At 63.0% G+C, this 225,404-nt stretch carries 203 protein-coding genes, 2 tRNA genes and 1 riboswitch (2 of these 206 only partly in view); of the genes, 120 read left to right on the forward strand and 85 right to left on the reverse strand.

Annotation, left to right across the window (positions count from 1 at the left end; translation table 11 throughout):
• The 6 genes in view from ppk2 to EGJ09_RS05090 are tightly spaced (at most 40 nt apart) and all read left to right on the forward strand, a layout consistent with a single transcriptional unit that may run on beyond the window.
• Positions 1-364, forward strand: partial view of a polyphosphate kinase 2 gene (gene ppk2 / locus EGJ09_RS05065; RefSeq protein ID WP_125923387.1) — the 3' end only. The gene continues 455 nt to the left of window position 1, outside the view; only the last 364 of its 819 coding nucleotides appear in the window; its start codon lies beyond the left edge, outside the window; its stop codon occupies positions 362-364.
• A gap of 36 nt (positions 365-400) precedes the next feature.
• The gene (locus EGJ09_RS05070; protein ID WP_046784573.1) at positions 401-1,597 is read left to right on the forward strand and encodes a monovalent cation:proton antiporter-2 (CPA2) family protein; all 1,197 of its coding nucleotides are present in this window, start codon (positions 401-403) and stop codon (positions 1,595-1,597) included.
• Positions 1,598-1,637: 40 nt separating this feature from the next.
• The gene (locus EGJ09_RS05075) at positions 1,638-2,735 is read left to right on the forward strand and encodes an AI-2E family transporter (RefSeq protein WP_115273855.1); all 1,098 of its coding nucleotides are present in this window, start codon (positions 1,638-1,640) and stop codon (positions 2,733-2,735) included.
• Between the two features lie 13 nt (positions 2,736-2,748).
• Positions 2,749-4,260, forward strand: coding sequence for an efflux transporter outer membrane subunit (locus EGJ09_RS05080; protein ID WP_125923388.1), 1,512 nt, complete (start codon positions 2,749-2,751; stop codon positions 4,258-4,260).
• Complete coding sequence (locus EGJ09_RS05085) at positions 4,260-5,345, forward strand: HlyD family secretion protein (RefSeq protein WP_119687777.1); 1,086 nt, start codon at positions 4,260-4,262, stop codon at positions 5,343-5,345. Before EGJ09_RS05080 ends, EGJ09_RS05085 begins: the two co-directional genes overlap by 1 nt.
• Entirely contained in the window at positions 5,335-6,345 is a 1,011-nt protein-coding gene (locus EGJ09_RS05090; RefSeq protein WP_125923389.1) for a DUF2955 domain-containing protein, read from the forward strand. The genes EGJ09_RS05085 and EGJ09_RS05090 overlap by 11 nt, the downstream gene beginning before the upstream one ends.
• Before the next feature lie 4 nt (positions 6,346-6,349).
• On the opposite strand, the gene EGJ09_RS05095 is transcribed toward EGJ09_RS05090, so the two are convergent.
• The 9 genes from EGJ09_RS05095 to EGJ09_RS05135 form a co-directional block, all read right to left on the reverse strand.
• Positions 6,350-8,071 (reverse strand): SulP family inorganic anion transporter, encoded by a 1,722-nt coding sequence (locus EGJ09_RS05095; protein ID WP_125923390.1) that lies wholly within the window; start codon positions 8,069-8,071, stop codon positions 6,350-6,352.
• Between the two features lie 275 nt (positions 8,072-8,346).
• Positions 8,347-9,447: a redox-regulated ATPase YchF gene (gene ychF / locus EGJ09_RS05100; RefSeq protein WP_046784567.1), complete on the reverse strand. Its 1,101-nt coding sequence runs from the start codon at positions 9,445-9,447 to the stop codon at positions 8,347-8,349.
• 22 nt (positions 9,448-9,469) lie between these two features.
• Complete coding sequence (gene pth / locus EGJ09_RS05105; RefSeq protein WP_008099045.1) at positions 9,470-10,054, reverse strand: aminoacyl-tRNA hydrolase; 585 nt, start codon at positions 10,052-10,054, stop codon at positions 9,470-9,472.
• A 76-nt stretch (positions 10,055-10,130) separates the two neighbouring features.
• On the reverse strand, positions 10,131-10,727 hold the full coding sequence (locus EGJ09_RS05110; RefSeq protein WP_012316267.1) for a 50S ribosomal protein L25/general stress protein Ctc: 597 nt from the start codon (positions 10,725-10,727) through the stop codon (positions 10,131-10,133).
• 118 nt (positions 10,728-10,845) lie between these two features.
• On the reverse strand, positions 10,846-11,787 hold the full coding sequence (locus EGJ09_RS05115; RefSeq protein ID WP_003247410.1) for a ribose-phosphate pyrophosphokinase: 942 nt from the start codon (positions 11,785-11,787) through the stop codon (positions 10,846-10,848).
• 48 nt (positions 11,788-11,835) lie between these two features.
• Positions 11,836-11,910, reverse strand: a tRNA-Gln gene (locus EGJ09_RS05120).
• A gap of 19 nt (positions 11,911-11,929) precedes the next feature.
• The gene (gene ispE, locus EGJ09_RS05125; RefSeq protein ID WP_125923391.1) at positions 11,930-12,790 is read right to left on the reverse strand and encodes a 4-(cytidine 5'-diphospho)-2-C-methyl-D-erythritol kinase; all 861 of its coding nucleotides are present in this window, start codon (positions 12,788-12,790) and stop codon (positions 11,930-11,932) included.
• Between the two features lie 3 nt (positions 12,791-12,793).
• On the reverse strand, positions 12,794-13,411 hold the full coding sequence (lolB, locus tag EGJ09_RS05130; protein WP_046784565.1) for a lipoprotein insertase outer membrane protein LolB: 618 nt from the start codon (positions 13,409-13,411) through the stop codon (positions 12,794-12,796).
• Positions 13,412-13,415: 4 nt separating this feature from the next.
• Positions 13,416-15,137 (reverse strand): tetratricopeptide repeat protein, encoded by a 1,722-nt coding sequence (locus EGJ09_RS05135; RefSeq protein WP_125923392.1) that lies wholly within the window; start codon positions 15,135-15,137, stop codon positions 13,416-13,418.
• 188 nt (positions 15,138-15,325) lie between these two features.
• On the opposite strand from EGJ09_RS05135, the gene hemA reads away from it, so the two are divergent.
• The 6 genes from hemA to EGJ09_RS05165 all read left to right on the forward strand — a co-directional run bounded on the left by hemA (position 15,326) and on the right by EGJ09_RS05165 (position 20,675).
• A complete protein-coding gene (gene hemA, locus EGJ09_RS05140) occupies positions 15,326-16,603 on the forward strand; it encodes a glutamyl-tRNA reductase (RefSeq protein WP_012316263.1) in 1,278 nt (425 codons plus the stop codon).
• Positions 16,600-17,682: a peptide chain release factor 1 gene (gene prfA, locus EGJ09_RS05145; RefSeq protein WP_115273862.1), complete on the forward strand. Its 1,083-nt coding sequence runs from the start codon at positions 16,600-16,602 to the stop codon at positions 17,680-17,682. The genes hemA and prfA overlap by 4 nt, the downstream gene beginning before the upstream one ends.
• Positions 17,682-18,512: a peptide chain release factor N(5)-glutamine methyltransferase gene (prmC, locus tag EGJ09_RS05150; RefSeq protein ID WP_125923393.1), complete on the forward strand. Its 831-nt coding sequence runs from the start codon at positions 17,682-17,684 to the stop codon at positions 18,510-18,512. The genes prfA and prmC overlap by 1 nt, the downstream gene beginning before the upstream one ends.
• Positions 18,506-19,261 carry a molybdopterin-synthase adenylyltransferase MoeB gene (locus tag EGJ09_RS05155; protein ID WP_012316260.1) on the forward strand — a complete coding sequence of 252 codons (756 nt, stop codon included), beginning with the start codon at positions 18,506-18,508 and terminating at the stop codon, positions 19,259-19,261. Before prmC ends, EGJ09_RS05155 begins: the two co-directional genes overlap by 7 nt.
• On the forward strand, positions 19,254-20,051 hold the full coding sequence (gene murI, locus EGJ09_RS05160; RefSeq protein WP_125923394.1) for a glutamate racemase: 798 nt from the start codon (positions 19,254-19,256) through the stop codon (positions 20,049-20,051). The genes EGJ09_RS05155 and murI overlap by 8 nt, the downstream gene beginning before the upstream one ends.
• Before the next feature lie 105 nt (positions 20,052-20,156).
• Positions 20,157-20,675 carry an acyloxyacyl hydrolase gene (locus EGJ09_RS05165; RefSeq protein ID WP_012316258.1) on the forward strand — a complete coding sequence of 173 codons (519 nt, stop codon included), beginning with the start codon at positions 20,157-20,159 and terminating at the stop codon, positions 20,673-20,675.
• 60 nt (positions 20,676-20,735) lie between these two features.
• Here EGJ09_RS05165 and EGJ09_RS05170 read toward each other — a convergent pair whose 3' ends face one another.
• The 5 genes from EGJ09_RS05170 to EGJ09_RS05190 form a co-directional block, all read right to left on the reverse strand.
• Positions 20,736-21,434, reverse strand: a complete 699-nt coding sequence (locus tag EGJ09_RS05170) for an SDR family oxidoreductase (protein WP_125923395.1) — start codon at positions 21,432-21,434, stop codon at positions 20,736-20,738.
• A 17-nt stretch (positions 21,435-21,451) separates the two neighbouring features.
• Complete coding sequence (gene phrB, locus EGJ09_RS05175) at positions 21,452-22,873, reverse strand: deoxyribodipyrimidine photo-lyase (protein ID WP_125923396.1); 1,422 nt, start codon at positions 22,871-22,873, stop codon at positions 21,452-21,454.
• 6 nt (positions 22,874-22,879) lie between these two features.
• Positions 22,880-23,761 (reverse strand): MerR family transcriptional regulator, encoded by an 882-nt coding sequence (locus EGJ09_RS05180; RefSeq protein ID WP_125923397.1) that lies wholly within the window; start codon positions 23,759-23,761, stop codon positions 22,880-22,882.
• Positions 23,751-24,719 (reverse strand): DUF523 and DUF1722 domain-containing protein, encoded by a 969-nt coding sequence (locus EGJ09_RS05185; protein ID WP_046784677.1) that lies wholly within the window; start codon positions 24,717-24,719, stop codon positions 23,751-23,753. Before EGJ09_RS05185 ends, EGJ09_RS05180 begins: the two co-directional genes overlap by 11 nt.
• 106 nt (positions 24,720-24,825) lie before the next feature.
• Positions 24,826-25,812: an NAD(P)/FAD-dependent oxidoreductase gene (locus EGJ09_RS05190; protein WP_115273868.1), complete on the reverse strand. Its 987-nt coding sequence runs from the start codon at positions 25,810-25,812 to the stop codon at positions 24,826-24,828.
• A 186-nt stretch (positions 25,813-25,998) separates the two neighbouring features.
• Here EGJ09_RS05190 and EGJ09_RS05195 point away from each other — a divergent pair, with 186 nt between their 5' ends.
• Positions 25,999-26,904: a TIGR01777 family oxidoreductase gene (locus tag EGJ09_RS05195; RefSeq protein ID WP_046784554.1), complete on the forward strand. Its 906-nt coding sequence runs from the start codon at positions 25,999-26,001 to the stop codon at positions 26,902-26,904.
• Between the two features lie 13 nt (positions 26,905-26,917).
• Positions 26,918-27,931 (forward strand): ferrochelatase, encoded by a 1,014-nt coding sequence (hemH, locus tag EGJ09_RS05200; protein ID WP_046784553.1) that lies wholly within the window; start codon positions 26,918-26,920, stop codon positions 27,929-27,931.
• 45 nt (positions 27,932-27,976) lie between these two features.
• Here hemH and EGJ09_RS05205 read toward each other — a convergent pair whose 3' ends face one another.
• Entirely contained in the window at positions 27,977-29,242 is a 1,266-nt protein-coding gene (locus tag EGJ09_RS05205; RefSeq protein ID WP_046784552.1) for a uracil-xanthine permease family protein, read from the reverse strand.
• A gap of 2 nt (positions 29,243-29,244) precedes the next feature.
• Positions 29,245-29,883 (reverse strand): uracil phosphoribosyltransferase, encoded by a 639-nt coding sequence (upp, locus tag EGJ09_RS05210; protein ID WP_011532223.1) that lies wholly within the window; start codon positions 29,881-29,883, stop codon positions 29,245-29,247.
• A gap of 160 nt (positions 29,884-30,043) precedes the next feature.
• Between upp and EGJ09_RS05215 the strand changes: the two genes are divergently transcribed.
• The 4 genes from EGJ09_RS05215 to EGJ09_RS05230 all read left to right on the forward strand — a co-directional run bounded on the left by EGJ09_RS05215 (position 30,044) and on the right by EGJ09_RS05230 (position 31,960).
• The gene (locus EGJ09_RS05215) at positions 30,044-30,601 is read left to right on the forward strand and encodes a hypoxanthine-guanine phosphoribosyltransferase (RefSeq protein ID WP_012316248.1); all 558 of its coding nucleotides are present in this window, start codon (positions 30,044-30,046) and stop codon (positions 30,599-30,601) included.
• 2 nt (positions 30,602-30,603) lie between these two features.
• Positions 30,604-31,077, forward strand: a complete 474-nt coding sequence (locus EGJ09_RS05220; protein WP_046784551.1) for a WbuC family cupin fold metalloprotein — start codon at positions 30,604-30,606, stop codon at positions 31,075-31,077.
• A 54-nt stretch (positions 31,078-31,131) separates the two neighbouring features.
• A complete protein-coding gene (locus EGJ09_RS05225; protein WP_125923398.1) occupies positions 31,132-31,602 on the forward strand; it encodes a hypothetical protein in 471 nt (156 codons plus the stop codon).
• A gap of 67 nt (positions 31,603-31,669) precedes the next feature.
• Positions 31,670-31,960, forward strand: coding sequence for a PA4642 family protein (locus tag EGJ09_RS05230; RefSeq protein ID WP_119687769.1), 291 nt, complete (start codon positions 31,670-31,672; stop codon positions 31,958-31,960).
• Between the two features lie 110 nt (positions 31,961-32,070).
• On the opposite strand, the gene mqo is transcribed toward EGJ09_RS05230, so the two are convergent.
• Together mqo and EGJ09_RS05240 are read right to left on the reverse strand one after the other, a co-directional pair.
• Positions 32,071-33,576, reverse strand: coding sequence for a malate dehydrogenase (quinone) (gene mqo / locus EGJ09_RS05235; RefSeq protein ID WP_119687768.1), 1,506 nt, complete (start codon positions 33,574-33,576; stop codon positions 32,071-32,073).
• A gap of 604 nt (positions 33,577-34,180) precedes the next feature.
• Positions 34,181-34,414, reverse strand: a complete 234-nt coding sequence (locus tag EGJ09_RS05240; RefSeq protein WP_046784547.1) for a hypothetical protein — start codon at positions 34,412-34,414, stop codon at positions 34,181-34,183.
• Positions 34,415-34,618: 204 nt separating this feature from the next.
• Between EGJ09_RS05240 and EGJ09_RS05245 the strand changes: the two genes are divergently transcribed.
• Positions 34,619-35,203: a YajG family lipoprotein gene (locus tag EGJ09_RS05245; protein ID WP_039603065.1), complete on the forward strand. Its 585-nt coding sequence runs from the start codon at positions 34,619-34,621 to the stop codon at positions 35,201-35,203.
• A gap of 74 nt (positions 35,204-35,277) precedes the next feature.
• Here EGJ09_RS05245 and EGJ09_RS05250 read toward each other — a convergent pair whose 3' ends face one another.
• Positions 35,278-35,484, reverse strand: coding sequence for a hypothetical protein (locus EGJ09_RS05250; RefSeq protein ID WP_046784546.1), 207 nt, complete (start codon positions 35,482-35,484; stop codon positions 35,278-35,280).
• A 160-nt stretch (positions 35,485-35,644) separates the two neighbouring features.
• On the opposite strand from EGJ09_RS05250, the gene EGJ09_RS05255 reads away from it, so the two are divergent.
• Positions 35,645-35,905, forward strand: coding sequence for a hypothetical protein (locus EGJ09_RS05255; protein WP_012316240.1), 261 nt, complete (start codon positions 35,645-35,647; stop codon positions 35,903-35,905).
• A gap of 31 nt (positions 35,906-35,936) precedes the next feature.
• Here the strand turns inward: EGJ09_RS05255 and EGJ09_RS05260 are convergent, their stop codons facing one another.
• Complete coding sequence (locus tag EGJ09_RS05260) at positions 35,937-37,106, reverse strand: 1-acyl-sn-glycerol-3-phosphate acyltransferase (protein ID WP_161871248.1); 1,170 nt, start codon at positions 37,104-37,106, stop codon at positions 35,937-35,939.
• Between the two features lie 122 nt (positions 37,107-37,228).
• On the opposite strand from EGJ09_RS05260, the gene EGJ09_RS05265 reads away from it, so the two are divergent.
• From EGJ09_RS05265 to EGJ09_RS05280, 4 genes are all read left to right on the forward strand, one after another.
• Positions 37,229-37,414 (forward strand): CPXCG motif-containing cysteine-rich protein, encoded by a 186-nt coding sequence (locus tag EGJ09_RS05265; RefSeq protein ID WP_012316238.1) that lies wholly within the window; start codon positions 37,229-37,231, stop codon positions 37,412-37,414.
• Entirely contained in the window at positions 37,414-37,674 is a 261-nt protein-coding gene (locus tag EGJ09_RS05270; RefSeq protein WP_115273872.1) for a putative signal transducing protein, read from the forward strand. The genes EGJ09_RS05265 and EGJ09_RS05270 overlap by 1 nt, the downstream gene beginning before the upstream one ends.
• 15 nt (positions 37,675-37,689) lie before the next feature.
• Positions 37,690-38,310, forward strand: a complete 621-nt coding sequence (locus EGJ09_RS05275) for an SOS response-associated peptidase (RefSeq protein WP_125923399.1) — start codon at positions 37,690-37,692, stop codon at positions 38,308-38,310.
• A gap of 97 nt (positions 38,311-38,407) precedes the next feature.
• Positions 38,408-39,223, forward strand: a complete 816-nt coding sequence (locus tag EGJ09_RS05280) for a M48 family metallopeptidase (protein WP_012316235.1) — start codon at positions 38,408-38,410, stop codon at positions 39,221-39,223.
• 78 nt (positions 39,224-39,301) lie between these two features.
• On the opposite strand, the gene EGJ09_RS05285 is transcribed toward EGJ09_RS05280, so the two are convergent.
• The 3 genes from EGJ09_RS05285 to EGJ09_RS05295 all read right to left on the reverse strand — a co-directional run bounded on the left by EGJ09_RS05285 (position 39,302) and on the right by EGJ09_RS05295 (position 42,151).
• On the reverse strand, positions 39,302-39,883 hold the full coding sequence (locus tag EGJ09_RS05285) for a TMEM165/GDT1 family protein (RefSeq protein WP_174141606.1): 582 nt from the start codon (positions 39,881-39,883) through the stop codon (positions 39,302-39,304).
• Between the two features lie 91 nt (positions 39,884-39,974).
• Positions 39,975-40,094: riboswitch (yybP-ykoY riboswitch) on the reverse strand.
• 42 nt (positions 40,095-40,136) lie between these two features.
• Positions 40,137-41,132 (reverse strand): class I SAM-dependent methyltransferase, encoded by a 996-nt coding sequence (locus EGJ09_RS05290; RefSeq protein WP_125923400.1) that lies wholly within the window; start codon positions 41,130-41,132, stop codon positions 40,137-40,139.
• Between the two features lie 53 nt (positions 41,133-41,185).
• Positions 41,186-42,151: a 2-hydroxyacid dehydrogenase gene (locus EGJ09_RS05295; protein ID WP_046784541.1), complete on the reverse strand. Its 966-nt coding sequence runs from the start codon at positions 42,149-42,151 to the stop codon at positions 41,186-41,188.
• A gap of 160 nt (positions 42,152-42,311) precedes the next feature.
• On the opposite strand from EGJ09_RS05295, the gene EGJ09_RS05300 reads away from it, so the two are divergent.
• The 8 genes from EGJ09_RS05300 (at position 42,312) to EGJ09_RS05345 (ending at position 54,675) form a co-directional block, all read left to right on the forward strand.
• A complete protein-coding gene (locus EGJ09_RS05300) occupies positions 42,312-43,994 on the forward strand; it encodes a fatty acid--CoA ligase (RefSeq protein ID WP_046784540.1) in 1,683 nt (560 codons plus the stop codon).
• Between the two features lie 331 nt (positions 43,995-44,325).
• Entirely contained in the window at positions 44,326-46,245 is a 1,920-nt protein-coding gene (locus tag EGJ09_RS05310; RefSeq protein ID WP_046784539.1) for a DUF1302 domain-containing protein, read from the forward strand.
• Between the two features lie 25 nt (positions 46,246-46,270).
• Positions 46,271-47,635 (forward strand): DUF1329 domain-containing protein, encoded by a 1,365-nt coding sequence (locus EGJ09_RS05315; RefSeq protein ID WP_046784538.1) that lies wholly within the window; start codon positions 46,271-46,273, stop codon positions 47,633-47,635.
• A 273-nt stretch (positions 47,636-47,908) separates the two neighbouring features.
• The gene (locus EGJ09_RS05325; protein WP_046784537.1) at positions 47,909-50,626 is read left to right on the forward strand and encodes a LuxR C-terminal-related transcriptional regulator; all 2,718 of its coding nucleotides are present in this window, start codon (positions 47,909-47,911) and stop codon (positions 50,624-50,626) included.
• 159 nt (positions 50,627-50,785) lie between these two features.
• Positions 50,786-52,393 (forward strand): tetratricopeptide repeat-containing response regulator, encoded by a 1,608-nt coding sequence (locus tag EGJ09_RS05330; protein ID WP_046784536.1) that lies wholly within the window; start codon positions 50,786-50,788, stop codon positions 52,391-52,393.
• Positions 52,390-53,082 carry a sensor histidine kinase KdpD gene (locus EGJ09_RS05335; protein ID WP_046784535.1) on the forward strand — a complete coding sequence of 231 codons (693 nt, stop codon included), beginning with the start codon at positions 52,390-52,392 and terminating at the stop codon, positions 53,080-53,082. Before EGJ09_RS05330 ends, EGJ09_RS05335 begins: the two co-directional genes overlap by 4 nt.
• Positions 53,083-53,198: 116 nt before the next feature.
• A complete protein-coding gene (locus EGJ09_RS05340; protein WP_046784534.1) occupies positions 53,199-53,843 on the forward strand; it encodes an MBL fold metallo-hydrolase in 645 nt (214 codons plus the stop codon).
• Positions 53,844-53,952: 109 nt separating this feature from the next.
• Positions 53,953-54,675 (forward strand): OmpA family protein, encoded by a 723-nt coding sequence (locus EGJ09_RS05345; protein WP_012316222.1) that lies wholly within the window; start codon positions 53,953-53,955, stop codon positions 54,673-54,675.
• Positions 54,676-54,796: 121 nt separating this feature from the next.
• Here the strand turns inward: EGJ09_RS05345 and pta are convergent, their stop codons facing one another.
• A complete protein-coding gene (gene pta, locus EGJ09_RS05350) occupies positions 54,797-56,884 on the reverse strand; it encodes a phosphate acetyltransferase (protein WP_119687765.1) in 2,088 nt (695 codons plus the stop codon).
• A gap of 31 nt (positions 56,885-56,915) precedes the next feature.
• The gene (locus EGJ09_RS05355; RefSeq protein WP_125923401.1) at positions 56,916-57,218 is read right to left on the reverse strand and encodes a DUF3565 domain-containing protein; all 303 of its coding nucleotides are present in this window, start codon (positions 57,216-57,218) and stop codon (positions 56,916-56,918) included.
• Here EGJ09_RS05355 and EGJ09_RS05360 point away from each other — a divergent pair.
• From EGJ09_RS05360 to EGJ09_RS05370, 3 genes are all read left to right on the forward strand, one after another.
• The gene (locus tag EGJ09_RS05360) at positions 57,217-57,702 is read left to right on the forward strand and encodes a peptidylprolyl isomerase (protein ID WP_012316220.1); all 486 of its coding nucleotides are present in this window, start codon (positions 57,217-57,219) and stop codon (positions 57,700-57,702) included. The two genes, EGJ09_RS05355 and EGJ09_RS05360, sit on opposite strands and share 2 nt — an antisense overlap.
• Before the next feature lie 141 nt (positions 57,703-57,843).
• Positions 57,844-58,326 (forward strand): glutathione peroxidase, encoded by a 483-nt coding sequence (locus EGJ09_RS05365; RefSeq protein ID WP_046784531.1) that lies wholly within the window; start codon positions 57,844-57,846, stop codon positions 58,324-58,326.
• A gap of 124 nt (positions 58,327-58,450) precedes the next feature.
• A complete protein-coding gene (locus EGJ09_RS05370; protein WP_119687764.1) occupies positions 58,451-59,554 on the forward strand; it encodes an NADH:flavin oxidoreductase in 1,104 nt (367 codons plus the stop codon).
• Here EGJ09_RS05370 and EGJ09_RS05375 read toward each other — a convergent pair.
• Positions 59,523-60,737, reverse strand: coding sequence for a glycosyltransferase family 1 protein (locus tag EGJ09_RS05375; RefSeq protein ID WP_125923402.1), 1,215 nt, complete (start codon positions 60,735-60,737; stop codon positions 59,523-59,525). The two genes, EGJ09_RS05370 and EGJ09_RS05375, sit on opposite strands and share 32 nt — an antisense overlap.
• A 174-nt stretch (positions 60,738-60,911) precedes the next feature.
• Here EGJ09_RS05375 and EGJ09_RS05380 point away from each other — a divergent pair, with 174 nt between their 5' ends.
• The gene (locus tag EGJ09_RS05380; RefSeq protein ID WP_125923403.1) at positions 60,912-62,228 is read left to right on the forward strand and encodes a PAS domain-containing methyl-accepting chemotaxis protein; all 1,317 of its coding nucleotides are present in this window, start codon (positions 60,912-60,914) and stop codon (positions 62,226-62,228) included.
• A gap of 102 nt (positions 62,229-62,330) precedes the next feature.
• On the opposite strand, the gene cysZ is transcribed toward EGJ09_RS05380, so the two are convergent.
• Positions 62,331-63,059, reverse strand: coding sequence for a sulfate transporter CysZ (cysZ, locus tag EGJ09_RS05385; protein WP_012316215.1), 729 nt, complete (start codon positions 63,057-63,059; stop codon positions 62,331-62,333).
• Positions 63,060-63,388: 329 nt separating this feature from the next.
• Between cysZ and trxB the strand changes: the two genes are divergently transcribed.
• A complete protein-coding gene (trxB, locus tag EGJ09_RS05390) occupies positions 63,389-64,351 on the forward strand; it encodes a thioredoxin-disulfide reductase (RefSeq protein WP_003247318.1) in 963 nt (320 codons plus the stop codon).
• A gap of 74 nt (positions 64,352-64,425) precedes the next feature.
• Here trxB and nadC read toward each other — a convergent pair whose 3' ends face one another.
• On the reverse strand, positions 64,426-65,274 hold the full coding sequence (gene nadC / locus EGJ09_RS05395) for a carboxylating nicotinate-nucleotide diphosphorylase (RefSeq protein ID WP_125923404.1): 849 nt from the start codon (positions 65,272-65,274) through the stop codon (positions 64,426-64,428).
• Positions 65,275-65,517: 243 nt separating this feature from the next.
• Between nadC and EGJ09_RS05400 the strand changes: the two genes are divergently transcribed.
• The 4 genes from EGJ09_RS05400 to EGJ09_RS05415 all read left to right on the forward strand — a co-directional run bounded on the left by EGJ09_RS05400 (position 65,518) and on the right by EGJ09_RS05415 (position 71,283).
• Positions 65,518-67,683: a DUF1631 domain-containing protein gene (locus tag EGJ09_RS05400; RefSeq protein ID WP_125923405.1), complete on the forward strand. Its 2,166-nt coding sequence runs from the start codon at positions 65,518-65,520 to the stop codon at positions 67,681-67,683.
• Positions 67,684-67,768: 85 nt separating this feature from the next.
• Positions 67,769-68,341 carry a 1,6-anhydro-N-acetylmuramyl-L-alanine amidase AmpD gene (gene ampD / locus EGJ09_RS05405; RefSeq protein ID WP_046784524.1) on the forward strand — a complete coding sequence of 191 codons (573 nt, stop codon included), beginning with the start codon at positions 67,769-67,771 and terminating at the stop codon, positions 68,339-68,341.
• Entirely contained in the window at positions 68,338-69,168 is an 831-nt protein-coding gene (gene ampE, locus EGJ09_RS05410) for a regulatory signaling modulator protein AmpE (protein ID WP_046784523.1), read from the forward strand. The genes ampD and ampE overlap by 4 nt, the downstream gene beginning before the upstream one ends.
• A 102-nt stretch (positions 69,169-69,270) precedes the next feature.
• Positions 69,271-71,283, forward strand: a complete 2,013-nt coding sequence (locus EGJ09_RS05415; RefSeq protein WP_125923406.1) for a methyl-accepting chemotaxis protein — start codon at positions 69,271-69,273, stop codon at positions 71,281-71,283.
• 6 nt (positions 71,284-71,289) lie between these two features.
• On the opposite strand, the gene EGJ09_RS05420 is transcribed toward EGJ09_RS05415, so the two are convergent.
• Positions 71,290-72,066, reverse strand: a complete 777-nt coding sequence (locus EGJ09_RS05420; protein WP_125923407.1) for a TatD family hydrolase — start codon at positions 72,064-72,066, stop codon at positions 71,290-71,292.
• A gap of 2 nt (positions 72,067-72,068) precedes the next feature.
• Entirely contained in the window at positions 72,069-73,064 is a 996-nt protein-coding gene (gene cra, locus EGJ09_RS05425) for a catabolite repressor/activator (protein ID WP_012316208.1), read from the reverse strand.
• A 296-nt stretch (positions 73,065-73,360) separates the two neighbouring features.
• Here cra and ptsP point away from each other — a divergent pair, with 296 nt between their 5' ends.
• The 3 genes from ptsP to EGJ09_RS05440 are packed head-to-tail and all read left to right on the forward strand — an operon-like array spanning position 73,361 to position 78,897.
• Positions 73,361-76,213 carry a phosphoenolpyruvate--protein phosphotransferase gene (gene ptsP / locus EGJ09_RS05430; RefSeq protein WP_125923408.1) on the forward strand — a complete coding sequence of 951 codons (2,853 nt, stop codon included), beginning with the start codon at positions 73,361-73,363 and terminating at the stop codon, positions 76,211-76,213.
• A complete protein-coding gene (pfkB, locus tag EGJ09_RS05435; RefSeq protein WP_125923409.1) occupies positions 76,214-77,161 on the forward strand; it encodes a 1-phosphofructokinase in 948 nt (315 codons plus the stop codon).
• Positions 77,158-78,897: a PTS fructose-like transporter subunit IIB gene (locus EGJ09_RS05440; RefSeq protein ID WP_125923410.1), complete on the forward strand. Its 1,740-nt coding sequence runs from the start codon at positions 77,158-77,160 to the stop codon at positions 78,895-78,897. Before pfkB ends, EGJ09_RS05440 begins: the two co-directional genes overlap by 4 nt.
• Positions 78,898-79,015: 118 nt before the next feature.
• Here the strand turns inward: EGJ09_RS05440 and EGJ09_RS05445 are convergent, their stop codons facing one another.
• Complete coding sequence (locus tag EGJ09_RS05445; protein ID WP_125923462.1) at positions 79,016-79,237, reverse strand: DUF3820 family protein; 222 nt, start codon at positions 79,235-79,237, stop codon at positions 79,016-79,018.
• Positions 79,238-79,437: 200 nt separating this feature from the next.
• Here EGJ09_RS05445 and EGJ09_RS05450 point away from each other — a divergent pair, with 200 nt between their 5' ends.
• Positions 79,438-79,914 (forward strand): PA2169 family four-helix-bundle protein, encoded by a 477-nt coding sequence (locus EGJ09_RS05450; protein ID WP_125923411.1) that lies wholly within the window; start codon positions 79,438-79,440, stop codon positions 79,912-79,914.
• Here EGJ09_RS05450 and EGJ09_RS05455 read toward each other — a convergent pair.
• The 7 genes from EGJ09_RS05455 to EGJ09_RS05485 all read right to left on the reverse strand — a co-directional run bounded on the left by EGJ09_RS05455 (position 79,911) and on the right by EGJ09_RS05485 (position 89,798).
• Positions 79,911-81,407, reverse strand: coding sequence for a diguanylate cyclase (locus EGJ09_RS05455; protein WP_125923412.1), 1,497 nt, complete (start codon positions 81,405-81,407; stop codon positions 79,911-79,913). The genes EGJ09_RS05450 and EGJ09_RS05455 overlap by 4 nt on opposite strands.
• A 175-nt stretch (positions 81,408-81,582) precedes the next feature.
• Complete coding sequence (locus EGJ09_RS05460) at positions 81,583-82,917, reverse strand: OprD family porin (RefSeq protein ID WP_125923413.1); 1,335 nt, start codon at positions 82,915-82,917, stop codon at positions 81,583-81,585.
• Between the two features lie 204 nt (positions 82,918-83,121).
• Positions 83,122-83,343 (reverse strand): hypothetical protein, encoded by a 222-nt coding sequence (locus EGJ09_RS05465; RefSeq protein WP_046784514.1) that lies wholly within the window; start codon positions 83,341-83,343, stop codon positions 83,122-83,124.
• A gap of 131 nt (positions 83,344-83,474) precedes the next feature.
• The gene (locus EGJ09_RS05470) at positions 83,475-84,887 is read right to left on the reverse strand and encodes a heavy metal sensor histidine kinase (RefSeq protein WP_046784513.1); all 1,413 of its coding nucleotides are present in this window, start codon (positions 84,885-84,887) and stop codon (positions 83,475-83,477) included.
• On the reverse strand, positions 84,862-85,536 hold the full coding sequence (locus EGJ09_RS05475) for a heavy metal response regulator transcription factor (RefSeq protein WP_012316198.1): 675 nt from the start codon (positions 85,534-85,536) through the stop codon (positions 84,862-84,864). Before EGJ09_RS05475 ends, EGJ09_RS05470 begins: the two co-directional genes overlap by 26 nt.
• 9 nt (positions 85,537-85,545) lie before the next feature.
• Positions 85,546-88,638 carry a multidrug efflux RND transporter permease subunit gene (locus EGJ09_RS05480; RefSeq protein WP_125923414.1) on the reverse strand — a complete coding sequence of 1,031 codons (3,093 nt, stop codon included), beginning with the start codon at positions 88,636-88,638 and terminating at the stop codon, positions 85,546-85,548.
• Positions 88,635-89,798: an efflux RND transporter periplasmic adaptor subunit gene (locus EGJ09_RS05485; protein ID WP_125923415.1), complete on the reverse strand. Its 1,164-nt coding sequence runs from the start codon at positions 89,796-89,798 to the stop codon at positions 88,635-88,637. Before EGJ09_RS05485 ends, EGJ09_RS05480 begins: the two co-directional genes overlap by 4 nt.
• 480 nt (positions 89,799-90,278) lie before the next feature.
• Between EGJ09_RS05485 and EGJ09_RS05490 the strand changes: the two genes are divergently transcribed.
• Together EGJ09_RS05490 and EGJ09_RS05495 are read left to right on the forward strand one after the other, a co-directional pair.
• A complete protein-coding gene (locus tag EGJ09_RS05490; protein WP_042111742.1) occupies positions 90,279-90,530 on the forward strand; it encodes a hypothetical protein in 252 nt (83 codons plus the stop codon).
• Positions 90,527-90,778: a DUF3077 domain-containing protein gene (locus EGJ09_RS05495; protein ID WP_012316194.1), complete on the forward strand. Its 252-nt coding sequence runs from the start codon at positions 90,527-90,529 to the stop codon at positions 90,776-90,778. The genes EGJ09_RS05490 and EGJ09_RS05495 overlap by 4 nt, the downstream gene beginning before the upstream one ends.
• A 112-nt stretch (positions 90,779-90,890) precedes the next feature.
• On the opposite strand, the gene EGJ09_RS05500 is transcribed toward EGJ09_RS05495, so the two are convergent.
• From EGJ09_RS05500 to norR, 8 genes are all read right to left on the reverse strand, one after another.
• On the reverse strand, positions 90,891-91,625 hold the full coding sequence (locus tag EGJ09_RS05500) for a YkgJ family cysteine cluster protein (RefSeq protein WP_125923416.1): 735 nt from the start codon (positions 91,623-91,625) through the stop codon (positions 90,891-90,893).
• Positions 91,622-91,933, reverse strand: coding sequence for a hypothetical protein (locus EGJ09_RS05505; RefSeq protein ID WP_046784509.1), 312 nt, complete (start codon positions 91,931-91,933; stop codon positions 91,622-91,624). The genes EGJ09_RS05500 and EGJ09_RS05505 overlap by 4 nt, the downstream gene beginning before the upstream one ends.
• A 97-nt stretch (positions 91,934-92,030) precedes the next feature.
• On the reverse strand, positions 92,031-92,930 hold the full coding sequence (locus EGJ09_RS05510; protein WP_046784508.1) for a chemotaxis protein: 900 nt from the start codon (positions 92,928-92,930) through the stop codon (positions 92,031-92,033).
• A gap of 183 nt (positions 92,931-93,113) precedes the next feature.
• Complete coding sequence (locus EGJ09_RS05515; protein WP_046784507.1) at positions 93,114-94,298, reverse strand: HlyD family type I secretion periplasmic adaptor subunit; 1,185 nt, start codon at positions 94,296-94,298, stop codon at positions 93,114-93,116.
• On the reverse strand, positions 94,295-96,463 hold the full coding sequence (locus EGJ09_RS05520) for a type I secretion system permease/ATPase (protein ID WP_115273900.1): 2,169 nt from the start codon (positions 96,461-96,463) through the stop codon (positions 94,295-94,297). The genes EGJ09_RS05515 and EGJ09_RS05520 overlap by 4 nt, the downstream gene beginning before the upstream one ends.
• Positions 96,460-97,893 (reverse strand): TolC family outer membrane protein, encoded by a 1,434-nt coding sequence (locus EGJ09_RS05525; protein WP_125923417.1) that lies wholly within the window; start codon positions 97,891-97,893, stop codon positions 96,460-96,462. The genes EGJ09_RS05520 and EGJ09_RS05525 overlap by 4 nt, the downstream gene beginning before the upstream one ends.
• A gap of 63 nt (positions 97,894-97,956) precedes the next feature.
• Positions 97,957-109,470 (reverse strand): BapA/Bap/LapF family large adhesin, encoded by an 11,514-nt coding sequence (locus EGJ09_RS05530; RefSeq protein ID WP_125923418.1) that lies wholly within the window; start codon positions 109,468-109,470, stop codon positions 97,957-97,959.
• Positions 109,471-109,655: 185 nt separating this feature from the next.
• Entirely contained in the window at positions 109,656-111,206 is a 1,551-nt protein-coding gene (gene norR / locus EGJ09_RS05535; RefSeq protein WP_125923419.1) for a nitric oxide reductase transcriptional regulator NorR, read from the reverse strand.
• 154 nt (positions 111,207-111,360) lie between these two features.
• Between norR and hmpA the strand changes: the two genes are divergently transcribed.
• From hmpA to EGJ09_RS05610, 14 genes are all read left to right on the forward strand, one after another.
• A complete protein-coding gene (gene hmpA / locus EGJ09_RS05540) occupies positions 111,361-112,539 on the forward strand; it encodes an NO-inducible flavohemoprotein (RefSeq protein WP_125923420.1) in 1,179 nt (392 codons plus the stop codon).
• 374 nt (positions 112,540-112,913) lie between these two features.
• Positions 112,914-113,420, forward strand: coding sequence for a disulfide bond formation protein B (locus EGJ09_RS05545; protein WP_039601973.1), 507 nt, complete (start codon positions 112,914-112,916; stop codon positions 113,418-113,420).
• 558 nt (positions 113,421-113,978) lie between these two features.
• On the forward strand, positions 113,979-114,923 hold the full coding sequence (gene cyoA / locus EGJ09_RS05555) for a ubiquinol oxidase subunit II (protein ID WP_012316183.1): 945 nt from the start codon (positions 113,979-113,981) through the stop codon (positions 114,921-114,923).
• A gap of 3 nt (positions 114,924-114,926) precedes the next feature.
• Positions 114,927-116,945 (forward strand): cytochrome o ubiquinol oxidase subunit I, encoded by a 2,019-nt coding sequence (cyoB, locus tag EGJ09_RS05560; protein WP_125923421.1) that lies wholly within the window; start codon positions 114,927-114,929, stop codon positions 116,943-116,945.
• A 3-nt stretch (positions 116,946-116,948) separates the two neighbouring features.
• Positions 116,949-117,572, forward strand: a complete 624-nt coding sequence (gene cyoC, locus EGJ09_RS05565) for a cytochrome o ubiquinol oxidase subunit III (RefSeq protein WP_012316181.1) — start codon at positions 116,949-116,951, stop codon at positions 117,570-117,572.
• Positions 117,572-117,904 (forward strand): cytochrome o ubiquinol oxidase subunit IV, encoded by a 333-nt coding sequence (gene cyoD / locus EGJ09_RS05570; RefSeq protein ID WP_012316180.1) that lies wholly within the window; start codon positions 117,572-117,574, stop codon positions 117,902-117,904. Before cyoC ends, cyoD begins: the two co-directional genes overlap by 1 nt.
• An 11-nt stretch (positions 117,905-117,915) precedes the next feature.
• Positions 117,916-118,803, forward strand: coding sequence for a heme o synthase (gene cyoE, locus EGJ09_RS05575; protein ID WP_046784501.1), 888 nt, complete (start codon positions 117,916-117,918; stop codon positions 118,801-118,803).
• Between the two features lie 240 nt (positions 118,804-119,043).
• On the forward strand, positions 119,044-120,252 hold the full coding sequence (alaC, locus tag EGJ09_RS05580) for an alanine transaminase (RefSeq protein WP_125923422.1): 1,209 nt from the start codon (positions 119,044-119,046) through the stop codon (positions 120,250-120,252).
• Positions 120,253-120,405: 153 nt separating this feature from the next.
• Positions 120,406-120,789: a YkgJ family cysteine cluster protein gene (locus tag EGJ09_RS05585; protein ID WP_012316177.1), complete on the forward strand. Its 384-nt coding sequence runs from the start codon at positions 120,406-120,408 to the stop codon at positions 120,787-120,789.
• A gap of 469 nt (positions 120,790-121,258) precedes the next feature.
• On the forward strand, positions 121,259-121,513 hold the full coding sequence (locus tag EGJ09_RS05590; protein WP_125923423.1) for a hypothetical protein: 255 nt from the start codon (positions 121,259-121,261) through the stop codon (positions 121,511-121,513).
• Positions 121,506-121,757: a DUF3077 domain-containing protein gene (locus EGJ09_RS05595; protein ID WP_012316175.1), complete on the forward strand. Its 252-nt coding sequence runs from the start codon at positions 121,506-121,508 to the stop codon at positions 121,755-121,757. The genes EGJ09_RS05590 and EGJ09_RS05595 overlap by 8 nt, the downstream gene beginning before the upstream one ends.
• Before the next feature lie 143 nt (positions 121,758-121,900).
• Positions 121,901-122,464, forward strand: a complete 564-nt coding sequence (locus tag EGJ09_RS05600; protein ID WP_012316174.1) for a GNAT family N-acetyltransferase — start codon at positions 121,901-121,903, stop codon at positions 122,462-122,464.
• Positions 122,461-123,000, forward strand: a complete 540-nt coding sequence (locus EGJ09_RS05605; protein ID WP_115273908.1) for a hypothetical protein — start codon at positions 122,461-122,463, stop codon at positions 122,998-123,000. Before EGJ09_RS05600 ends, EGJ09_RS05605 begins: the two co-directional genes overlap by 4 nt.
• Positions 123,001-123,019: 19 nt before the next feature.
• Complete coding sequence (locus EGJ09_RS05610) at positions 123,020-123,406, forward strand: lysozyme inhibitor LprI family protein (protein WP_125923424.1); 387 nt, start codon at positions 123,020-123,022, stop codon at positions 123,404-123,406.
• A 117-nt stretch (positions 123,407-123,523) separates the two neighbouring features.
• Here EGJ09_RS05610 and mnmH read toward each other — a convergent pair whose 3' ends face one another.
• Entirely contained in the window at positions 123,524-124,621 is a 1,098-nt protein-coding gene (mnmH, locus tag EGJ09_RS05615) for a tRNA 2-selenouridine(34) synthase MnmH (RefSeq protein ID WP_125923425.1), read from the reverse strand.
• Complete coding sequence (gene selD, locus EGJ09_RS05620) at positions 124,621-125,655, reverse strand: selenide, water dikinase SelD (RefSeq protein WP_115273910.1); 1,035 nt, start codon at positions 125,653-125,655, stop codon at positions 124,621-124,623. Before selD ends, mnmH begins: the two co-directional genes overlap by 1 nt.
• Positions 125,656-125,778: 123 nt before the next feature.
• Here selD and EGJ09_RS05625 point away from each other — a divergent pair, with 123 nt between their 5' ends.
• From EGJ09_RS05625 to phnE, 4 genes are read left to right on the forward strand one after another with little or no spacing between them, the layout of a single operon-like run.
• On the forward strand, positions 125,779-126,633 hold the full coding sequence (locus EGJ09_RS05625) for a putative selenate ABC transporter substrate-binding protein (protein WP_012316169.1): 855 nt from the start codon (positions 125,779-125,781) through the stop codon (positions 126,631-126,633).
• Positions 126,630-127,424, forward strand: a complete 795-nt coding sequence (locus tag EGJ09_RS05630) for a phosphonate ABC transporter ATP-binding protein (RefSeq protein ID WP_115273912.1) — start codon at positions 126,630-126,632, stop codon at positions 127,422-127,424. The genes EGJ09_RS05625 and EGJ09_RS05630 overlap by 4 nt, the downstream gene beginning before the upstream one ends.
• Complete coding sequence (locus EGJ09_RS05635; protein WP_012316167.1) at positions 127,418-128,245, forward strand: ABC transporter permease; 828 nt, start codon at positions 127,418-127,420, stop codon at positions 128,243-128,245. The genes EGJ09_RS05630 and EGJ09_RS05635 overlap by 7 nt, the downstream gene beginning before the upstream one ends.
• Complete coding sequence (phnE, locus tag EGJ09_RS05640; RefSeq protein WP_125923426.1) at positions 128,242-129,009, forward strand: phosphonate ABC transporter, permease protein PhnE; 768 nt, start codon at positions 128,242-128,244, stop codon at positions 129,007-129,009. The genes EGJ09_RS05635 and phnE overlap by 4 nt, the downstream gene beginning before the upstream one ends.
• Here phnE and EGJ09_RS05645 read toward each other — a convergent pair.
• Both EGJ09_RS05645 and EGJ09_RS05650 read right to left on the reverse strand, forming a co-directional pair.
• Positions 128,981-129,904 (reverse strand): bestrophin family protein, encoded by a 924-nt coding sequence (locus tag EGJ09_RS05645; protein ID WP_125923427.1) that lies wholly within the window; start codon positions 129,902-129,904, stop codon positions 128,981-128,983. The two genes, phnE and EGJ09_RS05645, sit on opposite strands and share 29 nt — an antisense overlap.
• 199 nt (positions 129,905-130,103) lie before the next feature.
• Complete coding sequence (locus EGJ09_RS05650; RefSeq protein WP_125923463.1) at positions 130,104-130,751, reverse strand: trypsin-like peptidase domain-containing protein; 648 nt, start codon at positions 130,749-130,751, stop codon at positions 130,104-130,106.
• 374 nt (positions 130,752-131,125) lie between these two features.
• Between EGJ09_RS05650 and EGJ09_RS05655 the strand changes: the two genes are divergently transcribed.
• Positions 131,126-132,457, forward strand: a complete 1,332-nt coding sequence (locus EGJ09_RS05655; protein WP_125923428.1) for a Fic family protein — start codon at positions 131,126-131,128, stop codon at positions 132,455-132,457.
• 116 nt (positions 132,458-132,573) lie between these two features.
• Here the strand turns inward: EGJ09_RS05655 and EGJ09_RS05660 are convergent.
• Positions 132,574-132,658: transfer RNA gene (locus EGJ09_RS05660), tRNA-Leu, on the reverse strand.
• Positions 132,659-132,766: 108 nt separating this feature from the next.
• Between EGJ09_RS05660 and queA the strand changes: the two genes are divergently transcribed.
• The 6 genes from queA (at position 132,767) to EGJ09_RS05690 (ending at position 138,836) form a co-directional block, all read left to right on the forward strand.
• Complete coding sequence (queA, locus tag EGJ09_RS05665) at positions 132,767-133,816, forward strand: tRNA preQ1(34) S-adenosylmethionine ribosyltransferase-isomerase QueA (protein WP_125923429.1); 1,050 nt, start codon at positions 132,767-132,769, stop codon at positions 133,814-133,816.
• 14 nt (positions 133,817-133,830) lie between these two features.
• Positions 133,831-134,946: a tRNA guanosine(34) transglycosylase Tgt gene (gene tgt / locus EGJ09_RS05670; protein WP_162144435.1), complete on the forward strand. Its 1,116-nt coding sequence runs from the start codon at positions 133,831-133,833 to the stop codon at positions 134,944-134,946.
• 45 nt (positions 134,947-134,991) lie between these two features.
• Positions 134,992-135,327: a preprotein translocase subunit YajC gene (gene yajC / locus EGJ09_RS05675; RefSeq protein ID WP_008092587.1), complete on the forward strand. Its 336-nt coding sequence runs from the start codon at positions 134,992-134,994 to the stop codon at positions 135,325-135,327.
• Between the two features lie 62 nt (positions 135,328-135,389).
• Positions 135,390-137,252 (forward strand): protein translocase subunit SecD, encoded by a 1,863-nt coding sequence (secD, locus tag EGJ09_RS05680; RefSeq protein ID WP_046784489.1) that lies wholly within the window; start codon positions 135,390-135,392, stop codon positions 137,250-137,252.
• A 10-nt stretch (positions 137,253-137,262) separates the two neighbouring features.
• Positions 137,263-138,171 (forward strand): protein translocase subunit SecF, encoded by a 909-nt coding sequence (gene secF, locus EGJ09_RS05685; protein ID WP_125923430.1) that lies wholly within the window; start codon positions 137,263-137,265, stop codon positions 138,169-138,171.
• A 119-nt stretch (positions 138,172-138,290) separates the two neighbouring features.
• A complete protein-coding gene (locus EGJ09_RS05690; RefSeq protein WP_046784487.1) occupies positions 138,291-138,836 on the forward strand; it encodes a glycine zipper 2TM domain-containing protein in 546 nt (181 codons plus the stop codon).
• 58 nt (positions 138,837-138,894) lie between these two features.
• Here the strand turns inward: EGJ09_RS05690 and suhB are convergent, their stop codons facing one another.
• Positions 138,895-139,713: an inositol-phosphate phosphatase gene (suhB, locus tag EGJ09_RS05695; RefSeq protein ID WP_012316148.1), complete on the reverse strand. Its 819-nt coding sequence runs from the start codon at positions 139,711-139,713 to the stop codon at positions 138,895-138,897.
• A 150-nt stretch (positions 139,714-139,863) separates the two neighbouring features.
• Here suhB and trmJ point away from each other — a divergent pair, with 150 nt between their 5' ends.
• From trmJ to EGJ09_RS05800, 21 genes are all read left to right on the forward strand, one after another.
• Positions 139,864-140,619 (forward strand): tRNA (cytosine(32)/uridine(32)-2'-O)-methyltransferase TrmJ, encoded by a 756-nt coding sequence (gene trmJ, locus EGJ09_RS05700; RefSeq protein WP_125923431.1) that lies wholly within the window; start codon positions 139,864-139,866, stop codon positions 140,617-140,619.
• Positions 140,620-140,622: 3 nt separating this feature from the next.
• On the forward strand, positions 140,623-141,408 hold the full coding sequence (cysE, locus tag EGJ09_RS05705) for a serine O-acetyltransferase (RefSeq protein WP_046784485.1): 786 nt from the start codon (positions 140,623-140,625) through the stop codon (positions 141,406-141,408).
• Positions 141,409-141,587: 179 nt separating this feature from the next.
• The gene (iscR, locus tag EGJ09_RS05710) at positions 141,588-142,079 is read left to right on the forward strand and encodes a Fe-S cluster assembly transcriptional regulator IscR (protein ID WP_046784484.1); all 492 of its coding nucleotides are present in this window, start codon (positions 141,588-141,590) and stop codon (positions 142,077-142,079) included.
• A gap of 51 nt (positions 142,080-142,130) precedes the next feature.
• Positions 142,131-143,345 carry an IscS subfamily cysteine desulfurase gene (locus tag EGJ09_RS05715; protein ID WP_012316144.1) on the forward strand — a complete coding sequence of 405 codons (1,215 nt, stop codon included), beginning with the start codon at positions 142,131-142,133 and terminating at the stop codon, positions 143,343-143,345.
• Positions 143,346-143,391: 46 nt separating this feature from the next.
• Positions 143,392-143,778: a Fe-S cluster assembly scaffold IscU gene (iscU, locus tag EGJ09_RS05720; RefSeq protein WP_007929523.1), complete on the forward strand. Its 387-nt coding sequence runs from the start codon at positions 143,392-143,394 to the stop codon at positions 143,776-143,778.
• Between the two features lie 42 nt (positions 143,779-143,820).
• Complete coding sequence (gene iscA, locus EGJ09_RS05725) at positions 143,821-144,144, forward strand: iron-sulfur cluster assembly protein IscA (RefSeq protein WP_008092567.1); 324 nt, start codon at positions 143,821-143,823, stop codon at positions 144,142-144,144.
• Positions 144,145-144,152: 8 nt separating this feature from the next.
• Entirely contained in the window at positions 144,153-144,674 is a 522-nt protein-coding gene (gene hscB, locus EGJ09_RS05730; RefSeq protein ID WP_046784483.1) for a co-chaperone HscB, read from the forward strand.
• A 42-nt stretch (positions 144,675-144,716) separates the two neighbouring features.
• Positions 144,717-146,579, forward strand: a complete 1,863-nt coding sequence (gene hscA, locus EGJ09_RS05735) for a Fe-S protein assembly chaperone HscA (protein ID WP_046784482.1) — start codon at positions 144,717-144,719, stop codon at positions 146,577-146,579.
• A 3-nt stretch (positions 146,580-146,582) separates the two neighbouring features.
• A complete protein-coding gene (gene fdx, locus EGJ09_RS05740; protein ID WP_039604293.1) occupies positions 146,583-146,924 on the forward strand; it encodes an ISC system 2Fe-2S type ferredoxin in 342 nt (113 codons plus the stop codon).
• A gap of 10 nt (positions 146,925-146,934) precedes the next feature.
• A complete protein-coding gene (gene iscX / locus EGJ09_RS05745; protein WP_003248529.1) occupies positions 146,935-147,135 on the forward strand; it encodes a Fe-S cluster assembly protein IscX in 201 nt (66 codons plus the stop codon).
• Positions 147,136-147,224: 89 nt separating this feature from the next.
• Positions 147,225-147,650, forward strand: a complete 426-nt coding sequence (gene ndk, locus EGJ09_RS05750; protein WP_033701183.1) for a nucleoside-diphosphate kinase — start codon at positions 147,225-147,227, stop codon at positions 147,648-147,650.
• A 28-nt stretch (positions 147,651-147,678) separates the two neighbouring features.
• Positions 147,679-148,824, forward strand: a complete 1,146-nt coding sequence (gene rlmN, locus EGJ09_RS05755; RefSeq protein WP_012316139.1) for a 23S rRNA (adenine(2503)-C(2))-methyltransferase RlmN — start codon at positions 147,679-147,681, stop codon at positions 148,822-148,824.
• 13 nt (positions 148,825-148,837) lie between these two features.
• Positions 148,838-149,599, forward strand: coding sequence for a type IV pilus biogenesis/stability protein PilW (gene pilW / locus EGJ09_RS05760; RefSeq protein ID WP_046784481.1), 762 nt, complete (start codon positions 148,838-148,840; stop codon positions 149,597-149,599).
• Positions 149,596-150,627: a RodZ domain-containing protein gene (locus tag EGJ09_RS05765; RefSeq protein WP_125923432.1), complete on the forward strand. Its 1,032-nt coding sequence runs from the start codon at positions 149,596-149,598 to the stop codon at positions 150,625-150,627. The genes pilW and EGJ09_RS05765 overlap by 4 nt, the downstream gene beginning before the upstream one ends.
• A 3-nt stretch (positions 150,628-150,630) precedes the next feature.
• Entirely contained in the window at positions 150,631-151,740 is a 1,110-nt protein-coding gene (gene ispG / locus EGJ09_RS05770) for a flavodoxin-dependent (E)-4-hydroxy-3-methylbut-2-enyl-diphosphate synthase (RefSeq protein ID WP_012316136.1), read from the forward strand.
• Between the two features lie 24 nt (positions 151,741-151,764).
• Positions 151,765-153,054, forward strand: coding sequence for a histidine--tRNA ligase (gene hisS, locus EGJ09_RS05775; protein WP_012316135.1), 1,290 nt, complete (start codon positions 151,765-151,767; stop codon positions 153,052-153,054).
• A gap of 39 nt (positions 153,055-153,093) precedes the next feature.
• Entirely contained in the window at positions 153,094-153,735 is a 642-nt protein-coding gene (locus EGJ09_RS05780; protein WP_039602044.1) for a tetratricopeptide repeat protein, read from the forward strand.
• A gap of 1 nt (position 153,736) precedes the next feature.
• Positions 153,737-154,879, forward strand: a complete 1,143-nt coding sequence (gene bamB, locus EGJ09_RS05785) for an outer membrane protein assembly factor BamB (protein WP_046784478.1) — start codon at positions 153,737-153,739, stop codon at positions 154,877-154,879.
• A 117-nt stretch (positions 154,880-154,996) separates the two neighbouring features.
• Entirely contained in the window at positions 154,997-156,460 is a 1,464-nt protein-coding gene (gene der, locus EGJ09_RS05790; RefSeq protein WP_012316132.1) for a ribosome biogenesis GTPase Der, read from the forward strand.
• Positions 156,461-156,579: 119 nt separating this feature from the next.
• On the forward strand, positions 156,580-157,728 hold the full coding sequence (locus EGJ09_RS05795; protein ID WP_046784477.1) for a pyridoxal phosphate-dependent aminotransferase: 1,149 nt from the start codon (positions 156,580-156,582) through the stop codon (positions 157,726-157,728).
• The gene (locus tag EGJ09_RS05800) at positions 157,716-158,507 is read left to right on the forward strand and encodes an amidohydrolase (RefSeq protein WP_046784476.1); all 792 of its coding nucleotides are present in this window, start codon (positions 157,716-157,718) and stop codon (positions 158,505-158,507) included. The genes EGJ09_RS05795 and EGJ09_RS05800 overlap by 13 nt, the downstream gene beginning before the upstream one ends.
• Before the next feature lie 163 nt (positions 158,508-158,670).
• On the opposite strand, the gene EGJ09_RS05805 is transcribed toward EGJ09_RS05800, so the two are convergent.
• Together EGJ09_RS05805 and EGJ09_RS05810 are read right to left on the reverse strand one after the other, a co-directional pair.
• On the reverse strand, positions 158,671-161,232 hold the full coding sequence (locus EGJ09_RS05805) for a sulfite reductase flavoprotein subunit alpha (protein WP_125923433.1): 2,562 nt from the start codon (positions 161,230-161,232) through the stop codon (positions 158,671-158,673).
• A 102-nt stretch (positions 161,233-161,334) separates the two neighbouring features.
• Positions 161,335-163,617: a TonB-dependent siderophore receptor gene (locus EGJ09_RS05810; protein WP_125923434.1), complete on the reverse strand. Its 2,283-nt coding sequence runs from the start codon at positions 163,615-163,617 to the stop codon at positions 161,335-161,337.
• Positions 163,618-163,838: 221 nt separating this feature from the next.
• Between EGJ09_RS05810 and EGJ09_RS05815 the strand changes: the two genes are divergently transcribed.
• Together EGJ09_RS05815 and EGJ09_RS05820 are read left to right on the forward strand one after the other, a co-directional pair.
• A complete protein-coding gene (locus EGJ09_RS05815) occupies positions 163,839-164,519 on the forward strand; it encodes a Fe2+-dependent dioxygenase (protein ID WP_125923435.1) in 681 nt (226 codons plus the stop codon).
• 3 nt (positions 164,520-164,522) lie between these two features.
• Complete coding sequence (locus tag EGJ09_RS05820; RefSeq protein WP_125923436.1) at positions 164,523-165,272, forward strand: tetratricopeptide repeat protein; 750 nt, start codon at positions 164,523-164,525, stop codon at positions 165,270-165,272.
• Between the two features lie 46 nt (positions 165,273-165,318).
• On the opposite strand, the gene EGJ09_RS05825 is transcribed toward EGJ09_RS05820, so the two are convergent.
• Positions 165,319-166,482: a type III PLP-dependent enzyme gene (locus EGJ09_RS05825; RefSeq protein WP_046784472.1), complete on the reverse strand. Its 1,164-nt coding sequence runs from the start codon at positions 166,480-166,482 to the stop codon at positions 165,319-165,321.
• A 508-nt stretch (positions 166,483-166,990) separates the two neighbouring features.
• Here EGJ09_RS05825 and EGJ09_RS05830 point away from each other — a divergent pair.
• The 3 genes from EGJ09_RS05830 to EGJ09_RS05840 all read left to right on the forward strand — a co-directional run bounded on the left by EGJ09_RS05830 (position 166,991) and on the right by EGJ09_RS05840 (position 170,997).
• A complete protein-coding gene (locus EGJ09_RS05830) occupies positions 166,991-167,479 on the forward strand; it encodes an RNA polymerase sigma factor (RefSeq protein WP_119689084.1) in 489 nt (162 codons plus the stop codon).
• 17 nt (positions 167,480-167,496) lie between these two features.
• On the forward strand, positions 167,497-168,459 hold the full coding sequence (locus EGJ09_RS05835) for a FecR family protein (protein ID WP_125923437.1): 963 nt from the start codon (positions 167,497-167,499) through the stop codon (positions 168,457-168,459).
• Positions 168,460-168,567: 108 nt separating this feature from the next.
• Positions 168,568-170,997, forward strand: a complete 2,430-nt coding sequence (locus EGJ09_RS05840) for a TonB-dependent receptor (protein WP_125923438.1) — start codon at positions 168,568-168,570, stop codon at positions 170,995-170,997.
• A gap of 60 nt (positions 170,998-171,057) precedes the next feature.
• Here the strand turns inward: EGJ09_RS05840 and EGJ09_RS05845 are convergent, their stop codons facing one another.
• The 4 genes from EGJ09_RS05845 to EGJ09_RS05860 are packed head-to-tail and all read right to left on the reverse strand — an operon-like array spanning position 171,058 to position 174,501.
• Positions 171,058-172,215 carry a betaine/proline/choline family ABC transporter ATP-binding protein gene (locus EGJ09_RS05845; protein WP_012316121.1) on the reverse strand — a complete coding sequence of 386 codons (1,158 nt, stop codon included), beginning with the start codon at positions 172,213-172,215 and terminating at the stop codon, positions 171,058-171,060.
• Positions 172,212-172,865 carry an ABC transporter permease gene (locus EGJ09_RS05850; RefSeq protein ID WP_125923439.1) on the reverse strand — a complete coding sequence of 218 codons (654 nt, stop codon included), beginning with the start codon at positions 172,863-172,865 and terminating at the stop codon, positions 172,212-172,214. Before EGJ09_RS05850 ends, EGJ09_RS05845 begins: the two co-directional genes overlap by 4 nt.
• On the reverse strand, positions 172,862-173,773 hold the full coding sequence (locus EGJ09_RS05855) for a glycine betaine ABC transporter substrate-binding protein (RefSeq protein ID WP_046784469.1): 912 nt from the start codon (positions 173,771-173,773) through the stop codon (positions 172,862-172,864). The genes EGJ09_RS05850 and EGJ09_RS05855 overlap by 4 nt, the downstream gene beginning before the upstream one ends.
• A 14-nt stretch (positions 173,774-173,787) precedes the next feature.
• The gene (locus EGJ09_RS05860; RefSeq protein ID WP_012316118.1) at positions 173,788-174,501 is read right to left on the reverse strand and encodes an ABC transporter permease; all 714 of its coding nucleotides are present in this window, start codon (positions 174,499-174,501) and stop codon (positions 173,788-173,790) included.
• Between the two features lie 399 nt (positions 174,502-174,900).
• Between EGJ09_RS05860 and EGJ09_RS05865 the strand changes: the two genes are divergently transcribed.
• The 3 genes from EGJ09_RS05865 to EGJ09_RS05875 all read left to right on the forward strand — a co-directional run bounded on the left by EGJ09_RS05865 (position 174,901) and on the right by EGJ09_RS05875 (position 177,266).
• Positions 174,901-175,269, forward strand: a complete 369-nt coding sequence (locus tag EGJ09_RS05865; RefSeq protein WP_125923440.1) for a type II toxin-antitoxin system RelE/ParE family toxin — start codon at positions 174,901-174,903, stop codon at positions 175,267-175,269.
• Positions 175,253-175,582: an XRE family transcriptional regulator gene (locus EGJ09_RS05870; protein WP_046784468.1), complete on the forward strand. Its 330-nt coding sequence runs from the start codon at positions 175,253-175,255 to the stop codon at positions 175,580-175,582. Before EGJ09_RS05865 ends, EGJ09_RS05870 begins: the two co-directional genes overlap by 17 nt.
• Before the next feature lie 100 nt (positions 175,583-175,682).
• A complete protein-coding gene (locus EGJ09_RS05875) occupies positions 175,683-177,266 on the forward strand; it encodes a peptide chain release factor 3 (protein WP_046784467.1) in 1,584 nt (527 codons plus the stop codon).
• 98 nt (positions 177,267-177,364) lie between these two features.
• Here EGJ09_RS05875 and EGJ09_RS05880 read toward each other — a convergent pair whose 3' ends face one another.
• From EGJ09_RS05880 to EGJ09_RS05895, 4 genes are all read right to left on the reverse strand, one after another.
• The gene (locus EGJ09_RS05880) at positions 177,365-178,444 is read right to left on the reverse strand and encodes a polyamine ABC transporter substrate-binding protein (protein WP_046784466.1); all 1,080 of its coding nucleotides are present in this window, start codon (positions 178,442-178,444) and stop codon (positions 177,365-177,367) included.
• Between the two features lie 52 nt (positions 178,445-178,496).
• Positions 178,497-178,838 (reverse strand): cupin domain-containing protein, encoded by a 342-nt coding sequence (locus EGJ09_RS05885; RefSeq protein WP_039604408.1) that lies wholly within the window; start codon positions 178,836-178,838, stop codon positions 178,497-178,499.
• Between the two features lie 32 nt (positions 178,839-178,870).
• Complete coding sequence (locus tag EGJ09_RS05890) at positions 178,871-180,277, reverse strand: FAD-binding oxidoreductase (protein WP_039604407.1); 1,407 nt, start codon at positions 180,275-180,277, stop codon at positions 178,871-178,873.
• Positions 180,278-180,341: 64 nt separating this feature from the next.
• The gene (locus EGJ09_RS05895) at positions 180,342-181,151 is read right to left on the reverse strand and encodes a nuclear transport factor 2 family protein (protein ID WP_125923441.1); all 810 of its coding nucleotides are present in this window, start codon (positions 181,149-181,151) and stop codon (positions 180,342-180,344) included.
• Between the two features lie 250 nt (positions 181,152-181,401).
• On the opposite strand from EGJ09_RS05895, the gene EGJ09_RS05900 reads away from it, so the two are divergent.
• Complete coding sequence (locus tag EGJ09_RS05900) at positions 181,402-182,289, forward strand: hypothetical protein (RefSeq protein ID WP_125923442.1); 888 nt, start codon at positions 181,402-181,404, stop codon at positions 182,287-182,289.
• Positions 182,290-182,500: 211 nt separating this feature from the next.
• On the opposite strand, the gene EGJ09_RS05905 is transcribed toward EGJ09_RS05900, so the two are convergent.
• The 9 genes from EGJ09_RS05905 to EGJ09_RS05945 all read right to left on the reverse strand — a co-directional run bounded on the left by EGJ09_RS05905 (position 182,501) and on the right by EGJ09_RS05945 (position 194,133).
• The gene (locus EGJ09_RS05905) at positions 182,501-183,469 is read right to left on the reverse strand and encodes a peptide ABC transporter ATP-binding protein (RefSeq protein ID WP_046784464.1); all 969 of its coding nucleotides are present in this window, start codon (positions 183,467-183,469) and stop codon (positions 182,501-182,503) included.
• Positions 183,469-184,437: an ABC transporter ATP-binding protein gene (locus tag EGJ09_RS05910; RefSeq protein ID WP_046784463.1), complete on the reverse strand. Its 969-nt coding sequence runs from the start codon at positions 184,435-184,437 to the stop codon at positions 183,469-183,471. The genes EGJ09_RS05905 and EGJ09_RS05910 overlap by 1 nt, the downstream gene beginning before the upstream one ends.
• Before the next feature lie 10 nt (positions 184,438-184,447).
• Positions 184,448-185,374 (reverse strand): ABC transporter permease subunit, encoded by a 927-nt coding sequence (locus EGJ09_RS05915; protein ID WP_115273935.1) that lies wholly within the window; start codon positions 185,372-185,374, stop codon positions 184,448-184,450.
• 10 nt (positions 185,375-185,384) lie between these two features.
• Positions 185,385-186,395: an ABC transporter permease subunit gene (locus EGJ09_RS05920; RefSeq protein WP_012316108.1), complete on the reverse strand. Its 1,011-nt coding sequence runs from the start codon at positions 186,393-186,395 to the stop codon at positions 185,385-185,387.
• 76 nt (positions 186,396-186,471) lie between these two features.
• Positions 186,472-188,067 carry an ABC transporter substrate-binding protein gene (locus EGJ09_RS05925; RefSeq protein WP_125923443.1) on the reverse strand — a complete coding sequence of 532 codons (1,596 nt, stop codon included), beginning with the start codon at positions 188,065-188,067 and terminating at the stop codon, positions 186,472-186,474.
• A 73-nt stretch (positions 188,068-188,140) separates the two neighbouring features.
• On the reverse strand, positions 188,141-189,520 hold the full coding sequence (locus EGJ09_RS05930) for an OprD family porin (RefSeq protein ID WP_125923444.1): 1,380 nt from the start codon (positions 189,518-189,520) through the stop codon (positions 188,141-188,143).
• 231 nt (positions 189,521-189,751) lie between these two features.
• On the reverse strand, positions 189,752-191,344 hold the full coding sequence (locus EGJ09_RS05935) for an ABC transporter substrate-binding protein (protein WP_125923445.1): 1,593 nt from the start codon (positions 191,342-191,344) through the stop codon (positions 189,752-189,754).
• Between the two features lie 137 nt (positions 191,345-191,481).
• The gene (locus EGJ09_RS05940) at positions 191,482-193,107 is read right to left on the reverse strand and encodes an ABC transporter substrate-binding protein (RefSeq protein WP_046784459.1); all 1,626 of its coding nucleotides are present in this window, start codon (positions 193,105-193,107) and stop codon (positions 191,482-191,484) included.
• Positions 193,108-193,416: 309 nt separating this feature from the next.
• The gene (locus tag EGJ09_RS05945; protein WP_046784458.1) at positions 193,417-194,133 is read right to left on the reverse strand and encodes an SIMPL domain-containing protein; all 717 of its coding nucleotides are present in this window, start codon (positions 194,131-194,133) and stop codon (positions 193,417-193,419) included.
• A 202-nt stretch (positions 194,134-194,335) separates the two neighbouring features.
• On the opposite strand from EGJ09_RS05945, the gene EGJ09_RS05950 reads away from it, so the two are divergent.
• From EGJ09_RS05950 to EGJ09_RS05965, 4 genes are all read left to right on the forward strand, one after another.
• Positions 194,336-195,592, forward strand: a complete 1,257-nt coding sequence (locus tag EGJ09_RS05950) for an ATP-binding protein (protein ID WP_046784457.1) — start codon at positions 194,336-194,338, stop codon at positions 195,590-195,592.
• Complete coding sequence (locus tag EGJ09_RS05955) at positions 195,592-196,152, forward strand: response regulator transcription factor (RefSeq protein ID WP_039604181.1); 561 nt, start codon at positions 195,592-195,594, stop codon at positions 196,150-196,152. Before EGJ09_RS05950 ends, EGJ09_RS05955 begins: the two co-directional genes overlap by 1 nt.
• 207 nt (positions 196,153-196,359) lie before the next feature.
• Positions 196,360-197,301: an AEC family transporter gene (locus EGJ09_RS05960; protein ID WP_046784456.1), complete on the forward strand. Its 942-nt coding sequence runs from the start codon at positions 196,360-196,362 to the stop codon at positions 197,299-197,301.
• 54 nt (positions 197,302-197,355) lie between these two features.
• On the forward strand, positions 197,356-198,711 hold the full coding sequence (locus EGJ09_RS05965; protein WP_046784455.1) for an amino acid permease: 1,356 nt from the start codon (positions 197,356-197,358) through the stop codon (positions 198,709-198,711).
• 75 nt (positions 198,712-198,786) lie between these two features.
• Here the strand turns inward: EGJ09_RS05965 and EGJ09_RS05970 are convergent, their stop codons facing one another.
• The 5 genes from EGJ09_RS05970 to gatC form a co-directional block, all read right to left on the reverse strand.
• Entirely contained in the window at positions 198,787-199,830 is a 1,044-nt protein-coding gene (locus EGJ09_RS05970) for a calcium/sodium antiporter (RefSeq protein WP_046784454.1), read from the reverse strand.
• A 60-nt stretch (positions 199,831-199,890) separates the two neighbouring features.
• Entirely contained in the window at positions 199,891-200,265 is a 375-nt protein-coding gene (locus EGJ09_RS05975; protein WP_115275495.1) for a septal ring lytic transglycosylase RlpA family protein, read from the reverse strand.
• A gap of 165 nt (positions 200,266-200,430) precedes the next feature.
• Positions 200,431-201,876: an Asp-tRNA(Asn)/Glu-tRNA(Gln) amidotransferase subunit GatB gene (gene gatB, locus EGJ09_RS05980; RefSeq protein WP_039603446.1), complete on the reverse strand. Its 1,446-nt coding sequence runs from the start codon at positions 201,874-201,876 to the stop codon at positions 200,431-200,433.
• Between the two features lie 11 nt (positions 201,877-201,887).
• Positions 201,888-203,339, reverse strand: coding sequence for an Asp-tRNA(Asn)/Glu-tRNA(Gln) amidotransferase subunit GatA (gene gatA, locus EGJ09_RS05985; protein ID WP_115273939.1), 1,452 nt, complete (start codon positions 203,337-203,339; stop codon positions 201,888-201,890).
• Positions 203,340-203,354: 15 nt separating this feature from the next.
• Complete coding sequence (gatC, locus tag EGJ09_RS05990) at positions 203,355-203,642, reverse strand: Asp-tRNA(Asn)/Glu-tRNA(Gln) amidotransferase subunit GatC (RefSeq protein ID WP_012316094.1); 288 nt, start codon at positions 203,640-203,642, stop codon at positions 203,355-203,357.
• A 204-nt stretch (positions 203,643-203,846) separates the two neighbouring features.
• Between gatC and mreB the strand changes: the two genes are divergently transcribed.
• The 8 genes from mreB to tldD all read left to right on the forward strand — a co-directional run bounded on the left by mreB (position 203,847) and on the right by tldD (position 214,968).
• Positions 203,847-204,884 (forward strand): rod shape-determining protein MreB, encoded by a 1,038-nt coding sequence (gene mreB / locus EGJ09_RS05995; RefSeq protein ID WP_003255163.1) that lies wholly within the window; start codon positions 203,847-203,849, stop codon positions 204,882-204,884.
• Between the two features lie 150 nt (positions 204,885-205,034).
• On the forward strand, positions 205,035-206,117 hold the full coding sequence (gene mreC / locus EGJ09_RS06000; protein WP_125923446.1) for a rod shape-determining protein MreC: 1,083 nt from the start codon (positions 205,035-205,037) through the stop codon (positions 206,115-206,117).
• Entirely contained in the window at positions 206,117-206,605 is a 489-nt protein-coding gene (gene mreD / locus EGJ09_RS06005) for a rod shape-determining protein MreD (protein WP_012316092.1), read from the forward strand. The genes mreC and mreD overlap by 1 nt, the downstream gene beginning before the upstream one ends.
• Before the next feature lie 33 nt (positions 206,606-206,638).
• Positions 206,639-207,250, forward strand: a complete 612-nt coding sequence (locus EGJ09_RS06010) for a nucleoside triphosphate pyrophosphatase (protein ID WP_125923447.1) — start codon at positions 206,639-206,641, stop codon at positions 207,248-207,250.
• Positions 207,251-207,304: 54 nt separating this feature from the next.
• Complete coding sequence (gene rng, locus EGJ09_RS06015; RefSeq protein WP_012316090.1) at positions 207,305-208,762, forward strand: ribonuclease G; 1,458 nt, start codon at positions 207,305-207,307, stop codon at positions 208,760-208,762.
• Between the two features lie 88 nt (positions 208,763-208,850).
• Positions 208,851-212,660: a YhdP family protein gene (locus tag EGJ09_RS06020; RefSeq protein WP_125923448.1), complete on the forward strand. Its 3,810-nt coding sequence runs from the start codon at positions 208,851-208,853 to the stop codon at positions 212,658-212,660.
• A 14-nt stretch (positions 212,661-212,674) separates the two neighbouring features.
• A complete protein-coding gene (locus tag EGJ09_RS06025) occupies positions 212,675-213,526 on the forward strand; it encodes a carbon-nitrogen hydrolase family protein (RefSeq protein ID WP_125923449.1) in 852 nt (283 codons plus the stop codon).
• Between the two features lie 2 nt (positions 213,527-213,528).
• Entirely contained in the window at positions 213,529-214,968 is a 1,440-nt protein-coding gene (gene tldD / locus EGJ09_RS06030; RefSeq protein WP_012316087.1) for a metalloprotease TldD, read from the forward strand.
• A gap of 41 nt (positions 214,969-215,009) precedes the next feature.
• On the opposite strand, the gene yjgA is transcribed toward tldD, so the two are convergent.
• Positions 215,010-215,531, reverse strand: coding sequence for a ribosome biogenesis factor YjgA (gene yjgA / locus EGJ09_RS06035; RefSeq protein WP_012316086.1), 522 nt, complete (start codon positions 215,529-215,531; stop codon positions 215,010-215,012).
• Positions 215,532-215,686: 155 nt separating this feature from the next.
• On the opposite strand from yjgA, the gene pmbA reads away from it, so the two are divergent.
• The 6 genes from pmbA to EGJ09_RS06065 all read left to right on the forward strand — a co-directional run bounded on the left by pmbA (position 215,687) and on the right by EGJ09_RS06065 (position 220,937).
• Positions 215,687-217,033 (forward strand): metalloprotease PmbA, encoded by a 1,347-nt coding sequence (pmbA, locus tag EGJ09_RS06040; RefSeq protein WP_046784450.1) that lies wholly within the window; start codon positions 215,687-215,689, stop codon positions 217,031-217,033.
• A 126-nt stretch (positions 217,034-217,159) separates the two neighbouring features.
• Complete coding sequence (locus EGJ09_RS06045; protein ID WP_080952054.1) at positions 217,160-217,561, forward strand: FagA protein; 402 nt, start codon at positions 217,160-217,162, stop codon at positions 217,559-217,561.
• Positions 217,554-218,930, forward strand: coding sequence for a lyase family protein (locus EGJ09_RS06050; protein WP_115273944.1), 1,377 nt, complete (start codon positions 217,554-217,556; stop codon positions 218,928-218,930). Before EGJ09_RS06045 ends, EGJ09_RS06050 begins: the two co-directional genes overlap by 8 nt.
• Positions 218,931-218,957: 27 nt before the next feature.
• Positions 218,958-219,419, forward strand: a complete 462-nt coding sequence (locus tag EGJ09_RS06055) for a hypothetical protein (RefSeq protein WP_046784448.1) — start codon at positions 218,958-218,960, stop codon at positions 219,417-219,419.
• A gap of 1 nt (position 219,420) precedes the next feature.
• On the forward strand, positions 219,421-220,032 hold the full coding sequence (locus EGJ09_RS06060; RefSeq protein WP_046784447.1) for a superoxide dismutase: 612 nt from the start codon (positions 219,421-219,423) through the stop codon (positions 220,030-220,032).
• Between the two features lie 11 nt (positions 220,033-220,043).
• Positions 220,044-220,937, forward strand: a complete 894-nt coding sequence (locus EGJ09_RS06065; RefSeq protein ID WP_039602462.1) for a ZIP family metal transporter — start codon at positions 220,044-220,046, stop codon at positions 220,935-220,937.
• Positions 220,938-220,980: 43 nt separating this feature from the next.
• On the opposite strand, the gene EGJ09_RS06070 is transcribed toward EGJ09_RS06065, so the two are convergent.
• The 7 genes from EGJ09_RS06070 to lptA all read right to left on the reverse strand — a co-directional run.
• Positions 220,981-221,253, reverse strand: a complete 273-nt coding sequence (locus EGJ09_RS06070) for an HPr family phosphocarrier protein (protein ID WP_046784446.1) — start codon at positions 221,251-221,253, stop codon at positions 220,981-220,983.
• Positions 221,254-221,273: 20 nt separating this feature from the next.
• On the reverse strand, positions 221,274-222,128 hold the full coding sequence (rapZ, locus tag EGJ09_RS06075; protein WP_125923450.1) for an RNase adapter RapZ: 855 nt from the start codon (positions 222,126-222,128) through the stop codon (positions 221,274-221,276).
• A 2-nt stretch (positions 222,129-222,130) separates the two neighbouring features.
• Positions 222,131-222,595, reverse strand: a complete 465-nt coding sequence (ptsN, locus tag EGJ09_RS06080; RefSeq protein WP_039602459.1) for a PTS IIA-like nitrogen regulatory protein PtsN — start codon at positions 222,593-222,595, stop codon at positions 222,131-222,133.
• 11 nt (positions 222,596-222,606) lie between these two features.
• Positions 222,607-222,915, reverse strand: coding sequence for a ribosome hibernation-promoting factor, HPF/YfiA family (gene hpf / locus EGJ09_RS06085; protein ID WP_012316076.1), 309 nt, complete (start codon positions 222,913-222,915; stop codon positions 222,607-222,609).
• A 79-nt stretch (positions 222,916-222,994) separates the two neighbouring features.
• The gene (locus tag EGJ09_RS06090) at positions 222,995-224,488 is read right to left on the reverse strand and encodes an RNA polymerase factor sigma-54 (RefSeq protein WP_039602457.1); all 1,494 of its coding nucleotides are present in this window, start codon (positions 224,486-224,488) and stop codon (positions 222,995-222,997) included.
• Positions 224,489-224,662: 174 nt separating this feature from the next.
• Positions 224,663-225,388 (reverse strand): LPS export ABC transporter ATP-binding protein, encoded by a 726-nt coding sequence (gene lptB / locus EGJ09_RS06095; protein WP_046784445.1) that lies wholly within the window; start codon positions 225,386-225,388, stop codon positions 224,663-224,665.
• Positions 225,389-225,404, reverse strand: partial view of a lipopolysaccharide transport periplasmic protein LptA gene (gene lptA / locus EGJ09_RS06100; RefSeq protein WP_012316073.1) — the 3' portion only. The gene runs 509 nt beyond the window's last position; the window shows 16 of its 525 coding nt (coding positions 510-525); its start codon lies beyond the right edge, outside the window; the stop codon is at positions 225,389-225,391.

The following is a 225,404-nucleotide window of genomic DNA, read 5'->3' on the forward strand; positions in this document are numbered from 1 at the left end:
CATCAAGTACTGGCTCGAAGTCAGCGCCCAGGAGCAGACCCGCCGCCTGCAGGACCGCATCAATGACGGCCGCAAGGTGTGGAAACTTTCTCCCATGGACCTCAAGTCCTACACCCGCTGGGATGAATACACCCTCGCCCGCGATGAGATGTTCGCTGCTTCCGATTCATCGTGGGCGCCGTGGTTCCTGGCCCATTCCGACGACAAACGCCGTGCTCGCCTGAACATCATCAGCCATCTGCTTTCGCGCATTCCCTACAAGGACGTCACTGGCGACAAGGTGGTGAAGCTGCCCAAACGCGGCAAGATCGGCAAGTACAAAGCGGTAGCCTATCCCTTCAAAGTGGTCGAAGAGCGTTTCTGATTCCCTCACTGCGCATGGTCGCAAGGGTACGAACCTATGCCACATGACGGCAGCCTGCTGCAGGCTACAGTGGTCTTCCTGCTGGCCGTGGTGCTTCTGGTGCCACTGGCGCAGCGTCTGAAGATGGGGGCGGTGCCTGGCTATCTTCTGGCCGGCATCCTGATCGGCCCTTCGGTATTGGGGCTGCTTGATAACCCAGGCAACGTGGCACGGATTTCAGAGATCGGTGTGGTCATGTTGCTGTTCGTGATTGGCCTGGAGCTATCACCACAGCGCTTGTGGACCATGCGCCGGGCGCTGTTCGGTGTCGGGGCGCTGCAGGTCGGGCTGACTGCCCTGGTGCTTGGCTTGCTGGCGTATGCAGTGTTCGGCCAATCGAAACCGGCGTCGATCGTTCTGGGGCTGGGCCTTGCCCTGTCGTCCACCGCGTTCGGCCTGCAGGTCCTGGCCGAACGCAAGGACCTGGGCAAACCGCACGGCCGCCTGGCCGTGGCCATCCTGCTGTTTCAGGACATCGCCGCCATACCGCTGATTGCCGTGGTGCCGTTGCTTGGCGGTGATGTCAGCACTGCCGATGAGCGCGCCTGGCCGCTACTGGCGGTGTCACTTGGCATTGGCCTGGTGATCGTCAGCGGCCGTTACCTGATGACGCCGGTGTTCAAATGGACAGTCGGGTCGGGCCTGCCGGAGCTGTCGACCGCCACCGCCTTGCTGGTGGTGCTGGGCACGGCCTGGGTGATGGAGCACGTGGGCATATCCATGGCCCTGGGCGCCTTTCTTGCTGGTGTGCTGATGGCCGAGTCACCGTTTCGCCACGAACTGGAAGCCCAGATCGAGCCGCTCAAGGGCCTGTTGCTGGGGTTGTTTTTCGTCGGGGTGGGAATGAGCGCCGATTTGCGTCTGCTGATCGGCATGCCCCTGGCCGTGCTGGGGCTCACGCTGTTGTTGGTGGGCATCAAATTGCCGCTTCTCTGGGGGTTGGGCCGGCTGGCGGGTGGGCTCACTCACCCGCAGGCGTTGTGCCTGGGGGTGGTGCTGGCATCGGGCGGCGAGTTTGCGTTCGTCGTATTCAAAATGGCGCTCGAACATCACGTTCTGACTCGACAGGTGCACGACCTGCTGGTGCTCGCGATCACCCTCTCGATGGCGGTGGTGCCGCTGGTGATGATGGCCCTGGCGCGACAGCTGCCTGAGCGCGATACCTCGCACCCTGCACCCAGAACGGACCACTGAATCGCGCCCGCCTGGCGCACTGAGCACGAGGAGATGAGTCATGCAGCCGAGTATCAAACTGGACAGCGCCCGGTCACGGGGCCTGCTCGATGTGCTCATCAAGGCAGGCCTGGTGGCTGCCCTGGTGCTTTTTGCCTTTCAGGTTTTCCAGCCATTTCTGGAGCTGATGCTGTGGTCGGTAATCCTGGCGGTGACGTTGTATCCGCTGTACCAACGCATCAAGCGTGGTTCAGGTTTCAAGGACGGCTATGCGGCGACACTGGTGGTGCTGCTGGTGCTGGTGGTGTTGCTGGTACCGATCTACCTGGTGGTGATGTCCATCGGTGAATCGGTGGACCACCTGGTGTCGCTGATCAGAAGCGACAGCTGGAGCGTGCCGGTGCCGCCCGACTCTGTGGCCAACTGGCCACTGATCGGGCCAAAAGTCCATGCGCTGTGGCTGTCAGCCTCCGAGAACCTGGCCGATGTGATTGCGCAATGGATGCCCCAGCTCAAGAGCGCCGGGCGTACGGCATTGGGTGCGGCGGCCAGTGCCGGCGGGGCCTTCCTGCTGTTCGTCGGCGCGATCATCATTTCCGGCGTGATCATGGCTTTTGGTGATCGTGGCGAAATCGCAGCACAGCGCATCGCCATGCGGATTTCTGGCCAAGAGCGGGGCAAGCCGCTTGCCACGTTGTGCACCGCGACCATTCGTGCAGTGGCGCAAGGGGTGATCGGCATCGCCTTCATCCAGATGCTGTTGATCGGTGTGGGCTTCGTGATCAAAGGCGTCCCAGGTGCCGGCATGCTGGCCATTCTCATCCTCATGCTGGGCATCGCCCAGGCCCCGGCGACGTTGATCACGTTGCCGGTGATCATCTACGTACTCAACGTCGAGGGCTTCACCGTGGTCACTATCGTGTTCGCTGTCTACACCTTCGTCGCCGGGCTTGCCGACAACGTGCTCAAACCTTTGTTGCTGGGCCGCGGGGTGGATGTGCCGATGCCGGTGGTGTTGATCGGTGCGCTGGGCGGCATGGTGGTCAAGGGCATCATCGGGCTGTTCCTCGGCCCGGTGATCCTCGCTGTGACCTACGTGCTGTTCTGGCAATGGGTGGCCTTGCAGGTGCCGGAGCAACCCGCGCCGCCGGCAGCCTGAGCCAAGGCCTGCCATGCCCAGGCGCTGCTGTGGGTTGAGCCTGCTGATGGTGCTGGCCGGTTGCACCCAGGTCGGCCCGGACTATGAGTCGCCCCGGCACCCGTGGTTGGACAGCTGGAGCACGCCCTTGCTCGAGCAGGCCCAGCGCAGGGCTGAGCAGCCGGAGCTGCGCCAGTGGTGGGCAGTGTTTGCCGACCCGGCCTTGGACGCACTGATCGCCGAGGCCGACGCCAATAACACCAGCCTGCGCCTGGCCGGCCTGCGCGTCGCCGAGGCCAGGGCGCAGTTGGCCATCGTCCAGACCGGGCGTTATCCACAGTTGCAGCAACTGCGTGGGCAGAGCCTGTACCTCAAACAGGACCAGTCCGGCACCGACAGCGCCCGCGATTCGGTGTTCTGGCAGTCCAGCGTGGGTTTCGATATCGGGTGGGAGATCGATTTCTGGGGGCGTTTCAGCCGCGCCATCGAAAGCGCCGATGCCGCTTATTTCGCGTCCCAGGCCAATTACGCCGACGCCATGCTGCTGATGCGTGCGCAGGTGGCCGACACCTACTTTGCCCTGCGCACCGCCGAGGCGCGGCTGCAGATCGCAACGGAGAACGCCAGGCGCCAGGCGCGTAGCCTGGAAATTACCGAGCGGCTGTTCCGCCACGGCGAGAACGACGAGCTCGACTGGCAGCAGGCGCGTACCCAGTATCTGGCAACTCAGGCCACGATTCCCGAGTTCGAAAACCAGCTCAATGCCTTGCGCAATGTGCTCTGCGCATTGCTCGGCAGGCCGCCCGGGCCGTTGCCGCAGCTGGCTGCGCGGTACGGCCAGTTACCACTGCCGGACCGGGCTGTGTTGCAGGACGTGCCCGCCAGCCTGCTGCAGCGGCGCCCCGACATTCGTGCCGCCGAGCAAGCCGTGGCGGCGCAGTCGGCACTCGTCGGGGTGGCCACCGCGGATCTTTATCCACAGCTGAGCCTGCTGGGCAGCATCGGCTGGACTTTCGTATCGGCCAATCAACTGCCCAACACCTTCGACCTGGCTGCCGGGCCAAGCCTGCTATGGAGCCCCTTCGACTACGGCCGCCGCAAGAATGCCGTGCGTGTCGAGGATGCGCGCCTGCAGCAGTTGATCGAGCTGTACCAGCAAGGGGTGCGTGAAGCTGCGCGTGAGGCCGATGACGCCGCCAGTGGCCTGGTGCGTTCGCTGCAGAGCGCCAGCATTCGCCAGGAGGCCTCGCAGGCCGCCCAGCGCTCGCTGAGCCTGGCCAGCGCCCAGTACCAGGAAGGCTTTGCCGATTTCCAGCGCGTGCTCGATGCCCAGCAACTGCTGTTGCAGCAGCAGGACGGCTACCTGGTCAGCCGGGGCAACGCAGTGAGCAGCCTGGTGACGCTGTACAAAGCGCTGGGCGGTGGTTGGGACAACCAGCGCAAGCCCGTTGACCCGGCCACCCGCCAGCAGATGGAAAACCGTACCGATTGGGGTGACCTGCTGGACGAGCCGGCCCCCGCCGACCCTGAACAAGGTGAGCCCTGATGAGTGACGCCGTGGACACGCCCCCTGACCGCGCCATGCACTGGGTGTTGGTGCTGATCATCGTGAGCCTGGTGTGGTACCTGCTTGCCGACCGGTTCACGCCTTATACCCAGCAGGCTCGTCTGCAAGCCTATGTGGTGCCCGTGGCCGCTGAAGTTGCCGGGCAGGTCAAGCGCGTGGCGGTGGGCAACAACCAGCAAGTGCGCCAGGGTGATGTGCTGTTCGAGCTGGATCAGGAGCAGTACCGCATTGCCTTGACTCGCGCCCAGGCAGATCTGGATACGGTACGCCGGCAGATCGGCGCCAATACCGCCGGCATTGACTCGGCCAAGGCCGCCTTGGTGGCGGCCCAGGCCAACGAGCGCAAGGCCCGCCAGGATGCCGAGCGGCTCAAACGGCTGATCGAAGAAGACCCAGGTACAGTGTCTGTCCGTCGCCTTGAAGGGGCGCAGGCGACCCGCGACCAGGCCATCAGCCAGGTGGCGGCAGCCCGTGCGGAAGTCGAACGGGCGCGGGAGCAGCAAGGCGGGGTGGAGGCGGACAACGCGCAACTGCGCAGTGCGGCGGCCAATGTCGAAAAAGCCCGCCTGGACCTGGCCCGCACCGTGGTGCGCGCCGATGCCAATGGGCTGATCACTGACCTGCGCACTGACGTGGGCCACTATGTTCCCGCCGGCAGTGCGATGATGACCCTGATCGCCATCCACGACGTGTGGATAAGCGCCGACATGACCGAGAACAACCTCGGTCGTCTGCGCCCTGGTACACCGGTGCTGGTGGTGCTGGACGCCATGCCCGGTAAGGTATTGCAAGGGCATATCCGCAGCATCGGCTATGGCGTGAGTGTGGGGCAGGGTACGCCGCCGGGTTCCTTGCCGACCGTACAGAACAGCCGCGAATGGCTACGCTCGGCGCAGCGCTTCCCGGTGATCGTCGAGCTCGACCGAGACCAACTTGCAGACAGGTCCGGGCTGCGTGTGGGCGGTCAGGCCGAAGTCATGGCCTTGCCCGGCGAAGGTAACCCTTTGAACCTTCTGGGGCGTGTGTTCATGTGGCTGATGAGCTGGCTGTCCTATGCCTATTGAGCTGCGACGCCTGCGCGCGCTGCGCCTGGCCTTGGGCGTGGCGCTATGCCTGGTGGCGAGTTTTGGCCTGGGCCTGCCGGTGCCCATACTTGCGCCGGTGTTCGCAGTGCTGTTGTTGGCCATGCGCAGCGAGCCGTTGCCGATCAAGGCCGCACCGATGTTGGCGATACTGGTGTTGCTCAGCTGTGGCAGCGGCCTCTTGCTGATACCCCTGTTGCGCCATGCGCCGGTGAGTGGCGTGTTGCTGGTCGGTGTGGGGGTATTTCTGGTGTTGCGCTATGCGCTCAAGGGTGGCAACGGCCTGCTGGCCAACCTGTTGGTGGTTGGCCTGACCATGATCGCCGCTGCCGGTACCAGCGATTTCACCCTGGCGCTCATGGTGGTCGAGGCGATGGCCAAGGGCATGCTGCTGGCGGTGCTGGGGACGGCGTTGGCCCATGTGCTGGTTCCAGAACCTGCGCACGCGCCTGCGCAACCTGCGCCGCCATTGCCCGATCGCGCCGATGTCGGCTGGATAGCCTTGCGTGCCACGCTGATCGTCATGCCGGCGTTCCTGCTGGCGCTGATCGCGCCCGACGCGTTCATGCCGCTTATCATGAAGGCGGTGAGCCTTGGGCAGCAGGCTGGCGAGACCCGGGCCCGGCATGCCAGCCGTGAGCTGATAGGCTCGACGGTGCTGGCGGGGGTGTTGGCGATGCTCATGTGGGCGGCATTGAGTGTGTTCGTGCACGTGTGGATGTTTTTCCTGTGGGTGCTGCTGTTCACGCTGTGGCAGGGGCGCAGGCTCTACCGCGTGGTAAGCACGCGGCACAGCCCGGCGTACTGGGTGAGTTGCCTGACCACGCTGCTTATCCTGCTGGGGCAGTCAGTGCAGGACAGTGCAGCCGGCCAGGACGTCTACCGGGCGTTTGCGGTGCGCATGGCGTTGTTTCTGGCCGTGTCGCTGTATGCCAGTGCTCTGCTGATATGGCTCGACCGGCGTCGGCTCAGCGCCGTTTAGCGGCTCATGGCTTCCAGTCCACCCCGGTGTCCTGCAGATAAGCATCCACCGCAGCACCGACAGTGGGGTGAAACGCCGTCTCGCCCATGTGCTGGAACAATTCGAACCGTTTCATCTTGTCTTTCACCGGGTCCTTCATCTCGGCGAACTGCAGCTCGACTCCCCGGGCCTCCAGCGCCCGGTCGAGTTCGGCCAGCATGTCCGCCGAAGTGATATCGATGCTGGTCACCGGTTCCGCTGCGATCACCAACCGCTGCACGGGGGTGGGCGACTCATCCACCGCCGCCAGCACCGTGGCCTGAAACTGCTCGGCATTGGCGAAGAACAGCGGCGCATCCCAGCGCAGCAGTACCAGCCCCGGTACTCTGCGAGCCTGTGGATAACGCTGCACGTCATGGTAGCCGCGGGTGCCGTCCACCCGCCCGAGCACCGCATGATGCGGCCGCCAGCCATCCCACAGGAACTCGATCACCGAAATCGCCACGGCAATGCAGATGCCGGGGATGGCGCCGAACACCGCAACCCCCACGAAGCAGGTGAACGACAGCCAGAACTCCCATTGCTGCATGCGAAAGATGCGCTTGAGGTCGGCAAACTCGAACAGCCCCAGTGCCGCCGCGATCACCACTGCGGCCAGTGCGCTGTTGGGCAGGTGTTGCAGGAGGTTGGGCGCGACCAACAACAGGATTGTCACAGCCACCGCACCGATGATGCCGGTAAGCTGGGTCTTTGAGCCGGCCGCCTCGGCCACCGGAGTACGCGACGAGCTGCTGCTGATCGGGATGCCCTGGAACAGCCCGGAGGCCAGGTTGGCCACGCCCAGGCCGAACATTTCCTGGTTCGGGTTGACCGGTGTTTTCAGGCGCGCCGCGTAGGTGCGTGACAGCACGCTGGTATCGGCGAACGACACCAGCGCCACGGCGATACCACCCAGCAGTACCTCGACCAGGTCGATGTCGGTCACCCAGGGAAAGACGAAGCTGGGCAAGCCCTGGGGTAGTTCACCGAGTACTTTCACACCCATCTGGTCGAGGTCTAACAGGCTTACCGCCAGGGTGGCGAGCACCACGGCGATGAGGATGCCCGGTAGGCGCTTGTAGGGCTTGAGCAGCAGGATCAACGCCAGGCTGGCGCCGCCGACTGCAAAGCTGGGCCAGTGCCCCTGGCCGGCGATCAAGGTCTTCGCCAAGTACCACAGGTCGCGCAGGGGCCCCTGGCTGTCGATCGATAGGCCGAACAGCTTGGGCAACTGGCTGATCAGCACGGTGAGCGCGATGCCGTTCATGTAGCCATAGCGGATAGGCTTGGACAACAACTCGGTGATGAAGCCCAGGCGCAGCAGGCCGGCGATCACGCAGAAGGTGCCAGCCACCAGGGCCATCAGGCTGGCGACGGCAATGGCTCGCTGTGGGTCGCTGGCGGCGTACTGCACCACCACGGCGAGGATCGGCGCGGCCAGCGCCGAGTCCGGGCCGAGTACCAGGATTCGGCTGGGGCCGAACAAGGCGTAGGCCAGTAAGGGAATGATGGTCGCATACAAGCCGTAGATGCCGGGCACACCGGAGGCTTCGGCATAGGCGATGCCCACGGGCACCAGCATGGTGGTGAGCACCAGCCCGGCAGCGATGTCCTTGGGCAGCCAGGCGAGCTGGTAGTGCATCAGGGTGGCCAGCCCAGGAAGCCAGCGTTGCCAGTCGAAGCCGGGGCGGGGCGGTGTTTCATGCATGGTGGTGGCTCCTGGGCGGAGGTCGCATGAAAGTGCTTTTAGTGGGCTGGCCCGAATGGGCGCCGCTGCGCAGCCCCCAGATGTAAGCCAATTACCAACTTGAAACCGAATGCTTCAATTCAAGATAGCTTGGGAATTGTCCTGCGCAGGCCCCATCAATGCAGACATCCGCCCAGGCGTATCAGCAAAGCCCTGTGAACATCCCAAAAAAAACCCTTGAGCCGCGAGGCTTCAAGGGTTTTTTACTCGGCTTGTATCAAGCCCGTGCTTACAACTCAGACGTTGAAGCGGAAGTGCATGACATCGCCGTCTTTGACAATGTAGTCCTTGCCTTCCAGGCGCCACTTACCGGCTTCCTTGGCACCGCCTTCACCCTTGAACTGGATGAAGTCGTCATAGGCCACCACTTCAGCGCGGATGAAGCCTTTTTCGAAGTCGGTGTGGATCACACCGGCCGCCTGAGGCGCGGTGGCGCCGATGCGGACGGTCCAGGCACGCACTTCCTGCACGCCGGCAGTGAAGTAGGTCTGCAGGTTGAGCAGCTCGTAACCGGCGCGGATCACGCGATTCAGGCCAGGCTCTTCCAGGCCCAGGGCCTCGAGGAACATGTCCTTCTCTTCACCGTCGTCCAGTTCGGCGATCTCGGCTTCGATCTTGTTGCACACCGGCACCACGACAGCGCCTTCTTCTTCGGCGATGGCCTTGACCACGTCCAGGTGCGGGTTGTTGTCGAAGCCGTCTTCAGCCACGTTAGCGATGTACATCACCGGCTTGCTGGTCAGCAGGTGGAAGCCACGGATGACGGCTTTCTCGTCGTCGGCCATGTTCTTCATCAGGCTGCGTGCCGGCTTGCCTTCGGTGAAGTGCGGGATCAGCTTTTCCAGGATTGCCTTTTGCGCCAGGGCTTCCTTGTCGCCGCCCTTGGCGTTGCGGGTGACCTTCTGCAGTTGCTTCTCGCAGCTGTCCAGGTCAGCGAAGATCAGCTCCAGGTCGATGATCTCGATGTCGCGCTTGGGATCGACGCTGTTGGAAACGTGGATCACGTTTTCGTCTTCGAAGCAGCGCACCACGTGGGCGATGGCGTCGGTCTCGCGGATGTTGGCGAGGAACTTGTTGCCCAGGCCTTCACCTTTGGAGGCACCGGCCACCAGGCCGGCGATGTCGACGAACTCCATGGTGGTCGGCAAGATGCGATTAGGCTTGACGATTTCCGCCAGCGCAGCCAGGCGCGCGTCGGGCATCGGCACGATGCCGCTGTTCGGCTCGATGGTGCAGAAAGGGAAGTTCTCCGCCGCGATGCCAGACTTGGTCAGGGCGTTGAACAGGGTGGACTTGCCGACGTTGGGCAGGCCGACGATGCCGCAATTGAAACCCATGGGTATTCCCCTCTCTAGGAAATCAGGCCTTCTGGCTGTGCAGCTCGCGCATTGCCTTGGCGAAATCGCCGGCAAGCACGTCCGGCAGCACGCCGAGGGCAAAATCGATGCTGGCGTCGAGCTTCTCCTGCTCGGCGCGCGGCGCGCGGCCCAGGACGAAGTTGGAGACCAGTTTGGCGTCACCCGGGTGGCCGATGCCAAGCCGCAGGCGGTGGAAGTCGTTCTGGTTGCCGAGCTGCGCGATGATGTCGCGCAGGCCGTTGTGCCCACCATGGCCACCGCCGCGCTTGAGCTTGGCGACGCCTGGAGGCAGGTCGAGTTCGTCATGCGCCACCAGTATCGCTTCCGGCTTGATGCGGAAGAAATTGGCCAAAGCCGCCACGGACTGGCCGCTACGGTTCATGTAGGTGGTGGGGATGAGCAGACGAACGTCGTTGCCCTGATGGCTGAATTTAGCCGTCAGGCCGAAATACTTGCGGTCAGCGGTCAAGGAGACGCGCTGGGCGCTGGCAATGCGTTCAACGAAAAGAGCCCCTGCGTTATGCCGGGTCTGTTCGTATTCGGGGCCGGGGTTACCCAGGCCGACGATCAACTGGATGGCGGTCACGTAGGGGCTCTTCCTTGGAGTTGGTGGGTTACGGTGCGCGGCACTGTAACCCGATCAACACCGGCGCGCGAGTGGATTACTCAGCGGCGCCTTCTTCAGCTTCTGGAGCAACGCGTGGCGCGTGAACGTTGGCAACAGCTTTGTCATCACCGTGGGCCAGAGCGACGAACTCTACGCCTTTCGGAGCTTTCAGGTCCGACAGGTGGATGATGGTGCCGATTTCAGCGTTGCCCAGGTCGACTTCGATGAACTCAGGCAGGTCTTTGGCTTCGCAGGAAACTTCGATCTGCGATTCAACGTGCGAGATCTCGCCGCCTTTCTTGACCGGGGCTTCTTCGTTGATGAAGTGCACTGGAACAACAGCGGTCAGCTTCTGGCCAGCAACGACGCGAACGAAGTCGGCGTGCATGATGAAGCCTTTGGCCGGGTGGCGCTGCATGGCCTTGACTACGACGTTCTGCTTGGCGCCGTCGACGTTCAGCTCGATAACGTGGCTGAAGGCAGCTTCGTTTTCGAACAGCTTGGCAATTTCCTTGGCCACGATGGTCAGGGATTGAGCTTCTTTATCGCCACCGTATACAACGGCCGGGATGTTCAGCGAGTGACGCAGGCGGCGGCTCGCACCTTTCCCCAGGTCACTACGCACTTGGGCGTTCAGAGTGAAATCAGTCATTTTGTTTCTCCAAAATAGCCCCCCGAGGGCGTTTGCGACCAGCGCCAACGGGGATGGCAAAAAAGCCCCGCCCCAACACATGCTGGGGCGGGGCGCTTCATATCAACACGTATTCCGCTTAGCGGAACATCGCACTGATCGATTCTTCATTGCTGATGCGGCGCACCGCTTCAGCGACTACCGGTGCGATATCCAGCTGGCGGATACGGTCACAGGCTTGAGCAGCGGCGGACAGCGGAACGGTGTTGGTCACCACCAGCTCGTCCAGTACCGACTTCTCGATGTTCTCGATCGCACGGCCCGAGAGGACAGGGTGCGTGCAGTAGGCATAAACCTTGGCCGCGCCGTGTTCTTTCAGTGCCTTGGCCGCATGGCACAGGGTGCCGGCGGTATCGACCATGTCGTCTACCAGGATGCAAGTGCGCCCTTCGACGTCGCCGATGATGTGCATCACTTCGGAGTGGTTGGCCTTTTCACGGCGTTTGTCGATGATACCCAGGTCGACACCCAGGGACTTGGCGACGGCACGTGCGCGCACGACACCACCGATGTCCGGGGAGACGATCATCAGGTTCTCGAAACGCTGGTCTTCGATATCGTCGACCAGTACGGGCGAACCGTAGATGTTGTCGACCGGGATATCGAAGAAACCCTGGATCTGGTCAGCGTGCAGGTCGACGGTGAGAACACGGTCGATACCCACGACAGTGAGCATGTCAGCGACGACTTTGGCGCTGATGGCTACACGTGCCGAACGCGGACGGCGGTCCTGGCGGGCGTATCCGAAGTAAGGAATCACGGCGGTGATTCGGGATGCTGAGGAGCGGCGGAAGGCGTCGGCCATCACTACCAGTTCCATCAGGTTATCGTTGGTCGGGGCACAGGTCGGCTGAATAATGAAGACGTCTTTACCGCGGACATTTTCATTTATCTCAGTGCTGATCTCACCGTCGGAGAATTTACCGACAGAGACGTCACCGAGAGGGATATGCAGCTGACGTACGACACGCCGAGCCAGATCGGGGTTAGCGTTCCCCGTAAAGACCATCATCTTGGACACGCGCAGTACCTGGAGGCTGAGGGTATACCTGGATGAGTATAAGGAAAATGGCAGGGGCGGCTGGATTCGAACCAACGCATGGCAGGATCAAAACCTGCTGCCTTACCGCTTGGCGACGCCCCTGTATCTGTTGCTGCGAGCGCTAGGCACTCGACTTCTTGACCAGACTTTGCAGCTTGCGATGCAACATCGAAACATTGCTTCCTTTCGCCACAAACCCTGTTTGGGTCGCTGAAAGAAGGGCCAGAACTTTATCAGCTTCGGCTTTGCTTGGGAAGGCCCCAAACACACAACTTCCAGTGCCGGTTAATCGAGCTTCAGTGAATTTACCCAGTGAATTCAACGCGTTGCGAACTTCTGGGTAACTCTGCTCTACCACCGGTTGGCAGTCATTTCGACTGTTTCCCTCGGGAACGGGGCGCATCTTAAGGGGGAGGGAATCACGTGTCAACTGTGGATGTGAAAAAATTTCTACTGTGCTGACAGACACTTGCGGCACCAGCACGACGTACCAGGGTTCGGCCGGGTCGACCGGGGTCAATTGCTCACCCACTCCTTGGGCGAATGCTGCATGGCCACGCACGAACACCGGCACGTCGGCACCCAGTGTCAGGCCCAGGGCAGCCAGGCGATCCTCGTCCCAATCCAGTTGCCACAAGTGCGCCAGCGCCAGCAGTGTGGTCGCTGCATCCGAACTGCCGCCGCCGATGCCGCCGCCCATGGGCAGCACCTTGGTCAGCCATATATCGGCGCCAAGGCCGGTGCCGGACTGTTCCTGCAGCTTGCGCGCGGCGCGCACGATCAGGTTGCTGTCGTGGGGCACCGCTTCGATCTCGGTGTGCAGGCGGATCGCGCCGTCTTCACGCAGGGCGAAAGTCAGCTCGTCGCAGTGATCGAGGAACTGGAAGACGGTTTCCAGTTCGTGGTAACCGTCCGGGCGGCGGCCGATGATGTGCAGCCACAGGTTGAGCTTGGCCGGGGCGGGCAGGGTGAGCCTGTGCATCGGTCAGCGCCCCAGCTGGCGTGGCTGCCAGTCCTTGACCACCAGGGTCACGTCGAGGTCCTTGCCGTGCAGCTTCAGGCGCTCGGGCAGCCAGTAACCGTTCTGTTCGGTGTAGCTCAGGTACTGCACCTGCCAGCCGTCCTGGTCCAGGCTGGCCAAGCGGCTGTCGCCATCGAGGGTCAGCTTGCTCTTGCTGTCGGGGGCGGGCAGGCCGCGCACCCACCAGACCAGGTGCGACACCGGCAATTGCCAGCCCAGCTGTTCTTCTAGCAACGCTTCGGGGCTGGCGGCTTCGTAGCGGCCCTGATTGGCCACTTCCAGTACCACGCCGCCGGGGCGGCCGGTCAGGCGTGCTGCGCCTCGGCCCAGCGGGCCGGCCAGACGGATGTCGTAATAGTCCTGGCGCTGCAACCAGAACAGCGTGCCACTGCCGGAGTCGCGCGGGGCGCGGATGCCGACCTTGCCGTTGATCTGCCAGCCGTCAAGGCTGCTCAGTTGCTCTTTATGGGCGCGCCACTGTTGTGGGTCGCCGTGGCCCTGCAGGGCCTCCCGGCTACCGAAGCCGGCACAGCCGGCCAGCAGGGCGATCAGGGTAAAGGTGATGCAATGGCGCAAAAACATGGCGTTAAAGGGTCTCGGATCCGGTCAGGCGCAAGACGGTCTTGCGCAGGATAGGGCTGTCGGGCTGGGCCTCGAAGGCCTTGGCCCAGACTTGGCGAGCTTCACGGCGCTTGCCGTTGGCCCACAGAACCTCGCCCAGGTGAGCAGCCACTTCATGGTCGGGGAAGCGCTCCAGGGCCTGGCGCAGGTAACGCTCGGCCTCTTCGAGGTTGCCCAGGCGATAGGCGACCCAGCCCATGCTGTCGAGGATTGCCGGGTCGTCCGGGGTCAGCTGATAGGCCTTTTCGATCAGGGCCTTGGCTTCAGCGTAACGGGTCGTGCGGTCAGCCAAGGTATAGCCCAGGGCGTTCAGCGCCATGGCGTTTTCCGGTTCGCGGGCGATGATGGCGCGCAGGTCTTTTTCCATCTGCGGCAGGTCGTCACGCTTTTCGGCCAGCATGGCGCGGGTGTAAAGCAGGTTGAGGTCGTCCGGGTAGCGCTGAATGGCCTGCTGCAGCACTTGGTTGGCCTGGGCGTCCTTGTTGTTGTTGCTGTAGCTTTCCGACTCGATCAGGTACAGCTGGATGGCGAGTTCCGGCTGCGCCTCGCGCGCCTCGGCGAGCTGGCGTGACGCTTCGGTGCCGCGACCATTGGCGATGAGGATGTCGGACTGACGCAATTGTGCAGGCAGGTAGTCGGGGCCCGGGCCAACCAGTGCGTATTCGCGCAGGGCGCCGGCCGGGTCGTGGCGTTCTTCGGCGATGCGGCCCAGGTTCAGGTGGGCGGCGTCGACGTTGCTGTCGCGCTCGATCAGCTCACGCAGGTAGCTCTCGGCTTCGTCCCAGTCCTTGTTCTCCAGGCACACCAGCGCCAGCGAGTAACGTAGCTCGTCGTCGTCGGGGTATTGCTGGACCAGGCTGATGAACTCGGCCTTGGCATCGGCGATGCGGTCCTGTTCGACCAGGGTGCGCGCATAGGTCAGGCGCAGGCGCTTGTCTTCCGGGTTGTCGCGGATCGCCCCGCGCAGCAGCGGCAGGGCTTCCGGGCCGCGGTCCAGGGCCTGGAGCAGGCGGGCACGAAGCAGGGTCGGGGCTATCTCGCCATTTTGTGCCGGGTGTGATTCAAGCAGTTCGAGGGCTTCTTCGGCCTTGTCGTCCTGGTTCAGCAGCAGGGCCTTGCCGAACACGAGCTGGCTGTTGTCGGGGTACTTGACCAGCAGGCGGTCGAAACTCTGCATCAGACCGTCGCGGGTGCTCTGGTCGGTCTCTGCGGCCGACAGGGCGAGGAAGTCGAAGTGCGTGTCGCCCTGGCCCTGCAGCACCTTCTCCATATAGGTCATGGAGTCGTCATAGCGGCCTGCGCGGGCCAGCTGGATGGCCGCGGCGCGCTGGGCGTCGAGGTTCTGCGGGTCGTTGCGGGCCCAGATCAAAGCGCTATCCAGGGCCGGCTCGTCGGCGCCGAGGTACTCGGCGATGCGGTAGGCACGCTCGGACACGCCCGGGTCCTGGGTTTTCTCGGCCTGGTCGGTGTAGTTGGCCAGGGCGATATCAAACCGGTTGCGCTGGCCGGCCAGCTCGGCCACCAGCAGGCTGTAGAGCGTGTCCTGCTTGAACGACCCATACACCACGGGCTTCTCGGCCTCGGCCTTGCCGGCTTCGGCAACGGGAGGCTCGGCCTTTTGCGGGGCCAGGCTCTGGCAGCCCTGGAGCAGGGCGAAGGCAAGCAGCAGTGCGTAGGGTCTGTTCATATAAAGAGGCTTAGAAGGACTTACCGGCGGTCGGAGCATGATGACACAAGCGCGGGGGCAAACCCACACGCGAAGGTCGCGGTTTACAGTGATGCTCTTGGTATATAGGGACAATAGCGAACGGTGGTTGTTCTAAAACCTGCGAAAGAGGACAATTATCGGCTTCTCGTCACAACCAGCGACCTTGCATGGCCTTTCTTGCACTTGGTATCAACCATAAGACTGCCTCGGTAGACGTACGCGAGCGCGTGGCGTTTACCCCAGAGCAGCTGGTCGACGCCCTGCAGCAGCTCTGCCGACTGACCGCCAGCCGTGAAGCGGCGATCCTGTCGACCTGCAACCGCAGCGAGCTCTATATAGAGCAGGATCAGCTGTCCGCCGAGGCGGTCCTGCAGTGGCTGGCCGATTATCACCGCCTGAGCCTAGATGAACTGCGGGCCAGCGCCTATATCCATGAAGAGCATGATGCCGTCAGGCACATGATGCGCGTGGCCTCGGGCCTCGACTCGCTGGTGCTTGGCGAACCGCAGATCCTCGGCCAGATGAAGTCGGCCTATGCCGTGGCGCGCGAGGCTGGCACCGTCGGCCCGCTGCTTGGGCGCCTGTTCCAGGCCACCTTCAGCGCCGCCAAGCAGGTGCGTACCGACACCGCGATCGGCGAGAACCCGGTGTCGGTGGCGTTTGCTGCGGTCAGCCTGGCGCGGCAGATCTTCAGCGACCTGGGCCGCAGCCAGGCGCTGCTGATCGGCGCCGGTGAAACCATCACTCTGGTTGCCCGCCACCTGCATGAGCAGGGCGTGCGCCGTATCGTCGTGGCCAACCGTACACTGGAGCGGGCCAGCCTGCTGGCCGAGCAGTTCGGTGCTCACGCCGTGCTGCTGGCCGATATCCCACAAGAGCTGGCGCACAGCGACATCGTCATCAGCTCCACCGCCAGCCAGTTGCCCATCCTGGGCAAGGGCGCGGTGGAAAGCGCGCTGAAGCAGCGCCGGCACAAGCCGATCTTCATGGTCGACATCGCCGTGCCGCGCGACATCGAGCCGGAGGTGGGTGAGCTCGACGACGTGTACCTGTATACCGTCGATGACCTGCACGAAGTGGTCGCGGAAAACCTCAAGAGCCGCCAGGGCGCAGCCCAGGCGGCCGAAGAGCTGGTCTCGGTGGGCGCCGAAGACTTCATGGTGCGCCTGCGCGAACTGGCCGCGGTCGACGTGTTGCGCGCCTATCGCCAGCAAAGCGAGCGCCTGCGCGACGAAGAACTGCAAAAGGCCCAGCGTCTGCTGGCCAACGGTGGCAACCCCGAGGACGTACTGGCGCAACTGGCCCGGGGGCTGACCAACAAACTCCTGCATGCGCCCAGCGTGCAGCTGAAAAAGCTCTCGGCCGAGGGCCGCCTCGATGCGCTGGCCATGGCCCAGGAACTCTTTGCCCTCAACGAGGGCTCGACGGACAAATCCTTGCAATGAAAGCGTCGCTGCTGAACAAACTGGACACGCTCCAGGACCGCTTCGAGGAACTCACCGCCTTGCTCGGTGATGCCGAAGTCATTTCCGACCAGGCGCGCTTTCGCGCCTATTCTCGCGAATACGCTGAAGTGGAGCCGGTGATCGGCGCCTATAAAGAGTGGCGCAAGGTGCAGGACGACCTCGAAGGCGCCCAGGCGCTGCTCAAGGACGCCGACCCCGATATGCGCGAAATGGCCGTGGAGGAAGTGCGCGAAGCCAAGGAGCAGCTGGTGGTGCTGGAGTCGCAGCTGCAACGCATGCTGTTGCCCAAAGACCCCAATGACGGGCGCAACGTGTTCCTCGAAATTCGCGCCGGCACCGGTGGCGACGAGGCGGCCATCTTCTCGGGCGATCTGTTCCGCATGTATTCGCGCTATGCCGAACGGCGTGGCTGGCGCCTCGAGATTCTTTCCGAGAACGAGGGCGAGCACGGCGGCTATAAAGAGATCATCGCCCGCGTCGAAGGCGACAGCGTTTACGGCAAGCTCAAGTTCGAGTCTGGCGCGCACCGTGTGCAGCGGGTGCCTGAAACCGAATCGCAGGGCCGAATCCACACCTCGGCGTGCACCGTCGCGGTACTGCCCGAGCCGGACGAACAGGTGGCAATCGAGATCAACCCGGCTGATTTGCGCGTGGACACCTACCGCGCATCCGGCGCCGGTGGCCAGCACGTCAACAAGACCGACTCGGCCATCCGCATCACGCACTTGCCTACCGGCATCGTGGTGGAGTGCCAGGAGGAGCGCTCGCAGCACAAGAACCGGGCCCGAGCCATGTCCTGGCTGTCGGCCAAGCTCAATGACATGCAGACCAGCGCCGCGCAGAATGCCATCGCCAGCGAGCGTAAACTGCTGGTAGGTTCGGGCGACCGCTCAGAGCGCATCCGTACCTACAATTATCCACAGGGGCGGGTGACCGATCACCGTATCAACCTGACCCTGTATTCCCTCGACGATATCCTTGCCGGGGGCGTTGACGCGGTGATCGAACCGTTGCTGGCCGAATACCAGGCTGATCAGCTGGCGGCTCTGGGGGACTGATGACCATCATTGCCAGCCTGCTGCGCAACGCGCAACTGCCGGATTCGCCCACCGCACGCCTGGACGCCGAACTGCTGCTGGCGGCGGCCATCGGCAAGTCGCGCAGCTACCTGCACACATGGCCTGAACGCATCGTCAGCAGCGAGGATGCGCAGACCTACGCAGGCTACCTGCATCGGCGCCGCGGCGGTGAGCCGGTTGCCTACATTCTGGGCCAGCAGGGCTTCTGGAAACTCGACCTGGAAGTGGCACCCCACACGTTGATCCCACGCCCTGATACCGAGCTTCTGGTCGAGACGGCGCTTGAGTTGCAGCCTGCAACGCCCGCCAAGGTGCTCGACCTGGGCACCGGAACCGGCGCGATAGCGCTGGCCTTGGCCAGCGAATGCCCGGCCTGGCAGGTCACGGCGCTGGACCGGGTCGAGGAAGCGGTAGCGCTGGCTGAGCGTAATCGTCAGCGCTTGGGCCTGGGCAACGTCAAGGTGCTCGCCAGCCACTGGTTCAGCGCCTTGGACGGGGAGCGTTTCGACCTGATCCTCAGCAACCCGCCGTACATCGCTGCCGAAGACCCGCACCTGGCTGCCGGTGATGTGCGCTTCGAACCCAGCAGTGCACTGGTGGCCGGGGCCGATGGCCTGGACGACCTGCGGCTGATCGTTGGCCAGGCGCCGGCGCATCTGCTGCCCGGTGGCTGGCTGCTGCTCGAACACGGCTACGACCAGGCACCTGCCGTGCGCGCGCTGCTGAGCGGGCAAGGCTTCATCGAGGTGGCCAGCCGCAAGGACCTGGGCGGTCATGAACGTATTTCCCTGGGGCGCTTGCCATGCTGACCGATCAGGAATTGTTGCGTTACAGCCGGCAGATTTTGTTGGCACAGGTGGACATCGAAGGCCAGTTGCGCCTCAAGCAGAGCAAGGCGCTGATCATCGGGCTGGGTGGTCTGGGCTCACCGGTGGCGCTCTACCTGGCAGCAGCCGGTGTAGGTGAGCTGCACCTGGCTGATTTCGATACCGTCGACCTGACCAACCTGCAGCGCCAGGTTATCCATGACAGTGGCAGTGTTGGCATGAGCAAGGTGGACTCGGCGCTTCAGCGGCTTGAGGCCATCAATCCTGAAATCACCTTGGTCGCCCATCGTCAGGCGCTGGATGAAGACTCCCTGGCCGCTGCAGTGGCGGCCGTCGACCTGGTGCTGGACTGTTCCGACAACTTTGGTACCCGGGAGGCGGTCAACGCAGCTTGCTTCGCCCATGGCAAGCCGCTGGTCAGTGGTGCAGCCATCCGCCTCGAAGGGCAGCTGTCGGTGTTCGACCCTCGGCGCGATTACAGCCCTTGCTACCATTGCCTGTACGGCCATGGCAGCGAAGACGAGCTGACCTGCAGCGAAGCCGGAGTGATTGGCCCGCTGGTTGGGTTGGTCGGCAGCCTGCAAGCGCTGGAAGCCATGAAACTGCTGGCTTGTTTTGGCGAGCCGCTGGTGGGCCGCTTGCTGCTGATCGACGCACTGGGCACGCGCCTGCGGGAACTGCGGGTCAAGCGTGACCCGGCTTGTGCGGTATGTGGCAAACGCGATGGCTGAGCGCTCGGCACCGGTCGGCGTGATGGACTCCGGGGTCGGCGGTTTGTCGGTCCTGGCCGAGATCCAGCGCTTGCTGCCCAGCGAGTCGCTGCTCTATGTGGCCGATTGCGGGCATGTGCCGTATGGCGAGAAAACCCCCGACTACATCCGCCAGCGTTGCCGGCGCATTGCCGAGTTTTTCCAGGCGCAGGGCGCCAAGGCGATGGTGCTGGCCTGTAACACCGCTACCGTGGCAGCGGTTGCCGACCTGCGTGAGCTTTATCCGGACTGGCCGCTGGTAGGCATGGAGCCGGCGGTGAAGCCTGCTGCTGCTGCCACCCGTTCCGGCGTGGTCGGTGTGCTGGCCACTACCGGCACCTTGCAGAGCGCCAAGTTCGCCGCCTTGCTCGACCGCTTCGCCAACGATGTGCGCGTGGTCACCCAGCCTTGCCCTGGGCTGGTCGAGCTGATCGAGACGGGTGACCTTGGCAGCCTGCAATTGCGCCAGCTTTTGCTTGGCTATGTGCAGCCCTTGCTTGCGGCAGGTTGCGATACGCTGATTCTCGGGTGTACCCATTACCCGTTCCTGCGCCCGTTGCTGGCCGGGATGGTGCCCGCCGACGTCGCTATCATCGATACCGGTGCGGCGGTGGCGCGCCAACTGCAACGGTTACTGGCCGCGCGCGAACTACTGGCCGAGGGGCCGGCACGCGAAGCTGCATTCTGGACCAGTGCCGATCCGCGATCTTTGGAAAACATCCTCCCTGTGCTGTGGAACAAGTCGGGCAGTGTGCAAAGTTTTCAGTTGTAAAAAAAACGTGAAAAACAGCTGAACTATCGTCCCACTCCTGATTTCTATTTTTTGCCTGCCATGAGGCGAACACTTACAACAGCATTGGAAAGAAGGATGTTTCTCATGAGGAAACTGCTCGGCTTGGCGGCGGCTGCCGCCGTCACTTTGGGACAGATCGCGGTAGTGCAAGCTGCCGATGTTTCGTTATCGGTAGGGCAGACGGGTGACTCCACCCAGGTTTACCGCCTGGGCCTTCAGTCCAACTGGGATGCCAGCTGGTGGCAGACGAGCGTCGGTCGGCTGACCGGTTATTGGGATGGGGCTTACACCTATTGGGACGGCGACGAGACGGCGAGCAACCACAGCCTGTCTTTCGCACCGGTATTCGTCTATGAGTTCGCTGGTGAGTCAGTGAAGCCCTACATCGAGGCGGGCATCGGCGTGGCTGCATTTGCCAGCACTGAGCTTGAAAGCAACGAATTGGGTTCGTCGTTCCAGTTCGAAGACCGAATCGGTTTCGGGCTGCGCTTTGCAGGTGGCCATGAGATTGGCGTGCGGGCAATCCACTACTCCAACGCCGGCATCAAGCAGCCCAACGATGGGGTCGAGAGCTACAGCCTGCATTACCGCATGGCACTCTGAGTTTGCCATTGCCACCCACTTCGCGGGGCCGCGAAGCGGGTGGCAATGCCTCCTCATCACTTAGCGTGACAATGGCCACAAGCTACTCAGGTTCGTGACCTCCAGCACAAGCTCCGGCTCGCGCAGTGGCAAGCGTTGCAGCAGCTCCTGTGCGGCGCTCTGCGGTGTCCAGTCTTCAGGAAAGGCCATAGCTGAGGTGACCGGTGTCTTCAACGAATGTGGCGCCACCACCGTCAGGTCAATGCCCTGATTTTTCAGCGACTGACGCGCCTCGCGAAACCACTGCGGTGTGTTGTTCCAGCCTGCTGTGACGCGCGTGGGCGCATACAACTGCAAGGCCGAATAACGGTTGAATATTGCCATTACCTGCGGCTTGTCGCCTTTCAACAGCAACGGTACAGCCTGGCCCAGGCAGTGTTCGGCCGCCAGCTGGTTACTGCTTACGATCGTCTCGAACACGTCTGTGGCCGATACCGCATTCGGCAGATAATCGGTGGCCCCTGCATTGATGATCAGGCTGTCCAGCGCGCCCCAGGCATGACAAAGCTCAAGGCAGGCGCTGGCCGCCTGGTCTTCGTCATGCAACTGCCATGGCAGGCGCAACAGGCGGCTACCGTGGTGCGCTGCCAAGGTATCGAGCGCCTGGCAATCCTTCCCGCTTGTCGCTACCCGGTGCCCTAGCCCGAGCAATTGCTCCACCAAGGCCAAACCCAGACCACTACCTGCTCCCGTAACCCAGAAAATTCGCGGATGATTCAATACGCGGACCCCTCACCCTACCTGCGCGATAACCCCTTGAAGGCCTCCAGTGCACGCTGGCGGCTACTACTGAGGTCAACTATAGGACGATGGTACGAATTTTCGGCGAAAAGATCCTTGTTTTGCGTAGGCAGATGGACACTTTTTTCATCCAGCCCGCGTAACTCGGGTACCCAGTGGCGAATGAAGTGCCCCTGTGGGTCGAAGCGTTGCGACTGCGAAACGGGGTTGAAAATACGGAAGTAGGGCACCGCGTCTGTGCCTGTGGAGGCGCTCCACTGCCAGCCGCCATTGTTAGCGGCCAGATCACCGTCGATCAGGTGGCGCATGAAGTGCCGTTCGCCCAGGCGCCAGTCGATCAGCAGGTTCTTGCTGAGGAACATGGCGACGATCATGCGCAGGCGATTGTGCATCCATCCGGTGTGCAGCAACTGGTGCATGGCCGCGTCAATGATCGGGAACCCGGTGCGTCCCTGTTCCCAGGCCTCAAGGTCGGCAGGGGCGTCGCGCCAAGGCAGCGATTCGGTGTGTGTGCGGAATGCTCGGTGGCGTGACACCTGTGGATAACCGGTCAGGATATGCTTGTAGAACTCGCGCCAGAGCAATTCGTTGATCCAGGTCTGGGTGCCGGTACTACCGCTGTCGAACTCGCCGCGGTTGCTCGCCAGTGCGGCGTGCAGGCACTGGCGGGGCGAGACCACCCCGGCCGCCAGGTAGGCCGATAGTTGGCTGGTGCCAGGTTTTGCCGGCAGGTCGCGCAGGTGATGGTAGTCCTCGATGGTTTCGTCCACGAAGCGTGCCAGTCGGGCTTGCGCCTCGTCCTCGCCCGCAGGCCAGTATTCGCTCAGGGTGCGCGATGGTTTGTCGAAGCCATCGATGTGCTGGGGAATGGGGTCGCTGGCGATACCCACGGGGGCCTGGCGCTTTACCCGAGGTGCTTGTGACGGCAGGCTTCGGTGCAGGTGCTCCAGGCAGACTTTCTTGAACTGACTGAAGACCTGGAAGTAATCACCACTGCGGGTCAGCACGGTGCCGGGGCGGAACAACAGCTGATCGAGGTAGCTGTGAGCCTGAACGCCGGAGGCTTCCAGTAACGCGCGGGTCGCCTGGTCGCGGCTGTTTTCGTTGATGCCGTACTCATCGTTCCAGTGCACCGCTTCGATGTTGTGCTGGCGGCACACGTCGAGCAGCGTTTGGGCCGCCTGCTCCCAGGTGTCGATCCTGCGGACCAGCAACGGAATATTGAGGCCCTCCAGTGACTGGCGCAGGTCGCGCAGGTTACGCAGCCAGAAGTCGACCTTGCAGGCAGCGTCGTCATGCGCCTGCCACTGGCCTGGGCTGGCAAGCCACAAGGCCACGGTAGGGCCACGTTCACAGGCGGCGCTCAGGGCGGTGTTGTCGTTGACGCGCAGGTCGCTGCGCAGCCAGATCAGTTGCATGGGCATCTACTCTACAGGCGGGCGGTCATTGCCTTGCAGCGTGCGCAATGCCGCCTGCGGGGTATCGAACAGGAAAAGCTCGGGCAGACCGAAGCCGTGCAGTTGAGCTTGGTGGAGGGAAATCGTGGCGCCGCCCAGCAGCTTGGTGCCTGCTATCCCCTGCAGGGTACGCAGCAGGGCCCGGCCATCGATGCGCGGGCCCAGGTGCAGCAGCAGGGCGCGAGGTTGCAGGGCGGTGACGGCACGTTGCAACTCCACTCCGCTCACGGGGTTTTCAAGCACTTCGACAGGGATGCCGCTGCTGCTCAGCAGCCAGGCATACAGCCAAAGGCTGGGGTCGAAGGCGTGCTCACTGTCTTCGGCCAGCAACACGGCCGGGCCGTGCAGTGATTGATTGTCGTGATAGACCCGTGCGCCCAGCTTGCTGCGTAGCCAAGTGTGGAAGAACACCTGTTCGAGCCTGGCATTGAAGTAATTGCACCAACGTTGCCCCAGGCTATCGAGCAATGGCAGCAGCAATTTCTCGCACAGGGTGATGGCCGGATACAGCGCCATGGCTTGATTGAGTTGCTGGTCGAGGCTGCGCTGGGACAGGTTGGCGATGGCCTCTATCAACTGTTGCTGGCGGGTTTGCCAGTCGCCTTGCGGGGCAACGCCGGGTGGCTTGTCGAGCAGCTCGCGCACCTGGCCGACCGATGCGCCGCGTTCCAGCCAGGCCAGGATCGCTTCGACACGTTCGACTTGGTCGCGGCCATACAAGCGGTGGCCTTTGGCGGTACGTTGCGGCTTCAGCAGCCCGTAGCGCCGCTCCCAGGCGCGCAGGGTCACCGGATTCACACCGGTGCGGCGTGCCAGTTCACCGATGGGCATGGGCGCTTCAGACTGCATTGCGTAGCCCCAGGCTATCGGGGTGCGGCTGTAAGTAGGTCTGTTGCTGCAGGTAGGGGTCAGGGTGCTTGCGCAAATGGTGTTTGAGCAAGGTCAGCGGAACTACCAGCGGTACGACCCCTTGCTGGTACTGGTCGATGATGTGTTGCAGCTCGGCCTTGTCCTGCTGCGTCAGCGCGTCCTTGAAGTAGCCACTGAGGTGCTGCAGTACGTTGCCATGGGTGCCGCGGCTGGCGCAGCGACGCAGCGCCTGCATCAACTGGCTGAAATAGCGGGGCCCGATCACCTGAGGGTCATCGTCCCGGCTCATGCTGCCAAGCAGGCGCCCAAGCTGTCGGTAAGCCTGCGGGTTGTTGGCCATGAGCAGGTACTTGTAGCGTGAATGGAAGCGCACCAGTGCGCCACGGCTCAAACCCTTGGCCAGCAGGCGCTGCCAGTCCGCATAGGCGTAGACGCGGCTGATGAAGTTCTCGCGCAATACCGGGTCGTGCAGGCGCCCCTCTTCCTCGACCGGCAGGTCCGGGCGACGGGCACAGAAAGCCGCTGCGTAGGCACCTCTGCCACCCTGTACTGCCGGGTGACCGTTATCCTGGTAGACCTTGACCCGCTCCAGCCCGCAGGACGGCGACTTCTGCATGAAAATGTAGCCACAGATATCGTCAAGCTCGGCGGCCATCTGTTCGCCGTAACTGGCGAGCGGGCCGGTGACGTCCATGCCAGGGTTGCGTGTCCCGACCACGGCCGGGTGTTCGGGGTCACCGACCAGCCGGATCGGGTCGCGGGGCACCCCAAGGCCGATGGCGACTTCGGGGCAGACCGGTAGCCAATCGAAGTGTTCTTCCAGCTGGGTGCGGCACAGATCGGACGACTTGTGCCCGCCGTTGTAGCGCACACTGTGGCCTGTCAGGCATGAGCTGATGGCAATGCGGGGCTTACTGTGGGCGGATGGATCGTGCATGGCTGTCTCCGAAAACTTGTACATTGATTCGCGCGTGTACAAGGTTATTCCAGCACAGCCACAAACTTATGCAAACTAGTATTTTTGTATAGTTTTGCAGTTTTGTTTAGTCGAGATGCTCCAGCAGGCGTCGTGCCGCCTCCTGACCGCTGAGCCAGGCGCCTTCCACGCGGCCCGACAGGCACCAGTCGCCACAGGCATAGAGCCCTTGGTCGGCATCGGCCAGCGCGCCCCATTCGTGACTGCCGGCCGGCCGTGCATACAACCAGCGATGTGCCACGGAGAAGGACGCTGCAGGCACCACGCAGCCGACCAATTCGGCGAACTCTCCCCACAGTTGCTCGATCACTTCTTCCTTGGCCAGGTCGATATGCTGCTTGCTCCACGTGGAAGTGGCATGCAGCACCCAGGTATCGAGCTGCTCATCGCGGCCTGGCTTGCTGCGGTTGCGTGCCAGCCAGTCGAGCGGGTTGTCCTGCACGAAGCAGCCCTGCATCGGTGTGTCCAGCGGTGTCTGAAAGGCCAGGGCAACGGCCCATGTAGGCTCCATCACCACGCCCGCTGCCACGGCGGCAAGTTTTGGGGTGGCTGCCAGTAGCGGCGTGGCCTGGGGCGCGGGGACGGCGATCACAACGCGGCTGAATGGGCCATGGCTGCAGCCTTCGGTATCCTGAAGGTGCCAGTACTGCTTGCCGCGAAACACTTCGGCAATGCGACAGCCGAAGTTCACCGTGACGTCCTTGAGCATGCCGCGGGTGATCGCGCTCATGCGCGGCACGCCGACCCAGCGCGTCTGCTCGTCGGGCGAGGGCGTCAGTTCGCCGTCACGGTAGTTGTACAGCTGCGGCTTCCACTGTTCGGCCCAGCCGGCGGCTACCCATTGCTGCACCTGCTCGACGAAGCGACGGTCGCGCGCAGTGAAGTATTGGGCACCCAGATCGAGCGCACCGGCCTCGCTGCGTTTGCTGGCCATGCGCCCGCCACTGCCGTGGCCTTTGTCGAACAGGTGAACGGACTGCCCGGCCTTTTGCAGGGCCTGGGCAGCGGAAAGGCCGGCGATACCGGCACCGATGATGGCAATAGGTACTGTCATGATGGCCTCTTCGAACCGTGCTGTAAGCAGACTACGCTGTCAGGCAAACCTGTACAATACTTAAAATTTGTATAAGGTTATTCCGCTTCATAGGGCAGGTTGGCCTATGTTTATCTGAGAGCGTTGGGTTAAAAAAGTGCCTTGTTGTAAAAATAGACCATCGCCGCACTCTGTGAGGACACAGCCATGCATATATTGCTGACAGGCGGCACTGGCTTGATCGGCCAGCATCTTTGCCCGTTCTGGCTCGCCCAGGGTCATCGCCTGACCGTGTGGAGCCGGCGCCCTGATCAGGTTGCGCGCCTCTGTGGCAGCGGGGTGCGCGGGATTGCCCAACTGGAGGAACTGGCCGCTGACGAGCAGGTGGACGCCGTGATCAACCTGGCTGGCGCGCCGATTGCCGACCGGCCCTGGACCGCCGCCCGGCGCAATGTGCTTTGGGCCAGCCGTATCAGCCTTACCGAGCAATTGCTGGGCTGGCTCGGTACCCGTGAGCAACGTCCCGAAGTGCTGATTTCGGGTTCAGCGGTGGGCTGGTATGGCGATGGCGGTGAGCGTGAATTGACCGAGGCATCGCCGCCGGTGCGCGAGGATTTCGCCAGCCAGCTGTGCATTGCCTGGGAGGAAACAGCGCAACGTGCGCAGGCCCTTGGGCTGCGCGTGGTGTTGGTGCGCACGGGGCTGGTGCTGGCCAGCGATGGCGGTTTCCTGTCGCGCCTGCGCCTGCCGTTCAAGCTGGGGCTGGGCGGCCCGCTGGGCAATGGGCGGCAATGGATGCCTTGGGTGCATATAGACGACCAGGTCGCCCTGATAGATTTTCTCTTGCGGCACAAGGACGCCAGCGGTCCTTATAATGCCTGCGCGCCAGAGCCTGTGCGTAACCGCGAATTCGCCCGGCGCCTGGGCCGGGCGCTGCACCGGCCGGCGCTGCTGCCGGTGCCTGGCCTGCTGCTGAAGGCGGGCCTCGGAGAGCTGTCGACGTTGTTGCTTGGTGGCCAGCGGGCACGCCCTGTGCGTTTGCTGGCCGCGGGCTTCACGTTCCGTTACAACGATCTGCAATCGGCCCTGGACAACCTGTCCAGGCGCCTCTGACATAGGACGCTGCATGACCGATCACGCTCTGTTGCTGGTCAACCTGGGTTCTCCGGCTTCCACCTCGGTAGCCGATGTACGCCGCTACCTCAACCAGTTCCTGATGGACCCTTACGTGGTCGACCTGCCATGGCCGGTGCGGCGCTTGCTGGTGTCGCTGATCCTGATCAAGCGCCCAGAGCAGTCTGCCCATGCCTATGCCTCGATCTGGTGGGACGAAGGCTCACCCTTGGTGGTGTTGACGCGTCGCCTGCAGGCCGCGATGGTCGAGCACTGGCCCCATGGTCCGGTGGAAATCGCCATGCGCTATGGCGAGCCAGCACTGGCGCAGGTGCTTGAGCGCCTCGCCGCTCAAGGTGTGCGCAAGGTGACACTGGCGCCGCTTTATCCACAATTCGCTGACAGCACGGTGACTACGGTAGTGGCACTGGCCAACCAGACTGTCGCCGAACGCGCCTTGCCGTTGCAGTTGCGTGTGCTGCAACCGTTCTACGACCACCCTGAATACATCGATGCCCTGGTGGCCAGTGCACGGCCCTATCTTGAGCAGGACTACGACCACCTGTTGTTGAGCTTCCATGGCTTGCCGGAGCGGCACCTGAAGAAGCTCATGCCTGGTAGCAAGCATGATTTGCGGGCAGCGGACTGCTGCAAGGACGCCAGTGCCGAAGTGCGGGCGGTGTGCTACCGGGGGCAGTGCCTGGCGTCGGCCAAGGCGTTCGCCACCAGGATGGGCATCCCGGACGGCAAGTGGTCTGTCTCGTTCCAGTCGCGGTTAGGCCGAGACAAGTGGATCGAGCCCTATACCGAGACGCGTCTGGATGAACTGGCCAAGGCCGGGGCGAAGAAGCTGCTGGTGATGTGCCCGGCATTCGTGGCCGATTGCATCGAGACGCTGGAGGAAATTGGCGATCGCGGCAAGGAGCAGTTCATCGAGGCAGGGGGCGAAGAGTTGGTGCTGGTGCCGTGCCTGAATGATCACCCGGAGTGGGTGAGGGTGCTGGCGCGGATGTGTGAAAAGGCTTGAATTGAAGGGGCCGCTTTGCGGCCCCTTAGCGACGCAAGGCCGCTCTTAGACATCCAGCTTCTCTTTTTTCCAGCCATCGTTGCCCGGCAGGATCAGGTTCAGGGCAATGGCCACGATAGCGCACAGGGCGATGCCCTTCAGGCCCCAATCATCAGGGCCGTCGCCGCTGCCGATCAGCACGCCGCCGATACCGAACACCAGGGTCACCGACACGATCACCAGGTTGCGAGCTTCGCCCAGGTCGATCTTGTGGCGGATCATGGTGTTCATGCCCACCGCCGCGATCGAACCGAACAGCAGGCAGAGGATGCCGCCCATCACCGGCACCGGGATGCTCTGCAACAACGCACCGAACTTGCCGATGAAGGCCAGGGTGATGGCAAAGACCGCCGCCCAGGTCATGATCTTCGGGTTGTAGTTCTTGGTCAGCATCACGGCGCCGGTCACTTCGGCATACGTGGTATTGGGCGGGCCGCCGAACAGGCCGGCTGCCGTGGTGGCCAGGCCATCACCCAGCAGGGTGCGGTGCAGGCCAGGCTTCTTTAGGTAGTCGCGACCGGTCACGCTGCCGACTGCGATCACCCCGCCGATATGTTCGATCGCCGGGGCCAGGGCGACCGGTACGATGAACAGGATGGCCTGCCAGTTGAACGCTGGTGCGGTGAAATTAGGGATCTCAAGCCAAGGCGCGGCGGCAATCTTGGCGGTATCGACCACGCCAAAGGCGAACGCCAGGGCAAACCCTACCAGCACCCCGGAAATGATCGGCACCAGGCGGAAGATGCCTTTGCCAAATACCGCGACGATCAGGGTGGTGAGCAACGCCGGCATGGAAATCAGCATGGCGGTCTTGTACGGCATCAGTACCGCGCCGTCACCGCCCTTGCCCATGGCCATGTTGGCCGCGATCGGTGCCATGGCCAGGCCGATGGAGATGATCACCGGGCCGATCACCACGGGTGGCAGCATGCGGTCGATGAAGCCGGTGCCTTTGATCTTCACCATCAGGCCCATGAAGGTGTACACGAAGCCTGCGGCCATCACGCCGCCCATGGTCTCGGCCAGGCCGAACTGGCCTTTGGCGAGGATGATCGGAGTAATGAAGGCAAAGCTCGAGGCCAGGAATACCGGGACCTGACGGCCGGTGACCAGCTGGAACAGCAGGGTGCCGATACCCGCGGTGAACAGCGCGACGTTAGGGTCCAGGCCGGTGATCAGCGGCATCAGCACCAGCGCGCCAAATGCCACGAAGAGCATCTGCGCGCCCGAAACGACCTGGCGCCATAGCGGGTCGTTGAAGCCGTCCTGCATGGTCAGGCGTCCTTCTGCTTGGTGCCGAAGATCTTGTCACCGGCGTCGCCCAGGCCCGGAACGATATAGCCGTGTTCGTTGAGGCGCTGGTCGATCGAGGCGGTGTAGATCTGGACGTCCGGGTGGGCTTTCTCCACCACTTCGATGCCTTCAGGCGCTGCTACCAGCACCATGGCGCGGATTTCCTTGCAGCCTGCCTTCTTCAGCAGGTCGATGGTGGCGACCATCGAGCCGCCGGTGGCAAGCATCGGGTCGATGATCAGCGCCAGGCGCTGGTTGATGTCCGGGGCGAGCTTTTCCAGGTAGGTGTGTGCTTCGAGGGTCTCCTCGTTGCGTGCGACACCCACGGCACTGACCTTCGCGCCCGGGATCAGGCTGAGCACGCCGTCAAGCATGCCGATGCCGGCGCGCAGGATCGGTACCACGGTGATCTTCTTGCCAGCGATTTTTTCAACTTGCACCTTGCCACACCAGCCATCGATCTCGTAGGTTTCCAGTGGCAGGTCCTGGGTGGCTTCGTAGGTCAGTAGCGCGCCGACTTCCTGGGCGAGTTCGCGAAAGTTCTTGGTGCTGATGTCGGCACGGCGCATCAGGCCGAGCTTGTGGCGGATCAGCGGGTGGCGGATCTCACGAGTGGGCATAGGGGGGCTCCGAAAGGCGGGCAAAAAAACCGCGCTAGATTAATCTATTCAGCCTTTGCTGTCGTGCAGTCCTTTTGCACGTTAGTCCATAAATGCTTGATCTGTGACGAGCGGATGCGTACCTTTGCCCGCTTTTCCAAAATCCCCCCTGGAGAGCGCAATGTCCGCTGATCTCGAGCACATCCGTCAAGTCATGCGCGAGGCAGACTGCCTTTACAACGAAGCCGAAGTCGAAGCGGCCATTGCCAAGGTTGGCGAGCAGATCTGCAAGGACCTGCACGACAAGAACCCGGTGGTGTTCTGTGTGATGAACGGCGGCCTGATCTTCGCTGGCAAGCTGCTGACCCACCTGCAGTTCCCGCTGGAGGCCTCGTACCTGCATGCCACGCGCTACCGCAACCAGACCAGTGGCGGTGAACTGTTCTGGAAGGCCAAGCCTGAAGTGTCGTTCATCGACCGTGACGTGCTGATCGTCGACGATATCCTCGACGAGGGTCACACCCTCAGCGCCATCATCGAGTTCTGTAAACATGCCGGCGCCCGTTCGGTGCACACTGCGGTGCTGATCGACAAAGACCATGACCGCAAGGCCAGCCCGGACCTCAAGGCCAGCTACGTCGGCCTGCCTTGCATCGATCGCTATATCTTTGGTTACGGCATGGACTATAAGGGTTACTGGCGTAACGCGAACGGCATCTTCGCCGTCAAGGGACTTTGATCATGAGCCAGCCTGCTTTCATCGACCAAGCGTTGTTTGCCGGGCTGGCGCAGAAAGCCGCCGACGCACCGCGTGGTCGCTACCATCACAATTTCCATGAGATGCAAGACCCCTGTCACCGCTTGGCAGTGGGCTTGCAGCCGTCCACCTATATTGCGCCTCACCGGCACCTGAGCGAGGACAAGGCCGAGACTTTGTTGGCGCTCAAGGGCCGCTTGGGGCTGCTTATGTTCGATGAGCAGGGCGCAGTGATCGACAAGCGCGTCCTTGAAGCCGGTGGCGAGTGCCTTGGCGTGGACCTGCGCCCGGGCCTCTTCCATTCCCTGGTGGTGCTCGAGGCAGACAGCATTCTGTTCGAATGCAAGGCCGGCCCTTACCGGCAGTTGGCCGACGGCGAGCATGCCCCTTGGGCGCCGCGTGAAGGCGAAGAGGGTGTTGCCCGGTATCATGCCTGGATGCTCGCGCAGTTCGATTGACAGCCCACCGTTGTGCAGCATGCTAGAGTGCTCCTTCATGCCAAGGAGCCTTACATGCGAGCGATCGTTCCCCTGTTGCTGGCAGTCAGCCTGCCTCTTGCCGCCGCACCGCTGCACAGCCAGTTTCTCCCGCCCGATGACCAGGCCCTGCGCCAGGAAGCGCCGACAGGCCAGCAACTGTTGCAGGTAACCGACTACTCGGTAGTGGTTGGGGCGCAGCGCCAATCTGATCAACAGCCAATTCCGATCACCGCCTCCTTGCAGATGCGCCTCAAAGGCAAGCCGTTGAGTAAAGGTGCGACGATCAGCCAGGTGTTGCTCACCTTCGATGGCGAGGCGGGCAAGAGCCTGAAAAAGCCTGTGTATGACGACAAGACCCGCACGTTGAGCCTGAACTACCCGGTCAGCGACTACCGCGTGATCATGGACCTGCTGCGCAACGAGACGCTGTATGTACAGTTTCTGACCTACTCCAACGGCCATGTCTGGGCCGACTTGCACACAGGTACCGTACGTACGCGTTGAGGCGTGTCGCGTGTGGGGGGTAAACTGCCGGCCTTCGAAATTCGTGATGGTCCAGTTGGAGCCGGCAATGCGCAAAGACAAGAAGCAGGTGATTGGTGACGAAATCAGCGACGACTACATCAAGTCGTTTCTCCAGTTTGAGCCTGCAGATGGTGTGACTTCGCCTTCTCAGCACAAGCTGATCAAGGCTTACCGCGGCCTGCGTGTCGACGATTTCGAGCGCTTCGTAGGGTTCTTCGTCGAAGCCGGGCTGGACCTGGACGGCAAAGACGAACAGGGCAAGACCTTCGTCGAAGTGATCGCCGACCAGCGCAATGCGGCTGAATACATCGAGATCATCGAAAAAGCCCGTGCCTGATAGATCCCCGCCACAAAAAACGCCCTAGGGGTATTGCCAGTCAGTTAGCGTTATCAGGGCCGCAAAGCGGCCCTGGATCGCCTACCTGACTGGCATTACCCCGAGGGGCGTTAGGCGTAGTGCTTGGCCGGGCTGTTCTCTACCAGGTCCAGCGCCTCGTCGTTGTCGGCACTGATCTTGTGGTACAGGGCTGCATCGGTGGCCAGGGTCTTCTCGCGAGCCGGGAAGATTTCCTTGAGCTTGGCAGCCCAGGCGCCCTTGGCCTGCTCGGGGAAGCAGCGCTCGATCAGTTCAAGCATGATCGACACGGTCACCGAAGCACCAGGGGATGCGCCGAGCAGTGCCGCGATACTGCCGTCCTGTGCCGACACCAACTCAGTACCGAACTGCAGGATGCCGCCTTTTTTCGGGTCCTTCTTGATGATCTGCACGCGCTGGCCAGCCACTTCCAGGCGCCAGTCTTCAGCCTTGGCCTGCGGATAGAAGCGGCGCAGCGACTCGAGGCGCTGTTCCATCGACTGCATCACTTCGCTGACCAGGTACTTGGTCAGGTCCATGTTGTCGCGGGCCACGGCCAGCATCGGGCCGATGTTGCCCATGCGCACCGACAGTGGCAGGTCCATCACCGAGCCGTGCTTGAGGAACTTGGTGGTAAAGCCGGCGTACGGGCCGAACAGCAGCGATGTCTTGCCGTCCACCACGCGGGTGTCCAGGTGCGGCACCGACATCGGCGGCGCGCCAACGGCGGCCTGGCTGTAGACCTTGGCCTGGTGCTGCTTGACGATTTCCGGGTTGTCGCAACGCAGCCACTGGCCGCTTACCGGGAAGCCGCCGAAGCCTTTGCTCTCCGGGATGCCGGACAGTTGCAGCAGCGGCAGTGCCGCGCCGCCGGCGCCGAGGAACACGAAGCGGGCGTCCACTTCACGGCTGCCGCCGCTGTTGACGTCCTTGATGCTGACGGTCCAGCCAGCGCCGTTACGGCGCAGGCCGACGACCTTCTTGCTGTACTTGACCTGCGCATTCTGCGAGTCGCCCAGCAGCTTGAGCAGCTTGTTGGTCAGTGCGCCGAAGTTGACGTCGGTACCTTTGGTCACGCGGGTGGCGGCGATGTGCTGGTCGGCCGGGCGGCCGGGCATCATCAGCGGCATCCATTCATTCATCACCGCCTTGTCTTCGGTGTATTCCATCTCGGCGAAGGCATGGTGCTGCTTGAGCAGCTCGAAACGCTTCTTGAGGAAGGAAACACCCTTGTCACCTTCGACGTAGCTCAGGTGCGGGACAGGGTTGATGAAGGCACGGGCCGGGCCGAAATTGCCTTTTTTGCTCAGGTAAGCCCAGAACTGGCGCGAGACCTCGAACTGGGCATTGATGTGCACGGCCTTCTTGATGTCGATGCTGCCATCGGCGGCCTGGGGCGTGTAGTTCAGCTCGCACAGGCCGGCATGGCCGGTGCCTGCGTTGTTCCAGGGGTTGGAGCTTTCCGCGGCCCCGGAGTCCATCGCCTCGACGACCTCAAGCTTCAGGGTCGGGTCGAGCTCCTTGAGCAGTACGGCCAGGGTGGCACTCATGATGCCCGCGCCTACCAGTACTACATCAACCGATTCGTTCTGCGCCATTTAACGCGTCTCCACAATCTACAGCTACCTAATTGACAGCATAGGACCCCAGGTGTGCCAGGATCGCCATGTCCGACTCTTCGCAGTTCTTGCAACTTCCGCGGACACCGCCAAATCAGTCTTCGGGTTCGTCTATTGAACGCCGTTTGCCACAGGTGCGGCAATTCGACTTATGGTCAAGGTGTCGTGCGTGCGTTATGGAGCGGTTTCAGACACCCATGTGAAATGAGCGTATCAGCCGCCTGTTCAGGGCTGTTCGGGACACATCTGTCGCTATTGCACATGCCAGACTGTTCATTTGCTCGCCACACTCTCGTGAAGTTGTGAAAACCGTTTTTTTCACGCTCTTTTGGAGACGTGAACCTCAAAAGGGGACTGCGCGATGGCAACCCGCAGGTTCATGCAGTGCGAAGGGCCGGAAAAGCAGGCACGACAGCCGATGCAAGACCTGAGTGGAAGGCTCTCTGTGGGCGAAGCGGTGAAGGTGCCGGGGTCAAACGGCAAATGCGGGGCCCGATCAGGAGACGTCCTTATAATCGGGGGGAGATTATAACGATGTCGCGGGCAGAAAGGTCGTTATTCGTGCTTTTTATTGCAGCGTTTGTCAGGCGGGCAGGGTGCGCCGCTGCCAATGGCCGCTTGCATGGGCGCAAACCCGGGCGTTGGCGGGCAGCGGGCGGCCCAGCCAGGCAAGCTGGATTTCTTTGACCTGCACCCAACCGTTGCTGCCTGGTGGCTGGCTGCATTGCTTGAATCCCAGGCAGTTGCCGTCGCCATCGAGGCGTGCATAGGTATTGTGGCGCGGGCGTTGGAAGAGCAGGGTCCAGAGCGAGGCCATGGTGTCGAGTCCTGTGTGTTAGGGCTTGCAGCGAAGATAACAGCAGGACCATGAACCGAGTGTGACAGAAGGGCCTGGCTTCAACCGGCAAGCCTCAAGAAGACGCCTGCGCCCCGTGCGGTCTGCTTTTACTTGTAGCTTGCCGCTTGTAGCGTGCCGCTAGGTATACTGTGGGCCTTTGCCGCTTTTTCTGGAGAAACACGCATGTTGCAACGTCTGTTGTTCGGTTTGCTTGCCGTGGCCAGCCTGAGCCTGGTCGGTTGTGCCCACAGCCCGCAACAACTCAGCCCGCAACCCAAGCTCAACGCCCAACTCGCCCCGGTCGGCCACGGCCAGCCGGTGGTGGTCAAGGTGGTGGACGGCCGGGCTTCGCAGTCCCTGGGCACTCGTGGTGGCATGTACCCCGAGACCAGCACCATCAGCGTCAATGGCAATGACATCGTGCCCAAGCTGCAGGCTCAGGCCGAGGCGGCCGTACGCCTGTTGGGCTTCACCCCTTCGGCCAACGCCTCCAACGCGCCGCAACTGACCGTGACCCTGGCCGAATTGAAGTACCAGTCGCCCAAGGAAAACCTGTACGTGACCGAGGCCACCATCGGCGCCACCTTCCGTGCTGATGTGTCGAACGCCAACCGCCGTTACAGCGGCCGTTACGGCGCCTCGTTGGACCAGCGCTTCGGCATGGCGCCCAACCAGGAAACCAACACCAAGCTGGTGGGGGATGTGTTGAGCGATGCGTTGACCCGCCTGTTCAAAGACCCGACCATCGGCCAGGTGCTGGGCGAATAAGCTTTTCGCTGTACCCAGAACAAACCCGCTGCCTGCGTGCCTGGCAGCGGGTTTTTTTTGGTTTTTCGAAGGCCTCAGGCTGCTTGGATATGAAAATCCAGCACGCTCACGCCCGTCAGCAGGTCCACCTCTGGCAAATGCTCATGCGCATGCCCGCCCAGGGCGCAATACACCAGCCACTGGCGGTCCTGGACATTGATGGCAAAACCATCGATCAACGCCTGCTGTTCATCACTCTGGGCAATGAGATAGAGGCGGTCCTGGTTTTCGGCGTGCAGCATGTACTCGCTCCGGTTCGGGAAAAGGCCGACAGGGTGGCCTGCCTTGATGACGAGCGTGTGACAGATGAAATTTAGTGACACTTTGTCGCCAAGTCCGGGCGCCAGGGCAGGTCTTCGGTAGAATGCCGGCCTTCGCTGACGTTCTGACCGAGGTTGCGTGATGTCCTTGCAAGTGCTTTGGGGGGTTCTGGCCGCCCATCCGACCAAGCTGATCAATCTGCTGGCATTGTTGATGACCTGCCCGGGCGGGTTGCTGCTGCACAGTGCACGGCGTCGCCAGGCCATCACCCGCGAAAGCCTGGCAGTGGATGACGGGCTGGTGGATGCATTCGACCAGCGGGTGCCGCGCTATTACTACATTCTGGGCTTTTCCTGCCTGGCGATGGCCTTGCTGCTGTCATGGTTCAGTACCTGGATCTGAACCATGCGGGGCCGCCAAGCGGCCCCTGTGGTCAGGCAACCGGCGCCTGTTGCCTGACCTGATACTGGTTGCGCACCGGCGTGGCGTATTGCAACACCAGGTATGGCCGCTGCTCCTGCGGGCAGGCGTCCAGGCGGCGTTGCCATTCTTCCTTGGCTTTTGCCAGCTCCTCGGCCGGGAACAGCTTCTCGGCGCTCGGCACCTGTAGTGCCTCATCCTTTTCGCCCCACATTGCGTAGGCCAGGTAGTGCACCGGGAACAGTCGGTAGCCCCCCAGAATCTGCCGGTCGATCTCCTGCGCCAGCTGCTTGGTGTCCTCGTAGAACGCGGTTACCGGCGGGGCGAAGTTGATGTGTACCCGGCCCTTGTAGCCGGTGATGCCTTTGGCGATGCTGTTGTCGTCTTCACCTGGCGCCTTCTGATAGGTGCCGGTAGTCGCACGGATATACAGTTCGCGCGCCTTGGCCTGGTCGCAGGGGTCGTACTCGTAGCTGATCGACACCGGAGTAAGGTTAAGGCCCTGGATCACCGCACCGAAAGGCTCATCCTTGCGGCTCATGTGGAACATCTTGAGGATGGCCGAGTCGGTGCGGTCATCGCCATCTTTGGCACGGCCTTCGGCCTGGGCGATCCAGATCGAAGCGCCGTCGTTGCGGATCGAATGGTTGATGTAGGCCGAGAGCAGTTGGTAGGCCGCGAGCTTCTCGCGCCGGCCAGTGAGCGAGCGGTGGACGATGAAGCTCTTGTTCAGGCGCATCATGTCGCTGACGAACGGCTTTTGCAGCAGGTTGTCGCCAATGGCGATGCGTGGCGTCGGCAGGCCTGCGTGGTACACCGCGTAGTTGACGAAGGCCGGGTCCATGACGATGTCACGGTGGTTGGCCAGGAACAGATAGGCGGTACCGGATTTGAGTTGCTCGACGCCTGTGTACGTGACCCCGTCGGTAGCGCGCTCGATGGTGTGGTCGACGTAGTATTCGACCTTGTCCTGCAATGTGGACACGCAGGTAACCCCGGCGAACTCCTTGCGCAGGCGGCGGGCGATCAGCGGCTTGAGCAACCAGCCGAGTGCCCCGGCTGCGCGCGGGAAGCGGAAGTGGGTGAGGATATCGAGGAATGCCGGGTCGCTGAGCAGGCGTGCCAGCACGGCAGGGACCTCAGCATCGTCGTACGGTCGGATGGCATCGAATTCGCCCATCATGCTCTCTTGTTGGAAACGGCTAGGGTAATAAAGTAGGGGTGGGGCCCGAAAAACGGCTCGGACACACGCAGGCCCTGTAAACAGACCGGCAATTATACGCATAAGTCACTGCGGAGGCCGCGATGCTGGAAACCGACTTCTACGATTGCCCTTATTGCGGCGAGCGCGTGGAAACCACCGTGGACATCTCCGGTGGCGACCAGATGTATACCGAAGACTGCCAGGTATGTTGTCAGCCGGTGGTGTTCATCCTGCAGGTGCACGGCGACGAATGGATGCTCGAAGTCAGACGCGAGGACGATGCCTGATGCGGCGGATCTACGAACCGGAAACCTTGCTGGAGGCAGAAATGCTCGCTGGCATGCTGGCCAGCGAGGGTATCGAGGTGCACCTGATCGGCCGTGACCTGATGGGCGGTGTTGGCGAGTTGCCGATGCAAGGCTTGCTCGGGCTCGCCGTGGCCGATGAGCAGGCAGGTTACGCACGGCAGCTGATCGATGCGTACAATGGCGCCCAGCCGCTTGTCGGCGACGAACCGGAGAGCTATCCCGGTACCTTGATCTGCTAGGTTCTGAAATCGCCCATGTGTGGACGCTATGCCCTGTTTCGCTGGCCCCAGGTGCTGGCAAGCCTGCCAGGCTTTCCTACCGGCCAGCCGGCGCAATGGAATATCTCGCCCGGCGCTTCGGTGCTGATCCAGCGCCAGGTCGACGGCCAGATGCAGTTGGCCAAGGCGCGCTGGGGCCTGACCCCGGCCTGGCTCACTGACCTCTCACGCACCCCCGCGCATGCCCGGGCCGAAACCCTGGCCGAGCAACCGATGTTCCGCGAAGCGTTACGTCTGCGGCGCTGCCTGATGCCAGCCAACGGTTTTTACGAATGGCGTGGCACGGTGCGCAAACGGCCGTACTGGTTGACGCCGGGGGAGGGTTCGTCGTTGTATTTCGCGGCCATATGGGAAGCCTACCCGGTCCAGGACCAGGTGTGGCTGAGCTGTGCGGTGGTGACCCAGGCGGCGATGAACCAACGCCGGCCGTTGATTCTCGATGAGGCGGGGCAGGCCGCATGGCTGGCCCCTGACACACCGCTGCCGCGTCTGCATGAGCTGCTCGCCAGCCCACCGGCCACGCTACGTGAGCGGGCGCTGGCGAATTTCGTCAATGACCCGAAGCTGGATGCGCCCGAGTGCCTGACGCCGGCCTGATGAGGCCGGTACTGGCGAAGAAAATCTTCCCTGCGGCTCTGGTAGCCCATGGGCGACTCGGCCTAGGATATCCCGCATGTAAAAAGGGAGTGTTTTCATGCGTAAGTCTTTTGTCGTCAGCCTCTTGAGCGCTGGCATCCTGCTGGCTGGCTGCCAGGCGGTCAATACCACCAGCGGCGGTGCTGTCGGCGTCGAGCGCAAGCAGTACATGTTCAGCATGCTCTCGACCGATGAGGTCAACCAGATGTACGCCCAGTCGTACCAGCAGACCCTTGGCGAGGCGTCGAACAAGGGCGTGCTGGACAAGTCCAGCGCCGATGCCAGGCGCGTGCAGGTGATTGCCGACCGGCTGATCGCCCAGGCGCCGAAATTCCGCCCGGATGCCGCCCAGTGGCAGTGGGAGGTCAATGTGATCAAGAGCGATGAGCTCAACGCCAACTGCGGCCCTGGCGGCAAGATCATCGTCTACACCGGCCTGATCGACCAGCTCAAGCTTACCGATGCCGAGATTGCGGCAGTGGTGGGGCATGAGATCGCCCACGCGCTGCGTGAACACAGTCGCGAAGCGATGTCCAAGGCTTACGGCGTGGAAATGGCCCGCCAGGGCGCAGGTGCGCTGTTTGGCCTTGGCCAGAACAGCATTGCGCTGGCAGACCAGGTGGTGAACTACGCCATGACCTTGCCCAACAGCCGCGCCAACGAGAACGAAGCCGACCTGATCGGCCTGGAACTGTCGGCGCGTGCCGGCTACGACCCGAACGCCGCGATCACCTTGTGGAACAAGATGAGCAAGGCGTCCGAGGGTGCGCCACCTGAGTTCATGAGCACTCACCCGGCCTCTGACAGCCGGATCGCCTCGTTGCAGGCGGCGATTCCCAAGGTCATGCCGCTGTATCAGGCCGCCAAGAAGTAAGAGCAGCTGCAAGCTACAAGCAAGAGCAGTACGCGTACATCTGCTTTTTCTTGCAGCTTGCAGCTTGCAGCTGCCGCTTCACCCCACCCACCCACTGGTTTTCATTGCCGAGTAGACGGCGACGATCGCCAGCACGATGAAGGCCGTCGCGGCCAGGCGGCGAATCAGCGTCAGCGGCAGCTTTTCTGCGGCGAAATTGCCCGCCAGGACTACCGGCACGTTCGCGATCAGCATGCCCAGCGTGGTACCGATGATGACCATGATCAGGTGCGGGTACTGGGCTGCCAGCATCACCGTGGCCACCTGGGTCTTGTCACCGATCTCGGCCAGGAAGAACGCAATCAGCGTGGTCAGGAACGGGCCGAAGCGACGCGCAGGGTTTTCATCATCATCCATCTTGTCCGGCACCAGGGTCCACAGGGCCGTGGCGGTGAAGCTCGCGGCGAGAATCCAGTGCAGCGTCGACTCACTGAAGAACCCGCTGACCCAGGCGCCCACGGCACCTGCGGCGGCATGGTTGGCCAGGGTGGCGGCGATGATGCCGGCGATGATCGGCCAGGGCTTGCGGAAGCGGGCAGCCAGAATGAGCGCGAGCAATTGCGTCTTGTCGCCGATTTCGGCAAGCGCGACGATCGCGGTAGGTACGAGGAGCGATTCCAGCATCAGGGTTCCTGTGGGGGCGGGTCGACACGGCTATGACACGTACAGCCTCCCCGCCCCGGGTAAGGTGTGCGTGTCATAGGTCTTGTCAAACCCTGGACCTGTCTGCGCAGATCGTGGGTCGCACGCGCCATGGCCTGTGGGCCAAGTGTGTTGACGCGTGCCGGGCAAGCAGGGTGCTTGCGGGAGACTACTCCCCTAGGACGGTGCGGATTCTGCCTAGCCGAAACGCTTTGGGCAAGCCCTGTTTTTATCAGCGTGTTGCTTGATAGATGCGAAAACCGTCTGCCTCGGCACAGGTCCGACAGTTGCCCAGCGCGCCTTCGATCAGAGGCTGGTAACGCAGGAAACTGTTGGCGACCAAGCGCATTTCGCCGCCTTTTCGCAGATGTTGGCCTGATTTTTTCAGCAGGTTTTCCGATGCCTGGTAGTTGGTGTGCACACCGGTATGGAACGGCGGGTTACTCAGGATCAGGCTCAAGTCGCCGGGTGCAGCATCGATACCGTCGCCACTGATAACTTCACCTTCCAGCTGATTGGCCGCCAGCGTCAGGCGGCTGGCCGCCACGGCGAAGGCGTCTACGTCCAGCATCGTGACCCGGCTCTGTGGGTAACGGCGTTTGACTGTGGCGCCGAGTACACCGGCACCGCAGCCAAAGTCCAGTACATGGCCCACTGGCAGGTTATCCAGGTGCTTGAGCAGCAACGCTGTGCCGCGGTCCAGGCGGCCGTGGCTGAACACGCCAGGCAGGCTGACCACCTGCAGCGGGCCGTCTTCCAGTTCAAGCGCGAAGCGTTCGGCCAGGCTTTCCAGTGGCTTGGCTTCGGGCGCGTTGTCCACGGTGACCTGCCACAGCTGGCAATGCCGGGCACTGTCGAGCTTGCGTGGCTTGCCCAGGGCCTGCAAATGCTTGGCCGCGCCTTCGATGCCGCCGCGCTTTTCGCCCACCAGGTAGAGTTCGCCGCCGTCCAGGCGTGACGCCAGTGCGTTTAGCAGGTAGGCCGCCAGTTCGCGCGACTTGGGCAGGAACAGTACGGCCGCCTCGAAGGCGACCGGCGGCACGTCGACGCCGTAATGGCTGCGCCCGGCAAAGCGGGCGTCGAGCATGGCCTGATCACCCGCGTGCCAGGTCCAGGCATTGGCCTTTGGCAACTGGCCGAGCAGGTCATCGGCGGGGGCGCCGGCAATCAGCAGTGGACCCTGGAACAGGTCCGCCTGGCGGAGCAAAACTTCACTGCGCGGGTCCATGGACGACGCCTCCTGAAAAAAGTGGCGCAGTGTAGCAGAGCCTGCCCTTGCGCTCAGCTGACCACGCGGCGTGGCTGGCCGGCAAAGAATGCCTGGGCGTTCTCGCTGAGCTGGCCGACGATGCGCTGGCGCGATTCCACCGCGCCCCAGGCGCTGTGCGGCGTGATCAGCAGGCGCGGGATGTCGCCGGCCAGCAACGGGTTGCCGTTGACCGGCGGCTCGACGCTCAGCACGTCGGTGGCGGCGCCGCCCAGATGGCCGCGACGAAGGGTGTCGGCCAGGGCCTGCTCGTCGATCAGGCCGCCACGTGCGGTATTGACCACCAGCGCGCCGGGCTTGAGCAATGCCAGCTCACGTGCGCCGATCATGTGCCGTGTGTGTTCGTTGAGGGGGCAGTGCAACGTCAGGGCATCGACCTGCGGCAGCAGTTCGTCCAGCGGCAGGCGATCGTTGCGCGCCGGGCGCCCGGGGATCTGCCCGCTCAGCACGCGCATGCCAAAGGCTTCTGCAAGCCGCGCGACGGCGCCACCGAGTTCACCATGGCCGAGCAGGCCTAGGGTTTTGCCTTCCAGTTCCACGATCGGGAAGTCCAGCAGGCAGAACTGGCTGGCCTTGGCCCATTGGCCGTCGGCCACCGCCTGGTTGTAGTCGCACAAGCGCGTGGCCAGCGCCAGCAGCAGGGCCAGGGTGTGCTGTGCCACCGAGGGCGTGCCGTAGCCTTGGCAATTGCAGACGGTGATGCCCTGGGCGCGGGCGGCAGCCAGGTCGACGTTGTTGGTGCCGGTGGCAGCGACCAGGATCAGCTTGAGCTGTGGGTTGGCAGACAGGGCGTTGGCGTCGAGCATGACCTTGTTGCTGATCACCGCAACGGCGCCCTGCAGGCGCTCGGCTACCTGATCCGGGCGGGTGGCGTCGTACAGTTCGAACGCGTCGAACTGGCTCTGCAAAGGTGAGAGGTCGAGGTCACCAAGGTCCAGGGATTCATGATCGAGAAACACAGCGCGACGCGGGCTGGGCATAGGTACGGCTCCAGTGGCAGGGCAAGGGTTGATCCATCGACCGAACAATGCCACTCATACCTCGCGCAGCCAAATCATTCCTTCGGCTGATTTGACCGTCACATTGGCGAACTACAGTAGACACAGACTTGTCCGGCTCGCTTTTCAAGAAGGGATAACCATGCTGCAGACCCGCATCATCAAGCCCGCCGAGGGCGCCTACAGCTTTCCTCTGCTGATCAAACGCCTGCTGATGTCCGGCAGCCGCTATGAAAAGACCCGCGAGATCGTCTACCGCGACCAGTTGCGGCTGACCTATCCACAGCTCAACGAGCGTATCGCCCGCCTGGCCAACGTGCTGACCGAAGCCGGGGTCAAGGCCGGTGACACCGTGGCGGTGATGGATTGGGACAGCCACCGTTATCTGGAATGCATGTTCGCCATCCCGATGATCGGCGCGGTGGTGCACACCATCAACGTACGTCTGTCGCCTGAGCAGATCCTCTACACCATGAACCATGCCGAGGACCGCTTCGTGCTGGTCAACAGCGATTTTGTCGGCCTTTACCAGGCCATTGCCGGGCAGTTGACCACGGTCGACAAGACCCTGCTGTTGACCGATGGCCCGGACAAGACCGCCGAACTGCCGAACCTGGTGGGCGAGTACGAGCAGTTGCTGGCGGCGGCCAGCCCGCATTACGACTTCCCGGATTTCGACGAGAACTCGGTCGCCACCACGTTCTACACCACCGGCACCACAGGTAACCCCAAGGGCGTCTACTTCACCCACCGCCAGTTGGTGCTGCACACCTTGGCCGAGGCCTCGGTGACCGGCAGTATCGACAGCGTCCGCCTGCTTGGCAGCAATGATGTGTACATGCCCATCACGCCCATGTTTCACGTGCATGCCTGGGGCATCCCGTACGCGGCGACCATGCTCGGTCTGAAACAGGTGTACCCGGGCCGCTACGAGCCCGACATGCTGATCAAGCTCTGGCGGGACGAGAAGGTCACCTTCTCGCACTGCGTACCCACCATCCTGCAGATGCTGCTCAATTGTCCGAGCTCCCAGGGCCAGGACTTCGGCGGCTGGAAGATCATCATCGGTGGCAGTGCGCTCAACCGCTCGCTATATCAAGCGGCGCTGGCCCGGGGCATTCAGCTGACTGCAGCCTATGGCATGTCCGAAACGTGCCCGCTGATTTCTGCCGCGCACCTGAACGATGAGCTGCAGGCCGGCAGCGAAGACGAACGCGTGACCTACCGCATCAAGGCCGGTGTCCCGGTGCCGCTGGTGGAAGCTGCGATCGTCGATGGCGATGGCAATTTCCTCCCGGCAGATGGCGAGACTCAAGGTGAGCTGGTGCTGCGTGCGCCTTGGTTGACCATGGGCTATTTCAAGGAGCCGGAGAAAAGCGAGGAGCTGTGGCAGGGTGGCTGGCTGCACACCGGTGACGTCGCCACGCTCGACGGCATGGGTTACATAGACATTCGCGACCGCATCAAGGACGTGATCAAGACTGGGGGGGAATGGATATCTTCCCTGGACCTCGAGGACCTGATCAGCCGGCATCCTGGAGTGCGCGAGGTTGCAGTGGTTGGGGTCGCCGACCCGCAGTGGGGGGAGCGCCCGTTCGCCCTGCTGGTGGTGCATGACGGCCAGGCTGTCGATGCCAAGGCGTTGAAGGAACACCTCAAGCCATTTGTAGAGCAAGGGCACATCAACAAGTGGGCGATTCCCTGCCAGATCGCCGTTGTTACAGAAATTCCCAAGACCAGTGTCGGGAAGCTCGACAAGAAGCGCATCCGCCAGGACATCGTCCAGTGGCAGGCGAGTAACAGCGCCTTCCTTTCCACGCTGTAACCGCGTTGCGAGTCGTGTACCCCGGGGCACGACCCGCAGGCCAGAGCGGCCGTCACCTTGCCAATCGGTAAAAATCGGCCATGCTTGGGCACTGCCGGTGCGTAACCTGGGAACACGCCAGGGCGAATTGGCCAACGGTGTGCAAATCACACTTTAGAGGGATCAAGCACCTTGGTCTGCTGGCTATAGTCGGGGCCAGGGGATTTTCAGGAATGGGGGAGGGCGACACGCGCAACACGTGTCGCCACGGGCGCAAGCCTGCATACCGGTCGCACGGGCCGTTCTTGAAAGGACTCACTGCCATAACAAAAAAGTACATGGAGTAGCGTCGATGACATCTGCAAACCCGTTCTGGCGTCGGGCCAAGCTGCCTTTGGCCGTCAGCCTTGCTTCCACGCTCGCAAGCCCTGCTTTCGCGGTCAGTTTCAACATCGGGGAAATCGAAGGCCAGTTCGACTCGTCGCTCTCCGTCGGGGCCAGCTGGTCGACCGCCAACCCCAACAGCAACCTGATCGGCGCCAACAACGGCGGCAAGGGTCTTTCGCAAACCTCGGACGATGGTCACCTCAACTTCAAGAAAGGCGAAACCTTCTCGAAGATCTTCAAAGGTATCCACGACCTTGAACTGAAGTATGGCGACACCGGCATCTTCGTGCGGGGCAAGTACTGGTACGACTTCGAACTCAAGGACGAGAACCGCGAGTTCAAGGACATCAGCGATTCGAACCGCAAGGAGGGCGCCAAGTCGTCTGGCGCCGAACTGCTCGACGCGTTCGTCTATCACAACTACGCCATCGGTGATCAACCCGGCTCGGTGCGTCTGGGCAAGCAGGTAGTGAGCTGGGGGGAGAGTACCTTCATTGGCGGCGGCATCAACGCAGTCAACCCGATCGACGTTTCTGCGTTCCGCCGGCCAGGGGCTGAAATCAAGGAAGGCCTGATCCCCGTCAACATGTTCTACGTCTCGCAAAGCCTCACCGACAACCTGTCGACCGAAGCTTTCTACCAGATCGAGTGGGACCAGACCGTTGTCGACAACTGCGGCACATTCTTCTCCCAGCCCGACGTGATCGCCGACGGCTGCGACAACAACCTGGCCGTGCTGGCCACGCAGAACACCTTGGCCAGCCGGCTTGGGCCGCTGGCTGCGCCAGTCGCGGCCACTCTGGCCGCACGCGGCGTGAGTTACGGCTCCCCCGATGAGGGCGTGATCGTCCGTCGTGGCGCGGACCGCGATGCTCGGGACAGTGGTCAGTTCGGCGTTGCCCTGCGCTACATGTATGAGCCGCTCAATACCGAATTCGGTGGCTACTTCATGAACTACCACAGCCGTGCGCCAATCTTCAGCGGTCGCGGTGCCGATGCCCAGTACTACAGCACAAGCGGCCTGGCGGGCGCGCTGGTCAGTGCGGGTGTGCCGTCTGCTGCGCTGGCGAGCCTGTTGCCAAGCCTTATGCCGTTGCAGGTCGCAGGCAACTCCAGCTACTACGTGGAGTATCCGGAAGACATCCGTCTGTATGGTCTGAGCTTCTCGACCACACTGCCTACCGGTACCGCCTGGAGTGGCGAGATCAGCTACCGGCCGAACGCTCCGGTGCAGTTGAATACCACCGATATCCTCTATTCGGGCCTGACGCCGCTCAATCCGGATGTCTCTGTGTTGCAGGGAACACCGGGTGCCGACCAGCCTGGTTATCGTCGCAAGGAAATCACCCAGCTGCAGACAACCTTCACCCACTTCTTCGATCAGGTGATGGGGGCAGAGCGGCTGACCATGGTCGGCGAAATCGGCTGGACCCACGTCGGCGGCCTGGAAAGCACATCCAAGATGCGTTACGGGCGTGACCCGGTGTTCGGCCCGGGGCCTCTGCCCAATGGCCAGTGCGAGGCGCTCAACAGCAGCACCCTGGGCACCACCGATGCCAACAACGTATCGCGCTACTGCGAGAACGATGGCTATACCACGTCTGATTCCTGGGGCTATCGCGTCCGTGCGATCTGGGACTACAACAACGTCATTGCCGGTGTGAACCTGCGCCCCAGCGTAGCCTGGTCGCATGACGTCGATGGTTACTCGCCGGGCCCTGGCGGCAACTTCGAGGAAGGCCGCAAGGCAGTCAGCCTCGGGCTGGACGCCGAGTACCAGCAGACCTACACCGCGAGCCTGTCGTACACCAACTTCTTCGACGGCAAGTACAGCACCGTGGATGATCGCGACTTCCTCGCCCTCAGCTTCGGCGTGAACTTCTAAGCACACAGATCCAGGACGACACGACATGAACAAGACCAGAAGTCTGCTGCAAGCCGGAGTACTGGGCCTGTCCCTGCTGGCAACCGGCGTCATGGCTGCGGTTTCCGCTGATGAAGCGGCAAAGCTGGGCAGCACCCTGACCCCGATGGGCGCGGAAAAGGCCGGTAACGCCGATGGCTCCATCGGCCCGTGGCAACCGTTGTCAAAGACCGCAGGCAGCGTCGATGCCAAGGGCTTCCTTTCCGACCCGTATGGCAGCGACAAACCGCTGTTCACCATCACCGCGCAGAACGTAGACCAGTACAAGGACAAGCTGTCACCAGGCCAGGTGGCGATGTTCAAGCGCTACCCGCAAACCTTCAAGATCCCGGTGTACAAGACCCATCGAGGCTCCACGGTGCCTGACGATGTGTTCGCCGCAATCAAGAAGAATGCCACCGCGACTACGCTGGTCGAAGGCGGCAACGGGCTGAACAACTTCCAGACCGCAGTACCGTTCCCGATCCCCAAGAGTGGCATCGAGGTTATCTGGAACCACATCACCCGCTACCGTGGTGGCAGCGTCAGCCGTTTGGTAACCCAGGCCACGCCGCAGCAGAGCGGCTCCTACAGCCTGGTGTACTTCGCCGATCAGTTCGTCTTCCGCGACAAGATGAAGGACTTCGACCCGAACAACCCGGGCAACGTCCTCTTCTACTTCAAACAGGAAGTGACCGCGCCAGCGCGTCTGGCCGGTACCGTGCTGCTGGTGCACGAAACCCTCGACCAGGTGAAAGAACCGCGCAAGGCGTGGATCTACAACGCCGGCCAGCGTCGCGTGCGCCAGGCGCCGCAGGTGTCGTATGACGGGCCGGGTACCGCAGCGGATGGCCTGCGTACTTCGGACAACCTGGACATGTACAACGGTGCGCCAGACCGCTACGACTGGAAGCTTGAAGGCAAGAAGGAGATGTACATCGCCTCCAACGCTTACAAACTCGACGATCCGAAGCTCAAGTACGCCGACATCCTCAAGGCCGGTCACATCAATCAGGACCTGACCCGCTATGAGCTGCGCCGGGTCTGGCATGTGGTTGCAACGCTCAAGCCGGGGCAGCGCCACATCTATGCCAAGCGCGACTTCTATATCGACGAGGACACCTGGCAGGCAGCGGTGATCGACCAGTATGACGGCCGCGGCCAGCTATGGCGGGTTTCCGAGGCGCATGCCCAGGACTACTACAATGTTCAGGTACCGTGGTACACCCTGGAGGCCATCTACGACCTGCAATCGGGCCGTTACCTGGCCTTGGGCATGAAGAACGAAGAGAAGCGCGCCTACGACTTCGGCTTCAGTGCCAGCAAGGCAGACTTCCAGCCAGCTGCGCTGCGCCAGTCGGGTATTCGTTGAACCGCTAGTGCTGCACACCTTGTGATACTCCCAGAACGCCCCGGCTTGCCGGGGCGTTTCTGTTCCAGCCCCTTGTTGTACTGGCCGGCGCAGTCATAAAACGGGTGAATACCTCGCCAAACCCCGCGCCAGCCCTCTGTCCATCAGGCTTGTCGTTTTTTGTCGTAGTCTTTTACAGGCCATTTGCGCCCATCATCTTCAAATGCGCCGCGTTACCCGCTAGTCTCGGAACAATCCGTACCGCCGTAGTCTTCCAACCAGAACGAGCCGGCCATGACTGATTTGTCCCGTACGCATGGAGTCGCCAGCCAGGCCGTGGGCCTGCTGGACGGGCGCTTCTTCCGGCCGCCGCTGCCGCACGGCCACGTGCCGCGTGCGCGCCTGTGCCAGCGTTTGCAGGCCGGCCTCAGCGGCCGTTTGTTGCTGGTCAATGCCCCGGCAGGCTTCGGCAAGAGCTCCCTGGCCATCGAATTCTGCGAGGCGCTGCCCGACCATTGGCGCAGCCTCTGGCTTGGGCTCAGCCAGCGCGATGCTGACCCGGGCCGTTTTCTCGAACGCTTGCTTGAGGGGCTGCAGCAGTACTGCCCGGCGTTGGGCGGCCAAGCCATGGGCCTGTTGAAAATGCGCCAGCGCCACCAACCCTTCGCGTTCGAGGAATGGATCGACGGCCTGCTCGACGAGTTGGCGTTGTACCTGCAAGCCGATACACCCTTGCTGCTGGTACTGGACGACTATCACCTGGCCCAGGGGCCGGTGCTCGATCGCTGCCTGCAGTTTTTTCTCAACCACTTGCCGGGCGGCTTGGTGTTGCTGGTCACCAGCCGCCAGCGGCCAGACTGGCACCTGGCGCGGCTGCGGCTCTCACGGCAACTGGTCGAGATCAACGAGCAGGAGCTGCGCCTGACGCCCGACGAGGCCCTGGCCGTTCTTGGTCGCCAGCCTACAGGCCTGCGCGGCCAGGCCTTGGACAACCTGATCCAGCGCAGCGACGGCTGGGTTGCCGGGTTGCGGTTCTGGCAACTGGCGGCGAGCGAGTCCGGCGACGAGCATGCGCTGCCCCAGGCCCTGCATGGCGGGGAAGGCTTGATCCGCGACTACCTGCTGGAAGAAGTCATCGAAATCCTGCCTGAGGACGTGCAGGCGTTTCTGTTCGACACTGCGTGCCAGGAGCGCTTCTGCGCGGCGTTGTGCGATGCCCTGCGTCAGCGCGACGACAGCGCGGCCATCCTTCGTTACCTGCAGGCGCACCAGGTGTTTCTGGTGCCGCTGGACGAGCATGGGCACTGGTATCGCTACCATCACCTGTTCTCCGACCTGTTGCGCAGCCGCCAGTCCAATGAACCGCAGGCGCGCCTGCACCTGCGTGCCTGCCGTTGGTTCCAGGCTCAGGGGCTGCTTGACGAAGCGGTGGAGCAAGCCCTGCGGGCTGGCCATCTGGACGTTGCCGCCGACCTGGTGCAGAGCCTGTCGGAGGAGCAACTGCTGGCCGAGCAGAACGTCGGCATGCTGCTGCGCTGGAAGATGGACTTGCCCGACAGCCTGCTGATCAGTACGCCCCGGCTGATCGTGCTGTACAGCTGGGCGCTGGGCCTGGCCTGCCAATTGGACGCAGCCGAAGAGCTGGCAAGCTACCTCAGCCGCTTTTTGCCAGCGCCTTCAGCCACCGCGCAAAGGTCCATGCTGGCCCAGTGGCTGGCCTTGAGCGGGGTAATTGCGCGTGGCCGCGGTGATCGCGAACGCACCCTGGCCTATTGTGGTGAGGCGCTGCAAAGCCTGCCGTGCAAACGTTATGGGCAGCGTCTGGTGTGCCTGTCGACGCTGTCCAACCTGGCCATTGCCGATGGCGACTTCTGGCGGGCGCGTGGTTGGAACCGCGAGGCGCTGGAGTTGGCCCAGCGGGTTGGCAACCCCTTGTTCGAAGCCTTGGCGCACTACGACCGTGCCCGGGTGCTGCATGCCAGGGGCGAGGCGCTGCGCGCGCTGGACGAGGTGCGCCAGGGGCTGCAACGCCTCCAGGGCCTTTCGGCCCAGCGGCTGTATGCCGTGCGCGCGCGGCTGACCTTGTACGAGGGCTACCTGCTGGTGACGCGCCTGCAACCTGCGCAAGGGCGTGCGCGCTTGCGTGCGGGGCTGGGCGAGGCGCGCGCCTGTCGCGATATCAGCGTGCTGATAGGCCACTGTGTGATCGCTACCCTCGACGGGCGTGAAGGGCGCTACGCCGACGCCTTCGCCGAGCTGGCCGAAGCCGAGAGGCTGATGCATATCTGGGACGTGCCGCCGATCTTCTACCTGGCCATGATCACGCTGGTGAAGTGCGAATTGTGGCTGGCGCAGGGGCGTACCGACCTGGCCGAGTCCTGGTTGCTGCGCCTGGGCCAGACCTATGGTGGCGAGCAGCCTGCGGCGGCGCCGGAGTTCCACCCGTTGTTAGCGCTGCACATCGAGTTGCAGCAGGCCTTGCTCGAACGCATCCAGGGCCGCAGTGAGGATGCCGCTGCGCGCTTGCGCGGCCTGGTCGAGCGCGGGCAGGCCGGCGGTGGCATGATGCTGACCTTGAGCGCGCTGTGCCAGTGGATCACCTTGTCCTTGGAGCACGGTGGCGAGGCGCAGGCTGCCGAGCGCTTGCCCATGGCTCTGGCAGCGGCCCAGGGCGGGGTGATGCAGCCGTTTCAGCGGTTGATCGAGCTGCACCCGCTGTGGCTTCGCGAGCAGTTGCTCGCACGTCCTGCCTGCAAGGTTCAGGTCGAGCTGCTGGCTCGTCTGCCCGAGCAGGCCGCGCCGAGCAGCGGCACGTGCGAGGCGCTCAGTGGTCGTGAGCTGGCAGTGCTGGAATTGATCGCCCAAGGCTGCTCGAACCAGCAGATCAGCGAGCGCCTGTTCATCTCGCTGCACACCGTCAAGACCCACGCCAGCCATATCAACAGCAAGCTCGGGGTGGAGCGGCGTACCCAGGCGGTGGCACGGGCCAAGTCGTTGGGCCTGCTGGCCTGATGCCGGCCGTTGGCGGCCTGGCCGGATAAACAACGGCCCAGGCCAGCCTCTCGCTGCAGCACTGCCTGCCCTCATCTTTTGCGCCTGGCTGCCGATACACGTTTCGGCGGTATGCATCGCCGCACGCCATCCTCCCATCATCCAATACAGGTCGTGTTGATGCTGCAGTACGGGCAAAAGAGCTTTCTGATCGTCGATGACTTCACCGACTTTCGCACGTCGACGCGCTCCATGCTGCGCGAGCTGGGCGTGCGTGACGTCGACACTGCCGACAGCGGTGAGCAGGCCCTGCGCATGTGCGGGCAAAAGCGCTATGACTACATTCTTCAGGATTTCCACCTTGGGGATGGCAAGAAGAACGGCCAGCAAGTGCTGGAGGACATGATCCTCGACAAGCTGATCAGCCATGAGTGCGTGTTCATCATGGTGACCGCCGAGAGCAGCCAGGCCATCGTGCTCAGCGCCCTGGAGCACGAGCCCGATGCCTACCTGACCAAACCGTTCAACCGGGTGGGCCTGGCCCAGCGCCTCGACAAGCTGACGCAGCGCAAGACCTTGCTCAAGCCGATCCTGCAGGCCCTGGACCGTGGCCGCCCGGCCGAAGTGCTGGCTGCGTGCGCCGAGCTGTGCAAGAAGGACCCGCGTTTCGCGCCCCTGTGCCTGCGTTACCGGGCCGATGCCCTGCGAGACCTGAACCGCTTCGACGAGCTGGAAAAGTTCCTCAAGGGCATTCTCGCCAGTCGTCCGCAGCCGTGGGTGTATGCGGCGCTGGGCAGCCTGATGCACAAACGGGGTCAGCACGCGCAGGCCCAGGGCGTTTATGAGCAGGCGCTCAAGGCGTTTCCAATCATGCCGAGCCTGTACGACGGCATGGCCGACGTGCTGGTGGCCCAGGGTGAGACCAAGCGCGCGCAAAACATGCTTGAAGAAGCCGTGCGCCTTTCACCCCTGGCGGTGAGGCGCCAGGCCGCGCTGGGCAAACTGGCGCTGGACAACGAAGACTTCGAAAGCGCCTCGAAGGCGTTTCGCCATGCGGTGAACCAGGGCCAGAGCTCGCGCTACAAGGATGCGGAGAGCAACCTTGGGCTGGTCGAGGCATTGATGAACAAGAACGCCGGCTTCGGCCTGGATGCACGTACCCGGGTCGAGATCAATACCGTGCTCAGCGAGGTGGCCAAGGACAATGTCGAGGATCAGGGCCTGCAAGTGCGTGCGCGCTTGATGAAAGCTGCCAGCCTGCAGCAGGCCGGTGATGCAGAGACTGCAGCCAAGCTTACCGAGCAGGCCCTGCAGCGGCTGGACAAGATGGATCAGTTCTTCTCGGTCGAAGCCGCCCTGACCGTGGCCAAACAGCTGCAGGCGCTGGGCCAGGAAGGTGCCGGCGGCACCATCCTCAAAGGCTGTGTGGAAACCTACGGCGATGACCCCAAGGTCATGCAGAGTGTCGCCAAGCTGACGGATGACCCCACGGTGCTCGGCGCCGTCACCGAAGCTGTCGACCTCAACCGCCAGGGTGTGCGCAGCTATCAGGCCGGGCAGCTCAATGAAGCCTTGCAGATGTTCCGCAAGGCCCTGTCACTGCAACCGAAGAACATCAGCATTGCCCTCAACACTGCCCAGGCGCTGTTGCGCATCGGTGGCGAAGCCACGCCGCCGGCAATCCTGCAGGAGTGTCGCAACTGCCTGACCAGCGTCGCGGGTATTCCTGCCAGCGACAGCCGGTATGACCGCTACCGCAAACTGCACATCAAGGTGTTCGGCGCATGAGCCAGGACAACCAGGGGCTGGATTTTTCCACGGTGATCGCCTCCACCGTGCACGACCTGAAAAACTCGTTGTCAGCGCTGATCCAGTCCCACGACCAGTGGCTGGCGCGCCTGCCCGAGGAGTTGCGCGGGGGCACCGAGCTGGGCGTGATCGAGCACGAATTCCGCCACCTCAATGGCATGCTGGTGCAAATGCTGGGGCTGTACAAACTGGGCGTCAACCAGTTGCCGGTGTGCCCGGACTATCACGAGCTGGACGACTTCGTCGAAGCGCAGCTGGCGGCTCATCAGCAAGTGCTTGAGCACAACGATATCCTCGCCACCTGGCGCATCGACAGCGAAAATCCGCTGGGTTTCTTCGATCGGGAACTGGTCGCCTCGGTGATCGCCAATGTGATCACCAACGCCACCCGCTATGCCGGGCATGCGCTGTTGATCAGCATCGCGCAAGAGAACGAGCAATTGGTGATCAGCGTCAACGATGACGGCCCAGGCTACCCGGCGCGCATGCTCGAGCGGCAGCAGGATTATGTACAGGGCATCGATGCGCAGAGCGGCAGCACCGGGCTTGGCCTTTATTTCGCGGCGCGCATCGCTGCGCTGCATGAGCGCGATGGCGTGCGCGGGCGAATCGAGATCGCCAATGGTGGCGCGCTTGGCGGAGGCTTGTTCAGGTTGTATCTGCCTTAGGCTCGATTTCATAGGCCCTGAAAATTTCCAGGCAAGCACTCCATCCTCGACAAAACCGCATAATTGCCTCCCTGGGGCGGGCAACGATAACATCCAGGCAGTCGTCAGGAGTCCCCATGAACACTGCCCCAACCACCCTCATCCGCGAAACCTTCCCCGTCGGGCCTTTGCAGTGCAACTGCACCCTGATCGGCGACCCGCTTACCAAAAAGGCCATCGTCGTCGACCCGGGTGGTGACCCTGACAAGATCCTCGCCCGCCTGCAGGCCCACGGCCTGACCTTGGTGAGCATCATCCACACCCATGCGCACTTCGATCATTTCCTCGCCTCGGGCAAGCTCAAGGAGCTCACTGGTGCGACCTTGCACCTGCACAAGGACGACCAGGTGCTGTGGGACAACCTGGAGATGCAGTGCCAGATGTTCGGCGTCCCTTATACCCCGGTGCCCCCACCAGACCGCTGGCTGGGTGACGATGAAGCGCTGGCCTGCGGCTGTGGCGTGGCGTTGCACACGCCCGGGCATACGCCGGGTTCGATGAGCTTCTGGTTCGCTGACGCCAAGCTGTTGGTTGCCGGTGACACCCTGTTCCGACGTGGCATTGGCCGCACCGATTTGTGGGGCGGCGATCAGCGGGCTATCGTTCGCTCGATCAAGGAGCGGCTGTATCGTCTGGATGAGGATGCAATCGTGGTCACCGGCCACGGCCCTGATACCCGACTGGGTGACGAAATGCGCGAGAACCCCTTCGTGCGGGCCTGAGCCGGCATAAACAGCCTGTCATGGAATTTTTTCGCTCAAGCGCGATCCAAGGCTGGCATAAATGCATTCATGATTTGCCGCACACACGAATTCTTGTAGGAGCTTGTCCATGTTCACCATGCGTCGCCTGATTATCGTCGCAACCGCTGCAGCCCTGATGACCGGTTGTGCCGGCCAGAACCCCTACGACAGCCAAGGTCAGGCGCAGGGCGGGTCGACCGGGATGAGCAAGACCGCCAAGTACGGCGGCCTGGGTGCGCTGGCCGGCGCCATCGCCGGTGCCGCCATCGACCACGACAACCGGGGCAAGGGCGCGCTGATCGGCGCCGCTGCGGTAGGTGCTGCCGCTGCCGGTTACGGTTACTACGCCGACAAACAGGAAGCCGAACTGCGTGCCCAGATGGCCAATACCGGCGTCGAAGTGCAGCGCCAGGGTGACCAGATCAAGCTGATCATGCCGGGCAACATCACCTTCGCCACCGATTCGGCGAACATCGCGCCGAGCTTCTACTCGCCGCTGAACAACCTGGCGACCTCGTTCAAACAGTTCAACCAGAACACCATCGAAGTGGTGGGCTTCACCGACAGCACCGGCAGCCGCCAGCACAATATGGACCTGTCGCAGCGCCGTGCCCAGGCAGTGAGCGCCTACCTGACCTCGCAAGGCGTGGACGCCTCGCGCGTGTCGGTGCGCGGCATGGGCCCGGACCAGCCGATTGCCAGCAACGCCGATGCCAATGGCCGGGCGCAGAACCGTCGCGTCGAGGTCAACCTCAAGCCTATTCCCGGCCAGCAGTATGATCAGCAGGGCCAGGTGCAGCAGTATCCGTAAACCATGAGGGCCGCTGTGCAGCCCAATCGCCGGCAAGCCGGCTTCCACCGGGATCGCAAGCGCCCCACATCCCGGTGGTAGCCGGCTTGCCGGCGATTGGGCTGCACAGCAGCCCCAGGTTTCAACGCACCACGCTGGCCTGGATGGCTGTAAGCGCGATCGTGTGCACGATATCGTCCACCTGGGCGCCGCGCGGCAAGTCGTTCACCGGTTTGCGCAGCCCTTGCAGCATCGGCCCCAGGCTGACCCCATCGGTACTGCGCTGCACCGCCTTGTGGGTGGTGTTGCCGGTGTTCAGGTCAGGGAACACGAACACCGTGGCGCGCCCGGCCACTTGGCTGTTCGGCGCCAACTGGCGGGCGATTGCCGGGTTGGCGGCAGCGTCGTACTGCAGCGGGCCGTCAATCACAAGGCCCCGCTCGGCTTCCTGCGCCAGGCGCGTTGCTTCGCGCACTTTCTCGACTTCTTCGTCGCTCGCCGAGTCACTTGAATAGCTGATCATCGCCACCCGTGGCGCGATGCCGAAGGCTTGCGCCGATTCGGCGCTCTGCCGCGCGATTTCAGCCAGCTCGCTGGCGCTGGGGTGCGGGTTCATCACGCAGTCGCCGTACACCAGCACCTGCTCGGGGAACAGCATGAAAAAGACCGAAGATACCAGGCTGGCGCCTGGCGCAGTCTTGATCAACTGCAGGGCAGGGCGGATGGTGTTGGCGGTGGAGTGCACCAGGCCGGAGACCAGGCCGTCGACCTCGTCCAGCGCAAGCATCATGGTGCCGATCACCACCGGGTCTTCCAGCTGTTGCTCAGCCATCGGCGCATTGAGGTTCTTGCTTTTGCGCAGGTCGACCATCGGCTCGACATAGCGCCCGCGAATCAGCTCAGGGTCAAGGATTTCCAGGTCCGCCGGCAGGGTGATCCCCTGCGCACGGGCCACCGCTTCGACTTCCTCGGGCTTGGCCAGCAGCACGCACCGTGCGATGCCGCGCGCCTGGCAGATCGCAGCCGCCTGCACCAGCAACGGCTCGGCGCCTTCGGGCAGGACAATGCGTTTGTTGGCCTGCTGCGCCCGCTGTATCAGCTGGTAGCGGAACACCGCAGGCGACAGGCGCAACTCACGCGGCGTACCGCAGCGCTGGTGCAGCCATGCAGCGTCGAGGTGGCTGGCGACAAAATCGGTGATGAATTCGGCGCGCTCACGGTCGTCCACCGGGATCTCGCGGTTGAGTGAGTTGAGCTGGTTGGCCGTGTCATACGAACCGGTGCTGACCGAGAGGATCGGCAGGCCCGCCTGCAGGGCGCCGCGGCACAAACCGAGGATGCGTGCATCGGGCTTGCTGTCGCTGGTCAGTAACAGGCCGGCCAGCGGCACGCCGTTGATCGCGGCCAGGCTCACAGCAAGGATGATGTCGTCGCGGTCGCCCGGGGTCACCACCAGGGTGCCTGGGGTGAGCAGCGGCACGGTGTTGGCCACGGTGCGCGCACAGATGATGATCTTGTTCATGCGCCGTTGCTCGTAGTCACCGGCGTTGATCACCTGGGCGCCAAGCAGGTCAGCCACATCGCGGGTGCGTGGGGCGTTGAGTTCGGGTTGGTAGGGGATGCAGCCGAGCAGCTTGAAGTCGTTGCCGCGCAGCAGCGGCGAGTGCTCGCGCAGGCGCGCGGCGAACTCGGCCATGCTTTCGTCGGTGCGAACCTTGTTGAGGATCACCCCGAGCACTTTCGGGTCGCGCGGGCCGCCGAACAGTTGAGCCTGCAGCTCGACCCGCCCGGACAGTTCGCTGAGCACTTCGTTTTCCGGTGCCGACACCAGGATCACTTCGGCATCCAGGCTTTTGGCCAGGTGCAGGTTGACCCGCGCTGCGTAGCTGGCGTGGCGGGTCGGCACCATGCCTTCGACCACCACCACGTCATTGCCCACGCAAGCCTGCTGGTAAAGGCGGATGATTTCTTCGAGCAGTTCGTCCAGCTGGCCATCGCCGAGCATGCGCTCGACCTGGGCAAGGCTCAGCGGCATTGGCGGTTTGATACCGTGGGTGCGTGCGACCAGTTCGCTGGAGCGTTCCGGGCCGGTATCCCCGGGGTGGGGCTGGGCGATCGGCTTGAAAAAGCCGACCTTGAGCCCGGCGCGTTCCAAAGTACGCACCAGGCCGAGGCTGATGGAAGTCAGGCCGACACCAAAGTCGGTCGGCGCAATGAAAAATGTTTGCATGCGTGCTTCTCGGAATAAGCGTTGCAAGGAATCAACGGCCAAGGGTATCGCTATCGGCCGCTTGTGCACACCAGCCACAGGCGAAAGCCTGGCCAATTCGCAGCGCACGCTGGCGGGGGTCGAGCACCCACGGGCGCGCCTGCCACGGTGGCTGGTGGCGCAGGTGCTGGGTGTGGCCGCAAGACAGGTCGACCACCCAGTGGCCTTCGGTGTCCTGGTGAAAGCCCATGATCCGACTGATGGGTCTTTCCTCGGCCGCGCTGCGTTCGCAATCGGGCGATGCGTTGGTTACACTTGTGCGCTCTACATTCTTTTGCAAAAGGTCTTGCCCCATGCTGATCGCCGCCAACAAGGCAGTCTCCATCGACTATACCCTGACCAACGACGCCGGGGAGACCATCGACAGCTCCGCCGGTGGCGCGCCGCTGGTCTACCTGCACGGTCACGCCAACATCATCCCGGGCCTGGAAAAAGCCCTGGAAGGCAAACAGGCTGGCGACGAACTGAACGTCAGCATCGAGCCTGAAGAGGCCTACGGCGAGTACCTGGCCGAACTGGTCAGCACCCTGAACCGCAGCATGTTCGAGGGTGTCGACGAGCTGGAAGTGGGTATGCAGTTCCACGCTTCGGCACCGGACGGCCAGATGCAGATCGTCACCATCCGCGACCTGGACGGCGACGACGTGACTGTCGACGGCAACCACCCGCTGGCCGGCCAGCGTCTGACCTTCCAGGTCAAGGTCGTCAACGTGCGTGATGCCAGCGAAGAAGAAATCGCTCACCGTCACGTCCACGGCGAAGGTGGCCATCACCACTGATTTTCTGCGCTAAGCTCAGAAAGTCGCCAGGCGCTCGGACAAGCCGACAAACCTCCCGGGAGGTGCACGGCTTGGATGAGCGCCTTTTTAGTGGGCGCTGTTCGCCCCAGCGGCAACCGGGAACCTGAGAGGGGATTCAACATGAGTGCATTTCACGACCTGACGTTGAAGGCGCTGAACGGCCAGGACCTGCCCTTGGCACCATTCAAGGGCCAGGTAGTGCTGGTGGTCAATGTCGCCTCCAAGTGTGGCCTGACGCCGCAATACGCTTCGCTGGAAAAGCTGCAACAGCAGTTCAAGGGTAAAGGCTTCAATGTGCTTGGCCTGCCTTGCAACCAGTTCGCGGGCCAGGAGCCCGGCAGCGAGAAGGAAATCCAGGAGTTCTGCAGCCTAAACTATGGCGTGAGCTTCCCGCTGGGGGCAAAGCTGGAGGTCAACGGGCCGCAGCGCCATTCGCTGTACCGCCTGCTGGCGGGTGAGGGCGCCGAGTTTCCCGGCGATATCAGCTGGAACTTCGAGAAGTTTCTGGTGGGCAAGGACGGGCGGGTGCTGGCGCGCTTCGCGCCGCGTACAGCGCCGGATGATCCAACCGTGGTGCAAGCCATCGAGAAAGCGTTGGGCTGACTATCCCTGGGGCCGCTTCGCGCCCCCAGCGATACCGCAGAATCACCCCGATCAATAATGCTGGGCCACGCCTTCCACTGGCCCTAACCTCAGGCGTATTTCCTCACCCAGACGGAAGCGCCCAATGCCCACCAACCCTCTTTTCAAGCCTTTCACCCTCGGCGCGCTCGAGTTGCCGACCCGCGTCGTCATGGCGCCGATGACCCGTACCTTCTGCCCCGGCGGCGCACCCCATGATGGCATGGTCGAGTACTACCGCCGCCGCGCCGCCGCAGGTGTGGGCCTGATCATCACCGAAGGCACAACGGTCGAACACAAGGCCGCCAACGGCTATGCCAATGTCCCGCGTTTTCATGGGGAAGACGCCTTGGCCGGTTGGAAGCGCGTAGTCGATGCTGTCCATGCCGAAGGTGGGCGTATTGTCCCGCAGTTGTGGCATGTGGGCGCGGTACGCCGCCTGGGTACCGAACCGGACGCCGGAGTGCCGGGCTATGGGCCAAGCGAAAAGGTCAAGGATGGGCAGGTGCTGGTGCACGGCATGACACAGGGCGATATCCGTGAGGTGATCGCCGCGTTCGCCGCTGCAGCACGCGATGCCCAGGCCATTGGCATGGACGGCGTGGAGATCCATGGCGCCCACGGCTATCTGATCGACCAGTTTTTCTGGGCCGCCAGCAACCGTCGCGAAGATGAGTACGGCGGCGACCTGGCGGGCCGCTCGCGCTTTGCCATCGAGCTGATCCAGGCCGTGCGCGCCGCTGTGGGCCCTGACTTCCCGATCATCTTGCGCTTCTCGCAATGGAAGCAGCAGGACTACAACGCTCGCCTGGTTGAAACACCTGAGGCACTGGCCGCTTTCCTCAAGCCCCTGTCCGATGCGGGTGTGGATATCTTTCACTGCTCGACGCGACGGTTCTGGGAGCCGGAGTTCGAAGGCTCGGAGTTGAACCTCGCCGGTTGGACACGCAAGCTGACAGGCAAACCGACCATTACCGTGGGCAGCGTCGGGCTCGATGGCGAGTTCCTGCAGTTCATGGTCGATACCGACAAGGTGGCCAAGCCCGCCAGCCTCGAAGGCTTGCTGCGTCGCCTGGGTGATGAGGAATTTGACCTGGTGGCCGTAGGCCGGGCACTGCTGGTGGATGCCGAATGGGCGCAGAAGGTTCGCGAAGGCCGCGAAGCGCAGGTGCTGCCGTTCAGCCGCGAGGCGCTGTCGACCCTGGCTTGACCGCCAGAGCGGTGCCTGCAGGCTCGGTACCCGCAGGCGCTGCCAGGCACGCGCTGTACAGATGCGTCTCGAATTGCTCGACGATCGCCGGCCAGCCTTGGCGGCTGGCATGCTGGCGGGCATTGAGGCGAACCCGGCGCAGGGTTTCGCTTTCTTCGAGCAGCCAGCAGGCTGCATCGATGAACGCCGCCTGATCACCGGGCATGGCCAGCGCGCCACTGTGCCCGTGGCGGATATGCTGGGCGGCAGCGGCCTCATCATAGGCAACTACCGCCAGCCCCGAGGCCATGGCTTCGAGCACGACATTGCCAAAGGTTTCGGTCAGGCTGGGGAACAGGAACAGGTCGCCGCTGGCATAGTGCTCGGCCAGTGCTTCACCCCGCTGGGCGCCACAGAACACCGCATCGGGGAGCTGCTGTTCGAGAACAGCACGCTGCGGGCCGTCGCCAACCACGACCAAGCGCAGCCGCGTGTGTGGATAAGTCTTCTTCAGGGCGTCCAGGCATGGCCGTAGCAGCCCCAGATTCTTTTCCGCCGCCAGGCGCCCGACGTGCAGTACGGCGATGTCTTCAGGGCCCAACCCCCAGGCGTCACGCAACGCCTGGCTGCGCCTGGCCGGGTTGAACAGGCAGGCATCGACACCACGGGCCATCAACGTAAGGCGTTCGAAGCCACGCCGCTCCAGTTCCAGCTTCTGGCTGGCGCTGGGCACCAAGGTGGTGGCCGTGCGTCGATGGAACCAACGCAGGTAATGGGTGAGCAACCGCGCCAGTAGGCCAAGGCCATACCGGCCGCAATACTGCGGGAAATTGGTATGGAAACCACTGACCACGGCGATGCCCAGGCGCCGGGCCGCCCGTAACGCACTGAGCCCCAGCGGGCCTTCCGTGGCAATGTACAGCACATCCGGGCGCTGCCGGCGCCAGCGCCTCAACAGCTTGTGCATCGACACTTCGCCCCATTGCAGCACCGGGTAGCCCGGCAGGCCCCAGCCGCGGCACAGCAAAAGGTCCTGATCGTCGCCTGCGGGCAATTCACCGGCCTGGCGTGGCCGCACGATCTCCACTTGGTGGCCACGCTGCCGCAAGCCATCGCCAAGTCGGCCGAGCGTATTTGCCACGCCGTTGATTTCGGGTGGGAAGGTTTCACTGACGAGGGTAATGCGTAGGGCAGGTGTGTTCATGAAAAAAGTTTCCGCTTGCTGCGTTGCGCTTATGTGACAGCCTTGTGACGTGCCGATGACGCCTGATTGCCGGCAGCTCCAGCGGGATGAATATTTCCTCGTGCAGCACTCAAGAGCCCTGCCAGGCAGCCGATGAAGATGCATTCGATCAGGTGACTCGCTCCGGGAGCGGTGATGTTCAACAGCAAGCTCAAAAAAGAAATCCAGCAACTGCGAGAGGAGCTTCATTCCATCGAGCAGATCAAGAACAGCCTGGACAGCGAAATGCTGGTGCTTCAGCTCGACCCCCAGGGGCGTATCGAACTGGTCAACGGCAATTTCGAGAAAGAGATGCTTTACCGCAGCGAGCAGTTGATCGGGCGCAATATTGAAGACATCGTGCCGGAACATGTGAAGAAGCTCGATTTCTACCAACGCATGAAAAGCGCCATCAGCCGCGGCGAACACCTCAACGGTGCTTTCCGGTTGCTGCGTGGCAACGGCGAAGAAGCCTGGTTGCGCTCGATCCTGCAACCGGTCAAGGGCAGTGACGGACGCATCAGGCATTTTTCCATGCACTGCAGCGACCTGACCCGCACCATAGAGACCTCGCGCGAACATGAAAGCCTGATCAAGGCACTGATGCGCTCCACTGCGGTGATCGAATTCAACCTCGACGGTCAGGTGCTGACTGCCAATGACCGCTTTCTGCAAACGGTGGGCTACAGCCTGGAGCAGATTCGCGGCAAGCACCACCGTATGTTCTGCGAGCCGGAAGAAGCCAATTCGGCGGGCTATCAGGCGTTCTGGGACAAGCTGCGCCGCGGTGAATACGTGGCCGATCGGTTCAAACGGATCGACGCCCATGGGCGTACGGTGTGGCTGGAAGCTTCCTACAACCCGATCATCGATGCCCATGATGTGCTGTACAAGGTGGTGAAGTTCGCCACCGTGATCACCGACCAGGTCAATCAGGAGCAGGCCGTGGCGCAGGCAGCCGACATCGCCTACAACACCTCGCTGGAAACCGACAACAGTGCGCACAAGGCTACCGATGTGGTGACCCAGACCGTCGAGGTGATGCGTGGGCTGGAAGGGTCGATGCAGGAAGCCGCAGAAGGCATCCAGGCGCTGGACAAACAGTCCAAGGTGATCGGCGCGATCATCAAGACCATCAGCGACATTGCCGGCCAGACCAACCTGCTGGCGCTCAACGCGGCCATCGAGGCCGCCCGGGCGGGTGAGCAGGGGCGCGGCTTTGCCGTGGTGGCCGACGAAGTGCGCCAGCTGGCTTCACGTACCAGCACCGCCACCGAAGAAATCGCCAAGGTGGTGCAGCAGAACGAGCAGTTGGCCCAGGCGGCGGTGGACATCATCGATACCAGCAAGCGCCAGGCCGAACAGGGGCTGGCGCTGGCGGCGGATACCGGCGGGGTGATCGTCGAGATTCAGGAAGGGGCGAAGAAAGTTGTGGATGCGGTCGGGCAGTTTTCCAGCCGGTTGGGGCAGTAAGGCCCAGGATTCAGCGGTGATGCACATGTTGCTGGGGCCGCGTTGCGGCCCTTTCGCGACACAAGGCCGCGCCTACGGCGGGCCGCGCATGCGGGCCGGGGATCAGTTGCGCTCGCGTACCCAGAACAGCGTGGCCCCTGCCACCGCTGCCGGCATCATCAGTACGTTCACCACCGGCACCATCAGCGCCAGGTAGGTGATGCCGCCAAAGCCCAGGCTTTGCCAGCGCTTCTGGCGCAGCCAGGCGAGCATGTCCTGCCAGCTCATCTTGTTGTTGTCCGCCGGGTAGTCGATGTACTGGATGGCCATCATCCACACACCGAAGATCAGCCATAGCGGCGCTGCGATCACGTTCACCACCGGGATGAACGAGAGGATGAACAGCGCGATGGCCCGTGGCAGGAAGTAGCCAAGCTTGCGCATTTCGCGGCCGAAGGTGCGTGGCACCATCGCCACCAGCTCGCCCCAGCTGAACGCCGGGAAGTTGTCCTCGCCACGTACCACCACCTCGACCTTTTCCGCCAGAAAACCATTGAAAGGCGCGGCGATGATGTTGGCCACCAGGGTGAAGGTGAAAAACACCATCAATACCAGCAAGGCGACGAACAGCGGCCAGAGGATGTAGCTGAGGAAGCTCAGCCAGTCCGGCAGGGTAGGCATCAGGGCATCGAGCCAAAGGCCGAACTGGTGGCCGGCGAAGTAGATCATGCCGCCGAACAGCAGCAGGTTGATCGCCAACGGCAGCAGTACGAACAACCGCAGATTGGGGCTGAGCACCAGTTTCAGGCCTTCGCGCAGGTACTGGGGGCCAGAGAGGACAGGGGCTTGCATCGAGACGCTCCGCAGAGAAGGGAAAACGCGCTGACCTTACCGGCTTTGCCGCGCCGACGAAAGGCGGGCAGAGGATGGGAAACTGCCTGTAACAAAAGCACGACGGCCTTTTCCATAGGAGAAATTGACGTATAGAGGATGCCTATGAGGTGGATTGTCGAAGGATATTTCCTTAATCTCTGCCACCTCGCTACAGTGCGCTCAACTTTCAGGTTTCGGACCTGCGCGTTGTAGCCTTCCCCAAGTGCTGCGTGGGTCCTTTTTAATTTCAGCTGGCGCAGCCGGTATACCGATGCCGGCCCCTGAGGCCCGCTCGACAGGAGTTCGACATGTCTGAAGTACGTCATTCGCGCGTCATCATCCTCGGTTCCGGCCCTGCCGGTTACAGTGCCGCGGTGTACGCCGCCCGCGCCAACCTCAAGCCGCTGCTGATCACCGGCATGCAGGCCGGCGGTCAACTGACCACCACCACCGAAGTCGACAACTGGCCTGGCGACCCCCATGGCCTGACCGGCCCGGCGCTGATGCAGCGCATGCAGGAACACGCCGAGCGTTTCGAGACCGAGATCGTCTTCGACCACATCAACGCCGTCGACCTGGCCAACAAGCCCTTCACCCTGCAGGGTGACAGCGGCAAGTACACTTGCGATGCACTGATCATCGCCACCGGTGCCAGCGCGCGATACCTGGGCCTGCCCTCGGAAGAAACCTTCATGGGCAAGGGTGTGTCGGCCTGCGCTACCTGCGACGGCTTCTTCTACCGCAACAAGCCGGTGGCTGTGGTCGGCGGCGGCAACACTGCCGTTGAAGAGGCGCTGTACCTGGCCAATATCGCCAGCAAGGTAACCCTGGTGCACCGCCGCGAAACTTTCCGTGCCGAAAAGATCCTGGTCGACAAGCTCAACGCCCGTGTCGCCGAAGGCAAGATCGAGCTCAAGCTCAACGCTACCCTGGACGAAGTGCTGGGTGACAACATGGGTGTGACCGGTGCGCGCCTGAAGAACAACGATGGCAGCAGCGACGAAATCAAGGTCGACGGCGTGTTCATCGCCATCGGCCACACGCCGAACACCTCGCTGTTCGAAGGCCAGCTCACCCTGAAGGACGGCTACCTGGTGGTCAACGGCGGCCGTGAAGGCAACGCTACCGCCACCAATGTCGAAGGCGTGTTTGCCGCAGGCGACGTGGCTGACCACGTTTACCGCCAGGCGATCACCTCTGCCGGTGCCGGCTGCATGGCGGCGCTGGACGTTGAGCGCTACCTGGACGGCCTGGCCAACGCCTCGTTCTGATCCGCAGCGCACAAAAAAACCGGCCATCTGGCCGGTTTTTTTGTGTCTTGGGTTTTGTGCAGGTTTCGCCCCCTTCAGAGGCTCAGGCGCATCGACAGGTCGACGGCCTTCACATCCTTGGTCATCGCTCCGATGGAGATGTAGTCCACCCCAGTCTCGGCAATCACCCGCAGGGTGCTTTCGGTCACCCCGCCACTGGCCTCCAGCTTGGCTTTGCCAGCGGTAATGCGTACCGCTTCGCCCATTTCGTCCAGGCTCAGCTCGTCGAGCATGATGATGTCGGCACCGGCGCTCAACGCCTGGCGCAGTTCATCCAGGCTTTCCACCTCGATTTCCACCGGCTTGCCCGGAGCAATGCGGTGGGCTGCCGCTACTGCTTCGGGCACACCGCCGCTGGCGGCAATATGGTTTTCCTTGATCAGGAAGGCATCGAACAGGCCGATGCGATGGTTGTGGCAGCCGCCGCAGGTCACTGCATATTTTTGCGCCAGGCGCAGGCCGGGCAGGGTCTTGCGGGTGTCGAGCAGTTGCACCTGGGTACCGTCGACCAGGTCGGCGAGCGCACGGGCACGTGTGGCCACGCCCGACAACATCTGCAGGAAGTTAAGCGCACTGCGCTCGCCGCTGAGCAGTGAACGTGCCGGGCCTTCGAGGTGGAACAGCACCTGGTTGGCCGTGGCGCGGTCACCATCGGCCACCTGCCAGTGCACCGCCACACGCGGGTCGAGTTGACGGAACACGGCATCGACCCAGGCGGTGCCGGCAATCACGCAATCTTCGCGGGTGATGATGGTGGCCTTGGCCAGGCGCTCGGCCGGAATCAGCTGCGCGGTGATGTCGCCGCTGCCGATGTCCTCCAGCAGGGCGCGGCGCACGTTGGCTTCGATCTCGGCGGTCAGGTCGGCAAGGCGTAGGTTCGGCATGGTCGGCTCCACAAGCAAGTTGCCGGCGATTATAGGGCAGGGGGCCGCTGTTTACAGCCGCCTTGCACCTGACCTTTGGTCAGGCGGAGTGAGCATTTGGCAAAAAATACAGTCATTTACCGGCGAGTGAAGAGGTGCTGGCAGGTATCGGCATTTTTACCGATAATGGCGCCCAGTATTTGGCGTCATAGCTTTGACGATTTTTCACTTTTATCGAACACGTCGCCCAGCAAGGAGTTCGGGATGCATAAAGAAGGCAAGGTGGTGCCCCTGGCGGCCGCCATCGATCGGGGTGCGCGCACGCCCTTGCCTTGCCTGCCGATGCTGTTGCTGCAGGTGCGCGACAAGGCGGCCCTGCAATTGCGCCAGGGCTTGCAGGCTTTGTTCGACAACGCTGACGATACCCTCTTTGAAATGGCCGAGAAGGCTGCTGACCGTTTCGATCAGAACCTGTATTTCGAGGCCATGCGCGACTTGCGCCTCAAGCGCAAGAGCATCGAGCGCGGCTTTCTCGACAGGTTCTACGAGAGGTTCGCCCGCATAGGTGAGGCCGAGCCACTGGGCTTCGTGGCCATTACCGATCACCCGAAAAACAAGGCGCAACAGGAGCGGGCAGCGACCGTCGAGGGTATGGTTGCGCGCGTGCTGTCGCGCGACGCAATTGCCCTGGAGCAGTTGACCCTGCGTTTGCAGGCCCTGCTCGAATGTACGCTGGACCTGCAAAAAAGCCCCCTGGCGCCTGGCGCATTGTGTGGCTACTTCCTTGATGCCGGGCGTAACCTGGGTGTTGGCCTGCGGGTCAAACTGGTCCTGCTGAAGTTGTTCGAACGTTACGTGCTGCGTGATACCGACGTGCTCTACGGCGAAGCCAACCAGTTGCTGGCCGCTGCCGGCGTGCTGGCAGAGCTGCCGCCTGCGCCGCGCCGGCGTGCCGAGGACTGTCGCCTGAGCTCGCGGCGGACGCCGGCCAGCCTGGGGCCTGACGAGGCCATCGGCGCGGACAGTGCCGGCCAGGCTTTCTTCACCTCGGTGCAAGGGCTGCTGGCACCGGCCCGCGGCAGGATCGCGCCACGCTTGCAATCCATTGCCACAGCCCAGCCGATAAGCACCGCCGACCTGCTGCGCCTGCTCACGCATTTGCAGCACTATGTGCCGGCTACCTTCGACGAAGACGATTTCGACCTCGGCCAGCAGCTCGAACAGTTGCTGTTGCGGGTCAGCGTGCGCAGTGGCACCCGCCGGCGTATTGCCACGGCCGACATAGACATGATCAACCTGGTCGGCCTGCTGTTCGACTACATTCAGGCCGATGACAACCTGCCGTACAGCCTGCGGGCGCTGATTGCCCGCCTGCACATCCCGTTGCTCAAGGTGGCATTGCTCGACAAAGGGCTGTTCAGCCGCGCCAGCCACCCTGCTCGGCGCTTGCTCAATGAGATCGCTGCAGCCTCGATCGGCTGGGAAACCGGTAGCGAAGGCCTGCGTGACAGCCTGCACCTGCGTGTAGGGCGCATCGTCCAGCGTCTGCTCAATGACTTCACCGAGGACTCGGCCCTGTTCGCCGAACTGCTGGAGGACTTCATGGCCTTCAGCCAGGATGAACGGCGGCGCAACGAACTGCTCGAGCAACGCACCCGCGATGCCGAAGAAGGGCGTGCGCGCGCCGTGCAGGCTCGCCAGCAGGTGCAACAGGTACTCAACCAGCGCTTGCGCGGCCGGGTGCTGCCTCAAGCGGTCGTGCAGATGCTGGTGCAAGCCTGGAGCCAGGTGCTGCTGCTGGCATGGCTCAAACAGGGTGAGGGCTCTTCGGCGTGGATCAACGCCCTAGCGACCATGGACACATTGCTTGCCAGCATCATTCCCCGGCGTGATCCGCAGGCCCTGCTGCAGCAAGTGCCCGGCCTGCTCAAGGCATTGCGTGAGGGTTTGGCCGGCGTGGCGTTGGACTCGCAGGCGACCCGCGACTTTTTCCAGCAACTCGAGCAACTGCACCTGCGTGCCTGTGCGGGGGCCGAACTGCCGCTAACCCCAGACGGTCAGGCTCTGGCCGAAGTGCTGGTGGCTGAGGACATCGTGCTGGCCATGGCCGAAGAGCCCGCTTGTGCGCCGCTGCACCCGCACGACGAGCAAGCCGCACAACTGCGTGCGGTACAGCGCCTGCGCATCGGCGCCTGGATAGAAGTGCTCGACGATGACGAGCCGTTGCGCTGCAAACTGGTGGCGCGTATCGACAGCAGTGACCGCCTGGTATTCGCCAACCGCACCGGGATGAAGGTCCGCGAGTGGAACATGCTGGGCCTCGCCCAAGCACTGCGCCTTGGTGAGGTGCGGCTGCTGGACGATGGCCTGCTGTTCGAGCGGGCGCTGGAGACCGTGCTGGAAAGCTTGCGCCAGCAGCAGGTTCATTGACCTGCTACTGCAGATTCACATGCAAAGCGCGATACTGGCAGGGCATACTGCGCCTCTGTACCCAGCGTTCTTCAGGAACTGCCCCATGCAATTGGACCGTGCCACCGGCTGGTTCCACGGAAACGGAATCACCCACTGCCCTTCGCCGAACTTCAACGCGCGACCCGAGGGCGAATCGATTTCCCTGCTGGTGATCCACAACATCAGCCTGCCGCCGGCCTGCTTCGGCAGCGGCAAAGTCCAACAGTTCTTCCAGAACCGCCTGGACCCTAGCGAGCATCCCTACTTTGCCAGCATCAGCCACCTGACCGTATCGGCGCACCTGTTCGTGGAACGCGACGGTGCGGTGACCCAGTTCGTGTCGTTGCTCGACCGTGCCTGGCATGCCGGCGTGTCATGTTTTGACGGGCGAGAAGGCTGTAACGACTTTTCCATCGGTATCGAGCTGGAAGGTACCGACGACCTGCCTTACAGCGATGCCCAGTACCGTGTGCTGGAGCAACTCACCCGGCAGATTCAGGCGGCCTGGCCGGTTATCGACCTGGGCCGGATCCAGGGCCATAGCGATATTGCCCCGCAGCGCAAGACCGACCCTGGCCCGGCATTCGACTGGCAGCGTTACCGCGCAGCCGTGCAGCACAACGAGGACAAGGCATGAGTTTTCTGGTGTTGATACTGGCGTTGTGGGTCGAGAAGTTCTCCGCCCTGCGCCATCAGGTACAGCGCGATGGCTTCTTCCTGGGCGAGCTGGTGCGCCTGGAGCGCAGCGGGAAGGTGCACCCCTGGTGGAGCCTGGCCATCCTGGTGCTTGCACCCGTGGCGGTGCTGGTGTTGCTGCTGCACGTGCTCGACCCGGTGGCCTATGGTTTGCTGGCCCTGCCGGTGCACCTGCTGGTGCTGATCTACAGCCTCGGCCGCGGCGATGCCAAGGCCGCCCTTGGGCCGTTTCGCGATGCCTGGCGGCGCGGCGACGACCAGGCCGCGCTGCATGTGGCCGAGCGCGACCTGGGCCTGGTGGCTGATGAACCCCAGGCTTTGCTGGTGCGCGTGCAAGGCTACCTGTTGTGGCAGGCCTATCAGAGTTTCTTCGCCGTGATCTTCTGGTACTTCGTGCTCGGCCCCGGGGCGGCGCTGGCCTATCGCCTGCTGGCGCTGACAGGCGATAACAGTTGCCAGCCTGCGCTCAAGGCCCGGGCCGAGCAGCTGCGGCACATCATGGACTGGCTTGCGGTACGTGTGTTGGCCCTGAGTTTCGCCCTCGTCGGCAATTTCGTCGCAGTGACCCGCGTGATGCTGCACGAACTGCTCAACTGGCACATCAGCGCCGGGCACCTGGTGGCCAGGGTCGGGCGGGTTGCCGATGACATTCCCGAACAAGAGGACAGCCAGCGCGGTCTGGCTCGGCTCGATAGCCTGTGGGAGCTGCTGCTGCGCTGTGCGGTGCTGTGGTATGCGGGCTTTGCGCTGTGGACGGTGCTGGTCTGAGCGCCGGTTAACCTTAAGTTACAAACCTCCGGTTCGATCTGCGCTATACAGGTGGCCTAGTGCTACCCCTCGCAGAACAACAAGAATCCAAGGAGGTGCCCCGTGAAGCGTCTGCTCTACCCGGCAATCGCACTGATGAACCGGCTGAGCTTCGGCCAGAAGTTCAGCCTCATCAGCGCCCTGTTCTTCCTGCCCATGCTCGCCACCAGCAGCTACCTGGTGCGCGACGCCTATCAGCAGTTTCAGGCAACCCGTGCCCAATTGCAGGGTATTACCCCGCTTAGCGGCAGCTTGGCATTGCGCACCGACCTGGAAGCCCTCGGCAACCTCATGCAGATCAATGCCGTGCTCGGGCAGTCGGGCCAGGCCGGCGACCTGGAGTCACGCATCGCTGCGTTGCAGGACAAGGTCCAGGCACAGGTGCAGGCCCTGCAGGGCCATGAGTCGGTTCCCCAGGCCAAGCTGGACGAGCTGGCTGGCGCTTTTGCCAGCGCCCAGGCCGAAACGTCCTTGCAGGCCAAGGTCGCCCTGTTCGACAAGCTGCTGGCTCAAGCACAGGTGCTGAGCAAACTGGTGGCCAGCCAGTCCGGCCTGAGCCAGGACAGCCAGGTTTCGGTGCGCCAGTTGAGCGAACTGCTCGGCACTGCCACCGCCCAGGTGACCCTGGCCTTGGGCGAGGGCAGGACGATGGGCGCCATCGCGCTTGGCCGAGGGTTCATCGACTCATCCGGCAGCGTCCGCTTCGAAGACCTGCTGCAACGCCTGGAGCGTTTGGCGGCGGACTATGGCATGCGGGTGGATGAAGCCCTGGCCAGTGACCCCGGCGTCCCTGCCGACATGACCGCCGCGGCACAGGCCAGCAAGCTTTCCGTCAAGCAAGCCGCCGCGTTGTTCGAGGAGCGTGTGGTGGTCGCTGAAACCCTTGATGCGCCCTGGCCCGCCTTCTATCGACAGGTGAGTGAGCTGATGGCTCACACCTACCAACTGAACGAGCAAGTCCTTGGGCATCTGCACCTGCAGTTGCAGGAGCGTCTTGGCCAGCAGCGCCTGCGCATGGTCGCCTTGGGGGCCGTACTGGCGGGCGTTTTCGCACTGATCCTTTACCTCTACGGGGGCTTCTATGTATCGATCCGCACGACCCTGCGCAAGCTGGGCGGCGCGATGGACAAGGTGGCGGCCGGTGACATGACGGTCAGTTTCAAGGCCAACAGCCGCGACGAACTGGGCGAACTGGCCCAGGGCTTCAGCGAAACCGTGCGCCGTATCCGTTGCCTGATCGAGCAGGTCGGCCACACCGTTGTGGCGGTCGAAGCGCAGGCCGGGCAGGTACTGGCGGTATCGGCACGCAGCAGCCAGTCAGTCAGCGGCCAGCGTGAACAGATCGAGCAGGTCGCCACGGCGATGAACCAGATGAGCGCCACTGCGCAGGAAGTGGCGCGCAGCGCTGCATTGGCCGCCGATGGTGCGCAGCAGGTCAACCACGAAAGTGCCAATGGCCGCACGTTGGTGCAAGAGCAGCAGGGCAGCATTGGCCGGCTGGCAGCCGAAATCGACCAGACGGTGCTGGCGATCAATCAGCTGGCTGACGACAGCCAGGCGATCAGCCAAGTCCTGGAGGTGATCCGCAGTATCGCCGAGCAGACCAACCTGCTGGCACTCAACGCTGCAATCGAGGCAGCTCGGGCCGGTGAGCAAGGCCGGGGGTTTGCCGTGGTCGCTGATGAAGTGCGTACCTTGGCCAAGCGCACCCAGGATTCCACCGCGCAGATAGCGCAGATGATCCAGCGTTTGCAGGACGGTGTCGGGGCAGCGGTTCGCGCAATGGGCAGTAGCCATCAGATGGCTGCGGGCACGGTCGAGGAGGCACGCCAGGTGCAGCAGGCGCTGGGCAACATCCTTGGCGCGGTTGGCGGCATTGTCGAGCAGAACCAGCAGATAGCGGCGGCGGTAGAGCAGCAGACGGCGGTGGCCCATGACATCGACCAGAACATCGTGGCGATCAACCAGGCGGCACAGGACACCTCGGTGGGGGCTTGCCAGGCCGAGGATGCCAGCCGGGCATTGTCGGAGCAGGTGGTAGAGTTGAAACGGTTGATCGGGGCGTTCAGGGTTTAGCCAGTACTACCAGCCAAACAGCTCACAGGCGTTCTTGCTGCTGGCCTCGGCCAACACGTGCACATCAATGCCCATTACCTCAGCCAATGCCCCGGCAATCTCCGGTAAATGCTCCGGGCTGTTTCGCTCACCGGCAAACATCGCCGGGGCCATGTCCGGGGCGTCGGTTTCCAGCACGATGCTTTCCAGCGGCAGGCGCGGCAGGGTCTTGCGCAAGCGCACTGCCTGCGGCCAGGTCCCGGCACCACCCAGCCCGAGCCGGAAACCAAGCTTCATGTACTCGCGCGCCTCTTCATAACTGCCCGCGAACGCGTGGATGATCCCGGCCCGCGCCGGCTTGTAGCGCTTGAGTGTGGCAATCACCTGGGCATGGCTGCGGCGCACGTGGAGCAGGGCGGGCAGTTCGAAGTCACAAGCCATCTGCAATTGTGCTTCGAACAGCGCTTGCTGGCGCGCCTTGTCCAGCGTCTCGACGTAGTAGTCCAGGCCGAACTCGCCCACGGCGCACAGCCGCGGATCGCCCTGCAGGCGTTCAAGCCATTGGCGCAACTGCACCAGGTGCTCGGGGCGGTGCTGCTCCAGGTAGATCGGATGCAGCCCAAGCGCTGCGCGCACGCGCTCATCGCTGCAGGCCAGCTCCCACACCCGCTGGAAATTGGCCTGATAAACCCCCAGCACTACCATGCGCTCCACCCCACGCCCTGCCGCGTCAGCCAGCAGGCGCGTGCGGTCGGCATCGAAGTCGGGGAAGTCCAGGTGGGTGTGAGTGTCGATCAGGCGCATGTTCAGGCCACAGTAATACGTTGCTTGAAGGTTCGACCGATGGCATGCACGCCGGGTTCGTAGCGTTTGTCCTCGATGGCCGCCAAGGCAAGTTCCAGGGCGGTGGCGGCGATCAGGCCATGTTGCTGGGCCATGGCGTTGACCGGCAGCGGCAGAAAATCGAGCAACTGGTTGTCACCGAAGGTGCCCAGGTGCAGCAGGCGCGAATCGGCCGGGCGCGCCTGCAGGGTGTCGAACACGCCTTGCAGCAGCACGTAGGACGTCGTGACCAAGGCATCCGGCAGGCCGCCCAGCTCGTCGATCAACTGCTGCATCAAGCGCTGGCCGCATTCGCGGCTGAATGCCTCGCCTTGATAACGGCGCACGTCCCCGGCAAAACCCTGCATAGCTTCGTCGAAGCCGCCTGCGCGGGCCTGGCTGACCGACAGCTCCGGGCGCGCGCCGATCAGTGCGATGCTGCGCGGTGCCGTGGCCAGCAGGCTATCGGCCAACTGGCGGCTGGCATCGCGATCATCGCTGATGACCGAACAAAAGTGTGCCGGGTTCAGGCGCCGGTCGATGGCGATAACCGGCAGGCCCTTGTCCTGCAGTTCGCGGTAGCTGTCATCTTCGGGGGGCAGGCAACTGGCGACGAACAGGGCATCGCAACGCCGGGCCCGGAACAGCTGCTGCAGTTGGCGCTCACTGTCGGGCCTGTCATCGCTGCTGGCGATCAGCAGTTGATAGCCACGGGCGCGGGCGCCTTGCTCCAGCTGCTTGGCAATGCGCGCGTAGCTGGGGTTTTCCAGGTCCGGCAGAATGAAGCCCAAGGTGCGGGTATGCCGGCTGCGCAGGCCCGCAGCCTGGGGGTTGGGCGTGAAGCCGTGGGCCTCGACCACCGCACGCACCCGCTCGACGGTGCTGTTGCTGATGCGCTGCTGTTCGGCCTTGCCATTGATGACGTAGCTGGCAGTGGTCACGGACACACCAGCCAGACGGGCGATATCGCTGAGTTTCACCGAATTTTCCTTGTTATTACCGGGGCGGGCTGTACAACCAGACCGGGCAGTTTGACCCGGGCCGGCCACCACGCGCAGACGACCATTGTCGCAATTGTCCGACAGGATGGGGCTTTTTCCCCGGAAGATTATCGAGTAACGTGGCCGCTTGGTCAGATTAAACGTTTCAGCTATTAATTTTTCTGCCTTCCCTGCCGCTCGTGCAAGGCCGTTGACTGGCTGAATACGTGAATTTCACAACAATACCTCAGTACCCGGTGCAAAAGTGCGCGCAGGGGCTGCAAAAGGAGAAGGTCATGCTCGAGCTCGCCAAAGAGCAGATAGCCATGGGCCAGACGGCCGTCGACAAAGGCCAGGCTCTGCGCCTGCTGGCGGATCGACTGGTCGCTGACGGCCTGGTCGCCGAAGGGTACCTGCAGGGCCTGCAGGCGCGCGAAGCGCAAGGTTCTACATTCCTCGGCCAAGGCATCGCCATCCCCCACGGCACGCCGCAGACCCGCGACCTGGTGTATGCCACTGGCGTGCGTTTGCTGCAGTTTCCTGAAGGCGTGGACTGGGGGGACGGCCAGATCGTCTACCTGGCCATCGGCATTGCCGCACGCTCCGACGAGCACTTGCGTTTGCTGCAGTTGCTGACCCGTGCCCTGGGCGAGACCGACCTGGCCGAAGCCCTGCGCCGTGCCAGTTCCGCCGAAGCGCTGCTCAAGCTGCTGCAGGGCGCACCCCAGGCGCTGGCGCTGGATGCGCAACTGGTCAGCTTGAACCTGCCCGCCGAAGACTTCGACGAGTTGGCCTGGCGCGGTGCCCGCCTGTTGCAGCGTGCCGGGTGTGTCGACAATGGTTTTGCCGCGGTGCTGCAGCAGGCCGAGCCCTTGCCCCTGGGCGAGGGGCTCTGGTGGCTGCACAGCGAGCGGCAGGTACGTCAGCCAGGCTTGGCCTTCGTCACCCCGCAGCAGCCGCTGCGCTACCGCGACCAGCCACTCAATGGCCTGTTTTGCCTGGCCAGCCTCGGCGCTGCCCACCAGGCGCTGCTCGAGCGCCTGTGCGAGGTACTGATCGAGGGGCGCGGGCAAACGCTTTACCAGGCCACCAGCAGCCGCGCGGTACTTGAGGTGCTGAGTGGTGAGACCGCTCCCGACTGGCCCAGCGCTCGTTTCGTGCTGGCCAACCCACATGGCCTGCACGCCCGCCCGGCAAAAATCCTGGCGCAGTTGGCCAAGGGTTTTGAGGGCGAAATCCGCCTGCGTGTGCTGGACAGCGCGCAACCTGCGGTTTCGGTCAAGAGCCTGAGCAAGCTGCTCAGCCTTGGCGCACGCCGTGGCCAGGAACTGGAGCTGCTGGCCGAGCCGTCCATTGCCGGTGATGCCTTGCCGGTACTGCTGGCGGCAATCGAGCAGGGCTTGGGTGAGGACGTTGAGCCATTGCCGAAAACTGCGGCTGCGGTGAACCCAGCGCCCGTCGAGGTGTTGCAGGCGCCGGCTGCCGGTAGCCGTATCCAGGCCGTGGCTGCGGCCCCCGGCATTGCCAGTGGGCCCGCGCATGTCTGCGTCGAGCGTGACATCGATTATCCGCTGCGTGGCGAATCGCCAGCGCAGGAGCGGGTCAAGCTGCGCCGGGCACTGGAGACGGTGAACGCCGAGCTGCAGGCCCTGGTGCAGCGCAGCGACAAGGCCGTCGGCGAGATCTTCGTCACCCATCAGGAAATGCTCGCCGACCCTGCACTGGCCGACGATGTCGAACTGCGTCTGGCCCAGGGTGAAAGCGCCGCCGCCGCGTGGATGGCCGTGATCGAAGCGGCGGCCCGCCAACAAGAGGCGCTGCATGATGCGCTGCTCGCCGAGCGTGCTGCCGACCTGCGCGATATCGGCCGCCGGGTGCTGGCGCAGTTGTGCGGTGTGCAGACGCAGGCCGAGCCTGAGCAACCTTACGTGCTGGTGATGGGCGAAGTCGGCCCTTCTGATGTGGCCCGCCTGGACCCGGCGCGGGTTGCCGGTATCGTCACCGCCCATGGCGGCGCAACCGCTCACAGCGCGATCGTTGCGCGGGCCTTGGGCATCCCGGCGGTGGTCGGCGCGGGGGCGGCGATTCTGCTGCTTGAACCAGGTACGCCGCTGTTGCTCGATGGCCAGCGCGGCGTAGTCAGCGTCGCCCCGCCAGCCGATGAGTTGCAACGTGCGCTGGCCGAGCGTGACCTGCGCGAGCAGCGCCTGCAAGCAGCCTGGGCCAACCGTCATGAGCCAGCGGTAACCCGCGATGGCCATGCCGTCGAAGTATTCGCCAACATCGGCCAGAGCGGCGGCATCGACAAGGTGGTGGAGCAGGGCGCCGAAGGTATTGGCCTGCTGCGCACCGAGCTGATCTTCATGGCCCACTCGCAGGCGCCGGATGTCGCCACCCAGGAAGCCGAATACCGCCGTGTGCTCGATGGGCTGGGCGGGCGGCCACTGGTAGTGCGCACCCTCGATGTGGGCGGTGACAAACCGTTGCCCTACTGGCCGATCGCTGCCGAGGAAAACCCCTTCCTCGGTGTGCGGGGCGTGCGCCTGACCTTGCAGCGCCCGCAGATCATGGAAGACCAGCTCCGGGCCCTGCTGCGCGCCGCGGATCAGCGCCCGTTGCGCATCATGTTCCCGATGGTCGGCCAGGTGCATGAGTGGCGGGAGGCGAGGGCGATGGTCGAGCGCCTGCGCGAGGAAATTCCGGTAGCCGACCTGCAACTGGGCATCATGGTCGAAGTGCCGTCCGCCGCTTTGCTGGCGCCACAATTGGCCCGCGAAGTGGACTTTTTCAGTATCGGCACCAACGACCTGACCCAGTACACCTTGGCCATCGACCGTGGCCACCCCAGCCTGTCGGCCCAGGCCGACGGCCTGCACCCGGCCGTGCTGAGCCTGATCGACATGACCGTGCGCGCTGCCCATGCCGAGGGCAAGTGGGTAGGGGTGTGCGGTGAACTGGCCGCCGACCCGCAGGCGGTGGCGGTGCTGCTGGGCCTGGACGTGGACGAACTGAGCGTGGCCGCCCGCAGCGTTGCCGAAGTCAAGGCCCTGGTTCGCCAGGCCGATCATCAGACGGCCCGCGCCCTGGCGCGCGAGGCCCTGCAACAAGACAGCGCCGCAGCGGTTCGCGCGCTGGTGGAGCGTTACTGAATGGCCAAGATCCTTACCCTGACCCTGAACCCGGCGCTGGACATCACCGTCAGCCTCGATGCCCTGCGCCCCGGGCACGTCAACCGTGCCCAGGACCAGCACAGCCATGCCGCCGGCAAAGGGCTGAACGTGGCCCAGGTACTGGCCGACCTGGGGCACAGCGTGACCGTCGGTGGTTTCCTTGGCCAGGGCAACCTGCAACCGTTCGAGGCGTTGATCGAATGGCGCGGCTTTGCCGATTGCTTCGTGCGTGTACCGGGTGAGACGCGCAGCAACCTCAAACTGGTCGAGGCTGATGGCCGGGTGACCGACATCAATGGCCAAGGCCCCCAGGTCGATGAGGCCGCATGTGAGGCCCTGATGCGCCTGCTTGAACAGGTGGCCCCCGGGCATGACGCCGTGGTGGTGGCTGGGAGCCTGCCACGCGGTATCAGCCCTGACTGGTTCGCCCGGTTGCTCGAACAGCTCAAGGGCCAAGGCCTGAAGGTTGCCTTGGACAGCAGCGGTGCGGCCCTGCGCGCAGGCCTGCAGAGCGCCCCCTGGCTGGTCAAGCCGAACACCGAAGAGCTGGGCGAAGTGCTTGGCCTTGACGTGCACAGCGCCGCCGAACAGCAGGCTGCCGCCCAGCGACTGCTGGCCACGGGTATCGAGCACGTGGTGGTGTCGGCGGGGGAGCAGGGCGTCAGCTGGTTTACAGCTGGCCACGCGCTGCACGCCCAGCCACCGCAGGTGCAGGTTGCCAGCACGGTGGGCGCGGGCGACTCGCTGGTGGCGGGCATGGTGCACGGCCTGCTGCTGGCTGAAGCGCCTGCGCAGACCCTGCGCCGCGCCACGGCCATCGCCGCCCAGGCCGTGACCCAGGTCGGTTTCGGTATCCGTGACCGCGAGCAACTGGCGCGCCTGGAGGCCGCCGTGCAACTGACAGAACAACAAGAGGCTCGCCGATGAACATTGCCATTGTCACCGCCTGCCCCAACGGCCAGGTGTCCAGCGTGCTGAGTGCGCGCCTGCTGGCCGCTGCCGCCCAGCGCCGCGGCTGGAAAACCTGCGTGGAAGTGCAGGATGCCGAGCATCCCGACCGCCAGCTGAGCGCCGCGCAGATCGCTGATGCCGACTGGGTGCTGGTTGTCAGCACTGGGCCGGTTGATCTGGCCCGCTTCGCGGGCAAGCGTTTGTTCCAGAGCACACCGGCGCAAGCGCTGGCCGACCGTGAAGGTTTCCTCGACGAGGCGGCCGCAAATGCCCAGGTACAGGCCGATACTCATCAAGCCGAACAGCCCCTGGCCACTGCTGCGGCCAAGCTCGTCGCGGTAACCGCCTGCCCGACTGGCGTGGCGCACACGTTTATGGCAGCCGAAGCGTTGCAGCAGGCCGCGCAACAGCTTGGCTATCAACTGACGGTAGAAACCCAAGGCTCGGTTGGCGCGCGCAACCCGCTGTCGGCCCAGGCCATCGCCGAAGCCGACGTGGTGCTGCTGGCCGCCGATATCGAAGTGCCCACGGCCCGTTTTTCCGGCAAGCGGATCTACCGTTGCGGTACCGGCATCGCCCTCAAGCAAGCCCGCGCCACGCTGGACAAGGCCCTGGCCGAGGCCAAGGTGGAAAGCGCAGGTGACGCTGCAGCCGCTTCAAGTGCCGGCAAGGTCGAGAAAACCGGTGTTTATAAACACTTGCTGACCGGTGTTTCTTTCATGCTGCCGATGGTGGTGGCAGGCGGCTTGCTGATCGCCCTGTCGTTCGTCTTCGGCATCGAAGCCTACAAGGAACCGGGCACGCTGCCGGCTGCATTGATGCAGATCGGCGGCGAGGCCGCATTCAAGCTGATGGTGCCGTTGCTGGCGGGGTACATCGCCTGGTCCATCGCCGACCGCCCGGGCCTGGCGCCCGGCATGATCGGCGGCCTGCTGGCCAGCACCCTGGGGGCCGGTTTCATCGGCGGTATCGTCGCCGGCTTCCTCGCCGGTTACAGCGCCAAAGCCATTGCGCGCTGGGCACGCCTGCCGAGCAGCCTCGATGCGCTCAAACCGATCCTGATCATTCCGCTGCTGGCGAGCCTGTTCACAGGCCTGGTGATGATCTACGTGGTCGGCCAACCGGTGGCCGCCATGCTCGAAGGCCTGACGCAGTTTCTCGACAGCATGGGCACCACCAACGCCATCCTCCTTGGGCTGCTGCTCGGCGGCATGATGTGCATCGACCTGGGCGGGCCGATCAACAAGGCGGCCTATGCCTTTTCGGTAGGGCTGCTGGCATCCTCGAGCTACGCGCCGATGGCGGCGACCATGGCGGCCGGCATGGTGCCGCCGATCGGCCTCGGTATCGCCACGTTCCTGGCCCGGCGCAAGTTCGCCCAGAGCGAGCGCGAGGCCGGCAAGGCCGCTCTGGTGCTGGGTTTGTGCTTCATTTCCGAAGGCGCCATCCCGTTCGCCGCCAAAGACCCGCTGCGGGTCATCCCGGCAAGTATCGCTGGCGGCGCCTTGACCGGCGCCCTCTCGATGTACTTCGGTTGCAAGCTGATGGCGCCCCATGGCGGGCTGTTCGTGCTGCTGATTCCCAATGCGATCAACCATGCGCTGTTGTACCTGCTGGCCATTGTCGCGGGTAGCCTGCTGACGGCGGTGGTGTATGCGCTGATCAAGAAGAGTGAACGGGTGGAAATGGTCGTGGCGCCGGCCAAGGGCTAGGGCGTTCGATCACCACTGGCCTCGTCGCTGGCAATTCGGCTCCTCAGGTACCCCACGGCTCTCAAGGTCATGGGTGTACCTGGGGAAGGCGGCTTGCCGGCGATAGGCCGCAACAGGCTCAGCGCCTATGCTTTTGCCGCAACGGCACCAGCAAATCCCCCAGGCCGTTGTGATCGACCTCGTGCATCAACGCCAGCAACCCACCCAGCTCACCCGCCGGAAACCCCTTGCGCGCAAACCATGCCAGGTAGTCACCCGGCAGGTCGGCGATGATCCGGCCTTGGTATTTGCCGAAGGGCATGGTGCGGATTACCAGCAGTTCAAGGGTTTCCGGTCTCATCGGCAGTGCCTGGCAGTGGAAGTGCGCCGACCATACTGCAATCTGCACGAGCGCCCAAGCGGCAATCATGCATAACGCCGTTTTCCAGCGAGGCGTTATTTTTTTAACCTATTGTTTTTAAAGTAATTTTATTCAATGGAAAGCTTGGCACGAAGGCTGCTCCTGTTTACATGACTATTACCTGCCAAGGAGTTTTAGCCATGAGCGACCTCAACAAAGACGTAATCGACGTGCTCAACAACCTGATCGAGTACAGCAAGGACGGCGAGAAAGGGTTCAAGGAGTCGGCCGATGATGTGAAAAACCCGGAGCTCAAAGCGTTCTTCGTCCAGCGCGCTGGCGAATGCGCCAATGCAGCAGGCGAACTGCAGAGTGAAGTGCGCCGCCTGGGTGGCGACCCGGAAACCTCCACCAGCTTCAGCGGCGACCTGCACCGCGGCTGGGTAAACCTCAAGTCGATGGTTACCGGTAAGGATGAAGAGGCCGTGCTCAACGAAGTAGAGCGCGGTGAAGACCATGCCCTCAAAGCCTACAAGGAAGCGCGTGAGAAGCTGGTCAAGCTGGGCCGCTCCGGCAGTGATTCGAGCTATATGCTCGTGGAAAAGCAACTGGAGGGCGTGCAGCGTAACCACGACCAGGTGAAGGCACTGCGCAACGCCGCCCGCGCCCGCTCCTAATCCGCAGGGCCCTCTACCCGGTTTCGGCCTTTGGCCTTGGCCCGGTAGAGCGCCTCATCCGCGGCACCCAGCATGGTCGCGAGGTCTTGTTGGGTGCCGGGGGTGTGTACGCTGATGCCGATGCTCACCGTCACCGCGTGTACATCATCGGCAAAAGGTGCCAACGCCTCGACATGCGACCGGATCCTCTCTGCCAGCAAACGGGCACCGGCCAGTTCGGTTTCCGGCAAAACCACCTGAAACTCCTCCCCCCCATACCGCGCCGCCAGGTCTGCCGGGCGTCGTATGCACTGCTCGATCGTCTTGGCCACTTCACGTAACGCGTGATCGCCGCCGGCGTGACCATGGCGTTGGTTGAATGCCTTGAAGTGATCCACATCCACCATCAGCACGGCCAACGGCTTACGGTTGCGCTGGGCGCGTGCCCACTCCTGGCGTAACACCTGATCCAGCCGGCGACGGTTGGCCAGGCCCGTCAGGCTATCCGTTGCTGCCAGTGTGGCCAGACCCTGTTCGGCCTCATGCCTGCGGCGCAATTCGCGGCCCAGCAGCAGGGTGAGCCAGAGAATGCCGATGCACAGCACGCCTGTGGCGATACTGACCACCAACGCGGTGCGGCGCCATGACTGGAACACCTCATCGGCAGAATGCACCACCAGTATGATCAACGGCAGGTCGGCGACCCGGGCGAAGGTGTACATGCGCTGGGTGCCATAGAGGCTGGAGCGGGCTGTAAAGCTGCCGCTGCGCTCGCCCAGGATGCGTTTGAAGTTGGGGCGGTCGGCAACGCTGGTGCCGACCAACGGGTCCTGATCGCGGCGCGGCTGGCGGGCGAGCAACTGGCCGTCGACGTTGAGCAGGTTGATGCTGCTTTCATGGCCGATATCAAGGCGCTGGAACAGTTCACTGAAATAGGAGAGGCGCAGTGCCCCGGCGGCTACCCCGGCAAAGCTGCCATCGGCTGCGGAGATGCGCCGGCTGAAACTGATGCACCAGTCGAGGTCGCCGAGCCGTGCCTTGAACGGCGGGCTGATCAACAAGCCCAGGCCAGGGTCGCGGCGATGGGCCCGGAAGTCGAAGGTGTCGGCGAAATTGGCCTGGCGCGGGGTGACGCTGGTGGAGTCGCCCACGACGTCGCCATTGGCATCGAGCCAGAGAATATCGCCGCGCACCGGGGCCGCAAACGTCTGGTTGAAAAGGATCTGCTGGCGCAGGTTGGGCGCGACCTGCAGCAGTTCGGGATGCTGTACCGCCCAGATCAGCCCACGCAAGGATTGGTCGTAAAGTTCGACGTTGCGCAGGATGTCGCTTTCGATCAGCTGGACGATATTGCTGGAGGAGCGGATGGCCGATTGCTCGACACTCTCGCGCTCGCGCCCCAACAGATAACTGACGATGCCCACGATAGCGAGCACGGCGATGCAACTGCCCAGATTGAGGATCAGCTCGGGGTGCGACCTGTAGAGTGCGAGACGCGGTAATCGAGTGGGCATGCGCGCTACTGCTGAGGCAGGGCCGGTTGCGGCGGGCGACATTCTAGGGAAGTGATGATTGTCGGACAAGATTTGTCCGACGGAATCATGCATTGGGCTGCTGTGCAGCCCATCGCCGGCAAGCCAGCGCCTACCGGTCTGCACACACCGTGTGGGGCTGACTTGCGGTCCCAGGTCAGAACACGTTCAACGGATAATCGACGATCACCCGCAATTCGTCGTTATCGCTGTTGTTGTCGATCGACGCATACCCCTGGCTGCCGCGGTGTACGGCATAGCGCACCAGCACCGACAGGTCCTTGAAGTCGCCTTCCTGGAACACGTACTTCACGTCCAGGTCACGTTCCCAGTGCTGGGCGTTCTTGCCATCGGCGCGGTAGTAGTCGTAGTGGGTTTTGTTCTGGTCAGCCTTGGTCAGGTCCGCCTCGCCACGCGAGTACGACACGGTGGTGCTCAGCCCTGGCATGCCGAGCCCGGCGAAGTCATAGCCGTACTGCAGCTTCCACGAACGCTCGTTGGGTGCGTTGAAGTCCGAGTACATGCGCGAGTTGTCCAGGTACACGCTGTCGCCCAGGTTGATGTAGTCGAACGGCGTGTCGCCATTGACCCGCTGGTAGGCGGCGGTAACGCTGTGATAGCCGGCGTTGACGGTGAAGTGCACGCTGTAGGTGTTGTTGTCGATCTTGCCCAGCAGCGCCTGGCCTGTGTCCTGGGTGTGGTAGAAGTGCACGCCCGGGTTGAGGCTGACCAGGTCGTTGACCACGTAGGTGTAGTCGAAATCAGCGTAGTACTGGTTCCAGATGTCCTTGAGCTCGGCGGCGTAAAGGTTGGCAGTGATGTTCTCGGTGCCGCTCCACGACGCGCCAGCCCAGTTCAGATGCTTGCTTTTGTCGTGCTCATCCAGCGAGCCGTAGTAGGTGTCGATGCGGCGGTGGCCGCTCTGGTTGTACGGCTTGGTGAAGCTGACCTGGCCACCTTCGAGCAGCAGGCCGTCGATGCTGGTGTTGGTCAGGCTGACGCCACGGAAGGTCTGCGGCAGCATGCGGGTTTCGCCGCCGGCGATTACCGGGTTGGTAAGGAACAGGTCACCGGCCTTGAGTTCGGTGTCGAAGGCCTTGAGCTTGACCGCCGCGCCTGCGGTGGAGAACGAGTGCGGGGCGGCGCCCAGTTCGCCGTTGTCCTTCACGTGTTCGGGCAGGATGCTGGTGCCGGCATGGCCGCCACCGCCATCGAGCTTCAAGCCCAGCATGGCGTGCGCATCGAGGCCAAAGCCGATTACGCCTGGCGTGTAGCCCGACTCGAAGCGGGCAACCGCGCCTTGGCCCCACTCGCGGGTGTCGCGCACGCCGCTGTTGTGGTTGTCGCGGTTGAAGTAGGCGTTACGAAAATGCAGGTTGAAGGACGAGCCTTCGATGAAGCCATCAGCCTTGTCTTCATCAGCCTGGGCGGCGAAAGGCATCGTTGCAGTCAATGCAATGAACAGCGGGGTAAAACGAAACGCGGAAGGCACCGGTACTAGCTCCTTTGATCTGACGGTGGGGCAGTTTTTATTTTTGAATGTGCAACTTTCTTGTTAGAGAAATAACGGCCGGGCTGAGCGCCAAAGCACATAAAAAAAGCCGCTGATCGGCAGCGGCTTTAAAAGGCTAACATATCGGCACCGGCGGTGCCCATGGTGTAGCCGGGGGGAAACGGGAGCGGCATCGTTGCGCGATCAGCTCTCGGCATTGGCGTCGAGGGAAACCTTGGAAGCTGTCTGTTCCGCATCTTTGCCTGCGTCGGCCTTGTGCGCGACGGCCTCGCGGGCATCCTGGTGAACAGCGGCAAGCTGTGCATTACGGGCGACGAAAGCCGGGGATTCTTCGGCCATGGCCAGGGGCGACAACAACAGGGAAGACAGAACGAAAACGCTGGCAATACCCATACTGTTGGACATGTTGAAACTACCTTCTTGCGGGGCAAGTGCTAATGGAGACAGGGCTAAAGTTAGTCTCTTCATTGCCTTGGAAACAGCACCTGGCGCGATAAGCACTGTTGCGCAAAAGGTAACTATCCCTGAGAAAACCATTAGACCTTGGCCGCAAAACCCTGCAGTTGAGCGTTTGGCAGGCGAATGCCGAAGGTGTTGGCACCTGCCTCGCTGCGCACAAAAACCTCACCCCCGTGCATCAGCGCAATCGCCTTGACGATGGCCAGCCCCAACCCATGGTTGCCCCCGCCACTGTTGCTGCGCGCCGCATCCACCCGGTAGAACCGCTCGAACAGCAGTGGCAGGTGATCGTCATCGATAGCCGGCCCGGGGTTGCTCACGGCAATGCTGACCTGCTCCGGCCCGGCATCGATATGCACGCGGATCACCTGGTGCGGCGCGGTGTGCTGCACGGCATTGTTCAGCAGGTTGATCAACGCCCGGCGCAGCTGGGCTTTTTCGATGGGGGCCTGGGCATCGCCGCTGACGGTGACGCTGACCTGGGCGTCTTCGAGGATGTAGTCGAGGTAATCGAGGGTGGTGGCCACTTCGTCGGCCAGCGATACCTGGGTCAGGGCGGTGGCCTTGCTGCCCTGGTCGGCGCTGGCGAGGAACAGCATGTCGTTGATGATGCTGCGCAGGCGTTCAAGTTCTTCCAGGTTCGATTGCAGCACCTCGAAGTAGTGTTCGGCGCTGCGCCCCCGGGTGAGGGCGACCTGGGTCTGGCCGATCAGGTTGGTCAGCGGCGAGCGCAGTTCGTGGGCAACGTCGGCGTTGAACGCTTCCAGCTGCGAATAGGCTTGGCTGACCCGGTCGAGCGCCGCGTTGAAAGCACCGGCGAATTGCGCCAGTTCCGGGGCCAGGTTGACAGTTTGCAGGCGGCCATCCAGGCGCGGGGGGGCCAAGGCCTGCGCCTCGTTGGACAGCGCCAGCAGCGGGCGCAGGCCAATGCGCGCCACCCAGTAGCCGAGCACTGAGGCCAGCAGCACACCGAGCACCGCCAGCCCGACGATGGCCACCAGCAGGCTGTGCTGGGCCTGCCAGAAGGTCTCGGTATCTATAGCGATCAGAAAGCGCAGTGGCGGGCGAGCGGCCAGGGCCGGCAACTCGCTGACCAGCACCTTGTAAGGGTAGGGCCGGTCAGGCAAGCGCAGGTCGCGCATCCCCTCCGGGCCTTCGGCGAATGCGCGTACCCTTTCGCTGGGGTGGCCATATTCGAACGCCGGGTCGCTGCCGACCACCCAGAAGCGGATGCGTTTGTCTTCCTCGCTTAGCAGGTTGAGCTTGTTGCTGATCTTTGCCCAATGCTCCGGTGTGCCGAAGCGGTTGAGGGTGGATTCAAGCACGCTGAAGCGGGCGTCCAGTTCGGCCGCCGGCAGCATGTCCAGGCTGTGGTCGACCTGGCGGTACAGTGCCGAACCGATCAACAGGAACACGCCCATCGCCACCAGGATGAACAGCGCCGACAGGCGCAGTGCGATGGAGTTAACCGGCACGGTTTTCCAGGACATAGCCCATGCCTCGGATGGTATGCAGCAGCTTGTTGTCGAATGGCCCGTCGAGCTTGGCGCGCAGGCGCTTGATGGCCACTTCGACGACATTGGCATCGCTGTCGAAGTTGATGTCCCAGACCAGCTCGGCGATGGCGGTCTTGGAGAGGATTTCGCCCTGGCGCCTGGCCAGCACGCTGAGCAGCGAGAACTCCTTGGCGGTCAGGTCCAGGCGTTGGCCGCCGCGGCTGGCCTTGCGCGCCATCAGGTCGATCCACAGGTCGCCGACCTGCACCTGCAGCGGCTCGTGGCTGCCGCTGCGCCGGGTCAGGGCCTGCAGGCGGGCGACCAGTTCAAGGAAGGAGAACGGCTTGCCAAGGTAATCGTCGGCACCTTCGCGCAGGCCGTGGATGCGGTCCTCGACACGCTCGCGGGCGGTGAGCATGATCACCGGCGTCTGCTTGCGCGCACGCAAGGCACGCAGCACGCCATAGCCATCCAGGCCCGGCAGCATCACATCGAGCACGATCACCGCATAGTCACCTTCAAGCGCCAGGTGCAGGCCGTCGATGCCGTCCCGTGCCAGGTCGACAGTAAAGCCTTGCTCGCTCAGGCCGCGATGCAGGTAGTCAGCGGTTTTCTCTTCGTCTTCGATGATCAGCACACGCATGGTCTTGTCTCAGTGGGTACTCGGCACGACCGCACTGGCGGCCTGGCGGCGATGGAACAGGCGCTCCAGGGCCAAGTATATGACCGGGGTGGTGAACAGCGTCAGGGCCTGGCTGACCAGCAGGCCGCCGACCACAGCGATACCCAGCGGCTGGCGCAACTCGGCACCGGCGCCAAAGCCGAACATCAGCGGCACCGCGCCGAGCAGGGCGGCCAGGGTGGTCATGATGATCGGCCGAAAGCGCGTCAGGCAGGCCTGGTGAATCGCCTGCTCGGGCGTCAGGCCATGGCGGCGCTGGGCTTCAAGGGCGAAATCGATGAGCAGGATGCCGTTCTTCTTGACGATGCCGATCAGCAGCACCACGCCGATCAGGCCCATGATGCTGAAGTCCTGGCCCATGGCCCACAGCAGTAGCAACGCGCCCAGGCCCGCCGAAGGCAGGGTCGAGATGATGGTCAGCGGGTGCACCAGGCTCTCGTAGAGCACCCCAAGGATGATGTACACCGCCACCAGTGCGGCGAGGATCAGCCACGGCTGGCTCGACAGCGAACTCTGGAAGGCCTGCGCCGCGCCCTGGAAGTTGCCGCTGATCGAGTCGGGCATGCCCAGTTCGCGCTGGGTGCGTTCCAGGATCGCCACCGCATCGCCCAAGGCCACGCCGGGGGCCAGGTTGAACGACAGGTTGGCGGCCGGGAACAGGCCATCATGGCTGATCGACAGCGGCCCGGTGCTGGGCGCGGCGACATGCGCCAAGGCTGACAGCGGCACCATTTCGTTGCTCAGGGGCGAGCGCAGGTAGAAGAAATTCAGGCTTTCGGCCTTGCCGCGCTGTTGCGCGTCCAGTTCCAGGATCACCTTGTACTGGTTGGTCTCGGTCTGGAATTCGCTGATCTGCCGCTGGCCGAACGCATCGTACAGCGCCTGGTCGACGTCGGTGGTGGTCAGGCCGAAACGGGCCGCAGCCTGGCGGTCGATGTCGATGCGGGTAACGCTGGCGCCCAGTTGCAGGTCGTTGGACAGGTCGCGCAACGCCGGGTTTTCGCGCAGGCGCTCGGTCAGGCGTTGGGTCCACAGGTTGAGGGCGACGCCGTCGTTGCTCTTGAGCACGTACTGGTACTGGGTACGTGACGGGCCGGAGCTGAGGTTGATGTCCTGGCCGGCCCGCATGTACAGCACCACGCCTGGCACCTGCGCGAGTTGCGGGCGCAGCCGGTCGATCAGCTCGCTGGCCGAAACATCGCGCTCGCCGCGGGGCTTGAGGGCGATCCAGAAACGGCCGTTGGCGATGGTCTGGTTGCTGCCGGTAACCCCTACCGAATGGGAGAAGGCCCTCACGGCGGGGTCGGCTTCGATGATTTTCGCCAGTGCCAGGTGCTTGTCGATCATCGACGGGTATGACACATCCGCTGCTGCTTCAGTGGTGCCGAGAATGAAACCGGTGTCCTGCAGGGGGAAGAAACCCTTGGGGATGGCCACGTAGCCGACCACCGCCAGGGCCAGGGTCAGGCCGAACACGCCGAGGGTCAGGCGCTGATGGGCCAGCGCCCGGTCCAGGCCCTTTTCGTACCACTTCAGCAGCCGGTCACCGAAGCCGCCGTGATGTTCCGTGGGCGGGCGACGCATGAACAGGGCGCACAGGGTCGGCGCCAGGGTCAGCGACACCACCACCGAAATCAGAATGGTCGCTGTCGCGGTCAGGGCGAACTCCTTGAACAGCCGGCCCACCACGCCGCCCATGAACAGCAGCGGAATGAACGCGGCAACCAGCGAGAAGCTGATCGACACCACGGTGAAGCCGATTTCGCCTGCCCCTTTGAGCGCCGCCGTGCGGCTGTCTTCGCCGGCTTCCAGATGGCGGTGGATGTTTTCCACCACCACGATCGCGTCGTCCACCACAAAGCCGACAGCAATGACGATGGCCACCAGGGTCAGGTTATTGAGGCTGAAACCGAACACGTACATCAGCGCGCAGGTGGCGATCAGCGATACGCCCAGCACACTGGACACCACCAGGGTGGCCGACCATTGGCGCAGGAACAGCGCCATCACCCCGATCACCAGGGCCACGGCGATGATCAGGGTCAGTTCCACCTCATGCAGCGACGCGCGGATGGTCTGGGTACGGTCCTGCAGCACCGACACCTCGACCGAGGCCGGCAGCATCTCCTGCAGCTTGGGCAAGGCGCCGAGCACGCGGTCCACGGTGTCGACGATGTTGGCGCCAGGCTGGCGGAACACCACAAGGTTCAGGCCCGGCTGGTTGCCGGACCAGGCTTTGACGTAGGCATTCTCGGCGCCGTTGATCACCTTGGCCACGTCCTGCAGGTGCACGGGGGCGCCGTCGCGGTAAGAGACAATCAGCCTGGCGTAGTCCTCGGGGTGGAACAGTTGGTCGTTGGCGGCGATGGTCGACACGCTGTGCTCGCCATACAGGGCGCCCTTTGCCAGGTTCAGGCTGGTCTGCTGGATGGCCTGGCGCAGGTCGGCGAGCGTAAGGCCCATGGCGGCGAGCTTTTCCGGCTGCGCCTGCACACGGATGGCCGGGCGCAACTGGCCGGTGATGTTGATCAGGCCGACCCCTTCGATCTGGCTCAGCTGGCGTGCCAGCAGGGTTTCGGCATAGTCGCTGAGGTCGTTGCCGGGCATCTGTGCGGAGCTGACGGTGAGCACCAGTACCGGGCTGTCTGCCGGGTTGACCTTGCGCCAGGTCGGCGGGTTGGGCAGGTCCTGGGGCAGGCGTGAGGTAGCCGTGTTGATGGCCGCCTGGACCTCCTGGGCGGCGGTGTCGATGTTCTTGTCCAGGGTGAACTGCAGGATCAGGGTGGTCGAGCCCAGTGCGCTGCTGCTGGTCATCTGGGCCATGCCGGGGATGGCGCTGAACTGCACCTCCAGCGGCGTGGCCACCGAAGAGGCCATGGTTTCCGGGCTGGCCCCAGGCAGTTGCGCGGAGACCTGGATGGTCGGGAAGTCGGCTTCCGGCAAGGGCGCCACGGGCAAGCGGGTAAAGGCGATGACACCCAACAGCACCAGCGCGAAAGCCAGCAGCAGCGTGGCGATGGGGTGGTCGATGCACCAGGCCGACACGCTGTTGCGGCTATTCATGGCTGGCTCCGGCGGCCGGCCATTTCCGACGGCGGCGGTGCGTTGGGGGTGACCTCCACGCGCGAGCCGGGCTTGAGCCGCGACTGGCCATCGAGCACCAGACGCTCGCCCGGTTTGACCCCGGCAATGATGTTCAGCCCACTGTCCTGGTACAGCACCTTGACCGGCACACTGGTGACCTGGTCACCGTCCAGGCGATAGACGAAGTGGCCGTCGACGCCGCGCTGCACCACTGGCGGCGGCACCACCAGGGCATTCTCCTGGACGGCCGTGCGCAAGCGGATGGTCACCAGTTGCCCCGGCCACAGCCGGCCGTCCTTGTTGTCGAACTCGGCCTTGACCCGCACCGTGCCGGTGTTGGCCGAAATCTGGTTGTCGATCAGGGCCAGGTGGCCTTCACCCAGCAGGTTGCTTTCGCCATCGGCGTCCATGTAGGCCTGCACCAATGCGGGCGTGGGCGCCTTCAGCAGGCCCTGCAGGGTTGGCAGCATCTGTTGCGGCAGGGAGAACTCGACCGCGATGGGGTCGATCTGGGTCACGCTGAACAGGCCCTGGGTATCGCTGGCGCGCACCAGGTTGCCGGGGTCGATGTTGCGGATGCCGACACGCCCGGTGACGGGGGAGCGAATCTGCGTGTAGGAGAGCTGGACTTCGGCATTGGCGATGGCGGCCTGGTTGCCTTTTACGGTGGCTTGCAGCTGATTGACCAGCGCCTGTTGCTGGTCGAGGGTCTGCTTGGACACGCCGTCATCGCTGCTGAGCAGGCGGTAGCGCTTGAGGTCGACGCCGGCCACCTGGATTTGAGCCTGGCTCTGGCCGAGCTGGGCGCGGGCCTGGTCGAGGCTGGCGCGGATGCTGCGATCGTCCAGGGTGGCCAGCAGGTCGCCTTGCTTGACCCACTGGCCCTCTTTGACCAGTACCCGGGTCAGCACCCCTTCGACCTGCGGTTTTATTTCGACGCTGTGCAGCGACAGCACGGAGCCGATGGCGCTGGCGTAGCGCGGCACGTCCTGCTGGGCAACGCTGACCACGCGCACCGGAATGGCGCTTTGGGCGCGCGCAACCGGCGCCTCCTGGCGCTGGCCATACCAGATGCCCAGTGCTGCAAGGGCGAGCAGGGCGGTGGCGGCCAGCAGGAGAGGGCGGGTAGGACGTCGCATCGGCGCGGGCACCTTGGCCAAGAGGAGGGGGCGGTTATTGAAGCTTATAGCGCTGTGACCGGGTCGGCAGCGTGACAGCTGGCTGACAGCGCTGACAGGTTGGGGGCAGTTGGCAGCCCTAACGCGATCCTGACCGATTCATACCTCTGCTCCCCTTGATCCGTAAGAAGATTCTGAATCTGAAACCAGATGCTTCAAGAGCGCACCCATGACGAATTATCCTACGCCCTCTGTCGGATGGCGTCTGATAGGCGGGGAACTGTTTCAGCGATAACTTCACGGTTCGCCACAACGGCGAGCGGCTGTGAGAAGCTGCGGTCTTCCCCTCGTCATGGCTTCATGTCATGGCGGCCGTGCGCGTGAGACTTCGGTCTGGCCGCAGATGGGGAGCGGTTTTCTCACCTCGCGTACGGCTGCCACCCTATCCGTGAGAAAGAGAAGGTGGTCGCTATTCAGGTAAATCCCTAAAGAGATTTAGTCATGAAGAAGATCGTTCCCGATCCACCGGACTCATTCCCGATCCCTTACATCACAATCATCGCCGACCTCTCCCCCGAAGACGCCAGGTCTCACGCTGCTGCGCTGATGGACTGCCTCTGCAAAACCAGCCAGCTCTACCTCGACACCGAAGCCGAAGACCATCGCTACGCGCTGCTGGAAAACCTCGGCATTCTCACTGAACTGCTGCGTGTCCTTGTCGCCCATATGGCGATGCAAGGAGATCATCCATGAGTGATGAACTGAAATCGCGCAGCACAGCCGGCAAGGAAACATTCCTCGAGTTGTACGCCATCCAGCCGGGCATACCGCTCGATCATGCTTTCGACGAGCTGTCGGTCTTGCTCGGTTGTATCCGGCATTTGAGCGAGGAAGCCGAAATGGAAGGCAACATGATCGCAGGCAGTGCGGCACGCATTCTCAGTGCCATGGCCAAAGCACTGATCAACGACATGGAAATGGGCATGAACCGCAGCGCTTGAGCGGTTGTGGGGCCGCTTTGCGGCCCATCGCCGGCAAGCCCGGCTCCCACATGGGGATCGCCAGCAAGCCGGGCTCGCACGGGGAGATCGCCGGGATTTGGTGCTGGCTTTGCTAGAAACCGATGAAGGCGTAGTACTGCGAAGGCGTGTCGCCAGCCTGCAAGCCCTGCGCCTGCAGGCTGGCCAGCAGGGCCGTGTCCTGCACGTGCAGCGCCCACGGCGCATGGTGCGGTGGCGGTACATCCGCCAGCGCCGCCGCCAAGGCCCCCATGTCTGGAAGGTAGGCCGTGAAACCATTGCCCTTGAGCGCGCTGATGGTCATGCCCAGGGCCTGGCACACAGCAACCTTGGCCGCGATGTCATCACGATCTGCCTGCCGGGACGCCTGCACCAGTGCCAGCAGCGCCGGGTCCACCGGCAACGAGCCATGAATCAGCTCAGGCCCTTGCTCCCAAGCCTCGGGCGGGCAGTCCTTGTTCTCTGGCCTTAGCGGAATGTGCGGGTTGATTTCCACCGGGTAGATGCGGCAGACCAGCGGCCGGCTCTCGTAGATGGTGCACAGGTCGTTTTCGTCCAGGTTGCGGCAGCGCCCGGGGTTGAACGCGGCAAAGGTCACCGAAACCCGTACCTCGCTGTCACCGCAAGGTACCGGGTGCGAGCGGCGCAGCACATGCTCACGCTGGTCTGCCGGCATCCCCGGGCCATCCTCCACAAAGGCTTCGATCAGCACCACCACCTGGCCGCCGGATGCCGCCCACTGGCGCGACTCGGCCAGGGTCAGTGGTACATGGTGGCCGGTGCAGCACTTGCCGCAGCCGGTACAGGCAAAACGCAGAGAGTCGTTCACGTGGCGTCTGGGTTCCATTCGCTGACGAAGGCCCGCTGGTGCTGGCGGTCGTACAGGCACAGCTCGGAGCCGGTGCGTTGCTGCATGTGCTTTTGTGGATACACCCCTTCGATGACCAGGGCGCTGAAGCCGACCTGGTCATCGAACTCCGCGGGTTTGCCGCGGGCATGGGCGTCCTTGAACTGGCTGGCGGCCAGGCAGGCCTTGAGCATCTGCTGGCGTTGTTCGTTCCAGGCCTGGCTGCTGGAGGCCTGGGCAACACCGCTGAAAAGGGCGCAGGCGATCAGAAGAGAGCTGAAAAACTTCATACGCAATACCGTGAAACGTTCGAGGGGGGCGAAGTATGACCGAGGCATCCCCGGCAACAGGCCAGGGAGTTTGTCGCTGAATATGACAGCACGGCCTTCATCGCTCTGCAAACACTACCGTGCGCGCCGCCACCACCAGGCAATCGGTCAGCTCCGGTGAGGAGAACTTGGTCAGGATGGCATTGGCCCCCGCCAACCTGGCCTTCTCGGCACTCATCGCGCTGTCCAGCGAGGTGTGCAGCAGCACGTAGAGGTGCTGGAAGTCCGGGGTTTCGCGCAGGGTACGGGTGAAGGCATAGCCGTCCATCTCTGACATCTCGATGTCGGAGACGATGATGTTGATCTCCTGCGCAGTGCCCTGCAGCTCCAGCAGCACGTTGATTGCATCCTTGGCGCTGCGTGCGGTGTGGCAGTCGATGCCCAGGTTACGCAGGGTGTGCACCGACTGTTGCAGCGCCACCTGGCTATCGTCCACCACCAGGATGTTGGCGGCGGCCAACAGGCTGGCGTCTTCTTCGTTCAGCTTGCCCGGCGCGGGCTCCGGCTCCGGCGGGGCGATGGCATGGATCACCTTTTCGATGTCCAGCACCTGCACCAAGGTATTGTCGACACGGGTCACGCCGGTGATGAACGAGCGGGTGCCCGAGCCATAGGGTGGCGGCCTGATGTCGGTGCTCAGGCAGTGGATGATGCGGCTCACTGCCTGCACATGCAGGCCCTGGCGCGAGCGGCTGATCTCGGTGACGATCAGGCAGCCACCGTCCGGGTCGGCCAGCGGGCGTTCACCGATGGCCCGCGACAGGTCGATCACCGACAGCGGGTTGCCGCGCAGGGTCGCCACGCCTTTCACGTGGGGGTGCGATTCGGGCAACCTGGTCAGCGGTGGGCAAGGGATGATCTCGCTGACCTTGAGCAGGTTGATTGCCATCAGTTTGCCGCTGCGCAGGGTGAACAGCAGCAGGGACAACGCGTCCGCGCGGGCATTTTGCGTGGCCATGGTGACCTTCATGGGAGACAGGGGATAACCGGTTATCGGCCTGTTCGGGCTGGGCTTTAACTTGGCGGCAGCCTTTGCTGGCCCTATCGCCGGCAAGCCGGCTCCTACAGGGTCACCAGTGCGCCAACGGCTTGTGCAGTTTCTGTGGGAGCCGGCTTGCCGGCGATGGCCGCGCAGCGGCCCTTAGCGCTCGCGCAAGGCCTCCTTGGCGCGGTTCAGCGGCTTGATCAGGTAATCGAGAATGGTTTTTTCGCCCGTGCGGATATCCACCGTGGCAATCATCCCCGGCACGATCGCAAAGCGCTTGCCGGCCTTGTTCTGCAGGCTGTCCTGCTCGGTACGGATAAACACCCGGTAGTAATAGATTTCCGGTTTTACCTCATCCTGCAGGGTATCCGGCGAGATGCCCACCACCTTGCCCTCCAGCCCGCCATACACCGAATAGTCATAGGCACTGATCTTCACCTTGGCCGCCTGGTCGGGGTGGATGAAGGCGATGTCCCGGGGGGCGATGCGCGTCTCGATCAGCAAGCGTTCATCCATCGGCACGATCTTCATCACCTGCCCACCGGGCTGTACCACCCCGCCCAGGGTGTTGACCTCGATGTCCTTGACGATGCCGCGCACCGGCGAGCGTAAGGTCAGGCGTGACAGCGAATCGCTGCGCCCGCGGACCACTTCCGAGAGGCTGTCGGCTTCGGCGCTGGCCTTGGCCAGCTCTTCGCGGGCGCGTACCAGGTAATCGGAGCGCGCTTCGTTGGCCTTGAGCTCGAGCTCCGAGCGCTGGCGGTTGAGGCGGATCACCTCGACCCGGCTGGAGGCGCCCATCTTGGCCAGGTTTTCGGTGATCTGCAGTTCGCTGCGCACCAGCCGCAGCGAGTCCTCGATGCCCGCCAGGGTCTGTTCCAGGCCGCGGCGGCGGGTCTGGTATAGCGCGGTTTCGGCGTCGATCAGGTCCGGCGAGTCGCGCAGGCTGTCGGGGAAGGCCAGCGGCTTGCCGGTGACCTCGGCGCGCAAGCGCGCAACGCTGGCCGTGGCAGCACGGTACTTGGCCTCGCTTTCACCGACGCTGGAGGCAGTCTTGGTCGGGTCGAGCTGGGCCAGCACCTGGCCGCGCTCGACCAGGTCACCTTCGGCCACGTTCATCTCGGCGACGATGCCGCCTTCGAACGACTGGATCACTTGCTCGCGGGAGCTGGGGATCACTTTGCCGGTGCCGGTGGAGACTTCGGTGACCTCGAACCAGGCGGCCCAGGCCAGGAACGCGGCGAGCATCAGCGCGCACACGGTGATGACGCGGCCTGCGCGCAGCACGGCCTGATCGTCCTGGCCATCCAGGTAGGATGCGGGGAGTTCATGGTTGCTCATGCCTGCGCTCCTTGCAGTTTGGCCAGGGCGGCGTCACGGCTGTCGTCGATGACGATGCGCCCGCCATCGAGCACGATGATCCGCTCGACCCGTTGCAGCACGCTCAAGCGGTGAGTGGCGATCACCAGGGTGCGGCCTTGGCAGAAGCGGTCGAGGTTATCGAGCAGCTTGCGCTCGGTCGTGTCGTCCAGCGAGGCGGTGGGTTCATCCAGCAGCAGTACCTGCGGCTGGCGCACCAGCAGGCGTGCCAGCACCAGTGCCTGGCGTTGCCCGCCGGACAGGCCCAGGCCACCTTCCAAAATCAGGTGGTCCATGCCTTTGGGCAGCCGGCGCACGAAGTCCAGTGCGCCCGTGGCGGCCAGCGCGGCAACCAGTTCCTGGTCACTGGCCTGGCCGGCACCGAGGGTGAGGTTTTCGCGCAGGGTGCCGTGGAACAGCCGCGCATACTGCGCCAGCAAGCCGACGTCACGGCGCAGGTCGGCCGGGTCCAGGTGGGCCAGGGCAATGCCGTCGAGCGTGACCTCGCCTTGCACCAGGTCCATGGCACCGCCCAGTGCCTGCAGCAGGGTCGACTTGCCGGCGCCGTTGCGCCCCAGCACGGCGATGCGCTCGCCTGGCCGGATGTCCAGCTGGCCGATGTTGAGCACCGGCGGTGCCTCGGGGTCGTAGCGGAAGTTGGCCTGGCGCAGCCGGTACTCGCCGCGGATGGCCGGCAGGTGCACACGGGCTTCGCCTTCGGGGTGGTCGACCGGTGACTGCATCAGTTTGTCCAGGCCCTGTAGTGCCACCTTGGCTTGCTGCCAGCGGGTCAGCACATGGGTGAGCTGCGCCAGCGGCGCCATCATCCGCGAGGACAGCATCGAGGCCGCCACCAGGCTACCGGTGGTGAGGTCGCCGGCAATCACCATCGGCGCGCCGATGACGATGACCACGGCAAACACCGCGCCTTGCACGTTCTGGGTCCAGGTCACCAGGCCGTTGGTCAGGGTACGCAAGCGCAGGTTGGTATGCGCGCAGGCTGCGTTGTACTGGTTCCACTGGCGCTCGAAGCGCGCTTCGGCCTGCAGTGCCTTGATTTCGTCCAGGCCCTGGACGCTTTCCACCAGCATGGCATTACGCAGTGACGACTCGCGCATCGAGGCATTGGCCAGGCGTGCCAGCCGGCGCTGCGCCAGCAAGCCAGGCAGGAGCATGGCCAGCAGTGCCACCAGGGGGATAAACACCAGCACGCCGCCGATCAGCCAGAACACGAACAGGAACAACAGGAAGAACGGCAGGTCGGCCAGCGCGGTGGCGGTGCTGGAGGTGATCAGGTCGCGGATCGACTCCAGCTCGCGCAACTGCGAAATGAACGAGCCGGTGGACTTCGGCCGTGCCGAGTTGCGCAGGCGCAGGGCATGGCCGTAGACCAGGTCCGACACGCGCAGGTCGGCGCGCTTGCCGAGCAGGTCGGTAACCTTAAGGCGCAGCAGGCGCATGCTGAAGTCGAACACCAGCGCCAGCACCACACCGCCGAACAGCACGTACAGCGTGGGCAGGGATTCGGCGGGGATCACCCGGTCATACACCTGCATCGAGAACAGCACGCCAGCCAGGGCCAACACGTTGGCCACCAGCGAGGCGACCATCACCTGCCCATATGGGCGCAGGTCGCGCAGGACGATGCGGGCGAACCAGTGGCGGTCGTACGGGGCGGTGTAGTCGTCGGTACGCACATCGCGCAACGGCCGTGCCGGGCGCATCAGTGCCACGCGGTTGATGCGCCCTTCGAGCGCTTCGCGGGGCAGGCGCGAGGTCAGGCTCTGGTCGCCGGCGAACACCACGGCCAGCTCGTTGTCCTCGGTCACGGCTTCGACCACAGCCAGTTGGCCATCATCGAGCTCCAGCACCAGTGGTGTACGCCATTGCCGCAGGGCTTTGGCATCGAAACGCACGAAGCGCAGCGACAGGCCGGCCTGGCGCGCCATGTGCCGCAGGATTTCATCCAGCGGCCGGGCATCTTCCACGGCCGCCAGGCGAATGCGCTGGGGTGATACATCCAGCCGGTAGTGGTGGGCGACCTGCAGCATGACTTCAAGCCACGGGCCAAGGTCCGGCCGATGGACGATAGCCTGCTCCGGGTTTTGCTGCTGCGTGGCTTGGCTCAGGTTGACGGTATCGTTCATGGCTCGATCTCCACCCCTTGCAGGTTGCGCCCTTCAAGGCCCAAGGCCATGCGCAGGGCGCCGGTGTTGTACAGGCAGTCGACATCCAGGCGCAGCAGGTCGGAACGGGTGCCGGCAAGTTCAAAGCGCGACTGGTAGATTTCCTGCTCGGCATTGAGCAGGTCGAGCAGCGGGCGCGTGCCCAGGTCCAGGTATTGCCGGCCGTAGAGCATGCGTGCTTCCTTGATGCTGGCCTGGCGGGCCTTGAGCGAACTCAGCCGGCGGCCCAGCCCCGAGGTTTGCGCCATGGCTTCGGCCAGCCCGCGGCGGGCCTGCAGGCGTGCGGCGTCTTCGGCGGAGTCAGCGGCGGTCAGGGCATGCCCGGCCGCGCGGCTGCGGGCGCTGATGGCGCCGCCTTGGTAGATCGGCACTTCGAGGTTCAGGTAGATGCCCGCCTGGGTGCGGTCGAGGCGGTTGTTGTCGCGGTCGTAGTCGTTGTCCAGGTAGTGGTTGACCTGCGGCTGCAGCGACAGTGTCGGGTAGGCCTCGGCCTTGGCCTGTGCCAGTTCGGCTTTGGATTGCGCGCGCAGGGCCAGGGCCATGAGCACTGCAGGCAGGCGGTCGTCGGCTTGCGGTGGGCGCTTGCAGGCCTGGTTGAGTTCGGGGGGCGTTTCTTCGGCCAGGGCCGGCGGTGCGACGCGGCCGAGCAGGGCGGCGAGGGTCGAGCGCCACCGCTCGTACTGGGCCTGATACTCCTCCAGGGTGGCACGGGCGCCTTCCACCCGGGACTCGGCCTGGACCACGTCGGAGCGCGTGCTGGCGCCCATGTCGCTGCGCTGGCGCGCCATGCCGGCAATGTCGCCAACGCCTTTGATCTGCTCGCGGGCAATCACCATGAGCTGCTCGTAACGGCGGGTTTCGATCCAGGCGTAGGCGGTATCGCGGGCCAGGTCGTCGACCACCAGCAGGATGTTGGCCTGGGCGCGGGCGGCGGCAGCGTGGGCCGCGTCGACAGCGCTGTCGCCCTTGCCGAAATCGTAGAGCATCTGCTTGAGCGACAGGTTCAGCGCCTGGCTGCTGCGGTCGCCGCCATAACCGCTGTCATAGCCGGTGCGGATACCGCCGGAAACCTGTGGGTAGTAACCGGCGCGGGCCACGTTGATGCCTTCGCCTTGCTTGTACAGGTTGCCGATGGCTTCAGCGATGCTGGGGTGCCACTGCGCAGCGGCCAGCACCGCCTCGGCCAGCCCGAGCCGGTCGCCATTGTTGGCGCCCTGGCCGGCCGGTGGGCGGGCAGGGATGGCATCGGGGGCATCGCGTAGCAGTGACGGCCCGATGGTGCGCAGCGAAGGGTCTATGTCATCGGCTGCCTGGGCAACCGGGTTTGAAATCAGTACCAGTAGCGCGACGGCTCCCGGCAACAGTGGTGACAGCGCACTGCTTCGCTTCACATGATTCCCTTACTGCTGATCGTCCTTGCCGCCGGGCATGGCGCCCGGCGGGTTACTGCGGCCTCAGACGACATGAATGCCGTTTTGCACCCACAGGTGGTGGCTCGGGTCCTCCTGGGCCGTGTATTGGTTATAGTCGATGCCGTCGGCGCTCTGGCTGCCGGTCAGGCTCCAGGTGTCGGTCATGTGCACCGAATCCTTGTCGTCGCCTTTGATCAGCAGCGTGCTGCTGCCGCTTTCGGTGACGGCCACCACATCCGCCAGGTTCAGCGTCAGGGCTACCGCGCTGGTGTCGTTGAGGTCGATGATTTCGATGTCGTGGACACGCCCGGCCAGGGAGCCCAGGTCGATGCTGGCATCGCCGCCGCCCCACAGCAGGGTGTCGGTACCGCTACCGCCCTCGACGCTGGCAAAGGCCTGGTCCACCACCACGAGGGTGTCGTCGCCGGCCCCGCCCTGCAGGCTGATCTGCCCGCCCTGGCTGCCATCGAGTTGGTCATTGCCATCGGTGCCGGCAATCACCTCGGCGGAGGCAGCCGCGGCGACACTGGCCAGGGCCGCACCCTCGTCGCCGCCGTCAGCCAGCAGCGAGGTGGTCGCGGTGAGCCCGGCAGCGTTGTCCAGGTTGATGGTCAGCGTTGCGGTATCGGTGGTGCCGTTGGGGTGCGTCAGTTCGTAGGTGAAAGTGTCCTGTTGGCCGACCACTGCCGAGGTCAGGCCCTCCTTGAGGGTATAGGTGTAGCTGCCGTCAGCGTTCACCAAAAGCGTGCCGTAGGTGCCGGTCACGCTGACGCCGTTGTAACCGGGGATGGCGTAGGTGTTGGCCGCTACCAGCACGCTGAGCACAGTCAGCGTCGAACCCAGGTTGTCGGCACCGCCGCCGGCGGTGTCGGTCAACAGGTTGCCGGTCACTGGGGTGTAGCCGCTGACCACGAACTCGTTGGTGTACGTGGTGGTGGTGTTGAGGCTGGTAGTGATCGAACTGAGCAGGCCGATGCCACCTGCGCTGACACGGATCTCGTAGGCACCTGGGCCTTGGTTCTGGAAGGTGTAGGCCGAGCCGCCGCCGAGCAGGCTGATCAGCGAACTGCCGGGCACAGACTGCACAAGTACGTACTGGCCGGTAGCCGTGTTGAGTTTGTAAAGGGCGATGGTGGTGCCGTTGAGCAGGCCCAGCAGGTTGGCGGAGTTGAGCACCACTTGCAGGTTGGCGGTGGTATCGGCGGCAACGCTGGTCTCGTAGATCGCCTGCCGCGAGCCGATCAGCGGCAGGGGCAGCGTTCCGAGTGTGCCGCTGTCGGTGTCCACCCGGTTTGCCAGGCTGATGTTGGTGCTGTCGATGTCGTTGACGGCATCGACCACCGTGGCGGGCGCGCTGAGGTTGCTATCGCTCCAGACCTCCGTGGCTTGCGGGCTGTCGATCCGCACGTAGAGGTTGGCGACATCGGTCAGGCCGTTGCCGTGCACCAGTTGGTAGCTGAACACGTCCACCTTGCCGACGCTGGATGGGGTGCCGTTCGGCGTGTAGGTGTAGCTGCCATCGGCGCGGATCACCAGGGTGCCATACAGGCCCTGCACCTCGGTGGCGCTGCCGGCGGTGACGTAGCTGCCGTTCTTGAGCACCTGCAGCACGGCGCTGCTGTCCGGGCCACGGGCATCGGTGGTGCCGTCGACACCGGGGTCGGTGATGACGTTGCCGGTAGTGGGGGTACCGGTGCCGGTGAGCTCGGTCAGGCTGGAGGTTTCGATGTCCAGCGTGGTGGTGACGTTGGTCACCAGGCCGATGCCGCCGCTGCCTACGGTCAGGCGGTATTCACCGGCCTGCAGTTCGCCGATGTCGACCTGCACCCCCTCGCCCAAGGGGAGCAGAATCAGGTCGAGCAGGCCCAGGCTGTTACCGGTAGCCAAAGTCACCCAGGCCCCGGACGCGTCTTTCACCTGCAGGGTGAAGGTGGCATTGTCGAGCAGGGCCAGGGCACTGCTGGTGGTCAGCGTCAGGGTCGGGTCCACCGTGGTGCCGGCGTCGACGGTCCAGGTGTAGGTCTTGCTGAAGCCCGCCAGCAGTGTGGTGAAACTGTCGGAGTAGGTCTGCGTGGCGACAACCGGTGCCAGGTTGACGGTGGCGGTGGCCAGATTGTCGCTGGCGGTCACCGGTGCGTTGGCGTCCACGTCCGGTGCGGTGATGGCAACGCTGCCGGAGGCGTTGTTGCGTGGATCGGTCAGCGATACCGACAGTGTCTGGCCGTTGTCCTGGGCAGGGGGCAGGGTTACGGAGAAGGTGCCGTCGGGCTGCACCGTGCCGGTTTGCAGGACGGTGCCGGTGGAGCTGCGCACTGTGACCGTGGCGCCAGGCTCGCCGCTGCCGGTCAGGGTGCTGCCGTCGGCGCTGATCACCAGGTTGCTGGCCAGCGCTGGCGGGGTGAGGTCTGGAGCGGTCAGTGCGGTGCCGGTCGAGGTGTTGCCGGTGGCATCGGTCAAGGTGACTGTCAGGGCCTGGTTGTCGATTTGCGCCGCCGCCAGGCTGACCACGAACAGGCCGTTGCTGCCCACTGTGGCGGTGCCCAGCACCGTGCCTGCAGTGTCGCGCACGGTGACGGTGCTGCCGATCTGGCCAGAGCCGCTTACCGTGGTGCCGTTGGCGTTGATGGCGGCCACTGGCGCGGCGGGTGGCGTGGTGTCCGGTGCAGTGATGCTGGCGCTGCCGGACTGGTTGCCGGCGGCATCGGACTGGCGCACGGTAAGCAACTGCCCGTCGTTCTGCGTGCTGCTGAGGGTGACGGTGAAGCTGCCGTCGGGTTGTACCACGGCGCTGCCCAACGGACCGCCCGGGCCGGTGACGGTGACTGTCGCGCCGGGCTCGCCGACGCCGGTCAGTACGGTGCCTGCGCCGGTCACGGCAAGGCTGGTCGGTGCAGCTGGCGCCTGTGTGTCCGGCGCGGTATAGCTGGTGCTGCCCGAGGCATTCTGTGCAACGTCGACCTGCGTCACACCGAGTACCTGGCCGTTGAGCTGCGCGCTGGCCAGGTTGATGCTGAACACGCCGCCAGCGTTGACCACGCCGGTGCCGAGCACATTGCCACTGGCATCACGCACGGTGACCGTGGCATTGGCTTCGCCGGTACCGGTAAGCACCAGGCCATTGGCGGACAGCGCAGTGACCACCGGGTTGGCCGGCGCAGTGGTGTCGTCCGCCTGCACGAATACTGGCTGCGATTCGCCGCCTACCAGGTCCACGGCAGTGACCGAGAGCGATTGCCCATTCAACTGGGCGCTGTCGAGCTGGAGACTGAAGTCGCCGTTGAGGTCCGCTGCACCCGTGCCGATCAAATTGCCCTCATTGTCATAGACACGGATGGACGCCCCGCTGGTGGCGTTACCCGTGAGGGTCAGGCCATCGGCGTTCAGCACCACATTGGTGGGGGGCGCTGGTGGTGGGATAAGCGGGGTGATGTAGGTCTGCACTGCCGAGGTATTGGTACCGTCGCTTTGGGTCACAGCCAATGTCGCGACCGAGCCAGGTGCGGGTTCGAGTTCGATGGAGAAGTTACCGTTGGCATCGACCACGCCGGTGCCAATCACATTGCCTGCCAGGCTGACAGTCACTGTGGCGTTAGGCTCACCGCGCCCGGTCAGCACGTCGTAGTCGGTATTGATTGCCAGGTTGGTGACCAGAGCAGGTGGTGACGTGTCGGCAGCCTGGTAGGTGGCTGGCAGCGAGGCGTTGCCCGCCTCATCGGTGGCGACCACGGTCAGCAGTTGACCGTTGGTCTGCGCCGGGCTCAACGTCACGCTGAAGGTGCCGTCTACGGTGGCCTGGACGGTGCCGACAATGGTGTTGTCCGGGCCACGCACGGTGATGGTACTGCCGGGTTCGGCACTACCGATCAGTAGCGTGCCCGTCGGGTCCAGCGCCAAGTCGGCAGGTTGCGCTGGTGGCACCAAGTCCGGTGCGGTCACTTCGAATGGCGCGGAGGGGTTGCCGGTGACGTCCTGAGCGACGACGGTCAGTACCTGGCCGTCGATCTGTGGGGTTGTCAGGTCAAGCACGAAGGTGCCGTCAGGGTCGATCACGCCCTGGCCGACCATGTCGCCACGGTCGTTCATCACGGTGATGCGCGCCCCTGCTTCGCCGCTACCGGTGAGTTGGGTGCCGCTGTCGTTGAGCAACGCGACAACCGCAGCCGGCGGCGTGGTATCGACCGCGGTGACCGAGCTGTTGGGCGATACGTTTTCGCTTTCGTCTGTCAGGGTTACCTGAAGGCTTTGGCCATTGAGCTGCGGCGAGCTGAGGTCGACCACGAAGGTGCCGTCGGCAGCCACCGTGGCGGTGCCGATTTCAGTGGTGCCCAGGTATACCCTTACCGTGGTGCCTGCTTCGCCGACGCCGCTCAACTGATCGCCGGCAGCATTGAGGCGCAGTTCGGTTGCCGGTGCCGGTGGCGTGAGGTCGGGTGCATCGATCGTGACCGGCGTGCTGATGTTGCCGGGTGGGTCGGCCTGCTGTACCGCCAGCACTTGCTGGTTGATCTGGGCGGGCGCCAGTTCCACCGAGAAGCTGCCATCGGCGAGCACAATGGCCGTACCGAGCAGTACGCCTGCGGCATTGGTCACTGTGACGGTAGCGCCCGGTTCGCCAAGGCCGGTGACCACGCTGCCATCGGCATTGATGGCCACCTCGGTGAGGATGGCCGGCGGCGTGAAGTCAGGCGTTTGCAACGTGGCGGCTGCCGACACGTTGCCGGCTGCGTCGGCCTGGCTGAGGCTGAGCAGTTCGGCGTTGCCCAGCGCCGGGTTGAGCGTGACGGTGAAGTTACCGCTGGCATCGACCACTGCCGTACCGATTTCGTCGCCCTGCGCGTTGCTGACGCTGACCTGCGCGCCGGGCTCGCCGCGGCCGGTGAGGGTAACCCCGTCGCTGGAAATCGCAAGTTCAGTGGGGGCGGCCGGTGGGGTGGTATCGGCCGCAGTGATCGCGCTGGGGTCGGACTGGTTGCCGGCGGCATCGGTCAGTATCACCTGCACCTGCTGGCCGTTGGCCTGTGGTGCGCTGAGGGTGACCTGGAAGGTACCGTCGGCGCGGACCACCGCGCTGCCCAGTGTGCTGCCATCGGCAGCCAGCACTTTGACGGTGCTGCCGGCCTCGCCGGTACCGTTGAGCAGGCTGCCGCCGCCGGCAAATGCCAGGTTGCCGGCAGCATCAGGTGCCACACGGTCGGGCGCAGTCAGGCTGACACTGTCGGACTCGTTGCCCGCGGCGTCCGTCTGCTGTGCACTGAGTTGTTCGCCATTGATCTGTGCGGTGCTCAGGCCAATGCTGAAGTTGCCACTGGCATCGACCACGGCAGTGCCCAGGTCGACACCGCCTTCGCCGATCACGGCCACTGTGGCGCCCGGTTCACCGCGGCCGGTGAGCGTCAGGCCGTCGCTGCTCAGCACCAGGTTGGTCAGCGGTTGCGGGGCGGTGGTGTCCTGTGCCTGCAGGGTCGCAGGCAGCGAAGCACTGCCGTCGGTGCCCACGGCACTGACCTGCAAGACTTCGCCGTTGGCCTGGGCGCTGTCGAGGTTGACCGTGAAACTGCCGTCATTGCCGACTGGCGCAGTGCCCAACAGCACGCCGTCAGGCCCATACACATTGACGGTGCTACCAGGGGATGCATTGCCGGTAACCACCAGGCCATCGGCTGAGAGCGTCAGGTTGTCCGGAATGTCCGGTGCCAGGTTGCCCGGCGCGGTCACGGTCTGTGCCGGCGAGGCATTCTGCGCGGCATCGGCCTGGGTCACGCTGAGGCTTTCGCCGGCTGTGGCTGCAGGGCTGAGCGCTACGGTGAAACGGCCATCGCTGCCGACCGTGGCGGCCCCCAGCGAGGTGCCGTCGGGCGCACGCACGGTGACCGTGGCGCCGGCTTCGCCAGTACCTGTAAGGCTGGCGCCGTCGGCGGCGACGGCCAGGTTGGCGACGGCGGTGGGCGGTGTGGTATCGGCAGCGGTGTAAGGCGCGGCAGGCGACACGTTGCCTGCGGCATCTGTGGCGGTAACCTGCAAAGTCTGGCCGTTGGTCTGGGCGCTGCTCAGGGTGACCTGGAAGGTGCCATTGCTGCTGACCACGGCGGTGCCCAGGATATTGCCTGCGGCATCACGCACAGTGACCGTGCTGCCTGCTTCGGCGCTGCCGCTCAGCTGCAGGCCGGTACTGGCCAGGGCGAGGTCGGCTGGCGCCGCTGGTGGGGTGAGGTCCGGTGCAGTCACTGCAACAGGAGGTGATGTGTTGTTGCCCGCGTCGGTCTGGGTCACGCTCAAGTTCTGGGCGTCAAGTTGCGCACTGGTCAGGGTGAGGGTGAAGCTGCCGTTGGCGGCCACCACGCCTGTGCCAATGATGGTGCCATCGGGGCCGCGCACGGTTACGCTGGCACCCGCTTCACCCAGGCCGGTGAGGGTCAGGCCATTGTTGTTGAGCACCACATTGGTCAGTGGGGCTGGTGGGGTGAGGTCGGCTGTACTGAGGGTGACAGCAGGCGAAGTGTTGCCCGCTGCATCCACCTGGCTCACACCGAGGGCCTGGCCGGTTGCCTGTGGGGTATCGAAGGTGACCGTAAACCGGCCATCGGCGCCCACGGTCGCGGTGCCGACCACGGTGCCGGCGGCGTTGCGCACTTGCACGGTGGCGCCGGCTTCGCCACTGCCTGACAGCTGTTTGCCATCGGCGCTGAGCACCGGGTTGTCGACCGCAGCCGGTGGCGTGCGGTCCGGCGTTGCCAGGCTCGCCGGGCCAGACACATTGCCAGCGGCATCGCTGAGGGTGACCTGCAAGGCGCTGCCGGTGGTCTGTGCATTTGGCAGGGTGACCTGGAACTGGCCGCTCTGGTTGACGGTACCTGTGGCCAGTACCGCGCCACTGGCATCGCGCACGGTCACCGTCGCGCCCGCCTCACCTTGGCCGCTGACTACGGTTGCCGCGCTGTTCAGGCTCAGGCCGGTGGCAGCATCAGGCGCTTGCAGATCAGGCGCCTGCAAGGTTGCGGCGAGCGAGGTATTGCCCGCGGCGTCGCTCTGGGTAACGGTGAGGTTCTGGCCGTTGGCTTGCTGGGGTGTCAGGCTGACGCTGAACAACCCGTTACTGCCGACGATGGCTGTGCCCAGTTCAGTGCCTTGGGCATCGACCACGCGCACGGTCGCACCCACCTCGCCTTGGCCGATGAGGGTGCTGCCGCTGCGGTCGAGGGCTAGCTGGGTGGGGGCATCCGGCGCGGTGCTGTCCTCTGCAACGATGGTGGCCGGTACCGAGGGTTTACCGCCGGCTGTAAGGCGTGCGCTGACCTGCAGGGTCTGGGCATTGAGCTGGGCGTCGCTGAAGAACACTCGGAAGATGCCGTCGCTGCCGACCGTCGCGGTGCCCAGTGTGGTGCCGCCGGAGGTCACGGTGATAAGCGAGCCCACGGTGCCTTCGCCCGTCAGGAGGAAGCCGTCGGCACTGATGGTCAGGGCGGTTGGTGTAGCGACTTCGGTGCCGTCTGGCCCGGCCACGTCGACCGTGGTCTCGTTGCCACCGTCGTCTCGGACCACTACCTGCACGGTGTCGCCGGAAACCAGGGGTGGGTCGACTTCGACAACGAAGGTGCCGTCCGGCCCGGCGGTTGCGGTGCCCAGGTCAGTGGTGCCGTCGCGAACGATGATGGTGGTGCCGGGTTCGGCCGTACCACCGATAAAGCCGCCATCCGGGCTGACCGTGATGTCGGTCGCCGCAGCGGGCGGGGTGGTATCCGGCGCGGTGACGGTCGATGCGCCAGAGTCGTTGCCGGCTGCGTCGCTGACCACCACGGTCAGGGTCTCGCCATTGGTGAGCGGGGTATCCAGCGGTACGCTGAAACTGCCATCGCCGTTCACTGCAACGGTGACGACAGTGCCATTGGGGTCGGTCACCGTGACCGAGCTGGCCCCGGGTGCGTTGCCGGTCACAGTGGTGCCATCAGGGCTCACGCTGACATCGGTCGGCAGTGCAGGGGGTGTAAGGTCCGGCGCAGTGGCCTGGGCTGCGGTGGAGGTGTTGCCGGCAGCATCGGTGAGGGTGACGTCGAGGCTCTGGCCATCCAGTTGGGCCGGTGACAGCGGCACGCTGAAGTTGCCACCCACCGGGACCACGACCGTGCCCAGCAGGTCGCCGTTGGCATTGCGCACTTCAACGGTGGAGCCCACCTCGCCGTTGCCTTGCAGCGCTGTGCCATCGGCACTGACTTGCAGGCCTGTGGGGGCGGCGGGGCCGGTTGTATCGTCAGCGGTGAAGGTGGCCGATGGCGATGTATTGCCCTCGCCGTCGACAAGCACCACCGACAGTACTTCGCCGTTGGTCTGGGGTGGGGCGAGGGTCACGGTGAAGCTGCCGTCAGGCTGCACTTGGGCATCGCCCAGCAGTTGCCCGCCGGCATCGCGCACTTCTACGGTGGCGCCTGGCTCACCTTGCCCGCTCAGCACACTGCCATCTGCGTTCAGCCCCAGGCCTTGTGCTGGTTGCGGTGCTTCGAGGTCGTTGGCAGTGACAGTGTCGGCAGCGGAAGTGTTGCCCGCAGCGTCCGCCTGGGTGACGGACAGCGTCTGACCGTTGAGTTGCGGTGGGTCGATGGTTACCCGGAAGCTACCGTCGGCCTCCACCACGGCGGTGCCCAATACTGCGCCGCCAGTGCCGGTGACGCGCACTTGCGCGCCGGGTTCGCCGCTACCGGTAACCACGGTGCCATCGGCGGTAAGGGCCAGGCCGGTGGGGGTGTCGGGCGCCTCGTTGTCCGGAGCAGGCAGGTCGACCGCTGCTGACACGTTACCGGTCGGGTCGCGTTGTTCAACGGTCAAGGCCTGGCCATTGGTCTGTGGAGGGGCCAGGGTGAGTTCGAAGGTGCCGTCGCCGGCCACCTCGACGCTGCCCAGCACCGCGCCGTCGGGGCTGCGCACGATCACCGTGGCACCTGGTTCGCCAGTGCCGGTAACGGTGGTGCCGCTGTCGTCGATGCTCGGGTTGCCGACAACTTGCGGTGGGGTGCTGTCGGGGGCGGTGAAGTCGACCGGGCCGGCACTGTTGCCGAGATTGTCGGTGGCCTCCACGGTGAGGCTTTCGCCGTTGCGCTGTGGCGGGTCGAGGGTGACATCGAAGCGCCCGTCGGCGCCGACTGTCGCTGTGCCCAGCACGGTACCGTCCGCCGCACGTACCGTGACGATCGAGCCACTCTGGCCCTGCCCGGTGAGGTGCAGGCCTGCGCTGTCGATGGCCAGCCCGGAAGGTTGCAGTGGGCCGTCCAGGTCCGGCGCGGTCAGGGTTGCGGTCGAGGTATTGCCCGCAGCGTCACGCAGCACCACGTCGAGCATCTGGCCATCGGTCTGGCCCGGTGTGAGGGTGAGGGTGAAGACGCCGTTCGCGCCGACCACGGCAGTGCCCAGCAGCGTGCCCTGGGCATCGCTGACTTGCACGCTGGCCCCAGGCTCACCGCGGCCAGTGAGAGTGACGCCATCGGCGCTCAGTTGCAGGTCACTGGCCGGGTTCGGCGGGGTGATGTCCGGTGCACCGACCTGGGTCGGCAGTGAGCTGTTGCCGTCGGCGTCCAGGGCCACCACATCGAGCAGCTCACCATTAGCCTGAGCGGGATCAAGGGCGACGGTGAAGTTGCCGTCATTGCCCACTTGCACGCTGCCCAGCACATTGCCTTGGGCATCGCGCACCTCCACCAGGCTGCCTGCCGGAGCGGTGCCGCTGACGGACGAGCCATCGGGGGCTACCACCACCCCGGCAGGGCCTTCCGGGACCGGGGTCTGTGGCACGATGATGCTGAGCTCAGGCGACGGATTGCCGGCAGCATCGGTTTGTACCAGCACGATGCTTTCGCCCGCAGCCACTGGAGCATCCAGTTCGACCAGGAAGGTGCCATTGGCTGCCACGGTGCCACTGCCGATCACATTGCCGTCGGCATCCAGCACTTGCACTGTGGCACCCGCTTCACCGCGGCCCGATATCACGACGCTGCCGGCGCCCACCACCACGCCGGTGATGAGGCCCGGGGCAGTAATGTCCGGGGCGGTATAAGCCAGCGGGGCGGAGCTGTTGCCGGCGGCATCGGTGACTGTGATGGCCAAGGCGTCACCGTTGGCTTGGGCCGGGTCGAGAGTGAGGCTGAAGCTGCCGTCCGGCCCGGCGATAGCGCTGCCGATCAGGGCACCGGAGGCGTCGCGCACCTCCACCCGTGCACCGGGTTCGGCATTGCCGGTCAGCGTTTGACCATCGCTCAGCGTCAGCCCGGTCGGTTGCCCGGGGGCTATCAGGTCCGGTGCCGTCAGGGGGCTTGTCGTCGATACGTTGCCAGCGGCATCGGTCAAGGTCACTTGCAGCGACGAGCCATCGGTCACCGGCGGGGTCAGTTGCAGGGTAAAGGTGCCATCAGGCTGCACCGTCCCGGTGCCCACGACCTGGCCCTGGTCGTTCGATACGGTTACCGTTGCCCCCGCTTCCCCGCGCCCCGAAACGGTACGGCCATCGGCGCTGATGATCAGGCCACTGGCGGGCGTTGGCGCAGTGGTGTCACCACCGCCCGTGTCGATGTCCGGCGCGGTGACGGTGCCGGCAGTGGAGGTGTTGCCGGCGGCATCGGTGGCCGTTATCTGCAACTGCTCGCCGTCGACCAGCGGTGGGTCGAGGGTGATGCTGAACGCACCGTTGGCGCCCACGATCACGCTACCCAGTACCGTGGTGCCGTCCGCTGCGAGCACGCGCACGGTACTACCTGGTTCGGCACGCCCGCTGACTACTCTGCCGTCAGCGCTGACGGCCAAGTCGGTCGGTTGTGCGGGTGGCGTGGTGTCGGGCGGGTTGCCGACCCCGTTATCCGGTGCGTTGACGGCTGTTGCGGGTGAGGTGTTGCCAGCGGCATCGGTCAAACTCACATCCAGGCTTTCGCCATTGACCTGGGGCGAGTTCAAGGTGATGTCGAACGTACCGTCGGCGCCCACCGTGCCGCTGCCGATCAGGTTGCCGGCGCCATCGCGTACATTCACCGTGGCACCTGCCTCGCCGCGGCCAGTCAGGCGCAGGCCATCGGGCGAAACCAGCAGGTCGATAGGCGTGGCGGGTGGCGTGGTGTCGCCCGGTGCGGAGCCGCCGCCGCCGCTGCCGCCACCACCGCTGCCTGCGGCGGCGGCAGCGCCGCCAACGCCCAGCAGGCTCAGCCCGGCAATCGCCCAGGTCGGGGTTTCGCTGCCAGCGACGCCGATGCCTGCGACCAGTTCATCGAGCGAGGCGACTTCCTCGAAGGTGAAACCGGTGAAGGCTTCGGCATCGTAGTTGGCGTGCCACAGGGTGCCGTCTTCGCCGACGAAGACCATGTCACTGCCGACACCCGCCTGGTCCACGGCAAAGAAGTTGCCGACGGTGACCTTTTCACCCGATTTGAGAGTGACGATCAGGTCCTGACCCCGTCGGGTCACGGTTGCCACCTGGTCGGGCGCAACGGGCATCTGCACCACGCCTGGGCTGTTGAGCGTGATATTGCCCCAGGCATTCTGGGTGGCGACGGTGGTTTGCTTGTCGGCGACGACGATGTTGTCCATGGATGCTCCCTGCTGGTGTGCGGTACACAGGGTCGGCGTTGGCGATCCTGCTGGCGCAACCGCTTGTGCAGGAGAACGCAGCCCGGCCGTATGAACGGCCCTGTTACCGGTGGTAAGGGAGATATAGCAGCGCAACGGAAAGCAACCAGAGGCTTTCTGGGTTAATCCTTTGGTAGGAAACGCGTCTAGCGCAGGCCCAGGCGCCGAGCCAAGCGGTTTAAATTGGCGCGATCCAGGCCCAGTTCGCGTGCGGCGGCGGCCCAGTTGTCCTGATGGCGCTGCAGGCAGGCATCGATGATCTGGCGCTGGTAGCCGTCGACCGCTTCGCGCAAGCCACCTTCGGCCAGCGACGGCGCAGGCAGGGGGGCAGGGGAGGGGGCCTGTACCACGCTCGCCACGGTACGCAGGTCCAGGTCACTGGCTTGCAGGGTAAGGATGCGTGGCCGGTCCGGGTGCTGGCCCATGGCCTTGAGGGCCGAGCGGCCGATCAGGTGTTCCAGTTCGCGCACGTTGCCTGGCCAGTCGTAGGCCAGTAGCGCCGCTTGCGCTTCATTGCTCAGGCGTAGGCTGTTCAGGCCCAGTCGTGATCGATTCTGTTCGAGGAAGTAGCCTGCCAATAGCAGCACATCGCGCCCACGCTCGCGTAGCGGCGGCACCTGCAGCGGGTACACGCTCAGGCGGTGATAGAAGTCGGCGCGGTAGTTGCCGTTGCGCACCTCCGCGGCAAGGTCGCGGTTGGTTGCTGCGATCAGGCGCACATCCACTGTGTGTTCGCGGTCTGAGCCCAGGCGCTGCAGTTGCCCGCTTTGCAATACCCGCAGCAGCTTTGCCTGCACCGCCAGCGGCAGTTCGCCCACTTCGTCGAGAAACAGCGTGCCGCCGTTGGCCAGTTCGAACTTGCCGCGACGCTCACCGTGGGCGCCGGTAAAGGCCCCGCGCACATGGCCGAACAGTTCGCTTTCCACCAGCGTGTCGGGCAGCGCGGCGCAGTTGAGGCTGATCAGGGGCTTGTTGGCACGGTGGCTGGCCTGGTGCAGGGCCTGGGCCACCAGTTCCTTGCCCACGCCAGTTTCGCCGGTGATCAGCACGGTCAGGTCGCTACCGCCAACCAGGCGTATTTCATCCAGCAGGCGCTTGTGCGCCGGGCTTTGGCCAATCAGCTCTTTGTCCTGGCCGCTGGCCTGGCGATAGATTTCGGCGCGCTGGTGCTCATCCTCGGCGCGCAGTGCCAGGTGCTCGATGCGTTCGGCCACCGTGACCGTGGCGGCTGCCAGGCTGGCGAAGGCCTGCAGGGCATCGAGCTCCAGGCTTTGGAACTGGCCCGGGGTGAGGGCATCGAGGGTTACCAGGCCCCATGGGCGCTCGTCGACCATCAGCGGGCAGCCCATGCAGTCATGCACGTGAAGGTCGACGTCGTGGGCATTGACCAGGCCGTCATAGGGGTCGGGCAACTGGGAGTCGCTGGGAAAGCGGGTGGGCTCGGCGCGGCTGAGCAAAACCTGGAAGCGCGGATGCTCGCTGACTTTGAAGCGCCGGCCCAGGGTATCGGCAGACAAACCGTCGACAGCCAGTGGCACCAGCCATTCGCCATCGAGCCGCAGCAGTGCAGCGGCATCGCAGGGCAGCAAGCCGCGCATGGCTTGTAGCAGGCGGCGGTAGCGTTCCTCTTCGGGCAGGTCACGGGACAGGTCGCTGACCAAGGGGAGCAGGGCGGTGAGCAGCGGCTTTGCAGTCATAAGGACTCCTATTGGTCCAAATGACTATACGCCGTGCCTGGTCGTTTTGACATGTACTTAGCCAACATACTGATTTTATTGATATTTAAGGTTGGCACGAATACTGATACTGCACATGCAACCATTCGAAGCCTCTGGCTCAGGAGTTGTTGCAATGCTCAATGCCGAACAACGTGCAATCATCAAAGCCACTGTCCCGCTGCTGGAAACCGGTGGAGAGGCGCTGACCACCCACTTCTACAAATTGATGCTCAGCGAGTATCCGCAAGTGCGCCCACTGTTCAACCAGGCGCATCAGGCCAGTGGCGACCAGCCGCGCGCCCTGGCCAACGGCGTGCTGATGTACGCCCGGCACATCGACCAGCTGGAACAGCTCGGCGGCCTGGTCGGCCAGATCATCAACAAGCATGTCGCCTTGCAGATCCTGCCGGAGCATTATCCGATCGTCGGCAGCTGCCTGCTGCGTGCCATCGAGGAGGTGCTCGGCAAGGAAATCGCCACTGCAGAGGTGATCGCTGCCTGGGGCGCGGCCTATGGGCAGTTGGCCGAGATCCTCATTGGCGCCGAGGAAGGCCTCTACAAACAGAAGGAAGAGGCTGCCGGTGGCTGGCGCGGTACCCGCGAATTCCGCCTGGTACGCCGCGAGCAGGAAAGCAGCGAGATCGTTTCGTTCTACTTCGCTCCTGTCGACGGCAAACCGGTGCTCAAGGCTGAGCCGGGCCAGTACATCGGCTTGCAGCTATTCATCGACGGCGCCGAGCAGCGTCGCAATTATTCGCTGTCGGCCTTGTGCGATGGCAAGCAATACCGCATCAGCGTCAAGCGTGAGGCGGGCGGCAAGGTGTCCAACTACCTGCATCATGAAATGATGGTCGGCAGTACCGTGCAACTGTTCCCGCCGTCTGGTGATTTCACCCTTGCCGCCAGTGACAGGCCGCTGGTGCTGATCAGCGGTGGTGTCGGCATCACACCGACCCTGGCCATGCTCGAGGCGGCCCTTGAAACCAAGCGACCGGTGCATTTCATCCACTGTGCGCGCAATGCAGGGGTGCATGCGTTCCGTGACTGGGTCGATGGGCTGGCCGAGCGTCACCCGCAGCTCAAGCGCTTTTATTGCTATGCCGAGGATGATGGTTCGCGCGATGCGAACGCGGTGGGGCTGTTGAGCCAGGAGCTTTTGGGTGAATGGATGCCGGGTGAGCGTGACGTGGATGCGTACTTCCTCGGGCCCAAGGGTTTCATGGCGGTGATCAAGCGTTACCTCAAAGAGCTGGGTGTGCCCCAGCAGCAGAGCCGCTATGAGTTCTTCGGGCCGGCGGCAGCTCTGGAGTGATCTACTGACTGTTCTGACCCTATTGCCGCCAGGCCGGCTCCCACAGGTACGCTGCCGTACCTGTGGTTTCTGGGCTGCTTTACATATAAAGGAAAGATGAACCGCGCCAGCCATCTTTCATCGTTAATCGTCCTTTAATCACTGTATCCTTCACTCCCGGGTGTCGAGGGGCTCGCCCCTGCGCGGCGCCCGGGCAGCCGCTTTTTTACCGGCCGGCGTTGAACCGATGTCACACCAGCCGGTCTCAAGCCCACTCCGGATAGCCCTCGCAGTGCTGTCTTGCCGCTTCCTCGACACGCTAACGGTCAGACCTGCGTGTAGACTTGCGCCAGGCAGGTGGACCACGCTGCCCCTATCCATCGAAGGAACCGGCAATGAACGAACAAACATCGCGCCTGAATCGGGAACGGCGCTTTCTGGTGCTGCTGGGGGTGATCTGTCTCGCCCTGATCGGTGGCGCTTTGTACATGCAGGTGGTGCTCGGCGAAGCCCCCTGCCCACTGTGCATCCTGCAACGCTATGCCCTGCTGTTCATCGCCGTGTTTGCCTTCATCGCCGCCGCGATGCCCGGGCGGCGCAGCCTGACGTTGTTCGAAGGGCTGGTGGTGCTGAGCGCAATTGGCGGAATCGTTGCGGCCGGCAACCATGTGTATATACTCGCCAACCCCATGGTCAGTTGCGGTATCGATACCTTGCAGCCGATCGTCGACGACCTGCCGCTGGCCAAGCTCTGGCCGCTCGCATTCCAGGTCGACGGTTTCTGCAGCACGCCATACCCGCCGATCCTCGGTTTGTCCCTGGCGCAATGGGCACTGATGGCGTTCGTGCTGACGGCCATCCTGGTTCCGCTGGGCATCTACCGCAATCGGCGCCAGCCTTAGACATAAGTCCCGAATTTGCTGTGGTCTTTTGCACCCACAGAGAAGAGGGAAAAGTCGCCTCCCGCTTGATCCAGATCAACCACAAAGCCTTGCGCAATGCGGGTTTGAGGCCTATCAAGCGGGGTGCGACAAACTGTCGCGAAGTTGAATTTTTGACCAGTATTGTTACGTATTCTGTAAAAGACTGTTGCTCAATAAGTCATAGTCAAGGGTTGGCGACCTCACTACAATCGCCCCCAATTTCCGTTCGGCACTGCTTGCGAGTCGCAGGATTGAAGGAAGCCCCAGCGCTTTCTTTTGCTGACTTCGTCAAGTTTCGCCCAGCGGCGATACCGGGCGGATACCCCTCCGCGTTTTCCCGCACCAAATGGACTTGGTCTGAAGTACAGGCCTGTTGCCTACGAAACCATAAGCACCGCTAACACGCTTGAGCCAAGGTCCTGCAGTCGGACCCCAGGCAGGAGCGTATTCGGGCGCGAAATGCCTCACTTGGCAGGACGAAGTGTTGGCTACCAAAACACAAATTGCATTGAAGCAAGCTGATCTAGAGGTCGTGAGATGAGTAAAAAGCGTTACCCCAGACTGTTTGGCATATTGCCCTTTTTAGGCATGCTTTTACTCAGCGGGTGCAACTGGACCCTGCTCGACCCGAAAGGTCAGGTCGGCATTGAGCAAAAGAACCTCATCCTCATCGCTACCGGCCTGATGTTGCTGGTGGTGATCCCGGTCATCATCATGACCGTGGCCTTCGCCTGGAAGTACCGTGCTTCCAACAAGGCTGCCACCTACACCCCGGACTGGTCGCACTCGACCAAGATCGAGGCTGCGGTGTGGATCATCCCGATCCTGATCATCATTGCCCTGGGTTATGTCACCTACAAGTCCACCCACAAGCTGGACCCATACCGTCCGCTGGATTCGGACGTGAAGCCGATCCAGATCGACGTGGTCGCACTGGACTGGAAGTGGCTGTTCATCTACCCGGAGCAGGGCATCGCGACGGTCAACAAGATCAACTTCCCGGCTAACACCCCGGTCAACTTCCGCGTCACCTCCGACGCCGTGATGAACTCGTTCTTCATCCCGGGCCTGGGCGGCCAGATCTACGCCATGGCCGGCATGACCACCAAGTTGCACCTGATCGCCAACGAAAACGGCGTGTTTGACGGTATCAGCGCCAATTACAGCGGTGCTGGCTTCACCGGCATGAAATTCAAGGCTACTGCCACTTCCCAGGAAGACTTCGACAAGTGGGTCGCCGAAGTGAAGCAGTCGCCTCTGAAACTGGGCAAGGCCGAGTACGAAGCACTGGCCAAACCTAGCGAATACAACCCAGTCGCGCTGTACAGCGAGGCGCCAGCGGAGCTGTTCCAGACCATCGTCGACAAGTACGAAGGCATGAACCGCGGCAAGCCGGTCCACGAAGAAGCAGGCAGCAAAGATCTGGCCACCACCACGGGTGTGGAATCGAGTACGCAACCAGCTGCCGGTGCAGAGGAGTAAGAGATGTTCGGTAAATTAAGCCTGGAGGCGATACCCTATCACGAGCCGATAGTCATGGTGACGCTTGCCATGATCGCGCTCGGCGGTATCGCTGTCGTCGGCCTTATCACCTATTTCCGCAAGTGGACCTACTTGTGGACCGAGTGGCTGACCACGGTCGACCACAAGAAAATCGGGGTGATGTACATCATCGTCGCGATGATCATGCTGCTGCGCGGCTTTGCCGACGCCATCATGATGCGTACCCAGCTGGCTGCTGCTACCGGCGGCTCCGAAGGCTATCTGCCGCCTGAACACTATGACCAGATCTTCACCGCTCACGGTGTGATCATGATCATCTTCATGGCGATGCCGTTCTTCACCGGCCTGATGAACCTGGCGGTTCCTCTGCAGATCGGTGCACGTGACGTTGCCTTCCCGTTCCTGAACTCCCTGAGCTTCTACCTGCTGCTGGCAGGCGTGCTGCTGGTCAACATCTCGCTGGGCGTTGGTGAATTCGCCAAGACCGGCTGGGTTGCCTATCCGCCGCTCGCGGGCATTCAGTACAGCCCTGGGGTGGGTGTCGACTACTACATCTGGGCGCTACAGCTATCCGGATTGGGTACGACGCTAACCGGTGTGAACTTCCTCGTCACCGTGATGAAGATGCGCGCACCTGGCATGAAACTGATGGACATGCCGATCTTCACCTGGACCTGCACCTGGGCCAACGTGCTGATCGTCGCTTCCTTCCCGATCCTGACCGCTGCACTCGCACTGCTGACTGTTGACCGTTATCTGGACTTCCACATTTTCACCAACGAGCTTGGTGGGAACCCGATGATGTACGTCAACCTGTTCTGGGCGTGGGGTCACCCTGAGGTTTACATCCTGATCCTGCCGGCCTTCGGCGTGTTCTCGGAAGTGACTTCGACCTTCTCCGGCAAGCGTCTGTTCGGCCACCACTCGATGATCTACGCATCGGGCGCGATCGCCATCCTGGGCTTTGCCGTATGGCTGCACCACTTCTTCACCATGGGTGCCGGCGCCAGCGTCAACACCTTCTTCGGCCTGGCGACGATGCTGATCTCCATTCCGACGGGTGTGAAGCTGTTCAACTGGCTGTTCACCATGTACCAGGGCCGTGTGCGCTTCACCGCACCGATGATGTGGACCCTGGGCTTCATGATCACCTTCTCCATTGGTGGCATGACCGGCGTTCTGCTGGCTGTTCCAGGTGCTGACTTCGTGCTGCACAACAGCCTGTTCGTTATCGCTCACTTCCACAACGTGATCATCGGTGGTGCGGTATTCGGCTACATTGCCGGCTTCGCCTTCTGGTTCCCGAAAGCCTTCGGCTTCACCCTGAACGAGAAGTGGGGCAAAGCTGCCTTCTGGTTCTGGATCTCGGGCTTCTACGTTGCGTTCATGCCGCTGTATGCCCTGGGCTTCATGGGCATGACCCGTCGTCTGAACCACTCCGACAACCCGCTGTGGGAACCCTACCTGTACGTTGCCGTCGTCGGCGCCGTGCTGATCCTGTTCGGTATCGCTTGCCAGCTGATCCAGATCTACGTTTCGGTCCGCGACCGCAACCAGAACCTGGACGTGACCGGCGACCCATGGGGCGGCCGTACCCTGGAATGGTCGACTTCGTCGCCACCTCCGTTCTACAACTTCGCCCACATGCCTGAGAAAGTTGGCCTGGACTGCTGGCACGAAGCCAAGGAAGCCGGTGTTGCCTACAAGGCACCGAGCAAGTATGAGCCGATCCACATGCCGAGCAACACTGCTACCGGCTTGTTCATGGGCCTGTTCCTGACCGTCTTCGGCTTCGCCTTCATCTGGCACATCTGGTGGCTGGTGGGCGCGAGCCTGGTTGCGACCATCGCTGTCTTCGTTCGCCACGCTGCGCGTGACGACCAGGGCTACATGGTTCCGGCCGAAGAAGTGGCGCGCATCGAAGGCGAGCGCATGAAAGCGCTGGCCAAAGCAGGTGCTCTGCCTGCCGGCGCACGTGTCGAATCGTTTGAGCGGGTGTAATCAATGTCCAGTCAAGTAATCCACGGCGCTGCTCATGGTCACGACCATGGGCACGACGATCACCACCACGACTCGGGCCAGATGACCGTACTCGGTTTCTGGCTGTACCTGATGACCGACTGCATCCTGTTTGCGTCGCTCTTCGCCACCTACGCGGTGCTGTCCGGCAGTTTTGCCGGCGGCCCGTCGGGTCATGACATCTTCCAGCTCGATTTTGTAGCTGTAGAAACGCTGTTCCTGCTGCTGTCCTCGATCACCTTCGGCTTCGCCATGCTGAAGATGTTCGACGGCAAGAAAGCAGGCGTGCTGGGCTGGTTGGCAGTGACCTTCCTGTTCGGCGCTGCGTTCATCGCGATGGAAATCTACGAGTTCCATCACCTGATCGCTGAGGGCTACGGCCCGCAGCGCAGTGGCTTCCTGTCGGGCTTCTTCGCCCTGGTAGGCACCCACGGCCTGCACGTGACCGCCGGCCTGATCTGGATGGCAATCATGATGTACCAGATCAACAAGCACGGCATCACGCCGACCGCCAAGACCCGCATGAGCTGCCTGAGCCTGTTCTGGCACTTCCTGGACGTGGTCTGGATCTGCGTATTCACCGTCGTTTACCTGCTGGGGGTTCTGTAATGGCTAACGCACACGACACTCATCACGAAGGTAACCACGGCAGCGTGAAGTCCTACATGATCGGCTTTGTACTGTCGATCATCCTGACCGCGATCCCGTTCGGCCTGGTGATGTACCCGAGCCTGCCGAAGAACCTGACCGTCCTGATCGTGGTGGCCATGGCCGTCATCCAGGTGGTAGTGCACCTCGTGTACTTCCTGCACATGGACCGCTCGAAAGAGCAGCGTTCCAACGTGTCGACGTTCCTGTTCACCACCATGGTGATTGCACTGCTGGTCGGCCTGTCGCTGTGGATCATGTTCAGCATCCACTACGAAATGATGGCCAAGTGAGGTAAGACTGCATGTCCGTTAAGCACTTTATCCAAATCACCAAACCGGGGATCATTTTCGGTAACGTGCTTTCCGTGGCAGGCGGTTTCTTCCTTGCCTCGAAGGGCCATGTAGACTTCGCCCTGTTCCTGGCGGTGGTAATAGGTACGTCCCTGGTGGTTGCGTCCGGTTGCGTGTTCAACAACTGCATCGACCGCGACATCGATATCAAGATGGAACGTACCAAGAACCGCGTCATGGTCCAGGGCGGCATGTCGCTGACCCTCGCGCTGGTCTACGCCACCCTCCTCGGGGTGGCGGGCTTCAGCCTGCTGTATGTCCAGGCCAACCCGCTGGCGGCGTTCTGTGCGCTGATCGGGTTCATCGTCTACGTCGGTTTCTACAGCCTCTGGCTGAAGCGCAAATCGGTGCACGGCACCTTGGTTGGCAGCCTGTCCGGTGCCATGCCTCCGGTGATCGGCTACTGCGCCGTGAGCAACAGCTTCGACCTGGCGGCAGTGACCCTGCTGGTGATGTTCAGCCTGTGGCAGATGCCGCACAGCTTCGCGATCGCAATCTTCCGCTTCAAGGATTACAGCGCTGCCAACATTCCGGTCCTGCCGGTGGCACGTGGCATCCTCGCGGCGAAGAAGCAGATCGTGCTGTACGTGCTGGCCTTCGTGCTCGCTACCCTGATGCTCACCCTCGGCGGTTACGCCGGCCTCGGCTACCTGGCCGTGGCAGCTGCCATGGGCCTGTACTGGCTGTACATGGCCTGGGGTGGTTACAAGGCCGAGGACGACAGCAAGTGGGCCCGCAAGGTATTCGGCTTCTCCATCCTCACCGTTACCGCCCTGAGCGTGATGATGGGTGTGGACAGCCAGACCGCTGCGGACGTGCTGATGACCTACGCACGCTGATACAGTCGCCTGTTACACGAAAACCCCGGCCATGTGCCGGGGTTTTTTTTCGATTCCGGCCCTATCATGGGCTTGAAACATTAAAAATCTGGTTTTCAAAAAATACATCTGAAAAGTTCTAACAAAACAGGATTATGTCCTTTACAGTCATGCTGTTTCGGCATTATCTTCTGATTCAGGCCGCCACATCGGCCAGCGTCGCTCGGACGGTTCCGGGCGCTTACGTACTCAGAGGAAACCATGGCCGACCAAGGTTCGCCGCGCCGTTTTGCGCGCATCGATCGTCTCCCCCCCTACGTCTTCAACATCACTGCCGAGCTCAAGATGGCTGCCCGCCGCCGTGGCGAGGACATCATCGACCTGAGCATGGGCAACCCCGATGGCGCTACCCCGCCGCACATCGTCGAGAAGCTGGTGCAGGTTGCCCAGCGTGAAGACACCCACGGCTATTCCACCTCTCGCGGCATCCCGCGCCTGCGCCGGGCCATTTCCAACTGGTACAAGCAGCGCTACGAGGTCGACATCGACCCGGAAAGCGAAGCCATCGTCACCATTGGCTCGAAGGAAGGCCTGGCCCACTTGATGCTGGCCACGCTCGACCAGGGCGACACTGTGCTGGTGCCCAACCCGAGCTACCCGATCCACATCTACGGCGCAGTGATCGCCGGTGCCCAGGTGCGTTCGGTGCCGCTGGTGCCCGGTGTGGACTTCTTCAACGAGCTCGAGCGCGCGATCCGCGAGTCCATCCCCAAGCCTAAGATGATGATCCTCGGCTTCCCGTCCAACCCCACTGCCCAATGCGTGGAGCTGGACTTCTTCGAGCGGGTGGTGGCCTTGGCAAAGCAGTATGACGTGCTGGTGGTGCACGACCTGGCCTACGCCGATATCGTCTACGACGGCTGGAAGGCGCCGTCGATCATGCAGGTGCCGGGTGCCAAGGACATTGCCGTGGAGTTTTTCACGCTGTCCAAGAGCTACAACATGGCCGGCTGGCGGATCGGTTTCATGGTCGGCAACCCTGAGCTGGTCAGCGCCCTGGCGCGAATCAAGAGCTACCACGACTACGGCACGTTCACCCCCTTGCAGGTCGCGGCGATCGCGGCGCTCGAAGGTGACCAGCAGTGTGTGCGCGACATCGCCGAGCAGTACCGCCAGCGCCGCAACCTGTTGGTCAAAGGCCTGCACGAGCTGGGCTGGATGGTCGAGAACCCCAAGGCGTCGATGTATGTCTGGGCCAAGATACCCGAGCAGTACGCCCACCTGGGGTCGTTGGAATTTGCCAAGAAGCTGCTGGCTGAAGCCAAGGTGTGTGTCTCGCCGGGCATCGGTTTTGGCGATTACGGTGATGACCACGTGCGCTTCGCCCTGATCGAAAACCAGGACCGGATTCGCCAGGCGATACGGGGCATCCGGCAGATGTTCCGGGCTGATGGCCTGAGCCGCAAATAGTGCAGTTTCAGGGGCCGCCATGCGGCCCCTGATGTTTGCCGGATCGACGGCAAACTATTTTTCGTTGCCCCTCTTCTCAGCCGACCTGGCTTCGATTACAAATGGCGCCGCGGGCCAGCCCCGATAACAATAACCTTCCCCCTCCGTGCCATCATGTCCGAATACAACCCTTGCCTTGACTGCGGCGCCTGCTGCGGGTACTTCCGTGTGTCCTTCTTCTGGGGCGAATGCCAGTCAGCCGGTGGCGTTGTGCCCGATGACCTGGTGGTGCAGATCAACCCAACCCGGGTAGCCATGATCGGCACCGATGCCAAGCCGTGCCGCTGCGTCAGCCTCAAGGGCGAGATCGGCACCGAGGTGGCGTGCACCATTTACGCCAACCGTTCCAGCCCTTGCCGTGAGTTCGAAGCGTCGTGGGAGGGGGGCGTACACAACCCCAGTTGCGACGATGCACGTGCTGCTTATGGTTTGCCGCCGCTGACGCCACCGGGGGCCAACGAGCCGCATTGGCCGGATGATGGGGCCGAGGTGGCCTGACCACCGGCGACACGGTCATCGTAGGAGCGGCCTTGTGTCGCGAAAGGGGGCGAAGCGCCCTCAGGATTTTAGCGTCGCGACAGGTATCGCTGGGGCCGCTTTGCGGCCCTTTCGCGACACAAGGCCGCTCCTACAACAATCGCATCGCCAGTCATGTGTAAGAAGTTTCTGAACCTGAAACCAAATGCTTCAGAAAGACGGGCTTGGCGAATTATCCTACGATGCGTGTCGGATGCCGCCTGATAGGCGGGGAAGGACTACAGCGATAACTTCACGGTTCGCCCATATGGCGAGCGAGTGTGAGAACTCGTTGTTGGTAGTCGGCCGTTTTTATGGCAGCTGTGCGCGTGCAGGCTTAGGCCTGACCGTGGTGACTCCAACACGGGCTTCTCACCTCGCGCACGGCTGCCACCCCAATCTGTGAGAAGGACCAGGGTGGTTGCTCCTAGAAATGTCATTGGAGTTCACCATGAAAAAAATCGTACCCGATCCCCCCGACAGCTTCCCCATTCCCTACATCTCGATAATCGCCGACCTTTCCCTTGAAGACGCCAAGGCCCATGCCGCCGCCCTCATGGACAGCCTTTCGCGCACCATCGAGCTCTACCTCAGCACCGTGGGCGAAGACCAACGCAAGGTGGTGCTGGATAACATGGGCATCCACACCGAGCTCCTGCGGGCCCTTTTCGGCCATATGAGCACGTTGGAGAGGGCGCATGAGTGATGACCTGAAAGCGCGAACCACGGTTGGCCAAGAGACGTTTCTCGATCTGTATGCCATCCAGCCGGGAGTGCCGCTCGATCACGCGTTTGACGAACTTTCCGTTCTGCTTGGGTGCATTCGGCACTTGAGTGAGGAAGCCGAGATGGAGGGCAACCTCGTTGCCGGCAGCGCCGCGCGCATTCTAAGTGCCATGGCCAAGGCGCTGATCAATGACATGGAAATGGGCTTGAACCGCGGGGCCTGAAGCGTGTTCGCCCAGCGCACTTGAGATCGAGCGCCGCCCGCGCGGCGCTCAGTCTTCAATACCCCCTGAAACACCAGGCATGCCCCAGCCCTCCCACATGACGTTAAACTGTCATTTCCCCAGCAATGGACAGGAGATGCGGCGTGACCCCACCCCGAAGTTTCCCCACCGACCTCTGCCTCGACAGCCCGCGCCTGCAGTTGCGCCCGATGCGCCACGCCGATGCCCAGCAATGGCTGACGATCATGGCCGACCCCGAGGTCATGCGCTATTGGCACCATGCCCCCTGGCAAGACCTGGCCGAGGCACAAAGCGCACTGGCTGCCGACCGCGAGGCCTATGCCAATGGTGACCAGCTCAAGCTGGGCATGTACCGCCGTGACACTGGCGAACTGATCGGCATGGTCCAGCTGTTCAACATCGATGACACCTCCCGCCGTGGCGAGATCGGCTATTGCCTGGCCAGCGCAGTGCAGGGCAGGGGCTACATGGACGAGGCACTGACCTGCTTCATCGACTACCTCGCCCATACCCTGCACATGCGCCGCCTGGAGGCCGAGATCGACCCGCGCAACAATGGCTCGGCACGTACGCTGGAGCGCCAGGGCTTCGTCCTTGAAGGCACGTTGCGCGCACGCTGGTGCGTGGCGGGTGAGTTGTCCGACTCGGGCATCTACGGCTTGTTGCTCGAGCCACCCGTTGCATGACGGCTTTTTACCTCACCTTCAGCCTTGCCCTGTATTTGCTCGGCCTGTGTTTCGATGGCGCGCTGATGACCGCCGGCAGGCACATGCCGGCCTTGCAGATGTTGCTGTACGGGCCATGGGGCGTTCCGTTCGGGCTGTTTCAGTGGTTTGCCAACCCGCTGCTGGCAATCGCAGTCCTTGCCCACCGGCGTTTCCGCCGCCTGGCGCTGCTAGCCGGGTTGGCTGCGTTGTACCTGGCGGCCAGCAGCTTTGGCATCGAACGGCTGCCGGATAACATCAGCTACGCGTTTCAGGACCGTACGGGCTTTGGTGCCGGTTTTTACCTTTGGCTGGCGTCTATCGTGGTGTTCTGCGCAGGGCAGGCATGGCATGTCTGGAAGGCGCGCAGTGCACAGGACATGCCGGGCTGGCGCTGGCTCGACGTGGCGCTGATCGCAGCACTGGCGCTGGCGTTGTATGCCGCCACGCAAATGCCGTCGCTGCGCTTTGTGCCCGGCAAGGTACTGATGCCTCCTGAGCAGCCGCAGGCGTTTTGATATGGACCAGGAGATGGCGATGAGCAAGCAGTATCTGATGGGGTTGGCCTTGGCATGTTGCATGCCTGTGGCAATGGCCGAGGACAACTCGCCGAGCTATACCCAGTGCATGGACAAGGCTTCCAGTACGCTGGCCATGAGCAGTTGCATCCAGGCCGAAACCCAGCTGCAGGATGCGCGGTTGAACCGGGTTTACAAGCAACTGATGGGCAAGCTCGAAGCGGAGCCGAAGAAGAGCTTGCGCGATGTTCAGCGCCAGTGGATCGCTTACCGTGATGGCAACTGCAAGTTCCACGTGCAAGCCAGCGGCGGGACGATGGCCCAACTCGAAGGCGGGATGTGTGGGCTGGACATGACCCGCGAGCGGGCGGCAGAGCTGGAACGGGTGCTCAGCCCTGGGCAGTGATGTTGCCTGTGCGGGCGCCATCGCTGGCAAGCCAGCTCCCACAGGTACAGCGCAGAACTCAAGAACTGCGCGGCCCCTGTAGGAGCTGGCTTGCCGGCGATGGGCCGCAAGCGGCCCCTAGCGCTTGCGAGCCTTGAGGTACTCGCGCACCTGCACAGCATCCCCTGCAAACTCCACCCGGTCCGCCTTGGCATCACGCTGGTAGGCATACATCGGGTCGTAGTATTCCTTCAGCAAACCCTCGATCCACCCCCGGTGCAGATCGATGCCACCGCTGCGCTGCTGCTCATCCAGCGCCAGGCGCATGATCTCGGACAGGCGCTGGTAGCGCTCGCCACCCAGGCGCTTGTGAATGTTGCTCATACTCTGCAGCAGGCGCTCAGTGAACAGCCGGCGCCCGAGTTCTTCGCCATGTAGCGCGACGAACTCGGCGCACAGGTTGACCACGTAGTCACGCAGAATGCGTTCGACACGGTTTTCGAAGCTGTCTTCCAGCCACACCAGCGGGTATTGCTGCATGCCCTGGTACAGCTCCAGCGGCACGGTGCAGCTGCCGACAATACGGCCCTCGTCCTCCAGCACGAACTGCTCGATACCACGTGCGCGTTTCTTCAGCACGTCGATGGCCAGCTTGTTCTCGAAGTCGATCTGCGCCGGCTGTGCGGTGGCGCGTTTGCCGAAGCTCGAACCGCGGTGGTTGGCATGGCCTTCAAGGTCGATCACATTGTTCAGCTGGTGCAGCACATCGGTCTTGCCGGTGCCGGTGAGGCCGCCGACCAAAACGAAATCGCATTGCTCCACGGCCTGCTGGGTTGTATCGAGCAGGAAAGTGCGCAGGGCTTTATAGCCACCCTTGATACGCGGGTAGGCGATGCCCGCTTCGTCGCGCAGCCACTGCTGGACGATCAGCGAGCGCAGGCCGCCGCGGGCGCAGTACAGGTATCCATCAGGGTGGGCCTTGGCAAAGCTGGCCCAGGCATGCAGGCGCTCGCGCTTGATAGTGCCGCTGACCAGTTGGTGGCCAAGGGTGATGGCTGCGCCCTGGCCCTGCTGCTTGTAGCAGGTACCGACCTTTTGTCGCTCCTGGTCGGTCATCAGCGGCAGGTTGACGACGCCAGGGAAGGCGCCCTTGGCAAATTCGACGGGCGCACGCATGTCCATCATCGGCACGTCGTCGAGGAACAGCTGGCGAAAGTCGGTGCAGTCGTGGCGCATCAGTTCACCTCGACTGCGTGGCTCTGTCGCTCGGCCAGCAGGCCGATCGGCGCAAGGTCCAGGCCAAGGTCGGCGGCAACGGCAAGGAACGCCTGCTCACCTTCGGGGGTGACCGCCACCAGCAGGCCGCCGCTGGTCTGCGGGTCGCACAGCAGGTGCTTCTGATCGTCGGTCAGCGCGCCGATCTTGTGCCCGTAGCTGTCGAAGTTGCGCAGGGTACCGCCGGGGATGCAGCCCTCGGCCATGTAGTGCTCGATGCTCGGCAGCCGCGGGACGGCCGCGTAGTCCAGGTGCGCGGTCAGCCCGCTGCCCTCGGCCAGCTCGACCAGGTGGCCGAGCAGGCCGAAACCGGTCACGTCGGTCATCGCCTTGACCCCGTCGAGCTTGCCAAAGCGGCTGCCGGGGGTGTTGAGGGTGCACATCCAGTCACGGGCCAAGCCTTGGTCCTGCTCACGCAGCTTGGCCTTTTTCTCGGCGGTGGTGAGGATGCCGATGCCCAATGGCTTGGTCAGGTACAGGCGGCAACCCACTGTCGCGGTGTCATTGCGCTTGAGGTGGCGCTTGCTGACCACGCCGGTGACGGCCAGGCCGAAGATCGGCTCGGGGGCATCGATCGAGTGCCCGCCGGCCAGTGGGATGCCGGCTTCGGCGCACACGGCGCGGCCACCGCGGATCACTTCCCGGGCCACTTCTGGTGGCAGTACGTTGACCGGCCAGCCGAGGATGGCGATGGCCATCAGCGGGTCGCCGCCCATGGCGTAGATGTCGCTGATGGCGTTGGTGGCGGCGATGCGGCCGAAGTCGTAGGGGTCATCGACGATGGGCATGAAGAAGTCGGTGGTGGACACCACGCCGCGCTCATCGTCCAGGGCGTACACGGCGGCGTCATCGCGCGAGGCGTTGCCGACCCACAGGTTCGGGTCCAGGGCCTGGGCGCCACTTTCGGCCAGGATCACATCCAGCACCTTGGGGGAGATCTTGCAGCCACAGCCAGCACCATGGCTGTACTGGGTCAGGCGAATCGGCTCGCTCATTACGCACCTCATTTTTCGTGATGCGCGATTGTAGCAAAGCTGGCCTTTGCGTCTGTGCCACTTATAATCCATCACCGTCTGCCTATCGCCGACACTTTCCCCGCTATTGAACCGGAGAATCCCATGCTCAAACGCCCTCTGGCGCTCGCCGCCGGCCTCGTGCTGTCCTGCTGTGCCGTTGTCGCCCAGGCCGCTGATACCTTGCGGGTCAGTGCCATCCCCGACGAAGCGCCGACCGAACTGCTGCGCAAATTCGAGCCGCTGGGCAAATACCTGTCCCAGCAACTGGGCATGCAGGTGAAGTTCGTGCCGGTGGCCGACTACCCGGCAGTGGTTGAATCGCTGGCCAGCGACCGCCTGGATCTGGCCTGGCTGGGTGGTTTCACCTTCGTTCAGGTACACCTCAAAGACCCGACCGCCACACCGTTAGTGCAGCGTGAGCAGGACGCCCAGTTCACCTCCAAGTTCATCACCGCCAACCCGGATGTAAAGAGCCTGGCCGACCTCAAGGGCAAGTCCTTCGCCTTCGGTTCGATTTCGTCCACCTCTGGCAGCCTGATGCCGCGCTACTTCATGCTCAAGGAAGACAACATCAAGCCTGAGGGCTACTTCAGCCGCGTGGCCTATTCCGGCGCCCACGACGCAACGGTGGCCTGGGTCCAGGCCGGCAAGGTCGATGGTGGCGTGCTCAACGCCAGCGTCTGGCAGAAGCTGGTCGACGCCGGCAAGGTCGATACCAGCAAGGTCAAGGTGTTTGCCACCACCCCGACCTACTATGACTACAACTGGACCGTGCGCGGCAACATGGACCCGGCGCTCAAAGACAAGATCAAGCAAGCCTTCCTCGCCCTGGACCCTTCGAACCCGGAACACAAGAAGATCCTCGACCTGCAGGCCGCCAGCCGTTTCATCGAAACCAAGCCTGAGAACTATCAGGGCACCGAGCAGGCGGCACGTGAGGCCGGCCTGCTCAAGTGACTATCACGCTGCTCGACGCGGGCCTGCGCCACGGCCAGGTTCGCGCGCTCGACTCCGTCTCTTTGCGTATCACCCAAGGTGAGCGGGTCGCGATCATCGGCCCTTCGGGGGCTGGCAAATCCAGCCTCCTGCACCTGATGGCCACTGCCGTACAGCCCAGCGCAGGGCGCCTGGACGTGTTGGGTGAGCAGCCTTGGGCGTTGTCGGCAAAGGCTCGCCAGCGTCTGCGCGCCAGGGTCGGCCTGGTACATCAGGCACCGCCCCTGCCGCCTCGCCAGCGGGTGGTGACTGCTGTACTGGCCGGCCGTCTGGGCCAGTGGGGTACGCTGCGTTCGTTGCTCAACCTGGTGTACCCCACCGATGTGCAGGGCGCACGCCAGGTGCTGGCCGAGCTGGGCCTGGCGGAAAAGCTGTTCGTCCAGTGCGGGCAGCTTTCCGGCGGCCAGTTGCAGCGCGTCGGCATCGCCCGCGCGTTGTATCAGCGGCCCGAGGTACTGCTGACCGATGAACCAGTGTCAGCAATGGACCCTGTGCTGGCCGAACACAGCCTGGCCCTGCTCAACCGCCATGCCCAAGCCTACGGCGTGACGCTGGTAGCCAGCCTGCATGCAGTGGACCTGGCCTTGGCACACTTCCCGCGGGTTATCGGCATTCGTGAGGGCCGGGTGGCGTTCGACTGCTCTGCCGAGGCTGTGACCGAGCAGATGCTCGATGCGCTCTATGCCAACGAGCAGCTGGGGTCGCCGCTGCCCCAGGCCCCGACCCTGGCTGTGCAGATTCCGCGATGCTGAAGGCCAGCGCCCGCGATCCGGCGTTTGTGCCGCGCCTGTTGGTCGCCCTGGTTGCGCTGGCCCTGCTGTGGCCAGGGGCGCAGTTGAGCGAGCTGAACCCGGGCGTGCTGCTGCAAGCGGAAAACCGCCAGCAGATTGCCAGCTTCACCAGTGCCTTCTGGCCGCCGGCGCATGATGGCGAATTTCTCGAACTGCTGTACGAGGCGACCCTGCAGACATTGGCTGTAGCCACTGCCGGGATGGTACTGGCGCTGCTGCTGGCGGTCCCGGCGAGCCTGCTGGCCAGCCGTGCCTTGTCGTTGCGCGCGGCCTCTCGTGGTGGCCGTTCCGGCGCCTGGTCCCGCCTGCTAAGGATGCCGGTGCGCGGGCTGTTGATTTTCCTGCGCAGTGTGCCCGAGATCGTCTGGGCGTTGCTGTTCGTGCGTGCGGTAGGGCTGGGGCCGACGGCGGGGGTGCTGGCCATCGCCATCACCTACAGCGGCATGCTCGGCAAGGTCTATGCCGAAATTTTCGAATCGGTCGACCAGCGCCCGGCGCATGCCCTGCTGCAAGCGGGCAGTGGCCGGCTAACGGCGTTCTTCTACGGCATCCTGCCCAGTGCCGGGACGGAGCTTGTGTCGTACACCGTCTACCGCTGGGAGTGCGCGGTGCGCGCCTCGGTGGTGATGGGTTTCGTTGGTGCCGGGGGCTTGGGGCAGCAGATCGACCTGTCGATGCGCATGTTCGCAGGCGGTGAGGTGGCAAGCATGCTGCTCGCCTTCTTTGGCCTGGTGCTGCTGGCGGACCTGCTCAGCCGCTTCCTGCGGGGACGCTTGGCATGAACCGGGTGATCAATCTGCTGGTGATGGCTGCCCTGGTTGCTGCGGTAATCGCCTCGTTCAGCTATCTGGACCTCGACCTGCAGGCGCTGGTGGGTAACGGCGGGCTGGGGCAGATGGCCGAGTATGCCGGGCGTTTTCTGCATCCGGACGTTACCGCCGAACACCTGCAAGCGGTGGGGCGCGGTGCCTTGGAAACCCTGGCCATGTCCGGGTGGGGTACGCTGCTGGCAATGGTGCTGGGCCTGCTGTTGGCATTACCCGCAGCGGGGCGTTTCGGTTGGCCGCTGCAGGCTGCGGCGCGCCTGCTGCTCAATGCCCTGCGTGCCATTCCCGAGCTGGTATGGGCCGCGTTGATGGTGCTGGCGGCAGGGCTTGGCCCCAACGCCGGGACGCTCGCGTTGGCACTGCATACGGCAGGTGTGCTTGGCCGGTTGTACGCCGAGGCGCTGGAAAATACCCCGGCCGAGCCAGCGGCGGCGATCCGCCTGCAAGGTGGCGGGCAACTGGCGGCGTTCTGCTTCGGCACCTTGCCCAACCTGTGGCCGCAGTTGCTGGCCTACAGCTTGTACCGCTGGGAAAACAACATCCGGATGGCCAGTGTGCTTGGGCTCGTTGGCGCAGGGGGGCTGGGGCAGATGCTCTATACCACCCTGAGCCTGTTCCAGGAGGCCCAGGCCAGCACGGTGATCTTGGCCATGCTGGTGCTGGTACTGTTGGTGGACGTGTTCAGTGATGTCATGCGCCAGCGCTATGTGCGGGCCTGAATGCATCAGCCCCTAACTCCCCGCACTGCGCTTCACGCTGCATCGACTCCAGGTTGCGCTCGATGGTCTCGCAAATGGTGTCCATCTGGATCTGGTGTTCACTGAAGCGGAACGGGCTCTGCAGGTCGGTGCCGATCCGCTCGATGGCTAGCAGCATGAACCCGACCACGGTAGACGCCAGTGGCGTGAACCAGCCCAGCGATTCGACCAGGCCCACGGGCACGATCAGGCAGAACAACGAGATGAACAGCCGCGGAAAGTACACGTAAGGGTAGGGCAGTGGTGTATTGGCGATACGTTCCATGCCGCCTTGGGCGTTGGACAGGTCCACCAGCGTCGACTCCAGCCGCGCCAGGCGAATGCTGTCCAGCCGCCCGGCCTTGTATTCGCGGGCGAGCAGGGCTGCCGAACCGCTGAGGATATCGTTGGCGAAATTGTTCGAACGGTTGCGCCGCTCGAACTCCCCGGGCGGGATGAACGCCATCAGTTCGTCGGGGCAGGCTTGGCCTTTGAGGTGCGCCGCCAGGCAATTCACATAGGCGATATGCCGGCGCAACAAGGTGGCCTTGACCGGGTTCAAGCCGTCATCCGGGTCGTCGATCAGCGTCAGCGTCTGCCGAGCGAAGCTGCGTGAACTGTTCACCAGCGCGCCCCACAAGGTGCGCGCCTCCCACCAGCGGTTGTAGGCGCTGCTGTTACGAAAACTCACCAGCACCACCAGCGCCGAACCCAGCAATGTCAGCGGGATCAGCGGCAGGGTGAACTTGCTGTTGAGGAACAGCATGAAATCGATGGTGACCAGCACGTCCCAGATCAGCAGCCAGAACAGCGACCAGCCGATGTAGCCGAAGGTCTTCACCACCAGGCGATACTTGCGGGCGATGATTTCTTTCACGCGGGGAACCTCGACAGGGGGGATGCAGGATCGGACGTCGAGGGTCGGATAAGGTTCGGTGGTGGGTGTTGCAAGAAGTTTTGATGCCGCCAACGCGACCCTTTGCTATCCGGCACCTGCCATGGCAGGTCCCTTTGCATGAGTCGTGCTGGCCTCAGCATATGCCAGGCTCAACGCTGTGCTTGAGCCCAGGTTCAACTCAAGGCTTGGCGGTGACCACGACATACCCCTTGATCGCGGCAGGCGCGGCCTTGGGCTTCGTTTTATTGGCCAGATACTGGAACCTGCGCCATTCCTTGTCGATTTCGCTGAACGACATGAACACGCTGACACGCTCTTTGTGGGCAAGGTCCGGGCGGTTGCGCGCATCGATTTCATTCTTGGCGATGAAGGCGACATTGATCCCGACGACCTTGCCGTCATCGGCGAACACCGGGCCACCGGACATGCCTTTGACCATCGGGCCATCGTGCACCGAATAGAACACGCTGCCTGGCGTGCCTTGCAGGCGTACCAGCGAAGCCAGGGTGTGGCCTTTGCCCTGCACCGGCATCATCAGGCTGTTGAAGCCGACCGCTGTCACAGACTCGCCCGGCACATACTGGCGCCAGAGCGGCACCCGGGCAGCTTTGTGCTTGAAGAACACCACATCACCCAGCCCTTCATGGACCACGTTGCGCAGGAATGGGGTGTGCTTGGCGGTTACCGCGTAGTCTTCGTTCCACTGGATGGCGGTGGCCATCAACAGCATCGGCAGCGGTGCACCGGATGTGACCACGAAAGCCTGATCGTAGACGGGGTCTGACACGTAGGACGTTGGCACTCCATTGCACCCACTGAGCAGCATCATTGCTGCCAGGCAGGGCACAGTTGATTTCATGATTTGCACGGGTATTAGAAATGGGAGCGCGACTATGGCTAAGTGCTATTACGCTATCAATACTTTCTGTGTATATCCGACGAATGACATCTTAGGTGGGGGTGACGGTGCTGGCCAATAGAATCCAGGCATGGCTGGAGGTGCCGTGGTCATTGGGGTGGCGTCAAAATCGGCGGGCTGAAAAGGGCTTGCATTGATGGGTGAACTGGCCTCAGCTCATTGAGCTGCATTGAGCTGCATTGAGCTGCATTGAGCTGCATTGAGCTGCATTGAGCTGCATTGAGCTGGATTGAGCTGGATTGAGCTATATTGAGCTGCATTGAGCTATATCCGGAGACGCCATGACATTGCCAAACAAGATTCTGAGAGTGCTTCAGAACGATCAGAGCCTAAGATCGCGCGAGATCGCCGAGCGTCTCGATGCGAGTTGGTCTACAGTCAAGCGTCACCTCGATGCGTTGTTGGAGGCAGGTCAGGTTCAGCGGGAGAAGGACGGACGCATCACGCGTTATCGCCTGGTCACAGCAGTTGCCCAATTACCAGATAGTGCGCCTGCGCAGCCTTTTTCTGCTGAGCTGCCTTGGTCGCCTGCGAGTCTCGCCCTGCGCAAGTCTTTGACTCGTCCATTGGCAATGCGCGAAGTCGTCACCTATCACCGCGATCTTGTAGAGAGCTACCAGCCGAACCAGACTGCCTGGCTGTCACCCAGCTTGACGGTTGTACTCGAGGCTGAAGGGCGGATGAGGGGGCAGCAGCCAGCCGGCACCTACGCGCGCAAAGTACTCGAACCTTTGTTGATTGACCTGTCATGGTCCTCGTCACGCTTGGAAGGCAACCGCTATACGCTGCTCGACACCCAGAGGCTGTTCGAAAGTGGTGTGACGCAGGGGGATCTGGATGCGGTCATGTTGCTCAATCACAAGGCGGCCATCGAATTCATGGTCGATGCAGTGCCGGAATACGGGCTCAACTCAGCCGTGATCCGCAACTTGCATGGCTTGCTGATGCAGGATCTGCTGGCGGACAGCAATGCCCTGGGCAGTATTCGCCAGACAGTAGTGAACATCAGCGGTACGACCTATTTCCCAACCCAGGTGCCCTCACTGCTGGAAGAGATGTTCGAGTTGATACTCGACAAGGCGCGTCAGATCAAGAATCCCATCGAGGCGGCATTCTTCTTGTGGATAAACCTGGCCTACCTGCAACCGTTCGAAGATGGCAACAAACGCACAAGTCGATTGGCGGCGAACATACCGCTGATGCTCTACAACTGCTCGCCTTTGTCGTTCCTTGACGTAAACCCGCAGGACTATGCTCTGGCGATGATGGGGGTGTACGAGCAGCGTGACATGGCGATGGCGGCGGATCTGTTTGTCTGGGTCTATCGCAGGTCGATCAGCAAGTATGGCGTGATGCTTGAAGCAATGGGGGTTCCGGACCCTGTTCGCCTGCAGTATCGAGAGGTGTTGAACGAGGCGATTGGTGCCATCGTACGTGACAGGCTGACAGCCGGTTCAGTGGTAGCGGGGCTGCCTCTTTCAGAGGACGAGAAAAGGCAGTTTCAGCCTTTGTTGCAGGCTGAACTGGATATCCTGGCGCTGCACAACTGCGCCAGGTATCGGCTGACCATGAGGCAAGTAACTGAGTGGATCAAGGCAGGGCGACCCTCATGATTTCACCTGCCTGGTTATTGAACCCTCGCCCCGTTTTTGCAAGATGGTAGGGAGAGCCCTCTGGTCAAACGGCAGGCATAAAAAAACCGACCATAAGGTCGGTTTTTTCCGGATCTTGGTGCCCCGAGGGAGACTCGAACTCCCACTCCTTTCGAAAACGGATTTTGAATCCGCCGCGTCTACCAATTCCGCCATCAGGGCGTGTGGCGCGCAGTATAGAGAGGTGCTTCAGGTCGGTCAATCGGCTTTCATGGTCAATTTTCACGCATTGGGCTAAACTTCCCGGCCCTGCCGAACCCGAACATCATCATGCGCGTCGCCGATTTTTCCTTCGAACTCCCCGATTCCCTGATCGCCCGCCACCCTCTGGCCGAGCGCCATGGCAGCCGACTGCTGGTCCTCGATGGGCCGAGCGGGGCGCTGGTGCACAAGCAATTCACCGATCTGCTCGACTACCTGCGCCCCGGCGACCTGATGGTGTTCAACAACACCCGGGTGATCCCGGCGCGGTTGTTTGGCCAGAAAGCCTCCGGCGGCAAGCTGGAAGTGCTGGTCGAGCGTGTGCTCGACAGCCACCGCGTGCTCGCCCATGTGCGTGCCAGCAAGGCGCCCAAAGAAGGCGCGGTGATCCTCATCGACGGCGGTGGCGAGGCCGAAATGGTTGCGCGCCACGACACGCTGTTCGAACTGCGCTTCACCGAAGAGGTACTGCCACTGCTCGAGCGTGTCGGGCACATGCCGCTGCCGCCCTACATCGACCGCCCGGACGAGGGTGCCGACCGTGAGCGTTACCAGACGGTTTACGCCGAACGCGCAGGTGCCGTAGCCGCGCCAACCGCGGGCCTGCACTTCGACCAGGCGCTGCTGGACAAGATCGCCGCCAAGGGCGTTGAGCGCGCCTTCGTCACCCTGCATGTGGGGGCTGGCACCTTCCAGCCGGTGCGGGTCGACAAGATCGAAGACCACCACATGCATAAAGAGTGGCTCGAAGTGAGCCAGGATGTGGTCGATGCCATCGAGGCCTGCCGGGCCCGGGGTGGCCGTGTGGTCGCGGTTGGCACCACCAGCGTGCGCTCGCTGGAAAGCGCTGCGCGCGATGGCGTGCTCAAGGCCTTCAGCGGCGATACCGACATCTTCATCTACCCAGGCCGGCCGTTCCATGTGGTCGATGCCCTGGTCACCAACTTCCACCTGCCGGAGTCCACGCTGCTGATGCTGGTCTCGGCATTCGCCGGTTACCCCGAGACCATGGCTGCCTACGCGGCGGCGGTCGAGCAGGGGTACCGCTTCTTCAGTTACGGTGATGCCATGTTCATCACCCGCAATCCGGCGCCACGCGGCCCAGAGGATCAAGCATGAGTCGCACCTGTCGAATGTCCTTCGAACTGCTGGCCACCGACGGCAAGGCCCGTCGTGGCCGCCTGACCTTCCCCCGTGGCACGGTCGAAACCCCGGCGTTCATGCCGGTGGGTACCTATGGCACGGTCAAGGGCATGCTGCCGCGTGACATCGAGGCCATTGGTGCCGAGATCATCCTTGGCAACACCTTCCACCTGTGGCTGCGCCCAGGCACCGAGGTGATCAAGAAGCACAACGGCCTGCACGATTTCATGCAGTGGAAAGGCCCGATCCTGACTGATTCGGGTGGTTTCCAGGTGTTCAGCCTGGGTGCCATGCGCAAGATCAAGGAGGAGGGCGTGACCTTCGCCTCCCCGGTCGATGGCTCCAAGGTGTTCATGGGCCCGGAAGAGTCCATGCAGGTGCAGCGTGACCTGGGTTCGGACATCGTGATGATCTTCGACGAGTGCACACCGTACCCGGCAGAGCACGATGTGGCGCGCACCTCCATGGAGCTGTCGCTGCGTTGGGCGCAACGCTCGAAGAACGCCCACGGGGACAACACCGCGGCGCTGTTCGGCATCGTCCAGGGCGGCATGTACCAGGACCTGCGCATGCGCTCGCTGGAAGCGCTGGTCAATATCGACTTCGATGGCCTGGCCATCGGTGGCCTGTCGGTGGGCGAGCCCAAGCACGAAATGATCAAGGTGCTGGATTACCTGCCGGCCCAGATGCCTGCTGACAAACCTCGTTACCTTATGGGGGTAGGCAAACCCGAAGATCTCGTTGAGGGTGTGCGCCGCGGCGTCGACATGTTCGACTGCGTGATGCCGACGCGTAACGCGCGCAACGGCCATCTGTTCGTCGATACAGGGGTGATCAAGATCCGCAACGCGTTCCATCGCCACGATGATTCGCCGCTGGATCCGACCTGTGATTGCTACACCTGCACGAACTTCTCCCGCGCTTATCTCCATCACCTGGACAAGTGCGGCGAAATGTTGAGCAGCATGCTGAATACCATCCACAACTTGCGCCATTACCAGCGCTTGATGGCCGGTTTACGCGAGGCTATTCAACAGGGTAAATTGGCCGCCTTCGTCGACGCCTTCTATGCCAAGCGCGGGCTGCCTGTGCCGCCTTTGGACTGATTGTTTGCACCATCCTAATTAAAACTTAAGCAACTGGAGTGCCTAATGAGCTTCTTGATCCCCGCCGCCTATGCGGACGCTGCTGCACCCGCCGCTGGCCCAGCCGGCACCGGCTTCGAGTGGATTTTCCTGGTCGGTTTCCTGGTCATCTTCTACCTGATGATCTGGCGCCCGCAGGCCAAGCGTGCCAAAGAGCAGAAGAACCTGCTGAGCAACTTGCAAAAAGGTGATGAAGTTGTCACCAACGGCGGCATCGCTGGCAAGATCGTCAAGGTTTCCGATGATTTCGTGGTTCTGGAAGTGTCCGACACTGTCGAGCTGAAGTTCCAGAAGGGCGCCATTGCCGCGACCCTGCCAAAAGGTACGCTCAAGGCTATCTGAGTTACCGGTTTTTTTTCCAGTCGGGGCGCGCAACGCGCCCCGCGTCTTGAACGGGCGGCGTGATGCTGAACAAATACCCTCTGTGGAAATACGCACTGATCGTGTTGGTACTGGCGATCGGTTTTATTTATTCCGCTCCCAACCTCTACCCGGATGACCCGGCGGTGCAGATCAGCGGTGCCAGCTCGGCGCTGCAGGTGAACCAGTCCGACCTCGACCGCGTCAGCAAGGCGCTGACCGAAGCCGGTATCACCGTCAAGGGTGCAAGCCTGGGTGAGAAGGGCAGCGCGCTGGTGCGCCTGACCAATCAGGAAGACCAACTGCCAGCCAAGGATGTAGTGCGCAAGGCACTGGGCGATGATTATGTCGTGGCCCTGAACCTGGCCCAGACCACTCCGCAATGGCTGCGTAACCTGGGTGCAAGCCCGATGAAGCTGGGCCTGGACCTGTCCGGTGGTGTGCACTTCCTGCTGGAAGTGGACATGGACAAGGCCATGAGCGCCCGCCTGAAAGTCTACGAAGGCGAGGTCAAGACCTTGCTGCGCAAAGAGCGCGTCCGCTACCGCAGCCTGCCTCAGCAGGATGGCGGCATCATGCTGGGCTTCGCTGACGATGCCACCCGCGAACAGGCACGTGCCCTGATCCGCAAGAATTTCAGTGATTTCGACCTGACCACCAGCGAGCGTAATGAAACCGCCGTGCTGCGTCTGGCGCTGACTCAGGCGAAAGTCGCCGAGATCCGCGAATACTCGATCAAGCAGAACCTCACCACCGTGCGCAACCGCGTCAACGAGCTGGGCGTCGCCGAGCCGCTGGTTCAGCGCCAGGGCGCCAACCGCATCGTGGTCGAGCTGCCAGGCGTGCAGGACACTGCCGAAGCCAAGCGTATCCTCGGCAAGACGGCCAACCTGGAGTTCCGCTTCGGTGCCGAGCCGGGCGCGTCCAGGGCTACTACCGAGGTCTTCGAGTTCCGTGAGGGCGGCCGCTCCGCCCAGGTCGAGCGTGGCCTGATCATCACCGGTGACCAGGTCACCGACGCCCAGGCCAGCTTCGACGAGCATGGTCGTCCGCAGGTGAACATCCGCCTCGACGGCCACGGTGGCGAGCTGATGAGCCGCGCGACCCGCAGCAACGTCGGGCGCAGCATGGCGGTGATCTTCATCGAGCAGAAGCCGGTCACCCGCTACGTCAAGCAGACGGTCAACGGCGTCGAGAAAGACGTGCCGGTGCAGAGCTTCCTGGAAGAGAAGAAGATCATCAGCCTGGCGACCATCCAGTCGCCGCTGGGCAGCCAGTTCCGCATCACCGGCCTTGACGGCCAGGGTGAATCGTCCGAACTGGCCCTGCTGCTGCGTGCCGGTGGCCTGGCCGCGCCGATGTACTTCGCTGAGGAACGTACCATCGGCCCAAGCCTGGGCGCCGACAACATCACCAAGGGTATCGATGCGTCGCTGTGGGGCATGCTGTTCGTCTCGCTGTTCATCATCGCCATCTACCGCGCGTTCGGTGTGCTGGCCACCATTGCCCTGGCGGGCAACATGGTCTTGCTGCTGGCATTGATGTCGCTGCTGGGTGCCACCCTCACTTTGCCGGGTATCGCCGGTATCGTGCTGACCATGGGTATGGCGGTCGACGCCAACGTACTGATCTTCTCGCGTATCCGTGAAGAGATCGCTGCCGGCATGTCGGTGCAGCGCGCGATTCATGAAGGCTTCAACCGCGCGTATTCGGCGATCGTCGATGCCAACCTGACCACACTGCTGGTCGGCGGCATCCTCTTCGCGATGGGTACCGGGCCGGTCAAGGGCTTTGCCGTCACCATGTCCCTCGGGATTTTCACCTCGATGTTCACCGCCATCATGATGACCCGTGCGCTGGTCAACCTGACCTGTGGCGGGCGTGACATCAAGAAGCTGTGGGTTTGAGGGAGCGACGATGAAAACCATCAATTTCATGGGCGTGCGCAATGTTGCGTTCGCCGTAACCGTGCTCCTTACCGTGCTGGCACTGTTCAGCTGGTGGCAGAAGGGCCTGAACTTCGGCCTGGACTTCACCGGCGGTACGCTGATCGAGCTGACCTACGAGCGCCCGGCCGACCTCAAGGCGGTGCGTGCCGAGCTGGTCGAATCCGGCTTCAACGAAGCCGTGGTGCAGAGCTTCGGCGCTACCACCGACCTGTTGGTGCGCATGCCTGGTGATGACCCGATGCTGGGTAACAAGGTTGCCGAAGCCCTGCAGAAGATTGGCGGTGACAACCCGGCGACGGTCAAGCGCGTCGAGTTCGTCGGCCCGCAGGTGGGTGAAGAGCTGCGCGACCAGGGTGGCCTCGGCATGCTCCTGGCGCTGGGCGGCATCCTCATCTACCTGGCCTTCCGCTTCCAGTGGAAGTTCGCTGTGGGCGCGATCATCTCGCTGATCCACGACGTGGTGGTGACGCTGGGTATCCTGTCGTTCTTCCAGATCACCTTCGACCTGACGGTGCTGGCGGCGGTGCTGGCGATCATCGGTTACTCGCTCAACGACACCATCGTGGTGTTCGACCGGGTGCGTGAGAACTTCCGCGTGATGCGCAAGGCCTCGCTGATCGAGAACATCAACATCTCGACCACGCAGACCCTGCTGCGCACCGTAGCCACTTCCGTTTCGACCCTGCTGGCAATCGGCGCACTGCTGCTCTTCGGCGGTGACAACCTGTTCGGCTTCTCCCTGGCCCTGTTCATCGGTGTCATGGCGGGTACCTACTCCTCGATCTACATCGCCAACGTGGTGCTGATCTGGCTGAACCTGAACAGCGAAGACCTGATTCCACCGGCCAAGACCGACGGTGTGGATGATCGTCCTTAAGGCATAGCCCTAGCCGTTCGGCGATCGAAAAGGCGCGAGTGTTGAACTCGCGCCTTTTTTTTTGCTCCAAGGCTGGGAGCAGGCGGGTTTACCCCGCGGGTATGAATCAGGAGGTTCAAGTGAATAAATCAATGCTGGTGGGTGCGGTACTGGGTGCTGTCGGTGTTACTGCCGGAGGTGCTGTGGCGACCTACAGCTTGGTGAACAAAGGCCCCGAATACGCCCAGGTCACCGACGTGCAGCCGATCAAGCAGCAGGTGAAAACCCCTCGCGAAGTGTGCAAAGACGTGGCCGTGACGCGTCAGGCGCCGGTCAAGGACCAGCATCAGATTGCCGGTACCGTTGTTGGCGCTTTGGCGGGCGGCTTGCTGGGTAACCAGATCGGTGGTGGCACTGGCAAGAAGATCGCCACCGTGGCCGGTGCGGTCGGTGGTGGTTATGCCGGCAACAAGGTGCAGGAGGGCATGCAGGAGCGTGATACCTATACCACTACACAGACCCGTTGCAACACGGTCAACGATGTCAGTGAGAAGGTCGTTGGTTACAACGTGACCTACTCGATCGGTGACCAGGTCGGCAAGGTGAAGATGGATCGCGAGCCGGGCTCGACCATCCCGCTGGACAAGAATGGCAAGCTGATCCTGAGTGAAGCCGGGCAGCAATAATCTTGCAGGCACAAAAAAAGCACCTCGCCGGTGCTTTTTTTGTGCCTGCAATCTGCGCTTAGCGCTTCATGTGCTCTGGCAGGTGCGGCTGGATAGCGGTCAGCACGGCCTTGAAGCACTTGATGTTGCCGGCAACGATGTGGCCCTTGTCGAGGAAGTCGTGGCCACCGTTGAAGTCGCTCACCAGGCCGCCTGCTTCCTGGATCAGCAGCACACCGGCTGCCATGTCCCACTCGGACAGGCCCGACTCCCAGAAGGCGTCGAAGCGGCCGGCGGCCACGTAGGCCAGGTCCAGGCTGGCGGAGCCGGCGCGGCGGATGCCGGCAGTCTGGCCAGTCAGGGCGCGGAACATGCCCAGGTAGTTGTCCAGGTCAGCCATCTGGCTGTCACGGAACGGGAAGCCGGTGCCCAGCAGGGCGCCGTCCAGGCTGGTGCGCGAGCTGACGCGCAGGCGACGGCCATTGAGCTGGGCGCCACGGCCACGGCTGGCGGTGAACTCTTCCTGGCGTACCGGGTCGAGAACGACGGCGTGTTCAATGCGGCCACGGTATTTGCAGGCAATGCTGACGGCGAAGTGCGGGATGCCGCGCAGGAAGTTGGTGGTACCGTCCAGTGGGTCGATGATCCACAGGTAGTCCTTGCCTTCTTCGCCGGTGCCCGCGTGCATGCCAGTCTCTTCACCCTGAATGGAGTGGTTCGGGTAGGCCTTGCGCAGTGCGTCGACGATCTTCTGCTCGGCGGCGCGATCAACCTCGGAAACGTAGTCCTTAGCCTCTTTCTCGTCCACCTTGATGCTATCCAGGCGTTCGATGGAGCGGAAAATCAGTTCACTGGCGCTGCGAGCGGCGCGCAGGGCGATATTCAGCATAGGCTGCATGGGCGGGTCACCTGGAGATGTTAAAGAAGAAAGCCGAACATTCTAGCAGAAAAGTTTGGCGGCAGAAGTGTCACATTTGCTTTCATGGCGTTACGCTGGTCGGTTCTGTAAGATCGAACCCCCAAAACCCGCATCTGTGAGCACAACACCTTGCTGCAAAATATTCGTGTTGTTCTGGTCAATACCAGCCACCCCGGCAACATCGGCGGCGCTGCGCGAGCCATGAAAAACATGGGCTTGTCGCGCCTGGTGCTGGTGCAGCCAAAAGAGTTCCCCGCCGCAGACGCCAGTGCGCGTGCTTCCGGTGCCGACGATGTGCTGGCCGGTGCCCAGGTGGTCGACAGCCTCGAGCAGGCGCTGGTCGGCTGCAGCCTGGTCATGGGCACCAGTGCCCGTGAGCGCAGTATTCCCTGGCCGTTGATCGACCCCCGTGAATGCGGGGCCAAGGCCGTGGAGCATGCCGTCGGCGGTGAGGAGATCGCCTTGGTGTTCGGGCGTGAGCACGCCGGCCTGACCAACGAAGAACTGCAGCGATGTCACTTTCACGTGCACATTCCCTCGAACCCCGACTTCAGCTCGTTGAACCTGGCCGCTGCGGTCCAGGTGCTCGCCTATGAGGTGCGCATGGCCTGGCTGGCGGTTGAAGGCACGGCGCAGAGAGTCGAAAAGGTCGACGCCAGCGAGCTGGCGACCATGGACGAAATGGAGCTGTTCTATGAACACCTGGAAAAAACCCTGGTGGACATCGGCTTCCTTGACCCCGAAAAGCCCAAGCACCTGATGGCGCGCCTGCGCCGGCTGTATGGGCGCAGCTCGGTGGAACGTCCGGAAATGAGCATTTTGCGCGGTATCCTCACCGAGACCCAGAAGGTCGCACGGGGCGAGCCGCATAAAAGGAAGGGCTGACAGATGTTCGAACGTCTGCGTGAAGATATCCAGAGCGTTTTCCATCGGGACCCGGCGGCACGCAATGCCTTCGAGGTGCTGACCTGCTACCCGGGCATGCATGCCATCTGGCTGCATCGCCTGGGCAATGCCTTGTGGAAGCGCGATTTCAAATGGCTGGCTCGCCTGGTGTCGAATTTTGGCCGCTGGATGACTGGTATCGAGATCCATCCCGGTGCGACCATCGGCAGGCGCTTCTTCATCGATCACGGCATGGGTATCGTGATCGGCGAAACCGCCGAGATCGGCGACGACGTCACTCTTTACCAAGGCGTGACCCTGGGTGGCACCAGCTGGAACAAGGGCAAGCGTCACCCGACCCTGGAAAACGGCGTAGTGGTGGGGGCAGGGGCCAAAGTGCTCGGCCCGTTCACCGTCGGTGCCGGGGCCAAGATCGGCTCCAATGCAGTGGTGACCAAGGCGGTGCCGGCAGGTGCCACGGCGGTCGGCATTCCGGGGCGGATCATCGTCAAGAGCGAAGACAGCGAAGTCGAGGCCAGGCGCAAGGCCATGGCCGAAAAGATCGGCTTCGATGCCTACGGCGTCAGTGGCGACATGCCTGACCCGGTGGCGCGTGCCATCGGCCAGATGCTCGACCACCTGCAGGCTGTCGACGAGCGGCTGGAAGGCATGTGTGGCGCATTGACCAAAATGGGCAGTGACTACTGCGCCAAAGAGCTGCCGGCCCTGCCCGAAGATGACTTCAGCGAGATCTCGGCAGTTGCCCCGCGCGACGCTCGGTCGCATTGATCGCGCCGCAGGGAGGTCATACTGGCATGTGGGGCGTGTGCTCACGCCCCTTTGCTGCTACAATCGCGCCCGCCTCCCAGATGCAAACCCGACTAAAGCAGTAGGTCTAATAGTTGACTTAAATGCTCGGGAATAGCATACTCGCTCACATCCTGTAACTCCCGTGGTAACCATTAGCCATGCGACTGACTACCAAAGGCCGATACGCCGTGACAGCCATGCTTGACCTGGCCTTGCACGCGCAGCATGGGCCTGTGTCTTTGGCCGACATTTCCGAGCGCCAGGGCATTTCCCTCTCTTATCTGGAGCAGCTGTTCGCCAAGCTGCGCCGCAGCAGCCTGGTATCCAGCGTGCGCGGCCCAGGCGGTGGTTACCAGCTGTCCCGTGGCATGGAAACCATCCAGGTGGCCCAAGTCATCGACGCGGTCAACGAGTCGGTCGATGCCACCCGTTGCCAGGGCCTTGGGGATTGCCATGCCGGTGACACCTGCCTGACCCACCACCTGTGGTGCGACCTCAGCCAACAGATCCACGAATTCCTCAACGGCATCAGCCTGGCCGACCTCGTCATGCGCCGTGAGGTGCAGGAAGTCGCCCAACGCCAGGACCTGCGTCGTGTCGCAGGCCGTTCTGCCCAGCTGGACAAGATTGAGACGTCCGCCGTCGACTGACCTTTATTAACAGTGCGACGAGCGACGCCACCGCCTGATAGGAGATACTCAATGAAGTTGCCGATCTACCTCGATTACTCCGCGACCACGCCGGTCGATCCCCGTGTCGCCCAGAAGATGGCCGACTGCCTGCTGGTCGACGGTAACTTCGGTAACCCGGCTTCGCGCTCCCACGTGTTTGGCTGGAAAGCCGAGGAAGCGGTCGAAAACGGCCGTCGCCAGGTTGCCGAGCTGATCAACGCCGACCCGCGCGAGATCGTCTGGACCAGCGGTGCTACCGAGTCCGACAACCTCGCCATCAAAGGCGTGGCGCACTTCTATCAGTCCAAAGGCAAGCACATCATCACCTCCAAGATCGAGCACAAGGCGGTCCTGGATACCGCTCGCCAGCTCGAGCGTGAAGGTTTCGAAGTCACCTACCTCGAGCCAGGCGAAGACGGCATCGTCACCCCGGCCCAGGTCGAGGCGGTGCTGCGTGACGACACCATTCTGGTCTCGCTGATGCACGTCAACAACGAAGTCGGCTCGATCAACGACATCGCCGCCATCGGTGAACTGACCCGTTCGCGCGGCGTGTTGTTCCACGTTGACGCCGCCCAGTCGGCCGGCAAGGTGGAAATCGACCTGCAAAAGCTGAAAGTCGACCTGATGTCGTTCTCCGCGCACAAGGCCTACGGCCCGAAAGGCATTGGCGCGCTGTACGTCAGCCGCAAGCCTCGCGTGCGTCTGGAAGCGATCATCCATGGCGGTGGCCATGAGCGCGGCATGCGTTCGGGCACCCTGCCGACCCACCAGATCGTCGGCATGGGCGAAGCATTCGCCATTGCCAAGCAGGAAATGGCCGCTGAAAACCAGCGCATCAAGGCCCTGAGCGACCGCTTCTTCAAGCAGGTCTCGGACCTCGAAGAGCTGTATGTCAACGGTAGCCAGACTGCCCGCGTACCGCACAACCTGAACCTGAGCTTCAACTATGTCGAAGGCGAGTCGCTGCTGATGTCGCTCAAGGACATCGCGGTATCGTCCGGTTCGGCCTGCACCTCCGCTTCGCTCGAGCCGTCGTATGTACTGCGCGCTCTGGGCCGTAACGACGAGCTGGCGCACAGCTCGATCCGCTTCTCCTTCGGCCGCTTCACCACCGAAGAAGAAGTCGACTACGCCGCGCAGAAAGTCTGCGAGGCTGTAAACAAACTGCGTGAGCTGTCGCCGCTGTGGGACATGTACAAAGACGGCGTTGACATCTCCAAGATCGAGTGGGCCGCCCACTAAGCAGTCGCCGGCAAGAGCGGCTCCCTGATGAGGAAGGAATTGCACCATGGCATACAGTGAAAAGGTCATCGACCACTACGAAAACCCACGTAACGTCGGCAAGATGAATGCCGAGGACCCGGATGTCGGTACCGGCATGGTCGGCGCCCCAGCGTGCGGTGACGTGATGCGTCTGCAGATCAAGGTCAACGAGCAAGGCATCATCGAAGATGCCAAGTTCAAGACTTACGGCTGCGGTTCGGCCATCGCTTCCAGCTCCCTCGCCACCGAGTGGATGAAGGGCAAGACCCTGGACGAAGCTGAAACCATCAAGAACACTCAGCTGGCGGAAGAACTGGCGTTGCCGCCGGTCAAGATCCACTGCTCGGTACTCGCCGAGGATGCCATCAAGGCAGCCGTTCGCGATTACAAGCAGAAGAAAGGCTTGATCTAAGTCGCCTGTTGCGAAGTAACCGACGTTGAGGAAAAAGTACCGATGGCTATCAGCATGACAGAAGCCGCCGCCAACCACGTGCGGCGTTCCCTCGAAGGGCGCGGCAAGGGCGAGGGCATCCGCCTGGGCGTGCGCACCACCGGTTGCTCGGGCCTGGCCTACGTGCTGGAGTTCGTCGATGAACTGGCGGACGAGGACACCGTGTTCGAGAACCATGGCGTCAAGGTGATCATCGATCCCAAGAGCCTGGTTTACCTTGACGGCACCGAGCTGGATTTCGTCAAGGAAGGGTTGAACGAAGGCTTCAAGTTCAACAACCCCAACGTACGCGGTGAGTGTGGCTGCGGCGAAAGCTTCAACGTCTGAGGCTGGCTGTGGGTACTCCTTGTCATTTCGCTCTGTTCGACCTCCAGCCGTGCTTCCGGTTGGACCTCGACAAGCTGGCCACTCGCTATCGCGAGCTGGCCCGCGAGGTTCATCCTGACCGCTTCGCCGACGCTTCCGAGCGTGAGCAGCGGGTAGCGCTGGAAAAATCCGCCGCCCTCAACGACGCCTACCAGACCCTGCGCAGTGCCCCGCGCCGTGCCCGCTATTTGCTGGCCATCGGTGGCCACGAGGTGCCTCAGGAAGTCACGGTCCACGACCCTGACTTCCTGCTGCAGCAAATGCAGTGGCGCGAGGAACTCGAAGAGCTGCAGGACGAAGCCGACCTCGACGGTGTCGCCGTGTTCAAGAAGCGCCTGAGGGCTGCTCAGGAACAGCTCAACGAGGATTTTGCCGCCTGCTGGGATGTGCCTGCCGAGCGCGACAAGGCCGAGCGCCTGATGCGCCGCATGCAGTTCCTCGACAAGCTCGCCCAGGAAGTGCGCCAACTAGAAGAGCGCCTCGACGATTAACCCGGCGTTGCCCGTGATGACGCCTAAGGTATTCAGATAAGCATGGCCCTACTGCAGATCGCCGAACCCGGTCAAACCCCCCAGCCGCACCAGCGTCGCCTGGCGGTGGGCATTGACTTGGGTACTACCAATTCTCTGGTCGCTGCCCTGCGCAGCGGTCGCAGTGAACCCCTGCCCGATGCGCAGGGCAACGTCATTCTGCCCTCCGCAGTGCGCTATCTGGCGGGCCACAATGAGGTCGGCCTGGCAGCGCGTGAAGCTGCCGCCAGCGACCCGCTGAACACCGTGCTGTCGGTCAAGCGCCTGATGGGGCGTGGCCTGGCCGACGTCAAGCAACTGGGTGAACAGCTGCCGTATCGCTTCATTGGCGGCGAGTCGCACATGCCGTTCATCGATACTGTCCAGGGGCCGAAGAGCCCTGTGGAAGTGTCCGCCGATATCCTCAAGGTGCTGCGCGAGCGCGCCGAGGCCACCTTGGGTGGCGAGCTGGTGGGCGCGGTGATCACCGTGCCGGCCTATTTCGACGATGCCCAGCGTCAGGCGACCAAGGACGCAGCCAAACTGGCTGGCCTGAACGTACTGCGCCTGCTCAATGAGCCGACCGCTGCTGCCGTGGCCTATGGCCTGGACCAGAATGCCGAAGGCCTGGTGGCCATCTATGACCTGGGCGGCGGTACGTTCGATATTTCCATCCTGCGCCTGACTGCAGGTGTGTTCGAAGTGCTCGCCACCGGTGGTGACACCGCCCTGGGGGGCGATGACTTCGATCACGCCATTGCAAGCTGGATCATCGAGCAGGCCGGCCTGTCCGCCGACCTCGACCCTGCTACCCAGCGCCAGCTGCTCCAGGCCGCCTGCGCCGCCAAGGAGGCCCTGACCGACACCGACGTGGTCAGTGTCCGCCATGGCGCCTGGCAGGGCGAGCTCAGCCGCGCCGCTTTCGAGGCCATGATCGAGCCGCTGATTGCCCGTAGCCTCAAGGCCTGCCGCCGCGCCGTGCGCGACAGTGGCGTCGAGCTGGATGAAGTGGGTGCGGTGGTCATGGTGGGTGGTTCGACCCGCGTACCGCGTGTGCGTGAAGCAGTAGGTACGCTGTTCGGCCGTACCCCGCTGACCTCGATCGACCCCGACCAGGTGGTAGCCATCGGCGCCGCCATCCAAGCTGACACCCTGGCCGGCAACCGCCGCGAAGGCGGTGAGCTGCTGCTGCTCGACGTCATTCCGCTGTCCCTTGGTCTTGAGACCATGGGGGGGTTGATGGAAAAGGTGATCCCGCGCAACACCACCATTCCGGTGGCCCGCGCGCAGGAATTCACCACATATAAAGATGGCCAGTCGGCCATGATGATTCACGTTCTGCAGGGTGAGCGCGAGCTGATCAGCGACTGCCGTTCGCTGGCGCGTTTCGAGCTGCGTGGTATTCCGGCCATGGTTGCCGGTGCTGCGAAAATCCGCGTGACCTTCCAGGTCGATGCCGACGGTTTGCTCAGCGTCGCGGCCCGTGAGCTGGGTTCCGGCGTAGAAGCCAGTATCCAGGTCAAGCCGTCCTACGGCCTGACCGACGGTGAGATCGCACGCATGCTCAAGGACTCCTTCGAGCACGCAGGCTCCGACAAGCAGGCGCGTCAGCTTCGTGAACACCAGGTCGACGGCGAGCGCCTGCTTGAAGCTGTCCAGGGAGCCCTGGATGCTGATGGCGAGCGACTGCTCAGCAGTGAAGAGCGCGAAGCCATTGAGTTCCAGATGCAAGAACTACGTGATTTGCTGACCGGCACCGATGGCCCTGCCATCGAGCAACAGACCAAGCGTCTGTCGCAGGTGACCGATGCATTTGCCGCCCGTCGCCTTGATTCGACGGTCAAAGCCGCACTGGCCGGGCGCAACCTGAATGAGATCGAGGAGTAACCGATGCCGCTGGTGACATTCCTGCCGCATGAGAAGTTCTGCCCAGAGGGGCTGAGCGTGGAGGTCGAGCCCGGGACCAATATCCTGGAGCTGGCCCACGACCATCACATCGAGATGGAAAGCGCCTGCGGTGGCGTAAAGGCCTGCACCACCTGCCACTGCATCGTGCGCAAGGGTTTCGACTCGCTTGAAGAAGCGGACGAACTCGAAGAGGACATGCTGGACAAGGCCTGGGGCCTGGAGGCGCAATCGCGTCTCGGCTGCCAGGTGGTCGTCGGTGATCAGGACCTGACCATCGAGATCCCCAAATACTCGCTCAACCACGCTGCCGAAGCGCCCCACTGAGGATTTTTCAATGAGTCTGAAATGGGTTGATGTACTTGAGATCGCTATCCAGCTTGCAGAAAGCAAGCCGGAAGTCGATCCTCGTTATGTGAATTTCGTCGATCTGCATCGCTGGGTGCTGGCCTTGCCAGAATTCAGCGACGATCCGTCACGCGGCGGTGAGAAAGTGCTCGAGGCCATCCAGGCGGCCTGGATAGACGAAGCCGACTAAGCGTGGCGCTGCAGGTTAGGCAATCCCCTGGAACCCGCGTATAATTCGCGGGTTTAATTTTTCGCAACACTCATATTCTGGAGTTTTCCATGGCTGTTCAACGTACTTTCTCGATCATCAAGCCTGACGCAGTTGCCAAAAACGTCATCGGCAAGATCACCACTCGCTTCGAAGACGCCGGCCTGAAAATCGTTGCTTCGAAAATCAAGCAACTGTCCAAAGCCGAAGCCGAAGGTTTCTACGCTGAGCACAGCGAGCGCGGCTTCTTCGGTGACCTGGTTGCCTTCATGACTTCCGGTCCGGTTGTCGTTCAGGTTCTGGAAGGCGAAAACGCCATCGCTCTGAACCGTGAGCTGATGGGCGCCACCAACCCTAAAGAAGCTGCTGCCGGCACCATCCGTGCTGACTTCGCCGAGTCGATCGACGCCAACGCCGTTCACGGTTCGGACTCCGAAGCTGCTGCTGCTCGCGAAATCGCTTACTTCTTCGCTGCTACCGAGGTAACCACTCGCTAAGCGAAAGCTTACGGGTGAGGGTGAATCCATGACGACATCTACTGGCAAAATCAACCTGTTGGGCCTGACCCAGCCGGAAATGGAACAATTCTTCGACTCTATCGGGGAGAAGCGCTTCCGTGCCGGCCAGGTGATGAAATGGATTCACCATTTTGGCGTCGATGATTTCGCCGCCATGACGAACGTCGGCAAGGCCTTGCGCGAAAAGCTCGAGGCTGTTGCCGAAATTCGTCCTCCGGAAGTGGTCAGTGAAGACATTTCCGCAGACGGCACCCGCAAATGGGTGATCCGCGTTGCCTCCGGCAGCTGCGTCGAGACCGTCTACATCCCAACCGACGATCGCGGCACTCTCTGCGTTTCGTCGCAAGCCGGCTGCGCCCTGGACTGCAGTTTCTGCTCCACCGGCAAGCAAGGCTTCAACAGCAACCTCACCGCCGCCGAAGTGATCGGCCAGGTGTGGCTTGCCAACAAATCCTTCGGGACCGTCCCGGCCAAGATCGACCGCGCGATTACCAACGTGGTCATGATGGGCATGGGCGAGCCTCTGCTGAATTTCGACAATGTCATCGCTGCCATGAAGATCATGATGGATGATCTGGGCTATGGCATTTCCAAGCGTCGCGTCACCTTGTCCACCTCCGGCGTGGTACCGATGATCGACGAACTGGCCAAGCACATCGACGTGTCCCTGGCCCTGTCGCTGCATGCGCCGAACGACGAGCTGCGCAACCAGCTGGTGCCGATCAACAAGAAGTACCCGCTGAAGATGTTGCTGGAGTCGTGCATGGGCTACATGGCCACCTTGGGTGGCAAGCGCGTGCTGACGGTCGAGTACACCCTGCTCAAGGACGTCAACGACCAGCCCGAGCATGCCGCGCAGATGATCGAACTGCTGCGCGATGTACCGTGCAAGATCAACCTGATCCCGTTCAACCCGTTCCCGCATTCCGGTTACGAGCGCCCTAGCAACAACGCTATTCGCCGCTTCCAGGACTTGCTGCACCACGGTGGCTTCAACGTCACCACCCGTACCACCCGTGGCGATGACATCGATGCCGCCTGTGGCCAGCTGGTCGGCCAGGTCAATGACCGTACCCGCCGCAGCGAGCGCTACATCGCCGTACGTCAGCTGTCTGCCGACGCCGAGCTGCAAGACAGCGCCGTGCGCCACTGAGTCCGGGCCCGCCATGAGCCTGCGCGCCGCGCTGTCGATCCTTGCGCTTTCGCTGCTGGCCGGCTGCGTGTCGGGTGGTGCGAATGACCCACTGGCAACTCGACAGGGGCGAGTGGAGGCGGGGCGTGCCTATGTGCAGCTTGGGCTTGGCTATTTGCAACAAGGTTTGACCGAACAGGCCAAGGCTCCGTTGGGCAAGGCACTGGTGCTCGATGCCAAGGATGGCGATGCTCACGCAGCCTTGGCCCTGGTGTTTCAGGCCGAAGGTGAAGCTGCGCTGGCTGAGGAACACTTCAAGAAAGCGTTGTCGGCAAGCCCCGGCGACACGCGAATTCGCAACAATTACGGCAGTTTCCTATATGCTCAGCAGCGTTTTGCCGAAGCCGAGCAGATGTTTCGCCTGGCCAGCGCCGATACCCTGTATCCTGAACGTTCGCGCGTCTACGAGAACCTTGGCCTGACAGCCCTGAAACTCGGCAACCGTGACCAGGCGCAGGCGTATCTGAGCAAGGCCCTGCAACTCAACCAGCGGCAACCCAGGGCGTTGCTGGAAATGGCTGAGTTGTCCTACGAAAACAGGCATTATGTGCCGGCACGGGGTTTCTACGATCGTTTCAGCCAGTTGAGCGATCACAATGCCCGTAGCCTCCTGCTGGGTAGCCGTCTTGCCCGGGTGTTCGACGAGCAAGGCACACAGGCCGAACTGGGCCAGCAATTACAACGACTTTATCCCGGTACGCCGGAATATCAGCAATACCTGTCGGAGCAACGATGAAAGCCGCGCATCCCGAAGTAGCAGCAGCGACTGGCCAGAACCCCGGTGAATTGTTGCGCCAGGCCCGCGAAAGACGGGAGTGGTCGCAAGCCGAGGTGGCCCGCAAGCTCAACCTCACCGTAAGTTCGCTGAACCACGTGGAAACCGGTGCCTTCGACAAGCTGCCAGGGCATACCTTCGCCCGTGGCTACATCCGTGCCTATGCCAAGCTGATGGACATGGACCAGGCGCCGCTGGTCGAGGCCTTCGACCAGTACACCGGCACCCATGCCAAGGGCAGCGACGTACATTCACTGGGCCGCATCGAAGAGCCGGTGCGCCTTTCGCACAACATCCTGCGCGGTGTCAGCCTGTTGCTGCTGGTTGCGGTGGTCGGTGGCAGCTTCCTGTGGTGGCAGGACCAGGGCAGCCTGCGCGGCAAGGACCTGGCCAATATCGCCCTGGAGCATGTCGAGGTCGAAAGCGCCGACGGTACCACCCAGATCCACCCGCTGGATGAGCCTGAAGACCAGGCTGTTACCTTAGGCCAGCAGGGCGAAAGCGCGCCGCTGCCGCTGGAGCAGGCACCTGCCGAGCCGGTTGCCGAGGCCAGCAGCGAGGCCGCCCCGGCTGCAGCAGCAGCCGCGCCGGTCCAGCAGGCGCCTGCACAGGCTGAAGCGCCTGCGCCGACAACGGCAGCACCAGCCGCGCCAGCCACGCCAGCCGCCCCCGTAGCCCAGGCCGCCCCTGTGGCGCCTGCCGCCAGCGTGCCGGCCATTGCCACCGAGCCTGCCGCCGTGCCGGCCGGCAGCGCCAAGGTTGCAATCCAGTTCACCGCCGATTGCTGGACCCAGGTGTCCGATGGCAACGGCAAGGTGCTGTTCAGCGCCATCAAGCGCAAGGGCGACAACCTCGAGCTGACCGGCAAGCCGCCGTTCGCGGTGCGCCTGGGCTTTGCCCGCGGCGCCCAGGTCAGCTACAACGGCCAGGCCGTCGATGTTGCCCCGTTCACCAGTGGCGAAACCGCTCGCCTGAAGTTGGGACAGTAAGTCATGCACGGCGAATCTCCGATCAAACGTCGCGAATCCCGCAAAATCTGGGTCGGCAATGTGCCGGTGGGTGGTGATGCCCCCATCGCGGTGCAGAGCATGACCAACACCGACACCAATGATGTCGCCGCCACCGTTGGCCAGATCCAGCGCCTGGTCGATGCGGGGGTCGACATCGTCCGTGTTTCGGTACCGGACATGGACGCCGCCGAGGCGTTCGGCAAAATCAAGCAACTGGTCAGCGTACCGCTGGTCGCCGACATCCACTTCGACTACAAGATCGCGTTGCGCGTGGCCGAACTGGGCGTCGACTGCCTGCGTATCAACCCGGGCAACATCGGCCGTGAGGACCGTGTTCGTGCTGTGGTCGATGCCGCTCGTGACCGTGGCATCCCGATCCGTATCGGTGTCAACGCAGGCTCCCTGGAAAAGGACCTGCAGAAGAAATATGGCGAGCCGACCCCGGCGGCGCTGGTCGAATCTGCACTGCGCCATGTCGAGCACCTGGACCGCCTGGATTTCCAGGACTTCAAGGTCAGCGTCAAGGCCTCCGACGTGTTCATGGCCGTCGAAGCCTATCGCTTGCTGGCCAAGCAGATCATCCAGCCGCTGCACCTGGGCATCACCGAGGCCGGTGGGCTGCGCTCCGGCACGGTGAAATCCGCCGTCGGCCTCGGTATGCTGCTGGCCGAAGGCATCGGCGATACCATCCGCATTTCGCTGGCGGCCGACCCGGTCGAGGAAGTGAAGGTCGGCTACGACATCCTCAAGTCGCTGCACCTGCGTTCGCGTGGCATCAACTTCATCGCCTGCCCGAGCTGCTCGCGGCAGAACTTCGATGTGGTCAAGACCATGAACGAACTGGAAGGGCGCCTGGAAGACCTGCTGGTACCGCTGGACGTGGCGGTGATCGGTTGTGTGGTCAACGGCCCTGGCGAAGCGAAGGAAGCCCACGTTGGCCTGACCGGCGGCACGCCGAACCTGATCTACATCGACGGCAAGCCGGCGCAGAAACTGACCAATGACAACCTGGTCGATGAGCTGGAAAAGCTCATCCGCCAGAAAGCGGCCGAAAAGGTCGAGGCCGACGCGGCGCTGATCGCCCGCGGCTGACACACAGATTCGTAAGGACTTTTCGTGAGCAAATCGCTGCAAGCCATCCGTGGCATGAACGACATCCTGCCAGAGCAGTCGCCGCTGTGGCGCTACTTCGAAGGCACCGTCGCCGGGCTGCTGGACACCTATGGGTACAGCCAGATCCGCACGCCGATCGTCGAGTTCACCGAGCTGTTCAAGCGCTCCATCGGTGAAGTCACCGACATCGTCGAAAAAGAGATGTACACCTTCGAGGACCGCAACGGCGATTCGCTGACCCTGCGCCCTGAAGGCACCGCTGCCTGCGTACGTGCAGTGCTCGAGCACGGCATCACTGGCAACGGCCAGGTGCAGAAGCTGTGGTACATCGGCCAGATGTTCCGCCACGAGCGCCCGCAGAAGGGCCGCTACCGTCAGTTCCACCAGATTGGCGTCGAGGTGTTCAACCTGGACGGCCCGGACATCGATGCCGAGCTGATCATGCTGACCTGGCGTCTGTGGGGCCTGCTGGGCATCCAGGATGCGGTCAAGCTCGAGCTGAACAGCCTGGGCACCAGCGAGGCCCGCGCCCGCTACCGCGACGCGCTGGTCGAGTTCCTCTCGGCGCGCCTGGAACAACTCGACGAAGACAGCCAGCGCCGCCTCAAGAGCAATCCGCTGCGCATCCTCGACAGCAAGGACCCGAACACCCAGGCGGTGCTGGTCGGCGCGCCGAAGCTGGAAGACTACCTCGACGAAGACTCCCGCGTGCACTTCGAGGGCCTCAAGGCCCGTCTGGATGCCGCCGGCATTCCGTTTGTGATCAACACCAAGCTGGTGCGTGGCCTGGACTACTACAGCAAGACCGTGTTCGAGTGGGTCACCGACAAGCTCGGCGCCCAGGGCACCGTCTGTGCAGGCGGCCGCTACGATGGCCTGGTCGAGCAGATGGGTGGCAAACCGACCACCGGCGTTGGTTTCGCCATGGGTATCGAGCGCCTGATCCTGCTGCTGGAGACCCTGGGCAAGGTACCGGCGTCCATCAACCGTCAGATCGATGTCTACCTCTGCGCCTTCGGCGAGCAGGCGGAGCTGGCTGGCCTGCGCTTGTCCGAGAGCCTGCGCGACCGGCTGCCGGGCCTGCGCCTGGCGGTCAACGCCGGTGGCGGCAGCTTCAAGAGCCAGTTCAAGAAAGCCGACAAGAGCGGCGCGTTGTTCGCCCTGATCCTGGGTGACGATGAGCTGGCCAAGCAAGAGATTGGCCTCAAGCCCCTGCGTGGTCAGGGCGAACAACAGAACATTGCCTGGGATGCTCTGGCTGAGCACCTGGAAACCGCGATCGCTCAGGCGTAACGCGGTTCAACAAGCGAATAGGCGAAAAGGAGTATTGGGGTGTCGAGTACCGATGATGATGACCTGGCAGGGGTCAAGGACTGGTGGAACCGTAACGGCAAGCCACTGCTGACCGGTGCGCTGCTGGCTGGCGTAGTGGTGTTGGGCTGGAACACGTGGCACAAGTACCAGGACAACCAGTCGCAAGGCGCATCGCAGCTGTATCAGGCCCTGCTTGAAACCAGCCTGACGCCAAGCGGGCAGCCGGACGCGACCAAGGTCGCGGAGCTTTCCGGCAAGCTCAAGAGCGAGTTCGGTGGTACCGCCTACGCCCAGTACGGCAGCCTGTTCGTGGCCAAGGTCGCGGTTGAGAGCGGCAAGCTCGACGACGCCGCTGCCGAGCTCAAGAATGTGCTCGACAAGCCTGCTGACGACACCTTGGGCGAAATTTCGCGCCAGCGCCTGGCACGCGTGCTCGCGGCCCAGGACAAGGCTGAAGATGCGCTCAAGCTGCTCGACGGCGACGCCGACAAGGCGTTTTTGGCCAGCCGTGAAGAATTGAAGGGCGACCTGCTGGTGCAGTTGGGTCGTGCCGACGATGCCCACAGCGCTTATGAAAAAGCCAAGGCCGCGCTGTCCGATGAGGCGGCGGTCGGTGGCTTGCAACTGAAGCTGGATGACTTGGCCAAAGGGGACGCGTGACGTGATCGGTTGGAAACAAGCAGCAGTGCTGACCCTGGCCGTACTGGCCGCAGGTTGCAGCAGCAACAGCAAGAAGGAACTGCCTCCGGCCGAGCTGACCAAGTTCACCGAAGAAGTGGTACTGAAAAAGCAGTGGAGCCGCTCGATCGGTGACGGCCAGGGCGAGACTTACAATACCCTGGTGCCAGCCATCGAGAACGACCGCATCTACGCCAGCGACGTCAATGGCGAAGTCTTCGCCCTCGACCGCATTACCGGCGACGTAGTGTGGAAGCAGGATCTGGAGCTGCCGGTTTCCGGCGCCGTCGGCGTTGGCTATGGCCTGGTCATGCTCGGCACCCTCAAGGGTGAAGTGATTGCCCTGGACTCCAGCACCGGTGAAGAGCGCTGGCGCTCGCGCGTAACCAGCGAAGTCCTGGCGCCGCCTGCCAACAACGGTGACGTTGTGGTGGTGCAGACTCAGGACGACCGTCTGATCGGCCTCGATGCCGCTACCGGCGACCGCCGCTGGATCTACGAGAGCACCCCGGCTGTACTGACCCTGCGGGGCACCGGTGCGCCGATCGTCACCAACCGTCTGGCTGTAGCCGGCCTGTCCACCGGCAAAGTGGTCGCGGTCGACATCAACAACGGCGTGCCGGTGTGGGAGAGCCGTGTGGCGATCCCGCAGGGCCGTTCCGAGCTGGACCGTGTGGTCGACATCGACGGCGGCCTGCTGCTGTCCGGTGGTACGCTGTACGTCAGCACCTACCAGGGCCGCGTAGCGGGCCTGGACCTGGAAAGCGGCCGTGTGCTGTGGCAGCGTGATGCCTCGAGCTACGTGGGTGTCGCCCAAGGTTTCGGCAACGTCTATGTCAGCGAAGCTTCGGGCAGTGTCGAGGGTGTCGACGAGCGCTCTTCCAGCGCGCTGTGGACCAACGACTCGATGGCGCGCCGCCAATTGTCGGCACCGGAAGTGTTCTCCAGCTACGTGGCTGTAGGTGACTTCGAAGGTTACCTGCACCTGCTCAGCCAGGTCGACGGCCGTTTCGTCGGCCGTGAGCGTATCGACAGCGATGGCCTGCGCGCCCGGCCCCTGGTGGTCGGCGACACCATCTATGTCTTTGGCAACAGCGGCAAGCTCGAGGCACTGACCATCCGCTGAAGCTATGCTCAAGGCCACGACAGGTCTTGAGTTGCGGCGTAGGACACGCCGCCCGAACTCCGGCCGCTGCCTTGCAGCGGCCTTTGCATTTTCAAGAATTCAAGAGTGGAGAGCCGCATGGTTCCCGTAATCGCCCTGGTGGGACGGCCGAACGTCGGCAAATCCACCATGTTCAACCGCCTGACCAAAACCCGCGATGCCATCGTGGGTGACCTGTCGGGTCTGACCCGTGACCGCCAGTATGGTGATGCCAGCTGGCAGGGTCGCTCCTTCATCCTGATCGACACCGGTGGTATCACCGGTGACGAAGTGGGCATGGATGAGAAGATGGCCGAGCAGTCGCTGATGGCCATCGAAGAAGCCGACTATGTGCTGTTCCTGGTCGACGCCCGCGCGGGCATGACTGCCGCCGACCAGATGATCGCCGAGCACCTGCGCAAGCGGAACAAGTCGGCCATCCTGGTGGCCAACAAGATCGACAACATCGACGCCGACGTCGCCCGCGCCGAGTTTTCGCCGCTGGGCATGGGCAATGCCATTCCGGTGGCCGGCTCGCAGGGCCGCGGCATCAATCAGTTGATGGAGTCGGTGCTGGGCCACATTCCTCGCGATGCTGAAGAAGAAGCCCTCGACCAGGAGGTTGCCGAAGGCGAGGAAGCGGTACGCATCCCCGGCCCGAGCGAAAAGGATGGCATCAAGATCGCCATCATCGGCCGCCCCAACGTGGGCAAGTCGACCCTGGTCAACCGCATGCTCGGCGAAGAGCGCGTGGTCGTCTACGACCAGCCGGGTACCACCCGTGACAGTATCTACATCCCGTTCGAGCGCGATAACGAGAAGTACACCTTCATCGACACCGCTGGCGTGCGCAAGCGCGGCAAGATCCACGAGGAAGTCGAAAAGTTCTCGGTGGTGAAGACGCTGCAGGCGATCAAGGACGCCAACGTGGTGATCTTCGTCATGGACGCCCGCGAGGGTGTGGTCGACCACGACCTCAACCTGCTGGGCTTTGCCCTGGAAGCGGGCCGCGCCATCGTCATCGCCCTGAACAAGTGGGACGGCATGGAGTCGGGTGAGCGCGACTACGTCAAGACCGAGCTGGAGCGCCGGCTGTTCTTCGTCGACTTTGCTGACATCCACTTCATCTCGGCGCTGCACGGCACCGGCGTGGGCCACTTGTACAAGTCGGTGCAGGCCGCGTTCAAATCGGCGGTCACCCGCTGGCCAACCAGCCGTCTGACGCAGATCCTCGAAGATGCCGTCAGTGAGCACCAGCCACCGCTGGTCAACGGCCGCCGCATCAAGCTGCGCTATGCCCACCTCGGCGGTGCCAACCCGCCGCTGATCGTGATCCACGGCAATCAGACCGAGAAGATTCCCAAGTCGTACTCGCGTTACCTGGAAAACACTTACCGCCGGGTGCTCAAACTGGTCGGTACGCCGATCCGCATCGAGTACAAAGGCGGTGAGAACCCGTACGAGGGCAAGAAGAACACCCTCACCGACCGCCAGGTCAACAAGAAGCGCCGCTTGATGTCGCACCACAAGAAGGCCGAGAAGAAGCGTCGCGACAAGCGCTGACAAGCGGCAAACTTCAAGTCGCAAGCTGCAAGAATGAGCGGACGCTGATACATGTCGCTTTTTCTTGTGGCTTGGAGCTTGTAGCTTATAGCTCTCCGTCCCGCAGGAAAGAGGGCTTCATGATCCGCAGCAAACTGCCGAACGTCGGCACGACCATCTTCACCACCATGTCCCAGCTCGCCGTGCAGACGGGCGCGCTCAACCTTTCCCAGGGCTTCCCAGACTTCAATGGCCCGCAGGCTTTGCTCGATGCGGTTGGCCGCCATGTGTCCGCCGGGCATAACCAGTATGCGCCGATGACCGGTTTGCCGGCCCTGCGCCAGCAGGTGGCGGCCAAGGTCGAGCGCCTGTATGGGACCAAGGTCGATGCCGATCAGGAAGTGACCATCACCCCGGGCGCCACCGAGGCGATCTTCTGTGCCATCCAGGCGGTGATCCACGCGGGTGACGAGGTGATCGTCTTCGACCCCTGTTACGACAGCTATGAGCCCTCCGTGGCGCTTGCCGGCGGACGCTGCGTGCACGTACAGCTCAGTGATGGCGACTTCGGTATCGACTGGCAGAGGTTCAGCGATGCCCTGAGCCCGCGCACACGCATGGTCATCCTCAATTCGCCGCATAACCCCAGTGGTGCGCTGATCACGGCTGAAGACCTGGACCAGTTGGCGCGCCTGATCGCTGATCGCGATATCTACCTGGTCAGCGACGAAGTGTATGAACACCTGGTCTACGATGGCGTACGTCATGCCAGCGTTCTGGCCCATGCAGAGCTGTACCGCCGCGCGTTCGTGGTCAGTTCGTTCGGCAAGACCTACCACGTGACCGGCTGGAAGACCGGCTACGTGGTCGCGCCACCTGCCTTGAGCGCGGAGCTGCGCAAAGTGCATCAGTACGTCAATTTTTGCGGGGTTACACCGCTGCAGTGTGCACTCGCGGACTTCATGGCCGAACACCCTCAGCATGTCGACGAACTGCCAGGTTTCTATCAAGCCAAGCGCGACCTGTTCTGCGACCTGCTCAAAGGTTCGCGTTTCAGCTTTACCCGCACGGCCGGCACCTATTTCCAACTGGTGGACTATTCGCAGATCCGGCCAGACCTGAACGACGTCGAAATGGCCCTTTGGCTCACCCGTGAACACGGCGTGGCGACCATTCCGGTGTCGGTGTTCTACCAGCAACCCATCCCCGAGCAACGCCTGGTACGCCTGTGCTTTGCCAAACGTGAGGAGACGCTGCGTCAGGCAGCGGAAAAACTATGCGCGATCTGAGTGCACTGCCCAACCTGAAAATCGCCCTGGTGCAAACGGCCCTGGCCTGGCACGACCGCGAGGCCAATTACGCGCATTTCGAGGTGTTGCTCGACCAGGCTGGAGATGCCGACCTGGTGATCCTCCCCGAGATGTTCACCACTGGTTTTTCGATGGAATCGGAAAGCTTGGCCGAGCCCGAGAACGGCCCGACCTACAAATGGCTCAAGGCTCAGGCCAAGCGCATCAACGCAGTGGTTACCGGTAGCGTGATCATCCAGGCCGCCGATGGCAGCCACCGCAACCGCTTGCTGTGGGCGCGCCCGGACGGCGAGATCCTGCACTACGACAAGCGCCACCTGTTCCGCATGGCCGGTGAGCATAAGCACTACACCCCGGGTGAGCGTCAGGTGCAGTTCGAGATCAAGGGCTGGCGGGTACGCCCGCTGATCTGCTATGACCTGCGTTTTCCGGTGTGGAGCCGCGATGCCCAGGATACCGACCTGCTGTTGTACACCGCGAACTGGCCGGCGGCGCGCCGCCAGCACTGGAACCGGCTGCTGCCGGCGCGGGGTATCGAGAACCTGTGCTTCGTGGCGGCGGTGAACCGGGTGGGCACCGATGGCAAGGGTTTCGCGTATTCCGGCGACAGCCAGGTGCTGGACTTCCAGGGTGAAAGCTTGCTCAGTGCGGGTGAGGCGGATGGTGTGTTCACGGTCGTGCTGAGGGCGGCGGAGCTTGCCAACTACCGTACCCGCTTCCCGGCCAACCTGGATGCCGATACCTTCGAGCTGCACTGAGCCAGCACCGCCCGCCGGTAGGAGCGGCCTTGTGTCGCGAAAGGGTCGCAGAGCGGCCCCAGCAATTGTTGCATCAATGCCGAAACATCGAGGGCCGCTTCGCGGCCCGTTCGCGACACAAGGCCGCTCCTACAGCGGCCAGCTGTGTCAGTTCAATCCCTGATCAGTAAACATCCCGCCGATAACGCCCGTCTTCGATCAACTGCTCGACCATTTCTTCACCGAGCATGCCCTTGAGCGCCGCATCAACACCAGCCGCCATCCCGTGCAGGCTGCCGCAGACATACACATAAGCGCCATCGGCAACCCAGCGCTTGAACTCTTCAGCCTGCTGCAGCAATACATCCTGCACATACACCTTCTCGGCCTGATCGCGCGAGAACGCCAGGTCCAGGCGTGCCAGGTCGCCGCTCTCCAGCCAGGTTTGCAGCTCATCGCCACACAGCAGGTCATGCGCGCGGTTACGCTCGCCGAACAGCAGCCAGTTGCGCTGCTCGCCGGCATTGATCCGCGCCCGCAGCAGGCAGCGCAGGCCCGCAAGGCCAGTGCCGTTGCCGATCAGGATCATCGGCGCGGCGCTTTCGGGCAGATGGAAGCCACTGTTGCGCCGCAGGCGCAGGCCAAGGGTGCCATCGACTGGCAGGTACTCGGTCAGCCAGCCAGAGCCCAGGCCAAGGTTGCCGTCGGGGTGACGCTCTTGGCGCACTATCAGCTCCAGCACACCATCGCTGGCGATCGAGGCGATGGAGTATTCGCGGCTGCCGATCGGTGCCAGCGCATCGATCAGCGCTTGTGGCTGCAAGCCGATCAGGTGGTCCCGACGGGTTGGTAGCTGGCGGCCTGCCAGGGCTTGGCCGAGGGTCTCGCTCAGGCCGTGAAGCTGCACAGTGGCGTTGGCGTCGAGGGCCATGCCGCTGAGGAATGCATCCACGCGTGGCTGGCCATTGAGCGGCAGAACTTCTACCAGATCACCGGCCTCCCAGCTGGCGGGCTCTTCAGGGCGCAGGCCGATCAGGTAGACCGGTTGGCCTTGACTGCCTGGATTGAGCAGATCGCGGCTGACCAGGTTCCAGTTGCCGAAACTTGGCGGTTGCCAGGCAGCGACGGGTTGGGCGCCAGTCAGCTGCGCCAGTTCCTGCTGCCATTGCTGCAGGGCCGCCGGGTCGGCGTTGTCCACTTCCACCGGGCTGAACGCCGTGCTGGCACCGCGCTCGCCGAGCCATGCCTGCAGGCGCCGGGCAAAGCCGCAGAAGTGCGGGTACTGGCGATCACCGAGCGCCAGCACGGCATAGCTGAGCCCGTTCAGGGCCCAAGGCTGGCCAAGCACCTTGAGCTCGAAGGCGCGGGCGCTGTCAGGCGCTTCGCCGTCACCGAACGTGCTGACCACGAACAGCGCGCGGCGCGTCTGGCGCAGGTCCTCTTCGCCAAGGTCGGCAAGTGCACGTACTTGCACCGGCAAGCCTGCGGCCTGCAATTGTCCGGCGCTCTGCCAGGCCAGTTGCTCGGCGAAACCGCTCTGGCTGGCGAAGCCGATCAGCCAGCTGTCGCCGCTGGCGCTGGCGCTGGCGTTGGCGACGTGGCCGCGGGCGGCACGCACCTGGCGCTTCTTGCGGCGGCGGTCGAGGTACAAAAGCCAGCCGGTGACGAAGAACAGCGGCATGGTCAGGCTGGCGAGGGTGACGATGATCCGCCCCGGCAGGCCGAAGTATTCACCCACGTGCAAGGCATAAACACTTTGCAGCAGCTGGGCCTTGAAGGACTTGTCGGTATAGCGGTCGTGGTTTTTCACCTGGCCGGTGGCCGGGTCCAGGGTCAGGGTATTGAAGGCGCGTGGGTGCGCGGCGCTGTCGAGCAGGTAGAACAGGCTGGCGGGCTGGCCGCCAGCAGGTGGCAGGCGCAGGTTGTACATGGCAAGCCCTGGCCCGGCAGCGTCCTTGAGGTTGGCCCAGATGGCGTCGTAGTCGACCACCAGCGGCGGTGCGTTCTTGTCCACCTTCTGCGGCCCATGGCGGCCACGGCCTTCGCCGCGCTTGTGCTGCTGTCCTGCGCCAGGCGCGTCGGCAAGTAACTTGTTCAGGCCTTCGCGGTACCACTCGTAGGACCAGAACAGGCCGGTCAGCGCGAACAGAAGGTAGAACAGCAGGCACCAGGTGCCGGCTACGGCATGCAGGTCCCAGTTGAAGGCGCGGCCTTTTTTGGCCCAGTCGAAGGTCAGCCAGGTGCGCCAGTTCAGGGCTTTGCGCGGCCAGCGCAGGTACAGGCCGGAGAGGCAGAAGAACACCAGCATCAGGGTGCAGGCGCCCGTGATCTGCCGGCCGGTGTCACCCATGGCCAGGAACCGGTGCAGGGTGAGCATCAGTTTGAAGAAGTCTTGCCCGGCGGCCTGGCCCTTGAGCTCACCGGTATAGGGGTCGGCATAGCGCAACTCACCGCGGCGCTCGCCCGGCGGCGGTGTGAAGAAGACCCGTGCGGCGTTGCCTTCGCGTACATCGACCCACAGCATCGACACTTTGTCGCCTTGGGCGGCCTCGACCCTGCGCACCAGTTCAGCCGGAGGCAGCACGCCCTCGGCGCGCACCTCGACCTTCAACACGTCAGCGTTGAAGGCGCGCAGCAATTCTTCCTGGAACGAATAGAGCGCACCGGTAATACCCATCAAGGCCAGCACCAGGCCGGCGGTGATGCCAAAGAACCAGTGCAATTGGAACAGCGTCTTCTTCACCACATCGTTCACCTTGTGTTGCTGCCGCGCCCTGCGCGGGGTGCATTATGCCTTGATACGCAAAAGCCCCGCTCATTGGAATGAACGGGGCTCCGGGTTGCTGCTTTAGAAGTGGACGCTGGTGGTCAGCAATGCAGTCCTGCCCGCCGCCTGGTTGGCGAAGTGGGTGGAGAACGCTTTGTCGTAGTACACCTCGTTGGTCAGGTTCTGCACGTTAAGTTGCAGGTCGACGTTCTTGGTCAGCTTGTAGGCGGCCATGGCGTCGTAACGTACATAGCTGTCGACCATGGTGGTGTTGGCTACGTTGCCGTAGACGTCATCCACATAGAAGGCGCCGCCGCCGACCGTCAGCTTCGGGGTGATCGAGTATGTGGTCCACAGGCTGGCGCTGTTGTTAGGCGTGTTTGGCAATTGGTTGCCATCGTTGGCCTTGCCCAGCGGGCCGCCGTCGATCTGGCGGGCCTGCAGGTAGGTGTAGCCGGCGAACACTTGCCACTTGTCGGTGAGCTTGCCGCTGGCCGAGAGCTCGATGCCCTGCACGCGGGTTTCGCCGACGTTTTCGTAGGTGGTGGTGTTCACCTGTACACGGGCGTTTTCCTTCTCGGTACGGAACAGCGCAGCGGCCAGCGACAGGCGCTCGTCGAGCAGGTCCCACTTGGTGCCGATTTCGTAGTTGGTGGTTTCTTCCGGCTCCATGTCGCTGGCCAGGAGGTTGCCACCACGGTCGGTGGTGCCCGATAGCGGGTTGCCTTCGGTACCTTCGCCGAGCATCGCCCCGGGCGGGGTGGCTGAAGTGGCATAGGACACGTAGATGCTACCGTTCTCGGCCGGTTTCCAGACCAGGCCCAACTGGCCGGTGAAGAACTCGCTGGTGTCGCGGCCTTTGGTCGGGACGCCGTTCTTGTTCACCACTGTCGCGCCGGAGGCATCGTAAGTGCGGAACTTGGTATCGAAGTGGTCGTAACGCAGGCCCATGTTCAACAGCCACTCAGGCGTCAGCTCCAGGGTGTCGAAGGCGTAGATTGCGCGGGTCTTGCTGCTGGTCTTGGTGCCGGCGTAGTTGCGCGAGATCGTGCCATCCCAGGCATCGTCGGGGTTCGGGTCGCTCAGCGAAGTACAGCTGCCACCATTGCCCGGGCCGGTGCAGGTGAGCTTGCTGTTTGGCGACACCGTGTAGCTTTGGCGGTCCGAGTCTTCCTTGCTGAACTCGACCCCGGTGGAGAAGTTGTTCTTGAAACCGCCCACGAAGAACTCACCGAACAGGTCGGTCTGGTTGGTGGTGGTGGCAGTGTTGCCTACACGGGTATTGGCACGACGCCATACGCCGTTGTTGTTGACGTTGCCCGCGCTGTCGTCTGGCTGGGTCAGGATGTAGTCCTGCATGCTGTTGCCATGACGCAGGGTGTTCTTGATGGTCAACGATTCGCTCAGGTCATGTTCCACGGCGATAGTAGCGATGTCCACACGGGTCTTGCGGAAGTCGCGACCGGTCAGGCCGTAGAAGTTGTCGCTGTCGCCGCCGTCGATCGGCTTGCTGGGGTGCGCCGAGGTGCGTGCGCTGTTGCCACCGGTAGGGATGCTGTACGGGATGCCCGAATCCGGCAGGTCGTCGCTTTCCAGGTGGTAGTAGTCGAGGTTGACGCGGGTTGGCGTGCCCAGGCCGAAGGCCAAGGATGGGGCGATACCCCAGCGGTCATAGTTGACCTTGTCCCGGCCGGCAACGTTGCTCTCGTGGGTCATCAGGTTGAGGCGGCCGGCAGCGGTGTCGCTGAACTGGTAGTTGCCGTCAAAGGTGTAGCGCTGGGTCTGGTCGCTGCCCCAGGTCCAGGCACCGTCCAGCGAGTTGCCCAGGTGTGCACGCTTGCTCACCAGGTTGATGGTGCCGCCTGCCGCGCCGCGGCCACCGATGGCCGAGTTGGGGCCTTTGGCCACTTCCACCGATTCGATGGCGAAGATTTCACGGGTCTGCGCACCGGTATCGCGTACACCATCCAGGTAGGTGTCACCCTGGGCGTCAAAACCACGAATGAACGGACGGTCGCCTTGCGGGTTGCCGCCTTCGCCTGCACCAAAGGTGATGCCTGGCACAGTGCGCAGGGCATCCTGCAGGCTCAGGGCGTTGGTGTCCTTGATGACTTGCTGGGGGATTACGGTAACCGAGCGTGGGGTGTCCACCAACGGCGCGGTGTACTTCTGCGAGGAGGCCTTTTCGACCTTGTAATCGGTGCTGGCCTGTTCAGCCTTGCCATTGACGCTGGTGGCATCGAGGGTGATGGCGCTGTTGGTAGCCGGATCGGCGGCGTACGCGGACGAAGCGCTCAGGGCGACGCCGATGGCGGACACGATCAGACGTGGAGAACTCACTGCAGATGGCACGTATTGACGCATTGTTATGGACCTTCCCCAAGGTGTGAAGGCCGCGGATCATAATGCAAGTGATTGCAGGTCACAATTGAGATTCGTTACCATTCACGTCGAACTTACAATCTTTACAAATTCTCTTTACGGTTTAATCAAGCTGAAACGTCTCGGGTGAAGAAAGGGCTTGTACGGCGTAAAAGGGAATCAATATCATTGCCACCTTTACACTCCTTAACGGTGCCGCCGCCATGCTGCTTCATATCCCCGGCCTGTTCGACGCCAATGAGCTTGCCCGCATTCGTGAGGCCCTGGCGCAGGCCGATTGGGCCGACGGCAAGGTCACGGCCGGCTATCAGTCGGCCAAGGCCAAGCACAACTTGCAGCTGCCAGAAGGCCACGCGCTGGCGAAGGAAATCGGCAGCGCGCTGATCGACCGCCTGTGGAAAACCCCACGGTTCATGTCGGCGGCCCTGCCGCACAAAGTCTTCCCGCCACTGATCAACTGCTACCGCGAGGGTGGCAGCTTCGGCTTCCACATCGACAATGCCTTGCGCCAGCCAAAAGGCAGCCCGGAGCGGGTGCGCACCGACCTGTCCTCGACGCTTTTCCTGAGCGCCCCGGACAGCTATGACGGCGGCGAACTGGTGATCCAGGACACTTATGGCGAGCAGCAGGTCAAGCTGGCTGCCGGTGACCTGGTGCTGTACCCGGGCACCAGCCTGCACAAGGTCAACCCGGTGACGCGCGGCGTGCGTTATGCGGCGTTCTTCTGGACCCAGAGCCTGGTACGGGAGGACAGCCAGCGGGCGTTGCTGTTCGAGATGGACAATGCCATCCAGCAACTCACCGCCGATGTGCCCGAGCACCCGTCGTTGCTGCAATTGACCGGCACCTACCATAACCTGCTGCGCCGCTGGGCAGAGGTCTGAGCCGTGTCCTATCAGTTGCGCCGTGAAGAAGTGGTGGATGTCGCAGGCCTCAAGGCCATGCTCGAAGACAGTCCGGGCAAGGCCGCCCAGGCGATTCTCGCGGCGGCAGGGCAGGGCGTGATCGAAGCTCAGTTGCTGCTCGGGCAGATCCTGCTCGACGGCCGCGGCATCGAAGCGGATGCCGAAGTGGCCCGGCGCTGGTTCGGCATTGCTGCCCAGGGTGGCAGCGCCATGGCGCACAACATGCTCGGGCGTTGCCTGGAGCATGGTTGGGGCGGCGAGGTGAATGTGGCGCAGGCTGCGGTTCACTATGCCCGCGCAGCCGATGCCGGGTTGGATTGGGGCCTGTATAACCTGGGCAACCTGCTGGCTACCGGGCGTGGGGTACCGGCCAATCAGGCGCAGGCATTGATGTGCTACGAGAAGGCTGCGCGGCTGGGGCATGCCAAGTCGATGAACCTGTATGGGCGTTACCTGGAGCAGGGTATCGCTACGGCGCCCAGCCCGGCGCGGGCAGTGCGCTGGTACAGGCGTGCCGCCGAAGCGGGGGATTTTCGTGGGATGTTCAGCCTGGCGCTGGTGCTGGTAGAGCGTGGGCAGATGGCCGAGGCAGGGCAGTGGCTGGAGCAGGCGCGGGTTGAGGGGAACATGAATTTTCTGCGCAGTGCTTTGGCGACCTTGCAGGGGGCGGGGCCAGGGTTGATGGCCTTTGCGGCGCGGTATGCCGCAGAGATAGAACAGCGCGAAGCGTGATGGGGTCAACCTGAATGAAAACGGGGCCTTTCGGCCCCGTTCTGCATTACAGGTAGTAGGCCTTCAGCGGCGGGAAGCCGTTGAATTCCACCGCGCTGTAGCTGGTGGTGTAGGCACCGGTCGACAGCCAGTAGAGGCGGTCACCGATCGCCAGGTTCAGCGGCAGGCCGTACTTGTAGTGCTCGTACATGATGTCGGCGCTGTCGCAGGTCGGGCCGGCGATGACCACTTCTTCCATCTCGCCTTTCTTTTCGGTCCAGATCGGGAACTTGATGGACTCGTCCATGGTTTCGATCAGGCCGGAGAATTTGCCCACGTCGGTGTACACCCAGCGCTCGACGGCGGTGCGCGACTTGCGCGCAACCAGCACTACTTCGCTGACCAGGATACCGGCGTTGGCGATCAGCGAACGGCCTGGCTCGAGGATGATTTCCGGCAGGTCGTCACCGAAGTCTTCCTTGAGGAAGCGGATGATCTCTTCAGCGTAGGTTTCCAGGCTGTTGGTGCGGGTGATGTAGTTGGCCGGGAAGCCGCCACCCATGTTGATCAGCTTCAGCTCGATGCCGTCTTCTTCCTTCAGGCGCTCGAAGATCACCTTGACCTTGGCGATGGCGGCGTCCCACACGCTGATGTCGCGCTGCTGCGAACCCACGTGGAAGGAAATGCCGTATGGCACCAGGCCCAGATCGCGGGCCAGGATCAGCAGGTCCATGGCCATGTCGGTCTGGCAGCCGAACTTGCGCGACAGTGGCCAGTCGGCGGTGGTGGAGCCTTCGGTGAGGATGCGTACGTAGACCTTGGAGCCCGGCGCGGCCTTGGCGATGTTGCGCAGGTCGGCTTCCGAGTCGGTGGCGTACAGGCGCACACCTTTTTCAAAGAAGTAACGGATGTCCTTGGACTTCTTGATGGTGTTGCCGTAGCTGATACGGTCGGCGCTGACGCCACGGTCCATCACCTTGTCCAGTTCGTAGATCGAGGCGATGTCGAAGCTCGAACCTTTCTCTTTGAGCAGGTCGATGATCTCGACCGCCGGGTTGGCCTTGACCGCGTAGTAGACCTTGGCGAACTCGAAACCGGCGCGCAGGTCGTCGTAGGCCTGGCTGATCATCTGGGTATCGATGAGTACGAACGGGGTTTCCTGCTTGTCGGCGAACGCCTTCATTTTCTGGAAGGTGTCACGCGCGAAATAGTCTTCGACCTGGATCGACATGCTCAGGGACTCCATGGGCAAACTGAAAAGATAAGTGGCTGCAAACTGAACGTCCTCCGTATCCCCACTTTGGTTCGCCTACTCAGTACTTGAGCCGGATGGATCGTTTCCAGCATGGACGTTCGGCGCGCACTTTAGGGCGTGAAGAACGCAAGATCAACAGGTAATCCGGGCGTGTCGACCCAAGATCGACGCGTTGCCACTTGAATAACCGACTCGTGTGACCGGTAGATGTTCCCCGCGCGTTGGCAGGCGTAAAAAATTGTGGAATAGACCGTTTCGGGCCCGTTCCGGGCAAGCCCGCCCCCACAGGGATAGTGCGGTTTCTATAGCGGCGCCCTTACCCGCGAGAAAGGCGAAGGTGTTCATATTTATGGCCACGTTCATGGGCAGTGCAGTGCCTGAAATCACTCATAAATTTTTTGTTACCGACTGGCGGATTTGCTGTGCTTTATGAGAAATATTACTATTCGCGCCATTATCTGCCCCCTTGCTGACGACCCCGACCGTGTCCGGACACAAAGGCTTCCTCGACCATTACCAAGAGCTGATCGGCACCTGGACGCGCAAGCTGCGCAGTCGTCAGCAGGCCGAGGACCTCACCCATGACGCCTTCATACGGGTTCTGGAAAACCCGCGCGAGCAGGTCGAGCAGCCACGCGCCTACCTTCACCAGACCGCCCGCAACATTGCGGTGGACGGTTTTCGCCGCGAAGACCGGCGCCAGGCGCTCGAGCAGGAAGCCTTCGATGAAGGGGCCGGCGGCACGGGCGACCCCGAGGCGTATGTCCATGCCCTGGAACTGGCCGCCAGCGTCGAGCGGGCGCTGGCCGAGCTGCCGCTCAATTGCCGACGGGTGTTCATCTGGCAGAAGCTCGAGGGGCTGACCCAGGCCGAGATCGCCGAGCGCATGGGTGTGACCAAGAACATGGTCGAAAAGTATATGATCCGCACGCTCCGGCATTTGCGTGAGCACCTGGATGTGTCGGCAAGATGAGTCAGGAGACCTTGTCCATGAAACAGCACGGTACCGAGACCGTCCGCCAGCAGGCGGCCGAGTGGTTCGCACGCGTGCAGGATGCACCGGGCGATGCCGTGCTGCTGGCACAGCTGCATGCCTGGCTGGAGGCTGATCCGCACCACAGCGAGGAGTATGAGCATCTCGTCAGCCTGTGGCGGGCCGCCGACTTCATACCGCGCCAGCGCCTCGAAGCGCTGTGCCAACCTGAGCCAGCGCAGCAGTTGCCTCGGCGGCGTTTCCTGCGCCAGGCACTGGCAGCCGGCGTGGCGGTAGTTGCCCTGGGGCTGGGCTTCAGTGGCTGGCAGTACCAGCGCCTCAATCACCAGGCGCAATTGCAGACCGCCTTTGCCGAGCGCCGTCAGGTATTACTCCCGGACGGATCACAGCTGGAACTCAACGGCGCTACGCAGTTGCAGGTCGACTACAGCCCGGGGCGACGGCAAATTCGGCTTGATGCCGGCGAAGCGATGTTCATTGTCGCCCACGACAGCAACCGGCCGTTCGTGGTCGATACCGCACAGGGCAGTGTGACCGTGACCGGTACCCGCTTCGATGTGCGGTTGGACCCTGGCGCCACCCGTGTTGCAGTGGAGCAGGGCTCGGTACGCGTGCAGGGCAAGGATGCTTCGCTGGCGCAACTGACGGCGGGCCTGGGCATACATATAGATGCACAAGGCAAGCTTGCTTCGCCCTATGCGGTCGACGCCGCGGCGCTGACGGCGTGGCGCCAGGGCAAACTGGTCTTCGACAACGCCACCTTGGCTGAAGTGGTGGCCGAAGCCTCGCGCTATCGCACCGAGCCATTGCGCGTTGCCCCCGGCAAGGTGGCGCAGATGCGCCTGTCCAGCACCTTCAGCATCGATGATACCGATGCACTGCTGCGCGCCTTGCCGAGCATCCTGCCGGTGGCGATCAAAACCCGTGAAGACGGCTCTCGCGAAATAATCGCGAAATAAATTCAGGTTTTTTTCGGCTCGTTCGTCTTCCTCGCCAGCTGCAACTGCCAAGCATTTCCATTTGCATGCAGTTGGCGTTTATCCCGAACTTCAGGATGTCTTGACGACGTGAACAACAACAAACCTTTGCCACGCTTGCGCGTTATGGCGCTGGCCCTGGCGGTCAGTGCCGTGGCCGTCAACAGCCATGCCGAACAGGCCGACACCGCCATCCAGATCCAGGCTCAACCTTTGGCTTCGGCGCTCAGCCAATTGGGCCAGCAAACCCACCTGCAGCTGTTCTACAGCCCTGAGCTTGTGGCCGGCAAGCAGGCCCCGGCGGTGTCCGGCAAGCTGGCGCCGGTGCAGGCCCTGCAACAGTTGTTGCAGGGCAGCGGGCTGACCTTCGAAATGTCCCAGGATACCGTGGTGGTAAAGCCGCTGCCGACCACCCTCGACCTGGGCAGCGGTAGCCTGGAACTGGCGCCCACCGATATCAACGTGGTTGGTGACTGGCTGGGTGATGCCGATCAGGCCGTTGTGCAGAACCACCCCGGTGCGCGCACCGTGGTGCGCCGTGAGGCCATGGTGGAAAAGGGCACGATGAACGTGCGCGACGCACTGCGTGGCATCCCGGGCGTGCAAGTGCAGGACTCCAACGGCACAGGTGGCAGCGACCTGTCGCTCAACGTAGGTGTACGCGGCCTGACGTCGCGCCTGTCGCCTCGCTCTACCGTGCTGATCGATGGCATCCCGGCCGCTTTCGCCCCTTATGGGCAGCCGCAGCTGTCCATGGCGCCGATCTCCTCGGGCAACCTCGACAGCATCGATGTGGTGCGCGGTGCCGGTTCGGTGCGCTATGGCCCGCAGAACGTTGGTGGGGTGATCAACTTCGTCACCCGGGCGATCCCGCAGCAGGCTTCGGCGGAGCTTTCCACCACCCTGGAGACCTCGCAGCACGGCGGTTGGAAGCACACCGAGTCGGCCTTCGTCGGCGGCACTGCCGACAACGGCATGGGTGTGGCGCTGCTGTACACCGGGGTGAACGGCAACGGCTACCGGCAGAGCAACAATGGCAACGACATCGACGACGTCATCCTCAAGACCCACTGGGCACCGACCGACGTTGACGAGTTCTGGCTCAACTTCCATTACTACGATGGCCGTGCCGACATGCCCGGTGGTTTGACCCAGGCCCAGTACGACAGCAATCCGTACCAGTCACTGCGTGATTACGATTACTTCGCTGGGCGCCGCAAGGACGTGTCGTTCAAATGGCAGCGCCAACTCGACGAGGCCACCCAGTTCGAAGTGCTGACGTATTACACCGACAGCTTCCGCGGCAGCACCATCGCCTCGCGTGACATGAAGACCCTGTCGTCCTACCCGCGCAATTACCACACCTTCGCCATCGAGCCGCGCGTTTCGCGGATCTTCTTCGCCGGCCCCACCACCCAGGAAGTCAGTGTTGGTTACCGCTACCTCAAAGAAGCCATGCGCGAACAGTCGACCCGCCTGGCGCTGATCGACAACGTTCCGACGCCTACCCCGACGTCCGACGGCCATGTATTCCAGGACCGCAGCGGCGGCACCGAGGCCAGCGCCTACTACATCGATGACAAGATCGACGTCGGCAACTGGACCATCACCCCGGGTGTGCGCTTCGAGCACATCAACACTGACTGGCGCGACCGCCCGGTGCTGGGCGCCAACAACCGCCCGGTGGCCGAGAAGAAGCGCAGCATCACCAGCAATGAACCGCTGCCTGCGCTGAGCGTCATGTATCACATCTCCGATGCCTGGAAGGTGTTTGCCAACTACGAAACGTCGTTCGGCAGCCTGCAGTACTTCCAGCTGGGCCAAGGCGGTACCGGTAACAGCACGGCTAACGGCCTGGAGCCGGAAAAGGCCAAGACCTACGAGGTGGGTACGCGCTATGACAACGGCGCTTTCGCCGGGGAGCTGACGGCCTTCTACATCGACTTCGACGACGAGCTGCAATACATCAGCAATGATGTGGGCTGGACCAACCTGGGCGCCACCAAGCACCAGGGTATCGAGGCGTCGATACGCTATGACCTGGCCGGGTTGGACCGGCGTCTGGAAGGGCTGTCGGTGAATGGTGGCTACACCTACACCCGCGCGACTTATGAAGGGGAGATTCCCGGCTTCAAGGGGCGCGATCTACCGTTCTACTCACGCCAAGTGGCCACCGCCGGCCTGCGCTACGCGGTCAACCACTGGACCTGGAACCTGGACGCCTACGCCCAATCCAAGCAGCGCGCGCCCGGCACGGGGATCAATGCCGACGGGAGCTTCAATGGCGACTACATCACTGAGCCGAGCGCTGACGGGCAGTATGGCGACATTCCGGGGTATGTGACCTGGCATGCGCGTGGTGGCTATGAGTTCGGACCGAAGATGGCCAACCTGAAGCTGGCAGCGGGGGTGAAGAACCTCTTCGACAAGCAGTACTTCACCCGCTCCAGCGACAACAATGCCGGCATTTATGTGGGCGAGCCGCGGACCTTCTATGTGCAGGCCAGCGTGGGGTTCTGATAGCAGCAGTGCCCCAATCGCCGGCTTGCCGGCGATTGGAGCGCGAAGCGCTCCCTTTGATCAGGAAACCACCGCCTCAGCCGGTGAGACGATGCTGGTCTTGGCCCCGCGCGATCTCCCCGAGCTCAGGTAAGCCGCGATCGACTCCTGCGTCACCTCGCCCAGGAACACCTGTTCGGCATCGAGCACCGGCAACCAGGCGCGGTTGAACTCGTACATCCGCGACAGCAGGATGCGCAGATGCTCATCGTGGGAAGCCGTTGCATTGAACTGGCGCAGGAAGTCCGCGCACGTGCCTTGCTGGCGGTGCATGTCGCGCCGGCGTACATACCCCAGCGCCTTGTTCTGCGCATCGGTGACCACCACATAGCGGCGGTCGTGCTCGTCCAGCAGCTCCAGCGCATCGCTCACGGGCGTTTCTGGGCTTACCGACGGGGCGTTGTCCGCCGCATCTTCGGCGCGCACCAGCAACAGGCGTTTCAAGGTGCTGTCCTGGCCCACGAAGTTGCTTACGAAGTCATCCACCGGGTGCGCCAGCAAGGTGTCCGGGTGGTCCAGCTGCAGCAACTTGCCGGCGCGGAAAATGGCAATCTTGTCGGCCAGCTTGATCGCTTCGTCAATGTCGTGGCTGACCATGATCACGGTCTTGTTCAGCGCCCGCTGCATTTCGAAAAACTCGTTCTGGATCATCTCGCGGTTGATCGGGTCGACTGCGCCGAACGGCTCGTCCATCAACAGCACCGGCGCGTCTGCAGCCAGCGCACGGATCACCCCGATGCGCTGTTGCTGGCCACCGGACAGTTCACGCGGGTAGCGTTGCAGGTACTGCTTGGGCTCGAGCTTGATCATGTGCATCAGCTCACGGGCGCGGTCGTGGCACTTTTGCTTGTCCCAGCCGAGCAGGCGCGGGACCACGGTGATGTTCTCCTCGATGGTCATGTTGGGGAACAGGCCGATCTGCTGGATCACATAGCCGATATGGCGGCGCAAGGTCACTTCGTCCAGGCCGCTGGTGTCTTCGCCATTGATGAACACCTGGCCGGAGGTTGGCGTGATCAGGCGGTTGATCATCTTCAGCGTGGTGCTCTTGCCACAGCCCGAGGGGCCGAGGAATACGCAGATTTCGCCTTCGTTGACGGTCAGGCTGACCGAATCGACGGCTTTGACGTCCTTGCCGTTGACGTTGAAGGTTTTGCTGAGGTTCTTGAGTTCGATCATGAGCGCAGTCCTTCTGGAGTCAGGGCACGTTGCAGGGTTTGCAGGAGCAGGTCGGCGATGATTGCCAGCAGGCTGACCAATACGGCGCCGACCAGCAGCATCGACATGTCGCTGCGGCTGATGGAGGTGAGGATGAGTACGCCCAGGCCACCGGCACCGATGGTCGCGGCGATGGTCATCACGCCGATGTTCATCACCACGGCAGTGCGCACGCCGGCGAGGATGACGGGGACGGCAATGGGCAGCTCGACCATGCGCAGGCGCTGGCCGAAGGTCATGCCGATACCGCGCGCGGCTTCACGGATGCCAGGCTCGACGTTGGTCAGGGCGAGGTAGGTGTTGCGCAGGATGGGCAGCAGTGAATAAAGAAACACCGCAGTGATCGCAGGCAATGGCCCCAGGCCCTGGCCGAACTTGGAGTAGAACGGCAGCAGCAGGCCGAACAGGGCAATCGACGGGATGGTCAGCAGCACTGTGGCGCTGGCCTGCAATGGCCCGGCCACCACCGGTAAGCGGGTCATCAGGATGCCCAGCGGCACGCCGACCAGGATTGCCAGGCCAACGGCAATGCCGACCAGCATGATGTGCTGCCAGGTCAGTTGCAGCACCAGGGCCCAGTCGAGGTGGGCGAAGGTATCGAGCAGGCTCATGGCTGCACCTCCTTGAGTGGGTGCTCTCGCAGGAATGCTGCGGCCACGGCAGTCGGGCTCTGGTGATCGACGTCGACCTTGGCATTGAGCTGGCGCATGGTCTCGTCATCGAGCTGCTCGGCCAGTGGCTTGAGCAGGGCGGCCAGTTGCGGGTTGGCGTCGAGCACGGCCTTGCGCACCACTGGGGCCGCGGTGTAGTCGGGGAAGTAGTGCTTGTCGTCTTCCAGCAGCTTGAGGTTGAACGCACTCAGGCGGCCGTCAGTGGTGTACACCAGGCCGGCGAACACCTGGTTGTTGTGCATGGCGGTGTAGACCAGGCCGGCGTCCATCTGCCTGATGTTGGCTCGGCCGACTTGCAGGTCGTACATCTCCTTCAGGCCTACCAGGCCGTCCGGGCGGTTGGCGAACTCGGTGTCCAGGGCTACCAGGTGGTTGCGCTGGCGCTCGTCGCGCAGCACTTGGTTGAGGTCACTGATCGTGTTGATCTGTGGGTAGGCCTCGGCGACCTGTTTGGGCAGGCCCAGGGCGTAGGTGTTGCTGAACTTGGTCGGGGTGAGCCAGATCAGGTCCTTCTTGGCATCCAGCGCCTTGACCTTGGCGTAGGTGGCTTCGGCACTGGGCATGCGCTCTTCGATGTGGTTGTACGACACCAGCGACACGCCGGTGTACTCCCACATCAAGTCCAACTGGCCGGTCTCCTGGGCCTGGCGGGCGAGACTGCTGCCAAGGCCGGAGGTGACGCGCACATCGAAGCCATTGGCGCGCAGGTATTGGGCGGTGATTTCAGCGAGTACGGTCTGTTCGGTGAACACCCGTGCGCCGATGCGCACCAGGGGTTTTTCCGCCGCTTGGGCAAAGCCTGCGAACAGCAGGGCCGCGCCCAGCAGCAAGGCGATTCTCTTCTTCATACGTTGCCTCTTTTTTATTGGGCCAGGCCACGTTCCAGCCAGCGCTTGCTGGAGAAACTCACCGCGGCATCCAGCGCCAGTGCCAGCAACGCCGTGCAGGCCGCGCCAAGCAGCAGCTGTGGCTGGTTGTTCAGGGCAATGCCGGGGAAAATCAGGCTGCCCAGGCTGTTGGCACCGATCAGGAACGCCAGGGGCGCAGTGCCCACGTTCAGCGCCAGGGCCACGCGCACACCGCCGACGATGATCGGCACGGCATTGGGCAGTTCCACCTGCCACAGTTGCTGGCGCGGGGTCATGCCGATGCCGGTGGCGGCTTCTTTGAGCGAGGCGGGGACGTTTTTCAGCCCTTCGTAGGTGTTGCGCACGATAGGCAGAAGGGAGGCGAGGAACAGCGCGAAGATCGCGGGCCCGGCGCCGATGCCCAGGATACTGAGGGCGATGGCCAGAACGGCCAGAGGGGGAATGGTGTTGCCAACGTTGAAGAACTGCATGAAGCGCTCGGCTTTGTCGACCCGGTGCGGTCGACTCAACGCAATGCCGGCGGGGATGCCCACGGCCAACGCCGCCGCCATCGAAGCCAGCACCAGTACCAGGTGCGCTTGCAGGTAGAACCCAAGATCGTCGCGGTAACGCGCGATCGTGTCGATGCCGATCCAGTGGACCAGCAGGGCCAGGATGACGAGCACGGCGGCCCATCCCAACAGCCCTTTTCCGTAGCGTGTAGCCACAGCGGACTCCTTGTGTTGTCGGCGAGCACACTCTTTTTATGGCCGGCCATGGCTGGCGGCGAGTGGTGTGTTCGCGATTAGCAGCGTGACGCTTGCGCAAGGCAGCAATCAGGCCATGAGCCGAACCCCGTCGGGCCCGAAAATGCTGATCAAACCAGTCCCCAAGCGAAGCGGGTTGCAGGGGAGTGGACGTCTCCGAGGGCGTAAAGGTTCCCATCTGGGGCGGCATTTGGCCAGTGTTAATCACTGGGGCGAGTGTTTTTTCGTACTTAAAAACAGCGTGAATCCTACATAAAGGCGTTGGTTTACCTGCTATCTGTCTACCTGTGCTGATGGACAGAATTTCCCTTCTCGATTATCAATATTTGCTTGAGGGAATATTCCTCTGAGGGTATTTTATTGGCGTGGACGATCAGATTCTGTGAGAAGTTCATCAGCGAATTCTATACGCTGGATGACCGCGTTCAGGAACGCATGCTGGGTCACCTTCGCCTGCTGCAATCATCCGGGCCGGCGCTTGGGCGTCCTCATGTCGATACCTTGAATGGATCCCGATATCCGAACATGAAGGAATTGAGATTCACTGAGCGTAATGCGGTTTGGCGGGTTGCATTTGCTTTCGACCCTGATCGTCAGGCAGTCATCCTGGTGGCCGGTGACAAGTGCGGGGTCAGGGAGCACAGGTTTTATCAGGTGTTGATCAAGCAAGCAGACACTCGCTTTGAAAACCACTTGTCCAGAGGAGAGAAAGATGTCCAAGACGCTTGATGATGTTATCAACGAATTGTCCCCTGAGCGCAGGGAGCGGGTGGAGCAGCTGGGTCGTCAATTGATTCGCGAAGAAATGACGCTTCAGGCATTGCGTAAGCAGCTTGAACTCACGCAAGAAGGTTTGGCAGAGCGCTTGGACATGCGTCAGGGCAACATCTCCAAGGTGGAGAAGCGCAGTGACATGTTGATTTCGACCCTGCGCAGCTATGTGGAAGCCTTGGGCGGCACTCTGGAACTCGTTGTGAATATACCTGGCCGCCCTCCTGTGACGCTTGACGGTTTTTGTGAAAGCCAGGCGAAACGCGCCTGACTGACCATCGTTTACCAACGGAGGGGATCAAATTTTGGTCCCCGCCCAACTTCAGGTATGATATCGCCCCTTTTTGAATCCCCCAGTCAGGCGATTTCCCATGACCAACCAGGCCGCCGAAGTCGCGAAGCGCCGCACTTTCGCAATCATTTCCCACCCCGACGCCGGTAAGACCACCATCACCGAGAAACTCCTGCTGATGGGCAAGGCCATTGCCGTCGCCGGTACCGTGAAGTCGCGCAAGTCCGACCGCCACGCCACCTCCGACTGGATGGAAATGGAGAAGCAGCGCGGTATTTCCATCACCACCTCGGTGATGCAGTTCCCGTACCGCGAGCACATGATCAACCTGCTCGACACCCCCGGCCACGAAGACTTCTCGGAAGATACCTATCGCACCCTGACTGCAGTGGACTCGGCGCTGATGGTGCTCGACGGCGGTAAAGGTGTAGAGCCGCGGACCATCGCCCTGATGGACGTCTGCCGCCTGCGCGACACGCCCATCGTCAGCTTCATCAACAAACTCGACCGTGATATCCGCGACCCGATCGAACTGCTCGACGAGATCGAAGCGGTACTGAAGATCAAGGCCGCGCCGATCACCTGGCCGATCGGTTGCTATCGCGACTTCAAGGGTGTGTACCACCTCGCCGGCGACTACATCATTGTCTACACCCCGGGCCACGGTCATGAGCGTACCGAGGCGAAGATCATCGAGAAACTCGACTCTGATGAAGCCCGTGCCCACCTGGGTGACGAGTATGAGCGCTTCCTCGAGCAGCTCGAGTTGGTGCAGGGCGCCTGCCATGAGTTCGATCAGGACGAGTTCATCAATGGCCAGCTGACGCCGGTGTTCTTCGGTACCGCACTGGGCAACTTCGGTGTCGACCATGTACTTGACGCCGTTGTCGACTGGGCGCCGCGCCCGTTGGCCCGTGTAGCCCACGAGCGTACCGTGGAGCCGGTTGAAGAGAAGTTCACCGGCTTCGTGTTCAAGATCCAGGCGAACATGGACCCGAAACACCGCGACCGTATCGCCTTCATGCGCATTTGCTCGGGCAAGTACGAGAAAGGCATGAAGATGCGCCACGTGCGTACCGGCAAGGACCTGCGCATCGGTGACGCGCTGACCTTCTTCTCGTCCGAGCGCGAGCAGCTCGAAGAAGCCTACGCTGGCGACATCATCGGCTTGCACAACCATGGCACCATCCAGATCGGCGACACCTTCACCGAAGGCGAGGCGCTGGGCTTCACCGGCATCCCGCACTTCGCCCCGGAACTGTTCCGCCGCGTGCGCCTGAAGGACCCGCTCAAGTCCAAGCAGCTGCGCCAGGGCCTGCAGCAGCTGGCCGAAGAGGGCGCGACCCAGGTGTTCTTCCCAGAACGCAGCAACGACATCATCCTTGGTGCGGTCGGTGTGCTGCAGTTCGACGTGGTCGCCAGCCGCCTGAAGGAAGAGTACAAGGTCGAGTGCGCCTACGAGCCGATCACCGTGTGGTCGGCACGCTGGATCAGTTGCGACGACAAGAAGAAGCTCGAAGACTTCCAGGTCAAGGCCATGGAAAACCTGGCCATCGACGGTGGCGGTCACCTGACCTACCTGGCCCCGACCCGGGTCAACCTGTCGCTGATGGAAGAGCGCTGGCCGGACGTCAAGTTCCGCGCTACTCGCGAGCATCACTGATCCTGGGAGGGCTATGCCCTCCTTTTCGCGACACAAGGCCGCTCCTACAGCTGTAGGAGCGGCCTTGTGTCGCGAAAGGGCCGCAAAGCGGCCCCATTTCAGTTCCCCGCCTTGATACTGGTCCAGATACGCGTACGAATGCGGTCGATCTTGGCCGGCATCGCCTCCAGCGCATACAGCTTGCCCATCATCTCTTCGCTCGGATAAATCATGGTGTTGCCCTTGAGTGCCGGGTCCACCAGAGCGTCGGCCTTGAGGTTGCCGTTGGCGTACTGCACATGGTTACTGATATTGGCCATCACCTGTGGCTGCAACAGGTAATTCATGTAGGCATAACCCGCCTTCTCATCCGGTGCATCGGCCGGCATGGCAACCATGTCGAACCACATCGGTGCGCCTTCCTTGGGGATCGAATAGCCGACCTTCACCCCGTTCTTCGCTTCATCGGCGCGGTTTTTCGCCTGCAGCACGTCACCCGAGAACCCTACCACCACGCAGATATCGCCATTGGCCAGGTCACCTGTGTACTTTGAAGAATGGAAGTAGCTGATGTACGGGCGCACCTTCATCAGCAGTTCCTTGGCCTTTTCGTAGTCCTTCGGGTCTTTGCTGTGGTGCGGCAAGCCCAGGTAGTGCAGGGCGATGGGTAACAGTTCAGGGCCGTTGTCGAGCACGGCGACCCCACAGCTCTTGAGCTTGCTCATGTATTCGGGCTTGAAGATCAGGTCCCACGAATCCACCGGGGCGTTGTCACCGAGCACGGCCTTTACCTTGTCGATGTTGTAGCCGATGCCGGTACTGCCCCACAGGTACGGGAAACCGTACTGGTTGCCGGGGTCGTTGACCTCCAGCGCCTTGAGCAGCACCGGGTTGAGGTTGTTCCAGCCGGGTAGCTGCGACTTGTCCAGCTTCTTCAGGGCCTTGCCCTGAATCTGTCGGGCCATGAAGTGGTTGGAGGGAAACACCACGTCGTAGCCTGAGTTGCCGGTCATCAGCTTGCCGTCGAGGGTCTCGTTGCTGTCGTACACGTCGTAGGTAGGGTTGATGCCGGTGGCCTGCTGGAAGTTCTTCAACGTGTCGGGGGCCACGTAGCTGGACCAGTTGTAGATCTTTACCGAGTCGGCGGCGTTGGCCACGCTGGCGGCCAGCATCAGGGGAGCGAGAAGGAGGGTGCGCATGTCGTGTTTACCTTGCTTTGTCTGTTGTTTTCGAAGGCAGGCGATCAGCGGATCAGAAGATCAGTACGTAGGTCTTGCGCACGGTTTCCTGGATATCCCAGATGCCCATGCTGTTGGCCGGTAGCATCAGTGCGTCTCCGGCTTCTATGTGAAGGGGCTGGCCACCGTCGGGTGTGAAGGTGCAGCGGCCCTTGATGAAGTGGCAGAACTCCTGCTGCGCGATCTGCCGCCGCCAGCGCCCGGGCGTGCATTCCCAGATGCCGGTTTCGACGCCATCGCTGCGCTCCACGCAGGTGACCGAGGTCACTGCCACGGGTTCGCCAAGCGGCACCGCGACCGGGTTGGAGCTTTCCAGCACGGCGCTTTCGGTGTGTTTGAACTGGGTGATGCTCATTACCGTTGGATCCTGTGTGGGTGAAAGGGAAGTCAGTGCATGAAGCCTTCCATGAAGTCCGCCAGCGAGCTGGCCAGGCGCCGCCGCCATGGCACGGTGGCGGGGTTGGCGAGGGTTCGGTCCTCGTGCACGAAGCTCTGGATGATCGCGTTGTAGCCCAGCCAGCGGCAGGGCTCGGGCGGCCAGCTGGCCAGGCTCGACAGCGGACGGTTGTCGAGCACCCAGGGTTGCGCGGTCAGTTCGTTGTGCTGGTTGAGGATCAGCGCGGCCAAGGTGCGCCCACCGAGGTTGGTGGCGCCGACACCTTCGCCGCCATAACCGCCGGACAGGGCAATACCGCGCTGGCGGTCACACAGCATGTGCGGGCGGAAGCGCCGGGCCATGCCCAAGTTGCCACCCCACGAATGGGTGATGCGCACATGCTTGAGTTGTGGGAACAGCTCGCTGAACAGGTAGCGGCGCAGTTCGACTTCGGCCTCTGTCAGGGTGAAGTCTTCGCGCAGCCTGCCGCCGAAGCGGTAGCCGCCGCGGGCGCCGAACACCAGGCGGTTGTCGGCGGTGCGCTGGCCATAGGTGACCTGGCGGCTGCTCTCGCTGAAGGCCTGGCCTTGTGACAGGCCGATCTGCTCCCAGGTCGATTCGGGCAGGGGCTCGGTGGCCACCAGCAGGCTCTGCACCGGCAGTTGATGCTTGCCCAGCGGTGGCAGGCTGGCGGCGTAGCCCTCCACAGCAGGGACCATCCACTGGCAGCGGATGCGCGCCAGGGGGGCCCGTACTTCACCGGGCTGCCAGTCGACGGCGGGGGTATTTTCGTAGATCGGCACGCCCAGCGCTTCAACCGCCCGGGCCAGGCCACGCACCAGCTTGGCGGGTTGGATGGTCGCTGTATGCGGGCTGTAGATCGCGCCGTAGGCGTTGCTCACGCGAAGCTGGGCGTCCAGTTGCTCAGGGCGCAGCCAGCGGTAGTCATCCTCGGTCATGCCCTGGCGGTAGAGGTCATCGAGGTAGGCACGCAGGCTGCGCTCCTGTTCCGGGTAGCGCGCGGCGCAATACAGCACGCCGCCTTTGCGGTAGTCGCAATCGATGCCTTCGCGTTGCAGCACGCGGTGGACTTCGTCGGGGATGCCATGCAGCAGGTCGATGCTGGCGCGGCGTTGTTGCGGCGACAGGGTGGCGAGCAGGCGGTCTTCACCGAGCATGTTGCCCATCAGCCAGCCGCCATTGCGCCCAGAGGCGCCAAAGCCGGCAATGTTGGCCTCGATCACGGCGATGTTCAGCTGTGGCGCCTGGCGCTTGAGGTAGTAGGCGGTCCAAAGCCCGGTGTAGCCAGCGCCGATGATGCACACATCGACGTCGAGGTCTTCGCGCAGGGCCGGGCGGGCGCACAGCGGCTCTTCAAGCTGGTCCATCCACAGGCTGAGCGTGCGCAAAGGTTGCATCGGGTTCGGCTCCACATCCGTCAAGGTCTGTGGGCGATCCTAGTGGCGTTCAGCGCTGGCTGTCTTACGTGCGTGCACGCAGGGAAATTTGCTTCAGATAGGCCTTGGGCGTAAGCCCGGTGTGTTCGCGGAAGCACTTGTAGAATGCCGACAGGGAGTTGAAGCCCGCGCTGAACGCCAGGTCGTCGATCGGCGCCCCGACCCTGTCGTCATCCAGGCTGGCCATCAGGTGCTGCAGGCGGGCCTGGTTGACGTAGCGGTAGAAGCTTTGCCCCAGCACCTGGTTGAGCAGGTAGGAGATCTGGTTGCGGCTGTAGCCACTGGCATCGGCCACCTGTTGCAGGTCCAGTTCCGGGTCAAGGTAGGGGCGCTGGCGCTGGAAGTAGTGCTCCAGGTCCTGGGCCATGGTCGACAGCTGTCGCGGCGAAAGGCCCAGGCGGCTGACGGCTGGGCGCGGGCCGCTGCTGGCAAGCCCCTGGCTGTTCTGGCGGACCAGGGTGGCGTACTCATTGACCCGCCAGATCAGCCCGTCCTTGACCGTGATCGCTTCGCTGGACTGAAACGCCACCAGGCCTTCGCCGCCCTGCACCGTGACCTGGTACTGGATGAATGCCGTGCTGCCGTCAACGCGGATACGGTCGCCATGGACGATGTCCTCCCCCGCCTGGTGCGGCAGGCAAGCGCGGACATAGTCACGCAGCGCGTCGTAACCGAGCACGCGGTTCTGGAAAAAATCGTGGTATTGCACGTCCGGGTGATAGAGCGCAATCACCCCGTCGAGGTCGCGGTGCTTCCAGCACAGGTGGTAGCGCAGCACGGTTTCGGCGGTGATCGGCGTTTGTTCAGGGCCGTCGGCGAGGATGGTCGGGGTCATGGGTTGATAGTGCCGGGGAGGGCGGAAGCAGGCAAGTCTGTGGGCCCTGGGATGCGTGGGTCGGATCTTGGGGGGCGTTGCATAAACCCTGAGTGGTGAGCCTCGATTCGGGTGTTTTGCACGGTCCTAGGACGCACGCTTGAGCTAAGCCATTGATTTGGCAGCATGTCATTTTTTGACACAACTGGCACAGCCTCTGCACCGATTACAGGGCAATGGACCTGTTATCAACAATAAAGGCGAAAACCTCATGATTCCCTCTGCCGACTACCCGCATGTCGATTCCCAGAGCCGCTCAGGCGTGTCCTGGGCGGCCATCTTCGCCGGGGCAGCTGCCGCTGCGTCCCTTTCACTGATCCTGATGGTACTGGGTGCGGGGCTCGGCTTTGCCGCCACCTCGCCTTGGGCCGATGAAGGTGCCAGCGCCAAGGCACTGGGCATCTCGACCATCATCTGGCTATTGCTGACCCAGATTCTTGCTTCCGGGCTGGGTGGCTATATTGCCGGGCGCCTGCGGGTGAAGTGGGCGAACCTGCACGGTGACGAGGTGTACTTCCGCGACACGGCGCATGGTTTTCTCGCCTGGGCGGTCGCCACCCTGGTAGCGGCGATGCTGATCGTGAGTACCGCCGGGGGGCTGGCCAGTGCTGGTGTGCAGGCCGGCGCGAATGCCGTGGGGGCCGCAGCCAGCATGGCGCCCAAGCCTGACGCCAATGGCTATTTCGTCGACAGCCTGTTCCGCAGTGATGGCCCGGCGCCTGTGAGTGACGACGCCGCCAATGGCGTGGCCGCACGGATTATCGCCAGGTCCATTGCGCAGGGGACGCTCGCCGAAGATGACCGCGCTTACCTGGCGCAACTGGTGGCCCAGCGTACCCGCCTGAGCCAGCCTGAAGCCGAAGCACGCGTAGACCAGGTGTTCGCCCAGGTCGAGCAAGCCAAGGTCGAGGCAAAAAAAGCAGCCGACACCGCAGCCAAAGTGGCGGCATGGACCGCGCTGTGGACCTTCGTTGCGCTGTTGTGTGGGGCATTCTTCGCCAGCCTGGCAGCCCTGTACGGTGGTCGCCAGCGTGATCGCGTGATGTGGCTGGAAGGGGAAGGGGTTGATTACACCGCGCGTCGTACTGTTCAACGTTGAGTAAGGAGAAACATCATGCGCTCATTACTGCTGTGGATGCTTGGGGTGCCGATTCCGGTGATCATTCTGATCGCGATATTCATGCATTGAGTGGTTGGGGCCGCTGTGCGGCCCATCGCCGGCAAGCCGGCTCCTACAGGTACATCACCGTTCTCAGGAGCAGTGAACTACCTGTGGGGGCCGGCTTGCCGGCGATTGAGGCTATGCCGACCTAAAGAAACTGCTCGGCATAGTGACAGGCGACTTGCCTGGTCCCGACCTGGCGAAACGCCGGCACTTCAACACCACACCGTTCCGTCGCATACGGGCAGCGTTTGTGAAATGCGCACCCATCCGGCGGGTCGAGCGGGTTGGGCAGCTCGCCGGCGATGCGGATCTTCGGTTTCAACGGGTCCGGGTGGATCGCCGGTGTCGCTGAAAGCAGCGCCTGGGTGTACGGGTGCAGCGGCTTCTCGTAGATATCTTCCTTCGGCCCCATTTCCGCCGGCCGGCCCAGGTACATCACCAGCACCTGATCCGCCACGTGGCGTACCACTGCCAGGTTGTGGGAGATGAACACGTAGGCCGTGTTGAATTCCTTCTGCAGGTCCATGAACAGGTTCAGCACCTGTGCCTGGATCGACACATCCAGCGCCGAGGTCGGTTCGTCGGCCACCAGCACTTTGGGTTGCAGCATCATCGCCCGGGCCAGGGCGATGCGCTGGCGCTGGCCGCCCGAGAACATGTGCGGGTAGCGCTGGTAATGCTCAGGCCGCAACCCCACCTGCTCCATCATCTTCTGCACTTTTTCGCGCCGCTCGGCCTTGCTCAACGAGGTGTTGATCAGCAGCGGTTCGGCCAACTGATCGCCGATCTTCTGCCGTGGGTTGAGCGAGGCATAGGGGCTCTGGAACACCATCTGGACGTCGCGGCGCAATTGTTTGCGCTCGCTTTTGCTGGCGCCTTTGACCTCGGTGCCGTCGATCTGCAACGAGCCGGAAGAGGGCTCTTCGATCAACGTCAGTGCGCGCGCCAGCGTGGACTTGCCGCAACCCGACTCACCCACCACGGCCAGGGTCTTGCCAGCTTCCAGCTCGAATGACACGCCATTGAGTGCGCGCACCAAGGCATGGCCCTTGAACAGCCCGCGGGACACTTCGTAATGCCGGGTCAGCTCCCGTGCGGTTAGAACGACGCTCATCACGCCACCTCCTGGTTCAGCGGGTAGAAGCAACGCACCAGGCTATGGGCCTGAGGATCAAGGGGCGGGCGTTGGCGCCGGCAGTTGTCCTGCACGTACGGGCAGCGTGGCGACAGCAGGCAGCCGTCCGGGCGGTCGTACCGGCCAGGGACGATGCCCGGCAGCGTGGCCAGGCGTTCGGCGCCGATGCTGTGTTCGGGGATGGCCGCCAGCAGTGCTTCGCTGTAGGGGTGCGCGGGCACGTCGAACAGCTCAGGCACCTGGCCCACTTCCACGGCTTGGCCGGCATACATCACACAGACGCGTTTGGCGGTTTCGGCGACCACGGCCAGGTCGTGGGTAATCAGGATGAGCGCCATGTTGCGCTCTTTCTGCAGGTTGACCAGCAGTTCCATGATCTGCGCCTGGATGGTCACGTCCAGCGCGGTGGTCGGCTCGTCGGCGATCAGCAGCTTGGGCTCCCCGGCAATCGCCATGGCGATTGCCACGCGCTGGCTCATGCCACCGGACAGCTGGTGCGGGTAGGCGTCCAGGCGGCTTTCGGCAGCCGGGATCTCGACCTTTTTCAGCAGCTCCAGGGCACGCTGGCGCGCGGCTTTGCCTTTGAGGCCCAGGTGCTGGCGCAGCACTTCTTCGATCTGGTAGCCCACGGTGTAGCTGGGGTTGAGCGCGGTCATCGGGTCCTGGAAGACCATGGCGATGTCCTTGCCCACCACCTTGCGCCGCTGGCGGGAGCTGAGTTTGAGCATGTTGGTGCCGTCGAAGGTGAGCGTATCGGCGGTGATGCGCCCGGGGGCCTCGATCAGGCCCATCAGGGCCATCATGGTGACCGATTTGCCCGAGCCGGACTCACCGACAATGGCCAGTATTTCACCGGCGTCCACCGCCAGGTCCAGGCCGTCCACCACTGGGACTGCATTGGCGTCGCCGAAGCGCACGCTCAGGTTGTTGATCTGCAACAGTGACATGGCGCTCTCCTCAGGCGGCGTTCTTGAGTTTCGGGTCCAGCGCATCGCGCAAGCCGTCGCCCATCAGGTTGATTGCCAGCACACTGAGCAGGATGGTCAGGCCGGGCAGGCTCACCACCCACCAGGCGCGCTCGATGTAGTCCCGGGCCGAGGCGAGCATGGTGCCCCACTCCGGGGTCGGCGGTTGTACACCCAGGCCCAGGAAGCCCAGCGCAGCGGCGTCGAGGATGGCCGAGGAGAAGCTCAAGGTGGCCTGCACGATCAGCGGTGCCATGCAGTTGGGCAGCACGGTGACGAACATCAGCCGTGGCAACCCGGCGCCAGCCAGGCGCGCGGCGGTCACGTAGTCGCGGTTCAGTTCACCCATCACCGCAGCGCGGGTCAGGCGCACGTAGGACGGTAGCGACACGATGGCGATGGCGATCACTGTGTTGATCAGGCCTGGGCCGAGAATGGCGACGATCGCCACGGCCAGCAGCAGCGACGGCAGGGCCAGCATCACGTCCATCAGGCGCATGATCGACGGGCCGAGCAAGCGCGGGAAGAAACCGGCCAGCAGGCCCAGCAGGATGCCCGGGATCAGCGACATCACCACCGACGACAGGCCGATCAGCAGCGACAGCCGGGCGCCCTGGATCAGCCGCGAGAGCAGGTCACGGCCCAGTTCGTCGGTGCCGAGGATGAATTGCCAGGTACCGCCTTCGAGCCATACCGGCGGGGTCAGCAGGAAGTCACGGTATTGTTCGCTTGGGTCATGCGGCGCCACCCAGGGCGCGAACAGCGCACAGAACACCACCACGCACATGAAGGCCAGGCCCATCACCGCGCCCTTGTTGCGCGAGAAGGCGTGCCAGAACTCTTTGTATGGCGAGGGGTAGAGCAGGCTTTGGTCCACCGGGCTGGCCGGCGTCACGGATTTCGGAATAGGGCTAGTCATGGCGAAGGCCTCAGCGCTGATGACGGATGCGTGGGTTGGCCAGACCGTAGAGGATGTCCACGACGAAGTTGACCAGGATCACCAGGCAGGCGATCAACAGGATGCCGTTCTGGACCACGGGGTAGTCACGGGCGCCGATGGCTTCGATCAGCCATTTGCCGATGCCCGGCCAGGAGAAGATGGTTTCGGTCAGCACCGCACCGGCCAGCAGCGTGCCGACCTGCAGGCCGAACACGGTCAGCACCGGGATCAGTGCATTGCGCAGGCCGTGCACGAACACCACGCGGGCCGGTGACAGGCCTTTGGCGCGCGCAGTGCGAATGTAGTCTTCGCGCAGCACTTCGAGCATGGACGAGCGGGTCATGCGGGCGATTACCGCCAACGGGATGGTGCCGAGCACGATGGCCGGCAGGATCAGGTGCATCACCGCATCCTTGAACGCGCCTTCTTCGTCACTGAGCAGGGTATCGATGAGCATGAAGCCGGTTTTCGGCTCGATGTCGTACAGCAGGTCGATGCGCCCGGAGACCGGCGTCCAGCCCAGGCTCACCGAGAAGAACATGATCAGGATCAGGCCCCACCAGAAAATCGGCATCGAATAGCCGGCCAGGGAGATGCCCATGACCCCGTGATCGAACAGCGAGCCACGCTTGAGCGCAGCGATCACGCCGGCCAATAAGCCGACGATGCCGGCGAACAGCAGCGCAGCAAAGGCCAGTTCCAGGGTTGCAGGGAACAGGGTGAGGAACTCGCTCCATACGCTTTCACGGGTGCGCAGCGACTCGCCCAGGTCACCCTGGGCGAGCTTGCCCACGTAATCCAGGTACTGGACCGGCAGTGGCTTGTTCAGGCCCAGGCGCTCCATGGCCTGGGCGTGCATCTCGGGGTCGACCCTGCGCTCGCCCATCATCACTTCCACCGGGTCGCCGGGGATCAGGCGTATGAGCGCGAAGGTCAGCAAGGTGATGCCGAAAAACGTCGGTATCAGCAGGCCCAGGCGCCGGGCAATAAAACTCAACATTGTCAGGGTTACCTCATCAGCCGTTGTACGGCGGTGCCGCCGTTGCCCGTGTGGGTTGCCGGCGGTCGTTGTTGTTCTACTTCACCTGGGTGGTGGCGAAGTTGTTGTTGGTCAGAGGGTTGATCACATAACCCTCCACGTTGTCACGCATGGCAGTGAACATCTTCGGGTGCGCCATGCTGATCCAGGGCTGGTCGTCATCGTACACCTTCAATGCCTCGGCATAGAGCCTGGCACGCTCGTCGTTGTCGATCACCTCACGGGCGCGGGTGATCAGGTCCTGAAACTTCGAGTTGCACCAGCGCGCGTAGTTCTCACCACTTTTGACCGCATCGCAGCTGAGCAGGGGGCTGAGGAAATTGTCCGGGTCGCCGTTGTCGCCGGCCCAGCCGGTGGAGACCAGGTCGGCCTCACCGTTTTTCGCCCGGCGCAGCATCTCGGCCCACTCCATCACACGGATGTCCAGCTTCAGGCCGATTTTGGCGAGGTCGGACTGGAGCATTTCCGCCGACAGCCGTGGGTTGGGGTTGGTCGCGCCGCCGCCATTGCGGGTGAACAGCGTGATGACCGTGCCTTGCGGCACCCCGGCCTGCTGGAGCAGTTCACGGGCCTTGGCCAGGTCACGGGGTGGGTTCTGGTTGGCACTGTTGTAGCCGATCATGGTTGGCGGGTAGGGGTTTACCCCCACCAGCGCATTGCCCTTGCCGAACAGCTGGTCGACGTGGGTCTGGCGGTCGAAGGCCATGTTGATGGCTTTGCGCACGCGCACATCGCTGAGGTATTTGTGCTCGGTGTTCATGGCGATATAGCCGGTGACCAGGGCCTCGATCTCGGCGACCTTGAGCTTGGGATCAGCCTTGATCGACGCCACGTCGTCCGGTTTCGGGTAAAGCGCCACCTGGCATTCGTTGGCGCGCAGCTTCTGCAGGCGCACGTTGCTGTCGGTGGCGATGGCGAAGATCAGCGAGTCGGCCGGCGGCTTGCCGCGGAAGTAGTCCGGGTTGGCCTTGAAGCGCACTTGGGCGTCCTTGTTGTAGCGCTGGAAGATGAACGCGCCAGTGCCGATCGGTTTGCTGTTGAGGTCGCCGGTCTTGCCGGCCTTGAGCAACTGGTCGCCGTATTCGGCGGAGTAGATCGAGGTGAAGGCCATGGCCATGTCACGCAGGAACGGTGCTTGCGGGCGGGTCAGGGTGATGACCACGGTGTGGTCGTCGGTCTTGTCCACCGATTTGAGCAGGTCCTTGAAGGCCATGCTCTCGAAATACGGGTAGCCGACGCTGGTCTTGTCGTGCCACGGGTGGTTGGGGTCGAGCTGGCGGCGCAGGCTCCACAGCACGTCGTCGGCATTGAACTCGCGGGTCGGTTTGAAGTAGTCGGTGGTGTGGAACTTCACCCCTTGGCGCAGGTGGAAGGTGTAGGTCAGGCCATCGGCCGAGATGTCCCAGCGTTCGGCCAGGGCTGGCTGGATGTCGGTGGTGCCAGGCTTGAAGTCGACCAGGCGGTTGAACACCGTCTCAGCCGAGGCATCGGCGGTGACCGCCGTGGTGTATTGAACGATGTCGAAGCCTTCCGGGCTGGCTTCGGTGCACACCACCAGCGGCTTGGCCGCCAGGTTGCCGGCGGCGCCGAGGATGACCGCTGCCAGGGCAGCGCGTAGCGGTAGCGATGTCATGTGTCCTCCTTGCTTGCAATGATTCCAGCGTAGCCGCCCGGGCCCGCACTGAAGCGGACCTGGGCGTAAGCGGTCAGAGAATGTTGAACGGAATGGTGGTCACCACGCGGAACTCATCCAGGCTGCCATCGGCCTGTGCCTTGCTGGCGCGATGCGCGGTATAGGTAGCGCGGATGCTGGTGTCTTTCAGCGGCCCGCTCTGCACCGCGTAGCTGGTGCCGATACCCCACTCATAGTGGGTTTCGCCATCCAGGCCGTTCACGTCATAGGCCGTACCGCGGTAATGGGTGCCGTCGATGCCCCAGCCGCGGGCGTTGTACAGGTTGAACTTCAGGCCCGGCACGCCATACGGCGCCATGTTCAGCACGTAGGAAATCTGCAGGGATTTCTCGTTCGGGCCGTTGAAGTCCGAGAGCAGGGAGTTGGCCAGGTAAATGCCGTTGGTTTCGTGCAGGTAGTCGAAGTACTCGTTACCGTTGACCTGCTGCCACGAAGCGCTGAGGGTGTGGGCCTGGTGGGTCAGGCCGAACGACAGGCTGTAGGTGTCGTTGTCGATCTCGCCCATCTTCTGGCTGCCTGCGTCCACGGTCTTGTAGTAGTTCAGGCCGGTGGTCAGGCTCAGCACCGCGCTGTCGCCCAGCACGTGGCTGGCGCCGAAGTAGTACTGGTTCCAGAAGTCGTCGACCTTGGTGGCGTACAGGCTGGTGGTCAGGCTCTTGAGCGGCTGGTAGTTGACCCCGGCGGTACTGGCACGGTCGGTTTCCACGCCCGCTGCGCCATACTCGCTGCGAAACTTGCTCAGGCTCTGTTCGGTGCGCGGCGAGACACGGTCGAAGGTGCCCAGGTCGAATGACAGGTTGTCGAACTCTGCACTGTGCAGGAACGCGCCCTGGAAGCTGGAGGGCAGGGCGCGGTTGCCGATGTAAGCGATCATCGGCGTGTCCACGGACTGGCGGCCGACGGTGAGGGTGGTGTTGGACACCCGTGCCTTGAGGTTGGCCAGGCCCATCTTGCTCCACTGGCCGATGGGGTCGCCATCGCTATGGGTCAGGGTACGGTTGTTCGGCCCGGCGACTGCGGCGCGGCCTTGCTCCAGAGCGATGGCGTTGTAGCCGGCTGCCTCCACGGCAAAACCCACGGTGCCCTGGGTGAAGCCTGAGCTGTAGTTGAGGATGGTGCCCTGCAGCCAGTTGTCGCGGCTGTGGCTGTCGTGGCGTGTGCCGTCGCTTTTGTAGTACTTGAACAACGGCGCGCGGGTGGCCCGTTCGCGGGCGTACCAGTTGCGGGTGCTGCCGGACAGGCTCTGGCCGTCGATGAAACCTTTGGCCTCATCCTGCTCGCTGGTGCCTTTGAGGGTGAACGGGACGTAGTCCTGGCTTTGGGTGTCGGCCTGGGCCACGGCGGCGAAGGTGGCGATGGATAACGCCAGTGTGGTGAACGTGAATAGTCTCAAGATGAAAGCTCCCTTTCTGTTCTTTTAGTTATTGCCTGGCCTTGTGGGCCGGGTTGTTGCGGTGTTGCCAGGGTTGCCCGGGGTTGCCGGGCCAATCAGGGGGAGGTGTGTGGCCAGTGCTGGCCCTTTCGCCGGCAAGCCGGCGCCCACAGGAATCAATAAAGATCCCCAGGCTTGTGCCATTTTTGTAGGAGCCGGCTTGCCGGCGAGAGGGCCGCTACCGGCTAACGCTCAATCAACGCTCACTCCGGAAAAGTCGTTGCGGCCAAAGGGGCTCACCTTGAAGCCGGCCACCTTGACGCTGAGCGGCTGGTTCACCGTGGAGTGCGCCACCGGCGTGATCGGCACCTGCTGTTTGAGGCGTTGCTGGGCCTGCTGGTACAGCACTGTGCGCTGCTCGCGGTCGGTTACCTGCTTGGCTTGCTTGACCAGGCTGTCGTACTGCCGGTCGCACCACTGCGAGTAGTTGTTGCTGCCGATGGCATCGCAGCTGTAGAGGGTGCCCAGCCAGTTATCCGGGTCGCCGTTGTCACCGGTCCAGCCGATCAGGGCGATGTCGTGCTCGCCGCTTTTCATGCGCTTGAGGTATTCGCCCCATTCATAACTGACGATGCGCACTTTCAAGCCCAGCTTGCTCCAGTCGGCCTGAAGCATCTCGGCCATGAGCTTGGCGTTGGGGTTGTACGGGCGCTGCACGGGCATGGCCCACAGGGTGACTTCGGTGCCTTCCTTGACCCCGGCCTGCTTGAGCAGCTGGCGGGCCTGCTCAGGGTCGTAGGGTGCGTCCTTTAAGCTGTCGTCATAGGACCATTGGGTTGGTGGCATGGCGTTGACTGCGCGTTGCCCCGAGTCCTGATACACCGCCTGCAGGATCGCCTGCTTGTTCACTGCCATGTCCATGGCCTGGCGTACCTCCAGGCGGTCGAAGGGCGGGTGCTGGGTGTTGTAAGCGATATAGCCGAGGTTGAAGCCTGGTTGTTGCAGCACCTGCAGCTTGCTGTCCTGCTTGAGGGCTGGCAGGTCGGCCGGGCGTGGGTGCAAGGTGACCTGGCATTCGCCGCGGCGCAGCTTCTGGATGCGCACCGAGGGGTCGGTGTTGATCGAAAATACCAGGTTGTCGAGTTTCACCTCGTCCGGTGCCCAGTAGTCCTTGTTGCCTTTGAAGCGGATCTGCGAATCTTTCTGGTAGCGCTGGAACACGAACGGGCCGGTACCGATAGGCTGCTGGTTGATGTCGCTGGGGCGCCCGCTCGCCATCAGATGCTCGGCATATTCAGCCGAAAGCACCGAAGCGAAGCTCATCGCCAGGTTTTGCACGAAGGCGGCATCGACCTTGTTCAGGGTGAACACCACGGTCATCGTGCCGGTCTTTTCGATACCGACGATGTTCTTGTCCAGGCCCATGCTGACGAAGTAGGGGAACTCGGTGGGGTAGGCCTGGCGGAACGGGTGCTCGCGGTCGAGCATGCGGTTGAAGGTGAACAGCACGTCATCGGCGTTGAAGTCGCGGCTGGGGGTGAATGCCTTGTTGGCGTGGAATTTCACCCCCTCGCGCAGGTGGAAGGTGTAGCGCAGGCCATCGTCGGATACTTCCCACTTCGTTGCCAGGGCGGGATGCACTGCCGTACCGCCGCGTTGAAATTCCACCAGGCGGTTGTAGATCGGTTCTGCCGCATCGTTGTCGGTGGCACTGGTGTATTGGGCTGTGTCGAACCCGGCCGGGCTACCCTCGGAGCAGAACACCAGGCTACTGGCCTGAGGGGCTGATGCCTGGCTCAGCAGGCCCACGGCGAGCAGCGTGGAAAACAGTGTGGTGTGGCGCATGGCAAATCCTTTTTTCCGTCTGTTTTTGCCGCTTCGGGATACGAAATGCGGCAACAGGGCCCCCAACCCCGGCGCGGGTAGCGCCGGGGGGAGTTCGAAGGGTGGAAGTGGGCGAGGGGTGGTGCGTGTGCCCGGTGCTATTTCTCCACACTGACGCCGTAGAAGGAGTTCAGTGCGAACGGGCTGATCTTGAAGCCCTTCACCTTGGCACTCATCGGCTGGTAGACCGTGGAGTGGGCGATTGGCGTGATCGGTACCTGATCTTTGAGGATATGCTGCGCCTGTTTATACAGCTCGGTGCGCTTGGCCTGGTCGGAAGTGGCCTTGGCCTGCTTGATCAGGTCGTCGTAGGGCTTGTAGCACCACTTGGAGAAGTTGTTGCCTTCGATGGCATCGCAGCCATACAGGGTGCCTAGCCAGTTGTCCGGGTCACCGTTGTCGCCGCTCCAGCCGATCAGCATGGCGCCTTGTTCGCCGCCTTTGGAACGCTTGATGTACTCGCCCCACTCGTAACTGACGATTTTCGCCTTGATGCCGACCTTGCCCCAGTCAGCCTGCAGCATCTCGGCCATCAGCTTGGCGTTGGGGTTGTACGGGCGTTGCACCGGCATGGCCCACAGGGTGATTTCGGTGCCTTCCTTGATCCCGGCTTCCTTGAGCAGTTGCTTGGCCTTTTCCGGGTCGTACGGCACATCCTTGATGCTTTCGTCGTAGGACCACTGGGTCGGCGGCATGGCATTGACGGCGAGCTGGCCGGCGCCCTGGTAGACCGATTCGATGATCTTCTGCTTGTCGACGGCCATGTCCAGTGCCTGGCGCACCTTCAGTTGAGCCAACGGGTTGGGTTGGTCACTGCCCTTGAGCTTGTCCATCACGTTGTAGGCGATGTAGCCCAGGTTGAAACCGGCCTGGTGCGGCATCTGCAGCTTGTCGTTGGCCTTGAGCGGCTCGATATCGGCAGGGCGCGGGAACAAGGTCACCTGGCACTCGTTCTTCTTCAGCTTCTGCATGCGCACCGAGGCGTCGGTGGTGATGGCGAAGATCAGGTTGTCGATCTTCACGTCCTCGGGTTTCCAGTAATCCTTGTTGCCCTTGAAGCGGATCTGGGCGTCCTTCTGGTACTTGCTGAACACGAACGGGCCGGTGCCGATCGGTTTCTGGTTGATGTCTGCAGCCTTGCCTTCTTTGAGCAACTGGTCGGCGTACTCGGCCGACTGCACGGAGGCAAAGCTCATCGCCAGGTTCTGGATGAACGCGGCGTCCACCTGGTTGAGGGTGAACCTGACGGTGTGCTCGTCGAGCTTCTCCACCTTGGCGATGTTGTTGTCCATGCCCATGTCGGTGAAGTAGGGGAACTCAGTGGGGTAGGCCTTACGGAACGGGTGATTCTTGTCGAGCATGCGGTTGAAGGTGAACAGCACGTCGTCTGCGTTGAATTCGCGGCTTGGCTTGAAGTAATCGGTGGTGTGGAACTTGACCCCTTCGCGCAGGTGGAAGGTGTAGGTCTTGCCGTCGTCGGACACCTCCCATTTGGTCGCCAGGCCGGGGATAACGGCGGTGCCGCCACGTTCGAACTGGGTCAGGCGGTTGAACACGGTCTCGGCCGAGGCGTCGAAGTCGGTTCCGGTGGTGTATTGCCCCGGGTCGAAGCCGGCGGGGCTGCCTTCGGAGCAGAACACCAGGTTGGACGCGGCGTGGGCAAGCGGAGCGCCGGTCAGCAAGCCTGCGCCGAGCAGGAACGGAATGACTGCGTGTTTGAGCATGGTGGCCTCATTGTTGTCATTTTTCTGATTCGAGGTGGCCTCGTGAGCCGACCTGCGGATACTTATGCAGGGTGTGTTCCCAATGCAACACTGCGAAGGATAGTTGGCGTCAGAAAAGTAGTACGGGCGTACATGGATGTCGCATATGTATAAATTTCGAGGGAGTTGAACGTTTGCGAGGGCAAAATGATGGCTTTTTTCGGGATGTTTCGCGGGAGGGAATTTGTAGGAAGCACTATTTGAGTGCGTAGGAAATGTCTCTATTTGTGCTGCTGGGGCGCAATGCGCCCCTTGTATCGCCTGCGTTGATCAAGGCATCTGCACTTCGATCAGGCCGTCTGCGTTCATGCTGACTTCGCTGGTACCCGCCTCGATATCCGGCGCCGGTGCTGCTTCGTCGGCACCCATGGCTTTCATGGCCATTGGCGCGCTGCGCAGATAGGGGCGTGGGTAGCCGCTGCTGTTGAGGTTCAGGCTGACCACTTTATAGCCCTTGCCACCCAGGGCTTCGGTGGCCAGTTGCGCACGGGCCTTGAAGGCATTGACCGCATCCTTGAGCAAGGCGTCTTCGCTGGCCTTGCGCGTGGCCGGGGCGATGGAGAAGTCCATGCCGCCCATCTTCAGGTCTTGCAGCAGGTCGGCACTGAGCTGAGAGAGGGCCGGGAAGTCGGCGCTTTCCAGGCGCACTTCGGCACGCTCGCGCCAGCCGGTGATCTTCTGCCCCTTGCTGTCGTAGACCGGGTAGCTGTTGCGGCTGCCCTGGCTGATTTTCACGTCCTTGACCTGGCGGGCCTGCTGCACGGCCTTGTTCATGGTTTCGGTGATCTGTTTGGCAAGCTTGCCCGGGTCGGTGTTCTGCGCTTCGCTATAAAGGGTCACGACCATCAGGTCACGGGGCACTTCCTTGCTGACTTCTGCACGCAGCGATATCTGGTTGTAGCGCGGCTCATCAGCCGCCAGCGCCGGCAGGCTGGCGAGCAGGCCGCAGGACAGGATCAGGGCAGCGCCGCGACGAGGGTTAGGCATGTGATACTCCTTGGCAATGAAAGGCGTGGGTTCTGGCCATCCATCCCACGCATGGCCCATCAGACCGGGATCAGTGTAGTGGGTTCAAAAGTGCCATCATGAAGCTGTGACAAACTGTGGCGCTTTGCCGCATCGCTGCAGCTGGGCGCGCGCCTTCGGTATACTCCAGCCGATTGTCCTGGAGCACTCATCAGGAGAGCTCATGCTCGCCGCCGCACAACCGCTGTCCGCTACCCGCCAGAACCTCTGGCGCCTGACTGTCATTCGCGTTCTGGTCCTGGCCGCTCAGGCAGGCTCGGTGGGCGTTGCCTACTGGACCGAACTGCTGCCGCTGCCGTGGTTTTCCCTGGCCGCGACCCTGGCTCTGTCGTCCCTGCTGTGCGCCTTCACCGCGTTGCGCTTGCGCCTGTCGCTGCCGGTCACCGAACTGGAATACGCGCTGCAGCTGGCCTGCGACCTGCTGATCCACAGCGCGCTGCTTTATTACTCGGGCGGCTCGACCAACCCCTTCGTCTCCTATTACCTGGTGCCGCTGGCCATTGCCGCCGTGACCTTGCCCTGGCTCTACTCGCTGATCCTGTCGGGTATCGCCCTGACCGCCTACAGCCTGTTGCTGGTGCAGTTCTACCCGCTTGAAGGCCTGCCGATGGCGCGGGACAAGATGCAGGTCTACGGCATGTGGTTGAGCATCGCGCTGGCGGCTGCGGTGATCACCTTCTTCGCCGCGCGCATGGCCGAAGAGCTGCGCCGCCAGGAAAAACTGCGCTCCGAACGGCGCGAAGAAAGCCTGCGCGACGAACAATTGTTGGCCGTGGCCACCCAGGCCGCCGGTGCCGCCCATGAGCTGGGTACGCCGCTGGCGACCATGAGCGTGCTGCTCAACGAAATGCGCCAGGACCACGCCGACCCGCTGTTGCAGGAGGACCTGCAGATCCTTCAGGACCAGGTCAAGCTGTGCAAGGAAACCCTGCAGCAACTGGTGCGTGCCGCTGAAGCCAATCGCCGCCTGGCGATGGTGGAGCAGGATGTGACCGAGTGGCTCGATGAGGCGCTGAACCGTTGGCACCTGATGCGTCCGGAAGCCAGCTACCGCTTCCAGCGTCTGCGCGACGGCCAGGTGCCCCGCCTGACCCCGCCACCGGACCTGACCCAGGCGCTGCTGAACTTGTTGAACAATGCCGCCGATGCGTGCCCTGACGACCTGGAGGTACGCCTGGACTGGGACGCCCAGGACATCGTCATCAGCATCCGCGACCATGGCCCCGGCGTGCCGCCGGCCATTGCCGAAGCAATCGGCAAACCCTTCATTACCACCAAAGGCAAAGGCTTCGGCCTGGGCCTGTTCTTGAGCAAAGCCAGCGTGACCCGTGCGGGCGGTTCGGTGAAACTCTATAGTCATGAGCAGGGTGGCACCCTGACCGAACTGCGCCTGCCCCATGGCAAGCGAGGAGATGAATGATGAGCGAAGAAAACCAGGTCGAAAGCGAAGAGCTGCCGCACCTGCTGCTGGTGGATGACGATGCCACCTTCACGCGGGTCATGGCCCGTGCCATGAGCCGTCGCGGTTTCCGCGTGAGCACTGCAAGCTCCGCCGAGGAAGGCCTGGTCCTGGCGCAGAATGATCTGCCGGACTACGCCACGCTGGACTTGAAAATGGAGGGCGACTCCGGCCTGGTGCTGCTGCCCAAGCTGCTGGAGCTGGACCCGGAAATGCGCGTGGTGATCCTCACCGGCTACTCGAGCATTGCCACGGCGGTCGAGGCGGTCAAGCGCGGGGCGTGCAACTACCTGTGCAAACCGGCCGATGCCGACGATGTGCTGGCGGCACTGCTCTCGGAGCATACGGACCTGGATACGTTGGTGCCGGAAAACCCCATGTCGGTGGACCGCTTGCAGTGGGAGCACATCCAGCGCGTGCTCAGCGAGCACGAGGGCAATATCTCCGCTACCGCGCGGGCGCTGGGCATGCACCGGCGCACGTTGCAGCGCAAGCTGCAGAAACGGCCTGTGCGGCGCTGAACTTATCCTGGCAGTACCGGCCCTATCGCCGGCAAGCCGGCCCACAGGTGCTCCACAGTATTCAGGCTTGATGGGGACCAGTGGGAGCCGGCTTGCCGGCGATAGGGCCTAACAGAAATTTCTTTATATTGCGGCTGATCCCCGCAACTCCTGACGCGTTGGCGTATCATTAGCCCCCTAACGGCAACCCTTCAGGATCGCTAGCGCATGCTCGCCCTTCTTATCCAGACGCTGAACATCACGGCGCCCGTCTTCGCCATGCTGTTCCTGGGCGTGCTGCTCAAACGCATTCACCTGATCGACGACAATTTCAACCGGGTTGCCTCGCAACTGGTGTTCAACGTCTGCATGCCTGCGCTGTTGTTCCTCGGCATCTACCATGCCGACCTGGCAACGGCGATCAAACCGGGTGTCATCCTCTATTTCGTCGCTGCCACGCTGGTCGGCTTCGCCGTGGCCTGGGGCCTGGCAATCTGGCGCAGCCCGCTGGCCGACCGCGGCATCTACACCCAGGGTGCGTTTCGCGGCAACAACGGCGTGATCGGCCTGGCCCTGGCCGCCAGCCTTTACGGGGACTACGGTATCTCGCTGGGGGCAGTGCTCGCAGGCCTGGTGATCCTCCTGTACAACTCGCTTTCAGCCGTAGTGCTGGCGGTATACAGCCCGGACCTGAAGTCCGACCCGTGGAGCATCTGCAAGAGCATTTTCAGCAACCCGCTGATCATCAGCGTGCTACTGGCCACGCCCATGGCCTACGGGCAGGTACCCCTGCCCAACTGGTTGCTCACCTCGGGCGACTACCTCGCGCAGATGACCCTGCCGCTGGCGCTGATCTGTATCGGTGGCACCCTGTCGCTCAACGCCCTGCGCGACAGCGGCAAGTTGGCCATCGATGCCAGCCTGGTGAAGATGCTCTGGTTGCCGCTGTTCGGCACGCTCGGTGCCTGGCTCTGCGGTTTTCGCGGGGCCGAGCTGGGCATTCTGTTCCTGTACATCGGCAGCCCCACTGCGGCGGCCAGTTACGTCATGGCACGGGCAGCCAACGGCAATCACGAACTGGCGGCATCGATCATCGTGATCACTACGCTAATGGCGGCGATCACCACCAATATTGGTATTTTCATCTTGCAGTGGGGCGGATGGATCTAGATCCTTGACTGCATACCTCAAAAAACACTGCCTCACTGAGCTTAAGGACACTTCATGCAAGACCAGAGCACGCCCGAGCGGTTGCAGCGCGGGCTGAAGAATCGCCATATCCAGCTGATCGCGCTGGGCGGTGCCATCGGTACCGGGTTGTTCCTGGGTATCGCCCAGACCATCCAGCTGGCGGGCCCCTCCGTTTTGCTGGGCTATGCCATCGCTGGCCTGATGGCTTTCTTCATCATGCGCCAGTTGGGCGAAATGGTGGTCGAAGAGCCGGTAGCCGGCAGTTTCAGCCACTTCGCACACCAGTACTGGAGTGAGTTCGCAGGCTTCGTCTCGGGCTGGAACTACTGGGTGGTGTATGTGCTCGTGGGTATGGCCGAGCTCACCGCCGTTGGCATCTATGTGCAGTACTGGTGGCCGGAGTTTCCCACCTGGGCCACGGCGGCGATCTTCTTCGTGGTGATCAACCTGATCAACCTGACCCAGGTCAAGGTCTATGGCGAGATGGAGTTCTGGTTCGCCCTGGTCAAGGTGGTGGCCATCGTCAGCATGATCGGTTTCGGCGCGTGGCTGCTGAGCAGTGGCCACGGCGGCCCGGACGCCAGTGTGGCCAACCTGTGGCAATACGGCGGGTTTTTCCCCAATGGCGTCACCGGGCTGGTGATGGCGCTGGCGGTGATCATGTTCTCCTTTGGTGGCCTGGAGCTGGTGGGCATCACGGCCGCCGAAGCGGACAACCCGCGCCAGAGCATTCCCAAGGCAACCAACCAGGTGGTTTACCGCATCCTGATTTTCTACATCGGTGCGCTGGCGGTGCTGTTGTCGCTGTACCCGTGGCAGAAGGTCGTGCAGGGTGGCAGCCCGTTCGTGATGATCTTCCACGAACTGGACAGCGACCTGGTGGCGACCATTCTCAATATCGTGGTGCTGACAGCTGCGCTGTCGGTCTACAACAGTTGCGTGTACGCCAACAGCCGTATGTTGTTCGGCCTGGCCAGCCAGGGCGACGCACCACGCCAGCTGCTCAAGGTCAGCCGCAGCGGTGTGCCACTGACTGCGTTGGGCGTGTCGGCTTTCGCTACGGGCATGTGCGTGGTGATCAACTACCTGATGCCGGGTGATGCATTCGGCCTGCTGATGGCGCTGGCGGTGTCGGCGCTGGTGATCAACTGGGCGAGCATCAGCATTACCCACCTGAAGTTCCGCAAGGCCAAGCTGGCGGCAGGTATCCAGCCGTTCTACCAGAGCTGGGGGCACCCGTTCACCAACTACCTGTGCCTGGCATTTATCGTGCTGATTCTGGTGGTGATGTACCTGACCCCGCCGATTCGTATTTCGGTGATGCTGATACCCGGGTGGATTGCGCTGCTTTGGGTAGCGTTCCGGTTGAAGAAAGCCCGGCAGGCTTGAGTCAGGGTGCATGTCTTGAGTGGTGCGGCGCGCCACCCAAGCCATGCACTTCGTCGCGACACCACCTTCCCGCCGTTAGTGCTGCCGCCGCCAGGCCCTCACAGTGGTGTACAACAGCACCAGGCCGAGCACTGGCAGAACGTAGAAGAGCATCAGCCGTTCCAGGCGGCCGGCCAGCGGCATGCCGATGGTGAACGCCACCACGTGCAGCCCGTAGACCAGGTAAAGGCCAAGTAATACCAGCCCTTCGGCCCGGGTAATCCGGTACCCGGAGTAGAACACTGGCAGGCTCAGCGCCGCGACGCCGAGCATTACCGGTAGGTCGAAGCCCAGTGCGTTTGGCGATATGGTCAGCGGCTCGGGTGTGGTCAGTGCGGTCAGGCCTAGCACCGCCAGCAGATTGAACAGGTTGCTGCCGATCACCGTGCCCACGGCGATCTCCCGTTCCCCTCGCAGGGCGGCAATCAGCGCCGCAGCCAGTTCGGGCAGTGACGTGCACACCGCGACAACGGTCAAGCCGATGATGCGTTCAGACAAGCCCAGGTCGGTCGCGACTTCGACCGCCGCTTCCAGCAGCAAGTGGCCGGCCAGGCTGAGCAGGCCGAAGCCGAACGCCACCTGCAGCAGTGTGCCGGTCCAGAAGCGCCCGGCGCTGCTGGCCAGCGCACGCGGTGCAGGGTAGGTGCGGGCATAGTGGCGCGACTGGTGCCAGAGCATGACCAGATACCCCACGAGGCCTGATAGCAGCACCAGCCCTTCCACGCGCCCCAGATGGCCGTTGGCGGCCAGCGCATAGACCAGTGCGCTGGCGAGGATCATCAGTGGAATGTCCAGGCGCACCAGTTGGCGGGACACGCGTAGCGGGATGATCAATGCAGCCAGGCCAAGGATCACCAGAACATTGAAGATGTTACTGCCGATCACGCTGCCCACGGCCACATCGGGCGCGCCCTGATAGGCGGCCTGCAGGCTGACGGTCAGCTGTGGCGCCGTACTGCCGAATGCCACCAGGCTCAGGCCAATGATCAGCGGCCGTACGTGTACACGCTGTGCCAGGCGAAGGGCGGCTCGCACCAGCAGTTCGGCGCCGGCCACCAGCAACAGCAAGGCTATGCCCAGTTGCAGGAGGCTGAAGGTGGGGAGGGTGGCCAGGTCGAAAATGGTTGGAACTCCGTTGCGTCAGTCGCTTAGACCTTGTACCCGCACGCGCGCCGTTCCGCTACGGATCATGCCGATTTTTTCTGCTGCAGCGCGCGACAGGTCGATCAGCCGGCCGCGTGTGTGCGGGCCGCGGTCGTTGATGCGGACCACCACGCTGCGTTGGTTGGCGAGGTTGGTGACCAGTACCCGGGTGCCGAAGGGCAGGCTGCGATGCGCGGCGGTCAGGCCGTGCTGGTTGAAGGCTTCGCCGCTGGCGGTGCGTTTGCCGTGGTGGCGGGCGCCGTAATAGGAGGCGGTGCCGGTCTGGTTGTAACCACGGGGGTCGATGTCGTGGCTGGCGCAGCCGGCCAACAGGGAAAACAGGGCCAGGGTGGCGATGGATCTTTTTAGCAAGGTGATGCTCCGGTGCTGCCATTGGGCGCGCTTGGCGGCGCGGTGGCTGTAGGAGCCGCCTTGTGTCGCGAAAGGGCCGCAGCGCGGCCCCATGGCCAGGTCACTGCATAAGCCTTTGGGGCTGCTTTGCAGCCCTTTCGCGACACGAGGCCGCTCCTACAAAGCTCACCCTTCGAGCTTGGCCTTGAGCAATTGGTTCACTTGCCCCGGGTTGGCCTTGCCCTTGGAGGCTTTCATCGCCTGGCCGACGAAGAAGCCGAACATCTTGCCGCGCTTGGCTTCATCGGCGGCGCGGTACTGTTCGACCTGCTCGGCGTTGGCAGCAAGCACTTCATCGAGCATCTTGTCGATCGCGCCGGTATCGGTGACCTGTTTCAGGCCTTTGCTCTCGATGATGCTGTCGGCATCGCCTTCACCGGCGGCCATGGCCTCGAACACGGTCTTGGCGATCTTGCCGCTGATGGTGTTGTCGCGGATACGCAGCAGCATGCCACCGAGCTGCTCGGCACTGACCGGTGCCTGGTCGATCTCGATACCCAGCTTGTTCAGCAGGCTGCCCAGTTCGACCATGACCCAGTTGGCTGCCAGTTTGGCGTCGCCGCCAATCTTCACCACCTGCTCGAAGTAGTCCGCCTGTTCACGGCTGGAGGCCAGCACGTTGGCGTCGTAGGCCGACAGGCCATACTGGCTCTGGAAGCGCTCGACCTTCTGCGGTGGCAGCTCCGGCAAACCGGCACGGATGGTTTCGAGGAAACTGTCCTCGATCACCACCGGCAGCAGGTCCGGGTCGGGGAAGTAACGGTAGTCGTTGGCTTCCTCCTTGCTGCGCATGGAGCGGGTCTCGTCCTTGTTCGGGTCGTACAGGCGGGTTTCCTGAACCACCTTGCCGCCATCTTCGATCAGGTCGATCTGGCGCTGGATTTCGCTGTTGATCGCGCGCTCGATGAAGCGGAACGAGTTGACGTTCTTGATCTCGCAGCGGGTGCCGAACTCGGCCTGGCCTTTGGGCCGGATCGAGACGTTGCAGTCGCAGCGCAGCGAGCCTTCAGCCATGTTGCCGTCGCAGATGCCCAGGTAGCGCACCAGCGCGTGGATCGCCTTGACGTAGGCCACGGCCTCCTTGGCGCTGCGCATGTCCGGTTCGGATACGATTTCCAGCAGCGGGGTGCCGGCACGGTTCAGGTCGATACCGGTGGAGCCGCTGAAGTCTTCGTGCAGGCTCTTGCCGGCGTCTTCTTCCAGGTGCGCGCGGGTTACGCCGATGCGCTTGATGGTGCCGTCTTCCAGGGCGATGTCCAGGTGGCCCTTGCCGACGATCGGCAAGTCCATCTGGCTGATCTGATAGCCCTTGGGCAGGTCGGGGTAGAAGTAGTTCTTGCGCGCGAACACGTTGCGCTTGCCGATCTGGGCATCGATCGCCAGGCCGAACATGCAGGCCATGCGCACGGCTTCCTGGTTCAGCACCGGCAGTACGCCGGGCATGCCAAGGTCAACCAGGCTCGCCTGGGTGTTCGGCTCGGAGCCGAAGGTGGTGGCGCTGCCGGAAAAGATCTTCGACTGGGTGGCCAGCTGGGTATGGATTTCCAGCCCGATCACAACTTCCCATTGCATGTGTGAATTCCTTAGAAGCCGTTGGGGGCGCGGGTGTGCCAGTCGGTGACCTGCTGGTAGCGGTGCGCGACATTGAGCAGGCGGCCTTCCTGGAAGTACGGGGCCAGCAGCTGTACGCCGACCGGCAGGCCATCGACGAAGCCGGCTGGCATCGACAGGCCCGGCAGGCCCGCCAGGTTGGCGGTGATGGTGTAGACGTCTTCAAGGTATGCAGCGACCGGGTCGCTGCTCTTGGCGCCGAGCTTCCAGGCCGGGTTGGGCGTGGTCGGGCCAAGGATCAGGTCGACGCCTTCGAAGGCGGCCATGAAGTCGTTCTTGATCAGGCGGCGGATCTGCTGCGCCTTGACGTAGTAGGCGTCGTAGTAGCCAGCCGACAGGGCGTAGGTGCCGACCATGATGCGGCGCTGGACTTCGGCACCGAAGCCTTCGCCACGGGAGCGCTTGTACAGATCGGTCAGGTCTTTGGGGGCGTCGCAGCGGTAGCCGAAGCGCACGCCGTCGAATCGCGACAGGTTGGAAGAGGCTTCGGCCGGCGCGATCACGTAGTACGCAGGGATTGCGTGCTGCATGTTCGGCAGGCTGATTTCCTTGACCACTGCGCCGAGCTTTTCCAGCTCCTTGACGCTGGCCTGGACCAGTTCGGCGATGCGCGGGTCGAGGCCGGCGCCGAAGTACTCTTTCGGCAGGCCGATGCGCAGGCCTTGCAGCGAGGCATTCAGGTTGGCGCTGTAGTCCGGCACCGGCTCGTCAATGCTGGTGGAGTCCTTGGCGTCGAAACCGGCCATGCCTTGCAGCAGCAGCGCGCAGTCTTCGGCGGTGCGGGCCAGAGGGCCACCCTGGTCGAGGCTGGAGGCATAGGCGATCATGCCCCAGCGCGAAACGCGACCGTACGTCGGTTTTAGGCCTGTGAGGTTGGTCAGTGCTGCCGGCTGTCGGATCGAGCCGCCGGTATCGGTGCCGGTGGTCGCCGGCAGCAGGCGGGCAGCCACGGCCGCAGCGGAGCCGCCGGACGAGCCGCCTGGCACGTGCTCGAGGTTCCAGGGGTTTTTCACCGCGCCATAGTGGCTGGATTCGTTGGCAGACCCCATGGCGAATTCGTCCATGTTGGTCTTGCCCAGGGTGACCATGCCGGCCTCGGCCAGCTTGGCGACCACGGTGGCGTCATACGGCGCCTTGAAGTTGTCGAGCATCTTCGAGCCGCAGCTGGTGCGTACGCCGTTGGTGCAGAACAGGTCCTTGTGGGCGATAGGGGCGCCCAGCAGTGCGCCGGTCTCACCGGCGGCGCGACGGGCGTCGGCGGCACGGGCCTGGCCCAGGGCCAGCTCCTCGGTGACGCTGATGAAGCTGTTGAGTTGCGGGTCGAGCTGCTGGATGCGCGCCAGCAGGGCGCCGGTCAGCTCTTCGGAGGAAAACGACTTGTCGGCGAGCCCGCGGGCGATCTCGGCCAGGGTCAATTGATGCATGGCAGGCACTATCCCTTACTCGATGACTTTGGGAACCAGGTACAGACCGCTTTCGGTCTTTGGTGCGATGGCTTGGTAGGCATCGCGCTGGTTGCTTTCGGTGACCTGGTCGGGACGCAGGCGCTGGCTGGCCTCCAGGGGGTGGGCCAGGGGCTCGATGCCGGTGGTGTCGACCGCTTGCATCTGGTCGACCAGCCCGAGAATGCTGTTCAGTGCATCGGTAATGCGTGGCAGTTCGCCTTCATTCAGGCCCAGGCGGGCCAGATGGGCGATCTTTTCCACGTCGCAGCGTTCAAGCGCCATGGGTATCTCCAGGGGAAACAAAGAACGGAATAAGGTCCGTGATGAGGAACATGTCGGCATTCTGGCGGTCATACGGCCGCGATCATCTGCTGGCGTGCTCGGAAAAACGACCAATTTAACATATTGGCTCCTTGCCCAAAATCCCTGCCATTGTTAGAGTTTGCCGCACTTTTTTACCCACGCTTTCCCCAGGGTCACTTTCCCATGTTCAAGAAACTGCGTGGCATGTTTTCCAGCGATCTCTCCATCGACCTGGGTACTGCCAACACCCTTATCTACGTGCGTGAGCGCGGTATCGTCCTGAATGAGCCCTCGGTAGTTGCCATCCGTACCCACGGCAACCAGAAAAGCGTCGTCGCCGTCGGTACCGAAGCCAAACGCATGCTGGGCCGTACGCCCGGCAACATTGCTGCCATTCGTCCGATGAAGGACGGCGTCATCGCCGACTTCAGCGTTTGTGAAAAAATGTTGCAGTACTTCATCAACAAGGTTCACGAAAACAGCTTCCTGCAGCCCAGCCCTCGCGTGCTGATCTGCGTGCCGTGCAAGTCGACCCAGGTAGAGCGCCGCGCCATTCGCGAATCGGCTCTGGGTGCCGGTGCCCGTGAAGTGTTCCTGATCGAAGAACCAATGGCCGCTGCCATCGGTGCGGGCCTGCCGGTCGAAGAAGCCCGTGGCTCGATGGTCGTCGATATCGGTGGTGGTACCACTGAAATCGCCCTGATCTCGCTCAATGGCGTGGTCTACGCCGAGTCTGTCCGCGTTGGCGGCGACCGCTTCGACGAGGCCATCGTCACCTATGTGCGCCGCAACTACGGCAGCCTGATCGGCGAATCCACTGCCGAACGCATCAAGCAGGAAATCGGTACCGCCTACCCGGGCGGCGAAGTGCGTGAAGTCGACGTGCGCGGCCGCAACCTGGCCGAAGGCGTGCCACGTGCCTTCACCCTGAACTCCAACGAAGTGCTCGAAGCCCTGCAGGAGTCGCTGGCGACCATCGTTCAGGCCGTAAAAAGCGCCCTGGAGCAGTCTCCGCCGGAGCTGGCCTCCGACATCGCCGAGCGTGGCCTGGTGCTGACCGGTGGTGGCGCGCTGCTGCGCGACCTCGACAAGCTGCTGGCCCAGGAAACCGGCTTGCCGGTGATCGTTGCCGAGGACCCGCTGACCTGCGTGGCCCGTGGCGGCGGTCGTGCACTGGAGATGATGGACAAGCACGCGATGGACCTGCTCTCCAGCGAGTGATCGAGCGCCCGGTTTACAGGTGGCACGCGCAGTGCTACCTGTATGCGTTGGGCTGGCGTCCGTTGGGGCGCCGCTTCCGTCAACCCGCAACCAGGCTGGTGCGTTGTCCCATGTCCAATGACTTCCTGAGTCGTCCACGAGGAACGGCCCATTAAACCGCTTTTCTCCAAGGGCCCTTCGCTGGGCGTGCGCCTGCTCGTACTGGTGGTGCTTTCGGTCGCGCTGATGGTGGTCGATGCGCGCTTTGACCTGCTCAAGCCCGTGCGCAGCCAGATGGGCCTGGTACTGATGGAATCGTACTGGATCACCGACTTGCCTCAGCGGATGTGGCAAGGCGTGGCGGGCCAGTTCGGCAGCCGTAACGAACTGATCGCGGAAAACGAGAAACTCAAGACCGAAGCCCTGCTGCTGCAGGGGCGCCTGCAGAAGCTGGCGGCCCTGACCGAGCAGAACGTGCGCCTGCGCGAGTTGCTCAACTCTTCTGCACTGGTCAACGAGAAGGTCGAGGTGGCTGAGCTGATCGGCGTCGACCCCAACCCGTTCACCCACCGTATCCTGATCAACAAAGGCGAGCGCGACGGTGTGTTCCTTGGCCAGCCGGTGCTCGATGCCCGCGGCCTGATGGGCCAGGTGGTAGAGCTGATGCCCTACACCGCACGAGTGTTGCTGCTGACCGACACCACCCACAGCATCCCGGTACAGGTCAACCGTAACGGCCTGCGCGCGATTGCCAGCGGTACTGGCAACCCGGAGCGTCTGGAGCTGCGTCATGTTGCCGACACGGCTGACATCAAGGAAGGCGACTTGCTGGTGAGCTCCGGCATGGGCCAGCGCTTCCCGGCCGGCTACCCGGTGGCCACGGTCAACGAAGTGATCCATGACTCCGGCCAGCCGTTCGCCATCGTTCGCGCCATTCCTACCGCCGCACTCAACCGCAGCCGCTACATGCTGCTGGTGTTCAGCGACCGGCGTTCTCCGGAGCAGCGTGCCACCGACGCGGCGCTCGCCCAGGAAGAGGCGGACCGCAAGGGCGCAGCGAACCCTGCTCAGCCTGGTGCCAGTGGCGAACAGGCTGCCCCCGGCACGCCTGCAGCGGCAGTGGCAGCGCCGGCCCCGGCCACGCCCGCGGTACCTGCCACAGCGGTACCGGCCCCGGCCGCTTCAGTACCTGCCCCGGCACCCGCCAGCCCTGCCGCAGCGCCTGCGGCACCTGCCCAGCCTCGGAGGCAATGATGGCCAAAACGCGCCGTAACCACGGGTGGGTCATCTGGCTGACCTTCGCCATTGGCCTGCTACTCAGCGTCTCGCCCATGCCACCGTTTCTCGAGGTGTTCCGCCCCATGTGGCTGGCGATGCTGGTGTCGTTCTGGACGCTCATGGTCCCGAACAAGGTCGGCATGACCACTGCGTTCGTGCTGGGCCTGGCCGAGGACGTGCTGTACGGCACGCTGCTCGGGCAGAATGCCCTGGTCCTGACCCTGATCACCTTCCTGGTGCTGTCGCTGCAGCAGCGTCTGCGCATGTTCCCCATGTGGCAGCAGAGCCTGGTAATCCTGGTGATCTTCGGTATCGCCCAGCTGATCCAGTTGTGGCTCAGTGCGCTCACCGGCAACCGTTTGCCGACGCTGGCGCTGGTCTGGTCGGCGGTCATCAGCGCCTTGCTCTGGCCGTGGATCAGCTTCGCCCTGCGTGATCTGCGCCGGCGTTTGCATATCAACTGACGGCGCCGCCGCCACCGACAGGGAGATGTCTGCATGAAACCACTTTACCTGGCCTCCGGCTCGCCCCGTCGTCGTGAATTGCTGGCCCAGATCGGCGTGCCGTTCACCGTCACCAGCGCCCCCATCGATGAAACCCCGCTGCCAGACGAAAGCGCCGTGGCGTATGTCGAACGCCTGGCCCGGAGCAAGGCCGAGGCTGGCCTTGCCAGTCTTGCCGGCCCGGCCGTGGTGCTCGGCGCAGACACTGCGGTGGTGCTCGATGGTCGTATTCTCGGCAAGCCGGAAAACCGTGAAGATGCCTTGGCCAAGCTGGCCGACCTGGCAGGGCGCGAACATCAGGTGTTGACGGCGGTGGCGCTGAGCGATGGCCAGTGCTGCCTGAGTGTCTGCGTCACCAGCAACGTATGTTTTCGCGCCATCGACCCGCAAGAAGCACAGCGCTATTGGGCCAGTGGCGAGCCAGTGGATAAAGCTGGCGGTTATGCCATCCAGGGCTTGGGGGCGGTATTCGTGACCGGCCTTCAGGGCAGCTATTCGGCGGTAGTCGGCCTGCCCCTGAGCGAGACGGCCGAGCTGCTCGCCCAATTCGGTATCGCCTGCTGGCAGGTGCCGGCGCTTTCTCCTGAGGTAACAAAGCAGCAGTAGCCAGCCCGGCGCCCGCGATCCATGATTACCGAAGACCTTTGACGAGAGCCTGCCATGAGTGAAGAGATCCTGATCAACATCACCCCGATGGAGTCGCGTGTGGCGGTGGTGGAAAACGGGGTGCTGCAGGAAGTGCACGTCGAGCGCACCCAGCGTCGCGGCATCGTCGGCAATATCTACAAGGGCAAAGTGGTGCGGGTGCTGCCAGGCATGCAGGCGGCGTTCGTCGATATCGGCCTGGAGCGCGCCGCGTTCATTCATGCCTCGGAGATTTCCCAGCGCGAAGGTTCTGCCGTGGAGACCATCACCGCACTGGTACACGAGGGCCAGGCCCTGGTGGTGCAGGTGACCAAGGACCCCATCGGTAGCAAGGGCGCACGGCTGACCACCCAGCTGTCCATACCGTCGCGTTACCTGGTGTACATGCCGCGCAGCAGCCATGTCGGCATTTCCCTGAAGATCGAAGACGAAGCCGAACGTGATCGCCTCAAGCAGGTGGTCAGTGACTGCATGGACAGCGAAGACATCAAGAACGCCGGCGGTTTCATCCTGCGCACTGCTGCCGAGGGCGCACGGGCCGAAGAGATCCTGCAGGACATCCGCTACCTGCGCCGCCTGTGGGAGCAGATTGGCAGCCAGATCCAGACCTGCGGCGCGCCGACGGTCATCTACGAGGATCTTGGCCTGGCCTTGCGCACACTGCGTGACCTGGTCAACCCCAAGATCGAGAAGATTCGCATCGACTCCCGGGAAACCTTCCAGAAAACCACGCAGTTCGTTGCCGAACTGATGCCGGAGATCGCCGACCGCCTGGAGCACTACCCGGGTGAGCGGCCGATCTTCGACCTGTACGGCGTCGAGGACGAAATCCAGCGCGCACTGGATCGCAAGGTGCCGCTCAAGTCCGGCGGCTATCTGGTGGTCGACCCCGCCGAGGCAATGACTACCATCGATGTCAACACCGGCGCCTTCGTTGGCCACCGCAACCTCGAAGAGACCATTTTCAAGACCAACCTCGAAGCGGCCACGGCAATCGCCCGGCAGCTGCGCCTGCGCAACATTGGCGGGATCATCATCATCGACTTCATCGACATGGAGGATGAGGACCATCAACGCCAGGTGCTGCGTACGCTGGAGAAACAGCTCGAACGTGACCATGCCAAGACCAACATCATCGGCATCACCGAGCTGGGCCTGGTACAGATGACCCGCAAGCGCACGCGTGAGAGCCTGGAGCAGGTGCTGTGCGAACCGTGCACCGCCTGCCAGGGGCGTGGCAAGCTGAAAACCCCGGAAACTATCTGTTACGAAATTTTCCGCGAGATACTTCGTGAAGCCCGCGCCTATCAGGCAGAAGGCTATCGGGTGCTGGCCAACCAGAAGGTGGTCGACCGCCTGCTCGATGAAGAGTCCGGCAACGTGGCCGAGCTGGAAACGTTCATCGGTCGAACCATTCGCTTCCAGGTCGAGTCGATGTACTCGCAGGAGCAGTACGATGTGGTGCTGCTCTGAGGCTTTCTGATACCCAGCCCAAGGTGCTCGGGCTGGCAAAACCGCTGCTTCGAGCCATCATGGATAAACGACCTGGAGGGCCTTGGCCATGGGACGTCTGACCCGCGTTCTTGTCGCCTTGACCCGTTGGGGGCTGGGCATCTGCGCCCTGCTGGCTGTGTTGGTGGCGCTCTATGTCAGCCTCGGCCGGGAGCTGGTGCCACTGGTGGCCGAGTACCGCGCCGACCTTGAAAGCAAGGCCGAGCAGGCGTTGGGCATGCCGGTGCATGTGGGGGCGCTTGAAGGGCGCTGGAGTGGCCTGGCGCCGGTGCTGCGGGTTCGTGACCTGCAGTTGGGCGAGGGCGCTTCGGCGTTGCGCCTGGATGACGTCAAGCTGGTGCCGGACCTCTGGGCCAGCCTCACTGCCCGCGAAGTACGCCTGGCGCATATCCAGTTGGCGGGCCTGCAACTGATCCTGCGTGAGAACGAGCAGGGCGGTTGGGCGCTTGAAGGCTTACCACAAAAGGACGACGCGCCGCTGGACCCGGCCGAGGTGCTGCAGCGTCTGCAACAGTTGGGCCGTATCGACGTATTCGACAGCCAGGTCACCCTGCAGCCCTGGCAGCGTGACCCGTTGACTCTTACCTATGTCAGCCTTGGCCTGCAGGCCGGCGCTTCACGCCAGGCGCTGGACCTGCGTGCGACCCTGCCTGATGGCCAGCCGTTGGCACTGAACCTGCGCAGCCGGGTAACGCCCCAGGCCTGGCGCGATGGTAAGGCAGAGGTTTACCTGAGCCTGCCGCAGAGCGACTGGGCGCGTTGGCTGCCGCCACGCCTGCTCGGCCAGTGGCAGGCCCAAGCCCTGCGCGCCGGTGGTGAGTTCTGGGTTGACTGGGGCGAGGGCCGGTTGCAGCAGGCGGTGGTCCGCCTCAATGCCCCTCAGTTGCGCGGCGCCTATGCCCAGCGCCAGGCGGTGACACTGGATAACCTGGCGGTCTCGGCCTGGTTCCAGCGTCGCGAGCAAGGGTTCGATGTGGTTGTCGATTCACTGGCTGCCAACATCGGCAAGGCTCGCTGGGAGTCGAAGCTGCAGGTGCGTCAGCGCGCAGGTGAGCAACCCGGTGGGGAAAGCTGGCAGGTACAGGCCGACCGCCTTGACCTTGCGCCGCTGACGCCTTTGATAGATGCACTGGCGCCACTGCCTGAAAAATTCATGACTGCGGTCGATGCGCTGAATGTGACCGGTGCCGTGCGCAACTTGCGCCTCGACTTGCGGCCCAAGGCCGAGGGTGATCAACGGCTGCAGTTCGCTGCCAATCTGGAAAAAGTGGGTTTTGACGCCTACCACGGCGCACCCGCTGCCGGCAATGTCAGCGGCAGCATCAGCGGAGACCTGGGCCATGGCGAGCTGCGCCTGGATACCGACGCTTTCATGTTGCATCTGTATCCGATCTTCGCCAAACCTTGGCATTATCAGAAAGCCAACGCCCGTTTGACCTATACCCTCGACAAAGAGGGTTTTACCTTGGCTGCCCCCTACCTGAAAGTGCTGGGCGAAGAGGGCAAGATCGCCGGGGATTTCCTGATTCGCCTGCTGTTCAATGAAGGCAGCGAGAGCTATATGGACCTGCGCGTAGGCCTTACCGAGGGCGATGGGCGCTACACCGCCAAATACCTGCCTGAAGTGCTCAGCCCGGCGCTCGATGAGTGGCTGCGCAGTGCCATCGTCAAGGGCAACGTCGATGAAGGCTACTTCCAGTACCAAGGTTCGCTGAACCACGGTGCCAGCCCCGAATCGCGCAGCATCAGCCTGTTCTTCAAGGTGCACGACGCCGCCCTGAACTTCCAGCCTGGCTGGCCACAGGTGCAAAACGTCGATGGCGATGTGCTGATCGAGGACAGTGGCGTGCGCATCAAGGCCCATAAAGGCCTGTTGCTGGACACCCAGGTAAGTGACGTCAGTGTCAACATTCCCCATGTGGAGGGTGCCGAGCAAAGCCGCCTGTACCTTGATGGCAATTTCGACGGCAGCCTCGGCGATGGTCTGAGGATTCTCAAGGAAGCGCCTATCGGCACGGGCGAAATTTTCGCAGGATGGGAGGGCGAGGGGCCGCTCAAGGGCAAGCTCAAGCTCGACATCCCCCTGGCCCGAGGACAACGCCCGAAGGTACAGGTCGACTTTGCCACCTCCGATGCACGCCTCAAGGTTGCGCCGCCAAGCCTGGAGCTGAGCCGACTCAAGGGCGATTTCAGTTTCGATCTCGACAAGGGGCTGAGCGGGAAGAACATCGCCCTGCAGGCATTTGGCAAGCCGGTGACCGCGCAGATAACCGCCGGGGGCCAGCCTGGGCAGATGCAGACGCGTATCAGCGCGAATGGCCACGTGGCGCTCCGGGCCTTGACCGACTGGCTGCAGTTCAAGCAGCCCTTGCCGGCGTCCGGTGACCTGCCCTATCAATTGCAACTCAACCTTGGCAGCCGCGACAACAGTCTGAGCGTGAATTCGTCGCTCAAAGGCCTTGCAATCGATTTGCCTGCGCCGTTCGGCAAGGCCGCAGCAGATACCCGTGAGAGCCGATTCAGCATGAGCCTGCAGGGGCCTGAGCGGCGTCTGGATGCTGCCTACGCCGACCTTGCCCGCTTTGCCTATGCCGCGCCCAGCCAAAACCTGGCGCAAGGTCGCGGCGAACTGCTGCTGGGGGCAGGGCAGGCGCAGGTGCCAGCTGGGCAGGGCCTGCGTGTACGGGGGCGCCTCGAGAGCCTGGACCTGGCGCCCTGGCAGGCGCAGATGACGCAGATGAGTGGCGACGACCCTGGCGCAAGTGCCCGGCAGACTCTGCAGAGCGTAGACCTGAGCATCGGCCAGTTGAAGGCCCTTGGCATGGACCTGAACCAGGCGGTCGTGCGTCTGGCCCGGGGAGGCCCAGCGTGGGATCTGCGCCTGGACAGCAAGGAAGTCATCGGCAATGCACGTTTACCCGATGCCAAGGGCGCACCGATGACCGTGCGCCTGCAGACCTTGCGCCTGCCACCAGCGGACCCGGCGCAAGCACAGGCCGAGGAAGGCCCTGACCCGCTGGCCTCGTTCGACCCACGCAAGGTACCGGCACTGGACCTGACCATCGACAAGCTGTACCGCGGCGACGACCTGTACGGCAACCTGGCGCTGAAGCTGCGCCCGACCGCTCGAGGGGTGGCAGCTCAGGATATCGACCTCGTCTTCAAAGGCCTGCACATCGACGGCCGGGGCGGCTGGGAAGGTGACAGCGGCGCCACCAGCAGTTGGTACAAGGGCCGCCTGGATGGCAAGAACCTGGCCGACGTGCTCAAGGCCTGGGGCTTCGCGCCTACCGTGACCAGTCGTGACTTCCGTCTGGATGTGGATGGCCGCTGGCCCGGTTCGCCAGCCTGGGTCGGCCTAAACCGTTTCTCGGGCAGCATGGATGCGGCATTGCGCACAGGGCAGTTCGTCGAAGTGGAGGGCGGCGCTCAAGCCTTGCGGGTGTTCGGCCTGCTCAACTTCAACTCCATCGGCCGGCGTCTGCGCCTGGACTTCTCCGACCTGTTCGACAAGGGCCTGGCCTATGACCGGGTAAAAGGCTTGCTGGTAGCCAGTGACGGCGTCTACGTGACCCGCGAGCCGATCAGCGTGACCGGGCCTTCGAGCAACTTCGAGCTCGACGGTACGCTGGACCTCGTTCGCGACCGGGTCGACGCCAACCTGCAGGTCTCCCTGCCAGTGACCAACAACCTGCCGCTGGCCGCGCTGATCGTCGGCGCACCGGCGGTCGGTGGGGCGCTGTTTCTGGTCGATCGCCTGATCGGTGACCGGGTATCGCGCTTTGCCAGCGTGCACTATCGCATCGAAGGGCCGTGGAAAGAGCCTAGAATCACCTTTGTGAAACCGTTCAACAAGTAGTGCCAGGAGTGCCCATGAAGGTAGCGGTCATCCAGATGGTCAGCCAGGACGATGTGCTGGCCAACTTGCAGCGTGCGGGTGCCTTGCTGGAACAGGCGGCATTCGGCGGGGCGAGGTTGGCGGTGCTACCAGAAAATTTTGCCGCCATGGGGCGCAAGGACGCCGCTGCGCTCGGCCGGGCCGAGGCGCTGGGTGAGGGGCCGATACTGCCCTGGTTGAAACGCACGGCCCGCGACCTCAGATTATGGATTGTTGCCGGCACCTTGCCGCTGCCACCTGCCGATCAGCCTGATGCCAAGGCGCATGCCTGCTCGCTTTTGATCGACGAGCACGGCGAGGTGGTGGCGCGCTACGACAAGCTGCACCTGTTCGACGTGGATGTGGCCGATAACCGCGGCCGTTATCGTGAATCCGACGACTATGCCCATGGCGCGCAAGTGGTGGTGGCCGACACGCCGGCAGGTCGCCTTGGCTTGAGCGTCTGCTACGACCTGCGTTTCCCGGAACTGTACAGCGCGCTGCGCAGTGCCGGCGCGCAACTGATTACGGCACCTGCGGCATTTACTGCGGTCACAGGCGCGGCGCACTGGGAAGTGCTGATTCGTGCCCGGGCGATCGAAACACAGTGCTATGTGCTGGCCGCAGCGCAGGGCGGTACCCATCCAGGCCCGCGGGAGACCTATGGGCACGCGGCGATCGTCGACCCCTGGGGGCAGATCGTCGCCGAACAGGCGCAGGGCGAAGCGGTATTGCTCGCCGAGCGCGACAGTGATGAACAAGCGTCCATTCGGGCGCGCATGCCGGTTGCCTCGCACCGGCGCTTTTTTTCGCAGGACGCCTTGCGGCCTGCGCACACCTCGGAGTGACTATGAGCCAGATGTTATCCACCGTCAGCGAGCAGCTCCTGGCCCCAGGCGGACTGACCCTGGACAGCCTGCAGGCTGTACTGGGCGAGTTGGCCGGGCCGGGCATCGACGCCGCCGACCTGTACTTCCAGGGCCAGATCTCGGAAACCTGGGCGCTGGAGGACGGCATTGTCAAAGAGGGCAGCTTCAACCTTGACCAGGGCGTGGGCGTGCGTGCCCAGTCGGGTGAGAAAACCGGTTTCGCTTACAGCAACGCGATCAACCTCGAGGCTCTGACTTCGGCAGCCCGTGCGGCGCGTTCGATTTCCCGCGCCGGCCAGAATGGCACTGTCCAGGCGTTCCGCAGCCAGGACGTGACGGCCCTGTATGCCCCGGACAACCCGCTGGACGTGCTCAGCCGTGCTGAAAAGGTCGAGCTGCTCAAACGTGTCGATGCCGCCACGCGGGCGCTCGACCCGCGTATCCAGCAGGTCAGCGTGAGCATGGCCGGGGTTTGGGAGCGCATTCTGATCGCTGCGGCCGACGGCAGCCTGGCCGCTGACGTGCGGCCGCTGGTGCGCTTCAACGTCAGTGTCATCGTCGAGCAAAATGGTCGGCGCGAACGGGGCGGGCAGGGCGGCGGCGGGCGTACCGACTACCGCTTCTTCACCGAGGAACGGGTCATGGGTTATGCCCGTGAGGCGCTGCGCCAGGCCTTGGTGAACCTGGAGGCCATTCCTGCGCCAGCTGGGACCTTGCCGGTGGTGCTGGGTTCTGGTTGGTCGGGTGTGCTGTTGCATGAAGCGGTCGGTCACGGCCTGGAAGGCGACTTCAACCGTAAGGGCAGTTCGGCGTTCAGTGGCCGGATCGGCGAGAAGGTGGCTTCGAGCCTGTGCACTATCGTAGACGACGGCACCCTCGAGGGCCGCCGAGGCTCGCTGAGTGTCGACGACGAAGGTACGCCGACCGAATGCACCACGCTGATCGAGAACGGCGTGCTCAAGGGCTACATGCAGGACAAACTCAATGCACGCCTGATGGGGATGGCCGTGACCGGTAACGGCCGCCGGGAATCCTATGCCCACCTGCCGATGCCACGCATGACCAACACCTACATGCGTGCCGGCGAGAGCGACCCGCAGGAAATCATCGCCTCGGTGAAGAAAGGCATCTACTGCGCCAACCTTGGCGGTGGCCAGGTGGACATCACCAGCGGCAAGTTCGTGTTCTCCACCAGCGAAGCCTATCTGATCGAAGACGGGAAAATCACCGCGCCGGTCAAGGGCGCGACGCTGATCGGCAACGGGCCCGAGGCCATGAGCCGAGTGTCGATGGTGGGTAACGATCTTGCGTTGGACAGCGGTGTGGGCACGTGCGGCAAGGATGGGCAATCGGTGCCGGTAGGGGTTGGCCAGCCGACCTTGAAGCTGGACGCGATCACCGTCGGTGGTACCGGCGCGTGATGCATGCCCCGGGGCTGCAGGGCAGCCCCAGGTGGCGGGGCTCAGCGCAGGCCGCGCTGAAGTTCGTCGAGGTCGCGGATGTACTTGAAGACCTTGCGCGCAGCGGCAGGCGGCTTGTTCCGCGCCTTTTCGTGCTGAGCGTGACGGATCAGCGAACGCAGTTGCTGACGGTCGGTGTCGGGGTATTCGTTGACGAAGCGTTCAAGGTCCTCGTCGTTACCGTCGATCAGGCGGTCCCGCCAGCGCTCCAGGTTGTGGAAGCGCTCGTTGTACTGGCGGCTGGAGCTGTCGATCTGCTCGAGCACCGCGTGGATGGCGTCCAGGTCCTGGTCGCGCATCAGTTTGCCGACGAACGACATATGCCGTTTGCGTGCGCCATGGGCGGTGTGCTTGCAGGCTTCGGCCAAGGCTTTGCGCAGCTCGTCGGTCAACGGCAGGCGCGCCAGGGTATCGGCCTTGACCGTGGTCAGGCGTTCGCCGAGTTCGACCAGCGCATGCAACTCGCGCTTGATCTGGGTTTTGCTTTTTTCGCCGTCGAAGGCGTCGTCGTATGAATCAACCATGGTGGCAGTCCGTTTAAGTTTTATGAAAAGTCGCCGCGCAGGCACTTTTCGTACAAGGCATAGAAATTGCCGCCATGATAACCACCCGGGGGCCGCTTGTCCGGCCCGGTCGTAGAATGACCCTCGCCGAACGCAGAATTTGAGTGGAGAAAACCATGAGTGCAGTCCAGAGCGTAGGCCCCAAGGACCTGCCAGCATTGCAGGAGCAGGTCGAAGCGATCATTGCCGAGGCGAGCCGGCAGGGTGCCAGCGCCTGCGAAGTGGCAGTATCGCTGGAGCAGGGCTTGTCCACCACGGTGCGCCAGCGTGAGGTCGAGACGGTAGAGTTCAACCGCGACCAAGGCTTTGGCATCACCCTCTATGTCGGCCAGCGCAAGGGCTCGGCCAGCACCTCGGCCAGTGGGCCGGAGGCTATTCGCGAAACCGTTGCCGCCGCCCTGGCCATTGCCAGGCACACCTCCGAAGACGAGTGCTCGGGGCTGGCTGATGCGGCACTGATGGCGCGCGAGATCCCTGACCTGGACCTTTACCATGACTGGGATCTGGAGCCCGAGAAAGCCATCGAGATGGCGCTGGCCTGCGAGGCTGCGGCGTTTGACGCTGACCCGCGCATTCTCAACGCCGATGGCACCACCCTCAATACCCACCAGGGCTGCCGTGTATATGGCAACAGCCATGGCTTCATCGGTGGCTACGCATCGACCCGGCACAGCCTGAGCTGCGTGATGATCGCTGAAGGTGAAGGCCAGATGCAGCGTGATTACTGGTATGACGTCAACCGCCAAGGCCACCTGTTGGCCGACCCGCGCAGCATTGGCCAGCGCGCGGCACAGCGAGCAGCCAGCCGACTCGGTGCGCGCCCGGTCAAGACATGCGAAGTGCCGGTGCTGTTCTCCGCCGAGCTGGCGGGTGGTCTGTTCGGCAGCTTCCTGTCGGCCATTTCTGGTGGCAACCTGTACCGCAAGTCGTCGTTCCTCGATGGTGCCATTGGCCAGCGTCTGTTCCCCAGCTGGCTGACGCTGGACGAGCGCCCGCATATTCCGCGTGCCCTTGGCAGCGCGGCATTCGACGGTGATGGCCTGGCGACTTATGCCAAGCCGTTTGTCGATAAAGGGGAGCTGGTGTCTTACCTGCTGGGCACCTATTCCGGTCGCAAGCTCGGCTTGCCAAGCACGGCCAACTCCGGTGGTGTGCATAACCTGTATGTCACCCATGGCATCGAAGATCAGGCGGCACTGATCCGGCGCATGGGGCGCGGTTTGCTGGTGACTGAGCTGATGGGCCATGGCCTGAACATGGTCACGGGCGACTACTCACGGGGTGCCGCAGGTTTCTGGGTTGAGAATGGCGAGATCCAGCATGCGGTGCAGGAAGTGACGATTGCCGGCAACATGAAGGACATGTTCCAGCAGATTGTCGCGATTGGCAGCGATCTTGAAACCCGCAGCAATATTCACACGGGCTCGGTGTTGATCGAGCGGATGACCGTTGCAGGTAGCTGAGTTGCTTGAGCGTTAAGCAAAACCTAAAAACCCGGCCACTGTGCCGGGTTTTTATTTGCTCAATCCGCGCTTGAAGTGATTACGTTTATCATTTAATAATGAATATCATTACCCAAGGCTTCGGTGATGATGTTCATGAAACCTGTCCTGCGCGAACTGCCCTACCTGGAAAACTGGCGCTGGCTCAGCCGGCGCATCCGCTGCGCGCTCGAACCCGACGAGCCGCGCCTGATCGAGCACTACCTTGCCGAAGGCCGCTACCTGGTGTGCTGCACGGATACCTCGCCATGGACGGTGGCTCTGACTTCCTTCCGCCTGCTGCTGGATACCGCTTGCGATCGCATGCTGCCATGGCATTGGCGTTGCCAGTGCCTGGACCAGGCCTGGCGCCCTCTGCTTGAACTGCGCAACCTGGACCGCCGCGAACAGAACCAGCGCTGGCAACCCTACGCTCTGCAACTGGCCAATTGCCGGTTGCTGCCGTCCATTTCCCCCGATGAACTGATGCAAGGATTTGATGATGAGTGATACCCGTATCGAGCGTGACAGCATGGGTGAACTGCAAGTGCCGGCCCAGGCCCTGTACGGCGCCCAGACCCAGCGCGCGGTCGACAATTTCCCGATCAGCGGTCAGCGTATGCCGGCCCAGTTCATTCGTGCCCTGCTGCTGGCCAAGGCTGCGGCAGCCAAGGCCAACATCGAGCTTGAGCAAATTTCCGCCGCCCAGGGCCAAGCCATCGTCAAGGCGGTCGAGCAACTGCTTGCCGAGGACTTCATCCAGCACTTCCCGGTGGACGTGTACCAGACTGGCTCCGGCACCAGCTCGAACATGAATGCCAACGAGGTGATCGCCACCTTGGCCAGCCGCCTGCTCGGTGAGCCGGTCAATGCCAACGACCACGTCAACTGTGGCCAGAGCAGCAACGACATCATCCCGACCACCATCCACGTCAGTGCCGCACTGGCGCTGCATGAGCAGTTGCTGCCCGCCCTGGCTCACCTGGCTCAGGTGATCGAAGCCAAATCGGTGCAGGTGCATCAGTACGTGAAGACTGGCCGTACCCACCTGATGGATGCCATGCCGGTGCGCATGAGCCAGGTGCTCGATGGCTGGGCGGCACAGATCAACGGCGCCAAGGCGCATATCGAAGCGACCCTGCCGAGCCTGCAGGCCCTGGCCCAGGGTGGCACTGCCGTGGGCACCGGGATCAACGCCCACCCGCAGTTCGCCGCAGGCTTTGCCCGTCAGCTGAGCGGCCTCACCCAGGTCGAGTTCACCCAAGGACCGAACCTGTTCGCCCTGATCGGCTCCCAGGACACCGCCGTGGCGCTGTCCGGCCAGCTCAAGACCACAGCCGTGGCACTCATGAAAATCGCCAACGACCTGCGCTGGATGAACTCCGGCCCGCTCGCCGGCCTCGGTGAAATCGAACTGCAAGGCCTGCAGCCTGGCTCCTCGATCATGCCAGGCAAGGTCAACCCGGTGATCCCGGAAGCCACCGCCATGGTTGCCGCCCAGGTGATCGGCAACGACGCGACCATCGCCGTTGCCGGCCAGTCGGGCAACTTCGAGCTCAACGTGATGCTGCCGGTGATTGCCCGCAACCTGCTGGAGAGTATCGAGCTGATGGCCAATGCCAGCCGCCTGCTGGCCGACAAGGCCATCGCCAGCTTCAAGGTCAACGAGAACAAGCTCAAGGAAGCCTTGGCGCGCAACCCGATCCTGGTCACCGCGCTGAACCCGATCATCGGCTATCTCAAGGCCGCCGAGATCGCCAAGACCGCCTACAAGCAGGGCCGGCCGATCATCGACGTGGCGCTGGAGCATACCGACCTGTCGCGCGATCAGCTCGAGGCGCTGCTGGACCCGGAAAAACTCACCGCTGGGGGCATCTGACCCGCGTCATCGCCCAGGAGACGTGTCATGCAGCACTGGAAACGCACCACCGAGGCCGCCAATCGCCTGTTCGAACAGGGCGAGCTGGTCGATGCCCGGGAACTCTACCTGCAAGCCCTGGCTCTGGCCCAGGTGCTATTGGAGCGCTGGCATGACGTCGACGAAGCGGTGGCGGCGTTCGTCGTCGCCCATCACAACCTGGCCGACCTGCACCTGCGCCTGAACCAGCCGCAGGAGAGCGCCGACTACCTGTGCGCCGCTCACCAGCGCCTGCTCCAGGCCAGCCAGCAAGCGCGTTTGCCGCAGGCGCTGCGTGATGCCGCGCTGCGCCACAGCGGGCGCACTTACACCCAATTGCTGAGCTTCATTGCCGAGTACGGCCAGTATCCGCGCACCGAGCGTCTGCTCGATCGCCAGGCGCCCTTGGCCAGTGAACTGGCTGCCCAGCCGGACCTGCCGCCCACAACCCAAGCTTACGGAATCCATTGATATGCCTCATACCTTGCCTGCATTGCCCTATGCCTACGATGCGCTGGAACCGAACATCGATACCCAGACCATGGAAATCCACCACACCAAGCACCACCAGACCTACGTCAACGGCCTCAACGCCGCGGTCGAAGGTACCGAGTGGGCTGAATGGCCGGTTGAAAAGCTGGTTGCTGCGGTCAAGCAGTTGCCGGAGAACCTGCGAGGCGCGGTGACCAACCATGGGGGTGGTCACGCCAACCATTCGCTGTTCTGGAAGGTCATGTCGCCCACAGGCGGCGGCCAGCCACAGGGCCTGGTGGCCAAGGCCATCGAGGCTGAACTGGGTGGTTTCGAGGCGTTCAAGGAAGCTTTCACCAAAGCTGCGCTGACCCGCTTCGGCAGCGGCTGGGCCTGGCTCAGCGTGACCCCTGAGCAGAAACTCGTGGTGGAAAGCAGCGGCAACCAGGACAGCCCACTGATGCATGGCAACACACCGATCCTCGGCCTGGATGTGTGGGAGCATGCCTACTACTTGAAGTACCAGAACCGTCGCCCGGAATACATTGGGGCTTTCTACAACGTAATTGACTGGGCCGAAGTGGAACGTCGTTATCTCGAAGCCAGCCAGTGAGTCGGACCGGTATGCGCTCAGAGGTGATGTCGGTCAGTAGTGTGCGCCTGTTCCGGCTGGCGCTGGGTACTTTGCTGCTCTTGGTTGGCACAGCCCTGCTGGTGGCCCGGGGCATCGCCTGGCTGGACCTGGACCCACGCATGTTGCGTGCCCTTGAGGGCGGCGCATTGTGCGCGCTGGGAACAGCGCTGGGCGCGGTACCGGTGCTGGTGATTCGCAACATGCCGGTGGCCCTGGCCGATACCTTATTGGGTTTCGGGGCCGGTGTGATGCTGGCGGCCACCGCTTTCTCGCTGATCATCCCTGGGCTGGATGCCGCTCAGTCCATAGGTTTCAGCCCTTGGGGCGCGGGAGGCCTGATCAGTGCCGGTTTACTGTTCGGTGCGATGTGCCTGTTCGTGGTCGATCTGAAAGTCTCAGGTGCTTCGCCCGAGGCCTTGGTCGGCAACGAGAGGCAGCCGGTGATCGCGGCGCGAATCTGGCTGTTCGTGATCGCCATCATCGCCCACAACATTCCCGAAGGCATGGCTATCGGTGTTTCGGCGGGCGGTGGCATGGCCGACGCTGACAGCCTGGCCATGGGTATCGCCTTGCAGGATGTACCCGAAGGGTTGGTCATTGCGCTGGTGCTGGCAGGGGCGGGGATGCCGCGGTTCAAGGCGTTTCTGATCGGTGCCGCGTCGGGGTTGGTGGAGCCACTGGCAGCGGTGATCTGTGCCTGGCTGGTGAATGTCGCCGAATTGCTGCTACCGCTGGGCCTGGCCTGTGCGGCAGGGGCGATGTTGTTGGTGGTGACCCAGGAAATCATCCCCGAGTCGCGCAGCAATGGGCATCACCGTTTGGCCAGCCTCGGGCTGTGCGTGGGTTTTTGCCTGATGATGGTGATGGATACGGCGATGTCTTGAATTGGCATTGCCGGCGATGAGGCCAGCCTGGATTTGGGGTGGCTTATTCGCCTTCGTCGAAGTAGTTGTTGATCAACGCTACCAGCGCTTCCAGCGCATCGTTGTCCTGCTCACCCTCGGTGTGCAGGTGCACCTGGGTGCCTTTGCCTGCCGCCAACATCATCACGGCCATGATGCTCTTGCCGTCCACCAGCTTGTCGGGTGCGCGGCCCACACGCACCTGGCAGGGGAAGCGCCCGGCTACGCCGACGAACTTGGCGGCCGCCCGGGCATGCAGGCCCAACTTGTTGATGATGGTGATTTCGCGGGCGGGCATCTTGGTGCGGATCCTGTGGGCTAGAGGTCGCGGTGGCGGACCTGGACGTTTTTCAAGGACTGTTGCAGCAGCTGGCCGAGGCGCTCGGTGATGTACACCGAGCGGTGGTGGCCACCTGTGCAGCCAATGGCGATGGTGACGTAGGCGCGGTTGCTGGCGGCAAAGCGGGGCAGCCATTTGAACAGGTAGGTCGAGATATCGGTAAACATCTCTTCGACATCCGGCTGCGCGGCAAGGTAATCGATAACCGGCTGATCCAGGCCAGAATGCTCACGCAGTTCGGGCTTCCAGTAAGGGTTGGGCAGGCAGCGTACATCGAAAACCAAGTCTGCATCGACCGGCATGCCACGCTTGAAGCCGAACGACTCGACCAGGAATGCGGTGCCGGGCTCAGGCTGATTGAGCAGGCGCAACTTGATCGAGTCCCGCAGTTGGTAAAGGTTGAGGCTGGTAGTGTCGATCTTCAGGTCGGCGAGGTCGGAGATTGGCCCCAACAGTTCGCTTTCCACGCGGATCGCTTCGGCCAGTGAGCGATCCGCATTTGTCAGCGGATGACGCCGGCGCGTTTCGGAGAAACGCTTGAGCAGCGTGTCCTCGTCGGCGTCGAGAAACAGCACATCGCACTGGATATGGCGGCCACGCGCTTCGGCGAGCAGTTCGGGGAAGCGTGACAGATGGCTGGGCAGGTTGCGGGCATCAATGGACACTGCCACTTTCGGTTGCAGCAACTCTGTATGGATCAACGCGTTTTCCGCCAGCTGCGGCAGTAAACCGGCAGGCAGGTTATCGATACAGTAAAAGCCGTTGTCTTCCAGCACGTCGAGGGCGGTACTCTTGCCGGAGCCGGACCGGCCGCTGACGATGATCAGGCGCATGTTCAGTGCTCGTTCTGTGCGTCCAGGACTACCTGGTACAGGGCCTCGCTGCTGTTGGCGGCACGCAGGCGCTCGCGAACTTCCTTGCGATCCAGCATGCTGGCGATCTGGCGCAGCAGTTCCAGATGGGCGTCGGTGGCAGCCTCCGGCACCAGAAGGATGAACAGCAGGTCGACTGGCGCGCCATCGATGGCGTCATAGTCGATCGGAGCATCCAGGTGCAGCAGGGCACTGACGGGAGAGGTGCAGCCTTCGAGCCGGCAGTGAGGTATGGCGATGCCATTGCCGAAGCCTGTGGAACCGAGCTTTTCACGAGCGATCAGCTTTTCGAAGACGTCTTGCATCTCCAGCTCGGGTATTTGATCGGCAATCAGATTAGCGACCTTTTCCAAGGCGCGCTTCTTACTGCCACCCGGCACGTTCACCAGGGAACGGCCGGGGGTCAGGATGGTTTCAAGTCGGATCATGGATGAGGGGATCAGCGGGCGGCTGCACCTTGCAGCAGGCTTTGCTGTTTTTCCTTGTGTTTTTTCAGTTGGCGGTCGAGCTTGTCGGCCAAGGCATCGATCGCTGCATACATGTCTTCGTGTTCGGCGTTGGCAACCACTTCACCGCCTGGAATCTGCAGGATCGCTTCGACCTTCTGCTGCAGCTTCTCGACTTTCATGATGACCTGCACGTTGGTGATCTTGTCGAAGTGACTCTCCACCCGGGCGAGCTTTTCAAGCACGTAATCGCGCAGCGGCTCGGTGACTTCTACATGCTGTCCACTGATATTGACTTGCATACAGCTTCTCCTTTGTTGCCCGTGCATAAAGAGGCAGGTCTTGCACCTGCCCCACAAACGCTGTGGCAGATCCGAGGGGCTACATCAGTCGCTTGCGTTCGCTCGACGGTGCGATGCCGAGAGACTCGCGGTATTTGGCGACGGTGCGACGGGCTACCTGGATGCCTTGTGCCTCCAGTAAACCAGCGATCTTGCTGTCACTCAATGGCTTTTTCTGATTTTCCGCCGCAACCAGTTTCTTGATGATCGCGCGGATTGCCGTGGACGAGCATTCTCCGCCCTCGGAGGTGCTGACGTGGCTTGAGAAAAAGTATTTCAGTTCGTAGATGCCGCGTGGCGTGTGCATGAATTTCTGCGTGGTCACCCGCGAGATGGTCGACTCGTGCATGCCCACGGCTTCGGCGATGTCATGCAGTACCAGGGGTTTCATTGCCTCGTCGCCGTGGTCCAGGAAACCGCGCTGATGCTCGACGATCTGTGTGGCGACTTTCATCAGCGTTTCGTTGCGGCTTTGCAGGCTCTTGATGAACCAGCGTGCTTCCTGCAACTGGTTGCGCATGAAGGTGTTGTCGGCGCTGGTGTCGGCCCGGCGGACGAAGCCGGCATATTGCGGGTTGACCCGCAGACGCGGGATCGCTTCCTGGTTCAGTTCGACCAGCCAGCGATCGCTGTCCTTGCGCACGATGACATCGGGCACCACGTATTCCGGCTCACTGGACTCGATTTGCGATCCCGGGCGCGGGTTGAGGCTCTGAACCAGCTCGATGACCTGGCGCAGTTCGTCTTCCTTGAGCTTCATGCGGCGCATCAGCTGGCTGTAGTCGCGCCCGCCGAGCAGGTCGATGAACTCGGTGACCAGGCGCTTGGCCTCGGCCATCCATGGTGTGCTGGCCGGAAGTTGGCGCAGTTGCAGCAACAGGCACTCGCCCAGGTTGCGTGCGCCGACGCCTGCAGGCTCGAACTGCTGGATACGGTGCAGCACCGCTTCGACTTCGTCCAGTTCGATATCCAGCTCCGGATCGAAACCGGCGCAGATCTCTTCGATCGTGTCTTCCAGATAACCTTGGCCGTTGATGCTGTCGATAAGGGTGACTGCGATCAGGCGGTCGGTATCGGACATCGGTGCCAGGTTCAGCTGCCACAGCAGGTGGCTTTGCAGGCTTTCGCCGGCTGATGTGCGGGTGGTGAAGTCCCACTCGTCGTCATCGTTGCTCGGCAGGCTGCTGGCGCTGGTCTGGTAGATGTCTTCCCAGGCCGTGTCGACCGGAAGCTCATTGGGGATGCGCTCGTTCCACTCACCGTCTTCCAGGGTCTCGGCACTGGCGGTGCTTTCCTGAAAGCTGTTGTCCTGGACTTCGGCGGCCGGCTTGCTCTCGGCGTTATCCGCCATCGGGTCGCTGTTGTCGAAGTCTTCGCCGTCTTCCTGACGTTCGAGCATCGGATTGGACTCCAGCGCTTCCTGGATTTCCTGCTGAAGGTCCAGGGTAGAGAGCTGGAGTAGGCGGATGGCCTGTTGCAACTGCGGGGTCATCGTCAGTTGCTGGCCCATTTTTAGGACGAGCGATGGTTTCATGGCAGGGGCTAATACCTTGTTCGCCGGCGCGCATGCGCCATCCACTACACGAGGGCGCCGGAGCGCCAATTTCAAGCAAGTTTTATGCCTTAAATTGTAGCGTTTGCCTAGAGCACTGTAACAACTTAAGCCCATTCAAGGCTGTAAAACCAGTGCTCCAGGCGCGTCCCTGAATCAGAGTCGGAACTCGTGACCCAGGTAAACTTCCTTGACCAGTTCGTTGGCCAGGATGGTCTGCGCATCGCCCTCGGCGATCAGTTGCCCGTCATTGACGATATAGGCGGTTTCGCAGATATCCAGGGTCTCGCGCACGTTGTGGTCGGTGATCAGTACGCCGATGCCCTTGGCCTTGAGGTGGTGGATGATCTGCTTGATGTCACCGACCGAAATGGGGTCGACGCCAGCGAAGGGTTCGTCCAGCAGGATGAACTTGGGGGCGGTTGCCAGGGCGCGTGCGATCTCGACACGGCGACGCTCGCCGCCGGAAAGGCTCATGCCGAGGTTGTCGCGGATGTGGCTGATGTGGAACTCCTGCAGCAGGCTTTCCAGCTCCTTGCGGCGGCCCTCACGGTCGAGCTCCTTGCGGGTCTCGAGGATGGCCATGATGTTGTCGGCCACCGACAGCTTGCGGAAGATCGAAGCTTCCTGCGGCAGGTAGCCGATGCCGGCGCGTGCGCGCCCGTGCATGGGCTGGTGGCTGACATCGAGGTTGTCGATGAGCACGCGCCCCTGGTCGGCCTGGACCAGGCCGACGATCATGTAGAAGCAGGTCGTCTTGCCTGCGCCGTTGGGGCCTAGCAGGCCGACGATCTGGCCGCTGTCGATCGACAGGCTGACGTCACGCACGACTTGACGCCCTTTGTAGCTCTTGGCCAGGTGCTGGGCTTTGAGGGTTGCCATTTACTCGGCCTTCTTC

The organism is Pseudomonas sp. p106 (assembly GCF_003936645.1).
Lineage (GTDB): Bacteria > Pseudomonadota > Gammaproteobacteria > Pseudomonadales > Pseudomonadaceae > Aquipseudomonas > Aquipseudomonas putida_E.

What these genes read in the sequence shown, in the direction of transcription:
- EGJ09_RS05070 (WP_046784573.1), top strand. Translation starts at nt 401, where the DNA reads ATGCCACATGACGGCAGCCTGCTGCAGGCTACAGTGGTCTTCCTGCTG.
- EGJ09_RS05075 (WP_115273855.1), top strand. Translation starts at nt 1,638, where the DNA reads ATGCAGCCGAGTATCAAACTGGACAGCGCCCGGTCACGGGGCCTGCTC.
- EGJ09_RS05080 (WP_125923388.1), top strand. Translation starts at nt 2,749, where the DNA reads ATGCCCAGGCGCTGCTGTGGGTTGAGCCTGCTGATGGTGCTGGCCGGT.
- EGJ09_RS05085 (WP_119687777.1), top strand. Translation starts at nt 4,260, where the DNA reads ATGAGTGACGCCGTGGACACGCCCCCTGACCGCGCCATGCACTGGGTG.
- EGJ09_RS05090 (WP_125923389.1), top strand. Translation starts at nt 5,335, where the DNA reads ATGCCTATTGAGCTGCGACGCCTGCGCGCGCTGCGCCTGGCCTTGGGC.
- EGJ09_RS05095 (WP_125923390.1), bottom strand. Translation starts at nt 8,071, where the DNA reads ATGCATGAAACACCGCCCCGCCCCGGCTTCGACTGGCAACGCTGGCTT.
- ychF (WP_046784567.1), bottom strand. Translation starts at nt 9,447, where the DNA reads ATGGGTTTCAATTGCGGCATCGTCGGCCTGCCCAACGTCGGCAAGTCC.
- EGJ09_RS05110 (WP_012316267.1), bottom strand. Translation starts at nt 10,727, where the DNA reads ATGACTGATTTCACTCTGAACGCCCAAGTGCGTAGTGACCTGGGGAAA.
- ispE (WP_125923391.1), bottom strand. Translation starts at nt 12,790, where the DNA reads ATGCACAGGCTCACCCTGCCCGCCCCGGCCAAGCTCAACCTGTGGCTG.
- lolB (WP_046784565.1), bottom strand. Translation starts at nt 13,411, where the DNA reads ATGTTTTTGCGCCATTGCATCACCTTTACCCTGATCGCCCTGCTGGCC.
- EGJ09_RS05135 (WP_125923392.1), bottom strand. Translation starts at nt 15,137, where the DNA reads ATGAACAGACCCTACGCACTGCTGCTTGCCTTCGCCCTGCTCCAGGGC.
- hemA (WP_012316263.1), top strand. Translation starts at nt 15,326, where the DNA reads ATGGCCTTTCTTGCACTTGGTATCAACCATAAGACTGCCTCGGTAGAC.
- prfA (WP_115273862.1), top strand. Translation starts at nt 16,600, where the DNA reads ATGAAAGCGTCGCTGCTGAACAAACTGGACACGCTCCAGGACCGCTTC.
- prmC (WP_125923393.1), top strand. Translation starts at nt 17,682, where the DNA reads ATGACCATCATTGCCAGCCTGCTGCGCAACGCGCAACTGCCGGATTCG.
- EGJ09_RS05155 (WP_012316260.1), top strand. Translation starts at nt 18,506, where the DNA reads ATGCTGACCGATCAGGAATTGTTGCGTTACAGCCGGCAGATTTTGTTG.
- murI (WP_125923394.1), top strand. Translation starts at nt 19,254, where the DNA reads ATGGCTGAGCGCTCGGCACCGGTCGGCGTGATGGACTCCGGGGTCGGC.
- EGJ09_RS05165 (WP_012316258.1), top strand. Translation starts at nt 20,157, where the DNA reads ATGAGGAAACTGCTCGGCTTGGCGGCGGCTGCCGCCGTCACTTTGGGA.
- phrB (WP_125923396.1), bottom strand. Translation starts at nt 22,873, where the DNA reads ATGCAACTGATCTGGCTGCGCAGCGACCTGCGCGTCAACGACAACACC.
- EGJ09_RS05180 (WP_125923397.1), bottom strand. Translation starts at nt 23,761, where the DNA reads ATGCAGTCTGAAGCGCCCATGCCCATCGGTGAACTGGCACGCCGCACC.
- EGJ09_RS05185 (WP_046784677.1), bottom strand. Translation starts at nt 24,719, where the DNA reads ATGCACGATCCATCCGCCCACAGTAAGCCCCGCATTGCCATCAGCTCA.
- EGJ09_RS05190 (WP_115273868.1), bottom strand. Translation starts at nt 25,812, where the DNA reads ATGACAGTACCTATTGCCATCATCGGTGCCGGTATCGCCGGCCTTTCC.
- EGJ09_RS05195 (WP_046784554.1), top strand. Translation starts at nt 25,999, where the DNA reads ATGCATATATTGCTGACAGGCGGCACTGGCTTGATCGGCCAGCATCTT.
- hemH (WP_046784553.1), top strand. Translation starts at nt 26,918, where the DNA reads ATGACCGATCACGCTCTGTTGCTGGTCAACCTGGGTTCTCCGGCTTCC.
- EGJ09_RS05205 (WP_046784552.1), bottom strand. Translation starts at nt 29,242, where the DNA reads ATGCAGGACGGCTTCAACGACCCGCTATGGCGCCAGGTCGTTTCGGGC.
- upp (WP_011532223.1), bottom strand. Translation starts at nt 29,883, where the DNA reads ATGCCCACTCGTGAGATCCGCCACCCGCTGATCCGCCACAAGCTCGGC.
- EGJ09_RS05215 (WP_012316248.1), top strand. Translation starts at nt 30,044, where the DNA reads ATGTCCGCTGATCTCGAGCACATCCGTCAAGTCATGCGCGAGGCAGAC.
- EGJ09_RS05220 (WP_046784551.1), top strand. Translation starts at nt 30,604, where the DNA reads ATGAGCCAGCCTGCTTTCATCGACCAAGCGTTGTTTGCCGGGCTGGCG.
- EGJ09_RS05225 (WP_125923398.1), top strand. Translation starts at nt 31,132, where the DNA reads ATGCGAGCGATCGTTCCCCTGTTGCTGGCAGTCAGCCTGCCTCTTGCC.
- EGJ09_RS05230 (WP_119687769.1), top strand. Translation starts at nt 31,670, where the DNA reads ATGCGCAAAGACAAGAAGCAGGTGATTGGTGACGAAATCAGCGACGAC.
- mqo (WP_119687768.1), bottom strand. Translation starts at nt 33,576, where the DNA reads ATGGCGCAGAACGAATCGGTTGATGTAGTACTGGTAGGCGCGGGCATC.
- EGJ09_RS05240 (WP_046784547.1), bottom strand. Translation starts at nt 34,414, where the DNA reads ATGGCCTCGCTCTGGACCCTGCTCTTCCAACGCCCGCGCCACAATACC.
- EGJ09_RS05245 (WP_039603065.1), top strand. Translation starts at nt 34,619, where the DNA reads ATGTTGCAACGTCTGTTGTTCGGTTTGCTTGCCGTGGCCAGCCTGAGC.
- EGJ09_RS05250 (WP_046784546.1), bottom strand. Translation starts at nt 35,484, where the DNA reads ATGCTGCACGCCGAAAACCAGGACCGCCTCTATCTCATTGCCCAGAGT.
- EGJ09_RS05255 (WP_012316240.1), top strand. Translation starts at nt 35,645, where the DNA reads ATGTCCTTGCAAGTGCTTTGGGGGGTTCTGGCCGCCCATCCGACCAAG.
- EGJ09_RS05260 (WP_161871248.1), bottom strand. Translation starts at nt 37,106, where the DNA reads ATGATGGGCGAATTCGATGCCATCCGACCGTACGACGATGCTGAGGTC.
- EGJ09_RS05265 (WP_012316238.1), top strand. Translation starts at nt 37,229, where the DNA reads ATGCTGGAAACCGACTTCTACGATTGCCCTTATTGCGGCGAGCGCGTG.
- EGJ09_RS05270 (WP_115273872.1), top strand. Translation starts at nt 37,414, where the DNA reads ATGCGGCGGATCTACGAACCGGAAACCTTGCTGGAGGCAGAAATGCTC.
- EGJ09_RS05275 (WP_125923399.1), top strand. Translation starts at nt 37,690, where the DNA reads ATGTGTGGACGCTATGCCCTGTTTCGCTGGCCCCAGGTGCTGGCAAGC.
- EGJ09_RS05280 (WP_012316235.1), top strand. Translation starts at nt 38,408, where the DNA reads ATGCGTAAGTCTTTTGTCGTCAGCCTCTTGAGCGCTGGCATCCTGCTG.
- EGJ09_RS05290 (WP_125923400.1), bottom strand. Translation starts at nt 41,132, where the DNA reads ATGGACCCGCGCAGTGAAGTTTTGCTCCGCCAGGCGGACCTGTTCCAG.
- EGJ09_RS05295 (WP_046784541.1), bottom strand. Translation starts at nt 42,151, where the DNA reads ATGCCCAGCCCGCGTCGCGCTGTGTTTCTCGATCATGAATCCCTGGAC.
- EGJ09_RS05300 (WP_046784540.1), top strand. Translation starts at nt 42,312, where the DNA reads ATGCTGCAGACCCGCATCATCAAGCCCGCCGAGGGCGCCTACAGCTTT.
- EGJ09_RS05310 (WP_046784539.1), top strand. Translation starts at nt 44,326, where the DNA reads ATGACATCTGCAAACCCGTTCTGGCGTCGGGCCAAGCTGCCTTTGGCC.
- EGJ09_RS05315 (WP_046784538.1), top strand. Translation starts at nt 46,271, where the DNA reads ATGAACAAGACCAGAAGTCTGCTGCAAGCCGGAGTACTGGGCCTGTCC.
- EGJ09_RS05325 (WP_046784537.1), top strand. Translation starts at nt 47,909, where the DNA reads ATGACTGATTTGTCCCGTACGCATGGAGTCGCCAGCCAGGCCGTGGGC.
- EGJ09_RS05330 (WP_046784536.1), top strand. Translation starts at nt 50,786, where the DNA reads ATGCTGCAGTACGGGCAAAAGAGCTTTCTGATCGTCGATGACTTCACC.
- EGJ09_RS05335 (WP_046784535.1), top strand. Translation starts at nt 52,390, where the DNA reads ATGAGCCAGGACAACCAGGGGCTGGATTTTTCCACGGTGATCGCCTCC.
- EGJ09_RS05340 (WP_046784534.1), top strand. Translation starts at nt 53,199, where the DNA reads ATGAACACTGCCCCAACCACCCTCATCCGCGAAACCTTCCCCGTCGGG.
- EGJ09_RS05345 (WP_012316222.1), top strand. Translation starts at nt 53,953, where the DNA reads ATGTTCACCATGCGTCGCCTGATTATCGTCGCAACCGCTGCAGCCCTG.
- pta (WP_119687765.1), bottom strand. Translation starts at nt 56,884, where the DNA reads ATGCAAACATTTTTCATTGCGCCGACCGACTTTGGTGTCGGCCTGACT.
- EGJ09_RS05360 (WP_012316220.1), top strand. Translation starts at nt 57,217, where the DNA reads ATGCTGATCGCCGCCAACAAGGCAGTCTCCATCGACTATACCCTGACC.
- EGJ09_RS05355 (WP_125923401.1), bottom strand. Translation starts at nt 57,218, where the DNA reads ATGGGGCAAGACCTTTTGCAAAAGAATGTAGAGCGCACAAGTGTAACC.
- EGJ09_RS05365 (WP_046784531.1), top strand. Translation starts at nt 57,844, where the DNA reads ATGAGTGCATTTCACGACCTGACGTTGAAGGCGCTGAACGGCCAGGAC.
- EGJ09_RS05370 (WP_119687764.1), top strand. Translation starts at nt 58,451, where the DNA reads ATGCCCACCAACCCTCTTTTCAAGCCTTTCACCCTCGGCGCGCTCGAG.
- EGJ09_RS05375 (WP_125923402.1), bottom strand. Translation starts at nt 60,737, where the DNA reads ATGAACACACCTGCCCTACGCATTACCCTCGTCAGTGAAACCTTCCCA.
- EGJ09_RS05380 (WP_125923403.1), top strand. Translation starts at nt 60,912, where the DNA reads ATGTTCAACAGCAAGCTCAAAAAAGAAATCCAGCAACTGCGAGAGGAG.
- cysZ (WP_012316215.1), bottom strand. Translation starts at nt 63,059, where the DNA reads ATGCAAGCCCCTGTCCTCTCTGGCCCCCAGTACCTGCGCGAAGGCCTG.
- trxB (WP_003247318.1), top strand. Translation starts at nt 63,389, where the DNA reads ATGTCTGAAGTACGTCATTCGCGCGTCATCATCCTCGGTTCCGGCCCT.
- nadC (WP_125923404.1), bottom strand. Translation starts at nt 65,274, where the DNA reads ATGCCGAACCTACGCCTTGCCGACCTGACCGCCGAGATCGAAGCCAAC.
- EGJ09_RS05400 (WP_125923405.1), top strand. Translation starts at nt 65,518, where the DNA reads ATGCATAAAGAAGGCAAGGTGGTGCCCCTGGCGGCCGCCATCGATCGG.
- ampD (WP_046784524.1), top strand. Translation starts at nt 67,769, where the DNA reads ATGCAATTGGACCGTGCCACCGGCTGGTTCCACGGAAACGGAATCACC.
- ampE (WP_046784523.1), top strand. Translation starts at nt 68,338, where the DNA reads ATGAGTTTTCTGGTGTTGATACTGGCGTTGTGGGTCGAGAAGTTCTCC.
- EGJ09_RS05420 (WP_125923407.1), bottom strand. Translation starts at nt 72,066, where the DNA reads ATGCGCCTGATCGACACTCACACCCACCTGGACTTCCCCGACTTCGAT.
- ptsP (WP_125923408.1), top strand. Translation starts at nt 73,361, where the DNA reads ATGCTCGAGCTCGCCAAAGAGCAGATAGCCATGGGCCAGACGGCCGTC.
- pfkB (WP_125923409.1), top strand. Translation starts at nt 76,214, where the DNA reads ATGGCCAAGATCCTTACCCTGACCCTGAACCCGGCGCTGGACATCACC.
- EGJ09_RS05440 (WP_125923410.1), top strand. Translation starts at nt 77,158, where the DNA reads ATGAACATTGCCATTGTCACCGCCTGCCCCAACGGCCAGGTGTCCAGC.
- EGJ09_RS05445 (WP_125923462.1), bottom strand. Translation starts at nt 79,237, where the DNA reads ATGAGACCGGAAACCCTTGAACTGCTGGTAATCCGCACCATGCCCTTC.
- EGJ09_RS05450 (WP_125923411.1), top strand. Translation starts at nt 79,438, where the DNA reads ATGAGCGACCTCAACAAAGACGTAATCGACGTGCTCAACAACCTGATC.
- EGJ09_RS05455 (WP_125923412.1), bottom strand. Translation starts at nt 81,407, where the DNA reads ATGCCCACTCGATTACCGCGTCTCGCACTCTACAGGTCGCACCCCGAG.
- EGJ09_RS05465 (WP_046784514.1), bottom strand. Translation starts at nt 83,343, where the DNA reads ATGTCCAACAGTATGGGTATTGCCAGCGTTTTCGTTCTGTCTTCCCTG.
- EGJ09_RS05470 (WP_046784513.1), bottom strand. Translation starts at nt 84,887, where the DNA reads ATGTCCTGGAAAACCGTGCCGGTTAACTCCATCGCACTGCGCCTGTCG.
- EGJ09_RS05475 (WP_012316198.1), bottom strand. Translation starts at nt 85,536, where the DNA reads ATGCGTGTGCTGATCATCGAAGACGAAGAGAAAACCGCTGACTACCTG.
- EGJ09_RS05480 (WP_125923414.1), bottom strand. Translation starts at nt 88,638, where the DNA reads ATGAATAGCCGCAACAGCGTGTCGGCCTGGTGCATCGACCACCCCATC.
- EGJ09_RS05485 (WP_125923415.1), bottom strand. Translation starts at nt 89,798, where the DNA reads ATGCGACGTCCTACCCGCCCTCTCCTGCTGGCCGCCACCGCCCTGCTC.
- EGJ09_RS05490 (WP_042111742.1), top strand. Translation starts at nt 90,279, where the DNA reads ATGAAGAAGATCGTTCCCGATCCACCGGACTCATTCCCGATCCCTTAC.
- EGJ09_RS05495 (WP_012316194.1), top strand. Translation starts at nt 90,527, where the DNA reads ATGAGTGATGAACTGAAATCGCGCAGCACAGCCGGCAAGGAAACATTC.
- EGJ09_RS05505 (WP_046784509.1), bottom strand. Translation starts at nt 91,933, where the DNA reads ATGAAGTTTTTCAGCTCTCTTCTGATCGCCTGCGCCCTTTTCAGCGGT.
- EGJ09_RS05510 (WP_046784508.1), bottom strand. Translation starts at nt 92,930, where the DNA reads ATGGCCACGCAAAATGCCCGCGCGGACGCGTTGTCCCTGCTGCTGTTC.
- EGJ09_RS05515 (WP_046784507.1), bottom strand. Translation starts at nt 94,298, where the DNA reads ATGAGCAACCATGAACTCCCCGCATCCTACCTGGATGGCCAGGACGAT.
- EGJ09_RS05520 (WP_115273900.1), bottom strand. Translation starts at nt 96,463, where the DNA reads ATGAACGATACCGTCAACCTGAGCCAAGCCACGCAGCAGCAAAACCCG.
- EGJ09_RS05530 (WP_125923418.1), bottom strand. Translation starts at nt 109,470, where the DNA reads ATGGACAACATCGTCGTCGCCGACAAGCAAACCACCGTCGCCACCCAG.
- norR (WP_125923419.1), bottom strand. Translation starts at nt 111,206, where the DNA reads ATGACTGCAAAGCCGCTGCTCACCGCCCTGCTCCCCTTGGTCAGCGAC.
- hmpA (WP_125923420.1), top strand. Translation starts at nt 111,361, where the DNA reads ATGCTCAATGCCGAACAACGTGCAATCATCAAAGCCACTGTCCCGCTG.
- EGJ09_RS05545 (WP_039601973.1), top strand. Translation starts at nt 112,914, where the DNA reads ATGAACGAACAAACATCGCGCCTGAATCGGGAACGGCGCTTTCTGGTG.
- cyoA (WP_012316183.1), top strand. Translation starts at nt 113,979, where the DNA reads ATGAGTAAAAAGCGTTACCCCAGACTGTTTGGCATATTGCCCTTTTTA.
- cyoB (WP_125923421.1), top strand. Translation starts at nt 114,927, where the DNA reads ATGTTCGGTAAATTAAGCCTGGAGGCGATACCCTATCACGAGCCGATA.
- cyoC (WP_012316181.1), top strand. Translation starts at nt 116,949, where the DNA reads ATGTCCAGTCAAGTAATCCACGGCGCTGCTCATGGTCACGACCATGGG.
- cyoD (WP_012316180.1), top strand. Translation starts at nt 117,572, where the DNA reads ATGGCTAACGCACACGACACTCATCACGAAGGTAACCACGGCAGCGTG.
- cyoE (WP_046784501.1), top strand. Translation starts at nt 117,916, where the DNA reads ATGTCCGTTAAGCACTTTATCCAAATCACCAAACCGGGGATCATTTTC.
- alaC (WP_125923422.1), top strand. Translation starts at nt 119,044, where the DNA reads ATGGCCGACCAAGGTTCGCCGCGCCGTTTTGCGCGCATCGATCGTCTC.
- EGJ09_RS05585 (WP_012316177.1), top strand. Translation starts at nt 120,406, where the DNA reads ATGTCCGAATACAACCCTTGCCTTGACTGCGGCGCCTGCTGCGGGTAC.
- EGJ09_RS05590 (WP_125923423.1), top strand. Translation starts at nt 121,259, where the DNA reads ATGAAAAAAATCGTACCCGATCCCCCCGACAGCTTCCCCATTCCCTAC.
- EGJ09_RS05595 (WP_012316175.1), top strand. Translation starts at nt 121,506, where the DNA reads ATGAGTGATGACCTGAAAGCGCGAACCACGGTTGGCCAAGAGACGTTT.
- EGJ09_RS05605 (WP_115273908.1), top strand. Translation starts at nt 122,461, where the DNA reads ATGACGGCTTTTTACCTCACCTTCAGCCTTGCCCTGTATTTGCTCGGC.
- EGJ09_RS05610 (WP_125923424.1), top strand. Translation starts at nt 123,020, where the DNA reads ATGAGCAAGCAGTATCTGATGGGGTTGGCCTTGGCATGTTGCATGCCT.
- mnmH (WP_125923425.1), bottom strand. Translation starts at nt 124,621, where the DNA reads ATGCGCCACGACTGCACCGACTTTCGCCAGCTGTTCCTCGACGACGTG.
- selD (WP_115273910.1), bottom strand. Translation starts at nt 125,655, where the DNA reads ATGAGCGAGCCGATTCGCCTGACCCAGTACAGCCATGGTGCTGGCTGT.
- EGJ09_RS05625 (WP_012316169.1), top strand. Translation starts at nt 125,779, where the DNA reads ATGCTCAAACGCCCTCTGGCGCTCGCCGCCGGCCTCGTGCTGTCCTGC.
- EGJ09_RS05635 (WP_012316167.1), top strand. Translation starts at nt 127,418, where the DNA reads ATGCTGAAGGCCAGCGCCCGCGATCCGGCGTTTGTGCCGCGCCTGTTG.
- phnE (WP_125923426.1), top strand. Translation starts at nt 128,242, where the DNA reads ATGAACCGGGTGATCAATCTGCTGGTGATGGCTGCCCTGGTTGCTGCG.
- EGJ09_RS05650 (WP_125923463.1), bottom strand. Translation starts at nt 130,751, where the DNA reads ATGCTGCTCAGTGGGTGCAATGGAGTGCCAACGTCCTACGTGTCAGAC.
- EGJ09_RS05655 (WP_125923428.1), top strand. Translation starts at nt 131,126, where the DNA reads ATGACATTGCCAAACAAGATTCTGAGAGTGCTTCAGAACGATCAGAGC.
- queA (WP_125923429.1), top strand. Translation starts at nt 132,767, where the DNA reads ATGCGCGTCGCCGATTTTTCCTTCGAACTCCCCGATTCCCTGATCGCC.
- tgt (WP_162144435.1), top strand. Translation starts at nt 133,831, where the DNA reads ATGTCCTTCGAACTGCTGGCCACCGACGGCAAGGCCCGTCGTGGCCGC.
- yajC (WP_008092587.1), top strand. Translation starts at nt 134,992, where the DNA reads ATGAGCTTCTTGATCCCCGCCGCCTATGCGGACGCTGCTGCACCCGCC.
- secD (WP_046784489.1), top strand. Translation starts at nt 135,390, where the DNA reads ATGCTGAACAAATACCCTCTGTGGAAATACGCACTGATCGTGTTGGTA.
- secF (WP_125923430.1), top strand. Translation starts at nt 137,263, where the DNA reads ATGAAAACCATCAATTTCATGGGCGTGCGCAATGTTGCGTTCGCCGTA.
- suhB (WP_012316148.1), bottom strand. Translation starts at nt 139,713, where the DNA reads ATGCAGCCTATGCTGAATATCGCCCTGCGCGCCGCTCGCAGCGCCAGT.
- cysE (WP_046784485.1), top strand. Translation starts at nt 140,623, where the DNA reads ATGTTCGAACGTCTGCGTGAAGATATCCAGAGCGTTTTCCATCGGGAC.
- iscR (WP_046784484.1), top strand. Translation starts at nt 141,588, where the DNA reads ATGCGACTGACTACCAAAGGCCGATACGCCGTGACAGCCATGCTTGAC.
- EGJ09_RS05715 (WP_012316144.1), top strand. Translation starts at nt 142,131, where the DNA reads ATGAAGTTGCCGATCTACCTCGATTACTCCGCGACCACGCCGGTCGAT.
- iscU (WP_007929523.1), top strand. Translation starts at nt 143,392, where the DNA reads ATGGCATACAGTGAAAAGGTCATCGACCACTACGAAAACCCACGTAAC.
- iscA (WP_008092567.1), top strand. Translation starts at nt 143,821, where the DNA reads ATGGCTATCAGCATGACAGAAGCCGCCGCCAACCACGTGCGGCGTTCC.
- hscA (WP_046784482.1), top strand. Translation starts at nt 144,717, where the DNA reads ATGGCCCTACTGCAGATCGCCGAACCCGGTCAAACCCCCCAGCCGCAC.
- fdx (WP_039604293.1), top strand. Translation starts at nt 146,583, where the DNA reads ATGCCGCTGGTGACATTCCTGCCGCATGAGAAGTTCTGCCCAGAGGGG.
- iscX (WP_003248529.1), top strand. Translation starts at nt 146,935, where the DNA reads ATGAGTCTGAAATGGGTTGATGTACTTGAGATCGCTATCCAGCTTGCA.
- ndk (WP_033701183.1), top strand. Translation starts at nt 147,225, where the DNA reads ATGGCTGTTCAACGTACTTTCTCGATCATCAAGCCTGACGCAGTTGCC.
- rlmN (WP_012316139.1), top strand. Translation starts at nt 147,679, where the DNA reads ATGACGACATCTACTGGCAAAATCAACCTGTTGGGCCTGACCCAGCCG.
- pilW (WP_046784481.1), top strand. Translation starts at nt 148,838, where the DNA reads ATGAGCCTGCGCGCCGCGCTGTCGATCCTTGCGCTTTCGCTGCTGGCC.
- EGJ09_RS05765 (WP_125923432.1), top strand. Translation starts at nt 149,596, where the DNA reads ATGAAAGCCGCGCATCCCGAAGTAGCAGCAGCGACTGGCCAGAACCCC.
- ispG (WP_012316136.1), top strand. Translation starts at nt 150,631, where the DNA reads ATGCACGGCGAATCTCCGATCAAACGTCGCGAATCCCGCAAAATCTGG.
- der (WP_012316132.1), top strand. Translation starts at nt 154,997, where the DNA reads ATGGTTCCCGTAATCGCCCTGGTGGGACGGCCGAACGTCGGCAAATCC.
- EGJ09_RS05795 (WP_046784477.1), top strand. Translation starts at nt 156,580, where the DNA reads ATGATCCGCAGCAAACTGCCGAACGTCGGCACGACCATCTTCACCACC.
- EGJ09_RS05800 (WP_046784476.1), top strand. Translation starts at nt 157,716, where the DNA reads ATGCGCGATCTGAGTGCACTGCCCAACCTGAAAATCGCCCTGGTGCAA.
- EGJ09_RS05810 (WP_125923434.1), bottom strand. Translation starts at nt 163,617, where the DNA reads ATGCGTCAATACGTGCCATCTGCAGTGAGTTCTCCACGTCTGATCGTG.
- EGJ09_RS05815 (WP_125923435.1), top strand. Translation starts at nt 163,839, where the DNA reads ATGCTGCTTCATATCCCCGGCCTGTTCGACGCCAATGAGCTTGCCCGC.
- EGJ09_RS05825 (WP_046784472.1), bottom strand. Translation starts at nt 166,482, where the DNA reads ATGTCGATCCAGGTCGAAGACTATTTCGCGCGTGACACCTTCCAGAAA.
- EGJ09_RS05835 (WP_125923437.1), top strand. Translation starts at nt 167,497, where the DNA reads ATGAAACAGCACGGTACCGAGACCGTCCGCCAGCAGGCGGCCGAGTGG.
- EGJ09_RS05845 (WP_012316121.1), bottom strand. Translation starts at nt 172,215, where the DNA reads ATGATCGAACTCAAGAACCTCAGCAAAACCTTCAACGTCAACGGCAAG.
- EGJ09_RS05850 (WP_125923439.1), bottom strand. Translation starts at nt 172,865, where the DNA reads ATGAGCCTGCTCGATACCTTCGCCCACCTCGACTGGGCCCTGGTGCTG.
- EGJ09_RS05855 (WP_046784469.1), bottom strand. Translation starts at nt 173,773, where the DNA reads ATGAAGAAGAGAATCGCCTTGCTGCTGGGCGCGGCCCTGCTGTTCGCA.
- EGJ09_RS05870 (WP_046784468.1), top strand. Translation starts at nt 175,253, where the DNA reads ATGTCCAAGACGCTTGATGATGTTATCAACGAATTGTCCCCTGAGCGC.
- EGJ09_RS05875 (WP_046784467.1), top strand. Translation starts at nt 175,683, where the DNA reads ATGACCAACCAGGCCGCCGAAGTCGCGAAGCGCCGCACTTTCGCAATC.
- EGJ09_RS05880 (WP_046784466.1), bottom strand. Translation starts at nt 178,444, where the DNA reads ATGCGCACCCTCCTTCTCGCTCCCCTGATGCTGGCCGCCAGCGTGGCC.
- EGJ09_RS05885 (WP_039604408.1), bottom strand. Translation starts at nt 178,838, where the DNA reads ATGAGCATCACCCAGTTCAAACACACCGAAAGCGCCGTGCTGGAAAGC.
- EGJ09_RS05890 (WP_039604407.1), bottom strand. Translation starts at nt 180,277, where the DNA reads ATGCAACCTTTGCGCACGCTCAGCCTGTGGATGGACCAGCTTGAAGAG.
- EGJ09_RS05895 (WP_125923441.1), bottom strand. Translation starts at nt 181,151, where the DNA reads ATGACCCCGACCATCCTCGCCGACGGCCCTGAACAAACGCCGATCACC.
- EGJ09_RS05900 (WP_125923442.1), top strand. Translation starts at nt 181,402, where the DNA reads ATGATTCCCTCTGCCGACTACCCGCATGTCGATTCCCAGAGCCGCTCA.
- EGJ09_RS05905 (WP_046784464.1), bottom strand. Translation starts at nt 183,469, where the DNA reads ATGAGCGTCGTTCTAACCGCACGGGAGCTGACCCGGCATTACGAAGTG.
- EGJ09_RS05910 (WP_046784463.1), bottom strand. Translation starts at nt 184,437, where the DNA reads ATGTCACTGTTGCAGATCAACAACCTGAGCGTGCGCTTCGGCGACGCC.
- EGJ09_RS05915 (WP_115273935.1), bottom strand. Translation starts at nt 185,374, where the DNA reads ATGACTAGCCCTATTCCGAAATCCGTGACGCCGGCCAGCCCGGTGGAC.
- EGJ09_RS05920 (WP_012316108.1), bottom strand. Translation starts at nt 186,395, where the DNA reads ATGTTGAGTTTTATTGCCCGGCGCCTGGGCCTGCTGATACCGACGTTT.
- EGJ09_RS05925 (WP_125923443.1), bottom strand. Translation starts at nt 188,067, where the DNA reads ATGACATCGCTACCGCTACGCGCTGCCCTGGCAGCGGTCATCCTCGGC.
- EGJ09_RS05935 (WP_125923445.1), bottom strand. Translation starts at nt 191,344, where the DNA reads ATGCGCCACACCACACTGTTTTCCACGCTGCTCGCCGTGGGCCTGCTG.
- EGJ09_RS05940 (WP_046784459.1), bottom strand. Translation starts at nt 193,107, where the DNA reads ATGCTCAAACACGCAGTCATTCCGTTCCTGCTCGGCGCAGGCTTGCTG.
- EGJ09_RS05945 (WP_046784458.1), bottom strand. Translation starts at nt 194,133, where the DNA reads ATGCCTAACCCTCGTCGCGGCGCTGCCCTGATCCTGTCCTGCGGCCTG.
- EGJ09_RS05950 (WP_046784457.1), top strand. Translation starts at nt 194,336, where the DNA reads ATGCTCGCCGCCGCACAACCGCTGTCCGCTACCCGCCAGAACCTCTGG.
- EGJ09_RS05955 (WP_039604181.1), top strand. Translation starts at nt 195,592, where the DNA reads ATGAGCGAAGAAAACCAGGTCGAAAGCGAAGAGCTGCCGCACCTGCTG.
- EGJ09_RS05960 (WP_046784456.1), top strand. Translation starts at nt 196,360, where the DNA reads ATGCTCGCCCTTCTTATCCAGACGCTGAACATCACGGCGCCCGTCTTC.
- EGJ09_RS05965 (WP_046784455.1), top strand. Translation starts at nt 197,356, where the DNA reads ATGCAAGACCAGAGCACGCCCGAGCGGTTGCAGCGCGGGCTGAAGAAT.
- gatB (WP_039603446.1), bottom strand. Translation starts at nt 201,876, where the DNA reads ATGCAATGGGAAGTTGTGATCGGGCTGGAAATCCATACCCAGCTGGCC.
- gatA (WP_115273939.1), bottom strand. Translation starts at nt 203,339, where the DNA reads ATGCATCAATTGACCCTGGCCGAGATCGCCCGCGGGCTCGCCGACAAG.
- gatC (WP_012316094.1), bottom strand. Translation starts at nt 203,642, where the DNA reads ATGGCGCTTGAACGCTGCGACGTGGAAAAGATCGCCCATCTGGCCCGC.
- mreB (WP_003255163.1), top strand. Translation starts at nt 203,847, where the DNA reads ATGTTCAAGAAACTGCGTGGCATGTTTTCCAGCGATCTCTCCATCGAC.
- mreD (WP_012316092.1), top strand. Translation starts at nt 206,117, where the DNA reads ATGGCCAAAACGCGCCGTAACCACGGGTGGGTCATCTGGCTGACCTTC.
- EGJ09_RS06010 (WP_125923447.1), top strand. Translation starts at nt 206,639, where the DNA reads ATGAAACCACTTTACCTGGCCTCCGGCTCGCCCCGTCGTCGTGAATTG.
- rng (WP_012316090.1), top strand. Translation starts at nt 207,305, where the DNA reads ATGAGTGAAGAGATCCTGATCAACATCACCCCGATGGAGTCGCGTGTG.
- EGJ09_RS06020 (WP_125923448.1), top strand. Translation starts at nt 208,851, where the DNA reads ATGGGACGTCTGACCCGCGTTCTTGTCGCCTTGACCCGTTGGGGGCTG.
- EGJ09_RS06025 (WP_125923449.1), top strand. Translation starts at nt 212,675, where the DNA reads ATGAAGGTAGCGGTCATCCAGATGGTCAGCCAGGACGATGTGCTGGCC.
- tldD (WP_012316087.1), top strand. Translation starts at nt 213,529, where the DNA reads ATGAGCCAGATGTTATCCACCGTCAGCGAGCAGCTCCTGGCCCCAGGC.
- yjgA (WP_012316086.1), bottom strand. Translation starts at nt 215,531, where the DNA reads ATGGTTGATTCATACGACGACGCCTTCGACGGCGAAAAAAGCAAAACC.
- pmbA (WP_046784450.1), top strand. Translation starts at nt 215,687, where the DNA reads ATGAGTGCAGTCCAGAGCGTAGGCCCCAAGGACCTGCCAGCATTGCAG.
- EGJ09_RS06045 (WP_080952054.1), top strand. Translation starts at nt 217,160, where the DNA reads ATGATGTTCATGAAACCTGTCCTGCGCGAACTGCCCTACCTGGAAAAC.
- EGJ09_RS06050 (WP_115273944.1), top strand. Translation starts at nt 217,554, where the DNA reads ATGAGTGATACCCGTATCGAGCGTGACAGCATGGGTGAACTGCAAGTG.
- EGJ09_RS06055 (WP_046784448.1), top strand. Translation starts at nt 218,958, where the DNA reads ATGCAGCACTGGAAACGCACCACCGAGGCCGCCAATCGCCTGTTCGAA.
- EGJ09_RS06060 (WP_046784447.1), top strand. Translation starts at nt 219,421, where the DNA reads ATGCCTCATACCTTGCCTGCATTGCCCTATGCCTACGATGCGCTGGAA.
- EGJ09_RS06065 (WP_039602462.1), top strand. Translation starts at nt 220,044, where the DNA reads ATGCGCTCAGAGGTGATGTCGGTCAGTAGTGTGCGCCTGTTCCGGCTG.
- EGJ09_RS06070 (WP_046784446.1), bottom strand. Translation starts at nt 221,253, where the DNA reads ATGCCCGCCCGCGAAATCACCATCATCAACAAGTTGGGCCTGCATGCC.
- rapZ (WP_125923450.1), bottom strand. Translation starts at nt 222,128, where the DNA reads ATGCGCCTGATCATCGTCAGCGGCCGGTCCGGCTCCGGCAAGAGTACC.
- ptsN (WP_039602459.1), bottom strand. Translation starts at nt 222,595, where the DNA reads ATGATCCGACTTGAAACCATCCTGACCCCCGGCCGTTCCCTGGTGAAC.
- hpf (WP_012316076.1), bottom strand. Translation starts at nt 222,915, where the DNA reads ATGCAAGTCAATATCAGTGGACAGCATGTAGAAGTCACCGAGCCGCTG.
- EGJ09_RS06090 (WP_039602457.1), bottom strand. Translation starts at nt 224,488, where the DNA reads ATGAAACCATCGCTCGTCCTAAAAATGGGCCAGCAACTGACGATGACC.
- lptB (WP_046784445.1), bottom strand. Translation starts at nt 225,388, where the DNA reads ATGGCAACCCTCAAAGCCCAGCACCTGGCCAAGAGCTACAAAGGGCGT.